Genomic DNA, 230,686 nt, shown 5'->3' on the forward strand with positions numbered 1-230,686 from the left:
TTTTTTAAATTAACAGCAAGAGCAATACAATTTCGGGATTCCGAACCTCTGTCGGCATCTTATTTCCCAAGCGTGCCCAACGGCTAACACTCGGGCTCTAGAAAGGAGGTGTTCCAGCCGCACCTTCCGGTACGGCTACCTTGTTACGACTTAGCCCTAGTTACCAGTTTTACCCTAGGCAGCTCCTTGCGGTCACCGACTTCAGGCACCCCCAGCTTCCATGGCTTGACGGGCGGTGTGTACAAGGCCCGGGAACGTATTCACCGGATCATGGCTGATATCCGATTACTAGCGATTCCAGCTTCACGGAGTCGAGTTGCAGACTCCGATCCGAACTGTGACCGGCTTTATAGATTCGCTCCCCCTCGCGGGGTGGCTGCTCTCTGTACCGGCCATTGTAGCACGTGTGTAGCCCAAGGCGTAAGGGCCGTGATGATTTGACGTCATCCCCACCTTCCTCACAGTTTGCACTGGCAGTCTTGTTAGAGTTCCCGACACTACTCGCTGGCAACTAACAACAGGGGTTGCGCTCGTTATAGGACTTAACCTGACACCTCACGGCACGAGCTGACGACAACCATGCAGCACCTTGTAAACTGTCTTGCGAAAGATCTGTTTCCAAATCGGTCAGTCTGCATTTAAGCCTTGGTAAGGTTCCTCGCGTATCATCGAATTAAACCACATGCTCCACCGCTTGTGCGGGCCCCCGTCAATTCCTTTGAGTTTCAAACTTGCGTTCGTACTCCCCAGGTGGGATACTTATCACTTTCGCTTAGCCACTGAACTTGCGCCCAACAGCTAGTATCCATCGTTTACGGCGTGGACTACCAGGGTATCTAATCCTGTTCGCTACCCACGCTTTCGTCCATCAGCGTCAATCCACCGGTAGCAACCTGCCTTCGCAATTGGTATTCCATGTAATCTCTAAGCATTTCACCGCTACACTACATATTCTAGTTGCTTCCCAGTAATTCAAGTCCTGCAGTATCAATGGCCGTTCCACCGTTGAGCGATGGGCTTTCACCACTGACTTACAAGACCGCCTACGGACCCTTTAAACCCAATGATTCCGGATAACGCTTGGATCCTCCGTATTACCGCGGCTGCTGGCACGGAGTTAGCCGATCCTTATTCTTACGGTACCGTCAAGCTCCCTCACGAGGGAGTGTTTCTTCCCGTACAAAAGCAGTTTACAATCCATAGGACCGTCATCCTGCACGCGGCATGGCTGGTTCAGGCTTGCGCCCATTGACCAATATTCCTCACTGCTGCCTCCCGTAGGAGTCTGGTCCGTGTCTCAGTACCAGTGTGGGGGATCTCCCTCTCAGGACCCCTACCCATCGTCGCCTTGGTAAGCCGTTACCTTACCAACTAGCTAATGGGACGCATGCTCATCTTTCACCGTTGTGACTTTAATTGGAAAAGGATGCCCTTATCCAATGCTATGAGGCATTAATCCAAATTTCTCTGGGCTATTCCTCTGTGAAAGGCAGATTGCATACGCGTTACGCACCCGTGCGCCGGTCTCAGGTTCCGAAGAACCCTACCCCTCGACTTGCATGTGTTAAGCCTGCCGCTAGCGTTCATCCTGAGCCAGGATCAAACTCTTCATCGTATATTTTAATATTATATATTCGACGCTTTCTATCGGTTCTTTTTCGAATCTCTCGATTCTACTGCTCTTATTTCTTTTGTCCCGCTGTTAAGCGGGACGGCTGTCAATTCAATATGTCTACGAACGTGTCTTTTATTCCTTCATCGCTTGTTTCTCAAAGCGGGTGCAAAACTAAAAATTCTTTTTGTTTCCTGCAAGCAAAACCCGAAAAATTTTGAAACTTTTTTTTTCGCTTCCTTTCTCCGTTTTCCTTCCAATCTTCCAATGAACTTTCCGTGTTTTGCGGGGTGCAAATGTAAAAAGCTTTTTCAATTCCCGCAAGCTTTTCCGAATCTTTTTTTGAAAATTTCTTTCCTTTCGATTCTTGCCTGCTATCGGAATTTCTAAGAGCGTTTTTCGCTGTTGCGGGTGCAAAAGTAGAACCTTTTTCCGCTTTTCCAAGCTTTTTATCACGCTTTTTTTTGCTTTTTTTTGATCTTTTTCTTAACTAACTGGTAACAGCTTCTTTACAGATCAATTATTTTTTATTGCTTGTAAGGTTTTTCTTCCTTTGACTGTGTTTTTCTTATTTTACCCATCGTTTAGATTCTCTTTTCTGAGGATTTTTTATTCTTTACAACCGTTTTCCGCTCTTTTATTATGGTTCTGAGAACATCTTTATCCAAAAGCTTTCTTCTGAAATCTGGATTTCTAGCCCCGATAGAAGCGGAAATCCTTTTTGGGGCGGGGTTCGCCCCAAAAAGATTGAAGCGGATAGCGGGAAGAAGCTCCTTATTATTATTGAAATTCCAAATGCCAAAACTTACCGCTGCGTTGCCCTCTGCTTGGCAGGCCTCTCCTATATACGAAATTATAAACCCAACAGGTTTTCAAAATCTGTCGAGTTGCGAGGAGCTATATATATGGATGCAAAATCTAATTTCCACTCCAAATAGGATTCCATCGATAAGAAGATGCACTGCAGTGTGCCTCTACATATATACGTTGCGAGAATTTCATCATGCTTGCGTTTTATTAATTAGCCAAGTTAATACTGATTGCCTTTTCTATGATTATCATTTTAATTATTTACAGACAGGATGATTTTTTAAGTTTTAACATTAAAAATTACACCGAAAACTTTTATTTAAAATAACCTTTTACCATCTATTTTGTTTAGCTCAGAAAAGAACTCAAATCATCAGAATTCTGAATCAATGAAAATCAATAACTAGTCAATTGCGAAATTTTCTTACACAATGCCCTTTAACCAATCCTTCTCGAGCTTTATTCTTGGAGAAATCTTATTGGAATTTCAATTCTGCTTACCCAAAGCAATTTGCAATAATAAAATCACAAACTAATAAAATACAACAAGAACCTAACATTATAAGCAAACATAATTTAGATTTTTCAGAATAAACTTCCTTTAAGTCCAATATCCCTCAAAAGGACACCGCTCCCACCGCTAACACACTTTTCGGAGAGTTTGGCTTTTTGGATCAAGTCAAAAAACTGTGGAGAAATATACAAGTCGATTTTTGCATTTCAAAAATAATCAAATGCTGGACTCCTTTTTAGATCTACTTAAATTACTATTGCCAGAAATAATAGTTGACTATTTTGAGCTTACTTGCTATGGGAAAGGAAAAGATATCTTCAATTGTATTTAAAAGAAATCAATTCCATTCCAAAAGAATATTGTGAATATAAATTAAGCCCTAAAGTTTTTTGACCAAATAACAGTATTCAGGATTTCCCATCCAAGGGCATCAGGCTTATCTGCATATCACCCGCAGAAGATGGCTCAATGAGGATAATGGAAAAATGGTTTTCAGAGATTAAAATTTAATTGCAGACGGAACTCGTGTCACACAGGAGTTTGCGTCTTTTTTAAAAGAAATCAATAGATTCTACCTCAAATGACACCAATACAATTGCTAGTTTTTTTTATGGTATAAGAGGGAAAAACCTGCAGTATCAGTATAAAGATTTCTTAAGCGATTTTAAAATTGGAATCAGAAGCAGCATGCTAAAAAATAGCTTGTTTTTCTTGAAAATATCACCAAACATCTATAAATAGATAAAACTTCTCTTTTCCAATGGAGAACTGCACACTATTTTGAACAGGAAATTAACCAAAAAGCAGAAAAGACACCATTGTAGCTATAGCGGCAGGAACCAAAGTGGAGTCCATCATTGAGATAATTGAAAAAAAATACCGGTTAAAAAAAAGAAACATGGCCAAGGAGATCACTTTGGATATGACTGGAAGCATGGGCTTAATTACCAAAAAGTGTTTTCACAACGCAGTTCATGCTACAAACCGTTTTCATGTTCAAAAGCTAGCTTCAGAATCCCAGCAGGAAATAAGGATTAAATACCACTGGTAGGTCATTGATCCTGAAAATGAATATAGAAAAAGCTAAAAAATTTAATAAAAAGTTTGAACCTGAAGTGAAACAGTTGCTGGCAAGAAGCCGTTATTTTTTATACAAAAGCAGATCAAAATGGTCCATAAATCAGACTAGAAGAGTACAGCTGCTGTTTCAATTGCATCCTGAGACTGAAAAAGCATATCACTTTACCCAGGATCTGCATAGTATATTTTAAAAAACTACAGCAAAATCATAGGACTCACTAAACTTGCCAAATGGCACCAAAAAAGTTAATCAGTCAAGCTTCAAATCCTTCAATACAGTATTCCGAACAATATAGAATCATTCAATACAAAAATAAAAACTTCAGGGCAAAATTCAGAGGGTCTAGAAATGTAGAATTCTTCTTTTTAGACTAACCAAATATTTATGCTTAATTTTTCAATCTCACAGGTTTTCGTACTGATCCGAAGTTGAAGGTTTTCTTTTCAAGAGTAATCTCCAAAACCGGCATAAAACAGAAAACCCCGTCCGATTCGGACAGGGTTTTTCAAAAGAAAGGCGACGACATACTCTCCCACATAACTGCAGTACCATCTGCGCAGGCGGGCTTAACTTCTCTGTTCGGGATGGGAAGAGGTGAGCCCCGCCGCAATAACCACCTTAAGAAGTTATAATTGCTTTGGGCAATCTTTTTAATTGTTAATTATAAATTATTAATTATCAATCAAACAATATTTTAACATACTGGGATAAAGAAACAAATAAGCTTTTTTTTAGAAAGTTCTCTCCTCCCGATTGCTCGGGAGGAAAAGGGTGTGCATAAGCTTACGGATTATTAGTACTACTCGACTATGACATTACTGCCTTTACATCTGTAGCCTATCAACGTGGTCATCTTCCACGATCCTTAAAAGAAATCTCATCTTGTGGTGGGTTTCGCGCTTATATGCTTTCAGCGCTTATCCCTTCCAAACGTAGCTACTCTGCGGTGCCCCTGGCGGGACAACAGATACACTAGAGGTTTGTCCAATTCGGTCCTCTCGTACTAGAATCAGATCCACTCAAATTTCTAACGCCCGCAGTAGATAGAGACCGAACTGTCTCACGACGTTCTGAACCCAGCTCGCGTGCCACTTTAATGGGCGAACAGCCCAACCCTTGGGACCTTCTCCAGCCCCAGGATGTGACGAGCCGACATCGAGGTGCCAAACCCCCCCGTCGATATGAGCTCTTGGGGGAGATCAGCCTGTTATCCCCGGCGTACCTTTTATCCTTTGAGCGATGGCCCTTCCATGCGGAACCACCGGATCACTATGCTCTACTTTCGTACCTGATCGACCTGTATGTCTCTCAGTCAAGCTCCCTTATGCCATTGCACTCTACGCACGGTTACCAAGCGTGCTGAGGGAACCTTTAGAAGCCTCCGTTACTCTTTTGGAGGCGACCACCCCAGTCAAACTACCCACCAAGCACTGTCCCCCACATCGCGGGGTTAGGCCTCAGATAAACAAAGGGTTGTATTTCAACAATGACTCCAAAGCGCCTGGCGACGCCCCTTCACAGTCTCCAACCTATCCTACACATCATTTATCCAAGGTCAATACTAAGCTATAGTAAAGGTGCACAGGGTCTTTTCGTCCCACTGCGGGTAAACGGCATCTTCACCGTTACTACAATTTCACCGAGCTCATGGCTGAGACAGTGTCCAGATCGTTACACCATTCGTGCAGGTCGGAACTTACCCGACAAGGAATTTCGCTACCTTAGGACCGTTATAGTTACGGCCGCCGTTTACTGGGGCTTCAATTCAATGCTTCTCCGAAGATAACATCTCCTCTTAACCTTCCAGCACCGGGCAGGTGTCAGGCCCTATACTTCATCTTGCGATTTTGCAGAGCCCTGTGTTTTTGATAAACAGTCGCCTGGACCTCTTCACTGCGGCCCCGATTGCTCGGGGCGACCTTTCTCCCGAAGTTACAGGTCTATTTTGCCTAATTCCTTAGCCATGAATCTCTCGAGCACCTTAGGATTCTCTCCTCAACTACCTGTGTCGGTTTACGGTACTGGTTCTTACTGCCTGAAGTTTAGAGGTTTTTCTTGGAAGCCCTTAGGCGCACTATCTCTTTGTCCGAAGACTCCGAGTACTATCGTATTTCCCCAAAAGATGTGGATTTGCCTGCATCTCTTATAGGTAGGTACTTCAACGAACTATTCCGTCAGTTCGCGGCGCTTTCATCACTCCGTCACCCCATCACAGCAATAAGAAGTACGGGAATATTAACCCGTTGGCCATCGACTGTCCCTTTCGGGTTCGCCTTAGGTCCAGACTAACCCACAGCTGATTAGCATAGCTGTGGAAACCTTAGTTTTTCGGTGTGCGGGTTTCTCGCCCGCATTATCGTTACTTATGCCTACATTTTCTTTTCTGACCGGTCCAGCATACCTTACGATACACCTTCTGCCCTGTCAGAATGCTCCCCTACCACTTTGCATCACTGCAAAATCCATAGCTTCGGTAATATGCTTATGCCCGATTATTATCCATGCTCGTCCGCTCGACTAGTGAGCTGTTACGCACTCTTTAAATGAATGGCTGCTTCCAAGCCAACATCCTAGCTGTCTGGGCAGACAAACCTCGTTCTTTCAACTTAGCATATATTTGGGGACCTTAGCTGATGGTCTGGGTTCTTTCCCTCTCGGACTTGGACCTTAGCACCCAAGCCCTCACTGCTGGGAAACATTATATAGCATTCGGAGTTTGTCAGGAATTGGTAGGCGGTGAAGCCCCCGCATCCAATCAGTAGCTCTACCTCTATATAACTATCCTCAGCGCTGCACCTAAATGCATTTCGGGGAGTACGAGCTATTTCCGAGTTTGATTGGCCTTTCACCCCTACCCACAGGTCATCCGAAGACTTTTCAACGTCAACCGGTTCGGTCCTCCACTGTGTGTTACCACAGCTTCAACCTGCCCATGGGTAGATCACACGGTTTCGCGTCTAACACTACTGACTAAAGCGCCCTATTCAGACTCGCTTTCGCTGCGGATCCATGGCTTAACCACTTATCCTTGCCAGCAGCGTTAACTCGTAGGCTCATTATGCAAAAGGCACGCCGTCACCCCACGAAAGGGCTCCGACCGCTTGTAAGCGCATGGTTTCAGGATCTATTTCACTCCGTTATTCACGGTTCTTTTCACCTTTCCCTCACGGTACTGGTTCACTATCGGTCTCTCAGGAGTATTTAGCCTTAGCGGATGGTCCCGCCGAATTCAGACAGGGTTTCACGTGCCCCGCCCTACTCAGGATACCGCTATCCATTACGCTCGTTGCCCATACGGGGCTGTCACCCTCTATGGCGCTCCTTTCCAGAAGCTTCCGGTTCCTTGCGCATGAAATATCGCGGTCCTACAACCCCAGCAAGGCCGTAACAATGCTGGTTTGGGCTAATCCGCGTTCGCTCGCCACTACTTACGGAATCACTTTTGTTTTCTTCTCCTCCGCCTACTTAGATGTTTCAGTTCAGCGGGTTTGCCCACCTATCGGTGTGCTATATCTTCAATATAGCGGGTTGCCCCATTCGGATACCTGCGGATCGATCGGTGTGTGCCCGTCCCCGCAGCTTTTCGCAGCTTATCACGTCCTTCATCGCCTCTGAGAGCCTAGGCATTCCCCATGCGCCCTTATTTTGCTTATTGCACCAAATCATAATTTAATATGATCCGTTTTGTTTTGTTTTCCTTATGCTTTCGCTTAAGAAAAACGCTTTCTACTTTCTTATTATTTTCTTATCCCAATATGTCAATGAACTTTAAAGCTTACGCTTCCGTGGAGAATAACGGAGTCGAACCGTTGACCTCCTGCGTGCAAGGCAGGCGCTCTAGCCAGCTGAGCTAATCCCCCATTTTTTTTAAAATTCCAAATTTTTAAATTCCAAATTCCAAAAAATAAGGATTATAACCTCTAGAATTTCCTGAATCAGGTTTTTAGTAGTCCCGGGCAGACTCGAACTGCCGACCCCTACATTATCAGTGTAGTACTCTAACCAGCTGAGCTACGAGACTCTGTCTTCTTGATTCCTTATCATTTTTTTTTAAATTAACAGCAAGAGCAATACAATTTCGGGATTCCGAACCTCTGTCGGCATCTTATTTCCCAAGCGTGCCCAACGGCTAACACTCGGGCTCTAGAAAGGAGGTGTTCCAGCCGCACCTTCCGGTACGGCTACCTTGTTACGACTTAGCCCTAGTTACCAGTTTTACCCTAGGCAGCTCCTTGCGGTCACCGACTTCAGGCACCCCCAGCTTCCATGGCTTGACGGGCGGTGTGTACAAGGCCCGGGAACGTATTCACCGGATCATGGCTGATATCCGATTACTAGCGATTCCAGCTTCACGGAGTCGAGTTGCAGACTCCGATCCGAACTGTGACCGGCTTTATAGATTCGCTCCCCCTCGCGGGGTGGCTGCTCTCTGTACCGGCCATTGTAGCACGTGTGTAGCCCAAGGCGTAAGGGCCGTGATGATTTGACGTCATCCCCACCTTCCTCACAGTTTGCACTGGCAGTCTTGTTAGAGTTCCCGACACTACTCGCTGGCAACTAACAACAGGGGTTGCGCTCGTTATAGGACTTAACCTGACACCTCACGGCACGAGCTGACGACAACCATGCAGCACCTTGTAAACTGTCTTGCGAAAGATCTGTTTCCAAATCGGTCAGTCTGCATTTAAGCCTTGGTAAGGTTCCTCGCGTATCATCGAATTAAACCACATGCTCCACCGCTTGTGCGGGCCCCCGTCAATTCCTTTGAGTTTCAAACTTGCGTTCGTACTCCCCAGGTGGGATACTTATCACTTTCGCTTAGCCACTGAACTTGCGCCCAACAGCTAGTATCCATCGTTTACGGCGTGGACTACCAGGGTATCTAATCCTGTTCGCTACCCACGCTTTCGTCCATCAGCGTCAATCCACCGGTAGCAACCTGCCTTCGCAATTGGTATTCCATGTAATCTCTAAGCATTTCACCGCTACACTACATATTCTAGTTGCTTCCCAGTAATTCAAGTCCTGCAGTATCAATGGCCGTTCCACCGTTGAGCGATGGGCTTTCACCACTGACTTACAAGACCGCCTACGGACCCTTTAAACCCAATGATTCCGGATAACGCTTGGATCCTCCGTATTACCGCGGCTGCTGGCACGGAGTTAGCCGATCCTTATTCTTACGGTACCGTCAAGCTCCCTCACGAGGGAGTGTTTCTTCCCGTACAAAAGCAGTTTACAATCCATAGGACCGTCATCCTGCACGCGGCATGGCTGGTTCAGGCTTGCGCCCATTGACCAATATTCCTCACTGCTGCCTCCCGTAGGAGTCTGGTCCGTGTCTCAGTACCAGTGTGGGGGATCTCCCTCTCAGGACCCCTACCCATCGTCGCCTTGGTAAGCCGTTACCTTACCAACTAGCTAATGGGACGCATGCTCATCTTTCACCGTTGTGACTTTAATTGGAAAAGGATGCCCTTATCCAATGCTATGAGGCATTAATCCAAATTTCTCTGGGCTATTCCTCTGTGAAAGGCAGATTGCATACGCGTTACGCACCCGTGCGCCGGTCTCAGGTTCCGAAGAACCCTACCCCTCGACTTGCATGTGTTAAGCCTGCCGCTAGCGTTCATCCTGAGCCAGGATCAAACTCTTCATCGTATATTTTAATATTATATATTCGACGCTTTCTATCGGTTCTTTTTCGAATCTCTCGATTCTACTGCTCTTATTTCTTTTGTCCCGCTGTTAAGCGGGACGGCTGTCAATTCAATATGTCTACGAACGTGTCTTTTATTCCTTCATCGCTTGTTTCTCAAAGCGGGTGCAAAACTAAAAATTCTTTTTGTTTCCTGCAAGCAAAACCCGAAAAATTTTGAAACTTTTTTTTTCGCTTCCTTTCTCCGTTTTCCTTCCAATCTTCCAATGAACTTTCCGTGTTTTGCGGGGTGCAAATGTAAAAAGCTTTTTCAATTCCCGCAAGCTTTTCCGAATCTTTTTTTTGAAAATTTCTTTCCTTTTCGATTCTTGCCTGCTACCGGAATTTCTAAGAGCGTTTTTCGCTGTTGCGGGTGCAAAAGTAGAACCTTTTTCCGCTTTTCCAAGCTTTTTATCACGCTTTTTTTTGCTTTTTTTTGATCTTTTTCTTAACTAACTGATAACGGTGTTTTTACAATCTGATTATTTTCGCATCTCTGTGGGGTTTTTCTTCTTTTGCTTCGATTTTTCATATTTTATAGGGGTTCTGAACCTTCCTTTTTATTGGATTTTTACTCCATGATGCCCTTTTCAGATGATTTTTCATGCTTCGAGAATCTTCTTTTTCCCGAAAATCCCTTATGGAAACCCATGCCCTAGCCCCGATAGCAGCGGAAATCCTTTTTATGGCGGGGTTCGCCATAAAAAGATTGCAGCGGATAGCGGGATTAAGCTCCTTATCAAATTCCAATTTAAAAAATTCCAAATTCCAAAGCTTAATAGGCTTCGCTTCGCTCAGCTTCACATCCTATACTTATATATAATATGTGCCGTTAATAAACCCGACAGGTTTTAAAAACCTCTCGGGTTTCGAGAATCGTAATGCATTAAAGCCCCAGCTCTGCTTTGCTGCGCTCAGGTAGGATTCTATACTTATATATGGTATTTCAAAAAGAAACCCGACTAGCTTTGAAAAACTGTCGGGTTGAATCTGTGCGTTTATTTTAAATTAGTCGAAGCGAATTGCTTTTACTGGAGATATTTTGGTTATTATATAAGAAGGAATTAATAGCACTAGGAAACAAACTCCGACAGTAAGCAGATTTAATAGCAATATATAAAACCAATTGAGATAAACTGGCGCTTGATTGACATAATAGTTTTCTGGATTGAGCTGAATGACACCAAATTGCTGCTGAATTAGCAGAATTGAAATTCCAATCAAATTCCCCCAGAATAGTCCGCGTAGTATGAGATAAAAGGAATTATATAAAAATATCTTACGGACTGACCAATTATTTGCCCCCATCGATTTTAAAATTCCAATCATTTGGGTTCTCTCTAAAATAAGAACCAGTAAAGCGACAACCATATTAATTGTTGCCACTAGAATCATAATCCCTAAAATGATTATAATATTAAAATCGAATAGTTGAAGCCAATCAAAAATATAACTGTATTTTTCTACAATCGTTTTTGTATCAAGGTTAGACGAAGTTTCTTCGTAAATTTTATTTCCGACTGATTTTATTTCCTTAAAATCTTTGACAAAAACCTCAAATGCTCCGACTTGATTTTCATTCCATTTATTAATTCTTTGAACATGCCTAATGTCTCCAATAATATATGTCGCATCAAAATCTTGGAACCCTGAATTAAATATGGCAGCTATTTTAAATCGACGACTGTTTGGAAGTTTCCCCTGTTCTTCTTTTAAAAAAAAAGTATTAAACTGATCTCCTAATTTTAAATTTAGACGATCTGCAAGAAATCTAGAAATAATGACATCTTCATTTACTGCTTTTGTAAAATCTGGAACTTTCCCTTCTACAATATACTCTTTTATATTGTTCCAATTGTAGTCTGTCCCTACTCCTTTGAATATAATTCCTTCAAAAGCATTTTCTGTTCTAATAATCCCAGCCTTACTTGCTACAGCTTGAATATGACTAACCTCTGGAACAGATTTAAAATTAGGATAGAAATCTTGCTTTTTAGAAATAGGAACCGTTGTAACTTCTGAATTGTTATTATCATAATTAGAAATTATAACTTGTCCGTTGAACGCCGAGACTTTGTCCCGAATTTTTTTTTGCAAACCTATCCCTGTAGCTACAGAAACCATCATCATAACGATTCCGATTGCGATTGCAGAAATAGCAATTCTTATAATGGGTGCCGAAATACTGCTTTTGTAATCTTTTGCAGTAATAAGTCTTTTGGCTATGAAATATTCTAAATTCAAATTATTTGTTTTACTTACGTTGTTTATAGTTCTTCCTTTCTCAAAAATACATCTCAAAAAAGGAAATAAAGAAATTCTTAGAAACAAATACTCGTTCAATCACTTATAGAGGCAATTTCTTTTTCATCTCCTCTACAATATTAAAGGCTGCTGGACAAATTTCAACATTTTTTAACGTTAAGTTCGAAATCTGATAAAATTTATTTCGATCTGTATGTGGAAACTCTCTACAAGCTTTTGGACGAACGTCATAAATCATACAATAGTTTTCATTATCCAGAAATGTACAAGGAACGCTTTTCAAAACATAATCTTTATCCTCGTCAATTCGCAAATATTGATCAATAAATTGCTGTGGTTTTTGTCTAAAATGTTTTGAAATACGCTCAATATCTGCCAATGTAAATAATGGTCCTGTTGTTTTACAGCAATTAGCGCACTTCAAGCAATCCGTCCTTTTAAATTCAGCTTCATGCAAATCTTGCATAATGTAATCTAAATTCTTTGGCGGTTTCTTTTTAAGCTTATCGAAATACTTTTTATTCTCGTTATGCTTATCTTTGGCTAACTTATTTAAGTTATTTAAAATCTGTTTCAAGTTTAATCTTTAAAGTTGATTTGCAAAATTAAACAACTTTGAACTTGAAACCTTAAACTTTGAACTAAAACAATGAAAGATCTTTTTGGGAAAGCAATATTTGATTTTTACACCAAAAATTCACCTGAAGACATTATTACCGAAACTTCAATTTCTGAAGAAGACGAAATGAGTGTCGAATATCTTTTCCGCACTTATAATGAAATGCCAAAAATTGAGCAAAAAGCGCTGCAATTGGCAAAAGGAAAAATACTAGATGTAGGTTGCGGCGCTGGCAGTCATGTATTATCTCTACAAAACGAACTCAATCTAGAAGTACAAGCTATTGATATTTCAGAAAAAGCAATTGAAACTTGTCGCCTTCGCGGAATTAAAAATGCTAGAGTTGAAAATATTTTAGACTTTGAAGGGGAAAAATTCGACACGATTTTACTTCTAATGAATGGAACAGGGATTTTTGGTCGGTTAAAAAATTGCAATACGTATTTGTCTAAGTTAAAATCCCTTTTGAACTCTGGCGGACAAATTTTGATAGACAGTTCTGATATTATCTATATGTTTGATGAAGATGAGGACGGCGGCAAATGGATTCCGTCTGAAAATGATTATTATGGAGAATTAGTTTTTAATATTAGCTATAAAGGAGAAAAAGAAGAGCCTTTTGATTGGTTGTATTTAGATTACAACACGCTTCAAAATGCCGCAATTGCTAATGGTTTAAATTGCGAACTTATTCTTGAAGGCGAACATTATGATTATTTGGCCAGACTTTCTATTTAAAACAAACCATAAAAAATCATGAAAGAACTAAATTTAGAAAAATTAAAATATCCTATTGGAAAATTTATTGCTCCAGAGAATTATTCAAAGGAATATCTTGCTGAAAAAATTGCAGCAATTGAAAGTCTCCCAGAAAAACTAGCAAATGAAACAATTCATTTAACTGATGAACAATTGGACACACCATATCGTCCTGATGGATGGACTGTCAGACAAGTTATTCATCATTGCGCTGAAAGCCACATGCATTGTTACATTCGACTGAAATGGACATTAACAGAAAATAATCCCGTGATTAAACCATATGATGAAGTTCTTTGGTCGGAAATAAATGATAATTTAACTATGCCTATTCAGCCAACTTTAGATTTACTGAAAGGACTTCATTTTAGATTAGGATATATTATGAGAAATTTATCAGAATCTGATTTAGAAAAAACGTTCATACATCCTGCAGATAATTCGGAGAACAAACTTAAAAAGATTATCGGAATGTATGCTTGGCATGGAAATCATCATTTGACACACATTACTACTTTGAAAAATTACAAAGATTGGAAGTAATTAGGTGTTTACTTTTTATACAGAACTGTAAACTTCTATAAACAAAAAATCTCTTCGCTTGAAGAGATTTTTTGTTTTATGGAATATTAAGATACTTATGAGTCTGTAATGAAACTCTCCATTTCGGATTATTCATAACATAATCTACAATAAGTGGCGTCATTTCTTCTTTTTTACTCCATTCTGGTTGAAGAAATAAAATTGCATTATCATTTACGAGCTCTGCTTGTTCCTCTGCGAAAATAAAATCGTGTTTATTGTAAATAATCACTTTTAATTCATGAGCATTATCATACACGGTTTGAGTTGGTAATTTGTTCTTCTTTGGCGAAAGACAAATCCAATCCCAAGTTCCAGACAATGGAAAAGCACCAGAAGTTTCAATATGAACTTTTAAATCCTTTTCTCTTAATCGCTTTGTTAAAAATGTCATATCCCAAGACAAAGGTTCTCCGCCAGTGACTACAACAGTATCCGCATATTTCGCAGCATTTTCAACAATTAAATCTACACTTGTCGGCGGATGAAGCTCAGCATTCCAGCTTTCTTTCACATCACACCAATGACATCCTACATCGCATCCACCAATTCTAATAAAATAAGCAGCTCTTCCCGTATGCGAACCTTCACCTTGAATGGTATAAAATTCCTCCATCAAAGGAAGCATTGCTCCTTTATTTACTTCTAATTGTATTTCTTTTGGTAACATTTTACTATTTTAAGAGTGCAAAGATAGTCAATAATATATGGAACAAAAAAAACCGATAGTTTTTTGAACTATCGGTTTTTGGTTATTTTTTAAAGCTTTATTATTTTAAAGCTTTAATAGATTGCGTAGCATATGAATTTGCAGGATCTAAAACTAAAGTTTTATTGAAATACTCAATAGCTTTAGCTTTATCTGTATTAGCATAAGCAGCACCAATACCGTTGTAAGCTTCAACAAATTTTTTAGCTACAGCTGGCTTAGCTACTTCTTCTGCACCTTTTGCTGAAATTTTAGTAACATACTCTTCGTAGTTTTTAATGATCATATCATCTTTGTCTAATAAAGAATTAATTCTTGCTTTGTACAAGTATGCTTCATCATAGCTAGGCGCAGTCGCTAAAATTTTATCGAAAACTGCATCTGCTTTACCTAAAGCAACAGCATCACGACTTTCTTTTGGTTTGCTAGCGTTACCGTAGTATAAAGAAATTCCATAATAAACACTGTCATCTAAGTAATTTTTAGACTCAGAATTGTTTGCTCCTAATTCAAAAATAGCTGCTGCTTGTGCATATTGTTTTTTTCCGAATAATTCTTTCCCGAAATCTGCAAATTCTTCAACTACAAGAGGCTCTAATTCAACCGCTTTTTTGATATCAGCTAAGCCTGAATCAAAAGCTGCTTGATCTACTGTACCATCAGCTGCAGTTCCTTTTTTAATTTTAGCTAAACCTAAGTAGTAGTAGTCTCTACCAATAACTTTATTTCCAGGAGCTTTGATAAAATCTTCGATAGATTTAATTGCTACATCAACATTTCCGTTTTCATAAGCAGCATATCCTAAATATCTATAGATTCTAGGATTAACTTTATCCTGAGCAATCATTTTGTTTGCAACAGTTTCTAATTGCTTGTAATCTTTAACTAAAATCAAGAAATCTGCATGACGCATTTTAGAATCAAGAGAGTAATCTGTCAAACTTAAATATTTCTCATAGTTTGTAATTGCATTTTGCAAGTTCACTTTAGCAGTAGAAGGTTTATTTCTTGCCCATTTGTAATATGTTTCGGCAAGCTCTCTATAAACTGGTCCGTAGTTAGCATCTAAAGCAATAACTTCATTGAAAGATTTAATAGCTTCATCGTAAGATTTAGCTCCTTTCAATAAAACACCTAGCTGCATTTTTGCTCTTAGTAAAGTATTATCGGCTGTAAAAGCATCACGGTAAGCTTTGTACGCATCATTTTGATTGTTAGCTCCGTAATAAGCATCTCCAATTGCTAATAAAGCTTGTGCATTTTGAGGATCAACTAACAAAGCTCTTTTCAAAACTTCAATAGCATTTTTGTAATCTGGATTCTCAGAATTCATATAAGCTCTAGCGATATAAATAAATTCATTTATATCTTTTTTTCTCATGTCTTTAGTCGCTAAAGCAAAATTTGCTTGAGCAGCTGCAGTATTTTTCGCATCAAGATCTAATTGACCTAAACCAATATAATTTAAGTTTTTCTTATCTGAAGCCTGTAATCCATTATTGTAATAGATTTTAGCAGAATCCACCACAGATTGATTCAAATAAACATTTCCTAAAACAAAATTTGCTTCTCCATCTGAAGGTTTAGCTTTGATGATTGATTTAAGGATTGTTTTTGCTTTATCAAATTGCTCAGCATCGATTGCCTTCTTTGCTTGGTTGATATCTTGCGCTTTTGCCGCCGAAGCCGAGGCAACTAATGCAAGACTAAAAATTTTAAATTTATTCATCTTTATTGTAATTAATTTATTCTTTATCTTTTATTATTTCACTTCTAATTTTAAGTTTTCTACCTGGAGTTTTGAATGGTAGTAATCCAGATTTCAAAACAATACGTTGTCCTATATCACCAGCTATGAATGAAGCGAAGCCCATTCCAAGTCCTGAATAACCTTGACAATTTATAATAAACAAATCACGTGCCAAAGGATATTTTCCAATTTCTAGGTCATTTTGGGTAGGGCTATAATATTCATTGCTATCTAAGCCTTTAACATAAAGAACATTAATCTTATTGATAATCTCCGTCATCTCAGGAGTTGGCTGATAAAACCAATTTATACCAATAACCCCAATCATTCCTTCATTTTCGGAAACAAATTTAATTACTTCATTATTTGTTTTAAATGAGAAAACACCTGTTTTGGGAATTTCATTTACTTTCGCCAATTCCTTCATATAACGAACTGTACTTGAATTAGGATTATCGAAAACAAGGCCTTTAATTTTACCATCTGTCTTACCTTGCATGAAATCGATCACACTTTTCAACGCAATTAACGTATCATTATTGCTTTTGCTTGAAATAAAAGCAATAGCATCATGAGCAAAAGGAGTTATCCTTGGTTTGATTTTACTTTTGTCAAAACGAGCTATTTCTTCTGCAGTTAGATTTCGTGCAGTAATCGCAACTTTAGCTTTCTGATTTAATAAATCATTAATTACTTCCGCTTCTGATTTTGGTTGTACTGTAATTTTTGCATCATAGTAAGTGCCTTCAAAAACAGCAACCTGATCGTCTACAATTTGCTTTACCGTTTCATCAACTGCAATATCAAGTGATCCTTTTAAAATGGTTTCTTTTTCAGTTTCACTCTTGCTTTTTTGGTTACACATGGCAAACAAAAAGACAAAAACAACCAAACCTAAAGCCTTACTATATTTCAACATAATTATTCTTCTTTTGAATTAATTAATCTTAAAAATCTTATTGCAGAATATACGATCAGTAATCCACCTAAGGCATATCTGTATTTCGGTTCCATATTAAGCGGGAGTTTTTCCCAAAACATAATCATTAAACCGAGTACAAGATATATTAAAAAAAACAGTATTCCTAAAACAAGAAGAAATCGCTCTTTGAGCGATTTCTTCTGAATATTATTAAGCATATCTTTTAACATTATTCTGCAGATTGAATAGTAATAGGAAGAGAGTATAATACCCTAACTTTTTTACCATTTTGCTCGCCGGGAGTCCATTTTGGACATTTTTTAAGAACACGAATTGCTTCTGCTCCTGTACCATAACCGATATCTCTTAAAACTTTAATATCTGTTAATGACCCGTCTTTTTCAACTACAAACGTAACGTAAACTTTACCTTTTAAACCTTCTTCTTCTGGAGTCTTGTAGTTGTTTCCTACGAATTTGTAGAATTTCTCAATACCTCCTGGGAAATCTGGCTTTACTTCGATACCAGCTGTATTATATACAGTGTTATCTTCTTGTACCACCTCTGCTACTGGTCCTTTACCAACTGGTTCATCAACAGTTAAAACTGCATCTGGATCTCCTTTGATAGTTTCAGCACCAACTTTTTTGTCTTTTAATTCAACAATCTTTGGTGGGTCTTCAGTTACTTCTTCCGCTTTTGCAACCACCGGTTTAACGAATTTAACCTGATCCACTTTTGGTGGTGGTGGCGGTGGTGGTGGCATGTTAGGCTTAATTTCCTCTTTTTTAGGAGGTAATTTTACCGCAGCCATCTTAACCTCTTTAACCTCTTCTTCTTCTGTAGAGTCTGGTAACAAACTCGCGATAAGAGGAGCAGCAATAGCAGCACTAAAGATAAGAGAACCAATAACAAGTGCTTTCACAGTTGTTTTTCCGTTTGATTTTCTCAGCTCGTATGCTCCATATATCTTATTACGTCCTTCGAATACGATATCAAGCCACTGATTTTTTATAATATCTAATTTCATACTTCTTGATTTTTAAGTCGATAAAATCTAAGATTGCTCTTATTTTTTATCTATCACTTTTGTTTCTTCCGGTGTAAATTCAGGAACAATTGCATACGTCTCAACTCCAGTGATAGCCATTTCGTCCAAGATATCAACCAAATTACGGTAATTTGATTTTTTTGTTGGTTTAATGATCACAATGATTCCGTTTTTAGGTTTTCCTAAAGCTGCAGAATAAGCTAAAACATTTTTCTTTTGTTTTAACAATTCTCTACGGATACCATCTTTACCATATGCAATATCTTTTGGTCCCACTTTTGGTGTTGCCAATAACCCCATATAGTAAACCATCTTATTATCGGCACCTAACATTACTGTCATCGTACGATTTTCGTCTACTTTGGTATCCTCAGTTTTCTTATTAGGATCATCATCTTTATTTGGCAATGATAAATCCATCGATTGAGGTTTTGACAACGAAGTAGTTAACATAAAGAATGTGATCAATAAGAATGCCAAATCCACCATCGCTGTTAAATCGACTTTCGAATTCTGCTTTTTACTTCTTACTTTACCACCTTTACCACCACCGCCGTCGCCGGTATTTAATTCAGCCATCTTAGTGTATATTTTTTAATTAAAAGTCTCTTCCTCTTTTACCTGTAACTAAGTTAAAGGAATTGATTTTCTGATCTTGCAAAATATCCATAATTTTTCTAATTTTTGGATATTCTTCTTTAGCATCTCCTTTAATCGCAATCTGCAATTCTTTGTCATCCAAATCAATTGTAGCTCTTCTAGAAATCAAAAGCCATTCTTTTAATTGATTATCTAATGAATCCAAAGGAATTCCAGGTTGGTTTGCTTTGGTTCTGTCCGCCGCTTTCATATCAATGATTTGCTTCAAACCTGTAATTGGCACACCAAAATCATCCATAAGAGCAAATTTGGTTTTATCTTCTTCTGAAAATTCAATACCATATTTTGCACCCATTCCTTCAAGAGTTCTTTTACGAACTTCTCTTCCTTTGATGTCAAAAAATACTTTTCCTTTTCCTACTGTAATAATAGCCAAATCAGTATCTGGCAGTTTACTTATCGCAACAGAAGCAGGCATATCTACAGGCAATGCCTCAGGCACTTTAGCAGTAGCGGTCAAAATAAAGAACGTTAGCAAAAGGAACGCTACATCACACATCGCAGTCATATCTGTCGATGTAGACTTTTTTTTCATTTTTATTTTAGCCATTATCTTTTATTTTTATTTTTTTGATATAAAATCAAAAATTAATTATTGTCTTAAACTTCCTCTGAATTTTCTGTAAGTATTCACGATTGTAGTACCAGCCTCATCGATAGAGTAAGTTAAATCGTCAATTTTAGCAGTAAAGAAGTTGTAAGAAATAATTGCTAAGATAGAAGTAGAGATACCAGTTGCAGTGTTGATAAGTGCCTCAGAGATACCTGTTGCAAGAGCAGCTTGGTCAGGAGTACCAGCAGAAGCTAACGCACCAAACGCTTTAATCATACCAGATACAGTTCCTAATAATCCTCCTAATGTACCTAAAGATACTAAAGTAGAGATAATAGTCATGTTTTTCTCTAACATTGGCATTTCTAATGAAGTTGCCTCTTCGATTTCTTTGTGGATTACTTCTGAAGCTTCTTCACTATTGAATCCTTCTTTTTTAACGTCTTGGTATTTTACCAAAGCAGATTTAATTGCGTTTGCAACTGAACCTTGTTGTTTGTCGCAAGAAGCGATAGCAGCTTCGATGTTTCCTTCTTTAATACTTCCTTGAACGCTTTTCATGAATTTGTCAAGGTTAGTTTTTCCAGCAGCTTTACCAATAACAATAAATCTTTCAATAGAAAAAACAACAACCATTAAAAACATACCTAATAATACAGGTACAATGAAACCTCCTTTATAAACTTGTCCTAATGTATTGATTGGATGTCCAGTTTCTGGATTACCTCCTTCGAAGTTCGCAGAGTCCCCCATGATTACTTTCCAAATAAACACCCCTACTAAGATACACGCAACAATAATGATTCCAGTGATCATTCCTCCCCCATTTGAAGTGCTTTCTTTTTTAACTTTAACGTTTGCCATTTTTTTTAATTTTAATAGTTTTAAATAATTTTTATTTTTTAGTTATATTTAACTTGTAGAGGAGCAAATTTATACGTTTAGTTTAAATAAAAAAACTTTTTTTAATTTAATTGACCGAAATTTAACTTCAATTTAAAAAATATCTCATTAAATTGCCGACATCATTTTTTAAATAAAACAAAAAAAAGGACGATAATTAGAAAAATTACAACGTTTTAGTAAATATTCAAAGATTCCTTTGATATCTTCTTAAAAAGCTGAGAATTTTTTTTTTATTAAATTTTCAATCAAAAAAAGCTTTTTCTTACTAAAAAAAACCACATAAAAAGTGCCCAAAAACAAAGCAATACTCATATAACAATCTAAATTACAAATAAAAACATGAATAAAAAAGATAATTTTATTGCAGATATAAATACGGGGTATTCTACAAAGGGAGACAGCATCATCCTTGGAGGCGCGATACTTGACGGTGAGCCAATTGCAGAGGCGCATGTCAAAATTCCACTAAAAACTTTAAATCGACACGGATTAATTGCAGGCGCTACTGGAACAGGAAAAACCAAAACAATTCAAGTTTTTTCAGAGCAACTTTCAAATGCGGGCATTCCTGTTTTAATGATGGATATTAAAGGAGACTTTAGCGGTATTGCTAAAGAAGGAAAAGAGGAAGGTTTTATTACAGAACGTCATGCTAAAATAAACATACCTTATAATGTAGCTGCATTTCCTGTTGAATTAATGTCTTTATCCAAACAGAATGGAGTCCGCCTGCGTGCTACTGTTTCTGAGTTTGGACCTGTTTTATTTTCTCGAATTTTAGATTTGAATGATACACAGGCAGGAGTTGTCGTGGTTATCTTTAAATATTGTGATGACAATAAAATGCCTTTGTTGGATTTAAAAGACATTAAAAAAGTAATCAATTATATTACGGAGGAAGGCAAAGATGAAATTGCAGCGAGCTATGGAAAAATATCAACTGCTACAACAGGCACAATTCTTAGAAAAATCATAGAATTGGAACAACAAGGCGGTGACTTGTTTTTTGGTGAGTTGTCTTTTGAAACGGATGATTTAATGCGAATTGATGAAAACGGAAAAGGTTACGTTAATATCATCCGCTTGACGGACATTCAAGATAAACCAAAATTATTCTCAACTTTCATGTTAAGTCTTTTGGCTGAAATTTATCAAAAAATGCCTGAAAAAGGAGATGCTGGGCAACCTGAACTGGTAATCTTCATTGATGAAGCGCATTTAATTTTTAATGAAGCTAGCAAAGCACTTCTGGAACAAATAGAAACAATTGTAAAATTAATTCGTTCTAAAGGTATCGGACTTTATTTTGTCACTCAAAACCCGATGGATGTACCAAGTGGCGTTTTAGCTCAATTGGGACTAAAGATTCAGCATGCGTTGCGAGCTTTTACAGCAAATGATCGCCAAGCCATTAAAAAGACGGCAGACAACTATCCTACTTCTCCTTATTATAAGACTGATGAATTATTGACAAGTTTAGGAATTGGAGAAGCTTTGGTTACTGCTCTTAATGAAAAAGGTATTCCAACTCCTCTTGTTGCTACGATGATGCGTGCGCCAATGAGTCGAATGGATGTTTTGTCTGTTGAAGAAATTGACGAAATAAATGGTAAATCGAAACTCGTTAAGAAATACGCTGAAGAAATTGATCGCGAAAGTGCTTTCGAAATTTTGAATAAAAAATTATCAGACGCTGCAGAAGTTGCTGCTCAACAAGAAGAACAAGCTCCCGCCAAATCATCTAAAACAGAACCAAGCACTACAGAAGTTGTTACAAAATCTGTTTTGAAAGTGGTAACAAGCGCTACCTTTATACGAGGCGTTTTTGGTGTCTTGTCAAAATTTCTAAAAAAATAAACTACTATTTTTAAACCATATAAGGCATATAAGTTCAGTTAATCTGACTTAATAAACATAAATAAACCCGACAGTTCTTTAAGAACTTGTCGGGTTTTCTATATCGGTAAAGTTTATATTTACTTACCTAACTTTATATGGTGAAAAAATTATGCCTGTTCTAACAAAGCTAGAATTTTATTCTCGACTTCTGGACCATCCCAAATGTTTTCGATATTTTCCATACGAAGGACTTCTTCCATAATTCCGTTTTGATAATCGCCAATTGCCAAGGCTTCGGCATATGGGCGATCGCTGAAAGTAACTCGGCTGTAAAGCGGAATCCACTTGTCTGGATGTTTGTCTGAAAAGACTTTTTCTATTTTCTTTTGCAACAAGAATTTTTCATCTGCTGTTTTGGTACTCATTTCTAAGAAATTTCGATAAGAAAGCTCTGCAATTGCATCTGCATTTGGCTTTCTAGCAATCTGATATTCTGCAAATATCTTCTTCCAATCGTCTTGGTACTTTTCAATCATTTCACTTAAAACAGTGATATCTTCAAAGCCCGCATTCATACCTTGTCCGTAAAACGGAACTATGGCATGACAAGCGTCTCCAATTAAAGCGATTTTGTTTTCGTAAGTCCAAGGAAAACACTTCATGGTAACAAGTGTACTTGTTGGATTTTTAAAGAAATCATTTGCCAATTCTGGAATTACTTCAATAGAATCTGGGAAGTTTTTTTCGAAGAAATCTTCAACCATTTTACGGTCAATTAAAGATTCAAAAGAATTTTCTCCTTCAAAAGGCATGAATAAAGTACAAGTAAAACTTCCGTCGAGATTTGGAAGCGCAATTAACATATACTCGCCTCTTGGCCAAATATGAAATGAATTTTTATCTAATTTATGTGTTCCGTCTGGATTTGCTGGAATATTCAATTCTTTATATCCCATATTCAGGAATTCTTGAGAATAATTGAACATGCTCTGGCGCTGCATTCTGTGGCGTATTCTAGAAAAAGCTCCATCGGCACCAAAAACCATATCGAATTTTCTTTCTTCCCACTCGCCTCTTTCACTTTCGCCTATATGAAGTGTTGCATCATTTAAAGTAACGTCCCAAACTTTTTGCTCAAAATGAAACTCGGCTCCAGCTTCTTCTGCCAGATCGATCATTTTTCTGTTTAGTTTTCCTCTTGAAATTGAATAAATAGATTCGCCTTCTTGACCGTAGTTCTGAAAGTTTAATTTATCTACCAAATGAATGGCGCGTTTATCCATCGGAATTGCGATTTCTCGAACTGCATCGCCAACACCAACTGCATCTAAGGCTTTCCAACCACGGTTGGACATCGCTAAATTAATAGAACGTCCAGAAAAATTTATTTTTCGGATATCGGGACTACGATCATAGACATGAACAGTATGACCAGCTTTTTTAAGATAAATTGCCAGCAACGATCCTACAAGTCCAGAACCAACAACGGCAATTTTTAATGAAGTTTGCATCGAGGGAAAATCTAATATTGGGTCGTAAAAATAACTAATAATTGTACATGAGCTGTAAAATAAATGAACAAATTGTTTGCAAATAGTGATTCGAACGAATTAGTGGGTTTTTCATTATTTTAAAAATATAACAAAATGTTATTTTATTTGATTTATTAATAAAAATTAAACAATTAGTTTTACTTTAGATTTACTTCAATAGATAAATAGAAAATTTATGAATAGCGAAATTTTACAATCTGAAATTATTTTGGAAAACGAGAAAGTGCTTTTGATTCCTTTTGAAAGTGAAAGAAATAAAGAACTTAAAGAAATTGTTTTTGATGACGAAATTTGGAAATATATGGGAATGTATATTCGAAACGATCAAGATTTCGAAAACTATATTTCAAGTACATTAAAACAAAAGGCTGACGGAATTTGTTATCCGTTCTTAATAATTGACAAAGCAACAAACAAAGTTGCTGGAAGCACTCGTTATGGCTATCTAAATCACGCGAGCCAAAAATGTGAAATTGGCTGGACTTGGTATGGAAAAGCATTTCAGGGAACAGGACTAAATCAAGCTTGTAAATTTGAATTGTTGCATTTTGGTTTCGAAAAAATTCAATTTAGAAGAATACAATTCAGTGCTGATTTTGAAAATACAAGATCGCAAAAAGCGATTAAAAAATTGGGAGCCATAAAAGAAGGCTTTTTCAGAAATAATTATATTGACTCTGAAGGAAAAAGTAAAACTGATGTTTACTTTAGTATTATTTCTGAGGAATGGAAAAATACTAAAAAGGAATACTTTCCAGCATTTATCTAAAATAAAAAAGCAACCCAATTAAAAATTGGGTTGCTTTCTGAATTAATTAACCTTTTCTACATCATTTAATTTCCAAGACTGATCGTACAAAGTTTTTGTCGGTCCGTAAAATCTAGCCAGCAATTCGAAATCGCCTTTTGGATCTGTTGGAATCCAATTGCTTTCTCCTTCAGGCGGTGGTTTAGGTCCGAAATACAAGGTTACTGTTCCGTCTGTATTCTTTTTAAGTCCAGGTGTCTGCGAAGAACGTCCTGACCATTTCGTATCTCTTATAAAAGTATGAGTTTCTCTATTGTACACTGTAATTGACCAATATTGTTTTACAGGAACATTTGCAGGAACAATCACTTTGTACGACAAATCTCCTTTTAAGAAATTGCCTTCCTTATCTTTTAAAGCCAAAAGATAATATTGTGATTCTCCAATATGTTTGGCGCTAAAAAATGCCATCATATAACAAACTCCTCTATTATCAATCGGATAAATTCCTGGGGTTACATAAGACTTCATTACACTCAATTTATACTCGTCACTTGCAGGAAAAAACCAATTTGTTCCTTCGTAAAATGGTTTCGTGTTTTCGTAAATAGACAATAAATACTCTCTTGCGTCTTTAGCGGCTGTATTAAATATCTCTTTGGTTTTTGCGTCTGGAGAAAATGCTTTTCCACGCTCAATTCCGATTGTCTTTAAAGCATCAATCATAGCTCTGTCACGTTCTAAGAATGGTTCTTGCTGCACAATATCGTTAAGTGCCTGATAAAAACTGTCATTATATTGAATAGCTGAGTTGAATTCTGCTTTACTGGCATCTACAAATTTAGTTTGAGGAGTATTCGAAGCTTGAGAATATGGATATAATTTTACTCTTTTTCCATAATCGACAGCAGCTTTTACATCTTCTGGACTTCCGCTTTTAAGAACCGAACGTAAAAGTGCATAGCCGCGATAGGTATCTGACTGCATAACAAAATAACCAGAAGGAATTTTGCTTTTATCATAACCTGGAGGCAGAATAATATACTTTCCTCCTTTTCCTTTATCCATTCCACCTGGACCAACATCTTCAATTGCCGCTTGCCAGCAATTCATTACACTTCCGTTAAAAGTGCCATTATCTGCAGGAGGAATTTCTAAAACAACAGGTCCTTTTTCTGTATTGAAAAAAGGCATCAAATAAATCACATCTGGATTTGGTGTAAGCGTCTGATTTTTCCAGTTTAACAATTCTGGCCATAATAAAACTTGATTGTATGAGCCATTAATCTTTTCCATCTCTTTGTACATGAGCTGAAAATTAACTGCTGGCATTCCCCAAATCGCTGCTTCTACAGCACGATTGTACTGAATTTTCTCTTTAATATTTTCAGCACGGAATTCAGTTTTCTCAGAAGAGCCATTGTTTTGCGCTGTACCATTTTCTGCTGTATTTTCTTTTTTGCAAGCCGCTAGAAAGAAAAACATTATCATCGGAATAATTATCCTTTTCATACTTAAGAAATTATTTTACTTCTTCAAAATCTCCAGGTTTCCAGCTTCCGTCAAAAGCAGCTTTTTCTGGTCCATATATACGAACATAAACAAACCATCCTTTATTCGGAATTGTTTTTATCCATTGCCCCTCTTTTCCTTCAGGAGCTTTTGGTCCAAAATACAGGTCTACACTTTTACCTCCTATTTTATCTTTTAACTCAAACATAGAACGAAGTGCCGCCTTATTTTGATCTGTAACAACTTGGCTTCTAGTTTCGGCATCATAAACTGTAACCGACCAGAAAAGTTTTGCTGGCGCAGGAGTTGGAATTGTTAACTTATAAGTTTTAGAGCCGTCAACATATTTACCTGTATTGTCTTTTAATCCTAACCAATATAAAGATCCTGAGCCTTCTTTTCGTCTAAACATTGCCGGAGAAGCACCAATTGCTTGATAAAACCAAGTTTCTCGAGCATCAATATCAACATAATTTTCGGTATCGAAATCGCCATTTTCAGGGCGTAAACCTACCCATTCCCATTGACGATCTTTCCAAACAATACGATCTGCGCGACGGTCTGCAAACGATTGTACTCGCATTTGTGCATTGGCAATTTTTGCTGCTTTTTCCAATATGCCTTTCATACGCGCATCAGGATTAAATGGTTTTCCTTTTGCAATTCCTAAAACAGCCAATTCCCCATAATAATCACGATATCCGTCATAAGAAGGTTCACGATCTATTACTTGTTTTAGAACTTCCCAATATTTAAACTTGGTTTCATATTCCAATGGCGTTGTATTTTGCGGTTTATTGCTAAGTTCAAGCCATGTTGGATCTTTCCAATCTGGAGTTTTATTAAACGGATAAACTTTTACTGTTGTTAAACGATCTAAAGCTGCTTTTACATCTCCACCAATAGGAAGAGAACGTACACCAACAGTTAAGTTATCTGATGACGAATGCCATACATAATAACCTGAACTTGGCACCGCTCCTTTATACCCAAATGGTAAAATAAGATGCTTACCACCTTTTCCCTCATCCGGACCTGGTATTCCCATATCGGCAACCCAGCGCTGATTAACATCCATCGCTACAACAATAAGCGCTCCAGCTGGAACTTCTACTACCATTGGCCCTTTTGACAAATCGATTACTACTGGAGCATAAGGCGTATCTGAATTTAATGTGTAACCAACCTGTCCCGGTTTTGTATCTAATGTTCCAAAAACCGAATTGGCTTTTACACCTATATCTAGATTTCCTAAACCGATTGCCGCACCGGAAACGGTTGGGTAGAAAAATTTATAGGTTTGTATAGCACGATTAAGATCGGCGTCATCATATGCTTTTTGTATCGTTGCTTCTGTTGGATAGCCACCAACAAATTCGTAGCCTTCTGTACTTGAAGAAGCTGTAGAAGTACTTTCATTATTTACCGTGGTTTCTTTCTTACAAGCGGTGATAAAAAGAAACATTGAAAACAAACAAGGAATGATTTTTTTCATAACATTAGTTTTAAAGAGGTATTAGACATAAAATCTCAGTCAAATTTAAACCTAGTCGACAGAATACTAAATACTTATATTCTTATAAATTGTTTCAAATTATAAAATGAAACCTCTTTTTCATTCTCCTTCATTTTTACTACCTCGTCTTTTTAACTTAAATTTGAAATCAAATTGGCAAATCAATATTAAAAGTCTCTTACAAAAATGCAATTATATTCAGAACATTACGTCAGCAAGAAAACGGAGCGGTTTGTCAATAAAATTTGGTGTCTCGATAACAGCATCGGCGAAAGCTTGATTGAAAATAAATTGGTTTTGCCAAATGGCTGTTTTAATCTTGCGTTTGTAGACGGAAATTCTATCGAAGTTCATACCAATAAGAACAAATATGAGATGAATGGTGGAATCTATTTCTGCTCTCAAATGACGAACAAAGTTTTGGTGAATATTCAGCCGAAAACAAAAGTCACGATAATCCAACTTCATGCTTGGACACTTTCTCTGTTTCCAACATACGATTTGAGCAATTTTGCAGATTCGATTATTAAAATTGATGCATCAGAATTACCTTTAAAAATTGATATTCAATCTGATATTGAAACTTTATTAAATACAATTAATACCTACTTTGAAACTTTAATTGATTCTAATAAAAATCAAAATACAATTGAAAAAATCTGCGAAATAATAAGACTTCGTGAAGATGAAATTTCGGTTTCAGAAATTGGTAAATTATTAAATTCTTCTCAGCGTTTGCTTCAAATGAAGTTTAAAGCAGCTACTGGGCTTACTATTAAAAAATATATCCAGATTTTGAAATTCAGAAAATCTGTTGATCAAATGTTAAACGCTGATCTACAAAAGCTAAGTCTCACCGAAATTGCTCTTTACAATAAATATTTTGATCAATCGCATTTTATAAGAAAGTTTAAAGACGTAACTAAAACAACTCCAAAAACGTTCAATCCTGATTTGTATTTTCTTTCGCAAAAAAGATAAAATTTTCGCTTTTGTACAATTTTGATGCGGAGGATTGAACGACTATTGCAAATCAATAATCATCAATCAATCATCAAAATGAAAATCATTAATCGCCTTTCGTTTCAATTTAAAGTTACTTTAATTGGAATTTTATTTTTTCAAATGCAAACTGGTTTTTCGCAAGAAGAAAAAAGTTCTGCATTATACAAAACCATAATGTCTAAAGACAGCCTACTTTTTAATATCGGATTTAATACTTGCGACATAAAACAATTCGAGAATTTATATACGGAAGATTTTGAGTTTTATCACGACAAAGACAGCATTTGGGATAAAGCGAGATTTCTAAAAACTTTTAAAAGCGGTATTTGTTCTCCGACTAGAAAATACAATTATCGCCGAGAATTAATTGACGGAAGCACGGAAATTTATCCTTTATACAAAAATGGAATTCTGTACGGAGCGATTCAAATGGGAACACATCGTTTTTACGAAAGGGCTGCTGGAAATGGTGAACAGGCTGGAAGTTTTGCCAAATTCACACATCTTTGGCTTTTAAAAAATAAAGATTGGAAATTAGCAAGATCGCTAAGCTATAATCATCAAATGACTAGTTCTACGGCTGGAATCGAGAACCTTTTTGACAATGATCAAGAAACTGAAAAATGGCTAAAACAAAATAATATTCCTGCTTTAGGATTGGGTATTATTACAGATGGAAAACTAAAACAAATCAAAACTTTTGGCAAGTTAAAACGAGAGGTTTCTGCTCCTTATAATACGATTTGGAATGTTGCTTCACTAACAAAACCTGTAACTGCTATTGTTGCTTTGAAATTGGTTTCTCAAGGAAAATGGAATTTGGACGAACCTTTAGATAAATATTGGATAGATCCAGATATTGCAAAAGATCCGAATCATAAATTATTGACCACTAGAATTATTCTGAGTCATCAAACTGGTTTTCCAAACTGGAGGTCTCTCAACGAATCTAAAAAGTTGGATTTTAAATTCAAACCTGGAACACAGTATCAATATTCTGGAGAAGGATTTGAATATCTACGAAAAGCTTTGGAGAAAAAATTCCATAAAACATTGGATCAATTGGCTTCAGAATTGGTTTTTGAACCTTTGAAAATGACCGATTCTCAATTAATCTGGAATGATAAAGTTGATCTTTCGAGATATGCGACTAATTACGACAAAGATGGAAACGCCTACGAACCGACTAAAAATAAAACTGTAAACGCAGCAGACGATTTATTGACTACGATTGAAGATTACGGCAGATTTTTATCGAGCATTATGAACGGCGAAGGATTAAGCAAAAAGGTTTTTGAGGATATGATTTCGCGTCAAGTTCAAACCAAAAAGAACAAATATTTTGGTTTAGGTTTTGAAATTTATGACTTAGGAAATGAAAATTATGCTCTTTCGCACGGCGGTGCAGATCAAGGCGTTCAGACTATTTTTATTTTACTGCCAAAAACCAAACAAGGTTTAATCATTTTTACCAATATTGATGATGGCTATAAAATTTACGAAAATATTGTGGTTCATTATCTTGGAGAAAACGGTAGAAAAATAGTGGATATCGAAACAAAATAATTTCCACTTGAATCAGATATTAACTTTTAATCTGAAAACATGTTAAAATTATTTATCCTTCTATTATTATATATATGTAAAGTTTTAACTGCTTAACATTACTTAAAAATATTTGTTAGTTATGAGCATAGGCCTACTTTTAAAGTTTCTGGTCTGTGCTCTGTTTTTTTTATCAGAAAAAAATTAAAAAAATCTGCTTTGTCTTGAAACCAAATCGTAAATCGATCGTCTAAGATTTTAAGAGCATCAATTTATTTCACTAAAAAAATATCGTAATTTCGATTTAAAATACTGAATATCTTTTTGTTACTAAAGTTTCAATCATCAATCAAAAAAACGAATCATTTCATTAATCTTAAACCATAATCAATCCATTATGAAAAAATCAATCAAACTAATTGCGCTTTTTGTCGCTTTTCAACTTTCGGCATTTAGCGCTTTTGCTCAAGACAAAGCACAGCAAATTGAACAGCTCTTAAACAAATATACCGAGTACGGACAATTTAATGGTTCGGCTTTGGTAGCCGAAAACGGAAAAGTAATTTTCAAAAAAGGTTTTGGTTCTGCTAATATGGAATGGAATATTGCAAATCAACCCGATACTAAATTCAGACTGGGTTCTATCAGTAAACAATTCACTGCTCTATTAATTGTGAAATTGGCGGAAGAAGGAAAAATAAAACTAGATGTTCCGATTACAACTTATATTACAGATTATCCAAAAGAAAATGGTAGCAAGATTACGATTCATCATTTATTGACCCATACTTCTGGAATTCCAAATTATACTAGCGCACCAAACTTTCTTAGAGACAAAGCAAAAAACCCTTATACCCCAGAGGCTTTTATAAAAACATTTTGGAGCCTTCCGCTTGAGTTTACTCCTGGCGAAAAGTTCAATTATAGCAATTCGGGTTATTTCTTGTTAGGTTATATTATCGAAAAAATTACAGGCAAAACGTATGAGGAGAATTTACAGGAAACTATTTTTACTCCGCTAAAAATGGCTAATTCTGGTTACGATCACAGCGACTTCATTATAAAAAACAGAGCTGCTGGGTATGAAAAAGAAGGAAAAAAAATTGTCAATGCCTCTTATATTGATATGAGTATTCCGTACGCAGCGGGATCTTTATATTCTACTGTAGAAGATTTGTATATCTGGAATCAAGCGCTTTACACCAATAAATTACTTTCTGCAAAAAGTATGGAATCGTTGTACAAACCGTACACCAAAGCTTGGAATGGTTTCTACGGATACGGGTGGTCGACTTATGAAGTGCCAAACGGAAACGACAAATTAACTATTATTGAACACGGAGGTGGTATCAATGGGTTTAATACCATTATTTCTCGCATTCCTGCGAACAAGAATCTTGTGGTTTTACTAAATAATACTGGCGGAACTGTTCTGGGCGAAATGAACACTGCAATTCGTGCTATTTTATATAATCAGCCTTTTAATCAGCCAAAAAAATCATTGGCTTTAGATTTATTGGATATTTACACCGAAAAAGGTGCCGCGGCAGGAACGGATACTTTTAAAAAGCTGAAAAATGATCCAACTTACGCCATTAAAGAAGGTGATATGAATCGAGTTGGATATCAATTATTGCAAACTGGAAAAAAGAAAGAAGCTATTGAAATTTTCAAAATCAATGTAGAATCTTTTCCAAAATCCGGAAATGTTTACGACAGTTTAGGCGAAGCTTATTTGGCAGACGGAGATAAAAAATTAGCAATTGCCAATTATAAAAAAGCTGTTGAATTGGATCCAACAAACGAAAACGGTAAAAAAGTCTTAGACGAACTTTCTAAAAAATAAGTCGAGATATTTTTTAAATAAAATTTTCAAAAAAACAACTCCGATAAAGTAGGTGCAAAGTCTACTTTATCGGAGTTTTTGTTACAACTTAGGACATTCAAAATTGACTATTTATTTTTTAAAATACTATTTTCGCACGACCCAAAACAATTAAACAACCTATGAAAAATTTTAAAAATTACAGTTTATGGACTGTTTTATTATGTCTTTTTATTTCTTCTAAATCAATATCGCAAAACAATCAGCCTCTAATGCCGACACAGCAAAACAAAATCATAATTGATAGAATTGTCGAAGCCGCGCATTATAAAAATTATGTAATTGATTTTTGTTTAGCTAAAATAAACGAAGCTTCTGCGAAAGAAGGCTGGAATGATCAAAAAGCTATGGAGATTACGGAGAGCATTAATTACAAAAATTTCAGAGACGCGATTTATAATATTTTCGCAAGACATAATGAGGTTGAATTGGAGGCTATCTTAAAGGCTTATGAAAAAGACACTGCTTATCAAGCTCAAAACTTCATGACAGCAAATAAAGTTCTTTCTAATAATTTGAACATTTTTGCAAATGATATTGTGCTTGGGAAATATCTTTTGAGGTAAGGTTCAAAGGGACAAAGTAACAAAGGGACAGCGTTTTTTGTTTGCGCATATATTTTTGTCAAAGTTTGAAATAAAGATTCTGAGGAACTAAGACGCTAAAATTCTAAGTTTTTTTCTTTGGGCACAAATCTTTGTCAAAGTTTGAAGAAAAGATTCTGAGTTGCTAAGAAACTAAGGCTCTAAGCTTTCTCTTTGCACATATCTGTGTCAAAGTTTCAAACTTTGACACAGATTATACTGACAGCAATAACTTGAAACATGAAACTTTAAACGTGACTCGAGAGCTATGCTCGAACAGGCGAAGCAAACAAATTTTAACTCTTAGGTTTCAAAACTAGCTTTGTCGACGTCTTTATGATTTCGTCTTTGTTTAATTTCATTTTTCTGAACTTTCCTGCGTTATACATTTCGGCTTGATCGCTGTAATGTTTACTGAAAGGATTTCCAGATTGTCCTGTTGGCAGAATGCTCCAACTGTTTTCCACATCGGCAAAATCTACAATTCTTCTTGTTGAAGGTCCGCCTTTTACATAGTATTTTCCTTCGTCATTAAATCCGAAGAATAAATTATTGATTACTTCATTTGAACCTGGAGATTTGAAAGGACCAACATTAAATAATCCACGAAGCGCTGCGACTTTTCCTAATGGATGTTCGTGTTCTACCGTATGCACTTTTCCCCAATTCCATTCTGAAATATTTTCACCTAACTGATTTTGCAAAGCGATAACCGCATCGTGAAATGATTTTGAAATAATTTCTGTTCTAGTTTCTTTTATGTTTTTTGTTTTAATATTATCCCACCAAACCGAATTATCATTTTTTATCTGATTGGCGATTACTTGTTTTCCAAGAGAAATTCCCAAGAATAAATTAAAATTATCCTTGCCCATTTCATCTTCAAATGTGTTTTTCAGATACAAATAAATCCATTTGTTGTAAATTGTTGGCGCGACATCTTCTAAATTGGTTGTTCCTTTCCACGATTTTAAAACTTTTAAAACTTCTTTCTCGTTAGCAGAAAGCGGTTTATTGTCTAAACTTGCCATTAAGTTTTTAGTCGTTTCAACAGCAACATCAGAGGTATTATCATAAATCATTTTGCTGATAGTTTGCTTATCCCAATCTGATTTTGCGTCTAAAATTCCCGAAATTCTTTTCGCACGATCTTCTGGCAAATAGTATCCTGGGTACAAATAGCCATTATCAATAGCTTCTGGCTGATTATTGGCAGAATAAACATATCCCCAAGCTGGATTTTCAGCTGATGGATTCTGCTCGAAATCTAAAAATTTTGTAATATCATCTTTTCCGCTTACGCCATCCAAAATCAAATGCGTATTCACGCCCTCATGGTGTCGGTACAATTTTCCACTTGCCCACCATCCAACATTCCCTTTGGCATCTCCATACATAACGTTCAATCCAGGCGCAGCAATTAAGCTTACCGATTTTTTAAAGTCAGTAATATTTTTAGCATGAGAAAGTCCATAAGCCGCATCTAGAATCAAAATCGGTTCTCTGGTGTATGTCCAAGACATTGCAATTGGCGTTTTCTTATCCAGACGATCTATAAAATCATTCATAATTGGTCCATGACGTGTAATTTTAACCGTCAAAACAACATCTGAAGAATCTTTCACTTTTATTGTTTTCTTTCTAGTTTCATATTTGCTGAAACCTGTTGGTGTTTGATATTGAGAAGCGTCGTCTGCTTTATTTTTTTCTTGGTAAAAATCAATGTCATCATTTTCAAACATCGTCAAACCATAAGCATAATCTCTATTATGTGCCAAAAGCGGAAATGGAGTTCCTGCCAAGTAACAACCATACAATTCATGCTGTGGCGTTACTACATGCGCTTCGTACCAAGTTGCTGGCTGAGAAAATCCAATATGCGGATCATTCGCAAAAATGACCTTTCCCGTTTTCGATTTATGAGGCCCAACAACCCAACTGTTACTTCCAACAAACGGCGGAATCGGAGATTGATCCAACATTGCTGTTATCGATTTTGAAATCTCTGTGTATTCTTCGGTTTTCTCTTTTGAAATTTTAATTCTCGTAGTATTAAATTCACCTTCAATACCCAAATCTTTCAAATACGCAGCGCCATATTTATTTTTAATATCCGTCAACAACGGATCTGTTTTCTGCGCCATCGCAAAACTAAAAGACATATAGCCAAAAATATTATAAACGTCATTTATCGTAAACTTTTGTTTTTTCACACCAACCAAAGTAAATTCTATTGGCGTTACTCCCTCTTCCAAATATTGATTAATTCCGTCCAAATAAGCTTGAGTCAGTTTATAACTTTCGCTGTTTTTATCCAATTTTGCAATGGCTTTCGCCGAAGCTTCTTCGATTCCGATTCCTGAGAAAAATTTATCATTTTTAAGTGCTACACCTCCGAAGATTTCAGACAAGCGTCCAGGGGCAATTCGGCGCAACAATTCCATTTGCCATAATCTTTCTTGCGCATGCACATAACCAAGCGCCGTCATGGCATCTTTTTCAGAATCGGCATAAATATGGGGAACTCCAAAATCATCGAAATAGACAGTAGTTTCCTTTTCAAGATTTTTTAATTCTACTGAGCCTTCGTATTTCGGTTTCAAATGAAAAATATAAGCACACAAACCAATGGCAAGCACTACAATTACAACCACTAAAACCAGCAGGATTTTTTTAATTATTCTCATATTCTAAAAAAGGATAAAATTCAAAATGATATAACTTTTCGCTAAAATCTTATAAAAGAAAATACTCTTTAAAAGTCTAAATTTATGTATTTAAAATTAATACTATAAATGTCAATCTATAAAAAAATAGCTATTGTAGTAATTTCTCTGCTTGCAATCGTAATTCTCGCCAATGTTGGCTTGAATTACTGGATTAAAAAACAGCTTCCGATTATTATTCACGAAAAAAACAAAACCGCTTATAATATCAACTACGAAAAAATTGAAGTTTCTCTTTTTTCTAGAAACATCAATGCACAGACCTTATTAGTGCGTCCTAAAAACGAACCTAAAGACAGCAAAAACGGACTTTTTTCGAAAATCGAATCAATTACTATCAGACACTTCAATATTTGGGATTTGGCTTTTCGCGATATCATTCAGGCAGAAAGTATTATCATTAACAAACCGCGAATTATTCTATATAAAAAAGGCGAAAAATTAATCAATAATAGCAAAAGCATTGAAAAAGAAATTGTTGATCCTTTCCGAAAAATTATCGCAGTTTCTAATATTTACCTCAACGAAGGATCGGTTGATGTTGTTTCTTTAGATACGGAAAAACCTATTTTAAGTGTAAAAAAAATCCTTCTAAAACTTGAAGGTATTTTAATTACCGATGCTACTTTGAAAGAAAAAATTCCAATTCGATATGAGAAATATGCTTTAGTTTGTGACAGTTTGTTTTATAGACCAAACGGTTTTTACTACATCAATATTGGAAAAATAAGCACCGAAAAGAACTTTTTAAAAATTAATAATTTCTCTAATCTTCCTCAATTTGAACGATATGATTTTGTAAAACGTTTGGACAAAGAAAAAGACATTTACAATTTAAAATTCGATTCGGCTCAAGTCGCAAAAATGGACTGGGGTTTTAAAAACAATCAGTTCTATTTCAAGGCGAATTCTTTGGTCATTAATCATTTTGACGCCAATATTTACCGTGGAAAAATGCTAAAAGACGATCCGAGCAAAAAATATCTTTACAATCATTTATTGCGAAATCTGAAATTCCCGCTTCAAATTGACACGCTTCAAGTTTTGAAATCGAAATTGGTTTATGAGGAAGAACTTGATTTTTCTAAGGGTCCAGGCGTTTTAACTTTCGACAAATTCAATTTGCAAGCAACCAATTTACAAAGTGGCTTTGGTTTGAAAAAAACAGATGATGTTAAAATCAAAGTTAAATGCATTTTCATGAAAAGCTCGCCGCTTAATGTCGATTGGAGTTTTAATGTTTTGGACAAAAGTGACGGATTTCACATTGCAGGTGTGATTTCGAATTTTAATGTTCAAGGAATGACAAGATTCACAAAGCCCTATATCAACACCACTTTTACAGGAACTTTCAACAAATACCGCTTTAATTTTTACGGAAATGATAATGGCTCAAAAGGAAACGCTTCTTTAGATTATGATGATCTCAAAGTGAAATTATACAAAAAGAAAAAACCAGAAAAAGAGGCCAAACTGAAAACCGCTGTTGCCAATTTATTAGTCAAAAATGATTCGAAAGACGGAGCTAAATCTGCAGAAATTGAAGTAGAACGACTTCAAGATCGATCGTTCTACAACCTTTTATGGAGAAGTATTGCAGAGTCTTTGAAGAAGATTTTGATATAAAAAAGATAAAGATTCCCCTTAATCTTGTCATTCCGAGGAACGAGGAATCTTCGCAACTAGCTCCGCAAAGCAAAACACATTCAGTATAATTATTGCGGGTAAAATCTTTCTTTATTGAAAAATATGTACTTTAACCAAATGCACATATCAGAAGGTTTTCATACATATTATATCTACATCATTACAAACAAATTCAACACTGTATTTTATACAGGAGTTACAAATAACTTAAGAATTCGTTTAAGCCAACATGCTGAAAACATAACAACTAGCAATAAAACGTTTGCTTCAAAATATAAAACAGATTTCTTTTATACTATGAAAAATTTACTTGGATTCAAGGAAATAAAGGGTTGGACTAGAGATAAAAAAATTAGAATTAATAAAAACTATTAATCCTGATTTAGATTTTTTAAATTATTTATTTTCTTAAGATTGGCAAAATACTTTGTAGAGTTACTTACGAAGATTCTTCGTTCCTCAGAATGACAAAAATGAGGTTAAATGAAGTCGCCAATCTGTGAACCTGACATTTATCAGGTTTTAGCAGAAAATATTTTTTTTCATTTGCTTCTATTTTAATCCGAATACAAATGACAAAAAAAAATCTGCATACTTTTCATATTCCGGTAATGGGATTGGCTTATACCATAGACAGTCCGATTAGAGTCGCGCAGTATGGAATTTCATCGGTTGTGGCGCTCGCAGACGATGATTTAATTGAAAAGATGCGTAATTTTTACAGCACAAAATTCAACATTCCTTACGAAGAAATCACTCAAAAATTTCATGATTACCGTGCTGAAAGAATTACCTCTTATTTAAATTTAGTCGATAAAATTGTAAAAGAGAAATTTGAAAACTTCAAAACAGAATTGGCAGAAAGCAAAACCGCTTTAGAAAATTTCATATCAATGCTGCCCAATACTTCTGATATAAAAAAAGGATTTCAGAATTTATTAGATGACGGAATCACTTTTAAAGAAAATATTCAGCATTATATCGAATCGCATCTTTTTCCTGGAGAAATTGACGTGAATATTATGACGAAATTAGACAAGGATAATTTCGTTAAAAACGAACAGCTTCCAATTGAATTTAACGATGCTCATTCCGCTTTAAGAGGTTTTGCAAAAAGTAATTTGGAATCTTCTGTTGTACTTTCTGCGGGAATGAATCCGAGATTGTTTGGTTACTTCGAAAACTTCCCAGATTTTTTTCCGAATGAAAATAATGAGCTGAAGAAGAAAATTATCTTAAAAGTGAGCGATTTTAGATCGGCTATGATTCAAGGAAATTTCTTGGCTAAAAAAGGACTTTGGGTTTCTGAATATCGAATTGAATCGGGATTAAACTGCGGCGGACATGCCTTTGCAACTGATGGATTGCTTTTAGGCACTATTTTAGAAGAATTCAAGGCAAAAAAAGAACAATTGATACAATCGGCCCACGAATTAATGATTAAAGCTTTACAGGCCAAAAATCAGCATTTTCCTGAAAATCCCTTAGAATTAAAAATTACCGTTCAAGGTGGCGTTGGAACAGCGGCAGAACATGAATTTTTACTAGACAAATACGACGTTGATTCTGTTGGCTGGGGCTCTCCATTTTTATTGGTTCCTGAAGCTACTTCTGTAGATCAAGAAACTCGAAATTTATTGATGAAAGCTAAAGAAGATGATTTTTACTTGAGTAATATTTCGCCTTTAGGAGTTCCATTCAACACTTTGAAAGGAACGACAAATGAATTTTTAAAACAAAAGCGAATTCATGAAAACAAAGCAGGAAGTTCTTGTCCAAAGAAATTTTTAGCATTAAGCAAAGAATATGATCCGCATGGAATTTGTACGGCTTCCAAAAAATATCAGGATATAAAGCTGGAAGAATTAGAAGCCAAAAAAGATTCTTTATCTGCTGAAGAATTTGAAAAAAGCAAAATCAAGATTACCGAAAAATCATGCTTGTGTGTGGGTTTGGCCAATGCTTCTTATTTGGAAAATGACATTAAAATAAAAGGTCAAGCGCAAGGTGTTGTAATTTGCCCTGGACCAAATTTGGCTTATTTTGATCAGGAAGTTTCTCTGAAAGATATGATTCAGCATATTTATCAAGGAAAATCGATTATTAGAACCGAACGCCCGAACTTATTTATAAAAGAGCTTAAAATGTATGTTGATTATTTTAGAAACGAAATTCAATCTGTTTCTGGCGAACTTACAGCTGCGCAGCTTAAAAAATGGAATTCTTTTAAATCTAACCTCTTAGATGGAATTGAGTATTATAAAAATTTATTTGAATCGACGACAGTCTTTAAGGGTCATCTTGACCAACTCGATTCTTGTAAATCAGAATTAGTTGGTATTAAAATTCCCGTTTCAGAGTTGGTTTAAAATTGAAAACCCCAAATTATCACTAATTTGGGGTTTATTTTTATCTGTAGAATTTAAACTATTCTTTCTGCTTGTTTTTGCTATCAATAACAGCTCCAGTACCCGTTCCGACTGCAGCTCCGGCAAGACCACCAATAATGGCACCTTCTCCTTTTTTCTTACTGACAATTGCACCAGTTGCAGCACCGACTCCAGCACCAATTACAGCGCCTTTAGCAGTTGCACTCCAACCTTTCTTTTTAGTAGTTGTAGTTGTAGTTGTCGCAGCTGTTCCGTCTTGCTGATGTACGACAACAACTTTCTCTTTTTGAGCTTCGATTTTTTCTTCATTTAATTTTGCCATTTCAGTCTTCATTGAATCGATAACTCGCTGTTTGTTAATCTCAACTTTCATTGAATCAATGCTGGCTTGTTTGGCTTTATTTATATCTCCTTTACTTTGTTGTTGGCAAGAAGTTAAAAATATCACGGTCAATAAAATATATAAGCCTTTCATGATCTTGTAATTTTAAAATTATACATTACAAAATAAGCAATATCTGTTATAACAGTTATTACAGAATTTTTTTGAAAGGTTATAAAATTACGTTGCAGAATATTCTTTCATGAAGATTTATAAAAATCTCGCAAAGTCGCTAAGACGCAAAGTTTTCTTTTTTAAGAAATTAAGCAAAAAAGGCTTTAGCCACACTGATTATTTGGGCTAAAGCCTTTCTATTACATTTCAAATAACCTCCAGCTAAAGCTGGAGGCAATTCATAAATAAATTTAAAAAACTTCGCGTCTTAGCGACTTTGCGAGCAATAATTTTACTTCCCTAAAATTCCTTTTTTCAGGATTTGTCCGAAGTCATACATATCCTCATAAGAGCAATACAAAGGAACTGGTGCCAGACGAATTACATTTGGTTCACGCCAATCTGTAATCACTCCGTTTTTCATTAAATAATCAAATAAAGCTCTTCCTTCTCCGTGCAAAAATACAGATAACTGCGAAGCTCTTTCTTCTGGATTTGAAGGAGTGATAATTTCAAAAGTGCTTTCTACTTCCTTATCAATTTCGTGAAGAATAAATTCTAGATAAGAAGTAATATGATCACGTTTTGCGATTAAAGCATCCATTCCAACCTCAGCAAACATTTCTACAGAAGCTAAATAAGGCGCTAAAGATAAAACTGGTAAATTACTAATCTGCCAACCGTCTGCTCCGTGAACAGGATCAAAGTTGGGTTCCATTTTAAAACGGCGTTCTTTGTTGTGTCCCCACCATCCAGCAAATCTTGGTAAATCTGAATTATGATGTCTTTCATGAACAAAACAACCTGAAGCATTTCCAGGTCCTGAGTTCATATATTTATAACTGCACCAAGCTGCAAAATCTACATTCCAATCGTGAAGTTCTAATTTTATATTTCCTGCAGCGTGCGCTAAATCCCAACCTACTTTTGCACCTACTTTTTGTCCAGCTGCGGTTATGGTTTTAATATCAAAAACTTGTCCCGTATAATAGTTTACACCGCCAATTAAAACCAAAGCCAGTTCATCGCCAACTTCTTCAATTTTAGCCAAAATATCTTCTAGGCGAATGTTGTGTTCTCCTTCTCTGCGTTTGATTTCTACAATGGCATCTTCTGGTTTATAACCATGGAAATTTACTTGACTCTGAAACATATATTGATCTGACGGAAAAGCCTTTTCTTCGCAGATAATTTTATATCTAGTTTTTGTTGGCTGATAAAACGAAACCATCAACAAATGAAGATTTACTGTCAAAGTATTCATCACCGTAACTTCTGACGGAAGCGCACCAACAATTTTACTCAATGGTTCTGCAAATCTTTCTTGGTAATCCCACCAAGGTTTTTCAGCATAAAAATGACCTTCAACTGCCAGTTCTGCCCAATCGTTCATTACTTCATCAATATAAGCTTTGGTACGTTTTGGTTGCAATCCTAGTGAGTTTCCTGTAAAATAGATAACTCTTTTATCGTTCACCTTAGGGAAAATAAATTGTTCCTGATAATGATTTAATGTGTCTTTCGAATCTAGCTCTCGTGCAAATTCGCGTGTATTTTGAAAAGTCATTGTTTTTTGTTTTGCTTGCTAAAATAACAAATTTTGTTTGTTTTGTTTCAGGTTGATATGTATTGTGTGGTTTAACCGCAAAGTTCGCAAGGAATTTTTATCAAGAATAACGCTCATAAACGCAAAGTTCGCAAAGCTTTGTCTTAAAAACATTTTTGCTAGCTCTAAATAAAACATAGTCCAAGGTTTCAACGTTGGGTACGTATCGTGTTCCAATCTTTGTGTACCCAAGGTTGAAACCTTGGGCTATGTTCTGAATAATTGCGAAATGTTATTTAAAAATTAGCCACAGATTAAATGATTATCGCAGATTTTTAAAATCCTCTTAATCCTTATAATCTGTGGCTAAATAAAATCTTTGCGAACTTTGCGGTAAATTTCACAACGATTGTGAAACTTGAAACCTGAAACTTGAAACCATATAAAAACAGAAAACCCGACAGTTCTTAAAAAACTGTCGGGTCTCTTTATATGATAAACTCTAATTATAGAATTAACATTGCGTCTCCGTAAGAATAGAATTTGTATCCTTCTTTGATTGCTTCTTCGTATGCTTTTTTCATTAAATCATGCCCACAGAAAGCAGAAATCATCATTAATAATGTTGATTTTGGAGTGTGGAAATTGGTAATCATACAGTTTGCAATACTGAAATCGTGAGGAGGAAAAATAAATTTATTTGTCCATCCTTCGTAAGGATTTAAAGTATTAGCAGAAGAAACAGAACTTTCAATTGCACGCATAGAAGTTGTTCCTACAGCACAAATACGTTTTTTCTTTGCTTTTCCTTCATTTACGATATCACAAGCTTTTTGAGTAATGATCAATTCCTCAGAATCCATTTTGTGTTTAGACAAATCTTCTACCTCAACTGGGTTAAAAGTTCCTAAACCAACGTGTAAAGTTACCTCAGCAAAGTTCACTCCTTTGATTTCTAATTTTTTCAAAAGGTGTTTTGAGAAGTGTAAACCAGCAGTTGGTGCTGCCACAGCACCTTCTTCTTTTGCATAGATGGTTTGGTATCTTTCAGCATCTTCAGCTGTAACTTCTCTGTTGATATATTTAGGAATTGGAGTTTCTCCAAGTTCTGTCAATTTGTTTCTGAATTCTTCGTAAGAACCATCATATAAGAAACGTAAAGTTCTACCACGAGAAGTTGTATTGTCAATTACCTCAGCAACTAACGAATCGTCATCACCAAAATAAAGTTTGTTACCAATACGGATTTTTCTAGCTGGATCAACTAAAACGTCCCATAAACGTTGCTCAGAATTTAATTCTCTTAATAAGAAAACCTCAATTCTAGCTCCCGTTTTTTCTTTGTTTCCGTACAAACGAGCAGGAAAAACTTTTGTATTATTTAGAATTAAAACGTCTCCGTCATCAAAATAGTTGATTACGTCTTTAAACATTTTATGTTCGATAGTATTTTTTTTACGGTCAATTACCATTAAACGAGATTCATCTCTGTTTTCTGCTGGAAATTCAGCCAAAAGTTCTTTCGGTAAATTGAAATTGAAGTGTGATAATTTCATATTTGAATTATTGATTTTAGCGTCTAGATTTTAGATTTACGTATCTAAAAATTTAAATCGGATGCAAATATACGATTGTGAGATAGGCGTTGTCAAGTGTTTTGGCTTTTATTTTCAAAAGTCCTTGATTTAGTGCGGTTTGCAAGACCATTAAAATTGTATTTTTTAACCATATAAGTGATATAAGTTCATTTAATTGAATCAAAAATGTAGCTGAGACTGAAAAAAACTACCATAAAAAAACCTCTGGTTGAAACCAGAGGCTATATTTATGTGCTTTGCATCGAACTTTTATTTAAATGAACTTATATCCCTTATATGGTTCAAATTTTACAATTCTGAGATTTGGAAATTTAGTGCTTTTAAATCGTTCCAGAAATCTGGATATGATTTTGAAACTACTCCTGCATCTTCGATGATAATTGGAACTTTAATCGTTAAAGGCGCAAAAGCCATCGCCATACGGTGATCGTTATATGTTCCTATTTTCACATCGTGGTTTATATTTTCTGATTTCACTAAAGTCAAACTATCGTTTGTAACCGAAATATTTGCACCTAATTTTGTCAACTCGATTCTTAAAGCTTCAAGTCTATCCGTTTCTTTAATTTTTAAAGTATGAAGACCTGTTAAATGGCATCCAATTCCTAAACCTAAACAGGTAACAACAATTGTTTGAGCAATATCTGGCGTGTTGTTCAATTCAAAATTTACATCTTCATAATTGAATCCAGCCACTTTTTCCAAAGTCATTTTATTGTTTTGGAAAGTTGTTTTCACTCCCATTTTCTCATAAATAGAAACTAATTCAGAATCCCCTTGAAGGCTGTTTTCTTTATAACTGCTTAAAGTGATTTTTGCAGTATCAGATAATGCCACAAGACTGAAGAAATAAGAAGCCGAACTCCAGTCAGATTCCACCACCATTTCTTTAGATTCAACTGCTTCTTTAGGGAATACTTTTATTACGTTTCCTTCAAAACTGGTTTTAATATCTAAATCAGCCAGTAAAGCTAAAGTCATTTTGATGTAAGGAATAGAAGTAATTTCGCCTTCCAAAGTCAGTTCTAAACCGTTATCCAATTTTGAAGCGACTAATAATAGTGCCGAAATATATTGGCTGCTTACATTTGCAGCCAAAGTTACTTTTGAAGCGGTAACTTTTTTTCCTTTAATTCGGATTGGAGGATATCCTTCTTCTTTTTCATAAGAGATTTCAACTCCCAATTGTCTTAAAGTATCTACTAAAATTTTAATTGGACGTTCTTGCATTCTGCTTGATCCCGTCATCACCACTTCTCTGCCTTCGTTCACCGCAAAATAGGCCGTTAAAAAACGCATTGCAGTTCCGGCGTGGTGAATGTCTACAATTTCATCGTTTCCAGCAAGCGCTTTTTGCATTACTTCGCTATCATCTGAGTTTGAAGTATTGGCTAAAGTAATATTTGGAAATAATGCTTTTAGTAATAATAAACGGTTCGTTTCACTTTTGGAACCCGTAATATTTAGTTGCGAATCATCAATGGTGAATGGTGAATTCGTGCTTAATTTTAAATTCATTTTTTTAATTGTAAGTTGTGAATTAAATTATGAATAACTTAGAAACATAATTCAGCCCCGCAATTTACCACTCCCCATTCATAATTCAAAATTCAAAACTCATAATTCAAAACTTATGAGTGATATTTCACAATTATTTCAATTTATCATTGTTTTTGTGACGATCTTTATCTCTAACCGATTTTAAATCCATTTTTTTATCAAAAGCAGCTTGTAAATCGATTCCAGTTTGATTTGCCAAACATAAAACTACAAAAACAACATCGGCTAGTTCTTCACCCAAGTCTTTGTTTTTATCGCTTTCCTTTTCCGATTGCTCTCCGTAACGACGTGCAATAATTCGGGCTACTTCGCCTACTTCTTCTGTCAATTGCGCCATATTGGTCAATTCGTTAAAGTAGCGAACGCCGTGTTCTTTTATCCAGGTATCAACATCTAATTGTGCATTTTTCAAATCCATCTTTTATATCTTTTTAAGAATTATCTTTTCATTTTGGCTTACGATTATCTTCTGAAAAAACTCTTTTATCATTTCGTAATCTTCAGCTGCAAAAATACTACTGTTGATTTCTTTTTGACTCACAATTTGAATTTTGTTTTCTGTAACCGAAAAATTTAATAAAAAGGACATTCTCTTGTCCTCTGATGCTATTCGGACTGGTTTTGGAATTGATTCTACAGCATAACCCTGCGGAATTTCAATATTAAAATTAAATTTCTCTAAGTTTTTATAGCCAAAATAAACTGGCATTTGTCTTTTTTCCTGATTGAATGGATTTTTGCTTTGGCCAAAAAACAGTAACGGACTTACAAAAATTTTCCCATCAATAATATCTGAACGATTGCTTGACGCAAATGAAAAAGTCTCTATCACCGACTGGTCTAAATTTGATTTCTGATTTTCTATTTTATAATTTGAAATCTCCACACCGCCCAATCTGTTTTCAAATTTTTCAAGATAAACATCTTCTGTTTTCGAATTATTTTCGACTCTAAAAGTGTATGCATCATAATCTGTTCGCTGCACTCTTCCTTGACCATCCATTTTTCCATCGGGTTTTATTTTGACTATCATCGTGTAGATTTCTTTGGACTGTAATGCAGAATCTAATTCGATTTCTTCTGAAGCACCGTCTTTTTTTATCAATCTTCCTTTCCAATTTAAAACATTTAAAGGCAAAATGTTAGGCGTTGTAAATTTATGCGTTGCATCCAAAAGGATTTTTTTACCATCAATTTCGGCTGCCGCAATAACATAATTGAATCCAGCTCTTGTGGGATAAACAGGAAGTCCATTTTGAATTGTGCTCACCAAAACAGGATTTGCTTCTAAACCAGCTGAGCGAAGCATATTTATCAAAATAAAATTGATTTCTGCGACATTTCCCGTTTGGTCTTTATAAGCCTTCTCAACTCCTTTTTCTGTGTAACAGCTATTAATATCATTCCAATTCATTCGATTTTTTACATAGGTAAAAATCAGATTCAGCTTTTCGTTTTTATCTTCTACATTAACTAATAATTTATTCAAGTCGTCTGTAAATAATGCACTATGATTAAGCTGTTTACCAAAACTATCATCTTTAAAAATCGTTTTGGCAACACCTTCCCAAGTTAAACTGTAATCTTTTACGGGCTGATCTGGAAGACGAACTCTTTCTAATTCTTGCTGAATGCTTCCGCGATAATTTTCGAGATTATTGATGTATGGTTCGTCTTTTAATGCGGGAACCTCTTTTCCTTTATAAAAAGTTTCAATTTGTCTATAATTAAATGAACTTGTCTGACTATATGCATTATCAAAACTTTGACTAGCTGCTGTAAATTTGGATTCTGTTTCGAGGGGAATTCCTCCAATTAAAATTGGTTTATAAATATAAAACTCAGGAATCTGTGTCTTGTAATAAAAGTAGTCCACTGGGATATTAAACTGAATATCAAAATCTGGAAACTTTCCTAGATTCTCAGATCGAAGAACATATTTATATTCAATTACAGAACCCACTTTCACATTTGGCAACGTAATAGTTTTTTCTTTCCAATATTGATTGATTTTGTTTTTAAAAGCGCCTTGATTATCTAGTTTCGTTTTTACAATGTTACCATTTTCCAAATTATAGGTAACCGCTTCCGAAAATTCTAAACGGTCTTCATTTAACTTTTCATATCCGATATAAAAACGCACTTTTTGATCGGCCCAGCTTAAACCTTCTTTTTTATAAATTTTGATTTTTACTTCGCAAACATGGTTGGCATAAAACCCAACATCTTTATTATAACCAAAATAAGTTCTTCCTTTCTTAAACAAAATTGCCGCTGGCGCGGTGCTATCTTTAGGATGAACTTTCTCTTTTAATTCTGCAATGGTCACTTTACCCAATTCATAATTTTGAGCTTGAGTTGTCATTGTACTCCACAAAAAAGGAATACAAATGAGGAGAATTCTCAACATAATTAAATGCGTTTTAAAATTATTTTTTCGCTTTGTTTCGTAATCATTTCCTTATAGTAATCTTTTAAAATACCATATTGCTCACGAGGCACGATTGGCGAATTAATTTGATGCGACACCAACAGCTGCAACATATTATCATTAACCGCAATATTATATCTAAAAACTCCAAGTCCTTCCTCCATCACCAAAACTCCTGCAAGAGGAACGGTTTCTAGAGTAAATCCATCAGGAATATGGATACTAATATTGTATTTTTCTACAAAAGGAAATCCAAAATCTACAGGATACTCTCGTGTTTCTTGTTTAAAAGGATTTTTTGAGTTCGCAAAGAAAAGCATTGGTTTAATATATATTCTGTCACCAATAACTTCACTCCAATTGTCACTTGAAAATGAGAAATTTTCAATCGCTGGAAGCAATACATCTTTTTCGTTCGAACGGCTATAATCGCTTATTTCGATTTTGCCATATTTATTTTCAAGATCATCAAGATAGGCATCCTCTTTTATGTCTTCAAAACTATTTCGACAGTCCATTGCTTTGTGTTCTGTGTACTGGCGTCTCACTTTTCCGTTTATTTTGCCCCCAGCTTCAATGGTATAATCAATAGCAATATTATCTGCTGCAAATTTTTTAGGCGCCAAGTCAATACTTTCTGAAGTTCCATTTTTGCGAATTAGTCTTCCAATCCAATTTAAATCTCTTAGAGGAAGTACGTTTGGAGTTGAAAACGGATCTGTTGCATCCAACAATATCATTTCATCACCTGTTTCTACTGCAGCAATTACATAATTGAAGGCATTTAAATTCGGGAAATACGCAATTCCATTAGAACGGGTACTAATTAAAACAGGATTTGCTGCAAGCCCAGCAGTTCGAAGCATTGCGGTGAGCATTAAATTAATGTCGGCACTATTTCCGCTTTTTTCTTTGTACGCTTTACGGACTCCTTTTTCGCAAGAATATCCATAATGCTGATTCCATTTTACAGTTGATTTCACATATTCTAAAATCGCTGTAATTTTTGCATCGGGCTTTACTTTCCCTTCTAGTACAACTTTTAAATCATCTTCAAAATATCCAGATTTGTTTACTTCCGATCCGAAAGAATCATACTCATAGATTGTTTTGGCAACACTGGTCCAATCTGATGACAATGTTTTGTAAAACTGACCAGGAACGGCAATTCTTTCTAACTCTAAAGAAATTCCTGTTCTGTAGTTATCAATATTATTTACAAAAGCTTCTTCGCGCATTGCTGGAAGATTCTGAAAAACATATGTGGTTTCTGTAGCAATATAATTGTACGTATTAGCTATTTTTGAAGTTATTTTCGGAGGAAAAAAACCTTTCAGATTTTTTTTAAACTCAAAAGCATCTGGAAAAGTTGTTTTAAGTTCTGAATAATTAACAGGGAAATTTTCCTGAGCATTAAAATGATATAAACTTCCAAATCCTCCTTCTTCTGTAAATTGATATTCAATAATAGAACCTTCCTTTACATCTGGAAAAGCTATTTTTTTGATCCAATAGCTCGTATTTGTTTTTTCCACAAACTCGTTTTCAGGTTTCAATTTTGTCTTTACAATTTTTCCGTCAACCAAATTGTATGTATAAGCGCTAACGATATTGACGTAATTTGTTTTTCCTGCTGCAAAATAAATCAGGATATTGGACAAATTATAGGCTTCACTTTTATAAATCTTAACTTTCTTTGTGGTCGTCTTTTGAGAGTTTCCATTCCTATTAAGATCTATAGCAATATTGCTATACAGAATGGCTGCAACCGCAGCCGAATCTTTGGGATGTTTTTTTTCTTCTAATTGCGCAATTGTAACATTTCCTAAAGATGTATTTTGCGCATTACCTTTAAGGAATACACAAATTAAAAGTATAGAAATTACTACATTTCGCATTTTAAATTCTTTTTAAAACAATTTTCTCCGTTTCTTTTGCAATCATTGCCTTGTAGTACTCTTTCAACATCTCATACTTTTCGGCAGATATAATCGCTGCATTGATTTGATGTAAAATTGATAATTGCAATACGTTTTCATTAGCAACAATATTAAACTTAAAAGCTCCTAAATCGTCTTCCATTACCACTGCAGCGGGAGCGGGCAATGTTTCAACTGCAAAACCATCTGGAATCTTAATTGTGATATTATACTTATCTGCAAAAGGATAACTAAAATCAACGGGATATTCACGAATGTCTTGCTTAAAAGGGTTTTTGTCGTTGGTAAAAAATAACATTGGACTTACATAAATTTTTTCCCCAATAAGTTCACATAAATTATTTCCTGTAAAAGAATACGTTTCAACAATCGGAAGCAGAATATCTTTTTCATTCGTTTTAGAATAGTCGCTTATTTCAATTTTATTATTTGTGTTTTCAAGTTTTTCTAAATATTCTTCTTCTTTAAGATTACTTATATTATCCCTTAGTAACATTGCATTATAATCTGCAGATTGTCTTCTTGTTTTTCCTGTCACTTTTCCATCAGCTTCAATGCTGTACGTTAGAAAAACATTATCAGCAGATGTTTTCTCAGGCATTAAATTGATTTCCTCAGATGTTCCGTCTTTACGAATTAGCCTTCCGTACCAGTTTAAAACTCTCAGAGGTAAAATGTTTGGCGTTGAAAATTTTTCGGACGCATCTAATAAAATATATCCGTTTGGAGTTTCTACTGCCGTAATTACATAATTATACGCCGTTCTATTCGGAAATAAAGCAATTCCGTTTGAACGCGTACTCACTAGAACCGGATTTGCAGTTAGACCCGAATAACGCAACATTGCCGTAAGCATTAAATTAATATCGGCAATATTCCCTGTTTTTTCTTTATAAGCCTTTTTTACACCGTTATCACAGTTATAACCAGTATAGCTATTCCATTTCACGTTTGATTTTACGTGATTAAAGATAGCCCAAATTTTCTCTTCTGGCGTTTTAGTTTCGGCAAGCAGTTTCTTTACATCCTCTTCAAAATATCCGGTTTTATTTAATTCAGGACCAAAATCATCATAATCATATATTGTTTTTACTACCGAATTCCAATCTGTCGAAAGCTGTTTTATAGGTTTATTAGGAAACCTTGTCATAGACAGCTCATGAGAAACCGATGACATATAGTTTTCGATATTATTTACATACGCCTCATCTTTCATGGCCGCAAAGTTTTCTGCCAAATAAGTCGTTTGCATTTCTATATATTCAATTTTATCTTGATAAAACTCTGTTTGTGTTGCTCCGCCTCCAAAGCCTCCTGTACCACTTCTTTCTTTGGAATTTATAATGAATGATTTGTTGCTTTTTTCAGAAATTACCTTAGGGAAAATATAACCTTTTTGGGCTGGAGTAAAAACAAAATACTCAGGAACAAATGTTTTAAACTCTGAATAATTTACAGGAATATTTGTTTGAAAATCCCAATCGCGAATAAGCACATCTGGACTTCTAACACTGTATTTAAATTCTATAACAGAACCTTCTTTAACGTTAGGTAACGTAATTTTTTTCTGGCTTCTAAATTTGCTTACCGCTTCATCGAATATTCCGTCACTTTTTAATTTAGTAGCTTCGATTTTACCTCCTACTAAATTGAAAGTTACAGCATCGCTAACAGATACTTTTTCCTTAAAATCGGTACTGTTATAATACCAGATTGCTTGATTGGCCCAATTATAGCCTTCTTTTTTATAAATTTTAATACGGGTTTCAACATCAAAATAAGTGACAAAACCAATATTTTGATCATAGTCAATTCTGGTTTTTCCTTTTTTGTATAAAATCGCGGCGGCTGCAGATGAATCTTTTGGGTGAAATTTTTGTTCCAATTCTGCAACAGACACTTTTCCTAATTTGAATTCCTGTGACATTATTTTAGGAGAAAATAATAAAATCACAAACAGTGTAAATAGTTTAATAATTTTCATTGGTAATTTTTGGTTGGTTTATTATAATGGGTTAGTTCTTTGTCAATATTATTTTAGCATTATCGTTTCTCGATATTTGTTCCATAAACAATCGGTATTCATCATATTCTTTGCTAGAATATTTTCCCTTGTTGAGCAACATAGATCTTTTATACGTCAATTTAGTATTGTCTTTTTTAATGATTTCGGTTTTGTATTCGCCAAATTTCCCTTTTAGCTCATAATTTGAAGGCAAGAATTCGATGCTGAAACCTTCTGGAAGATTAATTTCAATTTCGTCTGTATCCAAATAACCACGCTGAATTTGAAATGGATTTTTACGGTTTCTAATTCGTTTTACGTTTCCTGTATATTGATTGAAAGCATCAACAACAAACATCATTTTATTTCCCGAAAGCGTTCCGTAATTGGCCGCGCTTAAATGAACATCTTCGATAAAACGAATATTTTCTTTATCGTTGGTAAAAGTGATTTTGCCTAATTTTAAATTATTAATATTATCCCAATACTCCTTGTAATGTTCTTCTTTCTCGTTTGGTTGCATCGTTTCTACTCGAGATTTACTTGCATATATGCTTCCTTGTGATGCAATTTTTAAAACACCCGAAAAATTTCCGGTTTGATCAATTGTATACACTCCTTTACCATCTTGTATATTTCCTTTATCATCGTAGATTTTAGTTCTCACAATTTCTCCTCCCTCTGGTTTTACAACCAAAACATCACGATCATCGGTAAAAGTTCCCTGATACCCAAACGGATCATCTTGGCTTGTACATTCTAGCCAGATATAATTATCCTTATTCGGAATTGCCAAAATCATATGATTTCCTTGCATCGAAACAAAATCTGACTGAATATCTGATTTGTAACGATCGCCATATAAAATAGTATTATAAGATGGCACATCTACAACCTGCAAAAGTGCTTTGGTATAATTGGATAACGCTTTGCAATCGCCATATCCTAAACGATCAACATCATTGGCCATCATAGGCTTCCAGCCCCCAATACCAATGGCAATGTTTACATAACGAGATTTTTTCTGCACATAATCGTAAATGATTCTAGCTTTCTTGACAGGATCTTTTTCGTCTCCAACCAAAGCTTTGATTTTTACTTTTGTCTCCTCAGGCAAAATAGTTGTTCCTGTTAAGATTTTATCGCCATACCATTTACCAAATGCCTCCCAAGTAGTAGCATTTCCGTCAACTCCTTCTAAATGGAAGTTTTCTAAACCCATCATAATTTTAGGAAAAAGATCTGAAGGAGACGGACTCAGATCTTCTTGTTTTTGAGCAACGATATTTGTTGCAACATAACTTAAATTGGTATCTGTATCAGCCGTTTTTTGTATGTTGAAGTGATTAAACTGAAACTCTTTTTTCTTAAAGCCCAATCCTTTCGGATAAGTAACATTTAGAACACATTTTTCTACACTCAAATTATAACCGCCAATAAAATACCATTTCGGTATAAATGCAGTATTGGAAGTTTCAATTTCGCTTGTATAAGCAATTGTAAAAGGATATGAAACAGGAGTATAATTTAAATACAGCACGCGGCTATCTGAAAAAAGCGTACTACCGCCTACCGCGCTCTGGTCTTTAAAATCTTTTCTTTTGATTTTTTTTATTTCGTTTCCTAATGCATCATAAACGACAGCTTCAATATTTTTTATTGAAGTTGTTTTATCATAATGCTGATAAGAATTAATATCATCTAATCCTTTTTCATTTAAAACAGAAACAACTCTTTGTACTTTAATGTTCATACTTCTTTGTGAAGCAATAACAATATCCATCTGATCTAAGCGAAGAATAGCATCTGCATTTTGCTTTAAACTATCAGGAACAGAAAGTATTGGATAAGCGCTCTTTTGAGCAAAAGAAGAAAAAGTTATTAAGAATAAAAATAATGCGCAAAAAGGGATTTTCATTAGTAAGGATTTTCATCAAATATATATTATTTTTAGAAATCCTTAACAAATGTTTAATAATATTTTTACTCCCTGTTTTTGCTGTCCATTACAATTGTAACTGGCCCGTCATTAAGAAGACTCACCTTCATATCAGCACCAAAAATTCCCGTTTGCACTTTCTTTCCAAACTCTTTTTCTATCGCTTTAACAAAATTCTCGTAAGTCGGAATTGCGAAATCTGGTTTTGAAGCTTTTATATAAGAAGGTCGGTTTCCTTTTTTAGTTGAAGCATGAAGTGTAAACTGACTTACGACAATGATATCGCCGTCAACATCTTGAACCGAGCAGTTCATTACGTCGTTTTCGTCACCAAAGATTCTCATTTTTATGATTTTTCCAGCAAGCCAGTCAATGTCTTCCTGCGTGTCGGCATCTTCAATTCCGACTAAAACCAATAAACCTTTTTGAATATCTGCTGTTTTTTGGCCATCAACTGTTACTGATGCTTCTGAAACTCTTTGGATAACTACTCTCATTATAATTTGAATTGTGGTTTTATGCCACAGATTAATAGATTTTACGGATTACATTGTAAACGTTAGATCGACTGCAGTGCATCTCTACAATCTAAACGTTGCGTTATTCAATTGGAATTTGGAATTTAAAAAATTGGAATTTATAGTTAACCATTCACAATTTACAATTACTTTCTCGTTTCATCACTCGCCGCACGATCTTCTCCGTAAGTATCTGTACGATAATGTTCTTCGTCACCTTCGAGGATTTTTAAGTAACTATTGTAACGTGACCATGCAATTTCGTCTTTTTCTAAAGCTGCTTTAATGGCACAATGTGGTTCTTCTTTATGTAAACAATTGTTAAATTTACATTGATCTTTCAATCTGAAAAATTCTGGAAAATAACCACTAATTTCAGAAGGTTCCATATCTACAATCCCGAAACCTTTAATCCCTGGAGTATCGATAATTCGGGCATCAAAAGACAAATCATACATTTCGGCAAAAGTAGTGGTATGCTGACCTTGTTTGCTTTGTTCTGAAATTACAGAGGTTTTCAAATGAAGGCTTGGCTCCATGGCATTTACCAAAGTTGATTTACCAACTCCCGAATGCCCAGAAAACATACTTACTTTTCCAATCATCATTTCTTTCAATTTGTCAACGCCTTTATTTTCTGTAGATGAAATACGAAGACATTTATAGCCAATTTCAGAATATATATGCTGTAAGTAAAGCTGATCATCTAAAGTCTGATCGTTTAAAGTATCAATTTTATTAAAAATCAAAATCGCTTCAATTCCGTATGCTTCGGCAGTAACCAAAAAACGATCAATAAAACTTGTAGTCGTTGGTGGATTATCGATTGTAATCAGCAAGAAAACTTGATCGATATTAGAAGCGATAATATGAATCTGCTTAGACAAGTTAACCGATTTACGAACGATATAATTCTTTCTTTCATGAATAGTATGAATCGTTCCCGTTACGGCATCCGAAGTTTCATCCAATTCATAATCGACTATATCGCCTACAGCAATAGGATTAGTACTTTTAATACCTTTTATTCTAAATTTCCCTTTCATGCGACATTCCACAAAATCTCCTTTTTCAGATTTTACGGTATACCAGCTTCCTGTAGATTTATAAACGGTTCCAGTCATTCAATTCAAATTGTTGATTTTAGATTTCTGATTTTAGATTTAGATCCAAAACTTTTACAAAGATAAATGAATATTTTTAAACATAGCCCACGATTAAAACCGTGGGTTATGTTTAAAAAAACAAAATCCCCATTACCTCTTTCGAAGCAATAGGGATTTTAAAAAAACAATCTATTTTCAATTAATGCTATAAGAAATCTTAAAATTAAAGTTTGCGCAAACTTAAGTTATCTTATATCACTTATATAGTTTAGAAAAAATTATGCGTTGAAAATTTTCTCTTGGTGACCAATACTTTCTTGGTGAATTGCTTTGAACATTCTTAAAACGAACTCTTCAGTAAGACCTTTTTTCTCACCTTCTAAAATCATTTTTCCTAAGATTTCATTCCAACGGTTGTTTTGAAGGATCGCAACGTTTGCATCTTTTTTCACCTGACCAATTTCGTCAGCCACTTTCATACGTTTTCCTAATAACTCTAATAAGTTAGCATCCAAAACGTCGATGTTTGCTCTTAATTTTGTCATTTTTTGGCTGTACTCGTCTGTAGTATCATCCGTTTTTCTGATAGTCAAATCTTTAATGATTTGTTTCAAAGCGTCTGGAGTAACTTGCTGAGCAGCATCAGACCAAGCGTTGTCTGGATCGAAGTGTGTTTCGATGATCATACCATCGTAGTTCAAATCTAAAGCTTCTTGAGTTACTTCAAAAATCATTTTACGATCTCCAGTAATGTGAGATGGATCGATGATTAATGGTAAATCAGGGAATTTATTTTGCAATTCGATAGCGATTTGCCATTCTGGAATGTTTCTGTATTTTGTTTTTTCGTAAGTAGAAAAACCTCTGTGAATAACACCTAATTTCTCGATACCTGCCATGTGTAAACGCTCAACACCACCTAACCATAAAGCTAAATCTGGGTTTACTGGGTTTTTCACCAAAACAATTTTATCAGTTCCTTTTAATGTATCTGCAATTTCTTGAACTGCGAAAGGGTTTGCAGTTGTACGTGCACCAACCCATAACACATCGATATCGTGTTCTAAAGCCAGTTTACAGTGCGCTGCAGTTGCAACTTCAGTTCCCATTAATAAACCAGTTTCAGCTTTTGCTTTTTGTAACCATTTTAATCCAATTTCACCAACACCTTCGAATCCTCCTGGACGCGTTCTTGGTTTCCAGATTCCAGCTCTGAATACGCTAACTTTTGAATCTTTTAATTCGTGAGCGATTTTCAAAACTTGATCTTCAGTTTCTGCACTACAAGGTCCAGCTATCACAAGTGGGTGATTTAAATTGAAATCTTCTAACCACTTTCTCATTTCTTTCTTATTTTCCATCTTAATTCTAATTTTACTTTTTAGTTGTTGTTAATCCGTTTAGTATTTCTTTTATTTTATTTGTGCTTTCCATTTCTTCAAAAATGGCGTTGTAATCTTCTTCTTTCAGCAAATCTCTAAACCGACTTAGGTTCGAAATATATGCTTCTAATGTTTCTAGAACGTATTCTTTATTCTGTTTAAAAATCGGCGTCCACATGGCCGGCGAACTTTTTGCTAGACGAACCGTGCTTTCAAATCCACTTCCCGCCATGTCAAAAATATCCTGTTCGTCTTTTTCTTTATTCATTACCGTTTTCCCAAGCATAAACGAACTTATGTGCGATAAATGCGAAACGTAAGCAATGTGTTTATCATGCGAAACGGGATCCATATATCGAATTCTCATTCCAATTGAAGTAAAAAGATTCAAAGCTTTTTCTTGTAATTTAAAAGCTGTCTTTTCGACTTCACAGATAATGTTTGTTTTTCCTTGAAACAAACCTCTTATTGCTGCTGATGGACCCGAAAACTCTGTTCCGGCAATTGGATGCGTTGCAATAAAATTTCTTCTTTTTGGGTGATTGGCTACTGCTTCACAGATTGGCTTTTTAGTCGATCCTACTTCAAAAACAATTGTTTTATCTCCTACTGCATCCAAAACTTTAGGTAAAACCGTCAACGCTACATCTACAGGAACCGAAACAATTACAAAATCTGCTTTTTGTAGATCTTCGAAACTTCCCGGTTCGTCGATAACTCCTAAATCAATTGCTTCCTGCAAATGTTTTTCATTACTATCGATTCCTAAAATAGTCGCATCAGGATAACGTCCTTTGATGTCTAACACCATTGAACCGCCTATTAACCCTATTCCTATTACGTATACTTTCATATTTTTTTAAAATTCCAAGCTTTAAAATTCCAAATTCCAACCTTATTTAACCGCAAAGTTCGCAAAGAATTTACGTAAGGTTCGCAAATCTGAAATCTAAAATCTACATTCTAATATCTAAAATCGATCAATAGCTTCTTGTACTTTTTCTTCTTTTACACACAATGAGAATCTGATATATCCTTCACCGTTGCTTCCAAAAATGGTCCCAGGTGTAATGAAAATATGTTTCTCATATAATATTTCGTCAATGAACTTCTCTGCTGATTCTATTCCTTCTGGAAGTTTTGCCCAAACGAACAATCCAACTCCTTCTTTATATACTTTGCAGTTTAATTTTTCTGCAAGTTTTTCGGTCAATTCTCTACGGCGTCTGTAAATTTTGTTTTGATCTTCAAACCAAGATTTATCACATTTTAAAGCTGCAATTGCTCCTTTCTGTATTCCGTAGAACATTCCGCTGTCCATATTGCTTTTTACTTTTAGAACCGCATCGATAATTTCAGGATTTCCTAAAACCATTCCGACTCTCCAGCCTGCCATGTTGAATGTTTTACTTAAAGAGTTTAATTCTAAAGCCACATCTTTTGCGCCTTCAACTTGCAATAAACTCATCGGATTATCATTCAAAACAAAACTATACGGATTATCATTGATCAATAATATGTTATGTTTTTTAGCAAAAGCAACCAATTTTTCAAATAACGCTAAACTTCCTTTAGCTCCTGTTGGCATGTGCGGATATCCCAGCCACATTAATTTTACTTTCGAAAGATCCAATTTTTCTAAAGCTTCGAAGTCTGGTTCCCATGCATTTTCTTCTTTTAAATCATAATAAACTGGAACCGCTTCTACCAAATTGGTTACCGAAGTATACGTTGGATAACCTGGATTCGGAATTAAAACGTGATCGCCTGGATTTAAAAATGCAAGCGAAATATGCATAATTCCTTCTTTTGACCCCATGAGCGGTAAAATCTCATTATTTGGATTCACTTCAACACCAAACTGATTTTGATAAAAATCTGCCATCGCCTGCCTCATTTCTGGTAATCCCTGATAGCTTTGATAACCATGCCCATTCTCGTCCTGAATTGCTGAAGCTACTGCTTCAATTACGGCTTTCGACGGACTCAAATCAGGGCTTCCAATTCCCATATTGATGATCGATTTTCCTTCAGACATCAGTTGCCTCACTTCTCTTAATTTTGATGAGAAGTAGTATTCTTCAACTGTGTCTAATCGTTTTGCTGTTGTAATCATTTTTTTATTTGCTTTAGGCTCTTTTAAACTTTTTAATTTGTTTTTTGACTTTAAGACTTTCGACTTTCCAACTTTAAGACTCACTCAAAGGTTTCGTATTTTTATATTCTCCCAACACTTTAAAATATTCTGCCATTATGTTTAATAACGCTTTGGCTTTTGCAAAATCTTCGTATTTCTCGAATGTTACGTCTACGAAGAAGGAATATTTCCAAGGTGTTTCAATTTTTGGAAGCGACTGGATTTTTGTCAAATTCAGTTTGCAGTCGCTCATTACATTTAAAACTGCCGCTAAGCTTCCCCTTTTATGATCTAATTCAAATTTTACCGAAGCTCTGTTGATTTCGCTTTCTGGCAAAAATGAATTTTGCTTTTTAATGATTACGAAACGAGTCATATTGTTTTTAATCGTTTGAATCGATGATGCAATAATATCCAAATCGTACATTTCAGCTGCTGTTTGACTTGCAATTGCAGCAATTCCGGTTAATTGTTTTTCCTGAATTCTTCTTGCTGTTTCTGCTGTATCTTTATCCTCAACCAATTTGATATTTGGATATTGTTTCAAGAAATCCATACATTGCAAAAGTGCCATCGGGTGGGAATGAACTTCTCTGATATCTTCAATTTTCTGACCTTTTAAAGCCATTAAATTTTGCTGAATATTTAAATAATGCTCTCCAATAATGTGTAAATTATTCTTGTCTATCAAAGCATAATTCGGAATAATTGGGCCTGCAATCGAGTTTTCAATCGCCATAACAGCCTGATCCGATTTTCCGGCAATAAGGCTGTCGATCAATTCTTCAAAAGACAAACATTCATCAATATCCACATTTTCAGAGAAATACTCTTTCACAACCTGATGATGAAATGATCCTTTAATACCTTGTATCGCAATTTTCGTTGTCATATAGTCAAAAAAAAATCCTGATTTGCATCAGGATTGTATATTAGTTTTATTTGTCTTAAAATTTGATCTCAAATAACCATAGCACAATCCTCACTTCTACTAAAGAAGAAATAAAAAGAGTTGCTAAAATAAAAACGGTTACTTGCCATTTTGTTTGTGTTTTGTTTTAAATTCTCTGCGAATGTATAAATTATTTTTAGTGCACCAAAAAAAAGATTGCATTTTATGAAACAAAAAAGGATTTCTTAACAAATTTAGCAGGTTTTGTACGATAATATAAAAAAATAGACTTAAAATGAGAATATTGAATTGAGGTTCTGAGGTTCTGAGAATCTAAGTGACTAAGTTTTTTTTTGCCACGACTCGAGCGATAGCGAACAGGCGAAGCAATTCACGAATTAGCTCAAATCATTCTAGTTATACAAATAATATTCTATGTGTTTGTCATTTCTATCAAAGATTGCGATTATCCAAATAACCCAGAAACCGGTCTATTCGTAATTCCTATTTTCGAATAATCAAAATCCATTTTTTGTTTTAATAATGATGCGTAGACACTTCTAAAATCTATTTCGTATTTTAAATCACCGTTATCTAAGTCGGCTAAGTTTGGATTTTTCCCTAAAATCGTTCCTTTATTATTCCCTCCGATTATGAACATTGGCGCTGCGGTTCCGTGATCGGTTCCGTTTCCGTTGTCTTTTACTCTTCGCCCAAATTCTGAGAAAACAACTATTGTAACATTTTGAAGCAACTGTGCTTGTTTTAAATCGCTGTAAAAACTATAAAGAGCATCATTTAAATCTCCCAGTCTTTTTTCGTGAATGGCAAGCTGATTATCATGTGTGTCAAATCCGCTGAGAGAAGTGTAATAAACTTTCGAATTTAAGTTTCCTTTTATTAATCTTGAAATCCATTCCAGGTTTTTAGATAATTCTGTTTTCGGATAACTGATTTCATTTTTTGATTTGGCTAATGCTTTCTGAATCTCATCTGAACCTTCTGTAACCGAATTAGCAATCTTTCGAACAAAATCTAAATGCGGATTTTGTGATAAAGTTACGTTCTCTTCTTTTGCTTTTACTTTAAATCGGTTTGGATCTTTTATTGTGATAAAATTCGGCTCGACTCCTTTTAAAGCTAAATTATCAATCGAATCTAAATTTATTCCCGCCGTCGCTTGGTGTCCGTTGCATTGCAAATCCAAAAATCTTCCTAGCCAGCCTTCATTACTATATTTATTAGAATCAACAGCAGTTTGCCAAATTTCCTGACTTCTAAAATGCGAACGAATGGGCTCTGGATATCCGACATTTTGAATTACCGTTAAATCTCCATTTTGTTGCATTTGCGCAAAATCTTTCAATGAAGGATGAAATGCCATTCCTTTATTTTTACCGACAACAGCATCTTTATTTAGAGCAATTTTTGTTCGCAAATCATAATACAACGGATCGTCGTACGGAATAAAAGTATTCAAGCCGTCGTTTCCTCCGTTCAATTGGACAAAAACAATGCATTGTTCGCCAACAACTAAATTCGTTTGCGAACCAAAAGCGTGTAAAAAATCAGGAAGCACAAGCAGTCCGCCTGTAAATGTTCCTGTTAATGTTAGAAAACTTCTTCTGTTCATAATCTTATTTTCTAAATTAATTGATATTCCGGCAGTTTTGTAATGTAATTGAATACGCGAACAACTGCAAAATCGGCATGAGGTGCTTTAGGATCAAAATCGTATTTCAAAAGGTTTTCCATGTCCTTTTGAGCCAAGTCGCTTACTGCGAATAACAATCTGTTTGATAATTCAGAAATAATGGTTTTATTATTTCCGTTGGAATCAAAAGTGACTTTTACATCCGCTTTCTCATATTCTGATTTTTCTTTTTCAACTCCGTTCATCATCGTTTTCAAAACCTTTCGAGTTAAGGTTTTTCCACTGCATAACAAATCGGCTGTATTATTTCTTTGGAGATAAATCTGCGAAGTCAGCCAAGAGTTTCCGCCGTCCCAGCCTTTCACATTTACTTGATCATACAAATCCATTCCTTGTTGTTTGATAAATGCCATAATTGCAGCGTCATCAACATTCTCGATCTGTAATTCATCATAAAGCTGTAAAATATAAACCAGTGGATTTTTGATTTTATTTCCGGAATTCTCTTTTTTGAATTCTTCTGTAAAAATCTTAGTCAGTAAAGGCTGGATTTCGAATTTTTCTTTTCTGAAATAATCTCCATAATACGTCACCAAATCTTCTGGCGGATTATCATATACAAACCATTTCAGAATTTTTCTGGTAATTAGGTAAGGAATGTTTTTCTGTTCGAAAATAATATCAACCAAATCATCTGCTTTCCAGTTTCCAGTTTTTCCGAAATAGGTTTTATCACTATTGTCTTCTATATTTTTTCGGTAAACCGCGCCATCATCGCCAATGTTTAATCCAGCTAATGCTTTTGCGCCATTTTTAATGTCGTTTTCAGTATAATTTCCAATTCCGATAGTAAATAATTCTAACAATTCACGGCTAAGATTTTCGTTGACTTTTCCTTTTTTATTGTCGCCGTTATCAAGATATCTTACCATTGCATTAGATTTCAGAATCTGTTTGGTCAGTTCTTTAAAATTTCCAAAAGCATTTTCGCGCAAAATCATATTGTGCTGATAAATCCAGTAATTGATTTTCACTTTTTGAGAAGTCGACACGAAATGATTGTGCCAAAAGCAAACCATATTTTCCCGAAGCGGAAATTCATCTATACGCATTTTAGCAATCCACCATTTTTTAAATGCTGCATTTGCCTGATTTTCTTTTTTCTGAAATTCTTTTCTGGTTTCGGGACCTGAGATTTTTATTTGCTCTCTGATCTCCTTTAATTCTAAAGTCGTTTTAGGTTGATCCTGCAGAAAATCTGGAAGTTGTTTGTCAAATTTGGAGTTATAGGAATGTTTTAGAAATTTCTCTAATCCTATTTTTTCAATTTGAACAGCTTGTTTTCTTGAAAAACCTAATCGTAATGACCAAAGATTGCTTTTTTTCATAATTCAGAAATTATTACAATAAGACTTTTGTTTATCGCAAAGGTTTAATTTTTAGACTCTAAGATACTAAGATTCTAAGTCTGAAATATGTTATTTGGTATTAATTAGAACGAGGAAAATTTGGGGATATTGTCACTAGACAATCATAATCAAACATGGCCCACGATTTCAACCGTGGGAGACGTATCGTGCTCCTCTTTGTGTTCCCACGATTGAAACCGTGGGCGATGTTTATTAAGAGATTTAAAAATTAAAATTTGATTGATAATTCTAGATGTCCGCCCAAACCAATCTCAACAATTTTTTGTAACGTTGAAAACCTCGCTTCTTTTACGTTATTTTCAATTTTAGAAATATAAGATTTAGTTGACCCTACTTTTTCCGCAAGTTGTTCTTGCGTCATTCCTTTTTGAATACGTGCCTCTTGAAGCATCGATCCAATTTTAAAATTTTCATAACCTAATTCAAATTCATCACGTTTTGCGCTTCCCACTTCACCATATTGCTGATCGATGAATTGATCTAAACTCATTAAGTTTTTACTTTTCGTTTTCATACTCTCTCTTTATTTTTAATGCTTTTTCAATTTCGCTTTTTGGTGTCTTCTGTGTTTTCTTTTGAAATCCATTAGCCAAAACAACTAATTTTCCTTCATCGAAGAAACAAAATATTCTAAAAATATTAGATCCTAACTGAACTCTAATTTCATAAAGCCCATCCGTATTTTCGATATGCTTTAAGTACGCCGTTGAAATTCGATCTGTATATTCAATTAATCTGATGATCCAGATTATTTTATCTTTAACTTTTTTATCCTGAGCTTTATAAAATTCATTAAAATAATCTTTAAAGAGAAAAACATGCCTAATTTTAAAACTAGAATTCATTACAAATATATAAAAGTTGTCTTAAAGTGAAACAATAAATTACAAGATCAAAAATAATCACAAAACAAAATTATAAGAAAAAACTTATAAAATAAAATTACAACAAGAAAAAAGCAGCTATCAAAAATGATAACTGCTTCTTATATAACTTCGAATAAATCTTGCTCCTTTATTCTTTTTTCTTTCTTCTAAAAAAATTAAGACCCACACATTTCACAATCCTCAGGACCTGCTGCTTGCGCTTTCAATAACATTGCTTTGTAGTCTTCAACGCTGATTGCTTCACTTTCTTGAACTAAAGTTGGAGTTTCCTCTTTTTTGTCGTTGTTTAATGTGAATTTAATCGCATCTACAGCCGCTTTTGTTCTTAAGTAATACATTCCCGTTTTTAAACCAGATTGCCAAGCGTAGAAGTGCATTGATGTCAGTTTAGAATAGTTTGCATCCTGCATGAACAAGTTCAACGATTGAGATTGGTCAATAAAGTAACCTCTTTGGCGAGACATATCGATAATATCTTTCATCGACATTTCCCAAACAGTTTTATAAAGATCTTTTAAATCTTGCGGAATAATGTCAATGTTTTGAACAGATCCATTATGACGCATAATTTCTTGTTTCAATGACTCGTTCCATAAACCTAATTTCACTAAGTCTTCTAGTAAATGTTTGTTTACTACGATAAACTCTCCAGACAATACACGACGTGTGTAAATGTTTGAAGTATACGGTTCGAAAGCTTCGTTGTTTCCAAGAATTTGAGAAGTTGAAGCAGTTGGCATCGGTGCCACTAATAACGAGTTACGAACTCCATGCTCCATCACTTCTTTTCTTAAAGAAGCCCAGTCCCAGCGGCCTGATAATTCCTCATCTTTCATTCCCCACATATTGTGTTGGAATTCTCCTTGTGACATTGGAGAACCTTCAAAAGTTGAATATGGACCTTCTTCTTTTGCCATTTCCATAGAAGCGGTAACAGCAGCGAAGTATAATGTTTCGAAAATTTCTTGATTCAGTTTTTTAGCCTCATCACTTGTAAAAGGCATACGAAGCATGATAAAAGCATCTGCCAAACCTTGCACTCCTAATCCAACTGGACGGTGACGCATGTTTGAGTTTTCAGCTTCTTTTACCGGATAGTAGTTTCTATCGATTACTTTGTTCAAGTTACGAGTTACACGTTTTGTAACATTGTAAAGCGCTTGGTGATCGAATTGTCCGTTTTCGATGAACATCGGTAATGAGATTGAAGCTAAGTTACAAACTGCAATTTCGTCTTTAGAAGTAAACTCCATAATCTCTGTACACAAGTTAGAAGAACGGATAGTTCCTAAATTCTTGTGGTTCGATTTACGGTTTGCTGCATCTTTGTACAACATATATGGCGTTCCAGTCTCGATTTGAGATTCTAGGATTTTCTCCCATAACTCACGAGCACGGATTGTTTTTCTTCCTTTATTTTGGAATTCGTAATCAGTATATAATTTTTCGAATTCATCTCCATAAACATCATACAACCCTGGACACTCGTTTGGACACATTAAAGTCCATGTTGAATCTTCTTGAACACGTTTCATGAATAAATCTGAAGTCCACATGGCGAAGAATAAATCTCTCGCACGCATTTCTTCTTTTCCTGTATTTTTCTTCAAATCCAAGAAATCAAAAATATCAGCATGCCAAGTTTCGATGTAAATTGCAAAACTACCTTTACGTTTTCCACCACCTTGATCTACGTAACGTGCTGTATCGTTGAAAACTCTCAACATCGGAACGATTCCGTTTGAAGTTCCGTTTGTACCGCGAATATAAGATCCTGTCGCACGAACGTTATGGATAGAAAGTCCAATTCCTCCTGCTGATTGCGAGATTTTTGCTGTTTGTTTTAATGTATCATAGATACCATCAATACTATCATCTTGCATTGCCAAAAGGAAACAAGAAGACATTTGAGGCTTTGGAGTTCCTGCGTTGAACAACGTTGGCGTTGCATGTGTAAAGAACTTTTTAGACATTAAATCGTAAGTCTCGATAACCGATTTTAAATCGTCCAAATGAATACCAACAGAAACACGCATTAACATGTGCTGCGGACGTTCAACGATTTTTCCGTTTATTTTAAGAAGATAAGAACGCTCTAAGGTTTTGAAACCAAAGTAATCGTAATTAAAATCTCTTGTATAAATAATATGAGAATCTAAAAAAGCAGCATTTTCTTGAATTACTTTGTACACATCGTCAGCAATTAACGGCGCATCTTGTCCGTTTCTTGGATTAACGTAGTGGTACATATCTTTCATCGTTTCAGAGAAAGATTTTTTGGTATTTGAATGTAGATTTGAAATAGCTATACGAGCTGCTAATTGAGCATAATCTGGATGCGCAATTGTCATAGAAGCTGCCGTTTCTGCCGCAAGATTATCCAACTCAGAAGTCGAAACCCCATCATACAATCCTTCGATAACTCTCATGGCTACCTTAACTGGATCTACAAGCTCGTTTAAGCCGTAACACAATTTTTTGATTCTTTCTGTAATCTTATCAAACATTACGGGCTCTCTGTGGCCATCTCTTTTTACTACATACATAAGCTTACCTTTTATAGTTATTGAAAAAATGAAAGTAACTAGAGAACGAACTCTAGCACTTAAACATTGCGTGTTTTTAAATTAATTTTAGAGAATTACCAAATTCTCAATAGTTACTCGTTTCAAATTCGAAAATCGAATTTAAATGCGTCAAAAATTGCTATTGAATCTGCGACTTGGGGAAAGAGATTCAACCTTTAAAATATTCCTGTAATCTTTTTTTAGCGTCTCTTGAAGAAATAGACGCTAAAAGTATTTTTGTTGTCTAAAAATCTGCATCAAATGAAATTTTCTGAGCATCGCTGTCATTGTTCATCACACCTGACTTTTGATACTCTGCAACACGTTTTTCAAAGAAATTAGTTTTTCCTTGAAGAGAGATCATGTCCATGAAATCAAACGGATTCGCTGATCCATACACACGCTCGCAACCTAATTCTACCAATAATCTGTCAGCAACAAATTCTAAATATTGCGTCATTAAAGTAGCATTCATTCCGATTAAACTTACCGGAAGAGATTCTGTAACAAATTGTCTTTCGATATCTAAAGCATCAACAATGATTTCTTTAATTCTATCTTTTGGAACTTTGTTTACCAAATGGTGATTGTGCAAGTGAACCGCAAAATCACAATGTACGCCTTCGTCACGAGAAATCAACTCATTAGAAAAAGTTAAACCTGGCATAAGTCCACGTTTTTTCAACCAATAAATTGAACAGAAAGCTCCTGAGAAAAAGATTCCTTCAACTGCAGCAAAAGCAATAAGCCTTTCAGCAAACGAATCTGACTCGATCCATTTTAAAGCCCATTCTCCTTTTTTAGCAATTGCAGGGAATACTTCCAAAGCATTAAACAATTCTGTTTTTTCAGCTTCGTCTTTTACATAAGTATCAATTAATAAAGAATAAGTCTCACTATGGATATTCTCCATCATGATTTGAAATCCATAGAAAAATTTCGCTTCAGCGTATTGCACTTCATTTACAAAATTCTCAGCAAGGTTTTCATTTACGATTCCATCAGAAGCCGCAAAGAATGCTAAAATGTGTTTAATGAAATATCTTTCGTCGTCATTCAATTTATTATTCCAGTCTGTCAAATCTTGGTGTAAATCGATTTCTTCTGCAGTCCAAAAACTAGCTTCCATCTTTTTATACCATTCCCAAATATCATGATGTTTAATCGGAAAAATAACGAAGCGATTTTTGTTTTCTTGTAATATTGGTTCGATTTGTGACATGACAGATTCTGTTAATTTTTTTATTGAATTTTTACTTATTCAGTAGACTACAAAGATTGTCAATTCACGTCAAAAATAAAAGCCAAACTTATTCACAATCGGACGTAGTTTTTAACAACGGCTAAATTTTGAAGAATTTTTCAGACAATAATTAATTTACTGCAAATGAGCATCTTAAAAGCAATCTTGCACTCTGAAAGCCTGTAAAATATAGACTTTTTCGAATAAAAAGCAAGAAATTTTAAATAGTTTTAAAAAGTTTTTTTGAGTCAAAACCATATTTTTTTGAGTCAAAAGATGTGGTCAAAAAGACTATAATTTTTTAATCGTTTTTTAAGAATTTTTATGTTCTTCGGCTACTTTTTCAAGTTCCAAATACCAGTCTTCTCCAAAACGGCGAATTAGCGCTTCTTTTACGAATTTATAAACCGGAACTTCCAATTCTTTACCCAACGAACAAGCATCATCGCAAATATCCCATTTATCATAATTAACAGCTGCAAACTCTGTGAAGTCTTTTACTCGAATTGGATATAAATGACAAGAAACAGGTTTTTTCCAATCTACTATTCCTTGATTGTAAGCTTGCTCGATTCCGCAAAGCGCTGTTTTTCCATCAAAAATTACATAAGCACAATCTTTATTATCAATAAGCGGCGTTTCAAGATCGCCATCGGTTCCTGTAACCCAGGTTCCTTGCGCTTCGATTGCTTCTATTCCTTCTTTTCTTAAAAAAGGTTTTACTTTAGGATAGATCTCTTCTAATATTTTGGTTTCAGCCTCATTCAAAGGCGCCCCCGCATCTCCATCAACGCAACAAGCTCCTTTACAAGCAGACAAGTTGCACACAAATTCTTTTTCCAGGATATCTTCTGAAATAATAGTTTTACCTAACTGAAACATGATATTATTTTTAAAATGCAAAGATAGTCAAAGAAAAGAGATATTATTTGGTAAAATTTAACCGCAATGCACGCAAGGATTTACGCAAAGACTCGCAAAGAGTATTTTACGCGATTTCATAATCATTAAAACTTTGCTCCCGATAGCTATCGGGATTGCGAAACAACTTTGCGTGCATTGCGGTTAAACCTATTAGAAATGCAAAAGAAAACAACAATTGTTACAAATATCACTTTTTTAACCAATAAAACGTGTTTTTATAACAAAAATACACTGTCACGAAAAAACACCTAACTTTATTAACTACTTTTGCAGCAGTTTTTTAAACCTAAAAATTCAAAGCAATATGTTAGAGATCGATTTTAAAGAAATCATTACCGTTAGTATGGTGCTTTTTGCCGTAATTGATATTGTGGGATCCATTCCGATTATTGTGAATTTAAGAGCAAAAGTTGGACACATCGAATCTGAAAAAGCTTCGATTGTTGCTGGAGCTATTATGATTGTTTTTCTTTTTGTTGGAGAAGGTTTACTAAACTTGATCGGTATTGATGTTCACTCGTTTGCCGTTGCAGGATCTTTTGTTTTATTCTTTTTGGCGCTGGAAATGATTTTAGGAATCAGAATTTACCGTGACGAAGAACCGGGCTCTGCATCAATTGTACCTTTAGCATTTCCTCTTATTGCTGGAGCAGGAACAATGACCACATTATTATCGCTTCGATCTCAATTTCACACTATCAATATTATTATTGCAATTTTGCTAAATATTATCTTGGTTTATATCGTTTTAAAGTCTTCAAAAAAAATCGAAAATTTACTAGGAGAAAACGGACTTGGAGTAGTCCGCAAGACATTTGGAGTGATACTTTTAGCAATTGCTGTTAAATTATTCGCTGCTAATGTTAAAGGTTTGTTTGTCTAAAATTTATTTTTATACATTTACCCCGTAAAATTTCTAAAATACAACTTTAAGGCATATTTCCCATAAAGTTCTACTTTATTATTTTAGGCAAAAACAAAAATAACCTTATGAAAATTTTCACTTCAATCTTAGTGCTTTTGGCATTAGCTTTAATCGTTTTTAATATTACGCTATTAGACTTTCAAAACCCTTTTCAAGGAGATAGTATGGTAGCTTTTATTGGAATCGCCGCTTCATTTTGCGCTGTTTTGATTCTTTTGATTTTTAGAATTTCAAAAAGAATTGAAGAAAAAATGAATGACAACAGATAATATGTTTGATGTTTTAATTATTGGCGGAGGAGTATCTGGAATGTCTTGTGCTCTTGTCTTAGGATCCGCAAAAAACAAAACTTTTGTTACTGACAAAAAAATCGGAATTTTTACTCATCAGAAAAATTCTTCTTTACAAGAGGCAATCTTTTATAACGCTTACGGAATTACACCAGGAAAATTAGGTTCTGAACTTTTAACTGAAAGCATACAGGATTTAGCAACAACTTACCCACACATTACTCAGATTTCAAATGAAAAAGTAATTAAAATTGAGGGCAGTTACCCTGAATTTACTGTTGTAACGAATAAAAATTCATACCAAACAAAAAATATTGTAGTCGGAATTGGCTCTGCCAATACTTTCGACATCGAAGGTTTAATGCAATTTGTTGAACCTCACAAAAAAGCACTTCCAGAAAAACAGCGAATTCAGCTTAAAAACGAAGATCATAAAGTTGCTGACGGCATTTATGTTATCGGAACTTTGGCTGGATGGAGAAGTCAATTGGCAATTGCTGCCGGAAGTGGCGCTGCTGTAGCAACAGATATTCTTACTTTATGGAATAACGGCACGCAAACCCACTCTCACGATAGTATTCGATAAAATCTTATAAAATTATTAAACCATATAAGTAATATAAGTTTATATATGCTTTGCGCATACATTAAATGAACTTACATCACTTATATGGTTTATTTTTTCCAGGAGTTTTGTTTCTACTTAACCGAAACGATTTCTGTTACTTTAATATGGTTTTCGTCCTCCGTTTTCCATTTTTCCCCTTTTACAGCGACCACATCTCCAATTTTTAATTGTTTGTAGTTCTGAGGCCCACCAACGTTTACGATACTAATTGTCGCAAAATAGACTTCTTTCGCATCTGTAGTGATTTTTGCAGTGTAACCGTCTTTTCCTGCTTCAATAGCATCTACTTTTCCAGAAACAACTGCATTAGTATCATTTTTCATTGTTTTACATGAGATTACAAAAGCCATTAGAAGTACTAGCAAGCTTATTCTTTTTAAATTTTTCATATTGATTTGATTTGAAGCACAAATTAAGCTCGCTTTTACAGTCAGATTACTTAATTCTGTTTTAAGTTAATATTATTTTTCCATCTTCAAACTTTATGCCAGCTGAACACAACTTCCTGCAATCACTTTTAAATTTTTACCTGCTTTTTTCCAAACACGTATATATTTGAAAACCCCATTGATCGGATGATCATCGTAAGATCCTTTTAAGGCCACTGTAACGGCAACCACAGCCGAATCTTCAATTATATTAACAATTTGATCGGATGCTTCCAATGAATCGATTTTTAATTTACCAGAACGATACGATTGCAAATCGAATTCTTTGGTTATCGTTTGTCCGTCCGGCATATTAAACAATAAATCATCATGAAGAATTGTATCCAAAGCCAAAACATCCGATTTTTTAATGGCAGTTAGAAGTTCGATTTCTGCATTAACAACGGTTTCTATTTTCATGATATAAAGATTGAAGTTATTTCTTCGGAGTCAGAATTGTTTTTATCATGGCATCTTCTTTTAAGATTACATCATAATAATACAATTCTCCGTACAGCTGTCGGGCAAATTCAGCCGTGATATGACGATTTACAAGCGCTTTGGTTTTATCCAACTTCAAATCTAAACCCGTCATCAAAATATAATTCTTGAATTTCTTGAAATACACATCTGAAGTTTTCATTTTGCTTAAAAATGCAGCAAAACTATCTCCTGCAAAAGCATTTCTATTTTTGTCTAATTCTTCAAAAACAAAATGTCCAACAATTCCCGTTTGCAGCAAATACGCGACATTTTCATTTCCGTGCTCTGCTTCCATCGGAACAAAAACATCAGGAACGATTCCACCGCCGCCGTAAACAATTTTACCTTTTGGCGTTTTAAATTTTAAAGAATCAGCTACTTTGATGCTGTCTTTTGCGTATAATTCTCCAGTTGCGATTCTAGATTCTGATTCTCTAAAATATTCTTCGTTTCCTTTTTTATATGGTTTCTGAATTGATCTTCCTGTCGGAGTATAATAACGCGCTACGGTCAATCTTACAGCAGATCCGTCATTAAAATCCATTTCTCTTTGAACCAGACCTTTTCCAAAAGAACGACGACCAACAATAGTTCCGCGGTCGTTATCTTGAATAGCTCCTGCTAAAATTTCGCTCGCAGAAGCACTGTTTTCATTAATCAAAACATACACTTTTCCTGCCTCAAAACTTCCCGCTTTTGTCGCATACGTTTTTTCGGTAGAACCGTTTTTGCTTTTCGTGAAAACGATTAATTGTTTGTCTTTCAAAAATTCGTCAGCAATAGCAATCGCTTCTTCCATATAACCGCCGCCATTATCGCGAAGGTCAATTACAAGCGACTGAATTCCTTTTTGTTTCAATCTCGTTAAACCTGTCTTGAATTCGTTGAAAGTAGTTTCTGCAAAACGGTTTATTTTAATATATCCAACGTTATTTCCAACCAACAAAGAAGCATCAACGCTTTTAATTGGAATAACATCTCTTTTTACTTTAAACTTTAATTTCTTTTGTTCTGATTTTCTAAAAACAGTCAATTCTATTTCTGAACCTTGAAGTCCTTTTAGTTTAGAAAACAAACTATCGGAAGGCAATTTTCGCCCATACAATTTGGTTTTTCCTGCGAATAAAATTCGATCACCCGATTTTATTCCAGCTTTTGCTGAAGGTCCGTTTTCAACTGGTTTTATAATCGCAACCGAATCTTTATACATATAAAAATTGATTCCGATTCCGACGAAATCGCCTTTCATGCTTTCGGCAACCTCAGCTTGTTCGTTAGGCGGAATATAAACAGAATGCGGATCTAGTTTAGAAAGAATATTATCGACTGTAAGATTGACAATCGAATCGGTATTGACGCTATCAACATATTCAGTATTGATAAAGTCAATGAGTTTGTTAAGTTTGGTTTTCGAGTAATTTTTGGCCAAAAGCTGGTCACTTGCAGGAGCATTAATAACGCTACCAGCAATTGTTCCAAGAGCAAAAGTTGCTCCTATCACTATTGGCAAATATTTCGAATTGAATTTCATTACTCTTCCAAAACAGGAATATGTTCTACTTCTACGCCTGCTTTTATTAAAAATTGAATTCCAGAATCGTCTCGATATCCGTTATGATAGACGACTCTTTTTATTCCTGATTGATGTATCAATTTACTGCATTCTTTACATGGTGAGAGCGTGATATATAACGTTGCGCCTTCACAAGATTGAGTCGATCTGGCCACTTTTAGAATCGCATTCGCTTCAGCGTGCAAAACATCCCAACGCGTTAATCCGTCTTCGTCTTCGCAGCAATTTTCAAAACCAGATGGTGTTCCGTTGTAGCCATCAGAAATGATCATTCTGTCTTTTACGATAATGGCTCCAACTTGTTTACGTTTACAGTAAGAAAGCAGGCTCCACTCTTTTGCAATTCGCAGATATGCTTTATCGTATTTATTCAGCTTTTTTACTTCCATTTAATTTTATCTGTTCCAAATTGGACTTTCAATAATCATCGGAATTACAACTCCAATAATGAAAGCCGACATTACAAGCGCCCAGTCGCGTTTTGAAAAACGAAAAACGGTCTGCACTATATATGAAATTACCAGAACAACAAAAACTACTACAAGCTGTGCAGCTTCTATCCCTAAGGCAAACTCTCCCAAAGGTAACAATTTTGAGGTTGCAGAACCTCCTAAAATTGTTTTGAAATAATTAGAAAAACCTAGTCCATGAATAATTCCAAAGAATAAAGTTATGAAAAATACTAGATTTACGCCATCATTTTTTGATGTCTTTCCTGCTGTAAATAAATGATACAGAGCAGTTACGAGAATTGTAATTGGAATCAGGAATTCTACCACATCTACTTTTATGGCAATAATGCCATAAACAGAAAGAACCAAAGCCAAAGTATGGCCAATTGTAAAAAGAGAAACCAATAAGAAAATCCTTTTCCAGTCTTTAAATAAATACGGAACAGTTAAGGCGATTAAAAAAAGAACGTGATCGTAAGCATTGATATCTAAAACGTGTTTTAATCCTATTTGAAAATAAATCCAAAATTGTGACATAGGTGTATTGCAATTAAATAATTAGGGGCTGTAAACTTACGATTAATTTTCATACTTAGAGATTCGAGGTACCAAATCCTGCAATAAAAATAAGTTAAAATTTATGAGAATTTTAAAATCGATAATTTAAAAATAAGGCTATATTTGTTTAACAAAAACTTTACAATTATGTCATTTTCAGAATTATTTGATAGCGAATTCAAACAAAGAAACAAAGGACACTTTTCTGCTATTGTTCGTGTAGCATTAGCTGACGGTGTTGTATATCCAGAAGAGAAAGAATTCTTAAACAAATTGGCTTCTCGTTTGGAGATTACAGAGTCTGAGTATGAAGAAATTCTTAGTGATCCTTTAAAATATCCTATTAATCCACCATACTCTTATGTTCAGCGTTTGGAGCGCTTGTACGACCTAACCCGTATGGTACATGTTGACCATCATCTAGAAGACAAACAAGAAGTGCTTCTAAAAAAGATAAGTGTTGCCCTTGGATTTACACCAAGCAACGTAGATTACATTATTGCAAAAGCTTTATCATTAGTTGACAAAAAAGTGGATGCCGATACTTTTATCTACGAAATGCAACATATGCATAAATAGTATTCAGTGGTCAGTTTTTTTAGTGGTCAGTGACCACTGAATCTTAAAAATTGAAACTTACTTTAAAAAATAAACCCGACAGGTTTTTGAAAACCTGTCGGGTTTTATTTTTTTACATTTTACCAGTTTAACCGGACTGAAGTCCGGCCCTACAATATGGATCGAGCTAAAGCTCTTTTTGTTCCGAAGTAACATATCATATTGTAGAGATGGACTTTAGTCCAGCCTAAATAAAGCAAATTTAATTTTACATTAAATAACAAACCCGACAGGTTTTTGAAAACCTGTCGGGTTTAATATTTATAGTCAAAAGTAAACTTGAAACCTGAAACAAAAAATACTAATTAGCTTCAGCCATAAATTCCTCGGCTTTTTCTACCATATTATAGCTTCCGCAGAAGAAAGGCACCCTTTGATGGAGTTCTGTCGGTTGGATTTCCATAATTCTTCCGAAACCGTCTGTTGCTTTTCCTCCTGCTTGTTCTGCTAGAAATGCCATCGGATTACATTCGTACAACAAACGTAATTTTCCTTTTGGCGCTTTTGAACTTGTCGGATAAATATAGACACCGCCTTTAATCATATTTCGATGAAAATCGGCTACTAAACTTCCGATGTATCTCGAAGTGTAAGGCCTATCTTCTTCTTCGCGCTGGCAATATTTGATGTAATTTTTTACGCCCTGCGGAAAATGAACATAATTCCCCTCGTTTACCGAGTAAATGTTTCCGTCTTTTGGAAACCTCATGTTTGGGTGCGAAAGGTAAAATGTACCAATCGCAGGATTTAGTGTAAAACCATTCACCCCATATCCAGTTGTGTAAACAAGCATAGTTGAAGTTCCATAAATTACATAGCCTGCTGCAACTTGATTGATTCCCGGTTGTAAAAAATCCTCGCTAGTTACCGGAGTTCCTATTGGCGTAATTCTTCTGAAAACAGAAAAAATAGTTCCTACAGAAACATTAACATCAATGTTTGAAGATCCGTCAAGCGGATCCATTAAGATCACGTACTTATTATTATGACAGTTGTCGCTCCCCTGAACTGTTATAAAATCGTCGTTTTCTTCAGAAGCAATACCACAGACAATCTCACGGTTTATTAACGTCTGGATAAATACTTCGTTTGCATAGACATCTAATTTTTGCTGGTCTTCTCCTTGAACATTCTGCTCGCCAGCGGCGCCAATAATGTCTACTAAACCTGCTTGATTAACTTTATGATTGACAACCTTTGCTGCCAAACGAATCGAGTTAATGATTCGGGAAAGTTCTCCCGACGAATACTGAAATGCTTTTTGGTGCTCAATAATAAACTCTCCCAGTGTTTTATTGCGTTCTTCCATTGCTAAATCGTTATAGTTTTATTTTTAAGTCACAAATATCGTGTATTTTGTGAGAATGAATTAAAAATTATTTTGTTAGTTTGTTACTATTGTATATTTGCTAATTATCTGCAAAAAGTGACTTATAAAATGAAGCTTTTTTAGATATTGAATAGTTAAAATAGGAATATATGAATATTAGAAAAGGAAATCCTGAAGATATGAAATCGGTGTTAGAGCTTATTCAGGAGCTGGCTATATTCGAAAAAGAGCCTGATGCGGTTGTTATAACTGAGGAAGATTTAGTGCGTGACGGTTTTGGAAAAAATCCATTATTTCACGTTTTTGTCGCAGAGATTGAAAACGAGGAAAAACAAAAAGAAATTGTTGGAATTGCGTTGTATTATTATCGCTATTCTACTTGGAAAGGAAAAACCATACATCTTGAAGATTTGATTGTAAAAGAAAAAATGCGTGGCACTGGTTTGGGTTCTGCTCTTTATTCTGAAATCATGAAACAAGGAAAAAGAGACAACGTAAGAAGAGTGGAATGGAATGTTCTGGCATGGAATACACCGGCTGTAAATTTTTACAAGAATTCTGGCGCAAGAATTCTAGATGATTGGCAAGTGGTGCAAATGGATGAAGCAGGCGTTAATGCATTTTTAGAAAAATTATAAAAACATTTAGCCTCAGATTAGCAGGATTTCAATGAAAATCATTTTAATCTCTGGCAGAAAAAAATAAACCAATTAGGATTTCGCCCCAATCTGAAATCTAAAATCAAAAATCTATAAATTAAAAAATGAGAGTATTTAAATTTGGAGGAGCATCGGTAAAAGATGCAGATGGAATTAAAAACGTATACGACGTTTTACAAAAAGTAGGTTACGAAGACGTAATTCTTGTAGTTTCGGCTATGGGAAAAACAACAAATGCTCTTGAAGTTGTAATCAAGAATTACTTTGAAAAATCAACAGAATTGAATTCTTCTGTTCAGGAAATCAAAAAATACCACAATCAAATCTTATTGGATTTGTTTGAAGACGAAAATCATGCGGTTTTTGCTGCTGTAAACGCACAGTTTGCTGAATTAGAATATTTCTTAGCGCATAATAAATCTCCAAATTATAACTTTGTTTACGATCAGGTTGTAAGTTTTGGTGAATTGATTTCGACTAACATCTTAAGCCACTTTATGAATTTTATGGGAATTCAAACGCAATGGCTTGATGTTCGCAATTTCATTAAAACAAATGCAAACTATAGAGATGCAGAAGTAGACTGGGAAACGACTCAACAAAATATCAGCAAAAATGTACCTAGAAAACAATTGAACATTACGCAAGGTTTCTTAGGTGCTGACGAAAACAACTTTACTACAACTTTAGGTCGTGAAGGTTCTGATTATACTGCTGGTATTTTTGCTTATTGCCTAAATGCTGAAAGTGTAACGATCTGGAAAGACGTTCCAGGAGTTATGAATGCTGACCCACGTTATTTTGAAAATGCAAGTTTGTTAAACCAAATTTCATACCGTGAAGCAATCGAATTGGCATTTTACGGTGCAACGGTTATTCACCCAAAAACATTACAGCCTTTACAGAAAAAAGAAATTCCGTTATACGTAAAATCATTCGTGAATCCTTTATTAAAAGGAACTTGCGTGTCTAAAGGTGTTGATTTAGAACCGCAATATCCTTGTTTTATTGTAAAAAGAGAACAGCTTTTAATTTCGCTTTCTTCTATTGATTTCTCTTTCATTATGGAAGAAAATATCAGTGAGATTTTCGGATTATTCCACGAATTTAAAATCAAAGTAAACTTAATTCAAAACTCTGCGATTAGTTTCTCTGTTTGCGTGGAAGATAAATTTGGAAATTTCCCAGAATTGAACGCGATTCTTTCTAAAAAATTCAAAGTAGAATACAGCGAAAATGTAACCTTATATACAATCCGTCACTTTACAGAAGAGGCAGCCGAAACTGTTGAAGCTAACAAGGAAGTTTTATTGAAACAAGTTAGCCGCGAAACGATGCAGATTGTAACTAAAGAATTAAACTAATATTGCTTTATAAAAGGTAATTATCTAATTCAAAAACTATTGAAAAGGCTTCACTTAATCAGTGAAGCCTTTTTTTGTTTAGAAAGAATTCTCTTTAACGAATTTATTTTTTGCTTATATTTACTTTTCAATTTTCTGAAAACAATATTCAGAACATCTTGAATAATAATGAATTACGATTTTCATTTACAATTATAATTTAAAATGACCAAAAAGAATTTTTTACTCGTTTTTATTATCCTTGGCGTATTATACATCGGTATATCTTTAAGTCCGTTGCTTAGGAAAGATTTAAAAGATATTTCGTATTCTGATTTTAGATTGGTAATTGTTCCTTTTTTATCAACCGTTGGAATTCTTATAACTTATACACAACTGAAAAAAGGGAAAAATTAATAACATTACCTTATTCTTAACTCAATGAATAATCAAGAACCTTCCGAACAAGAAAAAAACAATTGGCAAAATGATCCAAAATATTGGATTTGGGGATTGTTTTATTATAATCCCGAAGACAATAGAATGTTCCCACCCAAAAAAATCAAAGAAATGGGATGGACCATAAATTTTGCAAATCTTAATTCGATTTTTCTTTGCATTATTATGATTCTAGTTTTAATGATTTTGTGCGAAAGCATCAAGTAAACTACTTCATCTTACTATTCTCCGATTGCTTAATTTCAGATTTTTTATAAGTAGTAATACTATTAGTTACCGCTTTTTCTTCGGCAACCGTTCCGTTTGTACCACATTTTACTTGTAAAGCCTGGCATTCAACAACTGCTTTTAACTGATTATGATCTTGCTCCTTGGCAATAGAATCTTGACTAGACCAGACTATTTTTCCAATTAACTTATCCTCTTCAACATAGGATTTATCTCGATTATTTTTTACAGATTGTGCCTTTGCTTCGATTGACGAAAAAATCAGGCAATAAATAGAAATGGCAACTACAATACTAAATTTCATAACTTTTAAGATTAACGGTTAGACTTTATTTGAAAACAAAAGTCATCTGATAATCTGTAAATAAGGTTTTAGAAAGTGAAATCAGGAGTACGAATTTATAAATTCATACTTGATAAAGAGACAAAGAGGCAAATGAACAAAGGAACAAAGGGACAAAGTTACAACGTTGCACTTGCAACTTTAATTTATTAAAGTTCTATCTAAATCGATAATTTTTGAATCTGGTAATTTAAAGGCGTTGTTCCCATGTGTTTTTTGAATGCGGCAAAAAAGGTCGATTTAGAATTAAAACCAACATCGTAACCAATAGATTCTAGAGTTAATTTATCGGTAGAAGTAATAATTTTACAAGCTTCGTTGATTCTAAATTCATTTACAAAACTGGTAAAATTCTTTCCTAAATTATTATTCAAAAACTGCGACAGTTGATGGCTCGAAATATTAATTTCTTGAGACAAATCTTGAAGCGTCAAATTCGGATTTTTGTACAAACTTTTTTCAAGCATCGCATTTTCTAGTTTTTCTGACCAAATAATAGCATCTGCCGAATCTATTTTTTTACTCGAAATCTTCCCATTCAATAAAAATAAATCGTCTGTTTTTTTTCGATACAAAAGAATCGAAATTCCTAAGTATAAAATGAATGAAAAAACTACTGCTCCACTTATATAAGTTGCGGCAGGAGCCCCCATAATGGCCAAGAAATAAAACAGAAATAAAAGAAAATTTCCAAAATAAAGCATGGAGAACCACATTTCTGCTGGAGTTGTTTTTTCTTTTCTGCTTAGGATTTTCTTCAAAACATCACGAAGTTCATAACCCGCAAAAGCAATATAAACAAACCATTGAAAATAGATGATTCTTATCAAATAGCCCCTCCAAAATTTTGGATATATTTCATATGGGTACAAAACTCCGATTGTTACAATTAAAGTTCCCCAAAGTACTAAAATAAGTTTCCATGATTTTGGTATTGTCTGAATTTCATCGATTGCTGATTTTACGAAATAATACAAACAAGGTCCGATAAAAAAACAGGCAGTAAGACCAAATTGAAGATACATTTTTGGCAATTCAGGATGGAAATAAACAAATACTGATTTTGCAATTCGGATACTTAATGCAAATAAAAGCGCACCCAGAAAATAATTCGTCAGGTATTTTTTCTTGGTAAAAAAGAAAAAATAAACGCCGAGAATAATTCCGTTGAAAGCTCCCAAAGCACTAAAAAAGAATAAAAGTTCTTTGCTAGTATCCATAATTTAAGTCAGTTATATCCTAAACAAAGCTAAAAAGATTATTCTTAAATGAAAATAAATCAGTTAACTTTATAGTCCGAAATACTTCAGCAGTTATGAAAAATTTACAAGAACCGATTGAAGAAACTAAAAACGAGTGGGAAAACGATCCAGACAATTGGATTTGGGGAATGTTTTACTATAATCCAAAAGATAAAAGATCTTACTTCCCGAAACGAATAAGCGAATTTGGATGGCATGCCAATTATGCAAATCCTATTTTTATTGTAATTATCGCATTTTTCGCATTGATCATTTTACTTTTCATTAAATATGGAAAATAAGATTTTGACTCTTCTTTTCTGATCAATAAAAGTAAAATTTCCAACGCTATAATTCCCAATTATAAATACTACTTTTGGCTTTTGAGAGTTAAAGTATTTATGTTGAAAAAATTACTGTTTTTAACGGTTTTCTTCTGGTTTGCTGCGCTTCAGGCTCAGGAAACCGAATCGCTGTACAAAACCAAAAAAGTAATTGTTTCAAAAGATACTATTCGACTTGAGAGGATGTCTATCAACTCTGGATTTTTTCAAATTCTTACTACCAAAAATGAACCGATCGATTCCACTTTTTACAAGGTCGATTTTCAAAAAGGATATTTGCTTTTTAATGAAAAATATCCATCAGTTTCAGATACCTTAATTGTCAATTATCTTAATTATCCTGATTTTTTAACCAAAGAATACAGCCTTTACAAATCGGATCAGATTGTAAGCGGCGATGTTGGTACTGATAAGCTCTACCGAATAGACAACAGCTCAAACACAAAAAAGGCAACTCCGTTTGACGGTCTTGAAACTTCTGGAAGCATTACTCGAGGCGTTACGGTTGGCAATAACCAGAGTACGGTTTTAAACTCCAATTTAGATTTACAGATTACAGGAAAGCTGTCCGACAAAGTCAGTTTGAGGGCTTCGCTTCAAGATAATAATATTCCGTTGCAAGATGGCGGCTATTCGCAGAAATTGGATCAGTTTGATAATATTTTTATCGAACTTTTCAGTAACGACTGGAACATTCGCGCCGGTGACGTTTTTTTAGAAAACAGGAAAACTCAATTTTTAAGTTTTAATAAAAAGGTTCAAGGACTTTCTGCCAACTTTGATTTCGATACCGAAACAAGCAAAACCAATGTTTTTGCTTCGGTTGCTTTTGTAAAAGGCCAATATGCTAAAAGTACTTTTACGGGGCAGGAAGGAAATCAAGGTCCGTACAAACTGAAAGGTCAAAATGGCGAATTGTACGTTTTGGTAATTTCAGGCTCAGAACGCGTTTACGTAAATGGCAATTTGCTGAAACGTGGAGAAAACAACGATTATGTGATTGATTATAATGCGGGAGAAATTGTTTTTACGTCACTTTTCACGATAACTTCAGAAATGCGTATTAATGTCGAATACCAATATTCGGAACGAAATTACAACCGATTAGTGACATACGCAGGTGCAACGCATGAGAATAAAAACTGGAGTTTTGGCGGTTATTTGTATTCTGAAAATGATATGAAAAATCAGCCGTTGCAACAGAATCTCTCTCCAGAACAAGTTCAGATTTTAAGTCAGGCCGGCGACGATGTTAATTTGATGAAAGCGCCATCTGCTTACGAAGACACTTACTCCGACAATAAAATTTTGTACAAAAAAATAATCGTCAATTCGGTTGAAGCTTACGAATATTCCAACAACTCTGCTGATGTTTTATACAATGTAAGATTCAGTCAAGTTGGTGCAAATGCGGGAAATTATATCATTCAAAATAATAATTCTGTCGAGCGCATTTATCAATATGTTGAACCTATAAATGGTGTTTTGCAAGGAAATTATGAACCAATTGTTCAGTTGGTTGCGCCAATGAAACTTCAGGTGGCGACATTTTTAGGAAAATACAATCCGAACGAGAAGACATTGGTTGACTTTGAATTGGCTGTGAGCAATAATGACCAAAATTTATTTTCTACTATTGATGATTCTAATAATGAAGGAATTGCTTTTAAAACCAATCTCAAAAAACGACTGTTTTCTAAAAGTTGGAGTTTAGACGCTTTCGCGAATTATCAATTTGTACAGCAAAATTTTAAATCGGTAGAACGTTTGTATAATATTGAGTTTAATCGTGATTGGAATTTAACAGGAACACTTTTGGGCAATCAAAGTCTTTTGGTTACAGGTTTAAATTTTGATTTGTTTTCGAAAAATAAAACTTCAAATATTGGTTTGCTAACGTATCAATTCGAAAAATTAGATTTTAGCGAAAGTTATTCTGGCGGGAGACATACTACAAATGCTTTGTTCAAATTGAAAAATTGGACGATCGAAAACAGCGGAAGTTTCCTGAATTCTGATGCTACTGCTTCGACTTCAAAATTCATTAGAAACCAGACTAGAACCAAATATCATTTCGGCAAAAATTGGGTTGGCGGAAGCTTTCAATTAGAAGACAATCAGCAAAAAGATAAAGTGACCGATCAGTTTTCGGCTTTAAGCCAAAGGTTTTCAGAATATGGTGTATTTACTGGACGTGGCGACAGCACCAAAGTTTTTGTTGAAATTGGTTTTCTGCAGAGACGCAATGATAGTTTGCAAAATGGATTATTGCAACATGTAAACAATTCGCAAACCTATTATTTAAGATCGAAATTAATCCAGACCAAAAAAACCGATTTGGCAGTTTATGCAAGTTACAGAAATTTGGATTTTACGGATAGTACGAGACAAAATGAACCTTCGTTAAATTCGAGAGTTTTGTACAATGATCGCTTTTTTAACCAATTCATGCAGATTGGAACAGCTTACGAAACCAGTTCTGGAACTATTGCGCAACAAGAATTTACGTATGTTGAAGTTCCAACGGGACAAGGAGTTTACACTTGGAACGATTACAACGGAAACGGAATTCAGGAATTGGAAGAGTTTGAAGTTGCAGTTTACCAAGATCAGGCTCGATATGTTAGAGTATTTTTACCCAATCAAATTTACATTAAAACCAACCAAAATAAGTTTTCGCAATCTTTAACTTTGAATCCGTTGCAATGGCAAAACGAAAAAGGCTTCAAGAAACTTCTTTCTTATTTCTATAATCAGACTTCTTTTATTATGGATCGAAAGGTAAAAAGCGAGGGAGAAAAGTTGGAACTTAATCCGTTTGATTCATCAGAAGAAAACATTCTAGGTTTGAATTCGAGTTTCAGAAACAGTTTATTTTACAACCGAGGCAAACAAAAACATTCTGTTACCTATTCCTATTTGGTAAACAAAGGCAAAAGTTTGCTTTCCATTGGATCGCAAAACGTGCAGAATTATTCGCATCAAATTCAATACACCCATTTATACCAAAAAAGCTGGCTGTTTAATTTCTTTACCAAAACCATAAAAACCGATTTGGTTTCTAAGGATTTTACAGAAAAAAATTATGACATTCAAGGCTGGCAATTGGCACCAAAAGTGAGTTATTTATTTTCTAAAAACACCAAATTGGATTTCTTTTACGAACTTCAGAACAAGAAAAACCAAATTGGAAATCTTGAAACTTTGGATCAAAATAGAATTGGAACTTCTTTTTCTTATGCTGGCGAAAAGAAGGTGACCGTAAATGGAGAATTTTCTTTTTACCAAAACAAATTTGATGGAAATGAATTTTCGTCAGTAGGCTTTCAGATGTTAGAAGGACTTCAAGCCGGATCCAATTTGGTATGGAAACTGCTTCTGCAAAAAAACATTACCTCTTTTTTAGATGTCAATCTGAATTACCAAGGACGTAAAAGCGAAACAGGATCTACCATCCATACAGGAAGCGTCCAGCTACGTGCATATTTTTAATGGGTTACGAAAAAGATGACAATAAATTACGTAATTTTAATTGAAATTTAAACTTTTAGCCTTATGAAAAAATTAGTATTGTTATGTTTAATGGTTGTTTTCTCTTCTAATTTTTATGCGCAGGAAACAACGACAAAAACTACGAAAAGCACAGCAGAAACTACCGCAAAAAAAGCTAAATCAACTGCAGATAAAGCTTCGGCAGATGCCAAAAAAGAAGCTGCAAAATCCAAAAAAGCAGCAGATGATGCAAAAGCAGCCTCTTCTAAAGCAAAGAAAGAAACTGCTGACGCAGCAAAAAAGACTGCCGACAAAGAAGCTAGCAAAGCTAAAGCTGATGCCAAAAAAGCTACTGTAGCATCTGATAAAGCAAAAAGCACTGCCGACAAAGCGAAAAGCGATGCCAAGAAATCGACCGCAAAAGCTGACGCTGCTAAAAAAGACGCAACAGCTGCCAAAAAATCAGCAACTAAAACTTTAAAAGAAACAAACGAAAAAGCGCCTTCTGTACCAGATAAAGTTACTGGAGAATACAACGGCAAAAAAGTATATACTGGACCAAGAGGCGGTAAATACTATATCAACAAAAATGGTAATAAAACGTATATTCAAGATTAAGGAGCTAAGGTATTGAGATGCTAAGATGTAAGTTACTAAGACTCTGGATTAACAAACTAAGCCGAACTAAATCGTTCGGTTTTTTTATTGTTTAAGCAAAAAATCTTTGCGCTTAGTAACTTAGCACCTCAGAAACTCAGAAACTCAGAAACTTAGCATCTTAGCATCTTAGTAACTTAGAAACTTAAATTTGAGTTAATAATTTAGTAATGCCCGCGAAATAACATAAAAAACATATTTTTCTATCTTCGTTTTTAAAACGTGTTAAAAATGAGCATTGATTACTCTGCGAACAAAACTATTTTAATCGCTCCATTAAATTGGGGACTTGGACATGCTACTAGATGCATTCCTATTATCAAAGCGCTTCAAGAGAATAATTATATTCCTATTATTGCTTCTGATGGAGTAGCATTGGCTTTATTACGAAAAGAATTTCCTTACATACAAACTTTAGAACTCCCTTCCTATCATATTGAATATGCAAAGAATGGCAAAAATTTTAAATGGAAGCTGATTAAAAATCTGCCTAAAATGATTACTGCCGTTTTGGATGAGAAAAAGATGATCAATCATTGGATTAAAAAACATGGTATTGACGGTATTATCTCAGACAATCGATTGGGAGTTTTCAGCAAGAAAGTACCTTCTGTTTTTATTACGCATCAATTGAATGTAATGACAGGAAACACCACTTGGTTTACGAGCAAGTGCCATCAGTATTTTATTAAAAAATATAATGAATGTTGGGTTCCAGATTCGAACGAAAAAACAAACCTCACAGGAGATTTGGGACATTTAAAAACGAATGAACTAAACCTAAAATACATTGGCCCACTAAGCCGCATGAAGAAAAAGGAAACTCCAAAAATATATGATTTGATGATTATATTGTCCGGACCTGAACCGCAACGTACTTTCTTGGATGAAAAACTGCAGAAAGAAGCTGCGAACTATCCTGGAAAAGTGGTTTTTGTACAAGGAATTGTAGAGAAATCACAAGAAAAATGGCAAGCCGGAAATGTTACTTATTACAATTTCATGAATTCGAAACAGCTCGAACAGACTTTTAACGAAAGTGAATTTGTTCTTTGCCGTTCTGGTTATACCACTGTAATGGATTTGGCAAAATTAGGCAAAAAAGCCTTTTTTATTCCAACGCCTGGTCAGTACGAACAGGAATATTTGGCCATAAAACTTCAGGAAGAAAATCTTGTGCCTTATTCGCTACAAGACGACTTTAAAATAGAAGACCTATCAAAAGCAAAGTCGTTTAAAGGATTGTCTCAATTTGAAAACACTATCGACTGGGATTCTTTATTTAAAGTTTTTGAAGACAAAACTGCGTAATTGCACGCAGATGACGCTGATTTGCTATCGCAAAGACGCTGATTATACAGACATAAAAAACTTAAGCTAAGTAAGTTTGGCTAAAGCCCTATCACTACAATTAAAAAACCTCCAGCTGAAGCTGGAGGCAATTCATTCTTTCTCAAATAAAAAAATCAGTTTTTATCTGCGTCTTCGCGATAGCAAATCCGTTTAATCTGTTTTCTAATTTTTAGAAGTTAAACTGTACTTGCATTCTAAGCAAGTTACCTTGCTGTCTATTTACTGGCAAAACGCTATCTTCAAAAGTTCTGTCTGCTACTACATATTCTGCGGTAAGTTCTAAAGCTTTAATCGGTTGCCATTCAACACCAAATTGAAAATCTCTTACTACGTAACTTCTGGCATCTTTTTCATATTTCTTTCCGCCATCATAATATTGAAATTTAGCAAAGGGGTAAATGTGCATCTTTTTGATATCCCACTTATAATTTAACAAAACGTAACCTCCATTTAAATCGGTAACATCAACATGTTTGGTTAATGTATTATAACGAGGCCCTGTTCCAAAGTTATATTCGGTCTGGATTCCAAAAGGTCTTGGATACAAAACAAAAGTGGCGCCGATACGCTGGTCTTTTATATACTGCGGATTATCTACGGTAACACCAGACGAGATTTCTCCTGTAAAAGCCCATCTTCCTGTGTATGCTTGAATTCCCGGTTCGATAATCTGACTTCCAATAACAAAAGGATATGTTACTCTAGCAACAATATTCAAATCTCTGTTTCCGTCTAATTTATTTGCGATTTGTCCATTGTAAGCTCCAAAGGCAAACACCCCAAAATCTCCTGAACCTTTGTATCCATCTCTAACCAACATTTCAAAACGCTTTCTGATTTCTGCCGGAGCCCAGTAAAAGAAAATCCCTAAATCACGCTCATTTGCAATCGAAGAGTTGATTCCGTCAGCACGGTCTAAAGTTAAACGCTGTGAACTTGACTGCATATTCTCAAATCCGTATGGAATTTTACTTTGTCCAACACGCACACGATATTCTCTTTTCTTATCGAAAGAAATATCGGCATATAAGTCACGAATCTGCACGAAATTATTAATTCCGCTTGATGGCGAACTTGCAAAATCGGGCTGAAAATAGAAGAATACATTTGGGTGAATTTGTCCTGAAAACACTAAACGGGCACGACGAATAAAAAGTCCATTGTTTGCTTTTGCATCTGGAGCTGTAGAAGTTGTTCCCCAAGATTTATCGCATTGGTCGCAAGAAACTTTATCATTAGTAGAAAACAAACCATTGTATCGAATTTGTGCATAACCTCTCAAAGAGATTCTATCGTACCAATGTTCTTCAACACCTCCCCCAGATTTAGTCTCTGGAAGTTTTGCTTTATTGATAGAATCTAAAATACGCATTACTTCGTTTTTTACATCCTGTTTGTTCAGCTCTTGTTTATTTGTTTCTTGCGCATTGGTTGCAAAAGTTAGCAGTAATAAAACCGCTAATAGTTTTCTTTTTATCATTAGTTCTGTAATTCCCTTAATTTCAGGATGCAAAGATGGAGCACCTATGTTAAGAAATCATTAACCAGATGTTACTATAATAAAAATTTAATGTTACGGTCGAAATCCGTATGTTGATTTATTGTTAAACACCCCTATTTCAGGGCTTTTAGCTACTATGAGCTTACATTTATTTAACCTCAGCTTTTATCGATTTATTTGCTTTTTCAAGTGTAAAAGAGAACTCAGAACCAATTCCGAACTCACTTTCTACATAAACTTTCTCTTTATGAGCTTCAATAATATGCTTCACAATCGCCAATCCTAAACCAGAACCACCTTCAGATCGTGTTCCGCTTTTATCTACTCGATAAAAACGTTCAAAAAGTCTCGGGATATTTTGTTTTTCAACCCCTTCACCATTATCACTAATACGAATTAAGACTTTTTTCTTCGTTAAGTTGACAACCCCTACTTCGGTTAAACCACCCTCTTTTCCGTACTTAATGGAGTTTACAATTAGATTTTCTAAAACTTGCTGAATTCTATCCTGATCTCCTCTAATCATAACCGACTTCACATTTTTACTTTCAAAGGCCAATTTGATTTTCTTTTTATCTGCTTTCATTTCCAACAGTTCAAAGACATTCTCGATCAATTCAACAATATCAAAATCAGTCATATTCAAATCCAAATCTCCCGATTCCAATTTAGTAATCATGTCTAGATCTTCTACGATATAAATAAGACGCTCAACTCCTTTTTCGGCACGTTTCAAATATTTCTTTCTAATATTTTTATCGTCCATAGCGCCATCAAGCAAAGTCGAAACATAACCTTGAACGGTAAACAAAGGCGTTTTTAATTCGTGCGAAACGTTCCCTAAAAACTCTCTTCTGTATTGTTCACGAATTTCAAGCATTTCGATTTCGAGTTTTTTATCGGTCGCAAACTTCTTCACTTCGCGTGAAAGCGTTTCCATATCGGTATTAATTGGCTGATTAATAAGCGTTGTCGATTCTAATAATGAAACCTCATCGTAAATTTTCTTGACTCTTCTATAAATAAAACGCTCTACACGATATTGCAAAACCAAGAAAGAAAATATATAAATAACAATAATGAAAATTATTCCAAATGCTACTTGATGTTTTAACTGATTTTTGTAAAACAAAGACATCAGCATGAGCACAAATGCTGTTGCAAATAGACTGATATACAATGCCGATTTAATAGCAAATTTGTATGTTTTTTTAAAATTAATCTTCATTGAAAAAATTGAACCATTAAGAAATTTAGAAAATTAAGTTTTGTTTTTTAAGTTATTATTTGAGTAAAATCAAAAAACAAAAAATGATTAACTCAAAAACCATATAAGAAAATGAAGAATGTATTTCCTTCAATTCTTATATGGTTTAAATGTATTGAATATTTTAAAATAATTGGAATGTATTTAATCTTTCCTATAATTCCAGTTACAAAGGCCTCAGCAACTTAGTAACTCAGAACCTTAGAAGCTTAAAAAACTATACTTCAAATTTATAACCTACTCCTTTTATTGTTTTGAAAAGATCTTCGCCGATTTTCTCGCGCAGCTTTCTGATGTGAACGTCGATTGTTCTTCCTCCAACTACTACTTCGTTACCCCAAACTTTATCCAAGATTTCGTCTCTTTTAAAAACTTTACCTGGTTTTGAAGCTAATAGATAAAACAATTCAAATTCTTTTCTTGGTAAAGCAATTTCTACATTGCCTTTTATGATTTTGTATTCCTCACGATTAATCTCGATTCCGCCTACATTTAAAGTATCTGTAACAACTTCTTGTTCTTTTAACCTTCTTAACAGCGCCTTTACTTTAGACACTAGTAATTTCGGTTTAATTGGCTTAGTAATATAGTCATCTGCACCAGCATCAAAACCAGCTACTTGGGAATAATCTTCACTTCTTGCGGTTAGAAATGTTATGATAACATTATTTAATTCTGGAATTTTTCTAATATGCTCGCAAGCCTCCATTCCGTCCATTTCTGCCATCATTACATCCATAATAATTAATTCTGGCAGTTCTTTCTGTGCTTTTGCTATAGCATCTTTTCCGTTAGAAGCTGTAACAATCTGGTAGCCTTCCTGAGCAAGGTTATAGCCAACGATTTCTAAGATATCTGGTTCGTCGTCAACTAATAAAATCTTAGTTTGATTTTTTTTCATAAATAGCAAAAATTGAGATTTTTATATCGAAACCTCTTCATTAAACATTCGATATTTCTTATTTCACAGGGTAAATATACTAACAAAAGAACCTTTAAAAAATGGTGTTAACCGTAATTTAATCTCGTAACAATTTGATAATCTTAACAACACAAAAACATAACAAGTCGGTAACATGGACTTCACAGAGCGGTTCTTTCTTTGCACAAAAATATTAAGACACAAACACAACACTGAAAAAAATGAAATTCAATTTAAGATTTCTCTTTATTGCATTATTTATCTGCACGGTCTCGATCGCGCAAAACAAAGGTACGATTTCTGGAGTTCTAACTGATAAAGATATGAACAACGCAGCTCTGCCATTTGCTAATGTTTTAGTTAAAGGTACAAATATTAGCGTAAATACCGACGTAGATGGAAAATATTCCTTAAGCGTAAATCCTGGAAACTATACTTTAATTTTTAGTTTTTTAGGATATGAATCTGTAGAAGCTCCTGTTGCTGTAAAAGCAAATGAAACTGTAACAGTTAATCAAGGGCTTTCATCAGGAAGTTATACTCTTAAAGATGTAGTGGTTCAAGCAACTGCAGTAAGTAAACAAAAAGAAACTGCATTACTTTTAGAACAAAAAAATGCTGTAGATATTAAACAATCTATCGGCGCGCAGGAACTTTCTCGAAAAGGTGTAGGCGACGTCGCTGCTGCTGTAGTGAAAACTTCAGGAGTTTCTAAACAAGAAGGAAGCAACAGCGTTTATGTACGAGGATTGGGTGATCGTTACAACTCTACCTCGATGAACGGGCTTCCTATTCCATCAAATGATCCCGAAAGAAAAAACATTGCTCTTGATTTATTTTCAACTGATATTGTTGAATACATCTCAATCGATAAATCGTACACTTCAAAAATGTATGGTGATTTTGCAGGAGGAAATGTAGATATAGTTTCTAAAGATTACAAGGGAAAAGGTTTGTTTGAAATCTCATTAGGATCTAAAGTCAACACTAATGCATTACAGCAATCTAATAACTTTTTATTACAACAAGGACCAACTAAATCAGGTTTTGTTTCTTATGGAGTTCCTTCAAATGCTTTAACTGGATATAATTTTGAAAACAGTTTAAATCCTGTTAAAGAAGCACCATATGCAGGAAGTTTCAACCTAAAAGCTGGTAAAACATTCAATATTGGTGAAGAAGGAAAACTTAGTATTTTTGGAACAGCAGGTTTTAGCAATGGTTATGAGTTTAGAGAAGGATTAAGCCAAAGTGTAAATGCTCAAGGAGTTAGCTTAAGATCATTTCAAGAACAAAAATATACTTATACTACAAATTCTACAGGAATGTTTAATGCGAATTATCGCTTAAACAAAAATCATAAGATTGGCTATAACTTCTTATTTGTCAATTCTTCTGAACAAACTAGAGACAACTATTTTGGTAGCGACAGGGATTTTGACAATGATGATGCTGATCTATTAGTTCAAAGAGGAACTTTTACTCAAAATACTGTTTTCATCAATCAGCTTTTAGGCAATCATAAAGTAACCGATAAAATTGATTTTGACTGGGGAGTTTCATACAATACTGTAAAAGGTGATATGCCAGACAGAACTCAAAACAAAATGTTCTTAGATCGTGCAAGTGGCATTTATACAATTGCTCAGACAACAATTACAGATAACCAAAGATATTACCAAAACTTAAAAGAAGACGAAGCTGCTGCTAACCTTGCGTTTACATACAAATTAAGTGATAAAGATGGTGAATCTAAAGGAAAAGTTGTTGCAGGTTATAACGGAAAATTCAAAAAACGCGATTTCGAAGCTATTCAATTTAACTTTAACGTTACAGGGCAAGGACAAAATACACCAGTTTTACCAAATAACTTAGACGCTTTCTTTAACCAAGCAAATTATGAAAACGGAATATTCGGAATCAGTGCTTTTGCAGGAATGACTCCTCAAACTTATAACGGTGATCAAGATATTCACGCAGGATTTGCTAATATCGAATATAAATTAACTGACAAATTAAGCTCTATTTTAGGTTTCAGATATGAGAAAATTTCTCAAATGGTAACATGGAGAACACAACTTGATGCAAGTGGAGGAAAAAACACATTTGACAGAAATGAATTCTTACCAAGTCTTGTTTTAAAGTATGAATTAAATGAAAAACAAAATCTTCGTTTAGCTGCAAGTAAAACCTACACTTTACCGCAATTTAAAGAACGAGCTTTGTTTATCTACGAAGATGTAATGGAAACTAAAATTGGTAATCCTTACTTATACCCTTCTCAAAACTATAACTTGGACATTAAATGGGAAATGTTCCCGAAAAGCGATGAGTTGTTCTCTGTAACTGCTTTCGGAAAATACATCTTAGATCCTATCAACGAAGTTGTAATTGCTTCTGCTTCAAATGATATTTCTTGGGTAAATATTGGAGACAAAGGTTATGCGTATGGAGTTGAATTAGAAGCCAGAAAAAACCTTTTTGAAATCGACAGTGAATTTACAAACAAACTTTCTTTTGGCTTTAATGCTTCGTTAATGAAAACAAATCAGGATATCGATTCTGAAAAAGTTAGAGAAGAAACAAACAGCACATTAAACATCAGTCTTACTGATACAAGTTCTGGTTTCACAGGAGCTTCAGATTTAATTTTAAATGCTGATCTATCTTATACTAAAAACTGGCAAAATGATGCTGGAATTACAGCAACTTTAGCATACAACCACTACTCTGACAAACTATATGCAATTGGAGCTTTAGGAAAAGGAAATTTAGTAGACAAATCAATGGGATCATTAGATCTTATATTAAAAACCAAAATAAACAAAAGTCTTGGGCTTGATTTTGGAGCAAGAAATTTACTAAATCCAGAATTTAGAAGAGTGCAGGAAAATGCTGGTGGAGACGTTCTAGTATTTAATTATAAAAAAGGAATAACGCTAGGATTAGGAATGAATTACCAATTCTAATCAAGACAAATTTGTAGATCACAATTCCTTAACATTCCTTTAAAAAACATATAACAAATAGATTACAGCGACTTAACATTCATTCTATCATAAGTTCTAATCTTTGCATAAACACAAACTACTAATTAAAGAAGTAATGAAAAAAACAATTTCAACAATTTTAGGCTTAGCAGCTTTATCACTTGTAACACTTACAACATCTTGCTCAAGCGACAACAATGATCCAAGCACAGGAGGCGATTCTTCTTTCGTCTTAACAAGAGACAATCTTCAAGGAGAAATTAATGATGGAGAAGTTATCTTAGAATCGGGAACTTATAAACTTACAGGGAAATTAGTTGTTAAAGCTAATGCTAAACTTACAATTAAGCCAGGAGTAATTATTGAGGCTACTACATTAGATCCAAACAAAGTAGAATCTATCAGATATATTGCGATCTCTCAAGGTGGTAAAATAGATGTTCAAGGTACAGCTTCAAGCCCAGTTATCATGACATCAACTGCAACTAAACCAGGATCTTGGGGAGGATTAGTTCTTTGCGGAAGAGCACCTATCAATTCTGGAGCAACTGCATCTGCTGAAGTTTCTGACTTACCATACGGAGGTACTGACGCTAACGATAACTCAGGTTCAATCAAATATTTAAGAATTGAATACCCAGGTTACGCATACAATACAAGTAAAGAATTTAATGGTATCTCATTCTTCGGAGTTGGTAAAGGAACTGTTGTTGATTACGTTCAAATTTTCGAAAGCTCTGATGACGGATTCGAATGGTTTGGTGGAACTGTTAACGCTACTCACTTAGTTGTTTCTAATAAAGATGCTGCTAACGTTGGTGATGATTTATTCGACTGGACTGAAGGATGGAATGGAACTGCTGAAAACTGGTACGGAATCAGAACAAACGCTGGTAACAGAGGTATTGAAGCGGATAACAATGCTAACAACAACTTAGCTACTCCAATTTCTTTCCCAACAATCAAAAATCTTACTTTAGTAGGTTTTGGATCAACTGATACAAGTTCAGAATCTCAAGCATTCAAATTAAGAGTAGGTACTAAAGGTAAATTTGACAATGTTGTATTAAAAGGTTGGAAAACTGGATTTGACGTTGAGCACAACGAAACTATCGGATATGTTGGAACTGACTTAGTTGCAACTAATGTAAAATTCGAAGATGTTCCTACAAAATCTAAAGGTACAAACACTGCAAAAGAAACTGTTGATGTATCTAAAGTTTTCACAGAATCTGCAACTGCAACTGGAGCAGGAAACGGATCAGGAGTTCCAACTTGGACTGCTGGATGGACAAAAGGTCTATAATAAGAAAACAAAAAATAGTAAAAAACACTCTAATTTTATTAGGGTGTTTTTTTGTTTGATACCAATGTATTTAGCCTCTAAAGCAACTTACGCTCTTAATCACTTCGAACACATAATGTTAAAAACATCCTAATTCTTAAGGACGTACTTTTTTGGCGTACTTTTTGTAATTTTTTTTGTATATTTACAGTAATCAAATACATGCGATGGTAAAAAACTACTTTTATATTACTTTCTTATTGGCATTTTTCTTCACTGTAAGCGTTTCAGCGCAAGACAGCAAGCAATTACCAAAAACTCAGGAAGCGACTTCTATTGAGGGTTTGAGCTTGTATCCTAATCCAGTGACAAACGGAAAAGTCTATATATCTTCTAAAAACGATTTAGAGAAAGAGATTATTGTGTTTGACATCCTAGGCAAAAAAGTATTACAAGTACATTTAACCTCAAAAGAACTAAGTGTTGCAGAATTACCGCCAGGTGTTTACATCATCAAAATAAGCGAACAAAATGCATCGGCAACTCGAAAACTCATTATTCGATAAAAATATAGAAAGCTCCTAATTGGGAGCTTTATTTTTGTATTCAGTGTTTAGCTATAAGTATCGAGTTCCCTCTTTACTTTTCACTTTTAGAGTTCAGCTAACTGAACGCTATATAACAAAACAAAAAACTGATCACTGAACACTAAAAAAAAGTATCTTTGCAAAAAAAAACATTTTGATCACAGCCAGCGATATCTTTACCATTTCAAGTCAGAAACAATTTGAAAAAATAGCACTGAAAGTGTTTCGTTTTCAGCACGAGAATAACAAAGTTTATCGCGACTTTTGTGATTTTTTAAAAGTAAATCCACAGCAGATAAAATCACTGCAGCAAATTCCTTTTTTACCCATTCAGTTTTTCAAAAGTCATGAGGTCGTTTCTAATACCGATCCTGCACAAGTTACTTTTACTAGCAGCGGTACAACCGGAATGATTACAAGCAGACACTTAGTGACTGATGTTTCCCTATATGAAGAAAGCTACCGCAAAGGGTTTTCTCAGTTTTATGGCAATATCGAAGATTACGTTGTTTTAGCCCTTTTGCCGTCTTATTTAGAACGCGAAGGCTCTTCGTTAATTTACATGGTAGAAGATTTAATAAAACTCTCCAATCAACCCGAAAGTGGGTTTTATTTGCACAATCATGACGACTTAATCAAAAAGCTTCTGGAATTGGATGGAGAAGGCCAAAATGTAATCTTAATTGGCGTTACGTACGCTCTATTAGATTTAATCGAAAAACACCAATTCAACCTTCAAAACACCATTATTATGGAAACGGGAGGAATGAAAGGGAAACGCAAAGAAATGATTCGTGAGGAATTGCACGACATTTTATGTAAAGGTTTTGGAGTTTCATCCATTCATTCAGAATATGGAATGACTGAACTTTTAGCGCAAGCGTATTCTCTCGGCGAAGGCATTTTCGAATGTCCATCTTGGATGAATATTCTAGTTCGCGATCCAGAAGATGCTTTAACTTATGTAAAAGACGGAAAAACAGGTGGAATAAATGTGATTGATTTGGCTAACATCAATTCCTGCTCTTTTATCGCTACACAGGATTTAGGCAAAAAATACTCTAACAACTCTTTTGAAGTATTGGGCCGTTTTGACAATTCTGATATTCGTGGATGTAATTTGATGGTTCTTTAAAGTTGTTTAACCGTTTATTTGTTTAATCGGTTAATCGCAAAAAACAGTTTTAATCGCAAATTACTTTTACAAAATACACCTAAAAAAAATCCCAACATTCTGCGAACATTGGGATTTTATATTTTTAAGTTTAAACGTTTTCCAATCGATTAAAAAATTAACCGATTAAACAGTTAAACCACTCTAATCACAAAATAATTTTTCTTTCCGCTTTGCAACAACACAAATTGATTGTTAATTAAATCATTTGCTGTCAAAACAAAATCTTCTTTTATTTTTTCTCTGTTTACAGAAATTGAGTTTGCAGTTAATGCACGTCTCGCTTCTCCGTTTGATTTAAAGAAACCTGTTTTTTCATTTAAAACCGTGATAATTTCTAATCCGTTTTCTAAATCCCCTTTTGCAATTTCAGCTTGAGGAACTCCGTCAAAGACTTCTAAAAAAGTCGCTTCATCCAATTTTTTTAAATCTTCAGCAGTAGAATTTCCGAATAAAATATTCGAAGCTTGAATTGCTTTTTCTAATTCTTCACGATTGTGAACAAAAACAGTAATTTCTTCTGCTAATTTCTTTTGTAAAACTCTCAAATGCGGAGCTGTTTTGTGCTCTTCGATTAATGCTTCAATTACCTCTTTATCTAAGAAAGTAAAGATTTTAATATATTTCTCAGCATCAGCATCAGTCGTGTTTACCCAAAATTGGTAGAATTTGTAAACCGAAGTTTTATCAGCATCCAACCAAACATTTCCACCTTCAGATTTTCCGAATTTAGATCCGTCTGCTTTTGTAATCAAAGGAGTTGTCAAGGCGTAAGCTTTAGCATTCTCGCCTCCCATTCTACGAACCAGTTCTGTACCTGTGGTAATATTACCCCATTGGTCAGAACCACCCATTTGCAGAATACAGTTGTTGTTTTTATATAAATGATAAAAATCGTAACCTTGAATTAATTGGTATGTAAACTCTGTAAAAGACATTCCCTCACCTTCTCCGCTAAATCTCTTTTTTACAGAATCTTTAGCCATCATATAATTCACGGTGATTCTTTTTCCAACTTCACGTGCAAAATCGATAAAAGAGAATTCTTTCATCCAATCGTAGTTATTCACCATTACAGGTGCATTTGCTTCGGTTGAATTAAAATCTAAGAAACGAGACAAAACGCTTTTGATTCCAGCCACGTTTTTAGCCAAAGCTACTTCATCAAGCAAGTTTCTTTCATCAGATTTACCAGAAGGATCTCCGATCATTCCTGTTGCTCCACCTACTAAAGCGATCGGTCTGTGTCCGAAATTCTTTAAGTGAACCAATAAAATAATCTGAACCATACTTCCGATGTGCAGTGAATCTGCTGTTGGATCAAAACCGATATAGGCAGTGGTAGCTTCTTTTAGCAATTGTTCTTCCGTTCCAGGCATACTATCATGGTATAACCCGCGCCATTTTAATTCTTCAACTAGATTCTTCATTTTTTTAAATAATTTGCGCAAATATAATCAATGCCAATGGCAATGTCAAAAAAACAATAGCAATGTCAATTTCAATTTCAAAAAGCAATAAAAACATTGAACCTTTGTAACTTTAAACTTTTGTCTTTTCAAAAAAATCCTTTGCAACTTTGTACCTCTGCACTTTGCACCTTTCGACCAAAAACTTATCTTTACAACATGATATTAGTAACTGGAGGAACAGGTTTAGTAGGCGCGCATTTATTGCTTCATTTAATTGAAAATGGAGAAAATGTTCGGGCAATTTACAGGAGCAAAAACACAATTCAGAAAACAAAATCGGTTTTTGATTTTTATCAAAAAACAGCTTTATTTGAGAAAATCAATTGGCTTGAAGCCGATATTCTAGACATTCCTTCATTAGAAACTGCTTTTATCGACATCAAACAAGTTTATCATTGTGCCGCCTTTATTTCGTTCGAACCGAAAGACGAAGAAAACCTTAGAAAAACCAATATTGAGGGAACTGCCAATATGGTCAATTTTGCTATTGCCAAAGAAGCAGAAAAGTTTTGCTACATCAGTTCTATTGCGGCTTTAGGAGATATCGCTGCTCACGAAACGCACATTACCGAAGAAACAGACTGGAATCCCGAAAAACCGCATAGCGATTATGCCATTTCTAAATACGGTGCCGAAATGGAAGTTTGGCGTGGTCATCAAGAAGGCTTAAATGTCATTATTGTAAATCCGGGAGTTATTTTAGGTCCGCCGAAAATGATGACTATTTTTGACGAAGGAAGCTGCGAAATCTATCGAAAAGTTTCTAAAGGACTTCGTTTCTATACATTAGGAAGCACGGGGTTCATCTCTGTTGATGATGTGGTGAAAACGAGTTTTGAATTGATGAAAAGCGAAATAAAAAATGAACGTTTCACACTTATTTCAGATAATATTGTTTTTAAAGATCTTTTAGACACTGTTTCTGATGCTTTAAAAGTAAAAAGGCCGCACATTCATGCTAAACCTTTTCTAATGACCATGTTGTGGATTGCTGACAGTATATTTTCTACACTATTTTTTAGAAAAAGAAGCATTACAAAAGCAACAGCAAAAGCTTCATACTCCAAGAATCTGTATAGCAACCAAAAAATAAAAACCGCTCTAGGAACGGTTTTTATTGATATTCATCACTATATTAAAGATAGCGCTAAACTATAGTTTTTTAGTTCTGTCTCGCATCTGCATACGAGCTCTTCTTATAGAATCGTCATTAACTTTCGGAGCTGGTTTTGAAATAGAATCCTTTGAAACTGCCGTTTTCTTTTTGCTTTCCTTAGCTGCTTTTTTCTCATCGATTTTAGCTAAAGAATCGGCTGCTCTTTGCACTATGGAAATTCTTTTGTTTACCTCATCAAACATATCTTTATAGCTATCGTAATCTGAAGCATAATACATATTGTTTTGTGCAAATTGAAGACTGTCTACTTTATATTTTTTCAAAATATACTTCGTCGGATCATTGTCTATAGAATCCAAAGACAAAGGTTTCTGATATCTCATTGCTTCCAAAAGAGATAAATCATACATAATATCAATCATTTTGTCTTTCTCGATAAGCTTTTCAGGCTGTTTTACCACATCCTTTTTACAGCTTATAGAAAGAAACAAAACCAATAGTATGACTATAAAATTCTTCATAGTTGTTATTTATCTGTCAAACAATAATCTTTTACCTGCTCTAGTATCTTTTACTTTGAAATTGTTGTAAACCAATTCACCATTTACAAAAGTATGTGTAATTCTAGATTTGAAAGTATACCCTTCAAACGGCGACCATCCGCATTTGTATAAAATATTTTCTGGTTTCACGCTCCAAGGCAAACTTGGATTCACGATTACTAAATCGGCGTGGTAGCCTTCTCTAATAAAACCTCTTTTTTCAATTTTGAAAAGCTTAGCTGGATTGTGACACATTTTCTCCACGATTTTCTCCACCGTGATTTTTCCTTGATGATGCGCTTCAAACATCGCCACAACAGCATGCTGAACCAATGGCCCTCCAGAAGGCGCATTCAAATACGACTGCATTTTTTCTTCTTTAGTATGAGGTGCGTGATCTGTTGCAATCACATCAATTCTTCCGTCATTTAAAGCTTTCCAAAGTTCTGCACGATCTTCGGCTGTTTTAACCGCAGGATTCCATTTAATGAAATTCCCTTTTGTTTTATAATCTTCATCAGTAAACCAAAGGTGGTGTACACAAACCTCAGCGGTGATTTTTTTATCTTCTAAAGGAATTTTATTCGTAAACAACTCCATTTCTTTCGCCGTAGAAAGATGAAAAATATGCAATCTAGCTCCAGTACGTTTTGCCAAAGCCACTGCTTTTGAAGAAGAAATATAACAAGCTTCGGCACTTCTGATTAAGTTGTGAGCCGTAACTGGAACATCTTCACCGTATTGCTCCTTAAAAGCGGCAAGATTATTTTTAATGGTAGTTTCGTCTTCACAGTGAACCGCAATTAACATTGGCGTACTAGAAAAAATCTTTTCTAAAACTGCTTCGTTATCTACCAGCATATTTCCTGTTGATGAACCTAAGAAAATCTTGATTCCCGCAACATTTTTTGGATTTGTTTTTAAAACTTCTTCCAAGTTATCGTTTGTTGCCCCCATCATAAACGAATAATTCGCAAATGATTTTTGAGAAGCAATCTGATATTTATCTTCTAAAATTTCTTGAGTAACCGCATTCGGAACCGTATTGGGCTGTTCAATAAAAGAAGTAATTCCGCCCGCAACAGCAGCACGAGATTCCGATTCGATATCCCCTTTATGCGTCAAACCCGGTTCTCTAAAATGCACTTGGTCGTCTATCGCACCCGGCATTAAATAATTTCCTTCAGCATCGATTACAATGCAATCTGAAGTTTTAAGCGAAATGCTGTCTGCAATTTCAACAATCAAATCGTTTTCAATTAAAACATCACCTTCAACAATTGTCCCTTCGTTTACAATTTTGGCATTTTTTATTAGAATCCTGTTCATTTCGGTTGGTTTATAATGAATTGACTAATTTTCTTAATCTAAGTGAAATCACTCCAAGTATAGCTTCTTTAATAATAGCATTGCTCATTTTAGAAACTCCTTTTGTTCGGTCTGTAAAAATAATTGGGACTTCGGTAATTTGAAATTTAGCACAATAGGTTCTGTACTTCATTTCGATTTGAAACGCATATCCAACAAATTTTATTTTGTTGAGATTGATTTTTTCTAAAACCTCTCTTTTATAACAAACAAAACCTGCAGTCGCGTCGTGAATTTTCATTCCGGTAATAAACTTTACATAAACTGACGCAAAGTAAGACATCAAAACACGGCTTAAAGGCCAGTTTACCACATTTACTCCTTTTACATAACGAGAGCCAATTGCCAAATCTGCTCCACCAAAATGGCAGGCATCGTATAATTTTTCTAAATCATTTGGGTTATGCGAAAAGTCGGCATCCATTTCAAAAATAAATTGATAGTCTCGCTCCAAAGCCCATTTAAAGCCATGGACATAGGCTGTTCCCAATCCCGCTTTTTTTGCTCTTTGTTCCAAAAATAGTTTCCCCGGAAATTCTTCCTGTAAAGCGATCACTTTTTTAGCCGTATGATCTGGAGAATTATCATCTATAATTAGCAGATGAAAAGGTTTATGCTGCGAAAGTACAGCCCTTACTATACTTTCTACGTTTTCAATTTCGTTATATGTGGGAATTATGACAATACTATCATTCATTTTTTCTCGGTAATTTCACCGCAAAAGTAAACTTTTTATAGCATTTGATTCATAATAAATATATAATAAAAGTATTGCACCAAAAAATTACTAATTTTGTATCGCTATGATTGAACAACTTCATCCTCGAATAATTGAAAACAAAGACTGGGCAACACTTTTATTTGTGGTTACCTTTGCCGTTGTTGCCATGACAAAATCTGCTTACGAAACAAGATTTAGCGAATTTAGTAAACTTATTTTCTCTGATAAATACGCTAAAATCTATCGCGATAACAGCCATATGAAAAACAGCTTTACGGTTGGTTTATTTTTTGTGCAGATTGTATCTTTTGCTTTTTTTATTCTCCTTACGATGAATATTTTTGGTTATGCTGCAAAAACCGACTGGCTTCTGTTTATTCAGATTGCAACTTTCTTACTTTATTTCATTTTAGGAAAGTATTTAATCGAAAAAATTGTAGCAGCTTCATTCAACATTGACGACTTTGTAGAGCTTTTTAACTTACAAAAAGTAACTTACAGAACCTATATTGGCGTTTTAATCCTTCCAATTAATGCCGTTTTGTTTTATTACAGCAATATTCCAAAAATTGTACCCCTAGCAATCATAGGTATTTCGCTGTGTATTAGCGTATACTCTTACTTTATTTCAATTAAAACATATCAAAACGTAATTATCGGCAAGTTATTTTATTTTATTTTGTATCTTTGCGCTCTTGAAATAGCCCCTTATTATTTTCTTTATTATTGGATTACAAAAGGGAGTGCTTAGAAAATATTTATAATATGAAAGTGAAAACAATTTTGGTGTCACAGCCTGAACCTAAAGTGGAGAATTCTCCTTACTTTGAGCTCCAACAAAAACACAAAATAAAAATTGATTTCAGACCATTTATTCATGTAGAAGGGGTTAGCGCAAAAGAGATTCGATTACAAAAAATCGATCTTAATCATTACACTGCGATCATTTTAACAAGTCGAAATGCTGTAGATCATTTTTTTAGAGTTGCTGATGAAATGCGTTACAAAGTTCCTGAAGGATTGAAGTATTTTTGTCAATCTGAGGCTGTTGCGTTTTACCTTCAAAAGTATGTTGTGTACAGAAAACGTAAGATTTACGTTGGAGCAAAAGATTTCGCAGATTTATCTCCGTTAATTAAGAAGTACAAAGACGAAAAGTTTTTACTTCCTGCATCTGACCAATTAAATGCAGATGCACCTGTTACATTAAACAGTTTAAAAGTAGATTGGGCGCAAGCTGTTTTTTACAGAACTGTTATGAGTGATTTATCTGATTTAGCTGATGTTTATTATGATGTTTTAGCTTTTTTCAGCCCAACAGGAATCAAATCATTGTTTAAAAATTTCCCAGATTTTAAACAAAACAACACCAGAATTGCCGTATTCGGAAGCACAACTCAAAAAGAAGCTTTGGATCATGGTTTAAGAATTGACATTCTTGCTCCAACTCCTGAAACACCTTCTATGACAATGGCACTAGAAAAATACGTAGCAGAAGCCAACAAAGGAAAATAACCTAAGGATAAAAAATACACAATATCTAAATTCCAAATTCCAATCTAATCAATTGGAGTTTGGAATTTTTCTTTTTATGCAAATTTTAAATTTCAATTCCCAATTAATCGCAACGCGTTTGGAATTTGGAATTTCAATATTGGGATTTGAGTTAGTATTTTGGAATTTCATAATTGGAATTTTCTTTTCTACAGCAATTTAACTACATTTGATTTCTATTGATAACCCAAATCTCAAAAATAGTTTCAAATTATAAGTTATGAAAATCAACTCCCTTTTAATTGAAATTGACGGAATCGACAAGGAAATACTTCGTTATCTAATGGACGATGCCCGAAAACCCATCTTACAAATCGCCAACAAAATCGGAATTTCTGGAGCCGCAATTCATCAGAGATTAAAAAAACTAGAACAATCTGGTGTTATTTCTGGATCTAAATTTACTGTAAATCCAAAAGTTTTAGGTTATAACACCATGGCTTTTGTTGGAGTTTATCTAGACAAAGCTTCCAGAAACTCTGAAGCCGTAAAAGAACTTAGAAAAATCCCTGAAGTTTTAGAATGCCATTATACCACAGGAAACTGGTCCGTTTTAATTAAAATCATCTGTCGCGACAACGAACATTTGATGCAACTTCTCAATACTAAAATCCAAGCCATTGAAGGAGTTTCTAGAACTGAAACTTTTATTTCGTTGGATCAGCAGATTGATAGACAGATTCAACTTTAATTAGAAAATGTGTCAATTTGATAATTAGATAATTCGACTGCAATGATAAAACTTCGAACGGAGTTCAAAACCTTAATATTTTTCGTCGTTTACTACATAGTTGCGATATTAGCAGAAAAATCGGCTCCAAGTGGCCCATGCACCCCTGGCGCAGGCTTTTTCTTATTTTTACTTTCAATTCCATTAGGCATTATCTTGGCTCTGATTTTTTTGTTTAAATACTATAAATCAGAAAACAAAGAATATATAAACTCATTTTACATTATACTCGCAATTTGGGCAACCATTTTTCTCTTTGGATACTACAACGATTAACAAATATGAGAATAAAACAAAACGCGACAGGTTTTAAAAACCTGTCGCGTTTGCCATGCATTATCTAATTGACTAATTTCCTAATTAATCTCTCCTATTGTTGCTTCCTGCATAAATCGAAATATAATACAGTAACGTAGCTATTGACCCTAAAGCAGCAACAAGATAAGTTCTTGCCGCCCATTTTAAAGCGTCTTTTGCTCCCGCTTGCTCTTGCTGTGTAAGCATGTGCTTATTTTCAAGCCACGCTAAAGCTCTGTTACTTGCGTCATATTCAACGGGCAATGTTATAATAGAAAATAAAGTTGTTGTTGCGAAAAGAATAATTCCAACAAGTAATAGTTGCGGAAAAACCTGAATCATTAAGATTCCAGCCAGCAAAATCCACTGCATGAAATTTGAAGCTACACTCACAACAGGAACTAATTTTGAACGCATTGTAAGCCATTGATATCCTACAGAATGCTGTACCGCGTGACCACACTCGTGGGCTGCAACGGCTGCTGCTGCGGCATTACGATGATTGTAAACTGCTTCACTTAAATTTACTGTTTTATCTGATGGATTATAATGATCTGTTAACTGGCCTGGTGTTGAGATAACGCGAACATCTGTAATTCCGTTGTCTGCAAGCATTTTTTCGGCGATTTCACGGCCGCTCATTCCGTTTCTCAATTGCAATTTCGAATACAATTCAAATTTTCTCTTCAGCTGCGAGCTTACTAGCCAGCTGAACAACATTATAGCTCCAGCAATAATTAAATATCCTGATCCCATTTTTTTTTGTGTTTTTAGATTGATTTTTAAATTTACGAAAGAAACTGCAAATTGCGAACCATTTTAACAAAATGCCATTTTGACATTTTTACACCACTTTTGACTTAATTCAGCATGTTGTTTTTAAGCAGAAATGCAATTAGTTCTGCCACATTCTTCATTTTATATTTCTGAAGAATATTGCGTCGGTGCGTTTGAACGGTTAAAAAGCTCAAAAACAAATCGTCGGCTATTTCTTGCGTCGATTTTCCTTGCGAAAGCAATAAGGCAATATCGCGCTCTCTACGGCTCAAACCCGGAATTCTTTCTAAATCTTCAGACAAAGGCTGGCTAATTATGGTTTTTACTTCTTCGCTAAAAACAATTTCACCATCAATTGCTTTGTAAATGCATTCTTTAAATTCGTCGAAAGAAGCATTTTTAAGAATATATCCATTTCCTCCATTTTGAATAAATTGCATCACCAAACTTCTTTCAGACTGGCTGCTCATCCCTATAATTACGATTTTAGGATGCTTTTGTTTGATTGTTTTACACAAATCAACTCCATTTATTACAGGAAGAAAAATATCCATTAAAATCAAATCTACCTTATTGTCTTCGATATAATCTAAAAGCGCAATTCCCGATTCGAATTTTTCTACAATTTCTATATTATCTAAATCCGACAATAGACCTGCGATTCCAGAAATCACAATCGGATGATCGTCTACTATTACCGTTTTATACTTCATAATCATGATTTGGGTTATATTTTAATTCTATATAAGTTGATGTTCCTTTATCTAGAACAGAATCGATTTCTATTTTTCCGTTTAAAAAAGCCACACGATTTTTTATATTTCGCAAGCCCATTCCATCTCTTTTTTCGGCATATTCCACATTAAAACCAATTCCGTTATCTTCTACCGTAATAAAAAACACATCTTTATTCTGCGAACAGGAAATCAGAATTTGTGAAGCTTTGGCATATTTTAAAGCATTATTTAAAAGTTCCTGAATGATTCTAAAAATCATAATTTTAATATGCTGTGGCAAAGTTGTTTTTTTTATCAAATACTGAAATTCGATTGCAGTTTCAGCTGTTGAATGAGAGGCGCATAAATCTCGAAGCGCATGTTCAAGCCCCAATTTCATCAAACTTTCCGGCATTAAATTCTGAGAAATATTGCGAAGCTCCTTTATAGAGTCGTTCAGCATTCCGTTTATATTCGGAGCATTTTCGTGGTTTTCGCGTTCAGCAAGATTCAAATGCATTTTCAAACCAGAAAGCATACTGCCAAGTCCATCATGCAAATCTCTTGCTATCCTTTTTCGTTCAATTTCTTCTCCTTCAATCAACGCATTTGAAATAGACAATTTCTGCTGATTTTCTAATGCTTCGAGCTCTTGTTTGTGATTGACTTCTTTCTGAAAGCTTATCTTTTTCTGATAATTATTCCAGCTCCATAAAAACAAAACCGTCAAAAACAACACAAAAGAAAGCACTGCAAAAAGCATCATATTCAAACGGTTGTTGTTTACCTGCAAAACCGCCTTTTCATTTTCAGATTGCAGCAGACCAATTTTCTTTTCGCTTTCCGCTTTTTTATATTTCGCTTCGAGCTCTACAATTTCATTTTTCAATTTGGCATCATTCAGACTATCATTAATAACATTGTATTTATTCGAATAATAATAGGCCTTCGGATATTCCTTAGTCGCATTGTAAACCTTTGACAGTTCTTTATAATAGTTTTTCTTATCTACAATAAAAGGCGTGTTTTCTACCAAGTATTCTAAATTGCTTTTGGCTTTAGCATAATTTTTAAGCTTAAAAAGCACTTCATACTCTGCAAACTTCAATCGGTTTACTGCAATCGCATTCTGATGGCTTTCTGCCGATTTAATTCCTTTATCAAAACTAGCCAATGCTTCTTTATGCTTATTTTGCTTGGCATAATAAATTCCTTCCGAATAAAAATAAGAATCGTTTAAGTTTGATGCAGGATATTTTTCTAAAGTAGAATATGCCTTATCTAAAATTTCTTTGGCATCGTAAAAATGTTTCAGCTCTACTAAATTCTCAGCATTTATAATATAGGTTTCCATTTTAGACTCTGCTAAAGTCGCCGATTTCTTTGTAGCACTTTCAATATATTTTTGCGCTTGATCCAGATATTCAGCTGCTTTTTCACGTTCGTCATTATTCATAAAAATAATAGCTACCGCTTTGTTTAAAGCACTGATTAATTCATAATCGCCACTTCTTTTAGCAATCGGAATGGCTTCATTTACCAGCAATTTCATATAGGCGTTTTCGTTATTCTTACGCTGCTGCATGATACCGTAATTCTGAAGTATAACGGCACGAAGTTTATAGGCTTCTTTGTTACGATATTTTTTCAGTTTATCATTTGCTTCTAACAAAGCTTTTTCAAAACCTTCTACATCTCCTTTTTCTATAAAACCGTAGGCATTATAAAAAATAGAAGCATCTCTCAAAAAAGGAAATTTTACTTTCAGCCGATTTGCCTGCTCTAGATATTCTTTAGATTTTTTCGCATCCTGCGCCATTAAAAACAGTTTTGACAACCTAAAACTATTCAAACTTTTAACGCTGTCTGACTTTGTGTTTCTGGTGATTTTAACAATACTGTCAATATAAACAGTATCATCATCTAAGGAAAGAATTACTTGTGAATGGGAAATTGCACTGAAAACTAAAAAAAATAAAAAGGCGTAGAGTTTCTTCATAAATGTGGCATTTACTCAAAGTTATTAAAGCTTAATGACTTTCAAAAAGAAATTACTCGCTTTTACCTGATATCAGGTAATAAAAAATACATTTTATCAGGTATTGACCTCTCGAAGTTAAGGGTCTAATTTTGTTATAATCTGAATATTAATCAAAAAATATATTATGAAATCAATTTTGAAAACTTTAGCAATTGTATTGACTCTTGCTTTTACAGCAGTTTCTTGCAGCAGTGATAACGATGATAATGGCGGTGCAAATAATTCAAGAGATATTAAGTACGAAATAACTGGAAATTACACAGGAACTCTTTCTACTACATATTTTGAAAAAGGAGGAAATGCATTAAATGAGGACATTACAAAACTTCCGTGGACTAAAGAATTTACTGCAGAAGCAAAATCTATGGGAGCTTCATTAAGTGCTAGTGGATACGGCGGAGTTCCTGGACAAACACTAACTGGAAAACTTTATGTTGGAGGAAAATTAGAGAATGAACTAACTGCAACAGCTAACAATGATGGAATCATTGTATTATCTCTTACTCCATATGTTTTTCCTCTTTAAAAATTAGTTTTAGAATTTAGATTTTTTGTTTTTGGTAAAAGAAAAAGCTTCGCAAAACTGCGAAGCTTTTTCTTTTTTATATTTCCAATTGATGATTAATTTCCTCAAACTTTTCAATAAGACCATTTATTTTATCTTGTTGCTTTTTAACTTGTTTTGGACGAAGGTAAAACCAATTAAAAAGCATCCAGAACAATGTGATTCCGTACATCAGGCTTGCCCCTGTAAGGCTTAATCTGCTCGCATATTCATACAGATACAAACAAACACCGAGTGTAAGTCCGATAAAGTAAAAGCTCATCATTTTGGTTTGTAAAAACTGCTGTTTCTTTTTAATCAAAATCAGTTTTTGAAGATATTCCTGATTAGTCTGAGTAGAATCGATATTTTTATAATCACTCAACAATTTATTATAAACAAACATATAAACCACCATCGCAAGAATGGTAAGTACAATTCCGATTTTGGTCGAAATAAACTGTGGCTGAAAAAATATCCAAATAAAAATTATAAGAACGCTTGTTGCCAAAAGCGTAATATTAGTTAACCATAAACAGCGCAAAGCCGTTTTTTTAAATTTACTTAATCGTGCCAGCAGGTCGTTCATGTCTGGCTCACTTATGGACTGTTTTTTCCATAAATCTTTAAAATCTATATTATTATCGCTGTTCATTTTCTTTAAATTTTTGAGTCAGTTTTTCTTTAATTCTGTGAATTTTCACTCTAACATTGGCTTCAGAAAGTCCGACGATTTTAGCAATTTCTGTTTGTTTGATATCTTCTAATTCTAGCGAAATAATGATACGATCGGTTTCTGGAAGCTCAGCAATACATTTATATAAAAATTGAATCTGAGGTTCTATAGAATTCTGCTTTTCTTCTGAAAGATGAATGGGAAGCTCTGATTTCGGGAAACGCTTTTGTTTTTCAATTTGCCTCAAGCAATTATTAGAAGCAATTCTAAAAATCCAAGTTCCAATAGACGATTCGTTTCTAAAAGTTTCCAGCTTTTGCCAAACAATTATGAAAGTCTCCTGAGCCAGATCTTGTGCTGCATCGTAATCGTTCACGAAACCCATGCAAAGCCTGAAAATTCGATCCCAATACGTTTTGTAGATTTGTTCAAATTCCATTTTTACTATTTTAAAAAAGTGCTTAATTGTCCTAAATACCAAGCGGTGTCATCGTACATAATAAAATGCAGACCGCTTGTAGCATATTGAAAATTAGCCGTTTTTAATTTTTTATACTGCCCCTCGATAGCTGGTTTTAAATTTATAAAATAAGATTCTAATAGAATTAATGCCGGACACTTAATCTGCGAGACTTTTTCTCTTAAATCAATATTGAAAAAGTCGCAATACATTTGTCCAAAAGTATTTCGGTCCGATTTTACACTCCAATCTACCACCATATCAAGCTTTGATGTATCGGCCAAAAGGCTTGGCATCGTCTTTTTCTGCATCTCATAAAATTGATCATTGCTCATTCCTGTCATTTGATTTACAGTCGAAGAACAATCATTATTTATTTTCGATTTAAAAGTAGGATCAGTCATAGCTGCCAAACAAGGAAGCGCATCTACCACTATAATTTTACTAATCAAGTCTGGATAATCGGCAGCTATTGCTAATGCAAGTGCGCCCCCCATACTATGACCAACTAAAATTGGTTTTTCGATATTGCTATCTTTGATATAATTGGCAATTCCGTTTTTCCAATTTTCAAAAGAAGCATTTGGTTGTGGTTTTCTACCTGCAAAACCCGCCATTGTGAGAGTATAGCAAGTAAATTTATTTTCAAATGTAGCTCTGGTTTCATTCCAGACATCGCCTGAAGATGCAAAGCCAGGAATAAATATAACAGATTGATTTCCACTTCCCGTTTTTAAAACTTCAAACGGGAATTGTTTGGTTTGTCCGAAAACATTTAAGCATAAAGCTGAGAATAAAAATGCAATCATTAAGATAAAATACTTTTTCATTTTTAATAGTTTTAAATTGTTAATTAAATCGGATCCATGCTTTTGATACGACAACTATTAAAATGTTACAACGGATTTTAAAATTTCAATAAAAAAAATTCCAAATCTCAATGTTTGTAGGGGAAATCCAATATTGAAATTCCAAATTCCAATATCTGATTGTGTTATTTAACCGCAAAGTGCGCGAAGGTTTACGCAAAGAACGCAAGTTTTTTGCTTGCAAAGACGCGAGGTCACAAAGTCTCGCGTAAACTTGTCATTTCGACGAAGGAGAAATCGCCACAAGTAGCTCTACAAAGATTGGTGATTTAGATTGCGGAGTTCCTTGCGGAGATTTCTCCTTCGTCGAAATGACAAAACTTTGGTTTTTTTGGGAGTAATAATTTGTGGAAATTAGTGAATTTCGTGGCAAAAAACTACGCCAAAAAAAATCCCAAACTCCAACAAAAATTGGAATTTGGGATTTATATTATTTGGAATTTAAAAATAATTAACCCACAAGGTTAATTATTTTCCCTGGAACGATAATTACTTTATTTGGTGTTCTACCATCTAATTGTTTTTGCGTTCTTTCATCTTTCATAACGATCTCTTCGATTTGTTCCTTAGTTAAATCCAAAGGCAATTCGATGGTGAAACGCATTTTTCCGTTGAAAGAAACTGGATATTCTTTATTGGTTTCAACCAAATGTTTTTCTTCAAAAATTGGGAACGCAACATTAGAAATTGAAGTTGTGTGCCCTAATTGCGACCATAATTCCTCAGCAATATGTGGAGCGTATGGTGAAACCAAAATGGCTAATGGCTCTAAAATCGCTCTTGAATGACAATTTTGAGAAGACAATTCGTTTACACAAATCATAAACTGAGAAACTGAAGTATTGAAAGAGAAATTCTCAATATCTTCTGCTACTTTTTTGATTGTTTTATGTAACGATTTCAAATTGTCTTTTGTTGGTTCGTCGTTGTTTACGATTAATCCATTGTCATCAAAATACAATCTCCATAATTTTTTAAGGAAACCAAAAACTCCCGAAATACCAGCTGTATTCCAAGGTTTTGCTTGCTCCAATGGTCCTAAGAACATTTCGTATAAACGTAATGTATCAGCTCCATATTCTGCACAAATATCATCTGGCGTAACTACATTGTATTTTGATTTTGACATTTTTTCAACTTCCGAATCAGCAAGCAAATCAAAACCTTCAATAAATTCCGCTTTTCCAAAAATAGAATCGAACATTTCCCATTTTTTAAATTCTTCAATATTAACTATCCAATTTTGATTTATATAATCAATAGGAATGTTATATTGCCTAGAATGAGAAAAATCAATTGTATCAAAACTTGAAAATAATTCTACCCATTTAGAATCAAGGGCAAGTGAAACTATTTTTTTTCTAAAAGCTTCAAAATAATTTTCATCTTCTATTTGGATTTTACTTCTGTGAGAATGTATAATATCCTTTGGCAATTCAATTATTTCATCTTTAAATTTTCCAGAAGAATCACTAACAACAAAAGTATTTGCCATTAATAATTTAGCACTAGTCCCTAAAATCATTCCCTGATTAATCAGTTTTTTGAATGGTTCTTCAGTTGGAGCCAAACCTTTATCTTTCAAGAATTTATTCCAGAAACGAGAATACAATAAGTGGCCTGTCGCATGTTCACTTCCTCCAATATACAAATCTACACTTTCCCAGTAAGCTAAAGCTTCTTTACTTGCAAATTCATTTTCATTGTGTGCATCCATATAACGCATCCAATACCATGAACTTCCTGCCCATCCTGGCATTGTGTTTAGTTCTAAAGGAAAAATCGAAACATTGTCAACTAAATCTGTATTAACAACTTTGTTCTGTTTTGTATCCCAAGCCCAAACTGCAGCGTTTCCTAATGGTGGCAATCCGTCTTCAGTTGGTAAATATTTCTCTACTTCTGGCAAAATAATTGGCAAGTGTTGTGCATCAATCATTTTTGGAAGTCCATTCACATAATAAACTGGGAATGGCTCGCCCCAATAACGCTGACGAGAGAAAACAGCATCACGCAAACGGTAATTGGTTTTTCCAGTTCCCTGACCAATTTCTTCCAATTTTTCGATTGCTTTTTTAGTTCCCTCTTTATAGTTTAATCCGTTTAAGAAATCAGAATTTGCGATTTCAACGTTGTCTTTAGATCCGTAAGCTGCTTCAGAAATATCAACATTGGCAAAAATATTTTTTATTTCCTGCATTCCGTTATGGCCTTTAAAGAAATTAGCAAAAGCGTAATCTCTTTCGTCACCGCAAGGAACCGCCATAACTGCCCCTGTTCCGTAACCTGCCAAAACATAATCTCCAATCCAAACCGGAATTGGTTCTTTTGTGAACGGATGCTCAGCATAAGCTCCTGTAAATGCACCAGAAATTGTTTTTACATCAGCCATACGCTCACGCTCAGAACGTTTAGACGTTTTTTCGATATAGTCTTCAATTTCGGCTTTTTGTTCTGGAGTTGTAATTTTAGCAACCAAATCATGTTCTGGCGCCAAAGTCATAAATGTTACTCCAAAAATAGTATCAGGTCTAGTCGTAAATACATCAATTACTTCATCGTGATTTTTCACTTTAAAAGTAACCATTGCACCAACCGATTTCCCGATCCAGTTTCTTTGCGATTCTTTAATTGATTCACTCCAATCAATATCATTTAAACCATCAAGCAAACGTTCGGCATAAGCAGAAATTCGCATGCTCCATTGTGTCATTTTTTTACGAATAACTGGAAATCCTCCACGCTCAGAAACTCCGTTTACGATTTCGTCATTTGCCAAAACTGTTCCTAATCCAGGACACCAGTTTACTTCTGTTTCTGCCAAATACGTTAATCTGTATTGTAAAAGGATTTTTTCTTTTTGTTCTTCAGAATACGAATTCCATTCGTCAGCAGTAAAAATCGTAACATTATCATCACAAACTGCTTCAACTAATGCATTTCCGCTTTCTTCAAAAACAGTTACCAACTCCGAAATATCAAATGCTTTTCCTTGTTTTCTGCAGTACCAAGAATTGAACAATTGGATAAAAATCCACTGCGTATGTTTATAATAATCAGGATTTGACGTACGTACTTCACGAGCCCAGTCAAAAGAAAAACCAATTTTGTCTAATTGTTTTCTATAACCAGCAATTTGTTTTCCTTCTTTATCTACTCCACCATCAATGTTTACGCGAGTTGTATCTTCTGGACGCTGACCTGTCTGAATTGCATATTGTTCTGCTGGTAATCCGAAACTATCGTATCCCATTGGATGCAAAACATTAAAACCTTGATGTCTCTTAAAACGAGAATACACATCTGAAGCAATATAACCCAGCGGATGCCCCACGTGTAACCCTGCTCCTGACGGATAAGGAAACATGTCGAGAACATAATGTTTCGGTTTTTCGGAGTTATTTTTTGCTGCAAAAGTTTGATTTTCTGCCCAATATTTTTGCCATTTGGCTTCAATTTCGTTTGGATTGTATTTCATTTTCTAAGGTTCAAAGTTGCAAAGTGACAAAGTCTCAAAGTTTCCTCACTTTATGAATTATCGCGCAAATTTACATTTATTGCGCATTGTAGCAAAGCTATTTCATTGACAAACAAATAAAATAGCAAAATACTTATTTTTAATTACGTAAAAATACTTATGTTTGCATCACTATTACGTAGTTTTAAATTATTTTTAATTTAACTTTCATTGTCATGAGAGAATCGGTTTACATAAAATAGCTACTTTTACCAATAAGCAAAAATTAAATGAGCAGCAACAAAAAATATTCGATTGAAGTCCGAGTTTGGATTGAAGAAGCTGAAGGCGCCTTTCTAGGAATTGGAAAAATCTGGCTTTTGGAAAACATCAAAAAAACAGGATCGATTACGAACGCTGCCAAAGAAATGAAAATGGCGTATCGTCAGGCTTGGCAGTTGGTTGAAGAAATGAATCAGCGTGCAGAAAAACCATTAGTAGAAAAATTATTGGGGGGAAAAGGCGGTGGCGGTGCCAAACTAACCGAAGCTGGAGAAAGAGCTATCGAAGTTTTTTATGAAGTTGAAAAACGTATTAAAGATTTTGCTCAGAAAGAAACTCAGAATCTGAAATTTTAATTTCTTGTTTCCCTGCAAGGTTTTCAAAACCTTGTAGGTATTTAAATAATAGGAAACACACCTACAAGGCTTTGAAAACCTTGCAGGAGCTAAAAAAATCATTTGAAAAAAAAACAAATTAGACCAAAAACATTTTTTTTTAACCCTCAGTATTCATTTTAAAACATACTGAAATTAACAACCAAAACCATGAACCAAAAACTGTATTTAATTTTTGTTTTTATAGGCCTTAAAAGTTTTTCTCAAATCCAAAATACCAAAACCAGAGACAGCATTAAAAAAGAAGAATTGAACGAAATTGTTATTACAGCCTCTCGTCGTTCCGAAAAATTAATGCATTCTCCTATTAGTATCGAGCAGTTAAAATCGGCAGAGGCCAAAGCAATGGGATCCCCAAGTATCTATGAAGCGCTTGAAAATGTAAAAGGCGTTCAAATTATTACGCCAAGTTTGGGTTTTAAAGTTATCAATACGAGAGGTTTTGCTAATTCAACCAACGTACGATTTGCACAATTAGTAGACGGAATCGACAATCAGGCTCCGCATCTGGGAGCTCCAATTGCCAATGCGCTTGGCGCGAATGATTTGGATATCGATAAAATCGAAATTATCCCAGGAACGGCTGCAGCCCTTTACGGAATGAACGCCATTAACGGTTTAGCCAATATCCAGACTAAAAATCCTTTTGAATATCAAGGCGTCGCCATTCAGCAATTAACAGGTGTCAATCATGTTGGAAATGTTGATCGGTTTTCTCCAAAAATATACTCTCAGTTTAATATGAGATTTGCCCAAAAGCTAAGCGAAAAATTTGCTTTTAAAGTAAATGCTTCGACAACGGGCGGTACAGATTGGGTTGCAGACGACAGAACTGATTTAGCACCAAACGCCAATGCATCGACTGGTTTATTTGGAGCTGATAATCCTGCTTACGACGAAGTTAACGGTTACGGAAATGAATCGGCGAACCGAAAAACCTTAAATCTTAATGGCAAAAATTATGTCGTTGCCAGAACTGGTTACCGTGAAACGGATATTTCTGATTATGGAATTCAGAATTATAAAGCTGATCTTGGACTTTATTTTCGACCAAAACAAGGACATGAATTAGTGGTAAATTATAAAACAGCGCTAATCAATACTATCTATCAGCGCTCGAACCGTTTTCGATTAGATAATTATACCTTAAATCAATTTGCATTAGATTATCATAGCCCCGTTTTTCAGGTTAGAGCTTACGCCACGACTGAAAATACGGGAGACTCATACAACATGCGTTCGTTAGCAGAAAATATGGATCGCGCTTATAAATCGGATGATAAATGGTTTGCAGATTATAGCACGGCTTATAAAAATGCTGTTGCAGGCGGAGCAAGCGTTGCCGATGCACACAGAATGGCCAGAACACAATCTGATGCTGGAAGATTTTTGCCAGGAACCGAAGCTTATGAAGAAAAGAAAAAAGAATTAATCAACATCAATAATTGGGATATTGGTGCGGCGCTGCGTGTAAAATCGACTTTGGTTCACGGCGAAGGATTAATCAATTGGGACAAGGCTTTTGTTTCTTTCTTCGAAAAAATCGACGCTAAATTGTTGAGCGGTGTCGATTACAGAAATTATATTATTGTTCCCGACGGAAATTATTTCATCAATCCAGTCCATGCCGATGAAAATCTGACGTATCAAAAAACTGGAGCTTTCACGCAAATCACAAAAGATTTTTTCTCTGATAAATTACGTTTAGGGGCAACTGTCAGAATGGACAAAGCCGATTATTTTGATGCAAAATTTACGCCTCAATTTACAGCAGTTTATTCGCCAAAAGAAACCCTAAACTTTAGAGCTTCCTATCAAACAGGTTATCGTTTCCCAAGCATTTTTGAAGGATTCTCTAATGTAAATTCAGGTGGAGTAAAACGTGTTGGAGGTTTACGAATTATGTCTGATGGCATTTTTGAAAATTCATTTACCAAAGCTTCAATCGATAAATTTCAGGCACAAGTTAACAGTGATGTCAATACGCTTGGTTTGACTCAGGCACAGGCTATTGAAAAAAATAAAAACACGATTCAGAAAAATCCGTACACGTATTTGGAACCTGAATTTGTAAAATCATTCGAAGTTGGTTTTAGAGGATTGGCACTAAACAAAAACCTTTTTATTGATGCCGATTTCTATTACAACTCTTATAAAAATTTCATTGCTCAGGTGGAAGCCAGTATTCCGAATACGCAAGATCCAAACTTGATTCCGACTTCTTTATATTCTAAAAACACGCAGAACCGTTATAGACTTTGGACCAATTCTAAAAGCAAAATTTACAATTACGGAGGAAGTTTAGGTTTAAGATATCGATTTGATAACATTTTTAGCGCTTTAACTAATCTTACTTACACAAAATTAGACCGAACAGATGATAAAGACGGTTTAGAAGACGGTTTCAACACACCAGAATTTAATGTAAACGGAACTTTGATGGCTCAAAATATCTGGAAAAATCTAGGCGCGAGTGTCACGGCGCGTTATCAAAACAATTTTGATTATGTTTCTTTTTTGGTTAGCGGAACGGTTCCTGCCTATTGGACAATGGACGCTCAGGTAAATTATGCTTTCAAAAAAGGGATCTCAGCAAAATTGGGCGGAACAAATATTTTAAATAAATCTTATACATCAATTCTTGGAGGCCCTTCAATTGGCGGATTGTATTATCTGTCTCTAGTTTGGGAAACGAATAAAATTTAAAAAACAAGTGTTTAACCGCAAAGAGCACAAGGTTTCTTCTAAGCAAAATGTTGCCAAACGCAAAGTTCGCAAAGCTTTATAATAACCAAGCTTTGCGAACTTTGCTTTATTATAAAACTATAGAATTAAAAAAACCTTGCGCACTTTGCGGTTAAATAACAACTTTTATTCAATATGGAATTGTACATTTATAGTATAAAAGTTTGTTATTAACTTTAAATAAAGAAATTCTTTATTATTTTTACCACATAATTTAAGCAGACTATGAGTTCTAACTTTGATAAATTTCAAAAGCGCAGGTTAATTTCCTCTTATTTTTCGGTTGTATTAAGTGTATTCTTGGTTTTATTCCTTTTAGGAGTACTAGGATTATTCATTATTAATTCTAAACAGTTAGCCGACGATTTTAAAGAAAAAATCGCCATGACAGTTTTCTTCAAAAATGAAGCAAATGATAGTATTATCAAAGCCTTTAACACTGAACTGAAAAGAGCGCCTTTTGCGAGATCTTTTGTTTATGTAACCAAAGAAAAAGCGGCAAAAGAGCATACAGACATTATCGGAGAAGATTTCTTAACCTTCTTGGGAGAAAATCCGTTATTGAATTCATACGACATTCACTTGAAAGCAGATTATGTAGAAAGAGACAGCATTGTTAAGATCGAAAGCAACTTTCGCAAAAATGCTATGATTTCAGATATTGTTTACGACAAACAATTGGTAAATCTGGTAAATGACAATATTAGAAAAGTGAGTATGTGGATTTTAATTATCAGCGGTTTCTTGACTGTTATTGCGGTTTTATTAATTAATAGCTCATTACGTTTATCGATACATTCCAATCGTTTTATCATCAAAACCATGCAGATGGTTGGTGCTACAAAAGCATTTATTCGTAAACCGTTTGTAATGCGAAGTGTAAAACTGGGAATGCTTGGTGCAGGTTTGGCTATTGTTGCTTTAATCGCACTTTTACTTTATGTAGATACTAATTTTCCTGGTTTAGGAATTCTAGAAGACAAGGCTTTAACTGGTTTAGTTTTGGTTGCGGTTTTCGGATTAGGAGTTTTAATTACTTGGGTAAGCACACATTTTGCAACACAACGTTTCTTGAATTTACGAACAGACGATCTTTATTAATTTGAGATTGCTGATTTTAGATTTTAGATTGAAATAGCCTTCGACTTCGCTCAGGCTGATAAAACAGACAAAATAACCGACTTGCTCGGGGATAAAAAAATAAAAATGAAAAATAATAAAGAAGAACAACAAGTTCAAAAACAAGAATTTCTTTTTGACAGCATTAATTATAAAATCCTTTTAATCGGCATTGCGGTTATTGCACTTGGGTTTATCTTAATGTCTGGTGGAGGAAGTACAGATCCGAATGTTTTTAACGAAGACATTTTCAGCTTTAGACGTATTCGTTTAGCTCCAACAACTGTTTTAATCGGTTTCGGAATCACGATTTATTCTATATTCAAAAAATCTAAATAATATAAGGTTTATAGATTTCCAATTGGAATGCCTTTCTCCCGAAGCTTCGGGATCGCTCAGGGTGATAATCTGAAATCTAAAATCTTAAATCTACCATTCTAAATGAACACTTTACAAGCTATTGTTCTTGCTATTATTGAAGGAATTACAGAATTTTTGCCTGTTTCTTCAACAGGTCACATGATTATCGCCTCTTCCTTTTTCGGAATAGCACACGACGATTTCACTAAACTTTTTACCATTGTAATTCAGCTTGGCGCGATACTTTCGGTTGTAATTTTGTACTTCAAACGTTTCTTTCAAACTTTTGATTTTTACTTTAAACTTCTTGTAGCTTTCATTCCTGCGGTTGTTTTAGGATTATTACTAAGCGATTTTATTGATGGCTTATTAGAAAATCCAATTACAGTTGCGGTTTCGCTTTTAATTGGAGGAATTATTTTATTGAAAGTGGACGAATGGTTTAACAATCCAAATACAGCTGAAACTTCACAAGAAATCAGCTATTTGCAAGCTTTTAAAATTGGTTTATTTCAATGTATTGCTATGATTCCTGGAGTTTCTCGAAGCGGAGCTAGTATCGTTGGCGGAATGTCTCAAAAATTATCTAGAACTACCGCTGCAGAATTTTCATTTTTCTTAGCCGTTCCAACGATGTTGGGAGCAACTGCAAAAAAATGCTACGATTATTACAAAGCAGGATTTGAATTGTCTCACGATCAAGTAAACATGTTGGTTATTGGAAATATTGTTGCTTTTGCTGTAGCTCTTTTAGCTATAAAAACATTCATCGGATTTTTAACTAAAAACGGCTTCAAAGTTTTTGGTTATTACCGAATCATTGCTGGAATCATTTTATTACTGATTCACTTTTTCATTCATCCGCTTACTATTATATAATGACACCCGAAGAATATTTAGAAGGTCAGGTTTTATTGATTGACAAACCTTTAAAATGGAGTTCATTTCAAGCTGTCAACAAATTAAAATACCTTTTAATAAATAAAGTTGGACTTCCAAAAAAGTTCAAGATTGGCCATGCAGGGACTTTAGATCCATTAGCGACAGGTCTTTTATTGATCTGCACTGGAAAATTCACCAAAAGAATTGCAGAACTTCAAGGTCAGGCGAAGGAATATACGGGTACGTTTTATATTGGCGCTACCACTCCATCTTATGATTTAGAAACCGAAATCGATCAGACTTTCCCGACCGATCATATTAATGAAGCTTTGATTCATGAAACGGTAAAACAATTTTTAGGCGAAATCGATCAGAAACCGCCAATTTTTTCTGCTATCAAAAAAGATGGTGTTCGTTTGTATGAACATGCGCGCGCTGGAGAATCAATTGAAATTGCAAGCCGAAAAACGACCATTCATGAATTTGAAATTACAAGAATTGCATTGCCAGAAATAGATTTTAGGGTTGTTTGTTCTAAAGGAACATATATTCGTTCCCTTGCTTATGATTTCGGAAAAGCAATGAATTCTGGTTCGCATTTAACTGTTTTGCGTAGAACTAAGATTGGCGATTACGATGTAAAAAATGCGATTGATATCACATTATTTGAAGAAAACTTAAATCGCTAGAAATAAAAAAGCACATTACATTGTTCAAAAAAGTAATGTGCCAAGCTCTTAAGAAAAGTAATTTTATTCCATACTCATCTCGATTTAATAGTGAGGCACATTTTTTCCTCCAAACAAAAATTTAGAAAAGAAATCATAAAACCTTTCGAATAACTTTTTCATAATAGTGTATTTTTTAATAGTTAAACATTAAATAAACACCAATAAAAAGAGTAAATCTGAAAGTTATAATAGAAGTGGGTTAGCATCACTAAGTTACGAAATTCTATTGAAGTCAAAAAGACTTTAAGATAATTTTATTAACAAACAATCTGTTTATCAGCAAATTAATCCGATTAAAGGCGATTATATTTAATATTTTCCATAATCTCGATCAGTTCTTCTTGAACTGAAATTCCTTTATCTGCTAAATACCATAACTGAAGATCCGTTTTTATTTTTTCGTCTATAGCCCCAACCTCTCTCTTGTGTTTTTCCATTAATTCGGTTGCACCTTTTGGTCTTGGCCCCCAATCGGCACGTACAATTCCGGCTTCTTTACAAATAACGATTATTTTTGGAATTGCTCTTCCTCCATTAGTTAAAAAATGACTCATCAAATCGTCGTTCTCATCGCGTAATGCAATTCTCAAATCGATTTTTTTGTTTGAAGCTAAAGCCATTTTATTTAATATTGGAAGAATTTGCGCTGCATCTCCACACCAACCTTCTGAAAGTACTAGCCAGATATAATGATTGTCTAGATTTTGGAGTTTATCTGAAACCGTTTCTGAAATAGCAATCGTTTTTTCAAGCCTATTCATTCTGGCTTCATTCAATTTGGAGTAATTGGTAAGGCTTTCAGATTGCTCATTTCCTGTTGATTTTCCTTCAGTCAATAAATCGGTTACTAATTTTCTGTATTCAGCATAAGAATGACTATTGAATAATGCTTTGGCTACGATGCTTTTCATATTTATTTCATTTTTAGGATACAATAAAAATACGAATTTTTGAAATGATGGAGAAATGACATTTATCACATTTAATAAGTCATTATTATTTCAATAATTCAAATTGTTTTTTTTTTACCGCAAAGCACGCTAAGAATTTTGTAGAAATGCAATAATTAAAGTTCGCAAAGCTTTGTGTTGACAAAGCTTTGCGAACTTGTTTTTTAAATTGCTCGCAAAGGCGCAGAGTCGCAAAGTTTTTTATATTCTTTGCGACTCTGCGTCTTTGCGAGATTAAAATCTTTGCGTTCTTTGCGCAAATCTTTGTGCCTTTGCGGTAAAAATCAAATTCCATTTAAAGGCTTTCAAAGTCTAAAACAACACGTTCGATTAATTTTTTGCAAACATTATTTTTAAAAATCAGAATATGTCTATATTTGCACAAATTAACGCAACACACACATGAAATATAAAAGAATTCTTCTAAAACTTAGCGGCGAAGCCCTAATGGGTGATTTACAATACGGTATTGACCCGAAAAGATTAGGCGAGTATGCAGATGAAATCAAGCAGATTCACGACAAAGGAGTAGAAATTGCTATTGTTATTGGAGGAGGAAATATTTTTAGAGGCGTTGCCGGAGCAAGCTCAGGAATGGACAGAGTGCAAGGTGACTATATGGGAATGCTTGCAACTGTTATTAACGGAATGGCTTTGCAAGGCGCTCTTGAAGATAAAGGGATGAAAACGCGTCTGCAGACCGCTTTGAAAATGGAATCTATTGCAGAACCATACATTAAAAGAAGAGCAGATCGCCACCTTGAAAAAGGTAGAATTGTAATTTTTGGTGCCGGAACTGGAAACCCGTATTTTACAACTGATACAGCTGCAGTTTTGAGAGGTATCGAAATCAATGCCGATGTTATCCTTAAAGGAACTCGCGTTGACGGTGTTTACGATTCTGATCCAGAGAAAAATGCTTCTGCAGTAAAATTTGATTTTATCTCATTTGATGATGTAATCAAAAAAGGATTAAATGTAATGGATACCACTGCTTTTACATTAAGCCAAGAAAACAAATTGCCAATTGTTGTTTTTGATATGAATAAAATCGGAAACCTATTGAAAATTTGCGCAGGCGAAAACATCGGAACTGTAGTAAATATATAGTCGTCAGTAACAGTTTACCGTCGCAAGCCGACTTTTTGCTGAAAACTGAGAATGAAAACTGAAAACAAAAAAAAATGACTGAAGAAATAGACTTTATTTTAGAAAGTACTGAGGAATCAATGAACGGTACTATTGCACACTTAGAGAAAGAATTTCTTAATATCCGTGCAGGAAAAGCTTCTCCAGCTATGCTTGGAGGTGTTTTTGTAGATTATTATGGTTCTCAAACACCGCTTTCTCAAGTATCTAAAATTAGTGTTCCAGATGCTAGAACAATTACATTGCAGCCATTTGAAAAAAATATGCTACAAGCAATTGAAAAAGCAATCATGATCGCTAACATTGGCTTCAATCCAATGAACAATGGAGATATGGTAATCATTAGCGTACCGCCATTGACAGAAGAGCGTCGTCGTGATTTGGCAAAACAAGCAAAATCTGAGGCAGAAGATGCTAAAATTGGTATTCGTAACTCTCGTAAAGATGCGAATACTGACATCAAAAAATTAGAAAAAGAAGGAACTTCAGAAGATATCTGTAAATCTGCAGAAGAAGAAGTTCAGAACTTAACAAACGCTTACATCAAAAAAATTGATGAGTTATTGGCTGCAAAAGAAGCCGAAATCATGAAAGTGTAATCAGAGATTGAGATAAAATAAAAAATCCGTTTGGTTTATTGTACCAGACGGATTTTTTTATTGCTATTTTTGCATACGAAAATTAAATTCTTTTCGTTTTTGAAACTATATCATTCTGTATGAAGCTATTTTGTTTTTTGACTTTGTTTTTTACGCTTACTCTTCAGGCGCAAATTCAAATAAACGGAATCGTAACCGATTCAAATAACAAACCTCTTCCGTTTGCCACCATTACCACCTCAGAAAACAATACCACCATTACCGATGTTGATGGGAAATTTATTTTTAAAATTAGTTCTTCAGCCACATCACTTACAGCTTCTTATATTGGTTTCAAAACCAAAACTATTGCCTTAATTAACAACAAAACGTTTTATTCTATTTCGCTTTTACAACAGACAGATGACCTAAAAGAAGTTGTAGTTTCTAATGAAAATCCTGCTTTAATGATAATTAGAAAAGTGATTGCCAATAAAACAACAAACAACCCGCAGAAAAAGCTCAATAGTTTTGAATATAAAACCTACAACAAACTTATTGTAACTGCTAATCCCGATTCGATTGATGGGCGTATAGATACTTCAGCGGCGTATAAAGATTTGAACAAAAGAATCATCAACATCGATTCTTCCGATTATAAGTTTAAAGAAATCGTAAGCAAACAGCATTTATTTCAAACTGAAAAAGTCTCACAATATCAATTTGGAAACAATAAATTAAAAGAAACTGTTTTAGGAACCAAAATCGCAGGTTTCAAACAGCCAATTTATGAGGTTCTGGCTTTCAATCTTCAGTCCATTTCGATTTACGATTCGAAATATGAATTATTCGAAACCAAATACGAAAATCCGATTTCGAATAATGCCCCTTCCAATTACAATTACAAACTCCTAGATACTGTTAGTATCAGAGGCCGCGATACGTATATGATTTATTTCAAGAATAAGTCAAAACACAGAGCTTCTGGATTGGAAGGAGTTTTATATATTGACAAAGAAAATTTTGCTATTGCGAAAGCTGTAATGCGAATTAAAGGTGTTTTGGACATCAGCGGCATTCATGAATTTGAATATATTCCAAAAGAAAAAATTTGGTTTCAAAGCAATACCACTTTCAAAATCGTAAAAGGGAAAAATGATGATGATATTCGAATCTTAGGCGGAACCATTCAGTTTGATGGAGATGTAGAAGAGAATTTCGAACCCAGAAAAAAAGTGGCCTCAGATTTCACCTATCTGCTTTCAGAAAGCAATAGTTTTGATGTTCGTGTGAACACCAACAATCCGATAAAAAATCCTTCGCTCTATATCGAAATTAAAGATGACGCCGCTAAGAAACCCGAAAGCTTTTGGGAAGCTTATCGAAAAGAAAATCTCGATTTAAAGAGCCAAAAAACCTATTTATTATTAGATAGCCTTTCTATTCGAAATCGAATTGAAAAACGCCTAGGAATCGGCCGAAAAATCATAAATGGCTTCTACCCGATTGGTCCTATCGATTTGGATTTAAAAAAAATTATCAGTTATAATAACTACGAAGGTTTTCGCTTAGGTGTAGGAGGTATTACAAATGATCGTTTATCGAAAAACTTCCGTTTAGAAGGTTATGGTGCTTACGGAACAAAAGATGGAGTTTTTAAATACAGCGGAGGCGCTGGCGTTTTATTAGACAAACATACCAACACTTGGTTTAATGGTTATTATGCTGATGATGTTCGAGAAATTGCGAGTACGGTTTTTGCAGTTGACAAACGCGTTTTCAAAATCTATGACCCGCGTCCGATTAACATTAGTACTTTTTATGAATATACAGGCTGGCGCGCCAATGTGCAAACCAAATTAATCCCGAAAACGGAAGCTGTTTTAGAACTTTCAAGAAATAATATCGAGCCAAAATTTGATTATCTCTATAACCTAAACGGAAAACTGTATTCTAGCTATATTATGACCACCGCGATGCTTTCTATCGTGTGGGCGCCTTTTAGCAATTATATGCAAACTCCGACGGGTCGAACTGAAAGTGATAAAAAATTTCCGAGATTTACTTTGCAGTATACGCAATCCCTGCCGAATGTTTTTGATAATGATTTTACTTTTAGCAAAATAGATTTTAAGGCCGAATACGAAAAACAATATTTAAACCGTCAAAAAACAGGTTTGCTTTTACAAGCGGGTTATGCAATGGGCGATGTTCCTATTACACATTTGTACAATACTGCGCCTAACAACTTAACAAAAGAAACTGTAATTCAACGTATCACTTTTGCGGGAAGAAATGCCTTTGAAACCATGTATTTTAACGAGTTCTTCTCGAGCCAATATCTGATGTTTCAAATTAAACATGGTTTTGACCGAATTAGAATTATGAGAAAAGTTCGTCCGTCATTGGTTTTAGTTACTAGAATGGCTTGGGGAACTATGGAAAATCCAGAACAGCATGTTGGTCCAGCTTATAAAACTCTAGATAAAGGTTATTTTGAATCAGGATTAGAATTGAACAGGATTTTTAAAGGTATCGGTTTAGGAGGATTCTACAGATATGGTCCAAATCAGTTAATGAGGTTTGAGGATAATATCGCGGTTAAGATTTCTTATATGCTTGATCTTGGGCTTTAAAATTTTAAATTCCAATAAAGAAATTCCAAATTCCAAATTCCAATTTTGAACGTAAAAAACTTTGTCAAAGTTTGAAACTTTGACAAAGTTCTACTAAATCAATGAAAAATCCCAAACTCCAACAGTAATTAGGAATTTGAAATTTTAAAAAATTGGAATTTCCAGAAAATTATGGTTTCAGAATCAAAACCGATGGTGAGTTATTCAGCCAAATACTTTGCGATTCGATCAATTTTTTCCAGCTGTCTAAACTGATAATCATTAAATCTTGACTTTCCAAAAATTCTTTCTTTAATGTTCGATCATTCATAATCATGATATGATTAGGAGCAATCTGCTCGATAGAACGAATAGTTTCTTGAATTTCTCTTGTGTTTTTCACTTCTCCGCCAGCATCCAAAACTGTAATCTGAGAACCGTTATTATTGATTAGTTTTTTAGCATATTCAATTAAGAAAGCATCTTCTTTACTAAAAATAGGCATCAAAACTTGATTGACTTCCTCTAGATCTTTATCGATAAAAATCCCAACAGGCATTTTAGATTTTAAAATGATATGACGTGTTCTTTCATCAAACGGATTATTTTCAAACAAGCCTTCTTTTCCTGTAAACTTATCAATCAAACGATCTGGATTCACAATTCTGGTGGTAAAGCCTAGAATTTTCCCCAATAAAGTTCCGTCAAAAATAGATTGCCCTAAACCAACCAGCAATAAATCATATTCCCCCTGATTTGCGGTATCAATAATATCCGAATCAATATCATTAGAAACTTTAAACAAACTCACCACATCCTGATTCAAAGCATTTGATTCTTCGATAACTGGAATGAGCATTTTCTTCTCATGTTCCTTTACATCAAAAGAATGCACTTCTGTACTCAAAGAAAGATGCATTGCTGTTACAACAGAATTCTCAGTTTGCTTCTTTACTAGACTGTTGGCAATTTTAAGCAGTTTTTTACCTTTTTCTGGAGTTGCAAACGAAAGCAAAATCTTGTATTTGCTTTTGCTACCAATTTCCTCTGGAACAGCCGTCTCTTTATCTTTAAAAATAAATCCGATAAAATCTAAAGCTGGTCCCGTCATAAAAGTAGTGACCAATGCCATGATTACCATCATCGTAAAAATTTCTGTTGATAATACGCCAAGATCGTAACCGATATTTAAAACTACCAATTCCATTAAACCTCTTGTATTCATCAAAGCACCAATGGCTAAACTGTCTTTCCAATTTTGTCCCATAAATTTCGCTGCTAGAGCACTTCCGAAGAATTTACCAACTACTGCAACTAAAATAATCAGACCTGTAATCTTCCACAATTCAGGATCATTCAACAACCCGATTTGAGTACGCAAACCTGTAAACACAAAGAATAATGGCAATAAAACAATAATGGCAACGTCTTCTACTTTTTCAATAAATATGTTTCTGAATTTGTTGTTTTCTGGCATAATTGCTCCAGCAAGAAAAGCGCCGAACAAAGCGTGAATTCCAATTAACTCAGAGGCATAAGCAGAAATTAAAAGGGTAATAAAGAAAATGGCAACAACAGGTTTATTTAAACTTTCGCGGGTAGCATTTAAATCTCCTACTCTTTTTAAGAAGGGACGAACAATTTTTAGCATGATAATAACATACAAAATTGCCATTCCGATTACGTAAAGTGAACTCGAAAGCGAACCTGCTTTTACAATTGCAATAACAACTGCCAGAATACACCAAGCTGTAATATCGTCTGCGGCTGCGCAAGTAATCGCGATGGTTCCTAATTTTGTCTTCTGCATACCGCGTTCCTGAACTATTCTAGCCAAAACCGGGAATGCCGTAATACTCATGGCAATTCCCATAAATAATCCGAAAGAAGAAAACTCAACTCCCAACGGCGCGTACGTTTCATAAATAAAAAAAGCGAGTGATAAACCTAAAGCAAACGGAATTACAATACTAGCGTGACTGATTACAACAGCATCGTGCGCTTTATTTTTTAGGACTTTCAAATCCAATTCCATTCCGATTACAAACATGAAAAGGATTAAACCAATTTGGCTTAAAAACTGCAGATTGCCTAAAGATGCTGCAGGAAATAAAGCGGCTGAAAACTCTGGAAAATACATTCCCACCAAAGATGGTCCTAAAACAATTCCGGCAATCATTTCGCCAATTACTGACGGCTGTCCGATTTTTCTAAAAAACCATCCAAACAAACGAGCCACTAAAATGATGGTTACAATCTGCGCCAATAAAATGGCCAAAGGATGCTGCAGATTTTCGATCATAGAATGAAGAAAGTCTTTCCAATGATTGCTTTCTACACTTTTCTTTACAATATTACGCCCAACTTCTAATGAGGCACCTTTAGAAATCACCCAATATATTAGCGCTGTAAAACCACCAATAACTGTTACATAAAATACAGAGTTCTTTATATTATTCATAAACTCGTTCTTTAGATTTAATTGCCACAAATATCCGCACTGTGAATTTAGTGAAAAAGTAATTCAGTTGTTAATTTCAATCGTATGTAACAAGTCAGGAAAAAATTGTAATAAGTTTTTAGATTTTGACCTTTTTTAAGAAATCGGCGCGATAGGTTTCGCTTAGAATTAGAGTTGTATTTTTATTGTTTTCGTCTAAATGATGCAGAACAATTTCATTATGATTAAAGAATTTGATTGCCTTTACCGCCACAATCTCTTTTTTATTGATTCGGCAGAAATCAGCATCCGGCAATTCATTTAAAAGGGTATCAAACTTTACGTTTTTCAAATTCAAAAAACTTCCATCCGTAAGCAAAACCGCTTTGTCTCGGCTATCGCTTGCAGCAGTTGTGATATATTGAATTTTATTAAAATACAGCAGCGTTTTTCCTTTGTCAGTATTAAGCTGAATGAATTTTTTATCGGAGTTCGATTTTTCAAAACGCTCCAAAGCTTTTCCGATTGCCTTCTGTAAACGCTCCAATTTTACCGGCTTTGTGATATAATCTACAGCATCAATATTAAATGCTTCAGCCGCATATTCTTTATACGCTGTACAAAAAATCACCAATTTATCCTGTAATTTTTCAGCCAGATGCAATCCGTCAATTCCGGGCATTTCAATATCCGAAATCAGCAGATCAAAATCTAAACCAGGAATTTCAGACAACAGCTTTTCAGGATTATTAAAAGTTTTTACGATTTCCAGTTCTGGAATCTGTTCGCAAAGCATTTTTAGGTAAGTCAATCCTGGAAGTTCATCGTCCAGAAGCAAGCATTTCAGTTTTGTATTCAAGTAAATCAATTTTTAGATGGGCAATATAAACATCGTTTTCTATAAACCTATCGAGTTTGAAATTATTCTTATAAATAATGCGAAGACGATGCTCAAGTGTTGTATGACCAATACCTCCTCGTTCTTTTTTCAGTACTTTTTTATCTGAGATTTTGTTTGAAACCGTCATGGAAAAAGCATTGTTTTTAAATTCAAAAACAACCGAAATAAAAGCATCTGCACTTTGAAGATCGGCATGTTTAAAAGCGTTTTCAATTAAATCAATTGAAATTAAAGGCGCCAACAAAGGCTGATCGTACAATTTGTCTTCTTCATTGATATTCGTTTTCACTTTCAGCTCAAAAAGCGGACTAATTTTGATTTTATTTATTTCAATTAAATTCAGTGCAAAATCAATTTCTTCTTTTGCCGTGACAAATTTCTTTTTGCTTTCGTATAAAATATAATCCAAAACATTGGCCAGTTTATCTAAAGCAAAATAAGTTTGGTAAGCGTGTGACTGAATTGAATTTAAAATATTCTTAAACAGATGCGGGTTCAGTTTGGATTCTAGAGTTTCCAACTGCAAATCATTTACTTTCATTTCGAGTGCATAAAAGCTTTTTTCGGCATCGTCTTTTGCTTTTTTCGCTTGTACCAATTGATAAATCATAAAGCAAATGATCACAATTAAAAGCAAAAGAATGGCTAGAAAAATGAAAGTTGTAGTATTATTTTGTTGCATTGTCGCTGATCTATTTTTTAATTGCAAAATTACAATAACAGTATTTTTTACTGTAAAATTAATTGCAAATATGGCAAAAGCTGACGAGTAATTGATAAGAGTAAGTAAATTATCTCCACTTTTAAAGATCATATATTTTGTGTTAACATAAAGTAAAATAGAACGGAATATTTATGATTTCGAGCACTTTTCACTACATTTGCATCCATTTTTTAAAGATGTTATGAAAAACACTATTCAAGTTGGATTTTGGGAAAAACTAGCCCGAATCATACTTAAAAACCGAATTACGATTCTGGTTATACTTTCTGCTTTAACACTTTTCTTTGGTTATCAGTGGAAAAATCTTGCTATGACTTATACAGAAGCCAACTTACTTCCGAAAGATCATATTGCGAATAAAGATTATCAAAAATTCCTTGATAAGTTTGGTGAAGAAGGGAATCTTGTAGTTATTGGTTTTAAGGATGCGAAGCTTTTTACTCCTAAAAATTATGCCGCTTGGACCGAATTAATGGACGGTTTGAAAAAAGCCAAAGAAGTAGATTTGGTAATTTCTTTGAATGATTTAAAGAAATTAGAAAAAGATACGGTAAACCAAAAATTTGTTTTAGCACCTTTTATCGACAAAAGTAAAGTTCTTGATGCTAATTATTTAAAAAGTGTTCAATATGATTTGTTTCACAATTTGCCTTTTTATGAAGGGCTTTTGTTTAACAAAGAAAGCGGAAGTGTGCGATCTGCCATTTACATGAACAAAGCATTAGTAAATACGGCTGAAAGAAAGACTTTTATTCTTCAAAATCTAGTTCCAAAAATCAATAAGTTCGAAAAAACAACTGGAATTGACCTGAAAGTTTCTGGAATGCCCTACATCAGAACGATCAATGCGAACGACATGAAAGGCGAAATCGGGCTTTTCATTGGAGCGTCTTTATTGACGGTTTCATTGATTTTCTTTTTCTTTTTCCGTTCGTTTAGAGCTACGTTCATTTCAATCTGCATTTTAATTGTTGGTGTAACGTGGTCGTTTGGAATATTGGGATTATTCGGTTATAAGATCACGATTTTAACGGCAATTATTCCACCTCTTATTATTGTAATCGGGATTACAAACTGCATTTTCTTGATTAATAAATACCAGCAGGAAATTAAATTGCACAACAATCAGGCAAAAGCATTACAACGTGTAATTTCAAAAATTGGACATTCGACTTTTATGACCAATTTAACGGCTGCAATTGGTTTTGCAACTTTGATGATTACAGGAAACGAATTGCTTTTTGAATTCGGTTTAGTAACTTCTATTAACGTACTTTCTGTTTATACTTTGACACTTTTTATCGTGCCGATTATTTACAGCTTTATGCCGTTGCCAAAAGCAAAACATTTATATCACTTAGATAAAACATATATTTCTACGCTTTTAAGTACAGTTACCACTATTGTTAAAGGCAAAAAGACAATTGTTTATACTATTTATGCTATACTTTTTATTGTGAGTTTAAATGGTGTGAGACAAATGAAAGTTTCAGGAAGTTTGATTGGTGAAATGCCAAAAAGCGCTTCTTTCTTCAAAGATATTTTATTTTACGAAAAAGAATTCAACGGTGTTATGCCATTGGAAATCATGATCGATACCAAAAAGAAAAAAGGCGTTATGAAGCCGTCGACAATTCGTAAAATGGATGAATTGCAAAATACCATTGCTGAAATTCCAGAACTGGCAAAACCAGTTTCTGTAGTAAATCTGGTTAAATATGCTAAACAGGCATTCTACAACGGAAACCCTGAATATTACCAATTGCCGACTTCTCAGGAACAGACTTTTATTTTGGGTTATGCTAAAAATGCAACCAAAAACAGCAAAGAAAACTTAATGAAAGCCTACGTAGATTCTACAGGACAATATGCCAGAATCACGACTTTCATGAAAGATATCGGAACCGATGAAATGGCTGTTGTAGAACAGAAATTACGCAAAAAAATTGATGAAATTTTCCCGAAAGACCGTTATGAAGTTACTATTACCGGAAAAGCATTGGTTTTCCAAAAAGGAACCACTTATTTGGCGCACAACTTAATCGAATCATTGCTTTTTGCAATTGCAACTATTGCATTTTTGATGCTGTATTTATTCCGTTCTTTCAAAATGGTATTGGCATCTTTGATTACGAATATTTTACCTCTTTGTATTACTTCTGGATTGATGGGTTATTTCGGAATTCCATTAAAACCCTCAACAATTTTGGTATTCAGTATCGCTTTCGGAATCTCGGTTGATAATGCCATCCAGTTTATGGCGAAATACAAAGATGAATTGACTAAAAATAAAGGAAAAGTAAAAAAATCTGTTTTCAGTGCTTTAAGAGAAACGGGAGTAAGCACTTTCTATACTTCTATCGTTTTGATTTTAGGTTTTGCAACTTTCACTTTATCAAGCTTCAGCGGAACGATCGCTTTAGGAGGATTAATTTCTTGTACGTTGGTTTTCGCGATGTTTGCTAACTTGGTAGTTCTTCCTTCTTTAGTTTTGACTTTTGAGAAGAAGAAAACAAGGAAAGAGGAATTGGAGAATTTGGAGAAATAATTTTTTTACAACCTTAAGGTATCCGCCACGAATTCACGAATAAAACACAAATAATTCGTGAATTCGTGGCTTATAATTTACACGAACAAATACTATAACAATAAAAGGAGCATGAAACAGCTTCAAAAATTAATTATTATCGATTATATTTGCAATTCGATATAAAAAACACTGGTTTTAATTAATCTAAAATCAGCAATCTAAAATCTAAAATTAAAATGAAACACACAAAAGTTAGAGACTTATTAAACAGTACGACGACGTTACAGGAAGTGAATGCAAAAGGTTGGGTGAGAACTTTTAGAAATAATCAGTTCATCGCTTTAAATGACGGTTCTACAATTAATAATATTCAATGTGTTGTTGATTTTGAAAATACACCAGAAGAGACTTTAAAAAGAATCACTACTGGAGCTGCTGTTTCTGTAATTGGGACTTTAGTTGAAAGTAAAGGTGCTGGTCAGAAATACGAAATTCAGGTTTCTAAATTGGAAATCCTTGGAGATTCTGATGCAGAGAAATTCCCAATGCAGCCTAAAAAGCACTCTTTAGAATTTTTACGTGAAAACGCTCACTTGCGCGTGCGTACAAATGCTTTTGGTGCAATTATGCGTGTGCGTTCGGTATTGTCTTATGCAGTTCACAGCTATTTCCAACAAAAAGGTTTCGTGTATGTAAACACGCCAATCATTACTGGAGCTGATGCTGAAGGTGCTGGAGAAATGTTTCAAGTAACTTCTTTGCCACTTGACAATTTGCCAAAAAATGAAGAAGGAAACATCGATTTCAAAAAAGATTTCTTCGGAAAACATACAAACCTTACCGTTTCTGGACAATTAGAAGGAGAAACTTTTGCAATGGCTTTGGGTCAGATTTATACTTTTGGACCAACGTTTAGAGCAGAAAACTCAAACACTTCTCGTCACTTAGCAGAATTCTGGATGATTGAGCCCGAAGTTGCTTTCAACGACTTGGATGACAACATGGATTTGGCAGAAGATTTTATTCAGTATGTAATTAAATATGCTTTAGACAACTGTAAAGACGATTTGAAATTCTTAGAAGGAAGACTTTTAGAAGAAGAAAAATCAAAACCACAGGCAGAAAGAAGCGAAATGGCGTTGTTAGAAAAACTAAACTTCGTTTTAGAAAACAACTTCAAACGTGTTTCTTATACTGAGGCAATCGACATTTTAAGAGATTCAACTCCAAATAAAAAGAAGAAATTCCAATACCTTATCACAGAATGGGGAGCTGATTTACAATCAGAGCACGAGCGTTATTTAGTAGAAAAACACTTTAAATGTCCGGTAATTTTATACGATTACCCAGCAAACATCAAAGCGTTTTACATGCGTTTGAACGACAACACAGAACCAGGAAGAGAAACAGTTCGCGCCATGGACATCCTTTTCCCTGGAATTGGAGAAATCGTTGGTGGTTCTGAAAGAGAAGAACGTTACGATGTTCTGGTTCAGAAAATGGAAGCACTTGGAATTGACAAAGAAGAATTATACTGGTACTTAGATACAAGAAGATTCGGTTCTGCAACACACGCAGGTTTCGGTTTAGGATTTGAGCGTTTAGTATTGTTTGTAACAGGAATGACAAACATTAGAGACGTAATTCCTTTCCCAAGAACTCCAGGCAGCGCGGAATTTTAATCGATTAGTTTAAAATGTTTCAAGTTTCAGGTTTCAAGTTATTGGAGCTTGAACTAAAATAATAATATTTGTTTCAGGTTTCAGGTTTCAGGTTGTGGCACGTTCTTCAACTTGAAACTTGAAACTTGAAACTTTTAACAAAAACACATGCTAAAGCAATTTTTAAATTTAAAATTATCCCAAAAATTATCTCCACAGCAAATTCAGCTGATGAAGTTAATTCAATTGCCTACGCAAGCTTTTGAACAACGTTTATTAGAAGAAATGAACGAAAATCCGGCGCTTGAAGCTGGAAAAGAAGAAGAATACGAAGCTGATGAATATGCTAACGACGACTACGACGATTATGATGACAACGAATCAGACAGAATCGAAGCAGACGACATCAACATTGATGAATACTTAAGCGACGACGACACACCTGATTACAAAACTCAGGTAAACAATTATAGCGATGATGAAGAACGCGAAACACCTTTTGCGGCTCCGATAAGTTTTCATCAGGATTTAATCAATCAGTTGAATACCTTTATTTTGAATGATGAAGAGCGTGAAATCGCTGAATTCTTAGTTGGAAGTATTGACGATATGGGTTACATCCGCAGAAGCATTCCAGACATTGTTGACGACATGGCTTTTACTCAGGGAATTTACACTGACGAAGCAATGGTTGAAAAAATGATGACCGTGATTCACGAACTAGAACCTTCGGGAGTTGGTGCGCGTGACTTGCAGGAATGCCTATTGCTTCAGTTAAAACATAAAACTCCAACTGAATATGTTGATTTAGCGATTGACATTATCGAAAATCAGTTTGATGCTTTTACAAAGAAACATTACGACAAATTATTACAGAAATACAGCGTTTCAAACGAACAGCTTAAAAAAGCAATTCACGAAATTGAACGTTTGAATCCAAAACCTGGTGGTTCTTTTACAGGAAATAATAAAGTAACCGAAAACATTGTTCCAGACTTTGCCATCAGAATTGTAGATGGTGAACTTGAACTGACTTTAAACGGGCGTAACGCTCCTTCCCTGCACGTTTCTAAAGATTATCAGGAAATGATGCAGACGTACAAAGAATCACGCGATAAATCGACTGCTCAAAAAGATGCAGTTCAATTTATCAAACAAAAACTGGATTCTGCAAAATGGTTTATCGATGCGATTAGACAACGCCAAGAAACTCTTTTTGTAACCATGAATGCGATCATGCATTATCAAGAAGAATATTTCTTAGACGGCGACGAAACCAAATTAAAACCAATGATCTTAAAAGACATTGCAGATATGGTTGGTTTGGATATTTCGACGATTTCACGTGTGGCAAACAGCAAATATGTTGAAACACCATACGGAACGAAACTGATTAAGGAATTCTTCTCTGAAGCCATGAAAAATGATCAGGGAGAAGATGTTTCAACTCTTGAAATCAAAAAGATTCTTCAAAACACAATTGAGGAAGAAGATAAGAGAAAACCGCTTCCAGACGATCAATTGGCAGAAATCTTAAAAGAAAAAGGATATCCAATTGCGAGAAGAACAATTGCAAAATACCGCGAACAGCTTGATATTCCGGTTGCTAGAATGAGAAAGAAGATTTAATTTTCTTTTTAAACCATATAAGAAATATAAGGTCATTTAAATAATAAAGCCGACAAATTAAAATTTGTCGGCTTTATTATTTTTGCTTTCTCACATCTTCTGCATCTTCTACATTTGCACGTTTCGTCATTTTCATGTTTTCATATACTAAACTGGACTGAAGTCCAGCCCTACAATATGGCATGTTCCTTCGGAACTAGAAAAGAGCCGGAGGCTCTATGTATATTGTAGGGCCGGACTTTAGTCCGGTTTTACATGGTTTTACATGGTTTTACATGGTTTTACACGGTTTACGCGTTCTACATGATTTAAATATTTTGTTTGGATTGTTTGATGATTTAAATTATCAATAAATACAAAACCCGCTAGATTTAAAAATCTAGTGGGTTTACGAAATATATTAAAATTAATTTATTTGTATTGATCTGGCTGAATCTTCACATCAAACAAAAAAGCTTTCTTTTTATCGGTATAATGATAAATCAAATCGTAATCATTATCTCTAAAAACCTTTAAGCCAGGATTTGCTTTGGCAGTACTGATCAGACTTTTTGCAATTTCTTCTTGAATCACATTTATTTCGGCCGTTTCTTTTGCAACATTCAACAAAGTCAAATTGTACTGAACCACTCTCTCTTCAGGCAAACTCACACTATCAAGCCGCATTCCTTCCTGAATATTTAACGGACAGCTTTTATTATATTTTGCTACCAACTCCACTACTTCAGTATTTACTTCATCTGCATTTTCGGCAAGATAAAACTGAAAATAAGCGACAAAAACCACAGCAATTCCAATCAATATCAACAATAAAACATTCTGTTTTCTCATACTTTCTATTTTTATTAAAAGGCCTTCATAAGTGGTGTTCAGATTTACTTTTCCTGATTCTTTTTCATGGCATTAAAATACGCTGCACGGCTAAGTGGCTCGTATTCTTCTGTTTCACCAAGCATTACTAATTTATCGTTGGCTGTTTTTCTAAAACTATAATTGGCTAGATTTCCTGTGCGTGTACAAACGGCGTGAACCTTCGTTACATATTCTGCAGTTGCCATAAGTCCAGGCATTGGTCCAAACGGATTTCCTTTAAAATCCATATCCAAACCTGCTACAATCACACGGATTCCTTGATTTGCCAAATCGTTGCAAACGGTAATAATTTCATCATCAAAAAACTGCGCCTCGTCTATACCAATTACATCGCATCCTTGCGCTAAAATTAAGATATTAGCCGCCGCAGGAACGGGTGTAGAACGAATTTCGTTGGCATCATGAGACACGACCATTTCGTCATGATAACGGGTATCAATAGCAGGTTTAAAGATTTCGACTCTTTGTTTGGCAAATTGGGCGCGCTTTAATCTTCGGATCAGCTCCTCGGTTTTACCCGAAAACATTGATCCACAAATAACTTCAATCCAACCAAATTGTTCTTTGTGATTTACTGTATTTTCGAGAAACATTTTGTATTTTTCTACCTTTAAAAATGAATAGTTTTTATTACTTTGTACTGGCAATAAATTGATGTAAAAATGTGCTGTTTTACATTTTTTCAAAAGTAGAAAATTTTTATCAAACCTTAAATTCGCGAAAGCGTATTAACAGAAATAAAAAATTATCTTTTGAATTTCCTTAAGAATAGCGACATTCAGACATCAAAACACACTAAAATACCTTATTCACTATAATTTTCAACAGTTATGAAAAAAAAATTGGAAGCTGATTTAATTAGCATTGCACATCGAATTTTAAAACTTAAAAACAAATCCGATATCAATCAATTGTACCTTGAAACTCAGAAATTATACGAGAAATTAGCAGTATTAAAGTTTGTAGAAGAAAATTTCGATGCTGCAAAACCAACAATCGGACAAAGCGATATCACTTCTGAATTGGAATCTATTTTCGATAAAGAAAAAATTATTCCGACTTTAATTGAAAACGAAACACCAGTTACCGAGAAAGTAATTGCGCTTGAGGAATCTTATGAGCCTGAAATTTCAGAAGAAAAACCGGCAGAAATTCTTGAAGCTGTTGAACCAATTGTTGAAGTTGAGGAACCAGCAATTGCACAAACTGTTGAACCAATCGCTGCTGAAGTTATTGAAACTATTGAACCAGTTGCAGAAGTTGAAGAACCTGTAATTGAAGACATTGTCGAGCCAATTGCTGAAAAGGTAGAAGAAACTGAAAAACCAATCGATGATTTTTCCTTTACAACAGTAAGCGAGTTGAAACCAATTCCTGATTTCAAACCTGCTTTTGAATTAGAAGTAGAAGAAATTAAAGAAGAACCAAAAGTTGAGGCAAAAGCAGAAACTCCTATACAGCCAACGATTCAATTTGAAGATTTCGGAATTAATTATGCCGATGCACAGTTTGTAAAAGTAGATAGTTTTGAAGCTGTTCCTCCTGTAAAAACACCTTCAATAAATGATTTTAAGGAAGAAAAAAAGGAAGAGAAAAAAGTAGAAACTGCGATTCTTGAAACTCCCATACAATCAAAACCGGTTAGTTTGAACGAAAAATTAGCGAGAGGTTTTCATATTGATTTGAATGACAGAATTGCTTTTACTAAAAACCTTTTCGGAAATAGCACTGAAGATTACAGTAGAGTTTTAAACCAACTTTTAACTTTTGATTCTTATACTGAAGCGCAAGAATTTATTGAAAACATGGTAAAACCAGATTATAATAATTGGGAAGGAAAAGACGATTACGCGGAGCGTTTTATGGGCATCATTGAGAAAAAATTCTCGTAAATTTCACTTTTCACAAATTACATTTTACATTTTCACGAATAAAAAAATATGTCAAAATTATATATCGTTCCAACGCCAATTGGCAATCTTGAAGACATGACTTTTAGAGCCATTCGGGTTTTGAAAGAAGTCGATTTGATTTTGGCGGAAGACACACGCACAAGCGGAAAATTGTTAAAGCATTTTGAAATTGGCACGCACATGCACAGCCATCATATGCATAACGAACATAAAACAACTGAGAATTTAATTGCCCGTTTGAAAGCTGGTGAAACTATCGCTTTGATTTCAGACGCTGGAACTCCAGCCATTTCAGATCCTGGATTTTTATTAACGCGCGCTTGCGTAGAAAATAAAATTGAGGTAGAATGTCTTCCTGGAGCAACGGCTTTTGTCCCTGCTCTTGTAAACAGCGGACTACCAAATGATAAATTTGTTTTTGAAGGTTTCCTTCCTGATAAGAAAGGCCGTCAAACTCGATTTTTGGCTTTAGCCGAAGAAACCCGAACGATGATTTTATACGTTTCTCCACATAAACTCGTTAAAACTTTAAGTGAATTTGTCCAATATTTTGGTGAAGACAGACAAGTTTGCGTTTCGCGTGAATTATCAAAATTACACGAAGAAAACGTTCGTGGAACAGCAAAAGAAGTTTTAGCACATTTTGAAAAAACAGCACCAAGAGGAGAAATCGTTGTGGTTGTTGCGGGAAAAACAATAGAAAAAGAAGCCAAAAAAAGTAAATATTCAAAAGACGAAGAAGAATAAATAATTATTTCAGCCACAGATTAAAATGATTAACACAGATTAATTACAAAAGTTTGCCACAACTCGAGCGATAGCGAACAGGCGAAGCAATTACACGAATTAACACGAATTGAATTTGTGGAAATTGGTGAAATTCGTGGCAAAAAAAATCATTATAATCCTTTTAATCTGTGGCAAAAAAAAACAAACCCACAATATGAGCATTCAAGCCTTTTTAGAAAAAGTAAAACAAACGCCAACACAAATCACATTTCCTGAAACTATTGCAGTAATTGAAGAAAACTACAACTTTACTCCAACTGCTTTTCAAAACGGAACACAACATAACGCAGCAGGCGAAAATTCAGGTTCTTGCAAATTGTTTTCTTTCGCAAAACTGCAGAATTTAAACAAAGAAGAAACACTAGCTTGTTTTGGAGCTTTCTACTTTGAAGAAGTTTTAGGCGATCCAAACGGAACAAATCACCAAAATATTAGAAATTTCATCAACTTAGGTTGGGACGGAATTCAGTTTGAAGGAAATGCTTTAGAAGCGAAATAATTTTAGATTTCAGATCGTAGATTTTAGATTTTTAAATTCTACATCTTGAACTCGGCAAACTTTGTCAAAGTTTAAAACTTTGACAAAGTTGAAACCAAATATTCTTCCACAAATTAAAAAATCCTTTCAAATCATTTTAATCTGTGGCAAAACAAAAAAATTACCAGTTTAGATTAAACGGTTTCCAAAATCTGAAATCTAACATCTAAAATCTACAATTAAAAAATGCGCTGGACATTAAAACCAAAACCTTCTGAAGAAAAAATCAAACATTTGGCACAAGCTCTAAATGTAGAAGATTTTGTAGCAACTCTTTTGATTCAGCGAGGAATTGAAACTTTTGATGAAGCGAAAACTTTCTTTCGCCCATCTTTAAAACATCTGCACGATCCGTATTTAATGAAAGATATGGACAAAGCCGTTGCCCGAATCGAACAAGCTATCGAAAACCAAGAAAACATCATGGTTTTCGGAGATTATGATGTTGATGGAACAACAGCGGTTTCTTTGGTTTCTTCCTATTTAAAATCGCACTATCCCAATATTGACACTTACATTCCTGATCGCTATGCTGAGGGCTATGGTGTTTCATATAAAGGAATTGATTACGCAGACGACAACGGAATTTCTCTAATCATCGCGCTCGATTGCGGCATCAAATCGATTGATCATATCGCCTATGCAAAAGCAAAAAACATCGATTTTATTGTTTGCGATCATCACCGCCCAGGAGAATTTCTTCCAGATGCCGTTGCCGTTTTAGATCCCAAAAGAGAAGACTGCTTCTACCCTTACGATGAATTGTGCGGTTGTGGAGTTGGTTTTAAACTGATTCAAGCTTTAGGCCAAAATAGAAATGAAACTATTGAAGATTTAGTTCCGTATCTGGATTTGGTTGCTACTGCAATTGCTGCCGATATTGTTCCGATTACGGGAGAAAATCGTGTTTTAGCACATTTCGGATTGAAAGTCATTAACAGCGAACCAAGACCCGGAATTAAAGCTTTGACACATCAGGTAAAAAAGAAAGTTCTTGATATTACGGATGTCGTTTTTATTATTTCACCAAGAATTAATGCCGCAGGAAGAATCAAACACGGCAATCATGCTGTCGAATTATTAACTGAATTCAATTTTGAACAAGCACAGCAATTTGCTTCAGAAATTGAACAATATAACGCAGACCGAAAAGATTTAGATAAAAAAATTACCAAAGAAGCTTTCCAACAAATTATAGAAAATAACGAAGAAGAACGTTTCTCGACTGTTGTTTTTCAAGAAGACTGGCACAAAGGCGTGATCGGAATTGTAGCTTCAAGATTAATCGAAACATACTATCGCCCAACCTTGGTTTTCACTAAAAGTGGCGACAAATATGCAGCCTCTGCCCGATCTGTAAAAGGATTTGATGTTTATAATGCACTAGACGCCTGCGCCGAACATTTGGAACAATTTGGAGGCCACATGTATGCGGCGGGAATGACTTTAAAAGCAGAAAACTATCAGACTTTTAAAAATGCTTTCGAGAAACAGGTTTCAGAAACCATCTTACCAGAAATGCTTACTCCAGAAATCGAAATCGATGCCGAAATCAATTTCTCTGATATAACACCAAAATTAATTCGAATCTTAAAACAATTCGAACCTTTTGGACCTCAGAATATGACGCCTGTTTTTATGACTGAAAATGCGATTGATACAGGTTACGCTAAAACTTTGGGTGCAGAAGAAGAACATTTAAGACTTTTTGCCAAACAACATAATTCTGATGGAATCGCTGCAATTGGCTTTGGACTCGGAAAAAAATTAAATATTGTAAAAAATCAAAATCCGTTTCAGTTGGCTTATTGCATTGCCGAAAACGAATGGAATGGAACGGTTTCAACACAGCTTATGCTGAAAGACATTAGAACAAATGGAAGAAATTAAATCAAGCAAGCCAGATCCGTATCAGGCACTTCGCTATAGAGAATTCAACATATTTTTATTATTGCGTTTTGCAATGGTTTTTGCTTGGTCCATGCAATTTATTGTAATAGAATGGGAAGTTTATAGTTTAACCAAAAACCCACTTTCTTTAGGAATTATTGGTTTAATGGAAATCATTCCTGCCGTTTCAATGTCATTGTTTGCAGGACATATTGTAGACCAAAGAGAAAAGAAAAGCTTATTGGTAAAATGTATTTTAGGATTTTCAGTGATTAGTTTTGGACTTTTCTTGTTGACTTGGCCAAAAGTAGTTGGAGGTTGGTCTACCCATTTTATTTTATATTCTATTTATGCTTTAGTATTTTTTGGAGGAATCGTTCGTTCTTTTATGGGACCAACTATTTTTTCCCTTTTATCACTAATCATTCCTAAAAAAGTATATCCAAATGCTGCAACTTGGAGCAGTTCGGTTTGGCAAATTGGAGCGGTTATGGGACCTGCATTGGCTGGATTCTCTATTAACTGGATTGGCGTTCATTGGTCAATGTGTTTGGTTTTCGGATTTTCGATTCTTTCGTTAATTGCCTTATCGCAAATCAGTCAAAAACCAATTATAAATCCGAAAATGGGAGAATCTATGAAAGACAGTCTTATGGAGGGTATAACTTTTGTATTTAAAAACAAAATTGTTTTGGGTGCACTTTCATTAGATATGATTGCGGTACTTTTTGGAGGCGCCGTTGCATTATTGCCCGTTTTCGCTCAAGACATCTTAAAAGTAGGTTCTGAGGGTTTCGGAATTCTAAGAGCCGCTCCTGCTGTGGGTGCTTTTATCACGATGCTCGTTTCTGCTTATGTGCCTTTGTATGAAAATGCAGGAAAGAAACTTTTAATTGCCATTTTTGTTTTCGGATTATCTATCATTCTATTTGGATTATCAACTTATTTCTGGCTTTCTGTTTTCGCGTTATTTTTAAGTGGATTGGCTGATGGTATTTCTGTAGTAATTCGTCAAACTATTTTACAGCTAAAAACTCCAGATCACATGCGTGGACGCGTTGGTGCGGTAAACTCTATTTTTGTTGGATCTTCTAACGAATTAGGTGCTTTTGAAAGTGGTGCAACTGCCAAAATGATGGGCGCGGTAACTTCTGTTGTTTTTGGAGGAAGTGTTACACTTTTAACCGTAATTTTCACCGCATTGAAATCGCCAACATTTAGAAATTTAGATCTGAAAAGAGATATGGATGAACACCATAAATTGGAATAAATAATTAAACCATATAAGGCATATAAGTTTAACCGTTAGCAATTATAATTTGAATAAATAGCACGCGGATAAAACGGATTTACTTTGTAACAACGCGGACAAAAACGGATTTTTTTTCTTTATACAAACCCGTTTTTTGTCCGCGTTTTCGTGATAACGAATCTGTGTAATCCGCGTTAAAATTTGTACTGTTTTAATCCGCACAAAATTCCATCTATATACATGAAATTATTAGTAACCGTTTTATTTCTTACTATTTCGCTTTTCGCGAAAGCACAAAATCTTTACATTAAAACCTACGGAAACGAAAAGAATAAAACCATAATTTTTATTCATGGCGGGCCAAGTGGCAATGCGACTTTGTTTGAAGGAACAACAGCTCAAAAACTAGCCGATCAAGGTTTTTATGTCATTGCCTACGACCGAAGAGGCGAAGGAAGATCTGCAGATCCTGATGCTAAATTTACTTATGAAGAAGCTTTTCAGGATTTAAACTCTATTTATAAAAAATATCATTTAAAAAAAGCAGTTCTCTTGGGGCATAGTTTTGGCGGTTTGGTTGCTACACTTTATACAAATAAATATCCGCAAAATGTGAGTGCTTTGGTTTTGGCTGGCGCTTTGTTTTCGCAACAGGAAACTTATGATCATATTTTAAATTCAATAAAAAAAATACATAAAGGAGATTCCAAAACGCTAAATAAAATAGCTTATGTAGAAAAACTCGATAAAAATTCTGCAGGATATAGAAAACATTGTTTCGACTTGGCAAGCGATGAAAATTATTTTAAAATGCCAAAACCAACAAAAGCTTCCAAAAAGCTATATGCCGATTATGAAGCTGGGGAATTTTATAAAACCAATATTCGAAATAAGAATGCGCCATTAGTTTTTTATCAAAATGAAAAACAAAACAACATCGATAGCAAACCTTTTCTAAAGAAAATCAAAGCGGCTGGAGTTCCTATTTATGGCATTTACGGAAAGGAAGATGGCGTTTTTTCATTGGCACAAATCAATTCTTTGAAAGCTATAACAGGCGAAAAACACTTTGCCTTCCTTGATAATTGCTCACATTATTTATTTGTTGACCAACAGGCAGCGTTTCTTTCAAACTTAAAAAAATGGCTGAAATAATGGATCAGATTCCATTAAAAAAAGAAAATTTACAAATCCAACATAAAGAGCTAAAAATCAATTTACTAATACTGATTTTTAGCTTTTTTTTATGCTTTTGTTAATCAAGTATTAATACAAAGTCTCTGTATCTTTGTAGCCTAAAAAAAATTGTCATGAAGGACATTGAACAGATATACAGAAACGATTTTGGAATTTCATTTTATTGGAAAGAAGGCAACGAAATTATATCAGATAAAATTCAGTTGCTTTTTAAACAAATGGGATTTTATTTTTCAGTTCAAGAATTAAATGAATTTCACGATTTAATCGAAGATTGCGTAACAGACCACAATGATTACGATTCACGTGGAATAAAACGTGCCTTCGATAAATTTTTATTGAAGACACCCTATGTTGCTATAGATTTAGAAATATCACCAATTGAATTAAATTCTATAAAAGACTTGGTAGACGGTTCTTTATTTCGACTTCATCTCAACGAATATATTTATGGTTCTGGAATGAACTAAAAATTTCTGTTTCTACTCTACTCGATAGATTCTGACATTTATTGCTGTTTAGCTACTGGCTAGACGAAAAGATTTTTCAAACTTTTATGATTTTTTTATTTAGAATTAATTTAAATAATATTTATATTTGTTGAAATTAAAGGATTTACGATGAGAGAAATTGAACAAATATATCATAATAACTTTGGAATAGCTTTTTACTGGAAAGATCACAATACTACGATTTCAGACAAAGTACAATTGGTTTTTAAAGAAACTGGCTTTTATTTTACAGTTCAAGAATTGAATCAATTTTGCGATTTGATCGAAGATAGCATGATCGAAAACTCTTGTTGTGAAGCTTGCGAAATGAAATATTCTTGCCACAAATTTTTATTAAAAACACCATGTAACTCGATAGATTTGGCTGTAAATATGACCGAATTAAAATCGATTAAAGATTTGGTTGAAGGTTCTTTATTCAAAATTGAGCTTGATGAATATGTTTACGGAGTCGGCATGAATTAAGAAGCATTCTAAATATTTTAACATCATTTTTTCATTATTGAAATATATTTTGATTCAATTCAAAAAAAAGTATATTTACAGCAATGAAAAAAGCTGTATTTCGACTAACCTTAGCGCTTTGGGCAATTCTTTTTGTCAGCTGCAATACTAAATCTGAAGAATATATTGATCCTCGCGGAACTGATTATGCGGGATCAGAAAGCTGCATCCAATGTCACAAAGTACAGTCTGAAATGGCATTCAAAAGTTCGCACTTTAAGGCGACAGCTCCAGCTATTTTAGGAAACGTTTCTGGCGATTTCGATTCTAAAAATCATACTTTCATTTACGATAAAGATACCAAACTGGTCATGGAAAAAGAGGGCGATAGTTTGTATCAGGTTTTATACAAAAACGGAAAAGAGACAGCGAGATACAAATTCGAAATTGTATTTGGAACCAAACATGCGCAAACATCTGTTTATTGGAAAAACAATAATACGTACGAACTACCAGTTTCTTTCTATCATTCTATAAACAATTGGGCAACAAGTCCTGGTTTTCCTGCCGAAAAGCCGTATTTTGATCGCATGGTGGTAAAAGATTGCTATTCTTGCCATAGTTCGAATATTAGTTCTAAAACGGTTGACCAGAGTTCTGCGGACAGGAATTTTATGTCTATGGAGGTCGAAGACATAATTAATAAAAAAACTATTGTTTACGGAATTGACTGCGAGCGATGCCATGGTCCGGCCAAGAAACATGTTGAATTTCACTTAAAAAATCCAAACGTAAAAGTTGCCTACAGCATTACAAGCTTTAAAACTTTAAATAGACAGCAAAAATTGGATGCCTGTGCTTTATGCCATGCAGGAAACGATGGAATGAAATTAAAATCTCGTTTTGAATTTAAACCAGGAGATAATTTATCGGAGTATTTTCGTGAAACTAAAAGCATTACCGATACCGCAAATTTTGATGTTCATGGAAATCAGTATCGTTTAATGGCGCAAAGCAAATGTTTCAATAGCCAAAAAATGGATTGCATTACATGCCATAATCCACACGAAAATGCTTCTAAAAACATGGCTTCTTACTCTAAAATTTGTATGAGCTGTCATCAAGGATTAAAACATAATGAAACTACCTTAAAAACAATGCCTGAGAAATTATTGGCAAGTAATTGTGTAGAATGCCATATGCCAAAAAAAGCATCTGGAGCAATTAAATTCCAGCTTTCAAACAGTAAACAGCTTTCAGAATATATTCTGCGAACGCATAAAATCGGAATCTATCCAACAAATAAAAAATAAGATATTGTTCGTTTTTGGTTTTAGGAATTAACCTCAACTTTTGACTTTCGACTTTTGACTTTCGACTTCTCTACTATTTCTCGAATTTCTTTAGCTCAAATTTTTCTCCGTCAAAAACACCATATGTAAAATAGCCAATCCAATCGCCTAGGTTTACGTATTCAGAATTTTCGCCAACAGGAATAATCATTGGCAAATGTCTGTGTCCGAAGATGAAATAATTGTAATGTTTGGTTTCGAGTTTTCGCTTAGCGTATAAAACCAGCCATTCGTTTTCTTCTCCCAAAAACTTCACATCTTCATCGCCAGAAATCAATTTATTTTTGACCGATAAATATTGTGCTAAACTTACGCCAACATCTGGATGCAACCACCTGAAAAGCCATTTTGAAAACGCATTTGTAAATACCTTTTTCATTCTTTTATAGCCTTTATCACCAGGACCTTTTCCGTCGCCGTGGCCAATTAAAAAGGTTTTTCCGTTAAAAGTAAATTCTTTATTATCGTGGTAAACCGGAATATTCAATTCGGTTTCAAAATAATCATTCATCCAAAGATCATGATTTCCAACGAAGAAATATACCGGAATTCCGCTATCGCGAATTTCAGCCAGCTTGCCTAAAATGCGCACAAAACCTTTCGGAACAACCGTTTTATATTCGAACCAGAAATCAAATAAATCTCCAAGCAAAAAAATCGCTTCAGCATCTTCTTTAACCTCATCTAACCAAGCCACAAATTTCTTTTCGCGCGGCAAACTCAATTCAGGAGTTGGCGCACCAAAATGCTGATCTGAAGCAAAATATATTTTTTTCATTATTGTGAGATGTGAATTATGAGATGTGAGATGCAAAAACATTTCACTTTTGACTTTTGACTTTTGACTTTTTGACTTAATTAAAGATTATCAGAAGCGTACCATTCTGCGAATGAAGATTCTGTTTCCTGAAGTTTTAGTGAGAAAAGAGAAATTCCTTCTGGAAGTCTTGCTATAATTCTTTCAGCAAAATCGACCACCATGTTTTCGCTTGTTGGTTGATAATCTACTAAGATTACGTGATGTCCGCGGTTTTTCAATTCTGCAGCCAACTCAACATGCGGAGTTGTTTGGTTAAAAACAGTTGCATGATCAAATTGATCGACGATTTCTTCTTTTACAATTTTCTTTAGATCAGAAAAGTCAATTACCATTCCGAACTTTACATTCGATCGGTCTGTAATTGGCGAACCAATAACCGTTACCGATAATTTATAACTGTGTCCGTGAACGTTCTTACATTTTCCGTCGTAACCGTACAAAGCATGCCCAGTTTCGAAGCTAAATTGTTTTGTAATTCTGATATTACTCATCGATTTTTAATTTTAAGCTTGCAAATTTACAAATTAATAACCGTTTTTGTTTCTTTTTTTAGCTCTGATGTACAACCACAAAGCAATTCCTCCTAAAAGTAGAAACGGAATGAAAGATCCGATGACAACGCCAATTTGATAACTGCTGTCTGGAGCGTTCTTCATTTTTTCGGCAACATCCACATTCTGGAATAATGAAATCAATTTCATTTTAAAATTGTTTTAATCCTGCAAGGTTTTCAAAACCTTGTAGGTATTGTGAAATATTCTATTTTCTATTCTAAATAATTAAATCTATAAAGTTTTGAAAACCTTGCAGGTATCTTTATCATTTTCAACTTTGTCAAAGTTTTGAACTTTGACAAAGTTATCTACGATCTTTTTTTGCCACTGATTAAAAAGATTAATTGGATTATTAAAAAATCCTTTTGAATCCTTTTAATCTGTGGCTAAATTATTTTTTGAACTGTAATAAAGCTGATTTTGTAAAATCAGACAAAACCAATTTTCCTGTAATGGCAGCGCGTTCAAAAAGAAGCGATTCCCAGATTTCTGTTCCTTCCCAAATAATCTTTTTCATTTCATATAAAGCTTCAGGATTGTACGAACTCAATCTTACAGCAAAATCTTCAACTTCAGAATCTAAATTTTCAGCTTCAGTCAAAACTGAAAATAGTCCTTTTTTAAGTGCCCATTCTGCAGATTTCCATTGGTGGCCAGCTAAAGTCATTTCGGTCATTGCCGTTTTTCCAATTTTTCTAGAAACGGCTGGTTCAATTACAAATGGTCCGATTCCGATTGCTAATTCTGATAATTTAATGTCACTTTGTGGAGTTGCAAAAACATAATCGCAAGCCGAAATAATTCCGACACCGCCACCAACTGCTTTTCCCTGAACGCGACCAATTATAATTTTATTGCAATTTCGCATCGCATTCAGCAAATGAGCAAAACCAGAGAAAAATTCAATTCCTTGCTCTTCATTTTCTACTTTCAAAAGTTCGTCAAAAGAAGCTCCAGAACAAAATGTTTTGGCTCCTTCACTTTTTAAAATAATTAAAGAGACATTTTCATTTCGGCTTAAAGAATTTATTTCAGAAGTAAGACGATCCAATAACTGACGCGGAAAAGAATTACTTGCAGGATGACCAAATTGCACGGTTGCAATTGTATTTTGAAAGGAAGTTTCTAAGCTTCCGTTTGCATTTTCTAAACTCATAAAAAATAGTTTTAAGGTAAAGTTACGCTTTTGAAAAATAATTGACCAGAAAGTCTGCTAAATTTGTTTTTTGAAGATTATTTGACTTTATTTGTTAACACATTGGGGGATTAGCTCATTTGGCTAGAGCGCTACGCTGGCAGCGTAGAGGCGACCGGTTCGAATCCGGTATTCTCCACAAAAATACCGTATTACAAAAAGTAATACGGTATTTTATTTTAAACATATTTTCTAGAGAAAATCTCTTTATCACAATGGAAGAAGACAAAAAAAGCATCAATAGTTTTCTATCAGTAATTCAGGCTACCTTTCTTGCTGTTTTTTTTCTAACAGTCTATTTTTTAATTACAACTTCAAAAAATCATCCTATAACTTTTGGTCTTTTCCTTAATCCTTTTGTAATAGGAGCGTTATTTTATTTTTCAATGGCAAACTTTATCTTTTCGTCCATTTTTCAATACCTGCGGAGACAATTTCCAACATTGCTTTATATACTGTTTTTCTTTTTTTGTCTATGGGCGCTGCTATTTATCTTATCCTATTCTGCTGAAAGAAAATATGATAATCAAATTCCTGATATTATGGATGGTGTTTCTGAATCTATAACGCTTTTGCTAATCAAAGTCAGCTTCTTTTCTATAATCTCCAATTTTCTAGTAATTCTAAAAAGTTGGTACTTTATGAAAAGGGAAAGCTCTTTAACAGATTCAGAATTTTAATGTTTCTTCAGTTTTAAAAAACATTCTATACTATTTCTCATTTGCGGCATCATCGCCATCAACATCATCTTTTTCTGCTTTTTTGAAATCGTTATTTAGCAAGTTTTCCAATTTCTTTTTTTCTCTCAGATTTTTTCTGATTGTCAATACAACCAAAATCACGATCAAAATTGCTACAACACCTATTAAATTCCAATTGACATCCATAGTTTTATTTTTTATTAATTAAAAGTAAACCTTTAATCTATTCAACATATTATCAAAAGGTTAAGCATTTCAAATTTACTTAAAAGCAATTTATTAGCAAACACAAATATGAAAGATATTATTTACAAATAAATTTATATTTTTGCAAATAATAAATTACGCGCCTTAAAAATGAATCCAAATTTTAAAACGATAATATTTCAATTCTTAAAAAAACTTGTCCTAATTTCTATACTGCTTTTTGTATTCACTTTTATAGAAATCTATTGGGCTATGGGGAGCTTTTCTGAAAAACTATCTAGCGGAAATCCTGATAGCCTTTTTTTTGATGATGCTTATTTATTGTCTGTATTTGCAACCATTTTATTAACTATTGCGTTTTTGTTATTTACCTTAATAAAAAACAACTATCTAAAAACGGCATTAGAATTAATTTCCTTGATTTTAATTTGGTTTTTCTGGAATTACAACATTTTTGTAGATCGCGAATCGGCGTGGAGTACTTATCTTTTTAAAGAAGAAATAGTGTATACGCTTACCTTGTCTTTCTTTCCTATTTTAATCTTATCGATTGCAACAGTATTTGGTTTAAATTACCTTTTAAAGAAAATATGATTTTAAATAAAAAAACAATACTGAAATTATATCTAATTATCAGTTCGCTATTTGCTTTAGATTGTCTTCTTTATTATTTTAAAGAAATTAGTTTTCGTGGCTATTATAGCGATGTTATTGTTTTTTGGCTTTGGCTCATCATGTCTTTTGTGATAATTATTGTTTTTTGGAAAAAGCTTTTAGCCAAATTACTTTTAGCATCTCTAATTGTAACATTAGTCCTGAGTATTATTGCGATGATGATTCCTTTTTATGCAATGGTGCTTTCCACGACCACTTTGGGGTTGTACAAAAACAAAGATTTAAATGAAAAATATCGGGCACAGATTGTAGGATACAGTGCTATGATTCCACCCTGGCTTGAAGTAATTGAAAAGAATGGCTTGATGGAAAAAAAAATCTTTCAATGTACCGATTATCAAATTATGAATGATAATCTTGATATGAAAATCAGAATGGCAAAAGACATCATCTTTAAAAATGAAACCGATAGCACGCTCACGCTTACAATTTTCTACGGAGGGCCAAATAAAACTTTAACATTCAATAAAAAGACAGGAAAAATTATAAAAATTGAAAAACCGTAAATTACTGTAAAAAGCCATTTCCGAAAACGGAATGGCTTTTTCAGTGAATCATATTTTGGTTTACCATTTCGAAAAACCAGAAATCTTCGCAAGTGGCTCTACAATCAAAATCAAACTACCTCTCTAATATATTTCAAATAATACTTCAAAAAGTACATTGGAAAAAAAGCTAGTGCAACAGGGACATACATTCCTAAAAAACCCTCATCAAAATTTAATGTCATTTTTTCTACCATCATTAAACAAACAAAGGCAAGAACAGGAAATATCCAGTAGGTTCTTTTTTCATTTTCTTTGTCAAAATAAATGAAGATAGAAGAAATAAAAACTAGAACATACATAATAAGGTTAATCATAAGCACCAAAATTTCACCTTTATCAAAATAATCTCTAAAATGATAATAGGTAAAAAATATTACCAAAATACCCCCTGCTATTACATCTGAAATTAAAAATGTTCCCCACTTAACGCTAGCAAAAGCAAAAATGGCTAAGAAGACGAAGAAGACAAAGTATCCCATCATATTGATTTAAATTTTCAATCGAAAAAGATTATTTAAGCAAAAACCCCATTCTGATAGATCCATAAAAGTATCCAGAATTGGTATCAATTCCTGGATCATTGAGTTCTCTTCCGCGGTAAAGGAAAGAATAGGAAACGTTAAAGTTATTATGTCGGTATTTTAAACCTGCTTCTCCGTTGAAACGAAGTGGTTCCAAACTGAAAGTAATCGGACTTGTATCATTAAACATACTGCCTTCAATAGTGGCATCGTAAAACTGATAGTTGACACTAGGCGCAATATAGAAATAAAACTCTCTAATTTCTGGCTGTCCTTGTGCATTTATAGAAGCATCATGCATATTTGAATCGTAAATTGGAAGCAGTTTCTTAAATCCAAATCTCGCCATAAATCCCGTAGAAACTCCTGTAAAAATTGTTCCTAGATTACCTTCTGACTGCCAATGAAGATCTACAAAATCATTATGTTTTGATGGAAATAGCTTTTTAGAATACATTGCATGCGCTTGAATTCCTAAAGCATTATGAATCTGATTTTCCCAGCCGTATACTTTTTTGTATCCAATCATGTTATGAAAACCTTTTTGCAATTCCTCACCTAACGCATTCGGGCCAAGAAAGCCAACTTGAAAATCGGTTTTTAAAACCGATTCGCTTTGGTAAAAAAAGTTCTTCCCGACTTCTGCAAAAAGATAACCAGCAAAAGGTCGATCGTTAACCGTAACTGCTTCTTCGTTTAAAAATCGCGGATTATAAAGATACTGTCCAATTCTAAATTCGGTAATTTCTTTATTGATTTTCGGATTATTGTTTTTTGATAAAAACCGATAGAAAAGCTCCAGACCATTTGTATAATACATATCATATTTAGACGATGTGTATAAATCGTTATCTGATATAAACCCTATTTCTGCAGTTTTTCCTTGTCCAAAAGTGAGCGTTACGGTCAATATTAGAAAAGCAAAAAGCGTTTTTTTACTTCTTCTTTTCTTCTTTTCCATTATAATTGATTTTTCCCACGTAGCGCATCTCGCGTACAATTCGTTCTTTTCTTCTATTAATATAACTTGAAGATCCTGTAGCTTTAAATTTTCTTGGATTTGGAAGAATCGCTGCAATTCCCGCCGCTTGCATTGGTGTTAAACTCGAAGCATCTCTGCGATACCAATGTTCTGTTGCTGCATAAGCCCCGTAAACTCCGTCTCCCATTTCGATACTATTCAGGTAAACTTCCATAATGCGTTCTTTACCCCAGATAATCTCGATTAAAATAGTAAAATATGCTTCTAGACCTTTACGGAAATAACTTTTTCCTTGCCATAAAAAGACGTTTTTGGCAGTTTGCTGTGAGATTGTACTTCCCCCTCTAATTCGGCGGCCACGTTCGTTACTTTTATAGGCCTTTTGAAGTGCTTTAAAATCGAAACCATTATGTGTTAAAAAAGTTCCGTCTTCGCTGGCAATAACTGCTTTCTGCAAATTCATCGAGATTTTTTCAATCGGTTCCCAATCGTGGTCAAAATAAACTTCTTTTCCTGCCATTTTATTTTCGATGGCACGAATGAGCATTAATGGCGTGAATGGCACAGGAACATATTTAAAAAATATAACTGAACCTATTGAAATTCCAAAAAACCATAAAGCTGCTTTTATAAAAAACCATTTTACTTTTTCTCCAAAAGAACGATTTGATTTTTTGGGAGCTGTTTTCGGTTTTGCTTTGTTTGTAGTAGTTTTTGGTGCTGGTTTTTTGGGTGCTGCCATTATATTAAATCTGCTAATTCTGTTCCTATTAAACTTCCTATCGCCACTCCCATTCCGCCTAAACGCACTCCGCAGAACACATTTTCAGAAAGTTGGGTTACAACCGGATTCTTACTATTTCCAATTCCCATGATCCCGCTCCATCGGTGCGCAATCTGAAAATCCTGATTTGGTAAAATTACATTTTTCAGCAAATCTTCCAATCTATTTTGAATAATTTTCGTCTCTCCAAATTCGGTTGTGGTTTCTCCCTCAAAATCAAGGTTTCGGCCGCCGCCTAATAAAATACGATCGTTAATATTTCTGAAATAGTAATATCCTCTATCTAAATGAAACGTTCCTTTAATATCTAAATTGTGAATAGGCTCTGTAATAAGTACTTGCGCTCTTGCAGGTTTTACAGCACCTTTAGTTAATTCGCCAGCAAAACCGTTGGTGGCAAAAAGCAGTTTTTGGGTTTTAAAGCTAAAATCGTTTACCGCTACTTCGACATGATTTCCTGCATCGGCATACGATTTTACGGTCTGCTGATTTAAGATTAATATATCGGCCAGAGCAGCTTGTTTTAGCAATTCCTGCATCATATTTCCGGTATCGATTTGTCCTTCAAATGGATTAAAAATCAAATAATCTTGAATATTTTCAAATCCGAATCGGTCTACTTCTTTCGAAAAAACATCGGTTTTAAAAAGCGGTTTTAAAACTTCATTGATAAACGGAATTTTAGAAATGCATTCGCTAAACCCGAATTCATCCTCTTTCAAAAACAATTCATATCCCCCGTGAGGTTTAAAATCAATTGCCTGATCTCCTAATCGTTTTCGAAGTAATTGAAGTCCTTTCCAACGTTTCTCGATTAACGCCACAACATCTTCTTCTGAATGCGTTTTTAGGTCATCCATAATTTCAGACAAACTTCCGAAACAGGCAAAACCAGCATTTTTGGTACTTGCTCCTTGTGGTAATATGCCGCGTTCTAAAACCAGAATTTTAGCAGACGGAAATCTTTCGCGTAAGCGTAATGCAGTATGCAAACCAACAATGCCGCTTCCGACAATAGTGTAATCGATATTTGCGAACCAGTTTTTTAGTTCCCAGTAGCTTAGTTCCATTTTTCAGAGTTTTTATAAAAATAATGTTTTTTTTAAACCATATAAGAAATGTAAGTTCATTTAAATCTTTTGTCAGGCTGAGCGAAGTCGAAGCCTCATTACGTTGCGCCCTTCAACTTCGCTCAGCCTGACAATGTATAAACTCTTAAACTCTAAATTCCAATCTTGGATTAAATTCCAATTTTTAGATAAATTCCAAATTCCAAAACTTTATAAATCGAAATTGCGTTTGCTTTGTCAGGCTGAGCGGAGTCGAAGCCTTTTACGTTACGCCCTTCGACTCCGCTCAGGGGACAATTGGAATTTGGAATTTAAATATTGGAATTTTTAACATTTTTTGGTATTTGGAATTTAACAATTTGGGATTTAAAAGTTGTATTTTTAGCGCACAAAAAATAGAATAATTAGATTATGAAAAAAGTATTATTAACAACCTTAATAATGATGAGTTTAAACGCTATTGGGCAGAATGTTATGTCGCCGGAATTGTTATGGAAATTAGGACGAGTAACTCCGCTTGGAATTTCTAAAGATGCAAAAAATATAGTTTTTAAGGTTTCTACGCCTTCAGTTGAAGAAAACAAATCGAATTCTAAAATTTACACCATTCCCGTAAATGGTGGAACTGCAGTTGAAATTAAAGACACAAAAGAAATCTTAGCAGACAAAAACATTTCGCCTGACGGAAAATTTGTGGTTTATAATGAGGAAGTAAAACTAGAAAGTGTTTTAGGTAAAGATTTCTATCCAAGTCTTGGCAAATCTGATGCTCAAATTTATAATGGTTTAGATTATCGTCATTGGGACACTTGGAACGAAGGGAAATTTAACCACGTTTTTTATAAAGAAAACAAAGACGGCGCAAAAGGAATCGACATCTTGAAAGGTGAAACTTTCGATTCTCCGCAAAAACCTTTTGGTGGCGACGAAGATTATATCTGGTCTCCAGACAGCAAAAGCATTTTTTATGTGTGCAAGAAAAAAGCAGGAACTGCTTATGCAATTTCTACCAATACCGATATTTACGAGTACAATTTAGAAACTCAAAAAACAACTAATAAAACAGACGGTAATTTAGGTTACGATACGGCTCCGCAATTTTCTCCAACAGGAAATTTATCTTGGTTGCAGATGAAACGCGACGGTTATGAGTCTGATAAAAACGACATTATTGTTGAGTTTAAAGGAATCAAAACCAACTTAACAGCAAACTGGGACGGAACTGTAGATAACTTTATCTGGAGCAAAGACGGAAAAACTGTATTTTTTGTTGCGCCAATTGACGGAACAAAGCAACTTTTCTCGGTTAATTTTCCAGGTTTAACTAAAATCGCAATCAACGTTCGCCAATTGACAAACGGAGATTTTGATGTAAATGATTTAGTAGGTTTTGTTGGAGATGATATCATCGTTACGAGAACAGACATGAACCACGCAGGTGAGATTTATTCTTTCAATTTGAAGAAAAATACTTGGAAACAAATCTCTAATGTAAATACAGATACGTATAAAACTTTAGCGTTAAGCAAAACAGAAAAGCGTTATGTTACTACAACTGACGGTAAAAAAATGTTGGTTTGGGTAATCTTGCCTCCAAATTTTGATGCTTCAAAAAAATATCCAACTTTGTTATTCTGCCAAGGCGGACCTCAAAGCGCATTGACACAATCGTATTCTTTCCGTTGGAATTTCTCTTTAATGGCTGCTAAAGGCTATGTGGTAGTTGCTCCAAACCGTCGTGGAATGCCAGGACACGGAGTTGAATGGAACGAGCAAATTAGTAAAGATTGGGGCGGACAAGTTATGGACGATTACCTTTCTGCAATTGATGATGTTGCTAAAGAAAGCTATGTTGACAAAAGCCGTTTAGGTTGCGTTGGTGCAAGTTATGGAGGATATTCTGTATTTTATTTAGCTGGAATTCACAAAAACCGTTTCAAAACTTTCATTGCTCACGATGGCGTTTTCAATACCGTTTCGATGTTAGGAACAACAGAAGAAGTTTTCTTTAACAATTGGGATTTTGGTGGAGCATACTGGGAAAAAGACAATGCGGTAGCGCAAAAAGCATATACTATTTTTAATCCTGCAACTTTGGTTCAAAACTGGAATAAACCAATTTTGATTTTCCAAGGAGGAAAAGATTTCCGTGTGCCGATCGGACAAGGACAAGAAGCTTTTCAAGCGGCTCAATTAAGAGGAATCAAAAGTAGATTTGTGTATTTCCCAGACGAAAATCACTGGGTTTTAAAACCACAAAACGCTCAGGTATGGCAAGGTGAATTCTTCAAATGGTTAGATGAAACTTTATAATCCATAAAATAACATTTTGACAGCCGTAGATTTACATAATCTACGGCTGTTTTTCTTTACAATCCTTACAATTATGTAACATATTGGGTAATTTTACTCTTCAAAAAACAGATTTTTTTAGATAAATTGCAATGTTTTAATCCCGAGGCTGTAGAAGTCTTATTCCCTCAAATCATTAGCAAAATATGGAGACCAAAAAAAGTTACACCGCAATCAAAGTTTTATTCAGCTATGTTGCATTACTGGCTTTGGTTGCTACAGTTGGATGGTTTCTTTATTCTGAAAATGTAGTTTACAATAAATTGGAAGACAAGATCGCTTTAGAAAAAACCAAAATTATCAGAGTAAGCAGATTGTATTCGAATGTTTACAAAACCGAAAGTCTAGCCAGACAAACGATTCAAAATAACTCCGAAAAAGATTTTAAAAATTATCTGATCGAAACCGACTCGCTCCGAAAACGCATTGATACTTTAAAACAAATTGTAACTACCGAATATCAGAAAACACTTTTAGATAGTGTGACTTATTTTTTGTCTGAAAAAACAGAAAACATCAAACAGTTAAGAGAAATCAAAAATAAAGCTGATGATGAAACTTCTGTAAACAACGCGATTGATGAAATCACTAAAATGGAGTTTAACCTTAGAAAGCTCGAGCTTCAAGATTTTACTAAAAATCCGAATCAGTTGGGGAGTTATCAGCGTAGTGTTTTACAGCAATATGTTGATTATTTAAATTCGAATATTCCTGATGACAGCACCAATACATTGAGCAAAAAAGCATCTGATTCTATTTTGGCGAATTCAAAAAAGCTTTTGAGTTCTGTAAAAATAAAAGCCGAAAAGAAAAAAGAATCTCTAAATTTTGAAGAAAACAAATTGCTTCAGAATGAAATTGCGATTTCAGATCAGCTTAGAAAAATACTTCGAATTATTGAGCGAGAAATCATCATCAACTCGATCAAAAGCAATTCATTAAAAGAAAAATCATTAAAAAGAGTCAACGAAATTGTTACAGCTTCTGCAGTAATCGGTTTGTTACTAACCGTCTTTTTCTCTATTCTAATTGTGAGCGATTATTCAAAATCGCAACTGTATAAAAAACAGCTTGAAATTGCCAATTTCAAAACCAAAAATCTGCTGAAGAGTCGCGAGCAATTAATCTCAACTGTAAGCCACGATTTAAAAACGCCTTTGAGTACGATTGTAGGTTATTCTGAACTTTTAGGCAATTCAGATGTCAATACGAAGCAATCGTATTTTATAAAAAACATTAAAAATTCCTCTGAATATATTACGCAGCTCGTTCAGGATTTATTGGACTTCTCGCAGATTGAAGCTGGAAAGATTTCGATAGAAAAAGTTCCATTTTCATTACCTGAAATTATTGAGGATGTTGCCAGAAATATTCAAACGGTTTACAAACAGAAAGACATTGATCTAATTATAAATGTAGACGAGCAGTTTCAGAAACGTATTGTGGGCGATCCGTTTCGTTTAAAACAAATCTTGACTAATATTATTGGAAATGCTTATAAGTTTACCGAAAATGGTCATATTCGAATTGCCGCTTACGCGAATGACGACCAGTTCTTCACGATCTCGATTCAAGATACTGGTATCGGAATTGAAAAAGCCAACCAGAAATTGGTTTTTGAAGAATTTGCGCAAGCGAATGAAAACATCGAAAAAAAATACGGCGGGACCGGTTTAGGTTTATCCATCTGCCAGAAAATTATTTCTATTCTGGGCGGAAGCTTAAGCTTAGAAAGCATTTTTGGAAAAGGAAGCACTTTTACGATTCAGCTGCCTTTATTATTTGACAATAGTCAATCTCTTCCAACAACTGATTCTAAACTAAAAACGACAAAAAACACTAAGAAACAAACTTTTATTGTAGTCGATGACGACATTAATCTTTTGAATTTAACAAGCGGTGTATTAAAACAAGAACAACATCAGGTGTTTTCGTTTACTAATCCTGCGAAAGCTTTAGAGACAATTCAGACAACGCCGTTTGATTTTGTTATTACTGACATTCAAATGCCAGAAATAGACGGATTTTTATTTTTAGAAAAACTTCGTGAGCTTCCAGAAACCATTTTCAAAAATCAACACGTAATTGCCTTGACTGGACGTACCGATTTGGATCTTTCGGTTTATAAAAATGCTGGTTTTACTACGGTTATAAAGAAACCTTATTCGCCTAAAATTTTATTGGAAACGATTCAGCATATTTTAGATCATGAAGAAATTCCTTTAACTGAATCTACAGAGAACACAAGCAAAAATGAAGCTCAAATATATTCGCTAGAAACTTTAAAAGATTTTCTAGGCCAAGACGAATCAGCACTAAAAGAAGTTCTAAGATCTTTTATTGAAACAACAGTCGAAAATTTAGGCTTTTTGAAAGTCGCGGTTCAAGAGAAAAATCATGATGAAATAAAATCTATTGCACATCGCATTGCGCCAATGTTCAAACAAATTCAGGCAAATGAAATTGGCGAACTTCTAATAGATTTAGAAAAAGAAGATTTAAATACAATTGATATAAAAGCGACTTTCGAAGATTTATCTAAGAAAATAGACGTTCTTTTTCAAGAATTGAAACACGAAATCTAACAAATCTTTTTCACAAACAATTTAAACCATGCCCAATGATATCGACCATTGGGAGGCAATAATCTTCTATACGTTTCACAAGGTTAAAATCTTTGGCTATATTTGAAGAAGATTGAACAAATATATTTCTTTGAATATCACATCCTACTACTGGGACTATAAAAAAAGCAGTCATTTTAGACTGCTCTTTTTATTCAATATTATATTGTTTCAATTTATTATAAAGTGTTTTTCTAGTAATCTTCAGCAATTTTGCTGCTTCCGATTTATTGTTCTGCGTTTTCGATAAAGCACTAATAATAGTTTCTCTTTCATTTTCAGACAATGAGAAAACTTCATTTGCTGGGGGTTGATTTTGAATCTGAAAAAATTCTGCCGGAAGCACATCGCTTTCTATAAAATCACCACGTGTTAAAAGAGTGGCACGTTTTACACAATTTTGCAATTCTCTTAAATTTCCCGGCCAAGAGTAATTTTGAAAAATCGAAACCACTTCTGGAGAAAATCCAATCACCTCTTTATGCAATTGCTGATTGGCTTTTTCAAGGAAATAATCGGCAAAAACCATTAAATCTTCGCCACGATCTTTTAAAGATGGTGACTGAATCGAGAACTCATTGATTCTATGGTATAAATCCTCTCTAAAATCGCCGTTTTTTACTGCTTCGCGCAAGTCTTCATTGGTGGCTGTAATAATGCGTATATCGACGTTTATTTCTTTATTGCTTCCTACAGGTTTAATTTTTCTTTCTTGGAGCGCTCTTAACAATTGAATTTGATTTTCATAGGAAAGATTTCCAATTTCGTCCAAAAATAAAGTTCCACCGTTTGCTGCTTCAAAATATCCTTTTTTATCGCTAATTGCTCCCGTGAAAGATCCTTTTAAATGTCCAAAAAATTCACTTGCCGCCAATTCTTTTGGAATGGCCCCGCAATCTACTGCAATAAAATTATTATCTTTTCTTCTACTTTGCTGATGAATACTTTTAGCAATAATTTCTTTTCCTGTTCCACTTTCACCAATTATCAAAACGGACATATCTGTTGGACTTACCAATTGAATATGATCTAAAAGTTTTTTGGATGCAACAGAAATTCCTTTAACAAATTCGTTTTCTCCTGTTGATGACTGCTTTTTTGCTGTCTTTTTTTCTTTTACAGAAGCTTGTTCTTCTTCCTCTTTTGGAGCTTGCAAAGCATTAGTAATTACAAGAAGAACTTCATCTGGATTAAAGGGTTTCGAAATATAATCTGCCGCTCCATTTTTAATGGCTTTTACAGCGGTATTTACATCAGAGTAACCTGTCATTAAAATAACAGGAATATGAGGATGAGAATTTTTAAATTCTGACATAAGTCCAATACCGTCAGAATCAGGCAAACGAAGGTCGGTCAAAATCAAATCAAACGATTCGTTTTTAACTGCTTCACGCGCTTCTGCAGCAGAGAAAGTAGTAGTTACTTCAAACGCTTTTTTGATTAGAAATTTCTCTAATAATTTACAGAACGCAATATCATCTTCTATCAGTAATATCTTCGGCATTTGCTTATAGGGACTTTTTTGCTAAAATAATATTATTAAACTTGTTATTTCATAAAATTATGTAAAATATGTAAAAAAAAAGAGATTGCACGACGCAATCTCTTTTTCACCAAAAACATAAATCTAAATTCACCTAATTTATATCTTCAACCAGTTACCATTGACATCTGAATAAACAGTAGCCTTTTGGTCTCCAACTGATATTTCGAGTTTATACTCTTTTTTTTCGTTTACAAATGCTTTGTCCAGTTTTGCTCCTGGATAAGCAGTCTGCAAAGCTGTTTTCACAGCTGCAGGAACAGCATCTGCCGTAACTTCTGTATATTCTGACTGAACAGTTACAGTAGCTTTAGCACTTTGAGAAACAGGCAATACATTGGCATGCATTGACATAGTTCCAACAATGACTATTGCTGATAAGATTAGCTTTTTCATGATGCTGATTTTAAATTATTTTTTAATGATATTTCCAGAAGCATCTGTAAAAATAGTATACTTCTTGTCTCCACTTGAAATTTCAAGTTTGTACTCGTTTTTCTCGTTTTTATACGCTTTTTCAAGCTTAGTATTCGGGAAAGATTTTTCAATTGTAGACTTTACAGCTGCCGGAACGGCGTCTGCAGATACTTCAGTAAATTCACTTTGAACTAATACTGATTGAGAAATCGAAACTGCTGGAAGAACTGCAGCATTAACTGAAAGACTTCCTAAAACAATCGCTGCTGATAAGATTAACTTTTTCATATTATTTAGTGGTTTAAATTATTTTTTAAGAATGTTACCAGAAGCGTCTGTATAAACGATCGATTTTTCACCTCGAACGGTTATCTCAATTTTATACTCCTTTTTATCATTAACCCATGCTTTTTCAAGCACTACACCAGGATAAGCTGCATCTAAGCCTTTTTTTACGGCTGCCGGAACTCCATCTACTTCTTTATATCCATCCTGATCATTAACTGTTAGCACCATTTGGCTGGTTGCAACAGGGGTTTCTGCGTTCATCGACAAACTGCCTAAAACAATTGCTGCCGATAAGATTAACTTTTTCATAGTAATAGTTTTTTAGGGTTAGACTTAATTATTTTTTAATCCAAGTTCCATCTGCATTAGCGAAAAGATTTCCTGTTTTATCTCCAACAGTTACTTCAAGCTTGTATTCAGATTTTGTATTTTTAAATGCTTTAGTAAGCGCAGCGTCTGGATATGCTTTTTTAAGAGCATCTGTTACTGCTGCTGGAACTTCTTCCAATTTAATTTCTGTATAATCATCTTGGATAGAGATTACTTTTACGATTGTATTTGAAATTGGCGAAGTTGAAGCAAATGATGTTAAACCTCCCAAAACGATTGCGGCTGATAAAAATAAATTTTTCATGATAATTGTATTTTAATATAGTTAATTTGATCTTAGTATTCTTGATTTGGATTATCACAGAATCTTATTTTAGATTATTGTTTTATCCAAGTTCCGTCTGCATTAGCAAATAAGTTTCCTACTTTGTCACCAACAGTTACATCAAGTTTATACTGAGCTTTTTCGTTTTTATATGCTTTAGTAATTACTGCTTCAGGGTATGCTTTTTTCAAAGATTCTGTAATAGCAGCTGGTAATTCTTCTAATTTGATTTCAGTATACTCGTCTTCTATAGAAATCACTTTTACGTTTGTATTAGTAATTGGTGAAGTTGAAGCGAATGAAGTTAAACTTCCTAAAACAATTGCGGCTGATAAAAATAACTTTTTCATAACGTATATATTTAAATTAATAGTTGTTTACGCTTTAAGTAATGAAATTATTGTGCCGTTAAAGAAAAGAAGTATGCCAAACAGCATAAAACACTGTATTTAAAGAACTTATATCAAATATACCAAAAAAAGAGAAAACACAAAAGGTGTGTAAAAGAGAAAAAATGTGTGTAATAAGTAAACACTTAATGTGTAACCTTGAAGATAAATTCCATTTTTTTGAAATTCCTGATTACCAATTCCAAGTTTAAAGTTTCATGTTTAAAGTTTCAAGTTTCAAGTTCGGAACTTGGGTTTGGAATTTGAGATTTGAAGTAAAAAAAAAAGCCGTCAATATTGACGGCCTTTAAATTATTCTGGACTATTCATTTTAAATGTATCCATAAATGCAGTTGTATAATCTCCCGCAATATATTTTGGATCATCCATTAATTGTCTGTGGAAAGGTATTGTAGTTTTCACACCTTCAATTACGAACTCATCCAAAGCTCTACGCATTTTGCTAATAGCTTCTTCACGAGATTGCGCTGTTGTAATTAACTTAGCAATCATAGAATCGTAGTTTGGCGGAATGCTATATCCTGAGTATACGTGAGTATCTAAACGAACTCCGTGTCCTCCTGGCATATGAAGTGTAGTAATTTTTCCTGGTGAAGGACGAAAATCGTTATAAGGATCTTCAGCATTAATACGAACTTCAATAGCGTGTAATTGTGGAAGGTAGTTTTTACCAGAAATTGGAATTCCGGCAGCAACCATAATTTGCTCACGAATCAAATCATAATCAATAACTTGTTCTGTGATTGGGTGCTCAACTTGAATACGTGTATTCATTTCCATGAAGTAGAAGTTTCTGTGTTTGTCAACTAAAAACTCTACAGTTCCGGCTCCTTCGTATTTAATGAACTCAGCCGCTTTTACAGCAGCTTCTCCCATTCTTGCACGAAGATCGTCTGTCATGAAAGGTGAAGGTGTTTCTTCAGTAAGTTTTTGGTGACGACGTTGAACAGAACAGTCTCTTTCAGAAAGGTGACATGCTTTTCCGTATGCATCCCCAACAACTTGAATTTCGATATGACGTGGCTCTTCAATAAGTTTCTCCATGTACATTCCGTCATTTCCAAACGCTGCAGCAGCTTCTTGACGCGCACTTTCCCAAGCTTTTTGAAGCTCTTCTTCTTTCCAGATAGCACGCATTCCTTTTCCACCACCACCAGCAGTAGCTTTCATCATAACTGGATAACCAATTTCAGCAGCTACTTTTTGTGCATGTTCGTAAGATTCTAATAAACCGTCTGAACCTGGCACACATGGTACTCCTGCAGCTTTCATTGTAGCTTTTGCAGAAGCTTTATCTCCCATACGGTCGATCATTTCTGGAGCAGCACCGATAAATTTAATTCCGTGCTCTTGACAGATTTTTGAGAATTTAGCATTCTCAGAAAGAAATCCATAACCTGGATGTATTGCATCTGCATTTGTAATTTCTGCAGCAGCAATAATATTTGACATTTTCAAATACGATAAGTTACTTGGAGGAGGGCCAATACAAACCGCTTCGTCAGCAAATTTAACATGTAAACTTTCTGCGTCGGCTGTAGAGTAAACTGCAACAGTTTTGATTCCCATTTCCTTACATGTACGAATTACACGTAGTGCAATTTCTCCTCTATTCGCAATTAATATTTTTTTAAACATCTTATTTTAATTAGATAATTAGACAACTTTGATAATTAGATAATTTTAGATGATTAACAAAATTTCTTACTGCAAATCAATCTAAAATCTAAAATCTAAAATCTAAATTTATTTATGATGGATCTACTAAGAATAAAGGTTGATCAAATTCTACTGGAGACATATCGTCTACAAGAATTTTTACAATTTTTCCAGAAACTTCAGATTCAATTTCGTTGAATAATTTCATTGCTTCGATTACACAAAGAACATCACCTTTAGATACAGTGCTTCCAACTTCAGTGAAAACTGGTTTATCTGGAGATGGTTTTCTATAGAATGTACCAATGATTGGAGATTTTATAGTAATATATTTAGAATCGTTAGCCGCTGGTGCTTCTGGAGTTACACTTACAACTGTTGGAGCTGCAACTTGTGGAACTGCCGCTTGAGGTAAAGCTGCCTGAGTTGGCAATTGCTGTACATAAGTTGCTTCAGTTACATTTGTTTCTAAAGTTGTTCTGATCGTGATTTTTACATCATCCATTTCTAACTTCACTTCTGCAACGCCCGAATTTGCAACAAATTTGATTAGGTTTTGAATTTCTTTTAAATCCATAATGATTCGTTTTTAGTTTTAATTTATTTCTTATCGTAAGCCCATTTTAAATAGATAGATCCCCAAGTGAATCCACCACCAAAAGCGGCAAAGATAATATTATCTCCCTTTTTAAGCTTATTTTCAAAATCAGCTAATACTAATGGTAAAGTTCCAGAAGTAGTATTTCCATATTTTTCAATGTTTACCAAAACTTTAGAATCGTCTAATTCTAATCTTCCAGCAGTAGCATCAATAATACGTTTGTTAGCCTGATGTGGCACTAACCAATCAACGTCTTGATTTGTCAAGTTATTTCTTTGCAAAATCAATTCGCTGGCATCTGCCATATTAGTTACAGCATATTTGAAAACAGTTTTACCATCTTGCATAATATTGTGCTGTCTATTTTTTACAGTGTCTTCTGAAGGCGGAATCAAAGAACCTCCCGCAGGAATTTTAAGGAAGTCGCGTCCTACACCGTCACTTCTTAAATATTCATCTTGCAAACCTAAACCTTCATAATTTGGTTCAAAAAGAACTGCTCCAGCTCCATCACCAAAAATAATACAAGTTGCTCTGTCTGTATAATCTACAATTGATGACATTTTATCGGCACCAATTAAAAGTACTTTTTTGTAACGTCCTGACTGAACATACGCAGCAGCAGTTGACATTCCGTATAAGAAACTTGAACATGCAGCTTGCAAATCGTATGAAAATGCATTTGTTGCTCCAATTTCTGTCGCAACATAAACTCCTGTAGAAGCCACCATCATATCTGGCGTTGCAGTTGCCATTATAATCATATCAATCTCAAGCGGATCAATATTTGCTTTTGCAATTAAATCCTTTGCTGCTTGTATCGCAAGATACGATGTACCTTTATCAGCATCTTTAAGAATTCTTCTTTCTTTAATTCCTGTTCGAGCGGTAATCCACTCATCATTGGTATCAACCATTGTTTCTAGTACTTGGTTCGAAAGAACGAAGTCAGGAACATAAGCTCCAACAGCGGTAATTGCGGCTGTGATTGTATTCATTATATTCTATTATTTTCCTTTCAAATTAATGATAATTTGAAAAATTTTTAAAAGACCCGAAAATTACAAAAAAAAACGTAACGAATTTGTCTATATTTTCCTAAAAAACGAAAATTATAACCAACAAAAAAAACTCTCACTATGTGAGAGTTCTAGTATAATTTACAAAAACGTATTAAGCAACCGCTTCAGATTTATCGATAACAACTTGCCCTCTGTAGTACATTTTACCTTCATGCCAGTAAGCTCTGTGGTATAAATGCGCCTCACCTGTAATAGGACATGTAGCGATTTGAGCTACAGTAGCTTTATAATGTGTTCTTCTCTTATCTCTTCTTGTTTTCGAGGTTTTTCTCTTAGGATGTGCCATTTTACTATATTATTTATCCGTTAATAGTTTCTTTAATTTTTCCCAACGCGGGTCAATATCTTCTTCTTTGTTACTCTCTTCCTTTTGTTCTTTTACACTTAGCTCATTCAGTTTTGTCAAAGCTTCTGCCTGAAGACTTCCATCTTTAACCCCTGGATGAATTCTTTTTTGAGGTACAGAAAGCGCGATCATTTCATAAATATATTGCGCTACATCTATCTCGTGTTCACCATGTGGCAAAATCAACAATTCTTCATTGTCATCATTAAATTCTTCTCCAAAGCGAACAATCAACTTCATTTTTCCTTTTATAGGTAAATCAAAATCTTCGCCTGTTAGATCACAAGGCACGTTTACTGTCCCTTTATGTTTGAATTCTAACTCCAACATAGTACTTTTCTTTTCGAAAAGCAAATTGACTTTAATATCCGAATTTTGAAACTCTTCGTATTCAAAATTCTTAAAGAACTCGTTATTTATCTGATACTCAAAATGGTGTTTTCCTAGTTTTAATCCTACGAAAGGAATTAAAAATTCTTTTGTTTTGCTCATTTCAACATCAATTTGAACAATTCAGTTCTAAAACTAGATATCTGAATTGGGGTGCAAAGATATAAAATTATTACAAATCTAATAATCTTATTCACCTTTTTTTGTTTATAACTGTTTTTCTTTTATTTTAAGAGGTTTTTGGCTAATCTCCTCATACTGATTACGCGAGCGAAAAATATCGATCGCAAGATAGACTGCTTCCTTAAACGAATTGTAATCTGCCATGTCTTTTCCAGCAATATCATATGCTGTACCGTGATCTGGAGAGGTTCTTACTTTATTTAAACCCGCTGTATAATTAACTCCTTTTCCAAAAGACAATGTCTTAAACGGAATTAGTCCTTGATCGTGATACATTGCTACAATAGCATCGTATTTTTCATATTGACCGCTTCCAAAAAAGCCATCTCCTGGAAATGGACCAAAAACCATTGTTCCAGAATCGAATATTTTTTTCAGAACCGGTTTCAAAATCACATCATCCTCTTTTCCGATAACGCCACCATCTCCACAATGAGGATTTATCCCTAAAACTGCAATTTTCGGTTTTACAATACCAAAATCCTGAACTAAAGATTTTCTAATAGTTTCAATTTTTTTAGTGATTAGCTCTTCTGTCAAATGAGAAGCCACTTCGTTTAAAGGAACGTGATCTGTAATCAAACCAACTCTCAAATTATCCTGAACCATCATCATAAGCGCATCGCCTTCTAATTGCTGATCTAGATAATCGGTATGTCCAGGAAATTTAAAATCTTCAGACTGTATATTATATTTATTAATAGGAGCCGTTACTAAAACATCAATTTCACCATCTTTCAACGCTTTTGTTGCTGCTGTAAAAGATTTTATGGCATATTCCCCTATTTTCGGATCATCAACTCCAAAGTTTATATCAACTCCTTCTCTCCAAAGATTCAAAACATTTACTTTTCCCGGTATAATTTGATCTAATTTATCAACTCCGTGAAATTGAACTGTCGATGTAAAGCTTTTTCTAACGAATGAAAGAATTTTAGCATTTGCAAAAATAACCGGCGTACACAATTCCAACATACGGGAATCCTCGAATGTTTTCAGTATAACTTCGCTTCCAATACCGTTTAAATCTCCAACTGAAATTCCAACAATTATATTTTCTGCTTTTTTATTCATGAGCTCAGTTTATTTATTACTAATTTTGATGTGCAAATTTAGTAAAATAAAACCACAATGTTCACAGGAATTATAGAAACACTTGGCAGGATTCACGAAATTCAAAAAGACCAAAACAATCTTCACGTAACAGTTGACTCATCCATAACACACGAATTAAAAATAGACCAGAGTGTTTCGCATAACGGAATATGCCTTACAGTTGTTGCAATTAAAGACTCACTTTACACTGTAACTGCAATTGACGAAACCATTCTAAAAACCAACATTGGCGATTGGAAAGCAGGCGATATCGTAAATCTAGAAAGGGGAATGAAGCTTGGCGACCGTTTAGACGGACATATTGTGCAAGGTCATGTCGATCAAACTGGAACTTGCATTAAAATTGAAGAAGCAAATGGGAGCTGGAATTACACTTTTGAATACGACAAAAATCTAAATAACATTACAATCGAAAAAGGCTCAATTACTGTAAATGGGGTAAGTCTTACCGTAGTAAACTCTAAAGAAAATGAATTTAGCGTATCAATTATCCCATATACTTATGCGCACACTAATTTTAAAGATTTCAAAGTTGGAACAAAAATCAACCTTGAGTTTGATGTAGTTGGAAAGTATATTTCTAGACTTTATTCTATCAACAAATAACACTTTACATTTTCCATAAAAAAAGCTTCAATTAAATTGAAGCTTTTTTTATTTGATTTTTATATACAACTGCAGCACCTAATACTAAACCGCCAACTAATAGAAAAGTAATATTTTCATCTATTGGAAATTCATACTGGCAAGGAGCCCCACCACAATCATTAGGATCATTAGGATCTTCAGGATCCATACCATCATCACCTTCAGTTTCTGCAACACTTGTACGCGCTACTGTTTTTGCGCCATAAGGAACAGGCAATTGATGCGAGTCGGCAAATGAAAAATTCAACAATAATAAGGCAATTACTAAAAATGGGGCTTTTAGATTTTTCATAAATTCAAGCTATTGCAAATTGCAATTCTAGATAATTATTGGGCAAATATTCGTTAATAGAAATTTCTCACAAATGAATTTCTATTTCCAAAATCTTGGACAAAAGTATAAGTTTTCTGTACAAAAACAACTTTTAAACCCAAAAAGACAAAAACAAATTTTAACATTTTTTTTCAAAATTCCGCTAATCCTTTTCACGAAACGTTCTAGAGGATAAAATCCTTTTTTATTCAGTATTTACAAGACTTTCAAGGTTATAAGAATTTCCTGATTTTAGCTAAAAGGCTAATTTTCAAACCTCGTGAGAAAATTTTTATAATATGATTTACGTAAAAAAAAGAAGTTCGGATTCAATTCTAATAACATAAACGAGAATATTCTCAAATTAATATATTTGTAAAGTTAAATTTAGCACTTCGAGTGCAAATCTATTTCAACTTTCAATTAATCAAATGAAAAACCAATATACAGTCGGAAGTTTATACGCAGGTGTCGGCGGTATTTGTTTAGGTTTTGAAAATGCAGGTTTTAAATTAGAATGGGCAAACGAATTTGACAAAAAAGCTTGTGTCACTTATAGAAACAATTTTGAGCATACTCTTATTGAAGGTGATGTTATGCAAGTTGACGTAAAAACACTTAACAAAATTGATATTCTAACTGCAGGATTTCCCTGCCAACCCTTTTCTCTTGCAGGACACAGAAAAGGTTTTAAGGACAGCAGAGGCAATCACTTTTTCAAGATATTAGATTTCATTGACGAAATGCGACCAAAAGTGGTTTTTCTCGAAAATGTCAAAAACTTAAAAGGCCACGACAAAGGAAATACCATGAAAGTAATTCAGCGTGAAATCAAAAAACGCAATTATACTTTTGACAGCGCTATACTAAACACCAAAGATTTCGGAAACATTCCCCATAATCGCGAACGAATTTTCATGGTTGCTTTTGACAGAGACTTCGTAAAAAAGGGTTTTAAATTTAGTTTTCCTGAAAAAGAAAAGTTAACCAAAAAAGTTACTGATTTAATCAGCAAAGAAAAAGTCGACAAAAAATTCTATTATACGCAAGACAAATACATGTACAACATGTTAAAAGAAGCTGTTGTAAGAGAAGATAGAATTTATCAGTTCAGAAGGCAATATGTACGTGAAAACAAAAAAGAGGTCTGCCCTACTTTAACCGCCAATATGGGAACTGGCGGGCACAATGTTCCCATTATTACAACCGAATTTGGTTTTAGAAAATTAACTCCAAGAGAATGTTTTCGCTTTCAAGGTTTTCCAGACCATTATAAATTACCTAAAATATCAAATTCTAGCCTTTACAAACAAGCTGGAAATTCTGTAAGCATGCCTGTTATCGAAAGACTTGCCTCTGAAATTTTCAAATGCATTGAAAAAGCAGAAGCCAAACAATTGAAAACAGAAAAAGCTTAAATACTTAAAAGCATTATTGTTCCTTCAATTTTTGCCAGACAAACTTCTAGATTTTTTTCAATTTCTTTACTCCAAAATCGCAAAATGGTCCAGTTTTCAGAAATTAGAAAAGCATTTACTTCTTCGTCACGCTGTATATTTCTTTCAATTTTCGGAATCCAATATTCGCGATTCGTTTTAATTCTTAATTGTTCCGTTTCCCAATCTTTTCCGTGAAAGAATTCGCTATCGACAAAAATGGCAATTTTATATTTGGCAAAAGTAAGATCAGGCCTCCCAAACACCTTTTTATTATTTTTTCGGTATCTGTGACCCAGCTTCCATAAAGCTTTAGCGAGCTTTACTTCGCTTTTTGTAGCAGTACTTTTTATCGCCTGCATAGTTTTTCTCCTCTGTTCGGGAGTTAATCTATCCATCTGAAGATTAAATTTGTTTTGGATGGATAAAGTTAAGGCATTTTACAAAAAAGAAAGTTTAAATATTAAGCTGGAGAAATTTCAATTTTCACATTCCAAAAGCAATCTAAAACAAAAAAGCCTCTACATTTCTGTAAAGGCTTTGTGTTTCTAAAAGAGTGGTCCCACCTGGGCTCGAACCAGGGACCACCTGATTATGAGTCAGATTTGAATCATTTTACAATTTCTTATTTTAGCTTATTATAACTGATAATCAATACATTACAAATAATAAACCAAAAAATAAATCATTATAAATGATAATATTTGTACATTTGTTCGTCAAATGTTCGTCAAATTTTCACGCGTTTTATCCTGTTTTTCAAGGGTTTTATAGAAAATGTTCGTCAAATTTACAAATCAAATACCAAAAAAAAAGATGATTTCCTATAGATTCACATTAAAAAGCACTTCAAATACAGAAGGAAATTATTCTATTATCCTTGTCTTTATAAAAGATCGAATTAACAGTAGTTTATCAATTAATAAAACATGCAAGCATGAAGATTGGTCGTTTGAGACACAGCGGCTAAAGAAATCACATAAACAGCATAAACAAATTAATGAACTAATCGAAAAATACTCGAATCGAATTAGTGAAATAATTCATGATTTTAAATCAGATGAAACTCCATTTACCGTACAAGATATTATAACTAACTTCAAAAAAAAATCTGGCAAACAGAAGGCCTTGAGCTATACTGAATTTCACGAAACTTTGATTGAAGAAATTAAAAACGCAGGCAAACTGTCAACGAGCAGTATTGAAAAGGAAACACTAAGATCAATACAACGCTTTTTGGGCAAAACGGAAATCACTTTTAGAGATCTATCTGTCGATGCAATTTATAAATATCAATCCTTTTTAAATTCTAATAAAAATAGCCAGAGCACCATTGGTATAAGGATCCGAACTTTAAGATCCGTTTTTAATAAAGCAATTAGGAGAGAAATCATCCCCGCTTCTATGTATCCTTTCGCTAAATTTAAAGTATCCAAGATTAAGGAAAGCGGTAAAAAAGAATACCTGTCTGAAGCAGAACTCGATTTACTGAAAAAAGCAAATTTATCTGATAGCAATGATATTTTGGCAAGAGATATGTTTTTACTTAGCTATTATGGAAGAGGCATCAATTTCATTGATCTTATGCAGTTAAAGAAAAAAGACTTGTATAAAGAGACCATTACTTATAAAAGAAGTAAAACAGGAGTAATTGTAAATTTTAAATTAAACGAATTCTGGAAGCAAAAAATTAGCAAATATGCCTCTTCGGTTGACTCCTTGTATATATTCAATATCATTCATAATAATCAAGATTCCGAAACCTATATAAATAACAGAAAGGAAAAATATTTAAAACTTTATATAAACAAACCGATCAAACAAATTATTAATGATTTAGGAATCCAAAAGAACATCACTTACTATTGCGCACGGCATACATTTGCCACAATACTGAAATTTAACAATATATCAATAGACATTATCAAGGAAGCTTTAGGCCACAGAGATATTAAATCTACTATGTCTTACCTTAACACACTGCCAAGCAACACTTTAGACAAAATGATTGATGATATTATTTTTTAAGAAATATTATTCCTTTTTGTCAATTCTACAGTCTGATCAAAGCATCAAAGAGTACTCAAAATAGTTAGCTGTTGTAATAAAGCATGATTTCACTTTCTTCCTCCTCAATGCCTCGTTGAAAAAAACTATAATAATGCCTTTTTATGTTTTTACCAATTTATTTTGTTTGTGTCTGTATCCCATAAGCACCTATCTCAGACTTATTGTGCTGGATCCTTTCTTTTTTTCATTCCATTGTTTTACTTCTTTTCCTGCTCAATGTTGAAAAAGAAAAAATCAAATAAAATCAAAATGTAAGAAGTTTAAAATCTTAGTAACGTAATCTTGCTTCAAAATAACTTTCAGTTTTTTTATGAATTGTGTCCACCTGGCGGACACAATTCATCTTAGTTTTAATACTGGCGATCATTTACTGAAATCATAGCTTAACGAAACACCCAGCCCGAATTGGAAAGTTGATGCATAATCAGTAACTGCAACCGGCCCCCAATAGTAGTCCCAATAATAGTCATATCCGACCGCAGCCGACATTGACTGCAGATAAGCATGGAGATTAATTGACAATGGTGAACTGGTTTCTACTTTAACACCGCCTTTAATCTCCCACGCAAAATAAGTTCCGCTGCCACTCTTTGGTGTTTCGAGTATAGCTACACCAGCACCAGCACCAAGAAAAGGAAGCGCCTTTTGCGAGCTAGAGCCAAAATAATAAGTATAATCTGCTAATATGTAATTAATAGCACCCTTATCGTCTCCAGCATTAACTTGAGTACCTGCAGGAATAGGATTGCCATTATTAGGTATAATACCTTTTGTATACAAAGGCATTCTGGTATCAAGCCTGTTATATTTTAACTCTATCGAAGCGTTATCCATTATAAAATATTCCAAACCTATTCCATACTCAAAACCGTCTTCCACCTTTGCGTAGGAAGACTCAAAATCTACTCTGTCGGAAAAAGTATATCCTCCATACAGATTAAGCAAAAATGACTGGCTGCCTTGCGCAGAGAGCACCAATGAAAAGAAAAATAAAGCAGTTAAAAAATGATACTTTTTCATAAAATTTGATTTAAATTTATAAGAACTGAATTAATTGTTCAATACCAAAACCTCTGATATAAATTAGTAATAATCAAAAGCTATATCTAAGTTTTATTACTTTTCAAAAATTTATCGATACTAAATAATTCTCTTCTTAAACGCCAGCTTTTTTAGATTTCAAATTATAAAAAGACCATTCTGTACCCAAGAAAATTTTATGCAGCAGTGATAAGATTGAAGAGCTAAAGATTCTCCAAAAAGAAATTACACATAAGGGCTTAGTTTACCAAACTGAAATAAATTCTCATAAAAAAGAAATATCGCATTAAATACCTATCATCCAGATTCTGGAAACGGCACCATATCTTAATTAATACTTATCCTAAAGCTTTCCATTTGAAAAAGTAATGTCTGTTAAAGAAATGCTCTATCATCGGCTTTATTTGCCTCCGAAGTTCTTTGCAATCCCTAACCCTATACCCCAGCTGTCATAGGCATTCCATTTAAAATCGTAACTGGCAGTTCCAAAAACCTCCCATCCATTTGCAAACTCACAACCATATTCTAAACCTGCACGGGTTAGAAAAAAATTATCCTCTTTTGCAAATTCACCACCAAAACCCAAAAGAAAACTCCAGTGCTCATTTGGCTTGTAAATTCCCATTAAAGCAGGTGCGATTGGATAACTTCTTTCAACGGTTTCTTTATCTTCTCCGCTGGCAAGATTTTTCTCAACTTTAAATTTTTCAATAATAAAGTCTGTATGAAGTCCGACAGCCCATTTTTCATGAAGCTGGAATTTATAATCCAGTCCCCATGCAGGAAGACTTAACACTTCTCTTTTCCCCTCATCATTACGGCCTTCAAAAACATGAACATGATTTATGGAAAGACCAATCTGATGATAAGGACTAAATGACTCTTCTTTAACTTCCTGAGCCTTTAATTTGGCTGAAATGGTAAAGCCGAAATACAAAAGAAGTATAATTTGATTTTTAGTTTTATAGCAAAAAGTATTTAAAAACATATCTGATTTTTGTTTACGAAACATTTATAGAATGACTTTTATTTAAGATTCCTTTTAATATGAAAGAATATCCCACAGAAGGAAGACAAAAAATAAAAGTTGCAATGCTAAATTTACAATTATTTGACAGGCATTATTTTTAAAATTGGTTGCAGATTGTAAAATGAAACATGTTCTATAAGAGTGAACATCAAATTAAAATTTTAGTTTTTCATCAGTTTTTACATTCAAGCAATCATCGTGAAATAATTGCTGTATGCATTAAAGTTTATGCGATTTTCATTTTTACTCTGTCCCGTATTTTTGCTGGTGCAAAAAAAAAGCAGGTTGCATTTTACAATCTGCAACTTCTTTAAACCTTTTATTAAGAGATTATTTTTAGCGAAAAACCTAATTTTATTTAAGGAAAGTTCTTATGTAATCCAATGTTGCTGCATATGAAGAATTATTTGCGATTTATTGCGACTGTAATCCTAACTATTTCAGGGCAGTCAGTTTTAGGTCAGAAAGAAACGCTGAATCAGTTTTGGAATGAATATGCATTCACGCATAATATCAGCGAGAATTGGGTGGCTGAACTTGACGGCGGATTGACCTCAAGCGGAGTTCCCGATGACAACAACATATTTTACGGCATTACACAGTTCAGTGTCAGGGCATGGATACATTACTACCCCGGCGACAGGTGGAAACTTTCTTTCTTCTATGCATATTATTATAATAAAAATGTGCCGGAACTCAATCAGAACAAGGCGCCAGAATACAGGTTTGCCCTGCAGGCGACATATAATCTTTTTAAGAACAGGCGGATAAATATAAATCTTCGGGCCAGGTTTGAGGACCGGAATATTGAGAATGAGCATGGCATCTTTGAGGCGGTCGAGCGTTTTAGATTTCAGGGAAGGGCTGTGTATCCAATAAATAATGTAAAAATTGTCAAAAAGACATTATATGCATTTGTATCAGATGAACTCTATTTTAAAACAAAAAGTGAAATAAGCGGAAAAGAGTTTTTTGATAGGAACAGGGCTACTATAGGACTAGGCTACAAAGCATCTAAGGATTTCCAGGTTGAAATCTCATACGCAAACGAGTATCTTCCCCGTCCTTCATCAGATAAAATCTATAATGCCCTGCAGGTAAATGTCACTTTTGAAAATATTTTTTACAATCCCGCAAAAAAAGTTGTCCGAAAGGAGGCGGCAGTGGATGACGGAGCTCCAAGTGGCGGTGGCGGTTAAAATGTTAAAAGTCAGAATAAATCCCCCTTCATCATAACAATAAAAACTGGTTTCATTTTATAATCTGAAACAAGTTCATCGAAATCTGCAACATCCAAAAGGGTAAATTTGATATACTTCAGTAAAATTCTTTTCACTGACAATGAAAATCATTGTTATCAATTAAATTAAAAACCTAAAGTTATGAGTAAAAAAAACTTTTCATTAGCATTATTAAGTCTGCTGTTATTCTCATTTTCATTTTCATATGGGCAGACAAAAAAGAAGCCTAATATCATTATGGTAATTTCAGATGATACGGGATGGGGAGATCTTGGTGTCTATGGAGGAGGAGAATCGCGCGGTATGCCTACCCCTAATTTAGATAAAATGGCCAAGGAAGGCATGCAGTTCTGGGAGTTTTACGGACAGCCAAGCTGCACCCCGGGAAGGGCTGCGATGCTTACAGGAAGAATCCCGAATAGGAGCGGTATGACAACTGTTGCTTTCCAAGGACAGGGAGGAGGTCTTCCAGCTGGAGAATGGACACTTGCATCTGTTCTAAAGAAAGCTAATTATAAAACGTATTTTTCTGGAAAATGGCACTTAGGAGAGGCAGATTATGCGATGCCTACCGCACATGGTTTTGATATAATGCAGAATGTCGTGCTGTATCACTTAAATGCCTATACTTATGCATTTCCATCATGGAATCCTGATATGACACCTGAAATGCTTGCTTTCTTCAAAAAAGTTACCACAGGAATATTGGAAGGAGAAGCGGGAGGAAAAGTTAGAGAAGTTTCCAAAGTGACAGAAGAAAACATTGCTGAATTAGACATGATGATGACCGAAAATGTTTTAAAACAATTAGATACTTATGCAAAAGCAAAAGACCCGTTTTTTATGTGCGTTAATTTTGCCAAAAACCACCAGCCGAATTTACCTTCCAAGCAGTTTAAAGGAAAATCTCCAGGTGCCAGCAAGTATGCGGACTGCGTAATGGAGGTGGATTATAATATTGGCCGTGTTCTGGATGAGATTAAAAAATTGGGCATTGCAGATAATACTATTGTAATCTATACTGTAGATAACGGTGCCTGGCAGGATGTCCATCCTGATGCAGGATATACTCCGTTCAGAGGTTCTAAAGGAACTGACAGGGAAGGCGGAAGCCGTGTTCCTGCAATTGCTTGGTGGCCGGGTCAGATTGAAGCCGGCAGCCAGAACCATAATATTGTGGGAGGATTGGATTTAATGGCAACTTTTGCAGGACTTGCAGGTGTTGAACTGCCAAAGAACGACCGTGAAGGAAAACCGATGGTCTTTGACAGCTACGATATGGCCAATGTTTTATTCAAAAAAGGAAAACCGCTTCGTAATACGTGGTTTTATTTTACAGAGAATGAGTTATCTCCTGGGGCGGTAAGGGTAAGCCATTTTAAAGCGGTTTACAACACCAGAGGAGACAACGGTGCACAAGCAGGAAGTGATGCGCCGGGGCAGCAGCTGGGATGGAGAGGAGACGAGACTTATGTAGCAACTGTTCCGGCCATTTATGATTTGTGGCAGGATCCTCAGGAGCGATACGATCTGTTCATGAACAGCTTTACAGAAAAAACATGGACTCTTCCGGTATTCAATAAAGCCATTCAGGATCTAATGAAGACCTATGTGCAATATCCGCCCCGTCAATTGCAGGGAGAAACTTACTTGGGCAATGAAAGCATCGCAAGATTCAGAACTATTCAGGAAGCCAAGAAAATGCTCGAAGATAAAGGCATGAAACTGCCGGATGACATAAAATATTAATTCCGGTGCAATAATCTTAAAAAGTCAAAAAAGGTGAGATTATAAATTTCACCTTTTTTTGTCTGCCAGTTTAATTCAATTAATCAAAATCAAGTAATATGGAAAAGATTATAAAAATCAGGGCGCTAAAAATTATTCTTTTTGCTTTGTGCATCCTGCTTGCGTCCTGCAAAAAAGAAGCTCCAAAAGAAGAATCACCTGCTAAAGAGACCGAACAGACGGTTTCAAATGGAGATCCTCTTCCTTCATGGAATGATGTTCAGGTTAAAAAAGATATCATTGCTTATGTAAAAGAAGTTACAACAACAGGCGGGCCAAATTTTATTCCGGCGGCAGATCGTATCGCAACCTTTGATAATGACGGAACGTTATGGTCTGAACAGCCTTTTTATTTTCAGCTTTTCTTCGCATTGGATCAGGTGAAAGCCTTAGCGCCAAAACATCCTGAATGGAAAACAAAACAGCCTTTTAAAGCAGTTCTGGAAAATAATATGGAAGAACTAATGAAACAGGGGAAACCAGGGTTGCTGCAGATAGTTGCGGTAAGCCATGCTGGAATGACTACTGACGCGTTTGAGGCAGATGTAAAAAAATGGATTAGTGAAGCACAGCATCCTTCTAAAAAGAAGCTGTATAAAAATCTGATTTATCAGCCAATGCTTGAATTGGTAAAATACCTTCAGGCAAATCAATTCAAAGTTTTTATTGTTTCTGGGGGCGGAATTGATTTTATGCGCGCCTGGGCTGAAGATGTCTACGGGATTCCTAAAGAGAATATTGTAGGAAGCACTCTTAAGGCGAAATACGATTATAATAACGGAGCGCCTTCAATTACCAAACTGCCTGCGCTGGACTTCAACGATGATAAAGATGGAAAACCTGTTGCCATTGAGAAATACATCGGAAAAAAACCTGTTTTTGCTGCAGGCAATTCTGACGGCGATCTTCAGATGCTTGAATGGGCAGCATCAAATAAATACAAAAATTTTGAGCTATACGTGCATCATACCGATTCTGTTCGTGAATGGGCTTATGACAGAAAATCTCATATAGGCACTTTAGACAAAGGCCTTGACGAAGGAAAGGCTAAAAATTGGTCATTTGTTGATATGAAAAATGACTGGAAAGTTATTTTTCCATAAAAGCAGTAAACTAAAAAAACTAGTATTATGAAATTAACAGCAGTCAGGAATAATAATATGAATAGACACCGCATACCGCTGTTGGTCGTCCTGTTTTCTTTAAGTATAATTTTTTCTGCACGCAGTCAGGAAAAAACAGAGCAGGAAGCTCCTGAATCAGGAACTTCCGTTAAACTGTCGCAGGAAGTGATGAATCCGACAACTCTGGCGTGGCAGCTGCAATTGGAAGAATTTGCCATTTTTAAGACTGAGGGGCAGGATGGATTTGCGCAGAATTTCCGTCTGCGTGGAATTATCCCCATGAAAGAAGGCTTTCTGGTAAAAGTTCCGCAGTTAATCCGTGTGATTGCGTTTTTAAATACTGCTCCAGACGGAAGAACGGGATTAGGGGATGTTACCTTAAATCAGTTCTTTATCCTGAGTAAAAAGGACTGGGGGCAGTTCGGAGCGGGATGGAACATACAGATTCCAACCAGGACTGACGACCAGCTTGGGTCTCCCCAATGGAGTCTGGGGCCTGCTTTTACGGTAACTTTTACCAATCTGGGCAAATGGCAGATGTACTGGATCTGGGAAAACTTTTTCTCTATATCGGGTAATGGAAAGTACGGTTCATCCGCTTACGCTGTGCTACAGCCGAATGTTTTCTACACATGGCCAAACGGCATCTATGCAGGTATTGAGCCCGAGTGGCAGATTGATTACAAAACCGGAAAAGTTGCAATACCGATGGATTTCAGGGTGGGATACATATGGTCGGGCAAATTGAAATACAATGCCTATATCGAACCTGAAGTCATGGCTTTCAGATCTGATGGGTATTCCAGAAACTCAGCGAACTTTGGAGTAAGGCTTGGTTTTAGATGGTATCTTCCTATGTAGAGTTGAATTTCCCCAATTCTTTACTGTCCGATAATGTTGCATCCACTTAAAAAAGAACCTATGCCGCTTCCAGATGAATTATACAACATAAAATTTGCCGGGTATTTTGAATCAATTAAAGATATGTATGCGGCCGATCATAAATTCAGAACAATCTGCGATGACTACTGCGAAAGCATACTGCAGACCAAAAATTATGATAAAAGGATAGTGAGGAATCTTAAGAGCAAATTAGAATCCGAGAATCTATCCCGAGAACTGGAAGAGGAAATCCTCTTCTACATCACTAAAAATCAATAACTTAAAAAAAATAAATATGACTGCTCAAAAAACAACACTTCGTATTATACCGATACTGATTTTTGCCATTTTTTACGGCTGTTCACCAACGGTGAAGGTAACTGCTGATTATGATCATTCAGCAGATTTTACAAGCTACAGGACATTCGCCGTATATGATCTAAAAGCGCAGCAGGGACAGGTAAATCAATTGAATGCTGACCGCGTGACAAACGCAATTCGAAACGAAATGCTGGCGAAAGGATTTACGGAGTCTGAAAATCCGGATTTAAAAGTAAATGCAGTATCAATTCTTAAAAATAAGACCTCCGTGAGTTCGACTACGGACTTTTACGGATATGGAGGCATGTACCGCCCTTATGGCTATTGGGGAGGAGGCGCAATGATGGGAGGAGCAAATACTACATTTAATACATACGATTACGTAGACGGCTCACTTATAATAGATATTGTTTCCACTAAAAATCAAAAGCTGGTTTGGGAGGGAATCGGAAATGCAGAAATTGATAACAAACCCGATAATCCAGATGAATTCATCACCGGTTCAGTGAAAAAAATAATGGAAGGATTTCCTCCAGGACAGATTAAAAAGTAAGCTTGTAATTGTGTGAATGTTCTCACTCCTTGTGTTTAAAACTGAAAAGCCAGTTTTAAATGTAACAGAATGAAATGTGCAGGAAAAACTAAAAAACTAAAAACATGTTTAATAATTTAACGCTTATCCTTTTTTTTGCGGGCGGTACGCTGGGCATCACGGCAGATTTTGCACTCTTATTTACTAAAAAAATTCACTATAACGGCATCTTTTTAGTTCTGTTTTTGTTTAGTCTGGCTTTGATTAGTTTTTATGGATTGTATTTGGATACAGGAAGCCCTGTACGTTTTAGCTTATCTTCAGCGCCTGCAGAATCCTTTATTTTTCTGACGGCACCCTGTTCTTTTTTGTATGTCAAAGCTGTTTTATCCTCCAGCGATAAACCTCAAAAGTATGACTTGCTTCATTTGGTGCCTTTTATTATCTTTTTCTGCTTTTCACTTTTTGAAGCCATCGTTTTCCCTGAACAAGTAAAAGCAGATTTACCCGTATATCAATATAGTACCTTACTGCGTCTTATATGGCTTTCATACGCGGTGTTTCAGACGGTAAAAATTTTAAATTCGTCAGCAGTTAAAAAAAATGATACCGCGGTAAGAAACAAAGATTTAAGTTTTATAAGAATATTTAACTTAAGCGTTTTGATTTTATTTTCATTTCTGTTTTTACATCATTTTTTAATGGAAGCAGACGGCATTATAGATAGATCTGGATGTATCGCGGCTGCATGTACATTGGCATTCATCACAATAGCTTTGTTTTTCAATCTATATATTTTCCAAAATCAGAATCTTCTGGACTCCATTGCAAAGGAGCCTCAGGAAAAAAACTTCAAGAAAGAAAAAATTAAAGACTATAAGGTATTATCAGAATGGCTGACACCTGAGAGAAGAAAGGAATATCTCTTGAGAATAGATTACAATGTGAATTTTCAAAAATGTTTTCTCAACAAAGGAATATGTCTGAAAGATTTAGCCGAAGAAACAGGCATCTCATTAAATATAATTTCTCATCTAATCAATTCTGAATTTGGCTGCAGTTTTAAGGACTACATAAACTCAAAACGGATTGATTACTTTATAGAAAATGCTAATGATCCATCATGGAAGGATTTAAATGTTCTGGGAATGGCTTTAAAATGTGGTTTTGGATCAAGAACAAGCTGCTTCAGGGCGTTTCTAAAGCATACCGGCAAACCGCCTTCATATTATTTCGAGGACATTAAAGTGAGAGCTGGTGCATAGCTTTAAGAAATGGCAGTATAATACAAGGAAAGCTTTTACATTATCTAGCATACTACATCCTACTTTTTAAAATTTTCAATCAACTTAAATCCGAGAAAATGAAAAAGATATTTAATACAATACGCAGATCAGCATCCGTGTTTTTTATAGCAATGTTCTTCCTCTATTCAATCGATAGTTTAGCCCAGCGCTTCGGCGGCGGCGGCGCAGCTCATCGCGGGGGCGGTGCTGCTCACAGAAGCGGAAATATCGGCGGAGCGGCACACACAAGACCAGCACAGAAAACCAGACCTGCTTCTAACGCAGGAGGTATAAAAAGAACTTCAAATACGGCGAACAACAAGGCGACAAGACCTGGGAATTCTAACAATAAAGTTACCAGACCGACAAATTCTAATAACAAAACGGCCAGACCGGCAACAGCTAACAATAGAAATAATAGAACCAGTAACCGAAACACCAGTATAAGCGGCAACACGGTAAACAGAAACAGAAACAATGTCAATATTAATGTAAACAACAGCGTGCATGTTCGCAACAATCGAAATACTATAGTACGCCCTGGACCTAGGCCTTATGTACGTCCTCCTTATGTATATGGCGGTTACAGATATAATTGTTACCATCCCTACTATCCGCGTCCGTACAGACCATTTTATTGGGGGCCAGTCTGGCATCCGTGGGGATTTTTCGTTGCCACTTTAGCAGTGACAGCAATTGTAGTCAGCGTAGAAAACACACAGTATCATTACGATCAGGGAGTCTGGTACACCTCAACCAGCGGCGGTTACACTGCAGTCCCTGCACCGGTTGGCGGTACTGTAAACAATATCCCAAGCGGAGCAGAAACCGTCAATACAGGAACGGTCAACAATTATTATTACGGAGGAACGTACTATGAAAAAGATGGAGGGAAATATACTGTAGTGGCTCCAACAGCTGGAACAATTGTTGAAAATCTTCCTGAAGGAGGTGAAGAAGTTACCATTGGTGATGCTAAATATGTAAAATTTGGAGAAACCTATTACCAGCCGGTTCAAATTGATGGCAAGGACAAATATGAAGTAGTACAGGTTGAGAAAGAATAATTTCAGTTATTGCTTCTATAAAACTAATTTACTGTCAAGAGCCAATTTCATTTTGAGAGCCATAATTTCAAATTAAAATCAGTTGTCATGAAAAATAAAACTTTCTGGATCATAATCGTACTGACGATTTCCATTATATCACTCGCTTACAGTTATACCAAACTGATCTTACCTAAAAAAGAAATCGCCGCCGCCGCAGAATGTCACGAAACTCCAAATACTTGAGAACCTTCCCCATTTAAAACTACCATTGAAAACAAAAATAAGCCGATGGGAAAAGCTCCAAAAGGAATGGTATGGATTCCAGGCGGAGAATTCTCCATGGGAAGCAGTGTTGAAGATGAAAGTCTCTGCAGTATAAAAGGTGTCACAAAAGATGCCGCTCCGATTCATCGTGTTTATGTAGACGGTTATTACATGGACGAAACTGAAGTAACTAATGAGGAATTCGAAAAATTTGTAAACGCTACCGGCTATTTGACCGTTGCAGAAAAAAAACCTACTAAAGAAGAATTTCCCACGGCAAGAGAAGAGGATTTAGTTACGGGTTCTGCAGTCTTTACTCCTACTCCAGCTGCAGTTAATCTGAATAATTTCCTTCAATGGTGGCGTTATGAACCTGGTGCCGACTGGAGGCATCCTGAAGGCCCTCAAAGCACAATCAAAGGAAAAGAAAAATATCCTGTCGTTCAGGTGGTTTATGAAGATGCCGCTGCCTATGCAAAATGGGCAGGAAAAAGACTTCCAACAGAAGCAGAATGGGAGTTTGCTGCAAGAGGTGGAAAAACAGGAAATCTCTATGCCTGGGGCAATACGCTAAAACCTGATGGAAAATTTCAGGCCAATATTTATCAGGGACATTTCCCTATAGAAGATGGTGATACAGGAGAAGACGGATTTAAAGGAATCGCACCCACAAAACAATTTGCCCCAAATAGCTACGGCTTATATGATATGGCTGGAAATGTCTGGGAATGGGTAAATGACTGGTATAGCGTCGACTATTACAAAACTTTAAGCGAAAGCGGAAAAACGATCAGAAATCCCCAAGGACCAGAGGATTATTATGATCCAAACGACCCAACCGAAATAAAACGCGTGCATAGAGGCGGTTCTTTCTTATGTACCGACCAGTACTGTACTCGTTACATGGTAGGAACAAGAGGGAAAGGAGAAATCAAATCTGCCGCAAATCATGTTGGCTTTAGATGTGTGAAAAATTAATAAATATTTTGAATTTCATGATATGCAAAAATTCAATCCTTTTAAAATTTTAAACTTTCTAATCTACCCTAAATCCAATAAAAAGAATCCTTTAATTTTCAGAAAATATGAGCTCTAAAAAATTACTTGTTCCTTAGACCGATATCATTTAAAAATGTGAATAATAAAGCCACTAATGCTAAAATAATTCCCAACGATAAATTTTTGCAAACATATGAGTCATTATTGACTTTAAAAATAAATAGATAATACTCTGGAAACAATAAACCTAAAATCGTAAAAATAGACCCTGAAATCATTAAAATTAAAATCAAATATTTCATAACAATCTTTTATTTTTATACTAGTCAAATATACAGAATAAGCGTGTTAAAAAAACATACATTACTGATATTTAATATATTAAAAATTTTAATCACAATACTTTTCTAAATAATTAATATAACCTCTTTATTTTGAGAAAATGCAATTATAATAACCTCATATTGTAAATAAAAGCTCGAAACATTTTAATGCTTATACATAAAGGAATAAAGATTTTAAATATTTGAATTACAAATAGCGAATAATATTATTCGTTCATAATTTGTTGGTTTTTCGTTTTTTTAACTAGCCTTTTATTATAAAATCGGAATCATGCTTTTTCATTTGACCAAGATATTGAGTTTCTTCTGACCAATACATCATTTGCAAAAATACTTCATCAAAATCAATATTATAACTTATATGCAACGGAAAATTTTCTATATAATGAAATAACTCCCTTCAAAAAACATTTATAAATAGCTTCATTTTTAGAACTTTACAGCTTATGCAAAAGTAGATTTAATTTACTTTTCCCTACTTTTTTTAGTCTGCAAATAAAAAAAGCTCTCGTTTCTGAGAGCTTTGCAATATTATTGAAATAATACTTTACAGAGAACTGGCTTTTATCCTTACGATTTTACCGTCCTGCATAACAACCAGGTCGCTGTTATTTTTCTTTTTAAACTCAATTAACTTTTCAGAAACTTTATCCATTGCCTCTATAATCTTCTTCTGAGTCGGTGTCGTTGTTGTTGTTTTGTGTTCTCCCATGATTGATCATTTTTGAGTTTTTCGAACTTGATTTCATTTATAACTTCAATATCATTTCCCAGAGTTTTTTGTGCTATTAATTCAGCTTTTACAGCTGTATTGTCGAAAATCAATGCCTCATTAACTATTGGCAAATATATATCAAATAAATTAGTAATTCCGTTTTCATATCTACGTTTAATAACATCGGTTTCAATGTTATGACCGCCTTCCTGAACCCTTGTCTTGACCCTTTCGATTGCCAGTTCAACACTATTGAGCCAAAAAAATAAAAGCACCACTTTATAGCCTTTTTCCTGAGCTTCAATCACTTTCTGCCTATAGCTTTTTGTGGCTAAAGTCGTTTCGAACGCAAAGACTTCATTACTTGCCAGCAATTCATTGATTCTGTTAAGCATTATCCTTCCCGCTTCAAAGGCTGCCTTTTCTGGTTGAAAAGGAGAAAGCCCTTTAGCTATTTCGTCCGCATTTACAAACTCCTTACAATTTAGTATTTCAGGAAGTATTGTAAATGAAGCAGTAGTTTTACCAGCACCATTACAGCCTGCAATAATATAAAGATTTTTATTCATCATTACAAAGATAATAAATTACACTTTTAGTATACATTATTCACACTTTTAGTTTATTACGCAAATGCCTTAGCAACCGTTAAGCAATCGACAATATTGATAGTTTTTCATAATACTTAATTCTCAATTATGGAAAACCGCAACAGCAGCATTACTCTAAAACCAAAATTTACATCTAAGTACCGGCAATAGCCTTTAATGTTTTTCAATTAATCTTATGCTAATTCGAACTCTTTTAACTGAAAACAAAATTTCAATACGGAAAAAAAATAATCAGATCAGCTATTGGTTATAGCTTTAAGTTCTTGAAGAACATGGATTGATCAGTCCTCTGGTATGAACATTCATATATTTCTAAGTTGTCCCAGTTACTTTTCATCATAAATCACTGTGTGATCTACAAACGAAAGGATAATTGAACAAATACAAACATACTTTTTCTCATTGTCCAAATTTTCTTTGAGCCCTAACCGCATTGATGTAAGCCTTATCCATTTGCTGTTTAATTTCCTTACCACTATTATTATACATATATACCCAGGCTCCCCGCACTGTTTCATCCTGAATCTTCCGTAATTCAACCTCTTTACGATTATTGCTGTAATTTATTCCCCATTTATACAAATTTGTTATTGCCAGCATTACAGTTAGGTACAATATCCATCTACCAAAAACAATTTTATAAAACAGCTTTGCATCCTGTTCGGGAAATAATAGAACTTGAAATTTCCTAACGATGCTTTTAGGCTGTCTTCCAATCATGTATTTCATATCAAGGATGCCTTTCTGCAGAATAACCTCTACGGTACTAATATCAAATGGTTGGGAAAGCTTTTTTTCTCCCTCACATTCTTTTTTTAACAAATCGATTTTATCTCCCACATTTTTCACTTCTGAAATAAGCGCTGTTATCTGCTGATTATTTAATTTCTGCTCCTGCGAAAATTCCTCCATCACCAGCTGTAATGCATCTTGTTCTATCTGCCTCTTATCTGTATTTGAGTTTGTTTTCATTTTTTCAATTTTTAAGATCATCTTCTCAATGCTGCTTTCTTCTTTTTCTTTTGGGAATTTGGCTGTAATTGAGTATCAATATAATCCGATTGATATTCAGGATTCAATAAGCTGCCTATACCGCTTGACAGTCCATCAATAACTGCCTTTTGGCTTTTATTTAAACTATGGCTTTGCTTTTCATTGCTCTGCTCTTTTATGTCGTAAAAATCCGGCACTGAATAGCTGCTTTTATTCTCCCCTTTTTCTTCACCGGCATTTCTCTTCATATATTTTTGTTTGCTACATAATATATTTTCAATTTTCATTAATGAAAAACCAACTTCGCTTCCTTTTATATTGACCTTTTTGTCATCTATAAAAGAAACTCCTCTTCCCTTAAGAATTTTATAGCCCAAATCCTTCATATAATTTTCAAATGTTAAATAGGAACTGGTAAGCTTTAATGCCTGATTAATATCTGCTTTTAGTTTTTCTTTCCTCTTATCATAACGGGGCAATAGTCTGTCTTTCGGCGAAAGAAATGCTTTTGGGCTTAATATTTCTTGAAGACCGTATTTTTTTTCAAGCCGGCGGCAGAGATCTGCCATCCGTTTATAACTGTTACTGTCACTGGCAACCCTGCCATTAAAACCTACTCGGTTTGCAGCAATATGGATATGCCTCTCGTTAGTGTCTTTATGCAGCACGCAGATATATTGATTATCTTCTATGCCAAATACTTTTGCGCATTCTCTGCCTGCTTCCCTAAACTGTTCTTTAGTAAGTCTGTCAGTTGGAGCCAAACGCAGGGTCAGATGCAGCATTGGTTTTTCAACACGTCTGCTTAACTTTCTCACATCATTAAACTGCTGTGTGAGTTCATACTTATTACCGAAGCACTTATTGTATTCCAACACTTCTGCCCGTCCTTTATGTATAAGATGATCCTGAGATTCAAGCTGAAGTTTTCTTTGTTCGGATAATTCTTTTTTATCTTCAAGACAATAGCTGATGCAATGATAAAACGAACGGCCAATGCTCACATGCCCTATCATGACATGCAGCTTTTTATTTCCACTGCAAGATCTTTGATCCGTTGGGTGTAGACTTTTAATTCTGCCCTTTCAACTGGACTTAATTCATCATTACTATTTCTCTTTTTGGCTAACTGATTCATATTCGCCGCCAAATGATTAAGCTGCCCTGTGAAACTTAGGATTTCTTTTGAGAGCGCTTTATTTTTATAATTGATCTTCGCTTTTAATGCAATTTCACGAAGGTATTCAGAGACAGTAAGATTTACATTTTTAGCCCTGCTTTCAATTATCCTGCGCTCGTAGAGTGTAAACTTAACACCCATGAGTTGGTCTCTCTTTACTTCTTTTTTAGGTCTGCCTCCCTTATTCTTCATACTATTTCTCTGCTGTTCCATAATCTTTCATCATTTATTTTTTTGAATGCGGGAGCATGAAAAAACTCTCGGCGATTGCGGGAGCATGAGAAGAGCCAGCGTTTTGGTTATACCAAAACATAGCTGGCTACCACTGTAACTGCCACTTTAAAGTTATAGAGTCCGCTTAAAAGCATGGCCTCGCTTGACCTGCTCTTTGGTCTTTAACCATTCATTGAGGTCTTTCCTGTTTTGGTATAAAAAACTTTTATCGATATATCTGGATGGATTCAGATGCAGCGCTTCAGCGGTCAGTTTTATGCCTGACGGATCTCTGTCTAGGTAAAGATTTACTTTCTGATGTTTTTCCATTATCGGCAGTGACTTGTTAAAAAAAGACAGTGAATTAAGTATCAGAAAACTCGTTTCAAGCCCATTCTTATTCTGATTAAGCATTTTATAGGAAAGAAAATCAAAAAAACCCTCAAAAACGGTTAACGATTCTGCATCACTGCCGATAAATGTGAAATCTTTTGGCGAGCTGCTGCCTTTAAAATGTTCATTGCGCAATTCAAATCCCCCCGAATTATTTGGAAATCCAACAGCAATGTGATTCCTATTATTTAAACAAAATTCAACCTCTCTGCAATACCGTATTGCAACCTCTTGGGAAATGCTTCTGCTGACAAGGTAATCCGTCAATAACCGGTCGTCTAGTTCACGGACATCAGCAATGACAATTTTATCCGAATGATTATCTGTCTTCCCAGGAGTCATTTCATGGCCTACAGGCTGCACATCATCCTTTTTAAATGAAAGACCTGCGCTGGAGGAAATGCCGCTTCGGTTTAAAAGCTGCAGGAATTCTGAAACTGTACATCTAAAATACTCAATCCCAAAATCAATAATATTTCCTCCCTTTCCTAATCCGTGGTCCTACCATACGTTTAATTTTTGATTCACTTTAAAAGAAGGAGTCTTTTCATTTCGCAGCGGGGACAGGTACCAGTAATCCTGATTTTTAATTTTTGATGGTTCATGTCCCAATATCTTAAGATAATTAACCAAATCTATCTGGTTTGCAATTTTACAATTGAACTTTTCCATAATTATTTTCTTTTAGTGAATCTATCTGCCGCAGCTGTCAAATCTGTTCATCTGCGGGTGAAAAAAAAATATTCTTTAATCCTCTAATATTCTGATGCAGTTTAGAGCTAAAACCGCGAATAGACAAACATTACAGTGCATCACTATCTGCATCACTGCATCATTTTATTTTAAGGTTGCATCAATGCTGCATCATAAATGCTGGTATTGTTGATTGATGCAGACTTTGATGCAGATATCCTTACCCCGCTTATGAGGATTTAGAACTAATTCTGCATCATAGCATCAAATATTTTAAGAAACAGAATCCTTTTAATGGTGTAAAAACGTCCCCTCCTCTCTACTTTCACATATTCGCCATGTGATAATAATTCAATTCCGCAGTAAGACTTTGTATTATCCTCCGGCATGAAGCCCCATCTTTTAAGAATATTTCTTATTTCATTAGCAGAAATATCCGTTCTGCTGTTTTGTTTTCTCAACAGCATAAAAATATCATTAGGAGCCAGCTTCAGCTCATCTTCTTCCATTTTCTCAAAACATTCATTTATAAGCTCAAGAACAATTATTTCACCTTTATTGCGATTTACAAGTTTTAGAAGAGAAGCGGTCATAATCTGCTCCGGCTTAAACCACATTCTTGTTTTCTGCTGAGAAAAGTAATCTCTCATCTGAAGGTATTTTAAAAAACAGGGGATTTCCTTATTAAGTTTTTTAAGGAAAAATACATCTTCTGCACTAATAGTCTGAATTTTACGAATCCAAAAACGGATCTCCTCTTCATCTATCTGGATAAAATTATCTTCATTATTTGAACAGAGAATAAACTTTGCAAAAAATTCAATTTCCTGCCGGTCCTTTCCTTTTGCTTCTATCTTGTCTTTATCGGTTGTAGAAAGATACTTTAGCCGTTCAGTAATTTCTTTTTTATCAAAAAAGACTTCATCAATGGCAACAATCAGCATGCTTGCCCAATCAGAATTAAACTGCGAGCCAAAAGAATCTCCTTTTATATATGTCATATTCATTCCAAAAATCGCCTTCAGCCATTTTATAAAAGAACTTTTTCCCGTAGACCGTTCTTTGCTGACCAGACAAAGTATCGGCAATGCCTGGGTAGGCTTTTCATATAAAATTTTCAGGTAATCTAACCCCAGCTTGATTTGGTCTCCAAAAATATGGCTCATAAACTGCAGTGAATTTGGAATCATTTTTTCGAGCTCATCAAGCGGAAAATCCTTAGCGGTAGGTTTATTTGGAAGTTCATGGTAAGTATTATAGAAATCATGAACAATCTGCTGATAACCAAAATGATTTGGAATGCAGCAGAACCCATCTAATTTCAGCACACTGTTTAAAAATGATTTTCCGTGGTCCGAAATGATCGTTTCACGATTCCACCGAACCATTACTTTTACTTTATCACCAGATATTAAAGGCTTATCAATTATTTTGAAATAGGAAGTTCCTACCCTGATATAAGGAATGTCTAAGTCCATAAGATTCAATTTGTAATCCTTACAATTCTATCATAAGAATTTGATTAAAAAACAAAGAATTTCTTTTCGTGTATTTTGTGAGTGTCAAAGACGTTATTTTTTCCACAAAACAGCGTTTGCGTTTTCAAGATCTTCAGTAGTATTAATGACCTCTCCGTTTAGATAATCAAGAAGATCCGCTTTTCTAAAATAGATTTTCTTTTGGCCTTTTTTCTTTGTGTATCTAATCTTTCGCTGGTGGGTAAGCTGATAAATGTACTTGACCTCTATTGACAAGAACTCCGCTGCCTCTTCAGAGGAATAAATTTCTTTACTATTTAAAGATAATTTCATTAATGCTTTCTTAATAAAAGTATCTTGTTTGTTCGCTAGTTCCTGTACGATCAATTCCAATCGTTCAATTTTGGAAATAAAATTACTCGTGTCCATGATTCTGTTTTTTGAATTAGGAGACAAGTTTAAAGAGGTTTGGTGAAGTAAAAAATCGTGTAAAAACATTTTACATCTCTAAAATAATCTATACTGATTAATACCCAATTGGGGTAAATCATTATAACTTATTTTATTAAAAAAAATGCGATTGCAGTAATGGAATTTTACAAATAGGTTAGTCCAATTTTTCAAATAATCGGGTAAAATCATTACTGTGTAGTATTTTCTCTTTTTGATTTATTACGATATACGTATTCAGAAAATCAATAATTTTGGTGTTGGATCTGTCTTTTATTTGAGAATTCCAGTTTTGCCGAATATTGAAAAGAAAGGCTAATATTTCAACGATATTTTGTTTGGAGTTTCTTTTATTATCAATTTTTATAGCAATTGATCCTTCTTTTATTTTTATTCCATTACAAAGCTTATAGAGATTATCAATCGAAGATTGGTCTTGAAAAACATCCTTATGTTTTTCTATAATCAATTCAAATTCTCTTGGGCCAATCTGTTTAATTATATCTCCATTGGATAAATTTATCACATCTTTAAAACTGACACCATTTTGAATTGAGGAAACAGCATCGCTTTCTTCAAAAACAACTTTTCTCTCTTTAAATATTTCTTTAGGGTTTAGAATATACTGATTTATAATTTTTAAGATATGTACTGGAGTTTTTATTTCAAACAGGTAAAGCAAAATGGATTGAATCAAAACAAGCAGAAAGGCATAAAATGTTTGATTATAAATATCTGGATTCTTCGAAATTTCATTTCCAAAGAGAATTCCTAAAATACAAGATATCAAGAAAAGAGAAGACAAGATTATCAATCTGCTTTTATTAATTCCGTTATAATATGTAAATTTTTCTTCAGCGTATAAATTTATCAAAAGAGGTTTGACAATAAAAAATAATCTAAAAAGAAGGAACATGGGAAAACCAATCTTCGCGAAAAATAACACAACCGTTATGATATAGATATAAATTTCCATGTTCAATTAGTTAGCTTACATAAAAATAAGCAAAACTAATTGAAAATAAAACAAACCTTTTTCTTGCAGTACTTTACTAAAATGTTCGTCAAATGTTCGTCGATTAAAATAAAAAAGCCTTCACACATTTGCGAAGGCTTGATTTTACTAGTGGTCCCACCTGGGCTCGAACCAGGGACCACCTGATTATGAGTCAGGTGCTCTAACCAGCTGAGCTATAGGACCGGTTTAGAGGATGCAATATTACTACTATTTTTCATTCACTCCAAATATTTTAAGACATCATTTTAATTTAATTTTAAAACTTTATTCGAATTTCAAAAACGAAATTGATTTTCAACATCTTATTCAAAAATTAAAATGCCACTTTTTTATTTAATTTCTTGACAAAGCTCGACCAAAACACCATTTGTATTCTTCGGATGCAGAAAAACCACCAATTTATTGTCGGCTCCTTTCTTCGGAACTTCGTTAATCAAGACAAAACCTTCACTTTTCAAACGTGCAATTTCGGCTTCGATATCCTCCACATCAAAAGCAATATGATGAATTCCTTCTCCTTTTTTCTCCAAGAATTTAGCAATCGGACTTTCTGGATTTGTTGCCATCAAAAGTTCGATTTTATTATTTCCTGTTTGAAAGAAAGAAGTCAAAACACCTTCACTTTCCACCGCTTCCATTTTATAAGACGGAACACCAAGCATTTTTTCGAATAAAACATTAGCATCGTCCATGTTTTTTACCGCAATCCCGATATGTTCTATTTTGTTTACCATCTTTTTAAATTTATTGATTTGTATATGTTCTAAAATAACCGCATTCGGCAATTACATCCTGATAATATTTCGTTTCCGAATAGTCTTTTCTTAAAGCTTTGAATGAGTTCCAAGCAATAAAATTAACTTTATCATCTTGAATTTCCCAATAGCTGTTGATGTTATTGTATTTTTTATTGTAATAATCGTTTCGTTCACATTTCGAAATCAGATACAAACATTTTGCTTTTTGCTCTTTGTTCGAAGCTGCCTCAAAAGCTTTTTGATAATACATTTTCGAAATTGAATTATTCGTAATCATTTCTTTCATCGAATCTCTGAATGAATACGGGCTTGAGCCATAACCAACTATACTTATTTCGTAAAAAGTTCTTCCGTTTCCAAAATGAGAAATATTATAAAAAGCATTTCCTAACAAAAGGCTGTTGGTATAAATATCTTCTTTTTGAGCCAATTTATCCTGCATTTCTTTAATCGTATTTAGAAAATCCAGCTGCGTATATTTTCTTTTTTGATACGCTACGTGATCGCAATCATGACAATCTTTGATAGTTCCGTTAAACGGATTTCCTAAAAATTTATAATACTGAACTGAATCCGATTTCTTCATGTATTCAATTGCTTCTGGAATTTTGTTTTTGAAAGTCGCCTGAACTGCTTGAAAATTATTAATATCCTTCAATTTCAAACTATATATTTCGGCACCAATTTTCTCGATTTCCCTTTTATTAGATTTCTCCAAAAAGCTTTTTATCGCCAATAAATTCTTTTCGTTATCATAAAATGCATTTCCGTCATTCCAATAACTATAACGCGATTCACCATAAATCTCAGCCATTACCACGTCTCCTTTTTCTTTATATAAATGCGACAAATAACTTCTGCTCCAAGAAGAAGCATTTTGGTAACGGAATTCTTCTCCTTTATAATTTTTAGGAAGTTCGAAATACAACCAATTCAAATCGGCTAGAATAGTTTTCTCATTTTTATCTGTCAGTTTATCAATTTTGCTTAAGTTATTTACAAAATACAACAAACGAAGCTGCATTCCCGCCAATTCAGTTTTTGGGAGCGTTTTTTCTGCTTTAGCATAATTTTTATCCGCGTTGGCATAATCTCCTTTCAAAGTCTGAAGATATCCAAGCGCCATATCCCACAAATAGGGTTTATCGGTATTTCCTGCCGCAGAAATTTTCGCAATTAAATCAACTGCGCTATTATCAACCTTTGACTTGTTTTCTGTTTTATTCTCAGCAACAGTCTGCGGTTTTGGCTTCTGGTTTTCTCCTCGCACGTCCACTTGAAACGAATTGTTTATTTTTTGCTCTAGCGAATTTACCAATCTAGTTCCTAGATAATTCAAATGCTCGCTTTTTGGATCTAATTCGTAAATTTTTTCAATGGCTTGTTTTTCATCTTTATAATATCCGTGAATGGCCCAAAGTGCCGCTTTTTCTTTGTTATTTTTCGCCAAAGCCAAAGCCTTAGTCCAATCTGACTCGTTTTTTGGTTTAAAACTATAAGCCGTTACAACACGTAATTCTGGACATTTATCAAAAACTTGCGCGTATAAGTAATTGGAAGTCGCAAACTTTTTCTGCTTATAATTAATTCCGGCAACATATGCCAAAGCGCGATAATACAAAGTATTTTTAGCAACAGAACTTTCTGTTTTATTAAAAAAATCAATTGCTTTTTGCTTGTCGTTACTATAAAAACGCGCTTTCATAGTCAAGAACCAATATCTATTTTTCAAAAATGGATCTGACAATGTATTGTAGACATTTTCTATCGACTGAATCATTTTGGCATCATTAAATGTTTTTGCCACAACGGGATCGTAACTCCAATAATCTTCTCCAATAGAAACCGTTTCTATTTTCTGAGCCAAATACAGAAACTCAACAAAATTTTTTACTTTCTCATCTTTCAGATTAAGCTTTTTACCCCATTTCTGAGTGCTTTTATTTTCTTTTTTCGTTTTATAATAAACATGTAAGCCTTCAATTTCTTCTTTGTTTTTAATGATATTTTTTTCATCAGAATAATATTTAGGCTTTTCGTCACCAATTAAAAAATAATTGACTGTTGTTGTATCGACTTTTCCTTTAAGATACTCTGCCCAATCTGATTTTATATTTTTATTGAAACGCGAATTATGCTGCGTATCAAAGCCAATTCCGTAAAAAATACCACCAGACAAGAACAAAGGCGAATACGATTTATCGGCAAAAGTTTCTGGAGTAAAATTTGAATTGTAAGATCCTAAATAATCCCAATCTCCGTCTGCGCACGCGTATAAAATTCCGAATGCAGAAAGCAAAACGGCACTAGAAGCAAGAAATAATTTGCTTAAAAGTATTTTTTTCATAATAGTTTAAATTGAATTCGTCTAAATCGTAAAATATAATTTCTTTTGGCCTTTCCACAAGATTATCTTTCAAATCTTCTGCCATTTCTTTTAAATCCTCTGGTTTAATTTCTTCTATTTTCAAAAGATCATGCTCTTCATAAAAAACACCATTTTTATAATTGGAATGTTTTACCCTGAAAAAAATCGGACTTACTTTTTCAAAATTAGAGTCTTTCTCTAATGTTGCAGTGTTTAGTTTTGACCGAAGTCCAATCACTTTTTTATTTCTAATATGGACTCCCCATGAATAAATTGGAAAAGCAACATCCAAATGCAGCGGATATCTTTTTAAACTCTTAAGATATTTTGCAGCCACTTCCTGATCATATATCGAATTGAGTGAATCGGGAGCAATAGACCCCATATTATAATACATCAAAACTCCAGAGTCAACATTTGGGATTTTTGTTTTTTTGAAATATTTCACCTGATGCAATCGAATCGTGGCTGAAAGTTTCTTCTTCGAAATCTTTTTAAAGACTTCTATAAATTTCAAATAATTCCCTTTGCTTTTTAATGACCAGTCACAATCGATTTGAATTTCTTGACACGCAATTTTGTTTTTGGCATTAATTTGTGTTACAAAATCAAATGTTTTTTGAGCCAAATCGTTCACATCAAGACTGGATTGCAACATGACTTTATTCTGAATAAAGACAACTGGAACAACAGTATATTCTGTCGGATTTTCTACAAAACGAACAGGGGTAATGGGAATGGGGAAATTTAATTCTGGATGAAGACCAATGTCAAAATACCTTATATATAGTTTTTGAACATTGTTTTCTCGCAATGCTTCTTTTTCCGTTTTTGAAAATTTAAACATCGTTTTCCAGTAATAAAAAGAAATTACAGGTTTGTCACTTTTAGCGCATGATAACATTAAAAAGAAAAACAAAACTGAAAAAAATCGCTTGAACAAAACTTAGAAAATTACATTTTAATTCAAAAGTAAGAAATTATGCCGTTTTAAAATATGAGAAACACTAAAATTTAAAAGAATTCCGAAAGTGCTAAATCCTAATAAATGGATAAAAAATTTCAATTAAAGCAAATATAATCGTTATTTTGTGCAATCAAATTGAAAAACCGTTATGTTGAAAAACACTCTAAAATACATTGCTTTTATAATTTTAATATCAATGATAAGCTGCGCTAAAAGAGGCAGTATTACCGGCGGTTTAAAAGACACATTACCTCCTATTTTAGTATCAAGTATTCCTGAAAATTTTTCAACCGATTTTAAAGGAAATACTATTACGCTAAATTTTGATGAATACGTCAAGCTAAAAAATACAAACAAACAGCTGATTATTTCTCCTCCTTTAAAAAACGAGCCATTAATCACACCAACGAATGTTAGCAAATTTGTAAAGATTGAACTTCGCGATACTCTACAACCCAATACAACTTATAGCTTAAATTTTGGACAAGCGATTACAGACAATAATGAAGGAAATGCGCTTAACCAATTTAAATATGTTTTTTCGACAGGGCCTTATATTGATTCTTTAAAATTAAGCGGCCGAATTAAAGATTCTTACGGAAAATATGTCGACAATTTTGTTTCGGTAATGCTATACGAAGTAAATGATAAATTTAAAGATTCCACCATTTACAAAGAATTTCCGCGTTACATTACGAATACTTTGGACAGTATGAGAACTTTTCAGTTTGAAAATCTAAAAGAAGGAAAATATCTTCTGGTTGCACTGAAAGATAAAGGATCAAACAATAAATTCAATCCAAAAGATGATAAAATTGGATTTTTGAAAAACTACATCACCATTCCGACAGATACGGTTTATGAATTAGAATTATTTAAGGAAACTTTGCCATTAAAGGCTTTCAAACCTATCCAAGCATCTGGAAACCGTTTATATCTTCCTTATGAAGGCAAACAGAATTTCAAGAATTCTAAACCAAAAGTTGTTCTTAAAAACGGAAATGATGTTTTGGAAACTATTATAACGCAATTTCCTAAAAAAGACTCACTTCAAGTTTGGTACAAGCCCGTAAAAGCAGACTCATTGGCAATGGAAGTTGAAAAAGATAATTTCAAAAAAAGATTTTCTTTCAAAATTAAATCCTTGAAAAAAGACACTCTAAACATTAAAGCGGTACAAAACGGCCAAATTAATTTTAGAGAACGCTTTACATTAGAAACTGAAACTCCCTTAGTAAAATTTGACAATTCAAAAATCAAATTGGTTAATAAAGATTCTGTAGCTGTTCCTTACACAACAGAATACGACGAGTTTGACCAAAAACTTTATATTGATTTCAAAAAAGAACCTTTAGAAAAATATAGCTTCACTTTCTTACCGGGCGCCTTGACCGATTTTTACGAAAAATCAAATGACACTTTATCATACAAACTCAACACAAAAGAATATGCCGATTACGGAAATATCATATTGACTCTAAAAAATGTAAAACGCTTTCCGATAATTGTCGAATTGACTAATAAAAAAGGTGATGTTGTTTTGGCCGATGCGTATTCTGAAGGAGCTACTACATTAGAATTTAACTTACTGCAACCCGATGTTTTTACGGTACGTATAATTTACGATGACAATAAGAACAAGAAATATGACACTGGTAGTTTCTTAGAAAAGAAATATGCCGAAGAGGTATTTTACAATCAGGAAGAGTTTGACGTCCGCGCCAATTGGGATCGGAATGAAACAATCGATTTGAGCATTCCGTTTAATCCAGAGGTAGAGAAAAAACAAGACGAGAAAAAGCAGAAAGAGGCCGAAAAGAAACGAAAAGCTTTCTAAAAACTAATTTCAAACTGATCTCTATCGCTTAAAAAATCTAACTTTTTACGCGTTTCGTACATGGTGTTTTTGTCCAATTCTGCGACAAAAACACCATTTTTTTCTTGTGGCTCTATAATATAATTGCCTAAGAAATCTATAGCTTGCGAGTGTCCAATATGCTCGTAATCGTGAGCATCGTTACCAATTCTATTAACTCCCACAACATAAGAAAGATTTTCTATCGCACGCGCTTTCAGCAAAACATCCCAAGCATTGGTGCGTACTTTTGGCCAATTGGCTACATATAAAATGAGATCATAATTCTCGACATTTCGTACAAAAACCGGAAATCTCAAATCGTAACAAACTTGAAGACATATTTTCCAATCGAGGTAATCTATAATCACTTTTTGGTCTCCATGCGTATAAACCTTGTTTTCACCTGCTAGAGAAAACGAATGCCTCTTGTCGTAATATTGGATTTCGCCCGATGGAAAAACAAAAAACATTCGATTATAATATTTCCCATTTTCTGCAATAACAAGACTTCCTGTTATTGCTGCATTTTTTTGTTTTGCTTTCAATTTCATCCATTCAACCGTTTCTCCTTGCATTGTTTCGGCGACTTCAGAAGCATTCATTGTAAATCCTGTCGAAAACATTTCTGGAAGCACAATTAAATGTACTTCTGACTGAATTTCATTGATTTTTGAATCAAAATTTTCACGGTTTTTAATGGCATTCTGCCAAAAAAGATCAGTTTGGATTAAAGCAATTCTCATTTTTATACAGTTATGAAAGTCAAAAACAGTTTGGTTAAATCACAACGAGACTTGGAACAGCACTTTTATACGGTTGTAATTTTTCATGATTTGGTTCTTCTTCAGTAATTACATAATTCACCTCAGACAAACTCGCAATTTTCATTTTAAGAATGGTATTTAGCTTTTCGGTAATGGTCAAAACTGCTGTTTTTTTAGAAGCCTGAATCATTGCTTTTTTTACTTGAACGGTTTCCCAATCAGAATCAGAATAGCCGCCATCTACATCTAAAGCATTTGTTCCTAAAACCAAAAGATCGGCTTTTATATTCGCCAATTGATGGAAAGCTTCTCCGCTCACACACATCTGACTGTAAGAAGAAATGCTTCCGCCAATCATAATAGTCTTGATATTTGGTTTATCTAAAAGCTGAACTGCTGTTAAAGCTGTAATTGTAAAAACTGTCAAATTAAGATCGTTCGGAATTAATCGGATAAATTCACGAATTGTAGTTCCTCCATCCACAATTAAAACCATTCCGTCATGAAGAAGCCCAACGGCTTTTTGCGCAATGACTTGCTTAGCCTCCACAGCATAAGTTTGGTTAGACGAAGAATAGTGATATCCCTTAGTCATTGCACCACCTTTTACTTTAATCAAAAGAGAGTCAGCATCCAATTCATTAATATCACGTCGAACAGTATCTTCAGAAACGCCTAATTTTGCAGAAAGCGTTTCGAAACTAACACGCGTGTGCAGGTTGATTTCTTTCAGAATATGATTTTTACGCTCTTCTTTGCTGTAATTTAAAACTTCATTCTCAGTGCTCATGCCATTTAATTTTTCTATTTACAAAAATAAACATTTCGGCAAACAATTCCTTCAAACCAAAAGTTGTATTATCTATATTTTTTTTTCAATAATCTAGTATTAAAACCATTTGCATATCTTTAAAACTTCTTTTCAATAAAAATCAAAAGTTTTTCTTTTATGAAAAAATTCCATTTCTTATTTTTTGTTCTTTTTTGTTTCATTGGAAATTCCCAAAATTTTCAGCAGAATAACTCCATTATTCCTGCTCCAAACTTTTATAAATTAACTGGAGATAGTATTCAGATAAACGGAAAAATTAAAGTTATTTTCAAAAACAAAAACTATAGTGAAAAGGAATTAAAATCGGCTAAAATTTTAGAATCGGCTTTAAATGTTTCTGCTTCTTCTAAAAATTCAAATTTTAGAATCGAATTTGATTCGAGCAAAAATCTTTCATCAAAAGAAGGCTATAAGATTGAAATAACTTCAAATAAAATTAGGGTCGAAGGCCAAGAAGAAGGACTTTTTTATGCTGTTCAATCTTTGTTACAATTGGTGCCAAACAAAATTTCTCCGGAAATAAAACTTCCTTGCGTAATTATAGAAGATTCACCACGATATTCTTACCGAGGCTTGCATTTAGACGTTTGCCGTCATTTTTTCTCTGTTGCTGTCATAAAGGATTTTATTGCACAAATGGCTAGCTATAAATTAAATAATTTTCATTGGCACTTAACTGACGATCAAGGCTGGCGAATTGAAATTAAAAAATATCCTAAACTAACTGAAGTCGGATCAAAAAGAGCACAGACTTTAGTTGGAAATAAATTCGAAAGAACTCCATTCTTTTTTGATGGAAATACGTACGGAGGATTTTATACTCAGGAAGAAATCAAAGAAGTGGTCAAATTTGCCGAAGCTCATTATGTGAATATTATTCCAGAAATCGAAATGCCAGGACATGCTTCGGCGGCGGTTACGGCTTATCCAAATTTGGCTTGTTTTCCAGATCAAAATTATAAAGTAGTAGAATCTTGGGGCGTATTTGAAGATGTTTTTTGTGCCGGAAAAGACGAAACTTTTACTTTTCTAGAAGATGTTTTAACGGAAGTTATGGCTTTATTTCCAAATAAAAATATTCATGTTGGCGGAGATGAATGTCCAAAGACAAGGTGGAAGGTTTGTCCGAATTGTCAAAAACGAATCGCGGCTTTAGGTTTAAAAGACGAACATGAATTGCAAAGTTATTTCATCAAAAGAATTGAAAAATTCCTAAATGCCAACGGAAGACAGATTTTTGGCTGGGATGAAATTCTTGAAGGCGGATTGGCACCAAACGCAGCTGTTATGTCGTGGCGAGGAGAATCGGGCGGCATTCACGCTGCAAAACTGAAACATCCCGTTGTAATGACACCAGAAGGAACGGTTTATTTTGATTACAACCAAGGTTACTCGCCAAATGAACCGCTTACTGTTGGAAGATTGAGCACTTTAGAAAAAGTGTATCATTATAATCCAACTCCAGTTGACAGTTTATCAATTGAAGAACAAAAATATATCATCGGAGTTCAGGCGAATCTTTGGTCGGAATATTTAACAAGTCCGGCTAAATTAAATTATATGCTTTATCCGAGAATGTTTGCTTTGGCTGAAATCGCTTGGACAGAACCGCAAAACAAAAATTACAATCATTTTATTCAAAATCAATTACCACATCATTTAGAAAAACTAGAATTACAAAATCGTTTGTATAAAGTTCCACCACCTTTTGGCGCTGATGAAACGGCTTTAATTACCTCAAAATATATTTTAGATTTAAACCCAACCATCAAAAACGGAAAAATCTTTTATACAATTGATGGTTATAATCCCGATGAAACAGCAAATTGGTATCAAAATCCTGTAGAGATAAATATTCCGAAAGGAGAGTTTAGAATTATTAAAACGATTCAAATCAGCGAAAGCGGTAAAAGAAGTTCTATCAATACAATCATTGTTCGAAATCCAGATTCAAAACCAGCATTGGCTATTCAACCCAAAAAGAATGGATTGAAGTATAAATATTATATTGGAAGTTTTTCTCAAGTTCAAGATTTAGAGCTTTCAAAACCCAAAAATTCGGGCATTTTAGAAGGCGAAATAAGTGCAGAAAAATGGAAAACGAAATTAGAACGTTATATCGGTTTAAAATTCGACGGATACATCTTTATTCCGGAAACAGGAAACTATACTTTTTCGACGCTTTCAGACGATGGATCGACGCTTTTTATAGATAATGAGCTTATCGTAAATAATGATGGCATTCATTGGGCAAATGAAGCTTATGGTGCGGTTAAACTAGAAAAAGGTTTTCACAAACTCAACATCAGTTATTTTGACTTAACTGGCGGAACGATTTTAAACTGTTTTATACAGCAGGAAGGAAAAGAAAAACAAGAAATAAGCGCTTCGCAATTATATTATGAATAGAAACAAAAAACGCTTCCGTCGTAAAACGGAAGCGTTTTTTAAATATACTAAATTGTATTCTTTATCCTTTTAAGCTCGCTGCTAAATACTCACGGTTCATACGTGCAATATTTTCAAGCGAGATTCCTTTTGGACATTCAATTTCGCAAGCTCCTGTATTGGTACAGTTTCCGAAACCTTCTAAATCCATTTGGTGAACCATGTGTAAAACACGATCAGTAGCTTCAACTTTACCTTGTGGCAATAATGCGTATTGAGAAACTTTTGCAGAAACGAATAACATCGCTGAAGAGTTTTTACAAGTTGCAACACAAGCTCCACAACCAATACAAGCAGCAGCATCAAATGATTTGTCTGCATCGTCTTTTGGAACTGGAATAGTATTCGCGTCGATTGTATTTCCTGAAGTATTTACAGAGATAAATCCTCCTGCGTGTTGAATTCTATCAAAAGAACTTCTATCAACAACTAAATCTTTAATTACAGGGAAAGCTTTTGCTCTAAATGGCTCGATAAAAATCGTATCGCCATCTTTAAACATACGCATGTGTAACTGACAAGTTGTAACACCTCTGTCTGGTCCGTGCGCTTCACCATTGATGAATAAAGAACACATTCCGCAGATTCCCTCACGACAATCGTGGTCAAATGCTACAGGCTCTTCTCCTTTGTTGATTAGATCTTCGTTAAGAACATCTAACATTTCAAGGAAAGACATGTCTGGTTCGATTCCATCGATAGGATATTCTACAATCCCTCCTTTATCTTGTGCGTTTTTTTGACGCCATATTTTTAATGTAAGTTTCATAACCTTTTTCGTTTGAAAGTCATAAAGTCGAAAGTCGAAAGTCGCTTGGCACATTTTGCCTTTTGACTTTAAGACTTTGGGCTTTCGACCAAATTCTTATTTATAACTTCTTTGAACTAATTTAATGTTTTCGTAATTAAGAGGTTCTTTGTGTAACACTGCATCACTTGGTTTTCCTTTGTATTCCCAAGCTGCAACATATGCAAAGTTTTCATCGTCACGAAGTGCTTCTCCTTCTTCTGTTTGATACTCCTCACGGAAGTGACCTCCACAAGATTCGTTACGGTGTAAAGCATCTTTCGCGAACAATTCTCCTAATTCTAAGAAATCGGCAACACGAGTCGCTTTTTCTAATTCCTGATTAAATTCGTTAGCGCTTCCAGGAACTTTTACATCTTTATAAAACTCTTCACGTAAAGCAGCAATTTCTTCGATAGCTTCAGTTAAACCTTGAGCATTACGAGCCATACCTACTTTATTCCACATAATTTTTCCTAATTTTTTGTGGAAATAATCTACAGAGTGTTTACCGTTATTATTGATAAATTTCTCGATTTGATCTTTTACCGCTTTTTCAGCTTCAACGAATTCTGGCAAGTCTGTAGAAATTGGCCCCATTTTAATATCTGGAGCTAAATAATCTCCGATAGTATAAGGCAATACAAAATATCCATCAGCCAAACCTTGCATTAAAGCAGAAGCTCCAAGTCTGTTTGCTCCGTGATCAGAGAAGTTAGATTCTCCAATTGAGAAACATCCAGGAATTGTAGTCATTAAGTTATAGTCAACCCAAGTTCCACCCATTGTGTAGTGAACCGCTGGGTAAATCATCATTGGAGTTGTATACGGATCCTCATCAACGATTTTGTAGTACATCTGGAATAAGTTTCCGTATTTACTTTTCACGATTGCAGCTCCTAATTTAGTAACCAAAGCAGCATCTTTATCGTCTAAACCTTTTACATAAGCATCTTCAGTTCCATAACGTTTGATTGCCGCAGCGAAATCTAAGTAAACTGCTTCACCCGTTTTGTTAACACCAAAACCAGCATCACATCTTTCTTTAGCCGCACGAGACGCAACGTCACGAGGTACTAAGTTACCAAAAGCAGGGTATCTTCTTTCTAAGAAATAATCTCTTTCGTCTTCAGATAAATCAGTTGCTTTTTTCTTTCCTTCGCGAATTGCCTGAGCATCTTCTAATTTTTTAGGTACCCAAATACGACCGTCATTACGTAAAGACTCAGACATCAAAGTCAATTTAGACTGGTGATCTCCTGAAACCGGAATACATGTCGGGTGAATTTGTGTGTAGCAAGGATTTGCGAAAAACGCTCCTTTTTTATGAATTTTCCAAGCTGCTGTTGCGTTACTTCCCATAGCATTTGTAGAAAGGAAAAATACGTTACCGTATCCTCCAGAACCAATTACTACCGCGTGAGCAGAATGTCTTTCAATTTCTCCAGTAATTAAGTTACGAGCGATAATACCTCTCGCTTTTCCGTTTACGATTACTAAGTCTAGCATTTCGTGACGGTTGTACATTTTAATCTTTCCACGACCAATTTGACGGTTCATTGCAGAATAAGCTCCTAACAATAATTGTTGTCCTGTTTGTCCTTGCGCATAAAATGTACGAGAAACCAAAGTTCCTCCGAAAGAACGGTTATCTAATAATCCGCCGTATTCACGAGCCAATGGCACCCCTTGAGCCACACATTGGTCAATAATATTACCTGAAACCTCAGCCAAACGGTAAACGTTTGCCTCACGAGCACGGTAATCTCCACCTTTTACAGTATCGTAAAATAATCTGTAAATAGAATCACCGTCACCTTTATAGTTTTTTGCCGCATTGATACCTCCTTGTGCTGCAATAGAGTGCGCACGACGTGGAGAATCTTGGAAGCAGAATGCTTTTACGTTATATCCTAACTCTGCTAGAGTAGCCGCAGCCGAACCTCCAGCCAAACCTGTACCAACTACAATAATATCTAAATTACGTTTGTTAGCCGGGTTTACTAAATTAATATGATCTTTATAATTTGTCCATTTGTCCGCAATAGGACCATTTGGAATTTTTGAATCTAATGCCATTATAATTGATATTAATTATTGAAATGATGAAATAAAGCGATAATTACGAAAAGAGCTGGAACTACAACTGCAAACCAGTAACCTACTTTTGATAAAAATCTAGAGTATTTGTTGTGCATCCCTACAGATTGAAGAGAAGATGCAAACCCATGCCATAAGTGGAATCCTAAAAGGATAAATGACACACAGTACAATGCTGTACGAATTGGATCATGAAATTTGTGAACTAACTCACCGTAATACCTTGTAGCATCTGGTGCTGTACCTGCAATATATTTGTAGGTAACTTCAGGAAACCAGAAATCATAAAAGTGCAATCCTAAGAAAGCCAAAATAACCAATCCAGAAATAATCATATTTCTAGAACTCCAAGAAGCGTTTGCAGCTCCGTTGTATTTAGCGTATGCAATTGGTCGTGCCGCGCTGTTTTGTGCCGTAAGTACAAATCCCATTACAAAGTGGAAAATTACCCCGAATGCCAAAACTGGCTGCATTACATACTGAATCAGCGGATTGTATCCCATAAAGTGAGAAGCTTCGTTGAAAACGTCTTCACTAATAATAGAAATAAAATTTAAGGAAACATGCAGCGCTAAAAACGTGATTAAGAATATTCCCGAAAGAGCCATAGCTACTTTCTTTAAAATGGAAGCATTCAATAGTGCAGATTGTGCCATAAGTGTTAAGTAGTTTGTTTTAAAAAATTAGACAAAAATAATTCAATTACAAAAGAACTACAACCATTTCGCTGTTATTTATAATGATTTTAAAATAGCCTTCTTCTACGTATTTTTACGTACAAAAATGAAGCTGCTAAAAAATAATTCACTATAGAGAATCTCAAAACATTGCTTTTTAAGTCTTAAAGCAAAATTTAGGCACTAAGTAGATTACCAAAAATTTATCATATTGTTATTTTATTCAAAGTTTTAATCTGTTTTCTTCAAAAGTGCTCTTCGACAGAAATTTTGTCTGAGCAAAAAATTGTCATTCCATAACATAGTTTTACCTTTAGCGGCTCAAAAAATAAAGAATGAAAACAGGAATTGATGCTATCTCGTTTGATGTAGCAAACATACATTTACCCATAAAAACTTTGGCTGTTGCCAGAAATATTGAACCAGAAAAATTAGAAAAAGGTCTTGGATTACTTAAAATGACCTTTCCAGATGTTCATCAAGACGCTGTCGTTTTTGGAGCAAATGCCTTAACAAAATTGATCACAGACAATAAAATAAACCTAAACGAAATAAGCAGAATCTATGTTGGTACTGAAAGCGGTGTTGACAGTTCGAAACCAATTGCTTCCTATTTAATTAGTTTAATGGAGCAAAAATTTGGCGAAGATGTTTTGGCAGAATGCGATGTAGTTGACTTTACCTTTGCTTGTATTGGTGGTGTTGATGCCATGCAAAATTGTTTGGATTTTGTAAAATTGAATCCGACGAAAAAAGCGATTGTGGTTACAAGCGATTTTGCAAAGTACGATTTAAACTCTGGTGGAGAATACACTCAAGGTGCTGGAGCGGTTGCAATGCTGATTACGGCAAATCCAAAAATCATTGCTTTTGATGACAATTGGGCAACAAGCACAAAAGGTGTTTTCGATTTCTTCAAACCATACAGAACTATTTCTAAAGAAGAAATTACTAAAAACACCAACAACGATTCTTGGTTTGATAATTTAGAAGCCGAAATCGAAATTCACAAAGACCAACCGGTTTTTGATGGTCAGTATTCCAACCAATGTTATATGGATCGTACGCGTAATGCGTATTTTTCATTCAAAAAATTAAAAAATACTACCGAGACTTTATACAATACTTGGACTAGTATTATTATGCACTTACCTTATTCCTTCCAAGGAAGAAGAATGTTATCTGAAATTTATGCTTTAGATAGTGCTGAAAAAATTATTGCTGATGATATCGCACCTGCAGATTATCAGACAAAAATTAAAGAAGTGGCAAAATCTGAAGATTACAAAACATTTGTAACAGAGAAATTGCAACCTGCTGAATTAGCGTCTTCATTAATTGGAAATCTTTACACGGGTTCTATTTTTATGGGATTATTGTCGACTTTAGCTCATTTTTATGATACTAAAAAGGAAGTTGCCGGAACTAAATTTGGTTTCTTAGCTTACGGAAGTGGATCTAAATCGAAAGTTTTTGAAGGAACCATTCAACCAGAATGGCAATCGGCTTTAGCAAATGTGAAGCTTTTTGAAAATTTAGGAGAAAGCGTAGAAATTGATTTCAATACTTACGAAAGTCTTCACAAAAAAGAACAAAAAACAAGCGTAAGAACTCCGAAAAACGAATGGGTTTTAGACAGAATTGAAAAAGAGATTCCTGTTTTAATTGGAGCTCGTTATTATAAATGGATCGACTAATTAAATTCAAATAAAGAAAATCCAAATTCCAAAACATATAAAACCGAAGCAAATCGCTTCGGTTTTTTTATTCACACACAGCGTGTCATTGCGAGGAACGAAGCAACCACACTAGCAAACGTCACAAACAATGAGATTGCTTCGTTCCTCGCAATGACAAGATCGCGTAAAAAACCTTTGTCAAAGTTTAAAACTTTGACAAAGGTAAAATCGCATAGCTTCAAGTATTAAGAATTTTCTAATTATCAAATTGCCACAATATCTAATTAAACTTAATCTTTCTTATGCTGTTCCGTATAATTTTGATTGCCTTTAATTCTGGTATCTTCTGTATGCATACCGTTTGCCATTCCGAGCATGAAAGCAGTCATAATTAAAATTAATTTTCGTTTTATCCAATGAAGTCGTGGCTTAGATTGCTCTAAACCTTTTTTATGAGTTTGTTTATACATTTTAAAATGATAAATGATTAGACATTATGAATCATCTTATGCCATAAAATAGCATAATGGCGCAGAAAAAAACTTCTTATGCCGTGTATAAACTTTTCTTGAAATTGCTTGAAGTTATTTTTTCATTTATAAAAAGAGATTGCTTTATAAATGAACTTATGCTTTGATGAAGATTTTTATGTAATTGAAAAACAATTTGAATTTTAGAACTTAAAACTTCTTTTAACCTAAAACCAGTTAAAAGTATAGGAAATACAGCTTTTCCAGTTCTTTTAACTTGATTAAAAACGTAAAATCGAAGATTTTTAAGATCAATTTCTTTTCTTGAAACAACAAAAGAAGATTGATAATATTCTGGAGAACTAGATTGAGCATACAAAACACCATCGCCCGCCATTACGACCAAAGCCACAAAAAGGGAAAGCAGGTATTTTAAATGGTTTTTCAAAATCTATTTCTGTTTTTAAAGTATTTCTTTACAATATTAGTTCTTTGTTTTTTAATTTCAATCACATTAAACTTTTTTCTTGATCCTCTACGCCATTTTTGTCATTCCTCGGAATGATAAACTTTGTGATTATATCTTAATACTTCTCTTTTTCCTGATTAAAAATCAACAATGTTAATCCCAAAAGAAAAACTACGCAACTCAAAAACATCCAAATTCCATTTCTAAAAACGAAAAAAGAAATTCCAACAGCAATCGAACCGAGAATTACCATCAAAGATTTTACCGTTTCTGTTTTTATAAAAGTAAACGCATGCAATGCCAAACCAAGAAAAAGCAAAGACGGTCCAACCGCTATAAAAGGATAAAAAATCAATGGCGAAATTGTAATTTGATGACTTAATGCTTCTTTTGCGATTTCGTTATTTCCGTAACTCGACATTATAAAATCGATTGTACAGAGTCCGATATGTGCAATAACACCTAAAGTTGTCAAAACAGAAGCAACTTTATTGATCTTCGTTTTTGGAAATGCATCATTAAACGATAATAAGAAACACGCGCCAATTAAATTAAACCAATGCGCAAAATCTATCGAGTCGCTTAAATTGGGTATTAGGCCTGAAAAAAATAAATAACTCACTAAAAAAAGTACTACTCCAGTCATGCAAAAATGTTTTGTTTTCATAATTTATTTTAAAATTGATGAAGCAAAACTAAAATGAAACCTTTTCTAAAAGCCTAATTTTATAGACTTGGGTACAAAATGCAGTGTTTTAGGTACGAAATTACAAGGCCAATAAAACTTCTTTGTAGTTTTTAGCAACTGGAAGTTCGATTTGAGTCAAAATAATGGTATTTGAATTTCTCCAGGATTTAAAATGTGACGGATTTATTAAATGGGAACGATGAATTTGCATTAAAAAATCAAAATCATCTTGCACTTTTTTGAGCGAAGAACGAATTAGTTTTGATTGAAGTTTTCCATTTTCGATATAAAAAATCTCTACATAATTCTGCGCATTCGAAATGCAAACCAAATCGGTCTTGTTGATTTTTAAAATATCTAATTTGTTTTCGCCTTTAATAACCAGAATATCTTCTTTTACAAGAATCAGTTTTATCAAATAAGTTCTGGCTAGAATAAGTACAGGCGTTAAAATCAAAGTGACTTTAATAAAGATGATGGTGAAAAACTGTCCAAAAGTATAACCTCCGTTTAAAACTGGGCTTTTATAATAAGTATAAACTCCAATTAAATAAATGAAATAATAAAAAAGAAGACTTAAAAATTCGAGTTTTACATTCCACTTTTGCCTTTTATCGTAAATCTTTTTTTGAAGGAAAGCGAGAATTGCATAACAAACAAAAGCCAATCCGCTAAAACCAATGCTGATTAGAAGCCAAGATTGAAAGTTTATGGTTCCATCGTCAAACGGTTTTATGATAAAAGCGAATATAAAAAGCCATAAGCTTATAAAATTCGCAATTATTAAATGATGTTTTATGGATGGATTTAGTTTGTTCATTTTTAACTTTTCACATTTAGTTCACTTTTCATTTGTTCTACTAAATCCTTGATATTTGTCTGGCTCATTAAATCTGAATTGGCTTCAGAAAGCCAACTTTTAAAATTCTTAACATCTTTATTCAAGAAATATGCTTGCAAAATATTGTATGCATTTTCAGCATTATAACTTTTATCCTTAACCTCTTTAAAAACTTTACGGCAAACTTTTTTTGCCTCTTCTAAATTACCGTTTTTAACTTCTGCATAGATAAACTCCTTATTGATATAAGCATCGAGCGGATTATTTTTTATAGCTTCTTTTAATATTTCAACCGCATCCTGATAGCGTTTCAAACAATTATAGGAAAATGCCAATTCAACACGAAGTCCTATATAATCTGGCTCCACTTTCTTTGCTTTTTCTAAATATTCTAAAGCTTTTTCGCATTCATTCCATCCATTGTACATAAATCCTAAAGCATAAAAATGCATTACTGAATCCTCATTCTCTTTATAAAAATGAAGCCACTCGGGTATTTTTGGTATTTCTAGTTCTTTGAATTTCGATTCTGGTAAAAATGCTACCAAATTATTACTTGGCTCTAATCTATATTTCATGGCTCCTTGACATTCTTTTTTCGTAGATACAAATTTTCCTTTCTCATCTATTCTAAAAGTCCCTTCGTAGTCAAAAGTTAATCCAGCTTCCGAATCAACATACACAAATCCGTAAGGATAATTTCCAATACTATCTGCTGAAAAAGCGACCCATCTATCCTGGCTTTCAATAGTCTTTTTATTAAACTGAAGTTGATTTTGAGCAGATATAATCAAAGAAAAAATGAAAAAAGATAACGTAAAAATTTTGTTCATGATTTTAGTTTTAGTTTTGGCTATACGAAAATACTAATTAAAAGAATCTTTTCTTACAAAACATAAAAACCATAAAATATCTTATGAAAATGTTTTGCGTGAGGGATAGAGGCGGTATCCTTTTGTGAAGTGGAACGGAGCAAAAGATATAGCCGAAAGCCCGACCCGGAGGGACACGCCCAAATTAAGATTCTGAGGCTCTAAGTTTTGCTAAGATTCTAAGTTTAAAAATCTACAGCCGAATCGCTAATCTTTGTAGAGCTTCTTGCGGAGATTTGCTTCGCCTATTCGCTATCGCTCGGGTCTCCTTCGTCGAAATCATAAAATGAGAAAAATCCATTTTAATCCATAAAATCTGTGGCTGAAAAATAAACCCAATAAATAGCAAAACTTTAAGAATTCAATTTCACTCGATATATTTAAAATACGTAATTTTGAAATTCGAAGTTCAAAAACGAATTTATTATGAAATATCATCAAATAAACAGTGGTCTTTTTGTAAAAAACCGCAGAAAATTCATGGCAGAAATGAAACCTAATTCGGTTGCCGTGTTCAATTCAAATGACATTTACCCAATTAGTGCAGACAGTACTTTGCCTTTTGCTCAACACAGAGATATTTTTTATCTAAGTGGTGTAGATCAGGAAGAAAGTGTTTTGCTTTTGTTTCCAGATGCGCCTTACGAGCACCAGAGAGAAATTCTTTTCTTGAGAGAAACAAACGATCACATCGCAGTTTGGGAAGGTGAAAAATTGACTAAAGAACGTGCTTTTCAGGTTTCTGGAATTAGAACGGTTTATTGGTTACAAGATTTTCATAAAGTTTTGAACGAAATGATGACGTATGCAGATACAATGTACATTAATACAAACGAACACTACCGTGCGACTGTAGAGACAGAAACTCGTGAGGCTCGTTTTGTAAAATGGTGGAAAGAGCGTTATCCTGCACATAATGTGGCGAAAAGCAACCCAATTTTACAAAGAATTCGTTCTGTAAAAGAAAGCGAAGAAATCGATTTGATTCAACACGCTTGTGATATTACAGAAAAAGGTTTCCGTAGATTATTAGGATTCGTAAAACCTAATGTTACCGAATACGAAATCGAAGCTGAATTAGCTCACGAATTCATCCGTAACCGTTCTAAAGGTTTTGCTTATACGCCTATTATCGCTTCTGGAAACAATGCAAATGTTTTGCATTATATTGAAAACAACCAACAATGTAAAGAAGGCGATTTGATTTTACTTGACGTTGCGGCTGAATATGCAAATTATTCAAGTGATATGACGAGAACAATTCCGGTTTCTGGTCGTTTTACAGACCGTCAAAAAGCAGTTTACAAAGCCGTTTTGAATGTTAAAAACGAAGCTACAAAAATGCTTACGCCAGGAACTCTTTGGAAACAATATCATGTTGAAGTGGGTAAAATCATGACATCTGAATTGCTTGGTTTAGGATTATTAGACAAAGCCGATGTTCAAAACGAAAATCCAGAATGGCCGGCATATAAAAAATATTTTATGCACGGAACTTCTCACCATTTAGGACTTGACACGCACGATTATGGATTGCTTCACGAGCCAATGAAACCAAATATGGTTTTCACGGTTGAACCAGGAATTTACATTCCAGCAGAAAAATTCGGAATCCGTTTAGAGGATAACGTTGTGGTTCAAGAAAAAGGAGAACCGTTCAACTTAATGCGCAATATTCCAGTTGAAGTTGACGAAATCGAAACTTTAATGAATGAATAAAAAAATAAAGCCCTTAATATCACTATTAAGGGCTTTATTAATTTTAGAAATCGGTTAATAATTATCCGATTTTTGAAATCTGAACATCCAATTGGAATTTACCGTCAGCTTCGTTTCCGTTGATTAATTCAAAAAGTTCTAATGCTCTTCTTGCATTCTTCTCTTCTTCTCTTTGCTCAGCTACATACCACATCATAAAATCTTCTGTAGCATAATCATTTTCAGCTCTACATTTTGCGATTACTTTATTGATTGCTTGCGTAACTGCAATTTCGTTTTGTAAGGCAATTTCAAATACTTCTCTAAAAGAAGCAAATTCTTGCTGTACTTCAGGAACCGATGGCGTAACCGCAATCCCTCCCATATCTGTAATGAATTTGAAAATTTTTAGAAAGTGCTCTCTTTCTTCTTCAGCTTGTTTATACAAATATTCTGCTGTATGCGCATAACCATTTCTATCTAGCCATGCCGCCATAGCCAAATATTTGTTTGAAGCGTCACTTTCTAATTTTGCTTGTAAATTCAATATATTTTCTACGCCTTCAGTTAATGACGTTTGTGTTCTTAGTAAATCTTTCATAACCTTAAATTTTAGTACTTGTAAAATTACAAAAATTAAAGGACGCGAACCTAAATGTCTGAAAATTTGGATTTAATCTAAGTAAGAATCTAAATAAGCGCAACATTTGCTACACTACAAAGCATAGAATGTAAATTAAGAGTGAATTTTGTTCCGTTTAATAGATCTCTCAACTGCACTATTTCGCAGATCGTAAGATTTCTAGAAAAGTTTCTTTTAGTAGTTTCTATCAGTTGTACATCTGACTGGTCAGATAAATCATAAAGCATGTTAAGAATGTCAACACTGTTTACCTTTCTTTGAAAAATCAAAAAATCTTGAATCTTATAACTTGACACAGTATCAACAAAATTGATAATAATACTATTGGTCAAATCACATTGGTAACTGTATCCTTTTTCGGTTTCAAATAATACTTTGGTAGTCAAATCGCTAACTAATGCCATTCTGATAAAATTATAACGATGCAAAAATATATAATTTAAGGCAATTAAATGCATAATTAAGACTAATTTAAAATAACAAATCCTTAAAATATTTTTAAAAATGTCTTAAGAGCACTCAAAATTGTAACATTCTAAAGTTTCAATCGACTAATTTTGAAAACAAATCCTTTAGAAAACATGCAAGCACACGAAATAGATTATCAGATTTTTGGAGAAGAAATGCAATATGTGGAAATAGAATTAGATCCACAGGAAATTGTAATTGCCGAGGCAGGCAGCTTTATGATGATGGAAAACAATATCCAAATGGAAACCATATTTGGTGACGGTTCTCAACAACAAGGATCAGGTTTATTTGGCAAACTTTTAAACGCAGGTAAAAGAGTTCTTACTGGCGAAAGCTTGTTTATGACCGCATTTTTAAACCAAGGCAACAGCAAAAGTAAAGTTTCATTTGCATCGCCTTATCCTGGAAAAATTCTTCCGATTGATTTAACTGAATTTCAAGGGAAATTTATTTGCCAAAAAAGTTCTTTTTTATGCGCTGCAAAAGGTGTTTCTGTTGGAATTGAATTTTCTCAGAAACTAGGTCGAGGTTTATTTGGCGGTGAAGGTTTTATCATGCAAAAAATTGAAGGAGACGGAATGGCATTTGTGCATTCTGGCGGAACAATGGCTAAAAAAGAATTGGCTCCTGGCGAAATCTTAAAAGTAGATACGGGTTGCATTATTGGCTTTACCAAAGATGTAGATTATGATATTGAATTTATTGGCGGAATCAAGAATTCTATTTTTGGTGGCGAAGGTTTATTCTACGCTACTTTAAAAGGTCCAGGAACGGTTTTCATTCAATCTTTACCTTTCTCTAGATTAGCAGATCGCATTATTGCTTCGGCACCAAGATCTGGCGGAAACAGCCGTGAAGAAGGAAGTTTGCTTGGAGGATTAGGAAATCTCTTAGATGGCGATAATCGATTTTAATTTATAGAAACGGCTTTCAGAAATGGAAGCCGTTTTCCTTAAAAAAATCAAAGGCAGATCTTGCGACCTGCCCCTGAAGACTAACCAAAAAAACTTTTAATATCCGTTAGTGCCAAATTCTTTCGAATTTGAAATAGCATCCAAAAATGATCTCGGAATTGGTCTAACAATATGTTTATCCTGAACAAAATTGGCTCCCGCAATAGGATTGGTTTGATCTAAGTATGTTTTATTCAATCTTCCTGTACGCTTCAAATCGATCCATCTTGTGTGTTCACCAGATAACTCTCTTGCTCTTTCTTTTAGAATAAAATCAATATTCATATCTCCACTTGTTACCAACATTTCATTTTCTCTTGAAGTTATGGCCGCTCTTTTTCTCAGCGTATTGACATAACCCAATGCCTTTGTTTGATTATCGCTCAAAATAGCAGCTTCAGCAGCAACCAAATAAATTTCGCCCAGACGAATAATTGGAATATCGCCTAACCAATACTGATTACTTTGGCAATACAATGCTGCAGAGAATTTTCGCATTGCAGGATATATATTGATCAAATTCGGATCGTTTGGATACATTGCTGGATCTTTATATTTGTTGGTTCCAGGCTCAAAAAGATCACTCGGATCGGCAACAAGCATTGGCATTTTACTTTTAACAGCAGGATCTATATTCCAATTGGGCGTAAAAACAGACAAACCTTCATCGTTATTCATATTGATTTGCTCTTCTATTCGTTGAGAATAAAAATTAATTGACGGAAGTGCCTGCGCTAAAGTGTTTTTAATAGTATATCCGACAACCGAAGCGTCTTTCTTGTAAGCTGTAGCCATTGCCTGAGTAATTGTTTTATTGGCTGCCGCATAAAACTTAAACGTAAAAGTTTCTGCAAAACGAGTATCTGCAGGCGATGGAACTGGCGAAAACACTTCTGTCAATAAATATTTACTTGGCCTTAGCATACGGCTGTTTGCTCTTCCGTACAAAATACTCGTTGCTCCTGCGCCCCATTCTGCTCCTCTTGTAGCTAAATCTGGCAAATAATATTGTCTTGTACGTCCTCTATTATATCCTTCAGGGTTTAGTCCTCCTGGATCAATTCCTTGAGTAAACAAAAATTCTGTGTTTTTCTTATTATTACTACCGCTCCATAACTTCTTAAATCCAGAAGTTGTATTATCACTTAAATATAGAGCTGTATTGTATTTTGCCGCATTATTAATTAATTCTTCGGCTGTATCCAAAGCCAATTTCGAATATTCTGCAACGTCTCCTAATCTTGTTCTTTGCAAATAAACTTTTGCCAACAAACCATAAGCAGCTTTCCTAGCCACACGCCCTTGCAAAGTTTGCTGCAGCGGAAGATTTGCACATGCAAACTTTAAATCCTCGATAATTAAATCGTAAAATTCTTTTTCAGAACTGCGCACTGGTGCATTATCTGCTCCTTCAATAATAGACGATGTTTTTCTTAAAACTACGCCACCAAATTGTTCTACTAATATAAAATTGCAAAATGCTCTCAAGAAATAAGCTTCTGCTAACACAGCATTCTTTTCATCTGTAGTGGAATATCCTTTTACATCTTTTGAATAATAAATTGCCGTATTGCATAGATTTATAGTCGCGTACGAAGTTCCCCAGATTACTTTAACGTTCCCGTCGTCTGGGTTTAACTGACTTGTATATTGCGCATAACCAATTCCGCTTGTGCCTATATTTTCCCAAGAATCGGTTCCTGCTTCTGTTGGTGCTATATAATCTACTTTTCCGTGCAAGAAATATAGATTCTCATAACAGCTATTAATTAACCCTTCAAATCCTGCTCTTTCGCCATACGATTTGTCCAAAGAAACAGTCGTCAGGTTTTTTTCATCTAAACTGCAGGATTGGATAAGACCAACCAGAAAAAACATTAAGATGACTGTTTTTAGTTTTATATACTTTTTCATACTATTATAATGATAAATTAAGACCGAAAATAACTTGTTTAAATAATGGGAAAGAATCTGACCCTCCGTTTTCTGGATCAACATCTTTCAATAAATGGCTACGGCTAAAAACAAAAGGATTATACGCCGTCATATAAAGTCTCAGATTATTTAAACCGCTTTTTTTAAGAAAATCCTCTGGCATAGAATAACCAATGGTAATGTTTTTGATTTTTATATAAGAAGCATCTACAAGCTCCAATCCCGACTGAAATTGTGTGTTGAAAGTTCCTCCTGGTCTCGGAAAATCGTTCGTCGGATTGTCTTGTGTCCAGTAATCGTATGTAGAAGGTTGCGCTTCTTTGTTCCAATATCCAAGAACTTGCGCGCGCATCATACCGCCGTATCTTCCGTTTACAAATACAGTAAAATCGAAATTCTTGTACTTGAATGTATTTTGAAGTCCAAAGAAATAATCTGGAACGTTGTTACCCACAATCATTCTGTCTTTTGTAGAATAAACGTGCACTCCGTTATCAGAAACTCCGTTGGCATCAACCTGTGGCACTGTCTGTAATTTAATATCTCCTGGTTTAGCTCCGTATAAAGCAGCTTCTTCTTCCTGACCTAATTGCCAAATTCCTATTTTTTTATAATCATAGAATACACCTCCCGCTGCTGGAGTTTGCCCGATAAAAAGACCTTCAGAAATTAATTGGCTAACATTTAGATTTCCTAAATCAATATTGGTCAGTTTTTCTTTGGCATGTGTATAAGTAAATGAAGTACTCCATTTGAAGTTTTCCGTTTCAATGTTTTTAGTGTTTATCGACAATTCGAATCCTTCATTTTTAGAAGTAGCAATATTAGACGTCTTTTTATAAGGTGTTTTAGCATCATAACCTCCTGAACTGGTTGGCAAACGGCGATCCCATAAAATACCGTCAGTTTGTGTCCAATAATATTCGGCAACCAAATCAATTCTATTGCGCAACACTGAAACATCCAAACCTAAATTAGTATTTGTAGAACGCTCCCAAGTTAAATCTGGATTTGAAATATGTTCTGTAGGCACATACATTGGCAAAGCGGTACCACCACCAAGAGAAAGGTTGCTTGTTTTGGTTGAAGTACGAGTCAAACTAGAATACGGATCAATATTTGCGGATCCCGAAACTCCATATCCTAATCTCAATTTTAAGTTATTTAACCACGAGCTTGTTCCCTCCATAAAGCTTTCGTCACTAATGCGCCAAGCCACAGATGCTGATGGAAACGATGACCATTTATTTCCTTCTGCTAGAGGAGAAACTCCGTCCCATCTATTCGTTAATTGGAAAAGATATTTTCCTTTAAAACTATAATTCACACGACCAGCAAATGACATTCTGTTAAACTGGCTGTACGTATTCATTCTGGTCGTCAGATTTTTTACCGCTCCCATGTTATAAAACAAGAAATCGTCGTAATCTATCCCATTTCCTCCCATATAAGAACCCTCAGATCTATTATCGGCCCAAGAAGTAATTCCTGTCAAAGTAAAATCATGGTCTTTTCCTGCTTTAAAATTATAATTCAAGATATTTTCCCAAATGTAACTGTAAGCCAAAGTCATATTGTAGGTTGCTTCGCTTGCTGTTCTCCCTTCAGATAATAAATTATATGAGTTTTTATTTTGGAATGTACCTGCTCTTCCTCCAGAAAATTTAGTTCCTAAGTTCGATCTAAGCTTAAAGTTTTTAGCAAATTCAAATTCAAGATAAGGATTAAACTGAACATTATAACTTAGAGATTCATTAGCAAAAGCTCCTGGATAATTATTGGCCAAAATGCTAATATTATTAGGATCGCCTTCTATCGGATAAAGATTGACAACTCCATTTTCGTCATACGGAACTCCTAACGGATAAATACCATACGCTTTATTAATTCTACTATTTGTGGTGCTTCCGTTTTTATAGTTTAAAATCAACTGAAAACCTGTTTTAAATTTATCGCTGAATTTTAAATCAACTCCGCCTCTAGAATTAAAACTTTTCATTTTATCGTTCTGATAAATCCCTTCTTCGCCCACATATCCTAAAGAGAAATAACCTTGAACTTTTTCTGATCCACCTCTCATAAAAAGATTATGATTTTGCTGAATCCCAACTTGCAAACTTTCATCAATCCAATTTACATATTGCCCTTTTTCTATTGCAGCCACCGCTGCTGCATTCAAACCTAAATCGGTTAAACTCGTTGCTTCGTAGCCATTATCTAGATAAAATTTATCGCGTTTATAATTCAACCATTTCTCTCCTGTAAGCGGAGCAGGAAAAGAAGAAAAACCATTCAATCCAAAATAGCTATTAAAATCTATTTGTGTTTTTCCTGCTTTTGCCTTTTTAGTTGTTACTACAATAACTCCGTTTGCTCCAGAAGAACCATAAATTGCTGTAGACGAAGCATCTTTTAAAACATCAATAGTTTCAATATCATTCGTATTCAAATTATCGATACTTGAAGGAATTCCGTCAATAATATATAACGGATCTTGACTTGCTGTCAACGATCTATTTCCTCTCACTAATACTTTTGGAGATGTTCCTGCCTGTCCCGAACCGCGTTGAATATCCAAACCAGAAACTCTTCCTTGAAGCGCTTCCATTGGACTAGCCACAGGACTCAACAAAATGTCAGACGATTTTACGGTTGCCACGGCTCCTGTCAAATCTTTTTTCTTTACCGATCCGTAACCTACCACTACAACCTCGTTCAATGCCGAATTTTGCTCGTTTAAAATTACGCTCAGAGACTTGCTTTGACCAACAGTCACCTCTTTATTTTCAAATCCGATAAAAGAAAAAACTAAAACACTGTTTGTTCCGCTTACGCGAATGGTAAACTTCCCATCCAAATCGGTTTGCACACCATTATTGGTTCCTTTTTCTATAACATTGGCACTTGGAATTGGCAAATTTTTCGAGTCGGTTACCACTCCAGTAATTTCAATTCCTTGCTCTACTATTATTTTCTCAATAGCATGTTTATCTTTCAGATTTACTTGTTGCTTTTTCTTTACCAAAATAATCTGGCGATCGTTTATGGTGTAGGATATATCGGTATTCTCAAATACTTCTTCTAGTATTTCAGCAATTCCTTTTTTCTTAACATTAATGGTCACCTTTCTGTCTAGATCAATTGCACTGCTTTCAAAAAGAAATCTATATTCAGAAACAGATTCGACTTTGTTAAACAGTTTCTCAACAGGAGCATTATTTAAATTTAATGTCAGTTTTGTATTTTGCGAATAGACACCTGCCTGAATTCTCATCAAAGAAAGCATCAAAAAGAGTGTGGTTAATTTCATTCTAAGGCTAATATGAGGCAAATAGCGGCTACGCCAATTCCTCTTAATTATTTTTTTCATAATTTTGGATTGATTTTAAATGATTTAATTTCGATACGTCGTTTAAAACACAATACTTAAATCGGGAAATACTCGTCCTATTTTCCGATTTTCTTTCTTGCATTTATCAAAAAGAATTACATTTTCACTTCATAAAAAATTGGTTTTGTTGGTTAGTAAATTAGGTAGTTAGTATATTTTTATAAGCTTTCCTTCTTTCTTATAAGTAAAGCCTTGTATTTTACTCATCGTTTCCAATACCTTTTCGATACTTTCAATATTCTTATTGAAACTGGCATTGAATTTTTTATCTAAAATATCTTTCCTGTTATTTTCGATCGTAACATCATAAGTTCTTTCCAACTTGATTATAATATCCCTGAAAGCTGTTTTTCTAAAAACAATTTCTCCGTTTATCCATTCCGTATAAAAACGAGTATCAACTTTGTTGACAGCTATTTCTGGATTATTGCTATTCCAAGATCCTTTTTCGCCAGGAGCAAGTATCGCTTTTTTGTTTGCTTTATCAGATAAACTAACCGAACCTTCAACCAATACGGTATTTATATCCAAATCTTCTTTATAAGAACTCACATTAAACTTGGTTCCTAAAACCTTCACATCAACGCCCCTAGTTTTTACAATAAACGGATGTGCTTTGTCTTTTGCCACATCAAAAAAAGCTTCACCATCTAAAACCACTTCTCTTTTATGCCCTTTGATAAATTGAATTGGATATTTCAAAGAAGAGCCTGCATTCATATTTACAATTGTACCATCAGATAGTGTAATTTTAAAAGTCTTACCGTACGGAATTTTAATTTGATTGTAAATCAATTTATTTATTGAATTATCAGAATCATAATTAATTTCGTTATTCATCTGAGAAGCTACTACTTCTCCATCTTTTTTAATTATTTGCTGCTCTCCGTTTGGGCTTAAAACTTGAATATCTCCATTTTCTAAAACCAACTGAATTGCATCTGAAGGAATTTTTGTTTCATTTTGTTTTCCATTTTTATATTGAAAAAGATAAACTAACCCGAATAGACACAAAAAAATCGCTGCATATTGAAAGGTGCTTTTCCAATTAATTACAATTGACTTTTTATTTACGTTCAATTTTTCTTTTAATTCTTTCCAATTTTCGTCTACATCCAGAGATTCTACATACGATAGTGCGTCTTCCAGCAAGCCGTTGTCCCGAAGATTCTGTATTAATTCTTGATCTTCTGGAGGCAATGATTTTATTTTAGAAGCATCAAAGTTTCCATCAGACCTTATTTCCCGTAGGATAGTAATCAATTTTGAATTTAAAGTCATTTGTTTTTTATATAGTGGTTTTCTATCTGTTAGAAAAAAAGTTTTTTAGGGTGACAACAAATCAATATTTTTTGATTTTTTTTACACATTATGAAAAAAAATTAAGTTTTTATTTTACATTTGGCACTGTGTAATCCATTACAAAATAATAAATGTCATTTTTTTAATGTTAAATCATAAAGATTTAAAAATATTTGAAGCCTTATACAAAGAACATTTTGTCTTTTTCTCTTTGACTTCTTTCAGCATAGTCAAGGACAAAGATGTCGCGAAAGATATTGTGCAAGATTTTTTTATTTATTTATGGGAAAAAGAAGAAGCGATAGATTTTACCATTTCATTTAAAGCTTATGGAACAAGAGCAATAAAGAATTTAAGTCTTCAGCATTTAGAAAAAAACAAAACAGTCAGTTTGCAAACCAAAAAAATAGTCCTTCCAAAATCTGAAGAACAAGTTTTGTTTGAAAACGCAGAAGAAAATAAAAAACCTCAAATTCAGACTTTAGTAGAAAAAATTCCGCAAGCGAGAAGAGAAATTTTCATATCGCATGTGGTTGAAGGACTTAGCTACGCAGAAATTGCAGAAGATCACAATATTTCGATAAATACTGTTAAAACCCAAATGAAAAGAGCTTACGCTTCTTTGAGAGAATCGCAGAAGACTTCGCATTTAAATCTTATTTTATATTTCTTGTGGCTTATAAAATAGCTATTTTTGCAGTATAAAATTTCTGTTTTGAATCATATCCTATACAAAAACACCAAAATATCCTACACCGACACAGGAAAAGGAAAAGCAATCGTTTTACTTCACGGCTTTCTCGAAAACAAAAAAATGTGGTCTGAATATGCAGATCTGTTTTCAGAAAAATATCGCGTTGTGACCATCGACTTACTAGGTCACGGCGAATCTGATTGCTTAGGCTATGTTCATAAAATGGAAGATAATGCCGGTGCGGTAAATGCCGTTTTAGAAAATTTGAATATAGAAAAAGCTATAATTGTCGGGCATTCGATGGGTGGTTATGTTGGTTTGGCTTTCGCCGAATTATATCCAAAAAAAATTCAAAAATTAGTTTTGCTGAATTCAACTTCAAAAGAAGACAGCAAAGAGAGAAAACTAAATAGAACTCGCGCCATAAAAGCCGTAAAACAAAACTACGTGGCCTTTGTAAGTTTGGCAATCGCCAATTTATTTAGTGAAAACAACAGAACTCGATTGGAAGAAGAAATCGAAAAAGTAAAAACAGAAGCTTTAAAAACTCCGCTACAAGGAATTATTGCTTCTCAAGAAGGAATGAAAATTAGAAAAGATCGAGAAGAATTGGTTCGCAAAAATTTATTCCCAATTTTATTCATTTTAGGCAAAAAAGATCCTGTTTTAAACTACGAAGAAAGTCTTTCTCAAATTGAAGATACAACAGCCGAATTGGTTTCTTTTGAAGACGGCCACATGAGCCAAATCGAAAACAAAGAAGAACTAAAAACGGTTTTATTAGATTTCTTTGTATAACAATCTAAAACTATCAAAATCAAAAAAGGCCATTTCTAACCTAGGGTTGAAACAGCCTTTTTCTCATTCTTGGGGGCAAAATATCATTATAACTTTGAAGTAATGTCTTTCTTGTATTTAGATAAAGTCGCTCTTGTTAAGCCAAGATTTGCTTTAGTAGAATCTACCGCTAAGTAGATAAAGTATCTTCCATCTTCAGAAACATCAATAATGTGAATCTGATCTGTAAGGGTAATTAAAATGTCATTAATTTTCTGGTTCAATCCTAAAGCTTTAAGTGCATTTAATTTAGCTTTTACAACTTCTAAATTATAAGCCGAAGCCAATTCTGGATCAAAATCAGACTTTACTGTTAAGGAACAGTAAGACATTCCTGTTTCAACTTCTGTAACAGAAACAGCAATAAATCCGTTAATATTTTCTTTTAAATCGTTTTGAAAGTTTTGTAAAAAATCTGACATGTGTATTAAAATATTTGGTTTTAAATTAGTTGTTAAAAATAGAATCCATTCTTCTCAGCAATAGACCCATTTTACTTAAATCTTTAGATAGCAACGCGATGCAATTATCGTCTTGATTTTTGCTTGCCACAACAATCCCGTCGTTATTTTTAATCATAACTTGTTTAAGATCTCCGTTGTTAACATCTTCCGACATTTCTAGGCACATCTTTAAAATCATTCCGATCATTGCCGCAACATTCCCGTCATATTCTAAATTAACAGACTCATTTAAGATCCCATCAATATTAAAACTTAGTCCAGACTCTGCGCCAGTCTCTTCTACTAGTGTTTGTAAATCAATCATATTCTTATTTGTCATGTTTTGGAAGCGCCAAAGATATTTTAATAAAGGTAATTGTGCGATAAACACTTGTTAAAAAAAGACGCAGTATAACGTACTGACGCACTTTTATTTATCACTTAAATATTGCCGTTTTTTTGCAAAAAATATGCAAAAAAAATTAACATAAAAAACAAATAATACTAAAAACGTAACATTTTACTTAACAAAACTCATTTCTAAAATTAACATTTGCAGAATATTGCATTTCACGAAAGTTTTTCTATAGCTTTGCAAAAAATTGTAATAAAAATGAAAACTGTTGACGAACTACGCTTTGACTTAAATGTAAAACTGGAGAAGTTTAGAAGATTTCGTATTGAAAACGGACACATTAACAACTCGACTTCTGAAGAAAAATCTAAAAAAGGTTTTTTCAAAAAAATATTCAGCTAAAGCGTCTAAAAAATTGCCGAACTTGGTAGATAACCCTCCTCGAAAAGTTCGGCTTTTTCATTGATTACCCGTAACTTACCTTGATCTAAAACTCTTAAATCAGTTGCAACTTCTATTACACTTCGATAATTGTGATCGGTAACAATTATTCCTTTTTCTTGGGAATTTTCTTTAATTAGTAAACTTACTTTTTCAACCATTTTTGGAGACAAACCACTAAAAGGTTCATCCAATAAAACAAATTTAGATTGGTTAAAAAGAATCAATTTAACTTGCAAATATCTTAATTCTCCAAAAGATAAATTCCTGATTTTGCAATTCAAAAGAGGCTTTAAAAAATTGTCATTACAAAAAACATCCACTTTTTGTTTATCGACAGATAACTGAATGGTCTTAAAAACTGAAAAATGATTGGGAATAAATTGGTTTTGATGCAGATAACTAATTTCATTTAACAGCAATGAGGATTTATTCTTCGAAATTCCGTTAATAAAAATACTTTTATCGAGAGCGGATATTATGCCAAAGATGATTTTCAATAATGTCGATTTACCAGAGCCATTTCTACCAAACAACCCAATTATCTGCCCTGTTTCCAACTTCAAATAAACATCAGAAAGCAATAATTTAGCATTAAAGCTTTTTTGAACGCCACTTATTTCTAGAACATGCCTTTTCAAGATATCTTTTGAATTAAAATTAGCAATACGGAAAGTAAAAACACAAACGTAAAATTGAGCAATAAACTATAAAACAAAAGTTTTCTTTTAGAGAAACCGTTGTTCATATAAAACAAATACTCGTTTTGGCGATACATTTCTTTGAATCCAATACTCGATGCAAAACCCACTGTAGCTATCATCAGCAAAAAATAAGCAAATCCCCCAAAAAGAAATGCAATCCCAGAGACAGCCAAATTCACAAGCAAAGTTGTCTTATAAAACTCAAATATGTTTTGAAATTTTCTAATAAGTCTTAGATTTTTTCCTCGAAAGAAATATTAATATCTAAAATCTCTCCTAGCAAATTGGCAATTTCTTCTAAATAACAGTTTAATATCTGAGGTGTAACCGTAGTATCTAAATCTTTATCTTCTTTAAAACCAAAAGGCAAGAAACCCGATTTTAAGTTTTTAAACGAAATAATTCCCACCTCAATCGGAAGTCCGCCCGCTTCTTTTTCAAACATAAAAGCATACGCTAACACCTGAATGATTTTATCGTTTTTAAGCTCCTGCGTTAACCCGTTCCAGGTTTTCAATATTACGTTAGACTTTTCCACTTTTCCTGTCTTGTAATCGATGATTCGGATTTTTCCATCTCGACGTTCGATTCTATCGACATTTCCTTTAATTAAAACAGGAAATGGCAATTTAGGATGCACAAATTCTCGCTCAAAAGTCTGCTCTAAAGCAATAATCTGAATCGCTTCATTATTTTTTACAGACTCTAATTCCATTTTCAAGAAATTAGAAACATTTCGCTTTGCCACCTCAAAAGCCAAAAGGTTACGTCCCTTTTTAATCTCTCCTTCTTTATAAACCAATTTAAATTGTTTCAAAACTTCGTCATCCAACAACTTAAAGCAATTTAAAAGATCATTTTCATAAATAAATTTTCCTATAAAAGGCTCGTAAAGTGCTTTTAAAGTTTCATGAATAATTGTTCCTAAAGTATTTAAAGCAATATTTTCTTCCACTTCTTCTACTTCGCGAATCCTCAATATCTTTTGAAAATAAAACTCTATAGGATTTCGAATATAACTTGTCAATGCTGATGGCGAAAAACCATTGGCAGCAATTTCCTTCAGTCGCTCCATAACCAAATCAGACTTCGGAACAGAAATAGGTTCGTAAGCAGTATTAGGAAGGTCTGGATTATAAATATCAAATGCAATAGTATGCTGCGCCTTCTTTTCGACTTCCAATTGTGTTATAAAACGGCTTCGCTCTCCGGCATCCAACCCATCATTTTCCGTATTATAAATCAAATAGATATTTTTTGCTCTTTGTAATAAGTGGTAAAAATGATACGTATAAATAGCATCTTTTTCCTTGAAAGTAGGAAGTCCTAACTCACGTTTTACATCATAAGGAATAAATGAATTCTGCGATTTTCCGGCAGGAAATTTCCCTTCATTCATAGAAGTTATGATCACCGTTTCAAAGTCCAAGACACGACTTTCCAAAACACCCATAATTTGCAAACCACGTAACGGTTCACCTTCAAAAGATACTTCTGCCAAATCTATAATTTGTTTATAAATCGAATGAAGCGTGTCGATATTATCAATATGATGATGTTTGGAATAATAATTTATAAGTTTATTGATTACTTTAAAAACTCCGTAAACAAAAGCTTTTGCAATTTTTTCTTCTTCATTATCATTACTAAAATGACCTTTAATCGCAATTAATAAGGCTGAAATATTTTTTAAAACTGCAACAGAACCATTTTCCCATTTTTCAAATAATAAATTAAAAAAACTCGAAGGTTCAGGATGAAGTTCTAAAATTTTATGATGCGTAATAAAAGTGTAGTTATTCTCTTTTATTATTCTTACCAATCTATGCGCATTCGCATATGGCTCAACCAGCGGATGCGTCAAGATATCGAGCACATCTTTATAATAAAAAACATAACTCCCGCCTTTCCTAGAGAGCGCATTGGTATGCATTTTAAATAGTTTAGCAACAAAAATCTGTGATGGATTATTTTTCCCAGAATACCCCATTGTAATATTCAAAGCCCCAACAGATGAAGGAAGTGAATACAAAACAGGAACCAATAAGTTTTCCTCACCAAGCACAACAGCAACTTTATCTAGCGAAGCATTTGGATTTTTATCTATTAAATCCTCAATAATGCTTCCCGCTAGTTTTGCCTGCCCAATTGTTTTTGGAGTTCCAATAATTTGAATATTTTTTGACTGCGAAAAATCATCTACAATCCAATCAAAAACATTTGACTTATAATGCTTCCAACTTTCTTTAAAACGTCTTAAAAAAAGCCCCGCATCATGATATGGATCATTAAGAAAAGCCTGATCTGCATCCCAATAAATTTTAGCTTGATCTAAAGCTAGTAAATGCTGTACGATTTTTTCTTCGGCAGCATTTAAAGCATTGAAACCCGCAAAAATAAAAGTGCGATTTCCAATAGTATTCGAGAAATGATTAAGATTATTTACTGCCTCTCTATAAATCAATCCTTGATAACCAATTGACTTAAACAACAAATGGCCATACAACGATTCATAATATAACGGAAGCAATTTCCAGAAATCAATGTAATTTTCTAGAAGTTTCGTTTTTTGATCTACTTCAAGTCCCCATCTTTTTATATCTTCAATATCTTTTAAATAAGACAAAACATGTGATGGATCTAAAAGATACCTATCAATTTCATTAAAATCTTGCAGAAGAGTTTTTGCCCAATTCGCAAACAGCTCAAAAGATTGCTGATGTTTCTTTTCGGTAATAGACAAATAAACTTCGTAAAACTCAAATAAAAGTTCGATTGAATCCACCGCACGTATTGAAGCAACATCTTGAACAAAATCTTCTATACTTGTAATCTCTGGTGCAATAATAGTCTTTGAAGTCTCATTTTTAAGAGCTTCAATCAAAAAAACTTTTGCCCTTTTATTCGGAAGTATTATTGTTATTTTAGAAAGTTTATCTGCAAACTCCTGAATTACAACAGAGGCAATTTTTTGAAGAAAAGAAGTATTTACCATAGGATAAAAATAAAAAAAGCCATTCAATTAAGAATGGCTTTTCCTATTTATTTAGAAAACTAATTATAGTTTACCTTGGTATTTAGAACCAATGTGTCTAATTTCAGTTCTTCTGTTTTGTGCTTTACCTGCAGCAGTTTTGTTACTTGCAACTGGTTTAGAAGATCCAAATCCTTTAGCTTCTAAGTTTTCAGGATTAACTCCTCTTTCGATCAATGCATTCATTACAGCATTTGCTCTGTCTTGAGAAAGTTTATCGTTGATTTTAGCAGAACCTGTACTATCTGTGTGTCCTTCAATAGAGAATTTCGCGTTTGGATAGTTTTTAAGGATTTCTTTAATAGCATCTAATCTAGCTTGAGTTTCTTTATCTCCAGTTTTGAAAGTAGCTTTTCCTGAGTTGAAGTATACCGCTCTAGCTTGAACTTTAAGATCTTCTAATGCCTCAGAAGTTACTTCTGGACATCCTCTGTTGCTAGCAGGACCATAAACTGTTGGACAGTCATCATCTTTATCAGCAACACCATCTTTATCAGCATCTAAGAATGGGCAACCACCGTTTTCTTTAGGACCAGCAACTGTAGGACATTTATCGTCTTTATCAGCGATTCCGTCACCGTCAGTATCAGGACAACCTTTTAAAGCAGCTAAACCAGCAACATCTGGACAAGCGTCATCTTTATCAGCAATTCCGTCTCCGTCTGTATCAGGACATCCGTTTAATGCAGCTAAACCAAATACATCTGGACAAGCGTCAGAAGCATCAACGATTCCGTCACCGTCAGTATCAGGACATCCGTTGAATTGTTTTAAACCAGCAACATCTGGACAAGCATCATCTTTGTCATAGATTCCGTCTCCGTCAGTATCTTTACCTCCGAATTTGAAAACTAAACCTGCAGTGTGTTGGAAAACAGATTTATCACCTTCTCCATCTGCAACAGCCCATTTGTATCTTGTAGCTAACTCAAGACCAATAGCATCAGTAAACCAAAAAGTTAAACCAGCTCCTGGATTAACAGTACCAAAGCTCTCATCTCCGAAGAAAGTATAACCACCACCAACAGATAACGAAGGATCAATCACTTTAGATTTGATTAATTCTTGGAAGCTATATTTGATAGTAGCATCAATTCCGTAATACATTAAGTCACCAGGATTAGACACAACATTACCTCTTCCATCATGAGCTGGATTGTTTGGATCGAAAGTAACATATTTATCAATTTTGTTTACAGACCCTTGTAAACCAACTGAGAAACCACTACCAACATATCTTGACACACCAATGTAAGATAAAGAAGGAAGAACGTTCCAGTTGTCTTTTGCTGCGAATGGCTGAGAAAAGTGTTGATCAAAAAATCCACTTCCTGAACCTGAACTTGTTCTTGTATCCACAGCATTAACCCCAAAAGAGATCGCCCATGGATTGTTGCTATCTTGCGCGTGAGCATTTAAACCCATCGCCATCAATACAGCAACTAAAAGTTTGTTAAGATGTTTCATACTTAATTTTTTTAATTACAATTTAGTTAATTACAAGCAAAAGTAACACCAAATTTTTTAAATACAAAATGAAATGTTAAAAAAAACCTACAAAAATTTAACAGAGGTGGTAATTATATAACTTTTAACATTTTACCGACAACTGCAAAGGCATTTATAGCCTTATCCAAATGCTCTTTTTCGTGCGCCGCAGACAGCTGCACTCGTATTCTAGCCTTATCTTTTGGAACTACTGGGAAGAAAAACCCAATAACATAAATTCCTTGTTTTAAAAGTTCATTTGCCATTGTTTGAGACAATTTTGCATCGTATAGCATAACTGGAACAATTGCAGAATCTCCATCAATTATATCGAAACCTGCTTTTTTCATGCCTTCTTTAAAATAGTTGGTATTCCATTCTAATTTATCTCGAAGCGTTGTATCTTTTTCTAACAGCTCAAACACTTTTATTGAAGCTCCAACAATAGCTGGGGCTAATGAATTTGAAAATAAATACGGTCGAGATCTTTGGCGCAATAATTCGATTATTTCTTTCTTAGCAGTAGTATATCCACCCATTGCTCCCCCTAAAGCTTTACCAAGAGTTCCTGTAATAATATCCACTCTTCCCATTACCCCTTTTGCTTCAAGAGTTCCTTTTCCAGTCGCCCCAATAAAACCAGCAGCATGACATTCGTCTACCATCACCATTGCATCATATTTATCAGCAAGATCACAGATTTTATCTAGAGGCGCCACTAAACCGTCCATAGAAAAAACACCATCGGTAACAATCAATTTAAAACGAGCACCAGCTTCATTAGCTTTAATTAATTGTTGCTCCAGATCTTCCATATTATTATTTTCATAGCGATAGCGAGCCGCCTTACACAAACGCACGCCATCAATAATAGAAGCGTGATTCAAACTATCTGAAATAATAGCATCACCTTCCCCAAGCAAAGGCTCAAAAACACCTCCATTTGCATCAAAGGCCGCTGCGTATAAAATAGTATCTTCAGTACCATAGAAATCCGCAATTTTTTTCTCCAATGTTTTATGAATATCTTGTGTTCCACAGATAAATCTAACAGATGACATACCGAAACCATGCGTATCCATTGCGTCTTTGGCTGCCTGCACAACTTCTGGATGCGACGAAAGCCCTAAATAATTATTAGCACAAAAATTCAACACAGTTTCCCCTGTAGAAATTGTGATTTCTGCACCTTGAGGAGAAGTTATGATTCTCTCCTTTTTAAAAATTCCATTTTCTTCAATTGTCTGCAATTCGTTTTGCAAATGTTCTTTTATTTTACCGTACATTTTCTATTTATTTAAAACGTTAAAAATTAACAGCTTAACCAATATAAAGCTTCGTTTTTTCTTTAACATCTGATTAATTTTTTCACAAATTTACCACCTCAATTTCCGCTCCAATATACACCAATGCTTTTTTCAAAACCTTATATCCTAAATCTTCAATTGCATCTTGATATTCCTGAATTTGCTGTTGATACTTGGCATTGACAACTCCTGTTTTATAATCCAACAGATAGGCTTGTTTGTTTTCTAAAAACACAACACGGTCTGGCTTTAAAATCCTTCCTTCTTTCTGAACGATCGTCTGCTCATTCAAAACGGTATCTTTTCCGTCAAAACAAACATTCAGTTCTTCATGATTTACTATTTCTTTTAAAGTCTGCAAAACTTGATCAACCTGATCAAAAGTTATCAAGCCATTTTCTAACGCCTTTGTTACCGCTAAATCGACATCTGATCTATCCTTAATAAAAGCCAAAATCTCATGCACAATGTTTCCATACGAAATAGCTTCCTGCTGATGCGTTCCCCACATCAATGCTTCTCGTTGTGCAATTTTAATATTTTTCGGATTCAAAACCTCTCTCACAACAGGGATAGACTTAACCCTATCAACTGTTCTAGTGATTTTTGACAATCTAGTTTTATTTCCAAATTCGTAATTCAACTTTTCTTCGTCATAAACCCCTTGATGAATCAAGAATTTAATAAAAAAAGCAGCCATATTATTTGGATATTCTCCATCGTTTTTTGCTTTTAGCGACTGAGAAATTACATATAGTTGCTCTTCAGCACGCGTCAGCGCAACATACAGCACATTTATATTATCCAAAAGCTCTTCTTGTTTTTTCAGATTGAAAACTGCCGACGCGCTTTCGCCAAAACTTTCAACAGCACTACTATTATCAACCAGGGCTTTCGGAACTCCCAAATCTACTTCTTCAGTATCAAGCCATAGTTTATCTTTTGGCTTCCTATTATAATCTTCGTCTGCGAAAGGCATAATTACAACAGGAAATTCCAATCCTTTCGACTTATGAATTGTCATAATTCGAACTGCATTATTTCCTTCTGGAGACGGAATGCTAAATTTCTCCGAATTTTTATCCCAGAAAATCAAAAAATCTGCAACACCAGATTGATTTCGAATATCTCTTTCTAAAACAATATCCAAGAAAAACTGCACATAAGCATTTCCTTCAGACGAGAGAATAAATTTAGAAATGATAATTTCTACGGCTTCATACAAAGATTTCTTCCTAACATCTTCAAAAGAAAAAGAAACGTCAAAAGTCATAAGCCATTCTTCAAATTCTTTTTCAAATTTATGACTCATTCCTAATGCTATAAAATCATGCACAGGCATCGGTAAATCTTTCGTTGAAGAAAGGAAATGCAAAAAGTTAGCTTTCGATTCTAAATCGGCGCTATTATTTAGATACCTTAGAAGATGAACGATCAAACGAACTTCTGATGCATTTTGAATCATCAAAGTTTCTGAAGACAACAAAGGAACACCTTGTTCGGTTAGATAATTGGCAACCGCAATTCCCTGATCTCTTTTTCGAGTTAGAATTACAATGTCTCTATATTCGAATCCTTGCTTAACAACTTCTCGAATTGTATTTAAAGTTGCCAAAACATACAAATCAGATTTCTCTACAGCTTCTTCTTCATCTACAAATTCATTTTTCTCGGCAATTGGAAGAAAAGAAATATTTACATAACCGCCTTTTTTCGAATTCGTATTTTGAAAACTATGATTTTCATATAAATCTTTATAATCCTGATTTGTAAATTCAGCCGAAATTAATTTGAAGAAAGCATTATTAAATTCAATAACCTCACTATAACTTCTATAGTTAGTATCTAAATGTTTTACTACTTTTTCATGATGAAAAAAAGCATTTTCTTCTTTGCTTAATTCAATAAACTGTTCCGCTTTTCCTCCGCGCCAGCGATAAATCGATTGTTTCGGATCTC

General features: G+C 34.4%; 203 protein-coding genes, 4 tRNA genes and 4 rRNA genes (1 of these 211 only partly in view). 82 read left to right on the forward strand and 129 right to left on the reverse strand.

Translation table 11 applies throughout. The features are described 5' to 3' along the window. Window positions 1-101: 101 nt before the first annotated feature. Window positions 102-1,615: ribosomal RNA gene (locus tag ABTV69_RS02355) — 16S ribosomal RNA — on the reverse strand. A gap of 2,165 nt (window positions 1,616-3,780) precedes the next feature. Between ABTV69_RS02355 and ABTV69_RS02360 the strand changes: the two genes are divergently transcribed. From ABTV69_RS02360 to ABTV69_RS02370, 3 genes are read left to right on the forward strand one after another with little or no spacing between them, the layout of a single operon-like run. Continuing rightward, a complete protein-coding gene (locus ABTV69_RS02360) occupies window positions 3,781-3,987 on the forward strand; it encodes a transposase (RefSeq protein WP_433833903.1) in 207 nt (68 codons plus the stop codon). Between the two features lie 16 nt (window positions 3,988-4,003). Continuing rightward, on the forward strand, window positions 4,004-4,207 hold the full coding sequence (locus ABTV69_RS02365; protein WP_433833905.1) for a transposase: 204 nt from the start codon (window positions 4,004-4,006) through the stop codon (window positions 4,205-4,207). Window positions 4,208-4,247: 40 nt separating this feature from the next. Continuing rightward, entirely contained in the window at window positions 4,248-4,391 is a 144-nt protein-coding gene (locus tag ABTV69_RS02370) for a hypothetical protein (RefSeq protein ID WP_433833907.1), read from the forward strand. A gap of 137 nt (window positions 4,392-4,528) precedes the next feature. Here the strand turns inward: ABTV69_RS02370 and rrf are convergent. The 7 genes from rrf to ABTV69_RS02405 all read right to left on the reverse strand — a co-directional run bounded on the left by rrf (window position 4,529) and on the right by ABTV69_RS02405 (window position 12,557). Further along, a 5S ribosomal RNA gene (gene rrf, locus ABTV69_RS02375) occupies window positions 4,529-4,638 on the reverse strand. Between the two features lie 152 nt (window positions 4,639-4,790). Then, a 23S ribosomal RNA gene (locus ABTV69_RS02380) occupies window positions 4,791-7,673 on the reverse strand. A 130-nt stretch (window positions 7,674-7,803) separates the two neighbouring features. Beyond that, window positions 7,804-7,877: transfer RNA gene (locus ABTV69_RS02385), tRNA-Ala, on the reverse strand. An 87-nt stretch (window positions 7,878-7,964) separates the two neighbouring features. Beyond that, a tRNA-Ile gene (locus ABTV69_RS02390) sits at window positions 7,965-8,038 on the reverse strand. Window positions 8,039-8,164: 126 nt separating this feature from the next. Continuing rightward, window positions 8,165-9,678 (reverse strand): 16S ribosomal RNA (locus ABTV69_RS02395). Together the 16S, 23S and 5S rRNA genes with 2 tRNA genes alongside form the textbook arrangement of a ribosomal RNA operon. 1,045 nt (window positions 9,679-10,723) lie before the next feature. Next, entirely contained in the window at window positions 10,724-11,959 is a 1,236-nt protein-coding gene (locus ABTV69_RS02400; RefSeq protein ID WP_433833909.1) for an ABC transporter permease, read from the reverse strand. A 103-nt stretch (window positions 11,960-12,062) separates the two neighbouring features. Continuing rightward, window positions 12,063-12,557: a YkgJ family cysteine cluster protein gene (locus ABTV69_RS02405; RefSeq protein WP_433833911.1), complete on the reverse strand. Its 495-nt coding sequence runs from the start codon at window positions 12,555-12,557 to the stop codon at window positions 12,063-12,065. Window positions 12,558-12,629: 72 nt separating this feature from the next. Between ABTV69_RS02405 and ABTV69_RS02410 the strand changes: the two genes are divergently transcribed. Next, the gene (locus tag ABTV69_RS02410; RefSeq protein ID WP_433833913.1) at window positions 12,630-13,337 is read left to right on the forward strand and encodes a class I SAM-dependent methyltransferase; all 708 of its coding nucleotides are present in this window, start codon (window positions 12,630-12,632) and stop codon (window positions 13,335-13,337) included. Window positions 13,338-13,355: 18 nt separating this feature from the next. Next, the gene (locus tag ABTV69_RS02415; protein ID WP_433833915.1) at window positions 13,356-13,901 is read left to right on the forward strand and encodes a YfiT family bacillithiol transferase; all 546 of its coding nucleotides are present in this window, start codon (window positions 13,356-13,358) and stop codon (window positions 13,899-13,901) included. Between the two features lie 76 nt (window positions 13,902-13,977). Here the strand turns inward: ABTV69_RS02415 and ABTV69_RS02420 are convergent, their stop codons facing one another. From ABTV69_RS02420 to ABTV69_RS02455, 8 genes are all read right to left on the reverse strand, one after another. After that, on the reverse strand, window positions 13,978-14,610 hold the full coding sequence (locus ABTV69_RS02420; protein ID WP_433833917.1) for a 7-carboxy-7-deazaguanine synthase QueE: 633 nt from the start codon (window positions 14,608-14,610) through the stop codon (window positions 13,978-13,980). A gap of 100 nt (window positions 14,611-14,710) precedes the next feature. Further along, entirely contained in the window at window positions 14,711-16,378 is a 1,668-nt protein-coding gene (locus ABTV69_RS02425; RefSeq protein ID WP_433833919.1) for a tetratricopeptide repeat protein, read from the reverse strand. A 16-nt stretch (window positions 16,379-16,394) separates the two neighbouring features. Continuing rightward, window positions 16,395-17,318: a PstS family phosphate ABC transporter substrate-binding protein gene (locus ABTV69_RS02430; RefSeq protein ID WP_433833922.1), complete on the reverse strand. Its 924-nt coding sequence runs from the start codon at window positions 17,316-17,318 to the stop codon at window positions 16,395-16,397. Between the two features lie 2 nt (window positions 17,319-17,320). Then, on the reverse strand, window positions 17,321-17,551 hold the full coding sequence (locus tag ABTV69_RS02435; RefSeq protein ID WP_433833924.1) for a hypothetical protein: 231 nt from the start codon (window positions 17,549-17,551) through the stop codon (window positions 17,321-17,323). Continuing rightward, the gene (locus ABTV69_RS02440) at window positions 17,551-18,351 is read right to left on the reverse strand and encodes an energy transducer TonB (protein ID WP_250835047.1); all 801 of its coding nucleotides are present in this window, start codon (window positions 18,349-18,351) and stop codon (window positions 17,551-17,553) included. The genes ABTV69_RS02435 and ABTV69_RS02440 overlap by 1 nt, the downstream gene beginning before the upstream one ends. Before the next feature lie 39 nt (window positions 18,352-18,390). Further along, complete coding sequence (locus ABTV69_RS02445) at window positions 18,391-18,951, reverse strand: ExbD/TolR family protein (protein ID WP_433833926.1); 561 nt, start codon at window positions 18,949-18,951, stop codon at window positions 18,391-18,393. Window positions 18,952-18,970: 19 nt separating this feature from the next. Beyond that, the gene (locus ABTV69_RS02450) at window positions 18,971-19,582 is read right to left on the reverse strand and encodes an ExbD/TolR family protein (RefSeq protein WP_201999704.1); all 612 of its coding nucleotides are present in this window, start codon (window positions 19,580-19,582) and stop codon (window positions 18,971-18,973) included. Between the two features lie 42 nt (window positions 19,583-19,624). After that, the gene (locus tag ABTV69_RS02455; RefSeq protein WP_198855496.1) at window positions 19,625-20,449 is read right to left on the reverse strand and encodes a MotA/TolQ/ExbB proton channel family protein; all 825 of its coding nucleotides are present in this window, start codon (window positions 20,447-20,449) and stop codon (window positions 19,625-19,627) included. Between the two features lie 381 nt (window positions 20,450-20,830). Here ABTV69_RS02455 and ABTV69_RS02460 point away from each other — a divergent pair, with 381 nt between their 5' ends. Continuing rightward, window positions 20,831-22,348, forward strand: coding sequence for a helicase HerA-like domain-containing protein (locus tag ABTV69_RS02460; protein WP_433833929.1), 1,518 nt, complete (start codon window positions 20,831-20,833; stop codon window positions 22,346-22,348). Between the two features lie 149 nt (window positions 22,349-22,497). Here ABTV69_RS02460 and ABTV69_RS02465 read toward each other — a convergent pair whose 3' ends face one another. Then, complete coding sequence (locus ABTV69_RS02465; RefSeq protein WP_433833931.1) at window positions 22,498-23,841, reverse strand: FAD-dependent oxidoreductase; 1,344 nt, start codon at window positions 23,839-23,841, stop codon at window positions 22,498-22,500. Window positions 23,842-24,058: 217 nt separating this feature from the next. Here ABTV69_RS02465 and ABTV69_RS02470 point away from each other — a divergent pair, with 217 nt between their 5' ends. Beyond that, window positions 24,059-24,652: a GNAT family N-acetyltransferase gene (locus tag ABTV69_RS02470; RefSeq protein WP_433833933.1), complete on the forward strand. Its 594-nt coding sequence runs from the start codon at window positions 24,059-24,061 to the stop codon at window positions 24,650-24,652. Window positions 24,653-24,694: 42 nt separating this feature from the next. On the opposite strand, the gene ABTV69_RS02475 is transcribed toward ABTV69_RS02470, so the two are convergent. Then, window positions 24,695-26,143 carry a DUF1214 domain-containing protein gene (locus ABTV69_RS02475; protein WP_433833935.1) on the reverse strand — a complete coding sequence of 483 codons (1,449 nt, stop codon included), beginning with the start codon at window positions 26,141-26,143 and terminating at the stop codon, window positions 24,695-24,697. Between the two features lie 10 nt (window positions 26,144-26,153). Further along, a complete protein-coding gene (locus ABTV69_RS02480; RefSeq protein ID WP_433833937.1) occupies window positions 26,154-27,638 on the reverse strand; it encodes a DUF1254 domain-containing protein in 1,485 nt (494 codons plus the stop codon). Between the two features lie 207 nt (window positions 27,639-27,845). Here ABTV69_RS02480 and ABTV69_RS02485 point away from each other — a divergent pair, with 207 nt between their 5' ends. From ABTV69_RS02485 to ABTV69_RS02500, 4 genes are all read left to right on the forward strand, one after another. Continuing rightward, on the forward strand, window positions 27,846-28,640 hold the full coding sequence (locus ABTV69_RS02485) for a helix-turn-helix domain-containing protein (RefSeq protein ID WP_433833939.1): 795 nt from the start codon (window positions 27,846-27,848) through the stop codon (window positions 28,638-28,640). A 78-nt stretch (window positions 28,641-28,718) separates the two neighbouring features. Then, window positions 28,719-30,230, forward strand: coding sequence for a serine hydrolase (locus ABTV69_RS02490; protein WP_433833941.1), 1,512 nt, complete (start codon window positions 28,719-28,721; stop codon window positions 30,228-30,230). Between the two features lie 376 nt (window positions 30,231-30,606). Further along, window positions 30,607-32,055: a serine hydrolase gene (locus ABTV69_RS02495; protein WP_433833943.1), complete on the forward strand. Its 1,449-nt coding sequence runs from the start codon at window positions 30,607-30,609 to the stop codon at window positions 32,053-32,055. Between the two features lie 161 nt (window positions 32,056-32,216). Beyond that, complete coding sequence (locus ABTV69_RS02500; RefSeq protein WP_433833945.1) at window positions 32,217-32,660, forward strand: hypothetical protein; 444 nt, start codon at window positions 32,217-32,219, stop codon at window positions 32,658-32,660. A gap of 314 nt (window positions 32,661-32,974) precedes the next feature. Here the strand turns inward: ABTV69_RS02500 and ABTV69_RS02505 are convergent, their stop codons facing one another. Further along, window positions 32,975-35,365 (reverse strand): penicillin acylase family protein, encoded by a 2,391-nt coding sequence (locus ABTV69_RS02505; protein WP_433833947.1) that lies wholly within the window; start codon window positions 35,363-35,365, stop codon window positions 32,975-32,977. A gap of 108 nt (window positions 35,366-35,473) precedes the next feature. Between ABTV69_RS02505 and ABTV69_RS02510 the strand changes: the two genes are divergently transcribed. The 3 genes from ABTV69_RS02510 to ABTV69_RS02520 all read left to right on the forward strand — a co-directional run bounded on the left by ABTV69_RS02510 (window position 35,474) and on the right by ABTV69_RS02520 (window position 39,420). After that, the gene (locus ABTV69_RS02510; RefSeq protein ID WP_433833949.1) at window positions 35,474-37,030 is read left to right on the forward strand and encodes a hypothetical protein; all 1,557 of its coding nucleotides are present in this window, start codon (window positions 35,474-35,476) and stop codon (window positions 37,028-37,030) included. Window positions 37,031-37,168: 138 nt separating this feature from the next. Next, the gene (locus ABTV69_RS02515; RefSeq protein WP_433833951.1) at window positions 37,169-37,426 is read left to right on the forward strand and encodes a GIY-YIG nuclease family protein; all 258 of its coding nucleotides are present in this window, start codon (window positions 37,169-37,171) and stop codon (window positions 37,424-37,426) included. A 197-nt stretch (window positions 37,427-37,623) separates the two neighbouring features. Further along, complete coding sequence (locus tag ABTV69_RS02520) at window positions 37,624-39,420, forward strand: hypothetical protein (RefSeq protein WP_433833953.1); 1,797 nt, start codon at window positions 37,624-37,626, stop codon at window positions 39,418-39,420. Window positions 39,421-39,478: 58 nt separating this feature from the next. Here ABTV69_RS02520 and ABTV69_RS02525 read toward each other — a convergent pair whose 3' ends face one another. From ABTV69_RS02525 to ABTV69_RS02630, 22 genes are all read right to left on the reverse strand, one after another. After that, window positions 39,479-39,916 (reverse strand): YMGG-like glycine zipper-containing protein, encoded by a 438-nt coding sequence (locus ABTV69_RS02525; protein WP_433833955.1) that lies wholly within the window; start codon window positions 39,914-39,916, stop codon window positions 39,479-39,481. A 313-nt stretch (window positions 39,917-40,229) separates the two neighbouring features. Next, window positions 40,230-41,504 (reverse strand): kynureninase, encoded by a 1,275-nt coding sequence (kynU, locus tag ABTV69_RS02530; RefSeq protein WP_433833957.1) that lies wholly within the window; start codon window positions 41,502-41,504, stop codon window positions 40,230-40,232. 485 nt (window positions 41,505-41,989) lie between these two features. Further along, window positions 41,990-43,039, reverse strand: coding sequence for a tRNA preQ1(34) S-adenosylmethionine ribosyltransferase-isomerase QueA (gene queA / locus ABTV69_RS02535; protein ID WP_306153164.1), 1,050 nt, complete (start codon window positions 43,037-43,039; stop codon window positions 41,990-41,992). A gap of 330 nt (window positions 43,040-43,369) precedes the next feature. Further along, window positions 43,370-44,599: a 3-phosphoshikimate 1-carboxyvinyltransferase gene (locus ABTV69_RS02540; protein ID WP_433833960.1), complete on the reverse strand. Its 1,230-nt coding sequence runs from the start codon at window positions 44,597-44,599 to the stop codon at window positions 43,370-43,372. Window positions 44,600-44,732: 133 nt separating this feature from the next. Next, window positions 44,733-45,059, reverse strand: a complete 327-nt coding sequence (locus ABTV69_RS02545) for a nucleotide pyrophosphohydrolase (protein WP_012022600.1) — start codon at window positions 45,057-45,059, stop codon at window positions 44,733-44,735. Window positions 45,060-45,062: 3 nt separating this feature from the next. Continuing rightward, on the reverse strand, window positions 45,063-47,051 hold the full coding sequence (locus tag ABTV69_RS02550) for a DUF3857 domain-containing protein (protein ID WP_433833962.1): 1,989 nt from the start codon (window positions 47,049-47,051) through the stop codon (window positions 45,063-45,065). Window positions 47,052-47,053: 2 nt separating this feature from the next. Further along, a complete protein-coding gene (locus ABTV69_RS02555) occupies window positions 47,054-48,970 on the reverse strand; it encodes a DUF3857 domain-containing protein (RefSeq protein ID WP_433833964.1) in 1,917 nt (638 codons plus the stop codon). Between the two features lies 1 nt (window position 48,971). After that, window positions 48,972-50,996: a transglutaminase domain-containing protein gene (locus ABTV69_RS02560; RefSeq protein WP_433833966.1), complete on the reverse strand. Its 2,025-nt coding sequence runs from the start codon at window positions 50,994-50,996 to the stop codon at window positions 48,972-48,974. A 31-nt stretch (window positions 50,997-51,027) separates the two neighbouring features. Beyond that, window positions 51,028-52,935, reverse strand: coding sequence for a DUF3857 domain-containing protein (locus tag ABTV69_RS02565; RefSeq protein ID WP_433833968.1), 1,908 nt, complete (start codon window positions 52,933-52,935; stop codon window positions 51,028-51,030). Between the two features lie 65 nt (window positions 52,936-53,000). Beyond that, entirely contained in the window at window positions 53,001-53,453 is a 453-nt protein-coding gene (gene dtd / locus ABTV69_RS02570; protein WP_433833970.1) for a D-aminoacyl-tRNA deacylase, read from the reverse strand. A 167-nt stretch (window positions 53,454-53,620) separates the two neighbouring features. Then, on the reverse strand, window positions 53,621-54,598 hold the full coding sequence (gene rsgA, locus ABTV69_RS02575; RefSeq protein WP_433833972.1) for a ribosome small subunit-dependent GTPase A: 978 nt from the start codon (window positions 54,596-54,598) through the stop codon (window positions 53,621-53,623). Between the two features lie 260 nt (window positions 54,599-54,858). Further along, a complete protein-coding gene (locus ABTV69_RS02580; RefSeq protein ID WP_053472520.1) occupies window positions 54,859-55,941 on the reverse strand; it encodes a bifunctional 3-deoxy-7-phosphoheptulonate synthase/chorismate mutase type II in 1,083 nt (360 codons plus the stop codon). A 13-nt stretch (window positions 55,942-55,954) separates the two neighbouring features. Continuing rightward, a complete protein-coding gene (locus ABTV69_RS02585) occupies window positions 55,955-56,815 on the reverse strand; it encodes a prephenate dehydrogenase (protein WP_433833974.1) in 861 nt (286 codons plus the stop codon). Between the two features lie 117 nt (window positions 56,816-56,932). Further along, window positions 56,933-58,078 (reverse strand): pyridoxal phosphate-dependent aminotransferase, encoded by a 1,146-nt coding sequence (locus tag ABTV69_RS02590; protein ID WP_433833976.1) that lies wholly within the window; start codon window positions 58,076-58,078, stop codon window positions 56,933-56,935. A gap of 73 nt (window positions 58,079-58,151) precedes the next feature. Beyond that, window positions 58,152-58,991, reverse strand: a complete 840-nt coding sequence (locus ABTV69_RS02595; protein WP_433833978.1) for a prephenate dehydratase — start codon at window positions 58,989-58,991, stop codon at window positions 58,152-58,154. Between the two features lie 466 nt (window positions 58,992-59,457). Further along, window positions 59,458-60,624: a DUF1501 domain-containing protein gene (locus tag ABTV69_RS02600; protein WP_433833980.1), complete on the reverse strand. Its 1,167-nt coding sequence runs from the start codon at window positions 60,622-60,624 to the stop codon at window positions 59,458-59,460. Between the two features lie 11 nt (window positions 60,625-60,635). Continuing rightward, window positions 60,636-62,033, reverse strand: a complete 1,398-nt coding sequence (locus ABTV69_RS02605) for a DUF1800 domain-containing protein (RefSeq protein WP_433833982.1) — start codon at window positions 62,031-62,033, stop codon at window positions 60,636-60,638. Window positions 62,034-62,283: 250 nt separating this feature from the next. Beyond that, window positions 62,284-62,589, reverse strand: a complete 306-nt coding sequence (locus ABTV69_RS02610) for a helix-turn-helix domain-containing protein (RefSeq protein WP_433833984.1) — start codon at window positions 62,587-62,589, stop codon at window positions 62,284-62,286. Continuing rightward, entirely contained in the window at window positions 62,573-62,920 is a 348-nt protein-coding gene (locus ABTV69_RS02615; RefSeq protein WP_433833986.1) for a type II toxin-antitoxin system RelE/ParE family toxin, read from the reverse strand. The genes ABTV69_RS02610 and ABTV69_RS02615 overlap by 17 nt, the downstream gene beginning before the upstream one ends. Window positions 62,921-63,117: 197 nt before the next feature. Further along, the gene (locus ABTV69_RS02620) at window positions 63,118-65,508 is read right to left on the reverse strand and encodes a ribonucleoside-diphosphate reductase subunit alpha (protein ID WP_433833988.1); all 2,391 of its coding nucleotides are present in this window, start codon (window positions 65,506-65,508) and stop codon (window positions 63,118-63,120) included. A 265-nt stretch (window positions 65,509-65,773) separates the two neighbouring features. Beyond that, a complete protein-coding gene (locus tag ABTV69_RS02625; RefSeq protein ID WP_433833990.1) occupies window positions 65,774-66,751 on the reverse strand; it encodes a ribonucleotide-diphosphate reductase subunit beta in 978 nt (325 codons plus the stop codon). Between the two features lie 333 nt (window positions 66,752-67,084). Beyond that, window positions 67,085-67,654, reverse strand: coding sequence for a DUF3109 family protein (locus ABTV69_RS02630; protein ID WP_433833992.1), 570 nt, complete (start codon window positions 67,652-67,654; stop codon window positions 67,085-67,087). A gap of 346 nt (window positions 67,655-68,000) precedes the next feature. On the opposite strand from ABTV69_RS02630, the gene ABTV69_RS02635 reads away from it, so the two are divergent. The 3 genes from ABTV69_RS02635 (at window position 68,001) to ABTV69_RS02645 (ending at window position 69,497) form a co-directional block, all read left to right on the forward strand. Beyond that, the gene (locus ABTV69_RS02635) at window positions 68,001-68,579 is read left to right on the forward strand and encodes a MarC family protein (RefSeq protein WP_091494800.1); all 579 of its coding nucleotides are present in this window, start codon (window positions 68,001-68,003) and stop codon (window positions 68,577-68,579) included. Between the two features lie 107 nt (window positions 68,580-68,686). Continuing rightward, complete coding sequence (locus ABTV69_RS02640; RefSeq protein ID WP_095928256.1) at window positions 68,687-68,890, forward strand: hypothetical protein; 204 nt, start codon at window positions 68,687-68,689, stop codon at window positions 68,888-68,890. A gap of 1 nt (window position 68,891) precedes the next feature. Beyond that, window positions 68,892-69,497, forward strand: a complete 606-nt coding sequence (locus ABTV69_RS02645) for an FAD-dependent oxidoreductase (RefSeq protein WP_433836658.1) — start codon at window positions 68,892-68,894, stop codon at window positions 69,495-69,497. Window positions 69,498-69,610: 113 nt separating this feature from the next. On the opposite strand, the gene ABTV69_RS02650 is transcribed toward ABTV69_RS02645, so the two are convergent. The 5 genes from ABTV69_RS02650 to ABTV69_RS02670 all read right to left on the reverse strand — a co-directional run bounded on the left by ABTV69_RS02650 (window position 69,611) and on the right by ABTV69_RS02670 (window position 73,012). Beyond that, the gene (locus ABTV69_RS02650; protein ID WP_433833994.1) at window positions 69,611-69,928 is read right to left on the reverse strand and encodes a hypothetical protein; all 318 of its coding nucleotides are present in this window, start codon (window positions 69,926-69,928) and stop codon (window positions 69,611-69,613) included. A gap of 93 nt (window positions 69,929-70,021) precedes the next feature. Next, window positions 70,022-70,387 carry a nuclear transport factor 2 family protein gene (locus ABTV69_RS02655; protein ID WP_433833996.1) on the reverse strand — a complete coding sequence of 122 codons (366 nt, stop codon included), beginning with the start codon at window positions 70,385-70,387 and terminating at the stop codon, window positions 70,022-70,024. A gap of 16 nt (window positions 70,388-70,403) precedes the next feature. Next, window positions 70,404-71,981, reverse strand: coding sequence for a S41 family peptidase (locus tag ABTV69_RS02660; RefSeq protein WP_433833998.1), 1,578 nt, complete (start codon window positions 71,979-71,981; stop codon window positions 70,404-70,406). After that, on the reverse strand, window positions 71,981-72,412 hold the full coding sequence (locus ABTV69_RS02665; RefSeq protein ID WP_089054282.1) for a deoxycytidylate deaminase: 432 nt from the start codon (window positions 72,410-72,412) through the stop codon (window positions 71,981-71,983). Before ABTV69_RS02665 ends, ABTV69_RS02660 begins: the two co-directional genes overlap by 1 nt. Before the next feature lie 6 nt (window positions 72,413-72,418). Further along, window positions 72,419-73,012 (reverse strand): HupE/UreJ family protein, encoded by a 594-nt coding sequence (locus ABTV69_RS02670; protein WP_201999638.1) that lies wholly within the window; start codon window positions 73,010-73,012, stop codon window positions 72,419-72,421. 168 nt (window positions 73,013-73,180) lie between these two features. Between ABTV69_RS02670 and ABTV69_RS02675 the strand changes: the two genes are divergently transcribed. Further along, entirely contained in the window at window positions 73,181-73,612 is a 432-nt protein-coding gene (locus ABTV69_RS02675) for a TerB family tellurite resistance protein (protein ID WP_433834001.1), read from the forward strand. A gap of 340 nt (window positions 73,613-73,952) precedes the next feature. Here ABTV69_RS02675 and fbp read toward each other — a convergent pair whose 3' ends face one another. After that, window positions 73,953-74,960, reverse strand: coding sequence for a class 1 fructose-bisphosphatase (fbp, locus tag ABTV69_RS02680; RefSeq protein ID WP_433834003.1), 1,008 nt, complete (start codon window positions 74,958-74,960; stop codon window positions 73,953-73,955). A 170-nt stretch (window positions 74,961-75,130) separates the two neighbouring features. On the opposite strand from fbp, the gene ABTV69_RS02685 reads away from it, so the two are divergent. From ABTV69_RS02685 to ABTV69_RS02700, 4 genes are all read left to right on the forward strand, one after another. Next, on the forward strand, window positions 75,131-75,619 hold the full coding sequence (locus tag ABTV69_RS02685) for an N-acetyltransferase family protein (RefSeq protein ID WP_433834005.1): 489 nt from the start codon (window positions 75,131-75,133) through the stop codon (window positions 75,617-75,619). Between the two features lie 125 nt (window positions 75,620-75,744). Then, window positions 75,745-77,004 (forward strand): aspartate kinase, encoded by a 1,260-nt coding sequence (locus ABTV69_RS02690; protein ID WP_433834007.1) that lies wholly within the window; start codon window positions 75,745-75,747, stop codon window positions 77,002-77,004. Between the two features lie 204 nt (window positions 77,005-77,208). Next, a complete protein-coding gene (locus tag ABTV69_RS02695; RefSeq protein WP_433834009.1) occupies window positions 77,209-77,400 on the forward strand; it encodes a hypothetical protein in 192 nt (63 codons plus the stop codon). Between the two features lie 24 nt (window positions 77,401-77,424). Continuing rightward, window positions 77,425-77,649, forward strand: a complete 225-nt coding sequence (locus ABTV69_RS02700) for a DUF5808 domain-containing protein (protein ID WP_433834011.1) — start codon at window positions 77,425-77,427, stop codon at window positions 77,647-77,649. Between the two features lies 1 nt (window position 77,650). Here ABTV69_RS02700 and ABTV69_RS02705 read toward each other — a convergent pair whose 3' ends face one another. Together ABTV69_RS02705 and ABTV69_RS02710 are read right to left on the reverse strand one after the other, a co-directional pair. Then, window positions 77,651-77,974, reverse strand: coding sequence for a hypothetical protein (locus ABTV69_RS02705; RefSeq protein WP_433834013.1), 324 nt, complete (start codon window positions 77,972-77,974; stop codon window positions 77,651-77,653). Between the two features lie 200 nt (window positions 77,975-78,174). Continuing rightward, complete coding sequence (locus ABTV69_RS02710; protein ID WP_433834015.1) at window positions 78,175-79,233, reverse strand: helix-turn-helix domain-containing protein; 1,059 nt, start codon at window positions 79,231-79,233, stop codon at window positions 78,175-78,177. 95 nt (window positions 79,234-79,328) lie between these two features. Here ABTV69_RS02710 and ABTV69_RS02715 point away from each other — a divergent pair, with 95 nt between their 5' ends. The 4 genes from ABTV69_RS02715 to ABTV69_RS02730 all read left to right on the forward strand — a co-directional run bounded on the left by ABTV69_RS02715 (window position 79,329) and on the right by ABTV69_RS02730 (window position 85,058). After that, window positions 79,329-79,556, forward strand: coding sequence for a DUF5808 domain-containing protein (locus ABTV69_RS02715; RefSeq protein ID WP_433834017.1), 228 nt, complete (start codon window positions 79,329-79,331; stop codon window positions 79,554-79,556). A gap of 99 nt (window positions 79,557-79,655) precedes the next feature. Then, the gene (locus ABTV69_RS02720; RefSeq protein WP_433834019.1) at window positions 79,656-83,090 is read left to right on the forward strand and encodes a hypothetical protein; all 3,435 of its coding nucleotides are present in this window, start codon (window positions 79,656-79,658) and stop codon (window positions 83,088-83,090) included. A gap of 63 nt (window positions 83,091-83,153) precedes the next feature. After that, a complete protein-coding gene (locus ABTV69_RS02725) occupies window positions 83,154-83,708 on the forward strand; it encodes a hypothetical protein (RefSeq protein WP_433834021.1) in 555 nt (184 codons plus the stop codon). A 270-nt stretch (window positions 83,709-83,978) separates the two neighbouring features. Then, the gene (locus tag ABTV69_RS02730) at window positions 83,979-85,058 is read left to right on the forward strand and encodes a glycosyltransferase (RefSeq protein WP_433834023.1); all 1,080 of its coding nucleotides are present in this window, start codon (window positions 83,979-83,981) and stop codon (window positions 85,056-85,058) included. 211 nt (window positions 85,059-85,269) lie between these two features. Here ABTV69_RS02730 and ABTV69_RS02735 read toward each other — a convergent pair whose 3' ends face one another. The 3 genes from ABTV69_RS02735 to ABTV69_RS02745 all read right to left on the reverse strand — a co-directional run bounded on the left by ABTV69_RS02735 (window position 85,270) and on the right by ABTV69_RS02745 (window position 88,769). Further along, window positions 85,270-86,580, reverse strand: a complete 1,311-nt coding sequence (locus ABTV69_RS02735; RefSeq protein WP_433834025.1) for a porin — start codon at window positions 86,578-86,580, stop codon at window positions 85,270-85,272. A 169-nt stretch (window positions 86,581-86,749) separates the two neighbouring features. Further along, a complete protein-coding gene (locus ABTV69_RS02740; RefSeq protein WP_433834027.1) occupies window positions 86,750-87,829 on the reverse strand; it encodes a sensor histidine kinase in 1,080 nt (359 codons plus the stop codon). Between the two features lie 256 nt (window positions 87,830-88,085). Beyond that, complete coding sequence (locus ABTV69_RS02745) at window positions 88,086-88,769, reverse strand: response regulator transcription factor (RefSeq protein WP_433834029.1); 684 nt, start codon at window positions 88,767-88,769, stop codon at window positions 88,086-88,088. A gap of 242 nt (window positions 88,770-89,011) precedes the next feature. On the opposite strand from ABTV69_RS02745, the gene ABTV69_RS02750 reads away from it, so the two are divergent. The 4 genes from ABTV69_RS02750 to ABTV69_RS02765 all read left to right on the forward strand — a co-directional run bounded on the left by ABTV69_RS02750 (window position 89,012) and on the right by ABTV69_RS02765 (window position 94,787). After that, the gene (locus ABTV69_RS02750) at window positions 89,012-91,759 is read left to right on the forward strand and encodes a TonB-dependent receptor domain-containing protein (protein WP_433834031.1); all 2,748 of its coding nucleotides are present in this window, start codon (window positions 89,012-89,014) and stop codon (window positions 91,757-91,759) included. Window positions 91,760-91,895: 136 nt separating this feature from the next. Further along, on the forward strand, window positions 91,896-93,086 hold the full coding sequence (locus ABTV69_RS02755; RefSeq protein WP_433834033.1) for a hypothetical protein: 1,191 nt from the start codon (window positions 91,896-91,898) through the stop codon (window positions 93,084-93,086). 206 nt (window positions 93,087-93,292) lie between these two features. Next, the gene (locus ABTV69_RS02760) at window positions 93,293-93,631 is read left to right on the forward strand and encodes a T9SS type A sorting domain-containing protein (protein WP_433834035.1); all 339 of its coding nucleotides are present in this window, start codon (window positions 93,293-93,295) and stop codon (window positions 93,629-93,631) included. Window positions 93,632-93,806: 175 nt separating this feature from the next. Beyond that, entirely contained in the window at window positions 93,807-94,787 is a 981-nt protein-coding gene (locus ABTV69_RS02765; protein WP_433834037.1) for an acyl transferase, read from the forward strand. A gap of 173 nt (window positions 94,788-94,960) precedes the next feature. Here ABTV69_RS02765 and tyrS read toward each other — a convergent pair whose 3' ends face one another. Next, window positions 94,961-96,256 (reverse strand): tyrosine--tRNA ligase, encoded by a 1,296-nt coding sequence (gene tyrS / locus ABTV69_RS02770; protein WP_433834039.1) that lies wholly within the window; start codon window positions 96,254-96,256, stop codon window positions 94,961-94,963. 198 nt (window positions 96,257-96,454) lie between these two features. On the opposite strand from tyrS, the gene ABTV69_RS02775 reads away from it, so the two are divergent. Next, entirely contained in the window at window positions 96,455-97,456 is a 1,002-nt protein-coding gene (locus tag ABTV69_RS02775; RefSeq protein WP_433834041.1) for an NAD-dependent epimerase/dehydratase family protein, read from the forward strand. On the opposite strand, the gene ABTV69_RS02780 is transcribed toward ABTV69_RS02775, so the two are convergent. From ABTV69_RS02780 to ABTV69_RS02790, 3 genes are read right to left on the reverse strand one after another with little or no spacing between them, the layout of a single operon-like run. After that, window positions 97,451-97,936, reverse strand: coding sequence for a DUF4296 domain-containing protein (locus tag ABTV69_RS02780; protein ID WP_433834043.1), 486 nt, complete (start codon window positions 97,934-97,936; stop codon window positions 97,451-97,453). The genes ABTV69_RS02775 and ABTV69_RS02780 overlap by 6 nt on opposite strands. 9 nt (window positions 97,937-97,945) lie before the next feature. Then, window positions 97,946-99,286: a dihydroorotase gene (locus tag ABTV69_RS02785; RefSeq protein WP_433834045.1), complete on the reverse strand. Its 1,341-nt coding sequence runs from the start codon at window positions 99,284-99,286 to the stop codon at window positions 97,946-97,948. Window positions 99,287-99,296: 10 nt separating this feature from the next. Continuing rightward, complete coding sequence (locus ABTV69_RS02790; protein WP_433834047.1) at window positions 99,297-100,022, reverse strand: polyprenol monophosphomannose synthase; 726 nt, start codon at window positions 100,020-100,022, stop codon at window positions 99,297-99,299. A 106-nt stretch (window positions 100,023-100,128) separates the two neighbouring features. On the opposite strand from ABTV69_RS02790, the gene ABTV69_RS02795 reads away from it, so the two are divergent. From ABTV69_RS02795 to ABTV69_RS02805, 3 genes are all read left to right on the forward strand, one after another. After that, window positions 100,129-100,797, forward strand: coding sequence for a DUF4271 domain-containing protein (locus tag ABTV69_RS02795; RefSeq protein ID WP_433834049.1), 669 nt, complete (start codon window positions 100,129-100,131; stop codon window positions 100,795-100,797). 14 nt (window positions 100,798-100,811) lie between these two features. Beyond that, on the forward strand, window positions 100,812-101,561 hold the full coding sequence (locus ABTV69_RS02800; RefSeq protein ID WP_433834051.1) for a uroporphyrinogen-III synthase: 750 nt from the start codon (window positions 100,812-100,814) through the stop codon (window positions 101,559-101,561). Between the two features lie 259 nt (window positions 101,562-101,820). Then, entirely contained in the window at window positions 101,821-102,291 is a 471-nt protein-coding gene (locus tag ABTV69_RS02805; protein WP_008465121.1) for an Lrp/AsnC family transcriptional regulator, read from the forward strand. A gap of 399 nt (window positions 102,292-102,690) precedes the next feature. Here the strand turns inward: ABTV69_RS02805 and ABTV69_RS02810 are convergent, their stop codons facing one another. From ABTV69_RS02810 to ABTV69_RS02820, 3 genes are all read right to left on the reverse strand, one after another. After that, the gene (locus ABTV69_RS02810; RefSeq protein WP_433834053.1) at window positions 102,691-103,383 is read right to left on the reverse strand and encodes a zinc metallopeptidase; all 693 of its coding nucleotides are present in this window, start codon (window positions 103,381-103,383) and stop codon (window positions 102,691-102,693) included. 104 nt (window positions 103,384-103,487) lie between these two features. Then, window positions 103,488-104,117: a response regulator gene (locus ABTV69_RS02815; RefSeq protein ID WP_433834055.1), complete on the reverse strand. Its 630-nt coding sequence runs from the start codon at window positions 104,115-104,117 to the stop codon at window positions 103,488-103,490. Next, complete coding sequence (locus tag ABTV69_RS02820; protein WP_433834057.1) at window positions 104,107-106,119, reverse strand: histidine kinase; 2,013 nt, start codon at window positions 106,117-106,119, stop codon at window positions 104,107-104,109. The genes ABTV69_RS02815 and ABTV69_RS02820 overlap by 11 nt, the downstream gene beginning before the upstream one ends. 166 nt (window positions 106,120-106,285) lie before the next feature. On the opposite strand from ABTV69_RS02820, the gene ABTV69_RS02825 reads away from it, so the two are divergent. Next, window positions 106,286-106,687 (forward strand): MmpS family transport accessory protein, encoded by a 402-nt coding sequence (locus tag ABTV69_RS02825; RefSeq protein ID WP_433834059.1) that lies wholly within the window; start codon window positions 106,286-106,288, stop codon window positions 106,685-106,687. A 76-nt stretch (window positions 106,688-106,763) separates the two neighbouring features. Here the strand turns inward: ABTV69_RS02825 and ABTV69_RS02830 are convergent, their stop codons facing one another. The 4 genes from ABTV69_RS02830 to ABTV69_RS02845 all read right to left on the reverse strand — a co-directional run bounded on the left by ABTV69_RS02830 (window position 106,764) and on the right by ABTV69_RS02845 (window position 112,188). After that, entirely contained in the window at window positions 106,764-107,360 is a 597-nt protein-coding gene (locus ABTV69_RS02830) for a hypothetical protein (protein ID WP_433834061.1), read from the reverse strand. Continuing rightward, complete coding sequence (locus ABTV69_RS02835) at window positions 107,347-107,820, reverse strand: RNA polymerase sigma factor (RefSeq protein ID WP_433834063.1); 474 nt, start codon at window positions 107,818-107,820, stop codon at window positions 107,347-107,349. The genes ABTV69_RS02830 and ABTV69_RS02835 overlap by 14 nt, the downstream gene beginning before the upstream one ends. A 5-nt stretch (window positions 107,821-107,825) precedes the next feature. Beyond that, a complete protein-coding gene (locus ABTV69_RS02840; RefSeq protein WP_433834065.1) occupies window positions 107,826-108,671 on the reverse strand; it encodes an alpha/beta hydrolase in 846 nt (281 codons plus the stop codon). Window positions 108,672-109,161: 490 nt separating this feature from the next. Further along, window positions 109,162-112,188: a leucine--tRNA ligase gene (locus ABTV69_RS02845; protein WP_433834067.1), complete on the reverse strand. Its 3,027-nt coding sequence runs from the start codon at window positions 112,186-112,188 to the stop codon at window positions 109,162-109,164. A 269-nt stretch (window positions 112,189-112,457) separates the two neighbouring features. On the opposite strand from ABTV69_RS02845, the gene ABTV69_RS02850 reads away from it, so the two are divergent. The 6 genes from ABTV69_RS02850 (at window position 112,458) to truB (ending at window position 118,639) form a co-directional block, all read left to right on the forward strand. Continuing rightward, window positions 112,458-112,805 (forward strand): winged helix-turn-helix domain-containing protein, encoded by a 348-nt coding sequence (locus ABTV69_RS02850; RefSeq protein WP_433834069.1) that lies wholly within the window; start codon window positions 112,458-112,460, stop codon window positions 112,803-112,805. A 189-nt stretch (window positions 112,806-112,994) separates the two neighbouring features. Continuing rightward, window positions 112,995-115,550 carry a TonB-dependent receptor gene (locus tag ABTV69_RS02855; RefSeq protein WP_433834071.1) on the forward strand — a complete coding sequence of 852 codons (2,556 nt, stop codon included), beginning with the start codon at window positions 112,995-112,997 and terminating at the stop codon, window positions 115,548-115,550. Window positions 115,551-115,814: 264 nt separating this feature from the next. Continuing rightward, window positions 115,815-116,690: a cell division protein FtsX gene (locus ABTV69_RS02860; RefSeq protein ID WP_433834073.1), complete on the forward strand. Its 876-nt coding sequence runs from the start codon at window positions 115,815-115,817 to the stop codon at window positions 116,688-116,690. A gap of 105 nt (window positions 116,691-116,795) precedes the next feature. Further along, the gene (locus ABTV69_RS02865) at window positions 116,796-117,047 is read left to right on the forward strand and encodes a DUF3098 domain-containing protein (RefSeq protein WP_433834075.1); all 252 of its coding nucleotides are present in this window, start codon (window positions 116,796-116,798) and stop codon (window positions 117,045-117,047) included. 102 nt (window positions 117,048-117,149) lie between these two features. Further along, window positions 117,150-117,947, forward strand: coding sequence for an undecaprenyl-diphosphate phosphatase (locus ABTV69_RS02870; protein WP_433834077.1), 798 nt, complete (start codon window positions 117,150-117,152; stop codon window positions 117,945-117,947). Continuing rightward, window positions 117,947-118,639, forward strand: coding sequence for a tRNA pseudouridine(55) synthase TruB (gene truB / locus ABTV69_RS02875; protein ID WP_433834079.1), 693 nt, complete (start codon window positions 117,947-117,949; stop codon window positions 118,637-118,639). The genes ABTV69_RS02870 and truB overlap by 1 nt, the downstream gene beginning before the upstream one ends. Before the next feature lie 335 nt (window positions 118,640-118,974). Here the strand turns inward: truB and ABTV69_RS02880 are convergent, their stop codons facing one another. After that, the gene (locus ABTV69_RS02880; RefSeq protein ID WP_433834082.1) at window positions 118,975-119,592 is read right to left on the reverse strand and encodes a thioredoxin family protein; all 618 of its coding nucleotides are present in this window, start codon (window positions 119,590-119,592) and stop codon (window positions 118,975-118,977) included. 441 nt (window positions 119,593-120,033) lie between these two features. On the opposite strand from ABTV69_RS02880, the gene pyrH reads away from it, so the two are divergent. From pyrH to ABTV69_RS02895, 3 genes are all read left to right on the forward strand, one after another. Then, window positions 120,034-120,741 carry a UMP kinase gene (gene pyrH / locus ABTV69_RS02885; RefSeq protein ID WP_144217214.1) on the forward strand — a complete coding sequence of 236 codons (708 nt, stop codon included), beginning with the start codon at window positions 120,034-120,036 and terminating at the stop codon, window positions 120,739-120,741. A 74-nt stretch (window positions 120,742-120,815) separates the two neighbouring features. Further along, the gene (gene frr / locus ABTV69_RS02890) at window positions 120,816-121,379 is read left to right on the forward strand and encodes a ribosome recycling factor (RefSeq protein WP_433834084.1); all 564 of its coding nucleotides are present in this window, start codon (window positions 120,816-120,818) and stop codon (window positions 121,377-121,379) included. A gap of 119 nt (window positions 121,380-121,498) precedes the next feature. Beyond that, window positions 121,499-123,994 carry a DUF5686 family protein gene (locus tag ABTV69_RS02895; protein ID WP_433834086.1) on the forward strand — a complete coding sequence of 832 codons (2,496 nt, stop codon included), beginning with the start codon at window positions 121,499-121,501 and terminating at the stop codon, window positions 123,992-123,994. Between the two features lie 169 nt (window positions 123,995-124,163). On the opposite strand, the gene ABTV69_RS02900 is transcribed toward ABTV69_RS02895, so the two are convergent. The 3 genes from ABTV69_RS02900 to ABTV69_RS02910 form a co-directional block, all read right to left on the reverse strand. Beyond that, window positions 124,164-126,434: a cation:proton antiporter gene (locus ABTV69_RS02900; protein WP_433834089.1), complete on the reverse strand. Its 2,271-nt coding sequence runs from the start codon at window positions 126,432-126,434 to the stop codon at window positions 124,164-124,166. A 118-nt stretch (window positions 126,435-126,552) separates the two neighbouring features. Beyond that, window positions 126,553-127,272 carry a LytR/AlgR family response regulator transcription factor gene (locus tag ABTV69_RS02905; protein WP_433834091.1) on the reverse strand — a complete coding sequence of 240 codons (720 nt, stop codon included), beginning with the start codon at window positions 127,270-127,272 and terminating at the stop codon, window positions 126,553-126,555. Beyond that, window positions 127,235-127,996, reverse strand: a complete 762-nt coding sequence (locus tag ABTV69_RS02910) for a sensor histidine kinase (protein WP_433836660.1) — start codon at window positions 127,994-127,996, stop codon at window positions 127,235-127,237. Before ABTV69_RS02910 ends, ABTV69_RS02905 begins: the two co-directional genes overlap by 38 nt. 223 nt (window positions 127,997-128,219) lie before the next feature. Here ABTV69_RS02910 and ABTV69_RS02915 point away from each other — a divergent pair, with 223 nt between their 5' ends. From ABTV69_RS02915 to rpoN, 3 genes are all read left to right on the forward strand, one after another. Further along, window positions 128,220-130,586 carry an efflux RND transporter permease subunit gene (locus ABTV69_RS02915; RefSeq protein ID WP_433834093.1) on the forward strand — a complete coding sequence of 789 codons (2,367 nt, stop codon included), beginning with the start codon at window positions 128,220-128,222 and terminating at the stop codon, window positions 130,584-130,586. Window positions 130,587-130,804: 218 nt separating this feature from the next. Further along, the gene (asnS, locus tag ABTV69_RS02920; RefSeq protein ID WP_433834095.1) at window positions 130,805-132,250 is read left to right on the forward strand and encodes an asparagine--tRNA ligase; all 1,446 of its coding nucleotides are present in this window, start codon (window positions 130,805-130,807) and stop codon (window positions 132,248-132,250) included. Between the two features lie 147 nt (window positions 132,251-132,397). Beyond that, the gene (gene rpoN, locus ABTV69_RS02925) at window positions 132,398-133,858 is read left to right on the forward strand and encodes an RNA polymerase factor sigma-54 (RefSeq protein ID WP_433834097.1); all 1,461 of its coding nucleotides are present in this window, start codon (window positions 132,398-132,400) and stop codon (window positions 133,856-133,858) included. Between the two features lie 411 nt (window positions 133,859-134,269). Here rpoN and ABTV69_RS02930 read toward each other — a convergent pair whose 3' ends face one another. Both ABTV69_RS02930 and ABTV69_RS02935 read right to left on the reverse strand, forming a co-directional pair. Then, on the reverse strand, window positions 134,270-134,689 hold the full coding sequence (locus tag ABTV69_RS02930) for a hypothetical protein (RefSeq protein ID WP_433834099.1): 420 nt from the start codon (window positions 134,687-134,689) through the stop codon (window positions 134,270-134,272). Between the two features lie 44 nt (window positions 134,690-134,733). Further along, complete coding sequence (locus ABTV69_RS02935) at window positions 134,734-135,324, reverse strand: thymidine kinase (RefSeq protein WP_095928508.1); 591 nt, start codon at window positions 135,322-135,324, stop codon at window positions 134,734-134,736. A 237-nt stretch (window positions 135,325-135,561) separates the two neighbouring features. Here ABTV69_RS02935 and ABTV69_RS02940 point away from each other — a divergent pair, with 237 nt between their 5' ends. The 9 genes from ABTV69_RS02940 (at window position 135,562) to ABTV69_RS02980 (ending at window position 144,579) form a co-directional block, all read left to right on the forward strand. Continuing rightward, the gene (locus ABTV69_RS02940) at window positions 135,562-136,623 is read left to right on the forward strand and encodes a hypothetical protein (RefSeq protein ID WP_433834101.1); all 1,062 of its coding nucleotides are present in this window, start codon (window positions 135,562-135,564) and stop codon (window positions 136,621-136,623) included. A 48-nt stretch (window positions 136,624-136,671) separates the two neighbouring features. Then, window positions 136,672-137,391 (forward strand): 16S rRNA (cytidine(1402)-2'-O)-methyltransferase, encoded by a 720-nt coding sequence (gene rsmI / locus ABTV69_RS02945; protein WP_119793215.1) that lies wholly within the window; start codon window positions 136,672-136,674, stop codon window positions 137,389-137,391. Between the two features lie 196 nt (window positions 137,392-137,587). Further along, window positions 137,588-137,932: a HopJ type III effector protein gene (locus ABTV69_RS02950; RefSeq protein WP_113676677.1), complete on the forward strand. Its 345-nt coding sequence runs from the start codon at window positions 137,588-137,590 to the stop codon at window positions 137,930-137,932. Between the two features lie 225 nt (window positions 137,933-138,157). Further along, a complete protein-coding gene (gene recJ, locus ABTV69_RS02955; RefSeq protein WP_433834104.1) occupies window positions 138,158-139,861 on the forward strand; it encodes a single-stranded-DNA-specific exonuclease RecJ in 1,704 nt (567 codons plus the stop codon). Continuing rightward, a complete protein-coding gene (locus ABTV69_RS02960; protein WP_433834106.1) occupies window positions 139,848-141,131 on the forward strand; it encodes an MFS transporter in 1,284 nt (427 codons plus the stop codon). The genes recJ and ABTV69_RS02960 overlap by 14 nt, the downstream gene beginning before the upstream one ends. 222 nt (window positions 141,132-141,353) lie before the next feature. Then, window positions 141,354-142,268: an alpha/beta fold hydrolase gene (locus tag ABTV69_RS02965; RefSeq protein WP_433834108.1), complete on the forward strand. Its 915-nt coding sequence runs from the start codon at window positions 141,354-141,356 to the stop codon at window positions 142,266-142,268. A 155-nt stretch (window positions 142,269-142,423) separates the two neighbouring features. Further along, entirely contained in the window at window positions 142,424-142,780 is a 357-nt protein-coding gene (locus tag ABTV69_RS02970; protein WP_433834110.1) for a hypothetical protein, read from the forward strand. 150 nt (window positions 142,781-142,930) lie between these two features. Continuing rightward, complete coding sequence (locus tag ABTV69_RS02975; RefSeq protein WP_111287111.1) at window positions 142,931-143,287, forward strand: hypothetical protein; 357 nt, start codon at window positions 142,931-142,933, stop codon at window positions 143,285-143,287. Between the two features lie 83 nt (window positions 143,288-143,370). Continuing rightward, entirely contained in the window at window positions 143,371-144,579 is a 1,209-nt protein-coding gene (locus ABTV69_RS02980) for a cytochrome c3 family protein (protein ID WP_433834113.1), read from the forward strand. 73 nt (window positions 144,580-144,652) lie between these two features. Here ABTV69_RS02980 and ABTV69_RS02985 read toward each other — a convergent pair whose 3' ends face one another. From ABTV69_RS02985 to ABTV69_RS03000, 4 genes are all read right to left on the reverse strand, one after another. Further along, window positions 144,653-145,396: a UDP-2,3-diacylglucosamine diphosphatase gene (locus tag ABTV69_RS02985; protein WP_433834115.1), complete on the reverse strand. Its 744-nt coding sequence runs from the start codon at window positions 145,394-145,396 to the stop codon at window positions 144,653-144,655. A gap of 80 nt (window positions 145,397-145,476) precedes the next feature. Then, on the reverse strand, window positions 145,477-145,929 hold the full coding sequence (locus tag ABTV69_RS02990) for a 6-pyruvoyl trahydropterin synthase family protein (RefSeq protein WP_433834117.1): 453 nt from the start codon (window positions 145,927-145,929) through the stop codon (window positions 145,477-145,479). A gap of 33 nt (window positions 145,930-145,962) precedes the next feature. Then, window positions 145,963-146,139 (reverse strand): hypothetical protein, encoded by a 177-nt coding sequence (locus tag ABTV69_RS02995; RefSeq protein WP_433834119.1) that lies wholly within the window; start codon window positions 146,137-146,139, stop codon window positions 145,963-145,965. Window positions 146,140-146,383: 244 nt separating this feature from the next. Continuing rightward, window positions 146,384-147,148 carry an enoyl-CoA hydratase/isomerase family protein gene (locus ABTV69_RS03000; protein WP_433834121.1) on the reverse strand — a complete coding sequence of 255 codons (765 nt, stop codon included), beginning with the start codon at window positions 147,146-147,148 and terminating at the stop codon, window positions 146,384-146,386. Window positions 147,149-147,252: 104 nt separating this feature from the next. Between ABTV69_RS03000 and ABTV69_RS03005 the strand changes: the two genes are divergently transcribed. Together ABTV69_RS03005 and ABTV69_RS03010 are read left to right on the forward strand one after the other, a co-directional pair. Further along, window positions 147,253-147,326 (forward strand) — tRNA-Ala (locus tag ABTV69_RS03005). Window positions 147,327-147,402: 76 nt separating this feature from the next. Continuing rightward, window positions 147,403-147,867 carry a hypothetical protein gene (locus ABTV69_RS03010; RefSeq protein WP_433834123.1) on the forward strand — a complete coding sequence of 155 codons (465 nt, stop codon included), beginning with the start codon at window positions 147,403-147,405 and terminating at the stop codon, window positions 147,865-147,867. A 30-nt stretch (window positions 147,868-147,897) separates the two neighbouring features. Here the strand turns inward: ABTV69_RS03010 and ABTV69_RS03015 are convergent, their stop codons facing one another. Beyond that, complete coding sequence (locus ABTV69_RS03015; protein WP_433834125.1) at window positions 147,898-148,074, reverse strand: hypothetical protein; 177 nt, start codon at window positions 148,072-148,074, stop codon at window positions 147,898-147,900. Window positions 148,075-148,347: 273 nt separating this feature from the next. Between ABTV69_RS03015 and ABTV69_RS03020 the strand changes: the two genes are divergently transcribed. Continuing rightward, complete coding sequence (locus ABTV69_RS03020) at window positions 148,348-148,689, forward strand: hypothetical protein (RefSeq protein ID WP_433834127.1); 342 nt, start codon at window positions 148,348-148,350, stop codon at window positions 148,687-148,689. After that, on the forward strand, window positions 148,686-149,276 hold the full coding sequence (locus ABTV69_RS03025; protein ID WP_433834129.1) for a hypothetical protein: 591 nt from the start codon (window positions 148,686-148,688) through the stop codon (window positions 149,274-149,276). The genes ABTV69_RS03020 and ABTV69_RS03025 overlap by 4 nt, the downstream gene beginning before the upstream one ends. Window positions 149,277-149,386: 110 nt before the next feature. On the opposite strand, the gene ABTV69_RS03030 is transcribed toward ABTV69_RS03025, so the two are convergent. Genes ABTV69_RS03030 through ABTV69_RS03045 form a run of 4 tightly spaced genes read right to left on the reverse strand, consistent with a single transcriptional unit; the run spans window position 149,387 to window position 152,675 of the window. Continuing rightward, complete coding sequence (locus tag ABTV69_RS03030; RefSeq protein WP_433834131.1) at window positions 149,387-149,800, reverse strand: hypothetical protein; 414 nt, start codon at window positions 149,798-149,800, stop codon at window positions 149,387-149,389. 28 nt (window positions 149,801-149,828) lie between these two features. Beyond that, entirely contained in the window at window positions 149,829-150,800 is a 972-nt protein-coding gene (locus ABTV69_RS03035; RefSeq protein ID WP_433834133.1) for a lipid A deacylase LpxR family protein, read from the reverse strand. Continuing rightward, entirely contained in the window at window positions 150,775-151,563 is a 789-nt protein-coding gene (gene mtgA, locus ABTV69_RS03040; protein ID WP_433834135.1) for a monofunctional biosynthetic peptidoglycan transglycosylase, read from the reverse strand. Before mtgA ends, ABTV69_RS03035 begins: the two co-directional genes overlap by 26 nt. Next, a complete protein-coding gene (locus tag ABTV69_RS03045) occupies window positions 151,563-152,675 on the reverse strand; it encodes an NAD(P)/FAD-dependent oxidoreductase (RefSeq protein ID WP_433834137.1) in 1,113 nt (370 codons plus the stop codon). The genes mtgA and ABTV69_RS03045 overlap by 1 nt, the downstream gene beginning before the upstream one ends. Before the next feature lie 411 nt (window positions 152,676-153,086). Between ABTV69_RS03045 and ABTV69_RS03050 the strand changes: the two genes are divergently transcribed. Both ABTV69_RS03050 and ABTV69_RS03055 read left to right on the forward strand, forming a co-directional pair. Continuing rightward, window positions 153,087-154,988, forward strand: coding sequence for an alpha/beta fold hydrolase (locus ABTV69_RS03050; RefSeq protein WP_433834139.1), 1,902 nt, complete (start codon window positions 153,087-153,089; stop codon window positions 154,986-154,988). A gap of 185 nt (window positions 154,989-155,173) precedes the next feature. Then, complete coding sequence (locus tag ABTV69_RS03055) at window positions 155,174-157,612, forward strand: ATP-binding response regulator (protein WP_433834141.1); 2,439 nt, start codon at window positions 155,174-155,176, stop codon at window positions 157,610-157,612. Between the two features lie 190 nt (window positions 157,613-157,802). On the opposite strand, the gene ABTV69_RS03060 is transcribed toward ABTV69_RS03055, so the two are convergent. The 12 genes from ABTV69_RS03060 to pdxA all read right to left on the reverse strand — a co-directional run bounded on the left by ABTV69_RS03060 (window position 157,803) and on the right by pdxA (window position 166,299). Beyond that, on the reverse strand, window positions 157,803-159,155 hold the full coding sequence (locus ABTV69_RS03060; RefSeq protein WP_433834143.1) for a sigma-54-dependent transcriptional regulator: 1,353 nt from the start codon (window positions 159,153-159,155) through the stop codon (window positions 157,803-157,805). A gap of 138 nt (window positions 159,156-159,293) precedes the next feature. Then, window positions 159,294-159,590, reverse strand: a complete 297-nt coding sequence (locus tag ABTV69_RS03065; RefSeq protein WP_433834145.1) for a hypothetical protein — start codon at window positions 159,588-159,590, stop codon at window positions 159,294-159,296. Window positions 159,591-159,605: 15 nt separating this feature from the next. After that, window positions 159,606-159,899 (reverse strand): PepSY-like domain-containing protein, encoded by a 294-nt coding sequence (locus ABTV69_RS03070; protein WP_290962883.1) that lies wholly within the window; start codon window positions 159,897-159,899, stop codon window positions 159,606-159,608. An 18-nt stretch (window positions 159,900-159,917) separates the two neighbouring features. Then, window positions 159,918-160,208 (reverse strand): hypothetical protein, encoded by a 291-nt coding sequence (locus ABTV69_RS03075; protein ID WP_433834146.1) that lies wholly within the window; start codon window positions 160,206-160,208, stop codon window positions 159,918-159,920. Between the two features lie 28 nt (window positions 160,209-160,236). Beyond that, window positions 160,237-160,533 (reverse strand): hypothetical protein, encoded by a 297-nt coding sequence (locus ABTV69_RS03080; protein ID WP_433834148.1) that lies wholly within the window; start codon window positions 160,531-160,533, stop codon window positions 160,237-160,239. Window positions 160,534-160,607: 74 nt separating this feature from the next. Then, window positions 160,608-160,904: a hypothetical protein gene (locus tag ABTV69_RS03085; protein WP_433834150.1), complete on the reverse strand. Its 297-nt coding sequence runs from the start codon at window positions 160,902-160,904 to the stop codon at window positions 160,608-160,610. A gap of 351 nt (window positions 160,905-161,255) precedes the next feature. Then, window positions 161,256-162,602 carry an acetyl-CoA carboxylase biotin carboxylase subunit gene (accC, locus tag ABTV69_RS03090; protein WP_433834152.1) on the reverse strand — a complete coding sequence of 449 codons (1,347 nt, stop codon included), beginning with the start codon at window positions 162,600-162,602 and terminating at the stop codon, window positions 161,256-161,258. A 112-nt stretch (window positions 162,603-162,714) separates the two neighbouring features. After that, entirely contained in the window at window positions 162,715-163,200 is a 486-nt protein-coding gene (accB, locus tag ABTV69_RS03095; RefSeq protein WP_433834154.1) for an acetyl-CoA carboxylase biotin carboxyl carrier protein, read from the reverse strand. A 23-nt stretch (window positions 163,201-163,223) separates the two neighbouring features. Then, window positions 163,224-164,222, reverse strand: coding sequence for a beta-ketoacyl-ACP synthase III (locus tag ABTV69_RS03100; RefSeq protein ID WP_433834156.1), 999 nt, complete (start codon window positions 164,220-164,222; stop codon window positions 163,224-163,226). Window positions 164,223-164,397: 175 nt separating this feature from the next. Further along, window positions 164,398-164,592 (reverse strand): 50S ribosomal protein L32, encoded by a 195-nt coding sequence (rpmF, locus tag ABTV69_RS03105; RefSeq protein ID WP_008465217.1) that lies wholly within the window; start codon window positions 164,590-164,592, stop codon window positions 164,398-164,400. 9 nt (window positions 164,593-164,601) lie between these two features. Beyond that, entirely contained in the window at window positions 164,602-165,144 is a 543-nt protein-coding gene (locus ABTV69_RS03110) for a YceD family protein (RefSeq protein WP_433834158.1), read from the reverse strand. A 105-nt stretch (window positions 165,145-165,249) separates the two neighbouring features. Further along, window positions 165,250-166,299, reverse strand: coding sequence for a 4-hydroxythreonine-4-phosphate dehydrogenase PdxA (gene pdxA, locus ABTV69_RS03115; protein WP_433834160.1), 1,050 nt, complete (start codon window positions 166,297-166,299; stop codon window positions 165,250-165,252). A gap of 57 nt (window positions 166,300-166,356) precedes the next feature. Here pdxA and ABTV69_RS03120 point away from each other — a divergent pair, with 57 nt between their 5' ends. Further along, a complete protein-coding gene (locus ABTV69_RS03120) occupies window positions 166,357-166,947 on the forward strand; it encodes a riboflavin synthase (RefSeq protein ID WP_433834162.1) in 591 nt (196 codons plus the stop codon). Window positions 166,948-166,978: 31 nt separating this feature from the next. Here the strand turns inward: ABTV69_RS03120 and ABTV69_RS03125 are convergent, their stop codons facing one another. Further along, the gene (locus ABTV69_RS03125; RefSeq protein ID WP_433834164.1) at window positions 166,979-167,281 is read right to left on the reverse strand and encodes a hypothetical protein; all 303 of its coding nucleotides are present in this window, start codon (window positions 167,279-167,281) and stop codon (window positions 166,979-166,981) included. 452 nt (window positions 167,282-167,733) lie between these two features. On the opposite strand from ABTV69_RS03125, the gene dcm reads away from it, so the two are divergent. After that, the gene (dcm, locus tag ABTV69_RS03130) at window positions 167,734-168,720 is read left to right on the forward strand and encodes a DNA (cytosine-5-)-methyltransferase (RefSeq protein WP_433834166.1); all 987 of its coding nucleotides are present in this window, start codon (window positions 167,734-167,736) and stop codon (window positions 168,718-168,720) included. Here the strand turns inward: dcm and ABTV69_RS03135 are convergent. Then, window positions 168,717-169,136: a very short patch repair endonuclease gene (locus ABTV69_RS03135; RefSeq protein WP_433834168.1), complete on the reverse strand. Its 420-nt coding sequence runs from the start codon at window positions 169,134-169,136 to the stop codon at window positions 168,717-168,719. The genes dcm and ABTV69_RS03135 overlap by 4 nt on opposite strands. A 418-nt stretch (window positions 169,137-169,554) precedes the next feature. On the opposite strand from ABTV69_RS03135, the gene ABTV69_RS03140 reads away from it, so the two are divergent. Next, window positions 169,555-170,766, forward strand: a complete 1,212-nt coding sequence (locus tag ABTV69_RS03140; protein ID WP_433834170.1) for a phage integrase SAM-like domain-containing protein — start codon at window positions 169,555-169,557, stop codon at window positions 170,764-170,766. Window positions 170,767-171,171: 405 nt separating this feature from the next. Here the strand turns inward: ABTV69_RS03140 and ABTV69_RS03145 are convergent, their stop codons facing one another. Further along, complete coding sequence (locus tag ABTV69_RS03145) at window positions 171,172-171,828, reverse strand: outer membrane beta-barrel protein (RefSeq protein WP_433834172.1); 657 nt, start codon at window positions 171,826-171,828, stop codon at window positions 171,172-171,174. Window positions 171,829-172,249: 421 nt separating this feature from the next. Further along, on the reverse strand, window positions 172,250-172,861 hold the full coding sequence (locus ABTV69_RS03150; protein WP_433834174.1) for a hypothetical protein: 612 nt from the start codon (window positions 172,859-172,861) through the stop codon (window positions 172,250-172,252). A 413-nt stretch (window positions 172,862-173,274) separates the two neighbouring features. On the opposite strand from ABTV69_RS03150, the gene ABTV69_RS03155 reads away from it, so the two are divergent. The 9 genes from ABTV69_RS03155 to ABTV69_RS03195 all read left to right on the forward strand — a co-directional run bounded on the left by ABTV69_RS03155 (window position 173,275) and on the right by ABTV69_RS03195 (window position 182,344). Further along, window positions 173,275-174,078, forward strand: coding sequence for a DUF2490 domain-containing protein (locus ABTV69_RS03155; protein WP_433834176.1), 804 nt, complete (start codon window positions 173,275-173,277; stop codon window positions 174,076-174,078). A gap of 183 nt (window positions 174,079-174,261) precedes the next feature. Then, a complete protein-coding gene (locus tag ABTV69_RS03160; RefSeq protein WP_433834177.1) occupies window positions 174,262-175,869 on the forward strand; it encodes an arylsulfatase in 1,608 nt (535 codons plus the stop codon). A 98-nt stretch (window positions 175,870-175,967) separates the two neighbouring features. After that, the gene (locus tag ABTV69_RS03165) at window positions 175,968-177,011 is read left to right on the forward strand and encodes an HAD family hydrolase (protein WP_433834179.1); all 1,044 of its coding nucleotides are present in this window, start codon (window positions 175,968-175,970) and stop codon (window positions 177,009-177,011) included. A 27-nt stretch (window positions 177,012-177,038) separates the two neighbouring features. Beyond that, a complete protein-coding gene (locus ABTV69_RS03170; protein WP_433834181.1) occupies window positions 177,039-177,893 on the forward strand; it encodes a hypothetical protein in 855 nt (284 codons plus the stop codon). Between the two features lie 60 nt (window positions 177,894-177,953). Next, window positions 177,954-178,193, forward strand: a complete 240-nt coding sequence (locus ABTV69_RS03175) for a hypothetical protein (protein WP_433834183.1) — start codon at window positions 177,954-177,956, stop codon at window positions 178,191-178,193. A 16-nt stretch (window positions 178,194-178,209) separates the two neighbouring features. Beyond that, a complete protein-coding gene (locus tag ABTV69_RS03180) occupies window positions 178,210-178,788 on the forward strand; it encodes a DUF4136 domain-containing protein (RefSeq protein ID WP_433834185.1) in 579 nt (192 codons plus the stop codon). Window positions 178,789-178,892: 104 nt separating this feature from the next. Beyond that, the gene (locus ABTV69_RS03185) at window positions 178,893-180,032 is read left to right on the forward strand and encodes a helix-turn-helix domain-containing protein (protein WP_433834186.1); all 1,140 of its coding nucleotides are present in this window, start codon (window positions 178,893-178,895) and stop codon (window positions 180,030-180,032) included. Window positions 180,033-180,130: 98 nt separating this feature from the next. Further along, window positions 180,131-181,120, forward strand: coding sequence for a DUF6515 family protein (locus tag ABTV69_RS03190; RefSeq protein ID WP_433834188.1), 990 nt, complete (start codon window positions 180,131-180,133; stop codon window positions 181,118-181,120). A 270-nt stretch (window positions 181,121-181,390) separates the two neighbouring features. After that, window positions 181,391-182,344 carry a formylglycine-generating enzyme family protein gene (locus ABTV69_RS03195; RefSeq protein WP_433834189.1) on the forward strand — a complete coding sequence of 318 codons (954 nt, stop codon included), beginning with the start codon at window positions 181,391-181,393 and terminating at the stop codon, window positions 182,342-182,344. A gap of 1,025 nt (window positions 182,345-183,369) precedes the next feature. Here ABTV69_RS03195 and ABTV69_RS03200 read toward each other — a convergent pair. The 12 genes from ABTV69_RS03200 to ABTV69_RS03255 all read right to left on the reverse strand — a co-directional run bounded on the left by ABTV69_RS03200 (window position 183,370) and on the right by ABTV69_RS03255 (window position 194,426). Further along, window positions 183,370-183,996 carry an AAA family ATPase gene (locus ABTV69_RS03200; RefSeq protein ID WP_433834191.1) on the reverse strand — a complete coding sequence of 209 codons (627 nt, stop codon included), beginning with the start codon at window positions 183,994-183,996 and terminating at the stop codon, window positions 183,370-183,372. A gap of 438 nt (window positions 183,997-184,434) precedes the next feature. Continuing rightward, the gene (locus ABTV69_RS03205; RefSeq protein WP_433834193.1) at window positions 184,435-185,007 is read right to left on the reverse strand and encodes a hypothetical protein; all 573 of its coding nucleotides are present in this window, start codon (window positions 185,005-185,007) and stop codon (window positions 184,435-184,437) included. Window positions 185,008-185,024: 17 nt separating this feature from the next. Beyond that, window positions 185,025-186,044 (reverse strand): relaxase/mobilization nuclease domain-containing protein, encoded by a 1,020-nt coding sequence (locus ABTV69_RS03210; RefSeq protein WP_433834195.1) that lies wholly within the window; start codon window positions 186,042-186,044, stop codon window positions 185,025-185,027. Continuing rightward, a complete protein-coding gene (locus ABTV69_RS03215) occupies window positions 186,041-186,421 on the reverse strand; it encodes a plasmid mobilization protein (RefSeq protein WP_433834197.1) in 381 nt (126 codons plus the stop codon). Before ABTV69_RS03215 ends, ABTV69_RS03210 begins: the two co-directional genes overlap by 4 nt. Before the next feature lie 132 nt (window positions 186,422-186,553). Continuing rightward, window positions 186,554-187,177 carry a toprim domain-containing protein gene (locus tag ABTV69_RS03220; protein WP_433834199.1) on the reverse strand — a complete coding sequence of 208 codons (624 nt, stop codon included), beginning with the start codon at window positions 187,175-187,177 and terminating at the stop codon, window positions 186,554-186,556. Between the two features lie 575 nt (window positions 187,178-187,752). After that, entirely contained in the window at window positions 187,753-188,985 is a 1,233-nt protein-coding gene (locus ABTV69_RS03225; RefSeq protein WP_433834201.1) for a primase-helicase family protein, read from the reverse strand. Window positions 188,986-189,078: 93 nt separating this feature from the next. Beyond that, window positions 189,079-189,414 carry a helix-turn-helix domain-containing protein gene (locus tag ABTV69_RS03230; RefSeq protein WP_433834203.1) on the reverse strand — a complete coding sequence of 112 codons (336 nt, stop codon included), beginning with the start codon at window positions 189,412-189,414 and terminating at the stop codon, window positions 189,079-189,081. A 178-nt stretch (window positions 189,415-189,592) separates the two neighbouring features. Next, entirely contained in the window at window positions 189,593-190,411 is an 819-nt protein-coding gene (locus ABTV69_RS03235) for a hypothetical protein (protein WP_433834205.1), read from the reverse strand. Between the two features lie 151 nt (window positions 190,412-190,562). Next, window positions 190,563-190,636 (reverse strand) — tRNA-Ile (locus ABTV69_RS03240). Between the two features lie 146 nt (window positions 190,637-190,782). Beyond that, on the reverse strand, window positions 190,783-191,187 hold the full coding sequence (gene mce / locus ABTV69_RS03245) for a methylmalonyl-CoA epimerase (RefSeq protein ID WP_433834207.1): 405 nt from the start codon (window positions 191,185-191,187) through the stop codon (window positions 190,783-190,785). A gap of 10 nt (window positions 191,188-191,197) precedes the next feature. Next, entirely contained in the window at window positions 191,198-193,558 is a 2,361-nt protein-coding gene (locus ABTV69_RS03250) for a hypothetical protein (RefSeq protein WP_433834208.1), read from the reverse strand. Then, window positions 193,518-194,426, reverse strand: a complete 909-nt coding sequence (locus tag ABTV69_RS03255; protein ID WP_433834210.1) for a hypothetical protein — start codon at window positions 194,424-194,426, stop codon at window positions 193,518-193,520. The genes ABTV69_RS03250 and ABTV69_RS03255 overlap by 41 nt, the downstream gene beginning before the upstream one ends. 268 nt (window positions 194,427-194,694) lie before the next feature. Here ABTV69_RS03255 and ABTV69_RS03260 point away from each other — a divergent pair, with 268 nt between their 5' ends. After that, a complete protein-coding gene (locus ABTV69_RS03260; protein WP_433834212.1) occupies window positions 194,695-196,383 on the forward strand; it encodes an Ig-like domain-containing protein in 1,689 nt (562 codons plus the stop codon). On the opposite strand, the gene ABTV69_RS03265 is transcribed toward ABTV69_RS03260, so the two are convergent. Together ABTV69_RS03265 and ABTV69_RS03270 are read right to left on the reverse strand one after the other, a co-directional pair. Next, a complete protein-coding gene (locus tag ABTV69_RS03265; protein WP_433834214.1) occupies window positions 196,380-197,147 on the reverse strand; it encodes a nitrilase family protein in 768 nt (255 codons plus the stop codon). The genes ABTV69_RS03260 and ABTV69_RS03265 overlap by 4 nt on opposite strands. Window positions 197,148-197,181: 34 nt before the next feature. After that, window positions 197,182-197,958: a DeoR/GlpR family DNA-binding transcription regulator gene (locus ABTV69_RS03270; protein WP_433834216.1), complete on the reverse strand. Its 777-nt coding sequence runs from the start codon at window positions 197,956-197,958 to the stop codon at window positions 197,182-197,184. Window positions 197,959-198,117: 159 nt separating this feature from the next. On the opposite strand from ABTV69_RS03270, the gene ABTV69_RS03275 reads away from it, so the two are divergent. Beyond that, the gene (locus tag ABTV69_RS03275) at window positions 198,118-200,409 is read left to right on the forward strand and encodes a family 20 glycosylhydrolase (protein ID WP_433834218.1); all 2,292 of its coding nucleotides are present in this window, start codon (window positions 198,118-198,120) and stop codon (window positions 200,407-200,409) included. 61 nt (window positions 200,410-200,470) lie between these two features. On the opposite strand, the gene ABTV69_RS03280 is transcribed toward ABTV69_RS03275, so the two are convergent. From ABTV69_RS03280 to ABTV69_RS03290, 3 genes are all read right to left on the reverse strand, one after another. Then, on the reverse strand, window positions 200,471-201,217 hold the full coding sequence (locus ABTV69_RS03280; RefSeq protein WP_379696457.1) for a succinate dehydrogenase/fumarate reductase iron-sulfur subunit: 747 nt from the start codon (window positions 201,215-201,217) through the stop codon (window positions 200,471-200,473). 96 nt (window positions 201,218-201,313) lie between these two features. Beyond that, entirely contained in the window at window positions 201,314-203,314 is a 2,001-nt protein-coding gene (locus tag ABTV69_RS03285; protein ID WP_433834221.1) for a fumarate reductase/succinate dehydrogenase flavoprotein subunit, read from the reverse strand. Window positions 203,315-203,325: 11 nt separating this feature from the next. Continuing rightward, window positions 203,326-203,991 (reverse strand): succinate dehydrogenase cytochrome b subunit, encoded by a 666-nt coding sequence (locus ABTV69_RS03290; protein ID WP_111377479.1) that lies wholly within the window; start codon window positions 203,989-203,991, stop codon window positions 203,326-203,328. 356 nt (window positions 203,992-204,347) lie between these two features. Between ABTV69_RS03290 and ABTV69_RS03295 the strand changes: the two genes are divergently transcribed. Next, window positions 204,348-205,709: a hydroxymethylglutaryl-CoA synthase family protein gene (locus tag ABTV69_RS03295; protein ID WP_433834223.1), complete on the forward strand. Its 1,362-nt coding sequence runs from the start codon at window positions 204,348-204,350 to the stop codon at window positions 205,707-205,709. Window positions 205,710-205,981: 272 nt separating this feature from the next. Here ABTV69_RS03295 and ABTV69_RS03300 read toward each other — a convergent pair whose 3' ends face one another. The 5 genes from ABTV69_RS03300 to ABTV69_RS03320 form a co-directional block, all read right to left on the reverse strand. Further along, window positions 205,982-206,161 carry a hypothetical protein gene (locus ABTV69_RS03300; RefSeq protein WP_433834225.1) on the reverse strand — a complete coding sequence of 60 codons (180 nt, stop codon included), beginning with the start codon at window positions 206,159-206,161 and terminating at the stop codon, window positions 205,982-205,984. A gap of 76 nt (window positions 206,162-206,237) precedes the next feature. Beyond that, the gene (locus ABTV69_RS03305; RefSeq protein ID WP_433834227.1) at window positions 206,238-206,609 is read right to left on the reverse strand and encodes a hypothetical protein; all 372 of its coding nucleotides are present in this window, start codon (window positions 206,607-206,609) and stop codon (window positions 206,238-206,240) included. A 136-nt stretch (window positions 206,610-206,745) separates the two neighbouring features. Then, window positions 206,746-207,297 carry a hypothetical protein gene (locus ABTV69_RS03310; protein WP_433834229.1) on the reverse strand — a complete coding sequence of 184 codons (552 nt, stop codon included), beginning with the start codon at window positions 207,295-207,297 and terminating at the stop codon, window positions 206,746-206,748. Window positions 207,298-207,397: 100 nt separating this feature from the next. Continuing rightward, the gene (locus tag ABTV69_RS03315) at window positions 207,398-208,138 is read right to left on the reverse strand and encodes a LytTR family transcriptional regulator DNA-binding domain-containing protein (protein WP_433834231.1); all 741 of its coding nucleotides are present in this window, start codon (window positions 208,136-208,138) and stop codon (window positions 207,398-207,400) included. A gap of 2 nt (window positions 208,139-208,140) precedes the next feature. After that, the gene (locus ABTV69_RS03320; protein WP_433834233.1) at window positions 208,141-208,992 is read right to left on the reverse strand and encodes a tetratricopeptide repeat protein; all 852 of its coding nucleotides are present in this window, start codon (window positions 208,990-208,992) and stop codon (window positions 208,141-208,143) included. Between the two features lie 465 nt (window positions 208,993-209,457). Here ABTV69_RS03320 and ABTV69_RS03325 point away from each other — a divergent pair, with 465 nt between their 5' ends. Further along, window positions 209,458-210,750, forward strand: a complete 1,293-nt coding sequence (locus ABTV69_RS03325) for an aminopeptidase P family protein (RefSeq protein WP_433834235.1) — start codon at window positions 209,458-209,460, stop codon at window positions 210,748-210,750. Between the two features lie 61 nt (window positions 210,751-210,811). Here ABTV69_RS03325 and ABTV69_RS03330 read toward each other — a convergent pair whose 3' ends face one another. Continuing rightward, window positions 210,812-211,330, reverse strand: coding sequence for a ferritin (locus ABTV69_RS03330; RefSeq protein ID WP_433834237.1), 519 nt, complete (start codon window positions 211,328-211,330; stop codon window positions 210,812-210,814). A gap of 89 nt (window positions 211,331-211,419) precedes the next feature. Next, window positions 211,420-211,776 carry a hypothetical protein gene (locus ABTV69_RS03335; RefSeq protein WP_433834239.1) on the reverse strand — a complete coding sequence of 119 codons (357 nt, stop codon included), beginning with the start codon at window positions 211,774-211,776 and terminating at the stop codon, window positions 211,420-211,422. A gap of 177 nt (window positions 211,777-211,953) precedes the next feature. Between ABTV69_RS03335 and ABTV69_RS03340 the strand changes: the two genes are divergently transcribed. Then, window positions 211,954-212,757: a TIGR00266 family protein gene (locus tag ABTV69_RS03340; RefSeq protein ID WP_433836663.1), complete on the forward strand. Its 804-nt coding sequence runs from the start codon at window positions 211,954-211,956 to the stop codon at window positions 212,755-212,757. A 96-nt stretch (window positions 212,758-212,853) separates the two neighbouring features. On the opposite strand, the gene ABTV69_RS03345 is transcribed toward ABTV69_RS03340, so the two are convergent. The 3 genes from ABTV69_RS03345 to ABTV69_RS03355 form a co-directional block, all read right to left on the reverse strand. Next, window positions 212,854-214,710, reverse strand: coding sequence for a RagB/SusD family nutrient uptake outer membrane protein (locus tag ABTV69_RS03345; RefSeq protein WP_433834241.1), 1,857 nt, complete (start codon window positions 214,708-214,710; stop codon window positions 212,854-212,856). A gap of 4 nt (window positions 214,711-214,714) precedes the next feature. Further along, entirely contained in the window at window positions 214,715-218,041 is a 3,327-nt protein-coding gene (locus ABTV69_RS03350) for a TonB-dependent receptor (protein WP_433834243.1), read from the reverse strand. A gap of 228 nt (window positions 218,042-218,269) precedes the next feature. Next, window positions 218,270-219,403 (reverse strand): FecR family protein, encoded by a 1,134-nt coding sequence (locus tag ABTV69_RS03355; protein ID WP_433834245.1) that lies wholly within the window; start codon window positions 219,401-219,403, stop codon window positions 218,270-218,272. Between the two features lie 166 nt (window positions 219,404-219,569). On the opposite strand from ABTV69_RS03355, the gene ABTV69_RS03360 reads away from it, so the two are divergent. Both ABTV69_RS03360 and ABTV69_RS03365 read left to right on the forward strand, forming a co-directional pair. Further along, window positions 219,570-220,112, forward strand: coding sequence for a sigma-70 family RNA polymerase sigma factor (locus ABTV69_RS03360; protein ID WP_433834247.1), 543 nt, complete (start codon window positions 219,570-219,572; stop codon window positions 220,110-220,112). A gap of 27 nt (window positions 220,113-220,139) precedes the next feature. Then, window positions 220,140-220,916 (forward strand): alpha/beta fold hydrolase, encoded by a 777-nt coding sequence (locus tag ABTV69_RS03365; protein ID WP_433836665.1) that lies wholly within the window; start codon window positions 220,140-220,142, stop codon window positions 220,914-220,916. 86 nt (window positions 220,917-221,002) lie between these two features. Here ABTV69_RS03365 and ABTV69_RS03370 read toward each other — a convergent pair whose 3' ends face one another. Both ABTV69_RS03370 and ABTV69_RS03375 read right to left on the reverse strand, forming a co-directional pair. Next, window positions 221,003-221,377 carry a hypothetical protein gene (locus ABTV69_RS03370; RefSeq protein WP_433834249.1) on the reverse strand — a complete coding sequence of 125 codons (375 nt, stop codon included), beginning with the start codon at window positions 221,375-221,377 and terminating at the stop codon, window positions 221,003-221,005. 25 nt (window positions 221,378-221,402) lie between these two features. Beyond that, entirely contained in the window at window positions 221,403-221,738 is a 336-nt protein-coding gene (locus tag ABTV69_RS03375) for a hypothetical protein (RefSeq protein WP_433834251.1), read from the reverse strand. Between the two features lie 273 nt (window positions 221,739-222,011). Here ABTV69_RS03375 and ABTV69_RS03380 point away from each other — a divergent pair, with 273 nt between their 5' ends. Continuing rightward, entirely contained in the window at window positions 222,012-222,155 is a 144-nt protein-coding gene (locus tag ABTV69_RS03380) for a hypothetical protein (RefSeq protein WP_172426846.1), read from the forward strand. Window positions 222,156-222,160: 5 nt separating this feature from the next. Here the strand turns inward: ABTV69_RS03380 and ABTV69_RS03385 are convergent, their stop codons facing one another. The 5 genes from ABTV69_RS03385 to ABTV69_RS03405 form a co-directional block, all read right to left on the reverse strand. Further along, the gene (locus ABTV69_RS03385; protein ID WP_433834253.1) at window positions 222,161-222,778 is read right to left on the reverse strand and encodes an ATP-binding cassette domain-containing protein; all 618 of its coding nucleotides are present in this window, start codon (window positions 222,776-222,778) and stop codon (window positions 222,161-222,163) included. Window positions 222,779-223,130: 352 nt separating this feature from the next. Next, window positions 223,131-225,893, reverse strand: coding sequence for a PD-(D/E)XK nuclease family protein (locus ABTV69_RS03390; protein WP_433834255.1), 2,763 nt, complete (start codon window positions 225,891-225,893; stop codon window positions 223,131-223,133). Between the two features lie 63 nt (window positions 225,894-225,956). After that, window positions 225,957-227,399 carry an OmpA family protein gene (locus ABTV69_RS03395; RefSeq protein ID WP_433834257.1) on the reverse strand — a complete coding sequence of 481 codons (1,443 nt, stop codon included), beginning with the start codon at window positions 227,397-227,399 and terminating at the stop codon, window positions 225,957-225,959. Window positions 227,400-227,512: 113 nt separating this feature from the next. Then, window positions 227,513-228,706 carry a glycine C-acetyltransferase gene (gene kbl, locus ABTV69_RS03400; protein WP_433834259.1) on the reverse strand — a complete coding sequence of 398 codons (1,194 nt, stop codon included), beginning with the start codon at window positions 228,704-228,706 and terminating at the stop codon, window positions 227,513-227,515. Window positions 228,707-228,788: 82 nt separating this feature from the next. Further along, a protein-coding gene (locus tag ABTV69_RS03405) for a UvrD-helicase domain-containing protein (RefSeq protein ID WP_433834261.1) crosses the window boundary here: on the reverse strand, window positions 228,789-230,686 show its 3' portion. It continues 1,261 nt past the right edge of the window; the window shows 1,898 of its 3,159 coding nt (coding positions 1,262-3,159); its start codon lies beyond the right edge, outside the window; the stop codon is at window positions 228,789-228,791.

Origin of the sequence: Flavobacterium anhuiense (genome assembly GCF_050990855.1) — a bacterium.
Lineage (GTDB): Bacteria > Bacteroidota > Bacteroidia > Flavobacteriales > Flavobacteriaceae > Flavobacterium > Flavobacterium anhuiense_C.

Excerpts from the sequence above, each read along its gene's own strand:
- ABTV69_RS02365 (WP_433833905.1), top strand. The coding sequence starts at position 4,004 with ATGAATATAGAAAAAGCTAAAAAATTTAATAAAAAGTTTGAACCTGAA.
- ABTV69_RS02370 (WP_433833907.1), top strand. The coding sequence starts at position 4,248 with ATGGCACCAAAAAAGTTAATCAGTCAAGCTTCAAATCCTTCAATACAG.
- ABTV69_RS02410 (WP_433833913.1), top strand. The coding sequence starts at position 12,630 with ATGAAAGATCTTTTTGGGAAAGCAATATTTGATTTTTACACCAAAAAT.
- ABTV69_RS02415 (WP_433833915.1), top strand. The coding sequence starts at position 13,356 with ATGAAAGAACTAAATTTAGAAAAATTAAAATATCCTATTGGAAAATTT.
- ABTV69_RS02420 (WP_433833917.1), bottom strand. The coding sequence starts at position 14,610 with ATGTTACCAAAAGAAATACAATTAGAAGTAAATAAAGGAGCAATGCTT.
- ABTV69_RS02425 (WP_433833919.1), bottom strand. The coding sequence starts at position 16,378 with ATGAATAAATTTAAAATTTTTAGTCTTGCATTAGTTGCCTCGGCTTCG.
- ABTV69_RS02430 (WP_433833922.1), bottom strand. The coding sequence starts at position 17,318 with ATGTTGAAATATAGTAAGGCTTTAGGTTTGGTTGTTTTTGTCTTTTTG.
- ABTV69_RS02435 (WP_433833924.1), bottom strand. The coding sequence starts at position 17,551 with ATGTTAAAAGATATGCTTAATAATATTCAGAAGAAATCGCTCAAAGAG.
- ABTV69_RS02440 (WP_250835047.1), bottom strand. The coding sequence starts at position 18,351 with ATGAAATTAGATATTATAAAAAATCAGTGGCTTGATATCGTATTCGAA.
- ABTV69_RS02445 (WP_433833926.1), bottom strand. The coding sequence starts at position 18,951 with ATGGCTGAATTAAATACCGGCGACGGCGGTGGTGGTAAAGGTGGTAAA.
- ABTV69_RS02450 (WP_201999704.1), bottom strand. The coding sequence starts at position 19,582 with ATGGCTAAAATAAAAATGAAAAAAAAGTCTACATCGACAGATATGACT.
- ABTV69_RS02455 (WP_198855496.1), bottom strand. The coding sequence starts at position 20,449 with ATGGCAAACGTTAAAGTTAAAAAAGAAAGCACTTCAAATGGGGGAGGA.
- ABTV69_RS02460 (WP_433833929.1), top strand. The coding sequence starts at position 20,831 with ATGAATAAAAAAGATAATTTTATTGCAGATATAAATACGGGGTATTCT.
- ABTV69_RS02465 (WP_433833931.1), bottom strand. The coding sequence starts at position 23,841 with ATGCAAACTTCATTAAAAATTGCCGTTGTTGGTTCTGGACTTGTAGGA.
- ABTV69_RS02470 (WP_433833933.1), top strand. The coding sequence starts at position 24,059 with ATGAATAGCGAAATTTTACAATCTGAAATTATTTTGGAAAACGAGAAA.
- ABTV69_RS02475 (WP_433833935.1), bottom strand. The coding sequence starts at position 26,143 with ATGAAAAGGATAATTATTCCGATGATAATGTTTTTCTTTCTAGCGGCT.
- ABTV69_RS02480 (WP_433833937.1), bottom strand. The coding sequence starts at position 27,638 with ATGAAAAAAATCATTCCTTGTTTGTTTTCAATGTTTCTTTTTATCACC.
- ABTV69_RS02485 (WP_433833939.1), top strand. The coding sequence starts at position 27,846 with ATGCAATTATATTCAGAACATTACGTCAGCAAGAAAACGGAGCGGTTT.
- ABTV69_RS02490 (WP_433833941.1), top strand. The coding sequence starts at position 28,719 with ATGAAAATCATTAATCGCCTTTCGTTTCAATTTAAAGTTACTTTAATT.
- ABTV69_RS02495 (WP_433833943.1), top strand. The coding sequence starts at position 30,607 with ATGAAAAAATCAATCAAACTAATTGCGCTTTTTGTCGCTTTTCAACTT.
- ABTV69_RS02500 (WP_433833945.1), top strand. The coding sequence starts at position 32,217 with ATGAAAAATTTTAAAAATTACAGTTTATGGACTGTTTTATTATGTCTT.
- ABTV69_RS02505 (WP_433833947.1), bottom strand. The coding sequence starts at position 35,365 with ATGAGAATAATTAAAAAAATCCTGCTGGTTTTAGTGGTTGTAATTGTA.
- ABTV69_RS02510 (WP_433833949.1), top strand. The coding sequence starts at position 35,474 with ATGTCAATCTATAAAAAAATAGCTATTGTAGTAATTTCTCTGCTTGCA.
- ABTV69_RS02515 (WP_433833951.1), top strand. The coding sequence starts at position 37,169 with ATGCACATATCAGAAGGTTTTCATACATATTATATCTACATCATTACA.
- ABTV69_RS02520 (WP_433833953.1), top strand. The coding sequence starts at position 37,624 with ATGACAAAAAAAAATCTGCATACTTTTCATATTCCGGTAATGGGATTG.
- ABTV69_RS02525 (WP_433833955.1), bottom strand. The coding sequence starts at position 39,916 with ATGAAAGGCTTATATATTTTATTGACCGTGATATTTTTAACTTCTTGC.
- kynU (WP_433833957.1), bottom strand. The coding sequence starts at position 41,504 with ATGACTTTTCAAAATACACGCGAATTTGCACGAGAGCTAGATTCGAAA.
- queA (WP_306153164.1), bottom strand. The coding sequence starts at position 43,039 with ATGAAATTATCACACTTCAATTTCAATTTACCGAAAGAACTTTTGGCT.
- ABTV69_RS02540 (WP_433833960.1), bottom strand. The coding sequence starts at position 44,599 with ATGAATTTAAAATTAAGCACGAATTCACCATTCACCATTGATGATTCG.
- ABTV69_RS02545 (WP_012022600.1), bottom strand. The coding sequence starts at position 45,059 with ATGGATTTGAAAAATGCACAATTAGATGTTGATACCTGGATAAAAGAA.
- ABTV69_RS02550 (WP_433833962.1), bottom strand. The coding sequence starts at position 47,051 with ATGTTGAGAATTCTCCTCATTTGTATTCCTTTTTTGTGGAGTACAATG.
- ABTV69_RS02555 (WP_433833964.1), bottom strand. The coding sequence starts at position 48,970 with ATGCGAAATGTAGTAATTTCTATACTTTTAATTTGTGTATTCCTTAAA.
- ABTV69_RS02560 (WP_433833966.1), bottom strand. The coding sequence starts at position 50,996 with ATGAAAATTATTAAACTATTTACACTGTTTGTGATTTTATTATTTTCT.
- ABTV69_RS02565 (WP_433833968.1), bottom strand. The coding sequence starts at position 52,935 with ATGAAAATCCCTTTTTGCGCATTATTTTTATTCTTAATAACTTTTTCT.
- dtd (WP_433833970.1), bottom strand. The coding sequence starts at position 53,453 with ATGAGAGTAGTTATCCAAAGAGTTTCAGAAGCATCAGTAACAGTTGAT.
- rsgA (WP_433833972.1), bottom strand. The coding sequence starts at position 54,598 with ATGACTGGAACCGTTTATAAATCTACAGGAAGCTGGTATACCGTAAAA.
- ABTV69_RS02580 (WP_053472520.1), bottom strand. The coding sequence starts at position 55,941 with ATGGAAAATAAGAAAGAAATGAGAAAGTGGTTAGAAGATTTCAATTTA.
- ABTV69_RS02585 (WP_433833974.1), bottom strand. The coding sequence starts at position 56,815 with ATGAAAGTATACGTAATAGGAATAGGGTTAATAGGCGGTTCAATGGTG.
- ABTV69_RS02590 (WP_433833976.1), bottom strand. The coding sequence starts at position 58,078 with ATGATTACAACAGCAAAACGATTAGACACAGTTGAAGAATACTACTTC.
- ABTV69_RS02595 (WP_433833978.1), bottom strand. The coding sequence starts at position 58,991 with ATGACAACGAAAATTGCGATACAAGGTATTAAAGGATCATTTCATCAT.
- ABTV69_RS02600 (WP_433833980.1), bottom strand. The coding sequence starts at position 60,624 with ATGAACAGAAGAAGTTTTCTAACATTAACAGGAACATTTACAGGCGGA.
- ABTV69_RS02605 (WP_433833982.1), bottom strand. The coding sequence starts at position 62,033 with ATGAAAAAAAGCAATCTTTGGTCATTACGATTAGGTTTTTCAAGAAAA.
- ABTV69_RS02610 (WP_433833984.1), bottom strand. The coding sequence starts at position 62,589 with ATGAAAACGAAAAGTAAAAACTTAATGAGTTTAGATCAATTCATCGAT.
- ABTV69_RS02615 (WP_433833986.1), bottom strand. The coding sequence starts at position 62,920 with ATGAATTCTAGTTTTAAAATTAGGCATGTTTTTCTCTTTAAAGATTAT.
- ABTV69_RS02620 (WP_433833988.1), bottom strand. The coding sequence starts at position 65,508 with ATGTATGTAGTAAAAAGAGATGGCCACAGAGAGCCCGTAATGTTTGAT.
- ABTV69_RS02625 (WP_433833990.1), bottom strand. The coding sequence starts at position 66,751 with ATGTCACAAATCGAACCAATATTACAAGAAAACAAAAATCGCTTCGTT.
- ABTV69_RS02630 (WP_433833992.1), bottom strand. The coding sequence starts at position 67,654 with ATGTTTCAGTTAGGTAAAACTATTATTTCAGAAGATATCCTGGAAAAA.
- ABTV69_RS02635 (WP_091494800.1), top strand. The coding sequence starts at position 68,001 with ATGTTAGAGATCGATTTTAAAGAAATCATTACCGTTAGTATGGTGCTT.
- ABTV69_RS02640 (WP_095928256.1), top strand. The coding sequence starts at position 68,687 with ATGAAAATTTTCACTTCAATCTTAGTGCTTTTGGCATTAGCTTTAATC.
- ABTV69_RS02645 (WP_433836658.1), top strand. The coding sequence starts at position 68,892 with ATGTTTGATGTTTTAATTATTGGCGGAGGAGTATCTGGAATGTCTTGT.
- ABTV69_RS02650 (WP_433833994.1), bottom strand. The coding sequence starts at position 69,928 with ATGAAAAATTTAAAAAGAATAAGCTTGCTAGTACTTCTAATGGCTTTT.
- ABTV69_RS02655 (WP_433833996.1), bottom strand. The coding sequence starts at position 70,387 with ATGAAAATAGAAACCGTTGTTAATGCAGAAATCGAACTTCTAACTGCC.
- ABTV69_RS02660 (WP_433833998.1), bottom strand. The coding sequence starts at position 71,981 with ATGAAATTCAATTCGAAATATTTGCCAATAGTGATAGGAGCAACTTTT.
- ABTV69_RS02665 (WP_089054282.1), bottom strand. The coding sequence starts at position 72,412 with ATGGAAGTAAAAAAGCTGAATAAATACGATAAAGCATATCTGCGAATT.
- ABTV69_RS02670 (WP_201999638.1), bottom strand. The coding sequence starts at position 73,012 with ATGTCACAATTTTGGATTTATTTTCAAATAGGATTAAAACACGTTTTA.
- ABTV69_RS02675 (WP_433834001.1), top strand. The coding sequence starts at position 73,181 with ATGTCATTTTCAGAATTATTTGATAGCGAATTCAAACAAAGAAACAAA.
- fbp (WP_433834003.1), bottom strand. The coding sequence starts at position 74,960 with ATGGAAGAACGCAATAAAACACTGGGAGAGTTTATTATTGAGCACCAA.
- ABTV69_RS02685 (WP_433834005.1), top strand. The coding sequence starts at position 75,131 with ATGAATATTAGAAAAGGAAATCCTGAAGATATGAAATCGGTGTTAGAG.
- ABTV69_RS02690 (WP_433834007.1), top strand. The coding sequence starts at position 75,745 with ATGAGAGTATTTAAATTTGGAGGAGCATCGGTAAAAGATGCAGATGGA.
- ABTV69_RS02695 (WP_433834009.1), top strand. The coding sequence starts at position 77,209 with ATGACCAAAAAGAATTTTTTACTCGTTTTTATTATCCTTGGCGTATTA.
- ABTV69_RS02700 (WP_433834011.1), top strand. The coding sequence starts at position 77,425 with ATGAATAATCAAGAACCTTCCGAACAAGAAAAAAACAATTGGCAAAAT.
- ABTV69_RS02705 (WP_433834013.1), bottom strand. The coding sequence starts at position 77,974 with ATGAAATTTAGTATTGTAGTTGCCATTTCTATTTATTGCCTGATTTTT.
- ABTV69_RS02710 (WP_433834015.1), bottom strand. The coding sequence starts at position 79,233 with ATGGATACTAGCAAAGAACTTTTATTCTTTTTTAGTGCTTTGGGAGCT.
- ABTV69_RS02715 (WP_433834017.1), top strand. The coding sequence starts at position 79,329 with ATGAAAAATTTACAAGAACCGATTGAAGAAACTAAAAACGAGTGGGAA.
- ABTV69_RS02720 (WP_433834019.1), top strand. The coding sequence starts at position 79,656 with ATGTTGAAAAAATTACTGTTTTTAACGGTTTTCTTCTGGTTTGCTGCG.
- ABTV69_RS02725 (WP_433834021.1), top strand. The coding sequence starts at position 83,154 with ATGAAAAAATTAGTATTGTTATGTTTAATGGTTGTTTTCTCTTCTAAT.
- ABTV69_RS02730 (WP_433834023.1), top strand. The coding sequence starts at position 83,979 with ATGAGCATTGATTACTCTGCGAACAAAACTATTTTAATCGCTCCATTA.
- ABTV69_RS02735 (WP_433834025.1), bottom strand. The coding sequence starts at position 86,580 with ATGATAAAAAGAAAACTATTAGCGGTTTTATTACTGCTAACTTTTGCA.
- ABTV69_RS02740 (WP_433834027.1), bottom strand. The coding sequence starts at position 87,829 with ATGAAGATTAATTTTAAAAAAACATACAAATTTGCTATTAAATCGGCA.
- ABTV69_RS02745 (WP_433834029.1), bottom strand. The coding sequence starts at position 88,769 with ATGAAAAAAAATCAAACTAAGATTTTATTAGTTGACGACGAACCAGAT.
- ABTV69_RS02750 (WP_433834031.1), top strand. The coding sequence starts at position 89,012 with ATGAAATTCAATTTAAGATTTCTCTTTATTGCATTATTTATCTGCACG.
- ABTV69_RS02755 (WP_433834033.1), top strand. The coding sequence starts at position 91,896 with ATGAAAAAAACAATTTCAACAATTTTAGGCTTAGCAGCTTTATCACTT.
- ABTV69_RS02760 (WP_433834035.1), top strand. The coding sequence starts at position 93,293 with ATGGTAAAAAACTACTTTTATATTACTTTCTTATTGGCATTTTTCTTC.
- tyrS (WP_433834039.1), bottom strand. The coding sequence starts at position 96,256 with ATGAAGAATCTAGTTGAAGAATTAAAATGGCGCGGGTTATACCATGAT.
- ABTV69_RS02775 (WP_433834041.1), top strand. The coding sequence starts at position 96,455 with ATGATATTAGTAACTGGAGGAACAGGTTTAGTAGGCGCGCATTTATTG.
- ABTV69_RS02780 (WP_433834043.1), bottom strand. The coding sequence starts at position 97,936 with ATGAAGAATTTTATAGTCATACTATTGGTTTTGTTTCTTTCTATAAGC.
- ABTV69_RS02785 (WP_433834045.1), bottom strand. The coding sequence starts at position 99,286 with ATGAACAGGATTCTAATAAAAAATGCCAAAATTGTAAACGAAGGGACA.
- ABTV69_RS02790 (WP_433834047.1), bottom strand. The coding sequence starts at position 100,022 with ATGAATGATAGTATTGTCATAATTCCCACATATAACGAAATTGAAAAC.
- ABTV69_RS02795 (WP_433834049.1), top strand. The coding sequence starts at position 100,129 with ATGATTGAACAACTTCATCCTCGAATAATTGAAAACAAAGACTGGGCA.
- ABTV69_RS02800 (WP_433834051.1), top strand. The coding sequence starts at position 100,812 with ATGAAAGTGAAAACAATTTTGGTGTCACAGCCTGAACCTAAAGTGGAG.
- ABTV69_RS02805 (WP_008465121.1), top strand. The coding sequence starts at position 101,821 with ATGAAAATCAACTCCCTTTTAATTGAAATTGACGGAATCGACAAGGAA.
- ABTV69_RS02810 (WP_433834053.1), bottom strand. The coding sequence starts at position 103,383 with ATGGGATCAGGATATTTAATTATTGCTGGAGCTATAATGTTGTTCAGC.
- ABTV69_RS02815 (WP_433834055.1), bottom strand. The coding sequence starts at position 104,117 with ATGAAGTATAAAACGGTAATAGTAGACGATCATCCGATTGTGATTTCT.
- ABTV69_RS02820 (WP_433834057.1), bottom strand. The coding sequence starts at position 106,119 with ATGAAGAAACTCTACGCCTTTTTATTTTTTTTAGTTTTCAGTGCAATT.
- ABTV69_RS02825 (WP_433834059.1), top strand. The coding sequence starts at position 106,286 with ATGAAATCAATTTTGAAAACTTTAGCAATTGTATTGACTCTTGCTTTT.
- ABTV69_RS02830 (WP_433834061.1), bottom strand. The coding sequence starts at position 107,360 with ATGAACAGCGATAATAATATAGATTTTAAAGATTTATGGAAAAAACAG.
- ABTV69_RS02835 (WP_433834063.1), bottom strand. The coding sequence starts at position 107,820 with ATGGAATTTGAACAAATCTACAAAACGTATTGGGATCGAATTTTCAGG.
- ABTV69_RS02840 (WP_433834065.1), bottom strand. The coding sequence starts at position 108,671 with ATGAAAAAGTATTTTATCTTAATGATTGCATTTTTATTCTCAGCTTTA.
- ABTV69_RS02845 (WP_433834067.1), bottom strand. The coding sequence starts at position 112,188 with ATGAAATACAATCCAAACGAAATTGAAGCCAAATGGCAAAAATATTGG.
- ABTV69_RS02850 (WP_433834069.1), top strand. The coding sequence starts at position 112,458 with ATGAGCAGCAACAAAAAATATTCGATTGAAGTCCGAGTTTGGATTGAA.
- ABTV69_RS02855 (WP_433834071.1), top strand. The coding sequence starts at position 112,995 with ATGAACCAAAAACTGTATTTAATTTTTGTTTTTATAGGCCTTAAAAGT.
- ABTV69_RS02860 (WP_433834073.1), top strand. The coding sequence starts at position 115,815 with ATGAGTTCTAACTTTGATAAATTTCAAAAGCGCAGGTTAATTTCCTCT.
- ABTV69_RS02865 (WP_433834075.1), top strand. The coding sequence starts at position 116,796 with ATGAAAAATAATAAAGAAGAACAACAAGTTCAAAAACAAGAATTTCTT.
- ABTV69_RS02870 (WP_433834077.1), top strand. The coding sequence starts at position 117,150 with ATGAACACTTTACAAGCTATTGTTCTTGCTATTATTGAAGGAATTACA.
- truB (WP_433834079.1), top strand. The coding sequence starts at position 117,947 with ATGACACCCGAAGAATATTTAGAAGGTCAGGTTTTATTGATTGACAAA.
- ABTV69_RS02880 (WP_433834082.1), bottom strand. The coding sequence starts at position 119,592 with ATGAAAAGCATCGTAGCCAAAGCATTATTCAATAGTCATTCTTATGCT.
- pyrH (WP_144217214.1), top strand. The coding sequence starts at position 120,034 with ATGAAATATAAAAGAATTCTTCTAAAACTTAGCGGCGAAGCCCTAATG.
- frr (WP_433834084.1), top strand. The coding sequence starts at position 120,816 with ATGACTGAAGAAATAGACTTTATTTTAGAAAGTACTGAGGAATCAATG.
- ABTV69_RS02895 (WP_433834086.1), top strand. The coding sequence starts at position 121,499 with ATGAAGCTATTTTGTTTTTTGACTTTGTTTTTTACGCTTACTCTTCAG.
- ABTV69_RS02900 (WP_433834089.1), bottom strand. The coding sequence starts at position 126,434 with ATGAATAATATAAAGAACTCTGTATTTTATGTAACAGTTATTGGTGGT.
- ABTV69_RS02910 (WP_433836660.1), bottom strand. The coding sequence starts at position 127,996 with ATGCAACAAAATAATACTACAACTTTCATTTTTCTAGCCATTCTTTTG.
- ABTV69_RS02915 (WP_433834093.1), top strand. The coding sequence starts at position 128,220 with ATGAAAAACACTATTCAAGTTGGATTTTGGGAAAAACTAGCCCGAATC.
- asnS (WP_433834095.1), top strand. The coding sequence starts at position 130,805 with ATGAAACACACAAAAGTTAGAGACTTATTAAACAGTACGACGACGTTA.
- rpoN (WP_433834097.1), top strand. The coding sequence starts at position 132,398 with ATGCTAAAGCAATTTTTAAATTTAAAATTATCCCAAAAATTATCTCCA.
- ABTV69_RS02930 (WP_433834099.1), bottom strand. The coding sequence starts at position 134,689 with ATGAGAAAACAGAATGTTTTATTGTTGATATTGATTGGAATTGCTGTG.
- ABTV69_RS02935 (WP_095928508.1), bottom strand. The coding sequence starts at position 135,324 with ATGTTTCTCGAAAATACAGTAAATCACAAAGAACAATTTGGTTGGATT.
- ABTV69_RS02940 (WP_433834101.1), top strand. The coding sequence starts at position 135,562 with ATGAAAAAAAAATTGGAAGCTGATTTAATTAGCATTGCACATCGAATT.
- rsmI (WP_119793215.1), top strand. The coding sequence starts at position 136,672 with ATGTCAAAATTATATATCGTTCCAACGCCAATTGGCAATCTTGAAGAC.
- ABTV69_RS02950 (WP_113676677.1), top strand. The coding sequence starts at position 137,588 with ATGAGCATTCAAGCCTTTTTAGAAAAAGTAAAACAAACGCCAACACAA.
- recJ (WP_433834104.1), top strand. The coding sequence starts at position 138,158 with ATGCGCTGGACATTAAAACCAAAACCTTCTGAAGAAAAAATCAAACAT.
- ABTV69_RS02960 (WP_433834106.1), top strand. The coding sequence starts at position 139,848 with ATGGAAGAAATTAAATCAAGCAAGCCAGATCCGTATCAGGCACTTCGC.
- ABTV69_RS02965 (WP_433834108.1), top strand. The coding sequence starts at position 141,354 with ATGAAATTATTAGTAACCGTTTTATTTCTTACTATTTCGCTTTTCGCG.
- ABTV69_RS02970 (WP_433834110.1), top strand. The coding sequence starts at position 142,424 with ATGAAGGACATTGAACAGATATACAGAAACGATTTTGGAATTTCATTT.
- ABTV69_RS02975 (WP_111287111.1), top strand. The coding sequence starts at position 142,931 with ATGAGAGAAATTGAACAAATATATCATAATAACTTTGGAATAGCTTTT.
- ABTV69_RS02980 (WP_433834113.1), top strand. The coding sequence starts at position 143,371 with ATGAAAAAAGCTGTATTTCGACTAACCTTAGCGCTTTGGGCAATTCTT.
- ABTV69_RS02985 (WP_433834115.1), bottom strand. The coding sequence starts at position 145,396 with ATGAAAAAAATATATTTTGCTTCAGATCAGCATTTTGGTGCGCCAACT.
- ABTV69_RS02990 (WP_433834117.1), bottom strand. The coding sequence starts at position 145,929 with ATGAGTAATATCAGAATTACAAAACAATTTAGCTTCGAAACTGGGCAT.
- ABTV69_RS02995 (WP_433834119.1), bottom strand. The coding sequence starts at position 146,139 with ATGAAATTGATTTCATTATTCCAGAATGTGGATGTTGCCGAAAAAATG.
- ABTV69_RS03000 (WP_433834121.1), bottom strand. The coding sequence starts at position 147,148 with ATGAGTTTAGAAAATGCAAACGGAAGCTTAGAAACTTCCTTTCAAAAT.
- ABTV69_RS03010 (WP_433834123.1), top strand. The coding sequence starts at position 147,403 with ATGGAAGAAGACAAAAAAAGCATCAATAGTTTTCTATCAGTAATTCAG.
- ABTV69_RS03015 (WP_433834125.1), bottom strand. The coding sequence starts at position 148,074 with ATGGATGTCAATTGGAATTTAATAGGTGTTGTAGCAATTTTGATCGTG.
- ABTV69_RS03020 (WP_433834127.1), top strand. The coding sequence starts at position 148,348 with ATGGGGAGCTTTTCTGAAAAACTATCTAGCGGAAATCCTGATAGCCTT.
- ABTV69_RS03025 (WP_433834129.1), top strand. The coding sequence starts at position 148,686 with ATGATTTTAAATAAAAAAACAATACTGAAATTATATCTAATTATCAGT.
- ABTV69_RS03030 (WP_433834131.1), bottom strand. The coding sequence starts at position 149,800 with ATGATGGGATACTTTGTCTTCTTCGTCTTCTTAGCCATTTTTGCTTTT.
- ABTV69_RS03035 (WP_433834133.1), bottom strand. The coding sequence starts at position 150,800 with ATGGAAAAGAAGAAAAGAAGAAGTAAAAAAACGCTTTTTGCTTTTCTA.
- mtgA (WP_433834135.1), bottom strand. The coding sequence starts at position 151,563 with ATGGCAGCACCCAAAAAACCAGCACCAAAAACTACTACAAACAAAGCA.
- ABTV69_RS03045 (WP_433834137.1), bottom strand. The coding sequence starts at position 152,675 with ATGGAACTAAGCTACTGGGAACTAAAAAACTGGTTCGCAAATATCGAT.
- ABTV69_RS03050 (WP_433834139.1), top strand. The coding sequence starts at position 153,087 with ATGAAAAAAGTATTATTAACAACCTTAATAATGATGAGTTTAAACGCT.
- ABTV69_RS03055 (WP_433834141.1), top strand. The coding sequence starts at position 155,174 with ATGGAGACCAAAAAAAGTTACACCGCAATCAAAGTTTTATTCAGCTAT.
- ABTV69_RS03060 (WP_433834143.1), bottom strand. The coding sequence starts at position 159,155 with ATGCCGAAGATATTACTGATAGAAGATGATATTGCGTTCTGTAAATTA.
- ABTV69_RS03065 (WP_433834145.1), bottom strand. The coding sequence starts at position 159,590 with ATGAAAAAGCTAATCTTATCAGCAATAGTCATTGTTGGAACTATGTCA.
- ABTV69_RS03070 (WP_290962883.1), bottom strand. The coding sequence starts at position 159,899 with ATGAAAAAGTTAATCTTATCAGCAGCGATTGTTTTAGGAAGTCTTTCA.
- ABTV69_RS03075 (WP_433834146.1), bottom strand. The coding sequence starts at position 160,208 with ATGAAAAAGTTAATCTTATCGGCAGCAATTGTTTTAGGCAGTTTGTCG.
- ABTV69_RS03080 (WP_433834148.1), bottom strand. The coding sequence starts at position 160,533 with ATGAAAAATTTATTTTTATCAGCCGCAATCGTTTTGGGAGGTTTAACA.
- ABTV69_RS03085 (WP_433834150.1), bottom strand. The coding sequence starts at position 160,904 with ATGAAAAAGTTATTTTTATCAGCCGCAATTGTTTTAGGAAGTTTAACT.
- accC (WP_433834152.1), bottom strand. The coding sequence starts at position 162,602 with ATGTTTAAAAAAATATTAATTGCGAATAGAGGAGAAATTGCACTACGT.
- accB (WP_433834154.1), bottom strand. The coding sequence starts at position 163,200 with ATGGATTTAAAAGAAATTCAAAACCTAATCAAATTTGTTGCAAATTCG.
- ABTV69_RS03100 (WP_433834156.1), bottom strand. The coding sequence starts at position 164,222 with ATGAATACAATCACAGCCGCAATTACCGCTGTTGGAGCTTATGTTCCT.
- rpmF (WP_008465217.1), bottom strand. The coding sequence starts at position 164,592 with ATGGCACATCCTAAGAGAAAAACCTCGAAAACAAGAAGAGATAAGAGA.
- ABTV69_RS03110 (WP_433834158.1), bottom strand. The coding sequence starts at position 165,144 with ATGAGCAAAACAAAAGAATTTTTAATTCCTTTCGTAGGATTAAAACTA.
- pdxA (WP_433834160.1), bottom strand. The coding sequence starts at position 166,299 with ATGAATAAAAAAGCAGAAAATATAATTGTTGGAATTTCAGTTGGAGAT.
- ABTV69_RS03120 (WP_433834162.1), top strand. The coding sequence starts at position 166,357 with ATGTTCACAGGAATTATAGAAACACTTGGCAGGATTCACGAAATTCAA.
- ABTV69_RS03125 (WP_433834164.1), bottom strand. The coding sequence starts at position 167,281 with ATGAAAAATCTAAAAGCCCCATTTTTAGTAATTGCCTTATTATTGTTG.
- dcm (WP_433834166.1), top strand. The coding sequence starts at position 167,734 with ATGAAAAACCAATATACAGTCGGAAGTTTATACGCAGGTGTCGGCGGT.
- ABTV69_RS03135 (WP_433834168.1), bottom strand. The coding sequence starts at position 169,136 with ATGGATAGATTAACTCCCGAACAGAGGAGAAAAACTATGCAGGCGATA.
- ABTV69_RS03140 (WP_433834170.1), top strand. The coding sequence starts at position 169,555 with ATGATTTCCTATAGATTCACATTAAAAAGCACTTCAAATACAGAAGGA.
- ABTV69_RS03145 (WP_433834172.1), bottom strand. The coding sequence starts at position 171,828 with ATGAAAAAGTATCATTTTTTAACTGCTTTATTTTTCTTTTCATTGGTG.
- ABTV69_RS03150 (WP_433834174.1), bottom strand. The coding sequence starts at position 172,861 with ATGTTTCGTAAACAAAAATCAGATATGTTTTTAAATACTTTTTGCTAT.
- ABTV69_RS03155 (WP_433834176.1), top strand. The coding sequence starts at position 173,275 with ATGAAGAATTATTTGCGATTTATTGCGACTGTAATCCTAACTATTTCA.
- ABTV69_RS03160 (WP_433834177.1), top strand. The coding sequence starts at position 174,262 with ATGAGTAAAAAAAACTTTTCATTAGCATTATTAAGTCTGCTGTTATTC.
- ABTV69_RS03165 (WP_433834179.1), top strand. The coding sequence starts at position 175,968 with ATGGAAAAGATTATAAAAATCAGGGCGCTAAAAATTATTCTTTTTGCT.
- ABTV69_RS03170 (WP_433834181.1), top strand. The coding sequence starts at position 177,039 with ATGAAATTAACAGCAGTCAGGAATAATAATATGAATAGACACCGCATA.
- ABTV69_RS03175 (WP_433834183.1), top strand. The coding sequence starts at position 177,954 with ATGCCGCTTCCAGATGAATTATACAACATAAAATTTGCCGGGTATTTT.
- ABTV69_RS03180 (WP_433834185.1), top strand. The coding sequence starts at position 178,210 with ATGACTGCTCAAAAAACAACACTTCGTATTATACCGATACTGATTTTT.
- ABTV69_RS03185 (WP_433834186.1), top strand. The coding sequence starts at position 178,893 with ATGTTTAATAATTTAACGCTTATCCTTTTTTTTGCGGGCGGTACGCTG.
- ABTV69_RS03190 (WP_433834188.1), top strand. The coding sequence starts at position 180,131 with ATGAAAAAGATATTTAATACAATACGCAGATCAGCATCCGTGTTTTTT.
- ABTV69_RS03195 (WP_433834189.1), top strand. The coding sequence starts at position 181,391 with ATGGGAAAAGCTCCAAAAGGAATGGTATGGATTCCAGGCGGAGAATTC.
- ABTV69_RS03200 (WP_433834191.1), bottom strand. The coding sequence starts at position 183,996 with ATGATGAATAAAAATCTTTATATTATTGCAGGCTGTAATGGTGCTGGT.
- ABTV69_RS03205 (WP_433834193.1), bottom strand. The coding sequence starts at position 185,007 with ATGAAAACAAACTCAAATACAGATAAGAGGCAGATAGAACAAGATGCA.
- ABTV69_RS03210 (WP_433834195.1), bottom strand. The coding sequence starts at position 186,044 with ATGATAGGGCATGTGAGCATTGGCCGTTCGTTTTATCATTGCATCAGC.
- ABTV69_RS03215 (WP_433834197.1), bottom strand. The coding sequence starts at position 186,421 with ATGGAACAGCAGAGAAATAGTATGAAGAATAAGGGAGGCAGACCTAAA.
- ABTV69_RS03225 (WP_433834201.1), bottom strand. The coding sequence starts at position 188,985 with ATGGACTTAGACATTCCTTATATCAGGGTAGGAACTTCCTATTTCAAA.
- ABTV69_RS03230 (WP_433834203.1), bottom strand. The coding sequence starts at position 189,414 with ATGGACACGAGTAATTTTATTTCCAAAATTGAACGATTGGAATTGATC.
- ABTV69_RS03235 (WP_433834205.1), bottom strand. The coding sequence starts at position 190,411 with ATGGAAATTTATATCTATATCATAACGGTTGTGTTATTTTTCGCGAAG.
- mce (WP_433834207.1), bottom strand. The coding sequence starts at position 191,187 with ATGGTAAACAAAATAGAACATATCGGGATTGCGGTAAAAAACATGGAC.
- ABTV69_RS03250 (WP_433834208.1), bottom strand. The coding sequence starts at position 193,558 with ATGAAAAAAATACTTTTAAGCAAATTATTTCTTGCTTCTAGTGCCGTT.
- ABTV69_RS03255 (WP_433834210.1), bottom strand. The coding sequence starts at position 194,426 with ATGTTTAAATTTTCAAAAACGGAAAAAGAAGCATTGCGAGAAAACAAT.
- ABTV69_RS03260 (WP_433834212.1), top strand. The coding sequence starts at position 194,695 with ATGTTGAAAAACACTCTAAAATACATTGCTTTTATAATTTTAATATCA.
- ABTV69_RS03265 (WP_433834214.1), bottom strand. The coding sequence starts at position 197,147 with ATGAGAATTGCTTTAATCCAAACTGATCTTTTTTGGCAGAATGCCATT.
- ABTV69_RS03270 (WP_433834216.1), bottom strand. The coding sequence starts at position 197,958 with ATGAGCACTGAGAATGAAGTTTTAAATTACAGCAAAGAAGAGCGTAAA.
- ABTV69_RS03275 (WP_433834218.1), top strand. The coding sequence starts at position 198,118 with ATGAAAAAATTCCATTTCTTATTTTTTGTTCTTTTTTGTTTCATTGGA.
- ABTV69_RS03280 (WP_379696457.1), bottom strand. The coding sequence starts at position 201,217 with ATGAAACTTACATTAAAAATATGGCGTCAAAAAAACGCACAAGATAAA.
- ABTV69_RS03285 (WP_433834221.1), bottom strand. The coding sequence starts at position 203,314 with ATGGCATTAGATTCAAAAATTCCAAATGGTCCTATTGCGGACAAATGG.
- ABTV69_RS03290 (WP_111377479.1), bottom strand. The coding sequence starts at position 203,991 with ATGGCACAATCTGCACTATTGAATGCTTCCATTTTAAAGAAAGTAGCT.
- ABTV69_RS03295 (WP_433834223.1), top strand. The coding sequence starts at position 204,348 with ATGAAAACAGGAATTGATGCTATCTCGTTTGATGTAGCAAACATACAT.
- ABTV69_RS03300 (WP_433834225.1), bottom strand. The coding sequence starts at position 206,161 with ATGTATAAACAAACTCATAAAAAAGGTTTAGAGCAATCTAAGCCACGA.
- ABTV69_RS03310 (WP_433834229.1), bottom strand. The coding sequence starts at position 207,297 with ATGAAAACAAAACATTTTTGCATGACTGGAGTAGTACTTTTTTTAGTG.
- ABTV69_RS03315 (WP_433834231.1), bottom strand. The coding sequence starts at position 208,138 with ATGAACAAACTAAATCCATCCATAAAACATCATTTAATAATTGCGAAT.
- ABTV69_RS03320 (WP_433834233.1), bottom strand. The coding sequence starts at position 208,992 with ATGAACAAAATTTTTACGTTATCTTTTTTCATTTTTTCTTTGATTATA.
- ABTV69_RS03325 (WP_433834235.1), top strand. The coding sequence starts at position 209,458 with ATGAAATATCATCAAATAAACAGTGGTCTTTTTGTAAAAAACCGCAGA.
- ABTV69_RS03330 (WP_433834237.1), bottom strand. The coding sequence starts at position 211,330 with ATGAAAGATTTACTAAGAACACAAACGTCATTAACTGAAGGCGTAGAA.
- ABTV69_RS03335 (WP_433834239.1), bottom strand. The coding sequence starts at position 211,776 with ATGGCATTAGTTAGCGATTTGACTACCAAAGTATTATTTGAAACCGAA.
- ABTV69_RS03340 (WP_433836663.1), top strand. The coding sequence starts at position 211,954 with ATGCAAGCACACGAAATAGATTATCAGATTTTTGGAGAAGAAATGCAA.
- ABTV69_RS03345 (WP_433834241.1), bottom strand. The coding sequence starts at position 214,710 with ATGAAAAAGTATATAAAACTAAAAACAGTCATCTTAATGTTTTTTCTG.
- ABTV69_RS03350 (WP_433834243.1), bottom strand. The coding sequence starts at position 218,041 with ATGAAATTAACCACACTCTTTTTGATGCTTTCTTTGATGAGAATTCAG.
- ABTV69_RS03355 (WP_433834245.1), bottom strand. The coding sequence starts at position 219,403 with ATGACTTTAAATTCAAAATTGATTACTATCCTACGGGAAATAAGGTCT.
- ABTV69_RS03360 (WP_433834247.1), top strand. The coding sequence starts at position 219,570 with ATGTTAAATCATAAAGATTTAAAAATATTTGAAGCCTTATACAAAGAA.
- ABTV69_RS03370 (WP_433834249.1), bottom strand. The coding sequence starts at position 221,377 with ATGTCAGATTTTTTACAAAACTTTCAAAACGATTTAAAAGAAAATATT.
- ABTV69_RS03375 (WP_433834251.1), bottom strand. The coding sequence starts at position 221,738 with ATGACAAATAAGAATATGATTGATTTACAAACACTAGTAGAAGAGACT.
- ABTV69_RS03380 (WP_172426846.1), top strand. The coding sequence starts at position 222,012 with ATGAAAACTGTTGACGAACTACGCTTTGACTTAAATGTAAAACTGGAG.
- ABTV69_RS03390 (WP_433834255.1), bottom strand. The coding sequence starts at position 225,893 with ATGGTAAATACTTCTTTTCTTCAAAAAATTGCCTCTGTTGTAATTCAG.
- ABTV69_RS03395 (WP_433834257.1), bottom strand. The coding sequence starts at position 227,399 with ATGAAACATCTTAACAAACTTTTAGTTGCTGTATTGATGGCGATGGGT.
- kbl (WP_433834259.1), bottom strand. The coding sequence starts at position 228,706 with ATGTACGGTAAAATAAAAGAACATTTGCAAAACGAATTGCAGACAATT.